The 230686-nt window shown below is 33.0% G+C and carries 191 protein-coding genes, 1 tRNA gene and 2 pseudogenes (2 of these 194 running past the window's edge); 98 read left to right on the top strand and 96 right to left on the bottom strand.

All coding sequences use genetic code 11. From position 1 onward, the window contains the following. Positions 1-263 carry the 5' end (the start) of an NAD(P)H-hydrate dehydratase gene (locus tag Anndu_RS15715; RefSeq protein WP_464102090.1) on the bottom strand. It extends 1282 nt beyond the left edge of the window, so 263 of the gene's 1545 nt are visible here — the first part of the coding sequence; it begins with the start codon at positions 261-263; the stop codon falls past the left edge of the window. Positions 264-400: 137 nt separating this feature from the next. On the opposite strand from Anndu_RS15715, the gene Anndu_RS15710 reads away from it, so the two are divergent. Beyond that, a complete protein-coding gene (locus Anndu_RS15710; protein WP_464102089.1) occupies positions 401-1240 on the top strand; it encodes a tetratricopeptide repeat protein in 840 nt (279 codons plus the stop codon). A 57-nt stretch (positions 1241-1297) separates the two neighbouring features. Here Anndu_RS15710 and Anndu_RS15705 read toward each other — a convergent pair whose 3' ends face one another. Next, positions 1298-2428 (bottom strand): hypothetical protein, encoded by a 1131-nt coding sequence (locus Anndu_RS15705; protein WP_464102088.1) that lies wholly within the window; start codon positions 2426-2428, stop codon positions 1298-1300. Positions 2429-2602: 174 nt separating this feature from the next. On the opposite strand from Anndu_RS15705, the gene Anndu_RS15700 reads away from it, so the two are divergent. The 4 genes from Anndu_RS15700 (at position 2603) to Anndu_RS15685 (ending at position 6386) form a co-directional block, all read left to right on the top strand. Next, the gene (locus tag Anndu_RS15700) at positions 2603-3487 is read left to right on the top strand and encodes a sugar kinase (RefSeq protein ID WP_464102087.1); all 885 of its coding nucleotides are present in this window, start codon (positions 2603-2605) and stop codon (positions 3485-3487) included. 137 nt (positions 3488-3624) lie between these two features. Next, complete coding sequence (locus Anndu_RS15695; protein ID WP_464104127.1) at positions 3625-4260, top strand: DUF3318 domain-containing protein; 636 nt, start codon at positions 3625-3627, stop codon at positions 4258-4260. Between the two features lie 80 nt (positions 4261-4340). Beyond that, the gene (locus tag Anndu_RS15690; protein WP_464102086.1) at positions 4341-4790 is read left to right on the top strand and encodes an ATP-binding protein; all 450 of its coding nucleotides are present in this window, start codon (positions 4341-4343) and stop codon (positions 4788-4790) included. Between the two features lie 87 nt (positions 4791-4877). Continuing rightward, a complete protein-coding gene (locus Anndu_RS15685; protein WP_464104126.1) occupies positions 4878-6386 on the top strand; it encodes a UbiD family decarboxylase in 1509 nt (502 codons plus the stop codon). Here Anndu_RS15685 and Anndu_RS15680 read toward each other — a convergent pair. Continuing rightward, complete coding sequence (locus Anndu_RS15680) at positions 6363-7637, bottom strand: lipid-A-disaccharide synthase-related protein (RefSeq protein ID WP_464102085.1); 1275 nt, start codon at positions 7635-7637, stop codon at positions 6363-6365. The two genes, Anndu_RS15685 and Anndu_RS15680, sit on opposite strands and share 24 nt — an antisense overlap. Positions 7638-7756: 119 nt before the next feature. On the opposite strand from Anndu_RS15680, the gene Anndu_RS15675 reads away from it, so the two are divergent. Beyond that, a complete protein-coding gene (locus Anndu_RS15675) occupies positions 7757-9184 on the top strand; it encodes an ATP-binding protein (protein WP_464102084.1) in 1428 nt (475 codons plus the stop codon). A gap of 100 nt (positions 9185-9284) precedes the next feature. Here Anndu_RS15675 and Anndu_RS15670 read toward each other — a convergent pair whose 3' ends face one another. From Anndu_RS15670 to Anndu_RS15655, 4 genes are all read right to left on the bottom strand, one after another. Continuing rightward, entirely contained in the window at positions 9285-10787 is a 1503-nt protein-coding gene (locus Anndu_RS15670; protein ID WP_464102083.1) for a TolB-like translocation protein, read from the bottom strand. Between the two features lie 45 nt (positions 10788-10832). Further along, a complete protein-coding gene (locus tag Anndu_RS15665) occupies positions 10833-11696 on the bottom strand; it encodes an alpha/beta fold hydrolase (RefSeq protein ID WP_464102082.1) in 864 nt (287 codons plus the stop codon). A 143-nt stretch (positions 11697-11839) separates the two neighbouring features. Then, the gene (locus tag Anndu_RS15660; RefSeq protein ID WP_464102081.1) at positions 11840-12028 is read right to left on the bottom strand and encodes a type II toxin-antitoxin system HicA family toxin; all 189 of its coding nucleotides are present in this window, start codon (positions 12026-12028) and stop codon (positions 11840-11842) included. Further along, positions 12025-12249, bottom strand: a complete 225-nt coding sequence (locus Anndu_RS15655) for a type II toxin-antitoxin system HicB family antitoxin (protein ID WP_464102080.1) — start codon at positions 12247-12249, stop codon at positions 12025-12027. The genes Anndu_RS15660 and Anndu_RS15655 overlap by 4 nt, the downstream gene beginning before the upstream one ends. Positions 12250-12686: 437 nt before the next feature. On the opposite strand from Anndu_RS15655, the gene petB reads away from it, so the two are divergent. Together petB and petD are read left to right on the top strand one after the other, a co-directional pair. Next, positions 12687-13355: a cytochrome b6 gene (petB, locus tag Anndu_RS15650; RefSeq protein WP_464102079.1), complete on the top strand. Its 669-nt coding sequence runs from the start codon at positions 12687-12689 to the stop codon at positions 13353-13355. 90 nt (positions 13356-13445) lie between these two features. After that, the gene (gene petD / locus Anndu_RS15645; RefSeq protein ID WP_464102078.1) at positions 13446-13925 is read left to right on the top strand and encodes a cytochrome b6-f complex subunit IV; all 480 of its coding nucleotides are present in this window, start codon (positions 13446-13448) and stop codon (positions 13923-13925) included. Positions 13926-14043: 118 nt separating this feature from the next. Here petD and cysC read toward each other — a convergent pair whose 3' ends face one another. The 5 genes from cysC to Anndu_RS15620 all read right to left on the bottom strand — a co-directional run bounded on the left by cysC (position 14044) and on the right by Anndu_RS15620 (position 16843). Then, a complete protein-coding gene (gene cysC / locus Anndu_RS15640; protein WP_464102077.1) occupies positions 14044-14571 on the bottom strand; it encodes an adenylyl-sulfate kinase in 528 nt (175 codons plus the stop codon). A 153-nt stretch (positions 14572-14724) separates the two neighbouring features. Beyond that, positions 14725-14928, bottom strand: a complete 204-nt coding sequence (locus Anndu_RS15635; protein WP_464102076.1) for a phycobilisome linker polypeptide — start codon at positions 14926-14928, stop codon at positions 14725-14727. Positions 14929-15160: 232 nt separating this feature from the next. Next, positions 15161-15646: an allophycocyanin subunit beta gene (gene apcB, locus Anndu_RS15630; RefSeq protein WP_464102075.1), complete on the bottom strand. Its 486-nt coding sequence runs from the start codon at positions 15644-15646 to the stop codon at positions 15161-15163. Positions 15647-15719: 73 nt separating this feature from the next. Then, entirely contained in the window at positions 15720-16205 is a 486-nt protein-coding gene (apcA, locus tag Anndu_RS15625; RefSeq protein WP_464102074.1) for an allophycocyanin subunit alpha, read from the bottom strand. Positions 16206-16770: 565 nt separating this feature from the next. Next, a tRNA-His gene (locus tag Anndu_RS15620) sits at positions 16771-16843 on the bottom strand. A 56-nt stretch (positions 16844-16899) separates the two neighbouring features. On the opposite strand from Anndu_RS15620, the gene Anndu_RS15615 reads away from it, so the two are divergent. The 11 genes from Anndu_RS15615 to Anndu_RS15565 all read left to right on the top strand — a co-directional run bounded on the left by Anndu_RS15615 (position 16900) and on the right by Anndu_RS15565 (position 26127). After that, positions 16900-17292 carry a DUF4359 domain-containing protein gene (locus Anndu_RS15615; protein ID WP_464102073.1) on the top strand — a complete coding sequence of 131 codons (393 nt, stop codon included), beginning with the start codon at positions 16900-16902 and terminating at the stop codon, positions 17290-17292. 98 nt (positions 17293-17390) lie between these two features. Then, positions 17391-18752 (top strand): trigger factor, encoded by a 1362-nt coding sequence (gene tig / locus Anndu_RS15610; RefSeq protein ID WP_464102072.1) that lies wholly within the window; start codon positions 17391-17393, stop codon positions 18750-18752. A 191-nt stretch (positions 18753-18943) separates the two neighbouring features. Continuing rightward, the gene (clpP, locus tag Anndu_RS15605; RefSeq protein WP_464102071.1) at positions 18944-19648 is read left to right on the top strand and encodes an ATP-dependent Clp endopeptidase proteolytic subunit ClpP; all 705 of its coding nucleotides are present in this window, start codon (positions 18944-18946) and stop codon (positions 19646-19648) included. A 9-nt stretch (positions 19649-19657) separates the two neighbouring features. Beyond that, a complete protein-coding gene (gene clpX, locus Anndu_RS15600; RefSeq protein WP_464102070.1) occupies positions 19658-20995 on the top strand; it encodes an ATP-dependent protease ATP-binding subunit ClpX in 1338 nt (445 codons plus the stop codon). 155 nt (positions 20996-21150) lie between these two features. Further along, positions 21151-21345 carry a DUF3285 domain-containing protein gene (locus Anndu_RS15595; RefSeq protein WP_464102069.1) on the top strand — a complete coding sequence of 65 codons (195 nt, stop codon included), beginning with the start codon at positions 21151-21153 and terminating at the stop codon, positions 21343-21345. Between the two features lie 34 nt (positions 21346-21379). Beyond that, complete coding sequence (ybeY, locus tag Anndu_RS15590; protein ID WP_464102068.1) at positions 21380-21955, top strand: rRNA maturation RNase YbeY; 576 nt, start codon at positions 21380-21382, stop codon at positions 21953-21955. Between the two features lie 68 nt (positions 21956-22023). Then, the gene (locus Anndu_RS15585; protein ID WP_464102067.1) at positions 22024-22464 is read left to right on the top strand and encodes a diacylglycerol kinase family protein; all 441 of its coding nucleotides are present in this window, start codon (positions 22024-22026) and stop codon (positions 22462-22464) included. 33 nt (positions 22465-22497) lie between these two features. Next, positions 22498-23091: an anthranilate synthase component II gene (locus Anndu_RS15580; protein WP_464102066.1), complete on the top strand. Its 594-nt coding sequence runs from the start codon at positions 22498-22500 to the stop codon at positions 23089-23091. Positions 23092-23170: 79 nt separating this feature from the next. Then, the gene (locus Anndu_RS15575; protein ID WP_464102065.1) at positions 23171-24007 is read left to right on the top strand and encodes an MBL fold metallo-hydrolase; all 837 of its coding nucleotides are present in this window, start codon (positions 23171-23173) and stop codon (positions 24005-24007) included. A gap of 6 nt (positions 24008-24013) precedes the next feature. Further along, positions 24014-24742 carry an RNA methyltransferase gene (locus Anndu_RS15570; protein ID WP_464102064.1) on the top strand — a complete coding sequence of 243 codons (729 nt, stop codon included), beginning with the start codon at positions 24014-24016 and terminating at the stop codon, positions 24740-24742. 233 nt (positions 24743-24975) lie between these two features. Next, complete coding sequence (locus Anndu_RS15565; RefSeq protein WP_464102063.1) at positions 24976-26127, top strand: SpoIID/LytB domain-containing protein; 1152 nt, start codon at positions 24976-24978, stop codon at positions 26125-26127. 84 nt (positions 26128-26211) lie between these two features. Here Anndu_RS15565 and Anndu_RS15560 read toward each other — a convergent pair whose 3' ends face one another. Beyond that, complete coding sequence (locus Anndu_RS15560; RefSeq protein ID WP_464104125.1) at positions 26212-26880, bottom strand: Fe2+-dependent dioxygenase; 669 nt, start codon at positions 26878-26880, stop codon at positions 26212-26214. A 168-nt stretch (positions 26881-27048) separates the two neighbouring features. Here Anndu_RS15560 and Anndu_RS15555 point away from each other — a divergent pair, with 168 nt between their 5' ends. Then, entirely contained in the window at positions 27049-27195 is a 147-nt protein-coding gene (locus Anndu_RS15555; protein WP_464102062.1) for a hypothetical protein, read from the top strand. A gap of 56 nt (positions 27196-27251) precedes the next feature. After that, entirely contained in the window at positions 27252-27494 is a 243-nt protein-coding gene (locus Anndu_RS15550; RefSeq protein WP_464102061.1) for a hypothetical protein, read from the top strand. A 93-nt stretch (positions 27495-27587) separates the two neighbouring features. Here the strand turns inward: Anndu_RS15550 and Anndu_RS15545 are convergent, their stop codons facing one another. Both Anndu_RS15545 and Anndu_RS15540 read right to left on the bottom strand, forming a co-directional pair. After that, the gene (locus Anndu_RS15545) at positions 27588-28370 is read right to left on the bottom strand and encodes a phosphoadenylyl-sulfate reductase (protein WP_464102060.1); all 783 of its coding nucleotides are present in this window, start codon (positions 28368-28370) and stop codon (positions 27588-27590) included. Between the two features lie 104 nt (positions 28371-28474). After that, entirely contained in the window at positions 28475-28990 is a 516-nt protein-coding gene (locus Anndu_RS15540; protein WP_464102059.1) for a crossover junction endodeoxyribonuclease RuvC, read from the bottom strand. 76 nt (positions 28991-29066) lie between these two features. On the opposite strand from Anndu_RS15540, the gene Anndu_RS15535 reads away from it, so the two are divergent. The 5 genes from Anndu_RS15535 (at position 29067) to Anndu_RS15515 (ending at position 35565) form a co-directional block, all read left to right on the top strand. Beyond that, positions 29067-31715 (top strand): WG repeat-containing protein, encoded by a 2649-nt coding sequence (locus tag Anndu_RS15535; protein ID WP_464102058.1) that lies wholly within the window; start codon positions 29067-29069, stop codon positions 31713-31715. 75 nt (positions 31716-31790) lie between these two features. Continuing rightward, positions 31791-32561, top strand: coding sequence for an HAD family hydrolase (locus tag Anndu_RS15530; protein ID WP_464102057.1), 771 nt, complete (start codon positions 31791-31793; stop codon positions 32559-32561). Between the two features lie 196 nt (positions 32562-32757). After that, positions 32758-33498: a DsbA family protein gene (locus tag Anndu_RS15525; protein ID WP_464102056.1), complete on the top strand. Its 741-nt coding sequence runs from the start codon at positions 32758-32760 to the stop codon at positions 33496-33498. A 94-nt stretch (positions 33499-33592) separates the two neighbouring features. Beyond that, positions 33593-33736: a hypothetical protein gene (locus Anndu_RS15520; protein ID WP_464102055.1), complete on the top strand. Its 144-nt coding sequence runs from the start codon at positions 33593-33595 to the stop codon at positions 33734-33736. Positions 33737-33834: 98 nt separating this feature from the next. Continuing rightward, the gene (locus tag Anndu_RS15515; protein WP_464102054.1) at positions 33835-35565 is read left to right on the top strand and encodes an ABC transporter substrate-binding protein; all 1731 of its coding nucleotides are present in this window, start codon (positions 33835-33837) and stop codon (positions 35563-35565) included. A 53-nt stretch (positions 35566-35618) separates the two neighbouring features. Here the strand turns inward: Anndu_RS15515 and Anndu_RS15510 are convergent, their stop codons facing one another. Then, entirely contained in the window at positions 35619-36782 is a 1164-nt protein-coding gene (locus Anndu_RS15510; RefSeq protein WP_464102053.1) for a GuaB3 family IMP dehydrogenase-related protein, read from the bottom strand. 251 nt (positions 36783-37033) lie between these two features. Between Anndu_RS15510 and Anndu_RS15505 the strand changes: the two genes are divergently transcribed. After that, positions 37034-37789: a sulfite exporter TauE/SafE family protein gene (locus Anndu_RS15505; protein WP_464102052.1), complete on the top strand. Its 756-nt coding sequence runs from the start codon at positions 37034-37036 to the stop codon at positions 37787-37789. A gap of 234 nt (positions 37790-38023) precedes the next feature. Here the strand turns inward: Anndu_RS15505 and gatB are convergent, their stop codons facing one another. Further along, positions 38024-39511: an Asp-tRNA(Asn)/Glu-tRNA(Gln) amidotransferase subunit GatB gene (gatB, locus tag Anndu_RS15500; RefSeq protein ID WP_464102051.1), complete on the bottom strand. Its 1488-nt coding sequence runs from the start codon at positions 39509-39511 to the stop codon at positions 38024-38026. A gap of 437 nt (positions 39512-39948) precedes the next feature. Between gatB and bchI the strand changes: the two genes are divergently transcribed. Further along, positions 39949-41019: a magnesium chelatase ATPase subunit I gene (gene bchI, locus Anndu_RS15495; RefSeq protein ID WP_464102050.1), complete on the top strand. Its 1071-nt coding sequence runs from the start codon at positions 39949-39951 to the stop codon at positions 41017-41019. A gap of 158 nt (positions 41020-41177) precedes the next feature. Next, a complete protein-coding gene (gene gnd, locus Anndu_RS15490; RefSeq protein ID WP_464102049.1) occupies positions 41178-42593 on the top strand; it encodes a decarboxylating NADP(+)-dependent phosphogluconate dehydrogenase in 1416 nt (471 codons plus the stop codon). Between the two features lie 155 nt (positions 42594-42748). Here the strand turns inward: gnd and Anndu_RS15485 are convergent, their stop codons facing one another. The 3 genes from Anndu_RS15485 to Anndu_RS15475 all read right to left on the bottom strand — a co-directional run bounded on the left by Anndu_RS15485 (position 42749) and on the right by Anndu_RS15475 (position 47437). Then, positions 42749-43321, bottom strand: a complete 573-nt coding sequence (locus Anndu_RS15485) for a hypothetical protein (RefSeq protein ID WP_464102048.1) — start codon at positions 43319-43321, stop codon at positions 42749-42751. A 41-nt stretch (positions 43322-43362) separates the two neighbouring features. Further along, positions 43363-45228 carry an adenylate/guanylate cyclase domain-containing protein gene (locus Anndu_RS15480; protein WP_464102047.1) on the bottom strand — a complete coding sequence of 622 codons (1866 nt, stop codon included), beginning with the start codon at positions 45226-45228 and terminating at the stop codon, positions 43363-43365. 241 nt (positions 45229-45469) lie between these two features. Next, complete coding sequence (locus Anndu_RS15475; protein WP_464102046.1) at positions 45470-47437, bottom strand: ATP-binding protein; 1968 nt, start codon at positions 47435-47437, stop codon at positions 45470-45472. A gap of 206 nt (positions 47438-47643) precedes the next feature. On the opposite strand from Anndu_RS15475, the gene Anndu_RS15470 reads away from it, so the two are divergent. Further along, positions 47644-49548 carry an eCIS core domain-containing protein gene (locus tag Anndu_RS15470; protein WP_464102045.1) on the top strand — a complete coding sequence of 635 codons (1905 nt, stop codon included), beginning with the start codon at positions 47644-47646 and terminating at the stop codon, positions 49546-49548. A gap of 60 nt (positions 49549-49608) precedes the next feature. Here the strand turns inward: Anndu_RS15470 and Anndu_RS15465 are convergent, their stop codons facing one another. From Anndu_RS15465 to mutS, 4 genes are all read right to left on the bottom strand, one after another. Beyond that, the gene (locus Anndu_RS15465) at positions 49609-51561 is read right to left on the bottom strand and encodes an ATP-binding protein (protein WP_464102044.1); all 1953 of its coding nucleotides are present in this window, start codon (positions 51559-51561) and stop codon (positions 49609-49611) included. A gap of 377 nt (positions 51562-51938) precedes the next feature. Then, positions 51939-52952, bottom strand: coding sequence for a type III secretion system chaperone family protein (locus Anndu_RS15460; RefSeq protein ID WP_464102043.1), 1014 nt, complete (start codon positions 52950-52952; stop codon positions 51939-51941). Between the two features lie 107 nt (positions 52953-53059). Continuing rightward, the gene (locus Anndu_RS15455) at positions 53060-55501 is read right to left on the bottom strand and encodes an eCIS core domain-containing protein (protein ID WP_464102042.1); all 2442 of its coding nucleotides are present in this window, start codon (positions 55499-55501) and stop codon (positions 53060-53062) included. A 136-nt stretch (positions 55502-55637) separates the two neighbouring features. Further along, on the bottom strand, positions 55638-58232 hold the full coding sequence (gene mutS / locus Anndu_RS15450; RefSeq protein ID WP_464102041.1) for a DNA mismatch repair protein MutS: 2595 nt from the start codon (positions 58230-58232) through the stop codon (positions 55638-55640). Positions 58233-58376: 144 nt separating this feature from the next. On the opposite strand from mutS, the gene Anndu_RS15445 reads away from it, so the two are divergent. Beyond that, positions 58377-58604, top strand: a complete 228-nt coding sequence (locus Anndu_RS15445) for a hypothetical protein (protein WP_464102040.1) — start codon at positions 58377-58379, stop codon at positions 58602-58604. Positions 58605-58719: 115 nt separating this feature from the next. Here the strand turns inward: Anndu_RS15445 and Anndu_RS15440 are convergent, their stop codons facing one another. Next, on the bottom strand, positions 58720-59994 hold the full coding sequence (locus tag Anndu_RS15440; protein ID WP_464102039.1) for an AmpG family muropeptide MFS transporter: 1275 nt from the start codon (positions 59992-59994) through the stop codon (positions 58720-58722). Between the two features lie 227 nt (positions 59995-60221). Here Anndu_RS15440 and Anndu_RS15435 point away from each other — a divergent pair, with 227 nt between their 5' ends. The 4 genes from Anndu_RS15435 (at position 60222) to Anndu_RS15420 (ending at position 64668) form a co-directional block, all read left to right on the top strand. Further along, entirely contained in the window at positions 60222-61391 is a 1170-nt protein-coding gene (locus Anndu_RS15435; RefSeq protein WP_464102038.1) for a trypsin-like peptidase domain-containing protein, read from the top strand. A gap of 453 nt (positions 61392-61844) precedes the next feature. Beyond that, on the top strand, positions 61845-62936 hold the full coding sequence (gene thrC / locus Anndu_RS15430) for a threonine synthase (RefSeq protein WP_464102037.1): 1092 nt from the start codon (positions 61845-61847) through the stop codon (positions 62934-62936). Between the two features lie 106 nt (positions 62937-63042). Next, a complete protein-coding gene (dcd, locus tag Anndu_RS15425; RefSeq protein ID WP_464102036.1) occupies positions 63043-63642 on the top strand; it encodes a dCTP deaminase in 600 nt (199 codons plus the stop codon). Between the two features lie 216 nt (positions 63643-63858). Further along, complete coding sequence (locus Anndu_RS15420) at positions 63859-64668, top strand: carbon-nitrogen hydrolase family protein (RefSeq protein WP_464102035.1); 810 nt, start codon at positions 63859-63861, stop codon at positions 64666-64668. Between the two features lie 101 nt (positions 64669-64769). On the opposite strand, the gene Anndu_RS15415 is transcribed toward Anndu_RS15420, so the two are convergent. Continuing rightward, a complete protein-coding gene (locus tag Anndu_RS15415) occupies positions 64770-66374 on the bottom strand; it encodes a B12-binding domain-containing radical SAM protein (RefSeq protein ID WP_464102034.1) in 1605 nt (534 codons plus the stop codon). A gap of 210 nt (positions 66375-66584) precedes the next feature. Between Anndu_RS15415 and Anndu_RS15410 the strand changes: the two genes are divergently transcribed. After that, a complete protein-coding gene (locus Anndu_RS15410; RefSeq protein ID WP_464102033.1) occupies positions 66585-66821 on the top strand; it encodes a hypothetical protein in 237 nt (78 codons plus the stop codon). Between the two features lie 118 nt (positions 66822-66939). Here Anndu_RS15410 and trhO read toward each other — a convergent pair whose 3' ends face one another. Continuing rightward, positions 66940-67860: an oxygen-dependent tRNA uridine(34) hydroxylase TrhO gene (gene trhO, locus Anndu_RS15405; RefSeq protein WP_464102032.1), complete on the bottom strand. Its 921-nt coding sequence runs from the start codon at positions 67858-67860 to the stop codon at positions 66940-66942. 195 nt (positions 67861-68055) lie between these two features. Next, a complete protein-coding gene (gene rpmH / locus Anndu_RS15400) occupies positions 68056-68193 on the bottom strand; it encodes a 50S ribosomal protein L34 (protein ID WP_464102031.1) in 138 nt (45 codons plus the stop codon). 410 nt (positions 68194-68603) lie between these two features. Between rpmH and Anndu_RS15395 the strand changes: the two genes are divergently transcribed. From Anndu_RS15395 to Anndu_RS15375, 5 genes are all read left to right on the top strand, one after another. Beyond that, positions 68604-75404: an amino acid adenylation domain-containing protein gene (locus tag Anndu_RS15395; RefSeq protein ID WP_464102030.1), complete on the top strand. Its 6801-nt coding sequence runs from the start codon at positions 68604-68606 to the stop codon at positions 75402-75404. A 137-nt stretch (positions 75405-75541) separates the two neighbouring features. After that, entirely contained in the window at positions 75542-80980 is a 5439-nt protein-coding gene (locus tag Anndu_RS15390) for a non-ribosomal peptide synthetase (protein ID WP_464102029.1), read from the top strand. A gap of 28 nt (positions 80981-81008) precedes the next feature. Beyond that, positions 81009-82199, top strand: a complete 1191-nt coding sequence (locus tag Anndu_RS15385; RefSeq protein ID WP_464102028.1) for a glycosyltransferase family 4 protein — start codon at positions 81009-81011, stop codon at positions 82197-82199. Between the two features lie 239 nt (positions 82200-82438). Beyond that, on the top strand, positions 82439-83851 hold the full coding sequence (locus tag Anndu_RS15380) for a serine/threonine protein kinase (RefSeq protein WP_464102027.1): 1413 nt from the start codon (positions 82439-82441) through the stop codon (positions 83849-83851). Positions 83852-84221: 370 nt separating this feature from the next. Continuing rightward, a complete protein-coding gene (locus tag Anndu_RS15375; RefSeq protein WP_464102026.1) occupies positions 84222-84434 on the top strand; it encodes a photosystem I reaction center subunit IV in 213 nt (70 codons plus the stop codon). A 301-nt stretch (positions 84435-84735) separates the two neighbouring features. On the opposite strand, the gene Anndu_RS15370 is transcribed toward Anndu_RS15375, so the two are convergent. From Anndu_RS15370 to hypD, 5 genes are all read right to left on the bottom strand, one after another. Next, a complete protein-coding gene (locus tag Anndu_RS15370) occupies positions 84736-85983 on the bottom strand; it encodes a hypothetical protein (RefSeq protein WP_464102025.1) in 1248 nt (415 codons plus the stop codon). Positions 85984-86009: 26 nt separating this feature from the next. After that, complete coding sequence (locus Anndu_RS15365) at positions 86010-86627, bottom strand: hypothetical protein (protein ID WP_464102024.1); 618 nt, start codon at positions 86625-86627, stop codon at positions 86010-86012. Between the two features lie 28 nt (positions 86628-86655). Then, positions 86656-86904: a hypothetical protein gene (locus Anndu_RS15360; protein WP_464102023.1), complete on the bottom strand. Its 249-nt coding sequence runs from the start codon at positions 86902-86904 to the stop codon at positions 86656-86658. A gap of 119 nt (positions 86905-87023) precedes the next feature. Next, positions 87024-88050, bottom strand: a protein-coding gene (locus Anndu_RS15355; RefSeq protein WP_464104124.1) for an IS630 family transposase whose coding sequence is annotated in 2 segments (ribosomal slippage) — positions 87024-87672 and positions 87671-88050 — 1029 coding nt in all. Because the reading frame shifts where the segments join, the coding sequence is not laid out codon by codon here. A gap of 100 nt (positions 88051-88150) precedes the next feature. Next, the gene (gene hypD, locus Anndu_RS15350; RefSeq protein WP_464102022.1) at positions 88151-89254 is read right to left on the bottom strand and encodes a hydrogenase formation protein HypD; all 1104 of its coding nucleotides are present in this window, start codon (positions 89252-89254) and stop codon (positions 88151-88153) included. A gap of 364 nt (positions 89255-89618) precedes the next feature. Between hypD and Anndu_RS15345 the strand changes: the two genes are divergently transcribed. The 3 genes from Anndu_RS15345 to Anndu_RS15335 all read left to right on the top strand — a co-directional run bounded on the left by Anndu_RS15345 (position 89619) and on the right by Anndu_RS15335 (position 91824). Continuing rightward, entirely contained in the window at positions 89619-90968 is a 1350-nt protein-coding gene (locus Anndu_RS15345) for a GUN4 domain-containing protein (RefSeq protein ID WP_464102021.1), read from the top strand. A 202-nt stretch (positions 90969-91170) separates the two neighbouring features. Then, entirely contained in the window at positions 91171-91446 is a 276-nt protein-coding gene (locus Anndu_RS15340; RefSeq protein WP_464102020.1) for a hypothetical protein, read from the top strand. A 3-nt stretch (positions 91447-91449) separates the two neighbouring features. Beyond that, positions 91450-91824: a type II toxin-antitoxin system VapC family toxin gene (locus tag Anndu_RS15335; RefSeq protein WP_464102019.1), complete on the top strand. Its 375-nt coding sequence runs from the start codon at positions 91450-91452 to the stop codon at positions 91822-91824. Between the two features lie 112 nt (positions 91825-91936). Here the strand turns inward: Anndu_RS15335 and Anndu_RS15330 are convergent, their stop codons facing one another. From Anndu_RS15330 to Anndu_RS15295, 8 genes are all read right to left on the bottom strand, one after another. Next, positions 91937-92881: a F0F1 ATP synthase subunit gamma gene (locus Anndu_RS15330; RefSeq protein WP_464102018.1), complete on the bottom strand. Its 945-nt coding sequence runs from the start codon at positions 92879-92881 to the stop codon at positions 91937-91939. Between the two features lie 179 nt (positions 92882-93060). Continuing rightward, entirely contained in the window at positions 93061-94578 is a 1518-nt protein-coding gene (gene atpA, locus Anndu_RS15325; protein WP_464102017.1) for a F0F1 ATP synthase subunit alpha, read from the bottom strand. 86 nt (positions 94579-94664) lie between these two features. Then, a complete protein-coding gene (gene atpH, locus Anndu_RS15320) occupies positions 94665-95219 on the bottom strand; it encodes an ATP synthase F1 subunit delta (RefSeq protein WP_464102016.1) in 555 nt (184 codons plus the stop codon). Further along, positions 95219-95743 carry a F0F1 ATP synthase subunit B gene (locus tag Anndu_RS15315; protein ID WP_464102015.1) on the bottom strand — a complete coding sequence of 175 codons (525 nt, stop codon included), beginning with the start codon at positions 95741-95743 and terminating at the stop codon, positions 95219-95221. The genes atpH and Anndu_RS15315 overlap by 1 nt, the downstream gene beginning before the upstream one ends. A gap of 180 nt (positions 95744-95923) precedes the next feature. After that, complete coding sequence (locus Anndu_RS15310) at positions 95924-96355, bottom strand: F0F1 ATP synthase subunit B' (protein WP_464102014.1); 432 nt, start codon at positions 96353-96355, stop codon at positions 95924-95926. Between the two features lie 105 nt (positions 96356-96460). Beyond that, complete coding sequence (atpE, locus tag Anndu_RS15305; protein ID WP_464102013.1) at positions 96461-96700, bottom strand: ATP synthase F0 subunit C; 240 nt, start codon at positions 96698-96700, stop codon at positions 96461-96463. A gap of 115 nt (positions 96701-96815) precedes the next feature. After that, positions 96816-97577, bottom strand: coding sequence for a F0F1 ATP synthase subunit A (atpB, locus tag Anndu_RS15300; protein ID WP_464102012.1), 762 nt, complete (start codon positions 97575-97577; stop codon positions 96816-96818). A 140-nt stretch (positions 97578-97717) separates the two neighbouring features. After that, positions 97718-98068, bottom strand: coding sequence for an ATP synthase subunit I (locus Anndu_RS15295; RefSeq protein WP_464104123.1), 351 nt, complete (start codon positions 98066-98068; stop codon positions 97718-97720). Positions 98069-98464: 396 nt separating this feature from the next. Between Anndu_RS15295 and Anndu_RS15290 the strand changes: the two genes are divergently transcribed. Next, positions 98465-98689, top strand: a complete 225-nt coding sequence (locus Anndu_RS15290; protein WP_464102011.1) for a DUF29 family protein — start codon at positions 98465-98467, stop codon at positions 98687-98689. 197 nt (positions 98690-98886) lie between these two features. On the opposite strand, the gene Anndu_RS15285 is transcribed toward Anndu_RS15290, so the two are convergent. After that, complete coding sequence (locus Anndu_RS15285; RefSeq protein ID WP_464102010.1) at positions 98887-99192, bottom strand: hypothetical protein; 306 nt, start codon at positions 99190-99192, stop codon at positions 98887-98889. A 132-nt stretch (positions 99193-99324) separates the two neighbouring features. Between Anndu_RS15285 and Anndu_RS15280 the strand changes: the two genes are divergently transcribed. Beyond that, positions 99325-100755, top strand: coding sequence for a protein kinase domain-containing protein (locus Anndu_RS15280; protein WP_464102009.1), 1431 nt, complete (start codon positions 99325-99327; stop codon positions 100753-100755). A 166-nt stretch (positions 100756-100921) separates the two neighbouring features. Here the strand turns inward: Anndu_RS15280 and Anndu_RS15275 are convergent, their stop codons facing one another. Beyond that, on the bottom strand, positions 100922-101719 hold the full coding sequence (locus Anndu_RS15275; protein WP_464102008.1) for a tetratricopeptide repeat protein: 798 nt from the start codon (positions 101717-101719) through the stop codon (positions 100922-100924). A gap of 58 nt (positions 101720-101777) precedes the next feature. Then, positions 101778-103388 (bottom strand): DMT family transporter, encoded by a 1611-nt coding sequence (locus Anndu_RS15270; protein ID WP_464102007.1) that lies wholly within the window; start codon positions 103386-103388, stop codon positions 101778-101780. 220 nt (positions 103389-103608) lie between these two features. Between Anndu_RS15270 and Anndu_RS15265 the strand changes: the two genes are divergently transcribed. The 3 genes from Anndu_RS15265 (at position 103609) to bchB (ending at position 108372) form a co-directional block, all read left to right on the top strand. Then, entirely contained in the window at positions 103609-104523 is a 915-nt protein-coding gene (locus Anndu_RS15265; protein WP_464102006.1) for an NAD(P)-dependent oxidoreductase, read from the top strand. A gap of 88 nt (positions 104524-104611) precedes the next feature. Beyond that, entirely contained in the window at positions 104612-106600 is a 1989-nt protein-coding gene (locus Anndu_RS15260) for an SUMF1/EgtB/PvdO family nonheme iron enzyme (RefSeq protein ID WP_464102005.1), read from the top strand. A gap of 245 nt (positions 106601-106845) precedes the next feature. Continuing rightward, positions 106846-108372: a ferredoxin:protochlorophyllide reductase (ATP-dependent) subunit B gene (gene bchB / locus Anndu_RS15255; RefSeq protein ID WP_464102004.1), complete on the top strand. Its 1527-nt coding sequence runs from the start codon at positions 106846-106848 to the stop codon at positions 108370-108372. Positions 108373-108413: 41 nt separating this feature from the next. Here the strand turns inward: bchB and Anndu_RS15250 are convergent, their stop codons facing one another. From Anndu_RS15250 to Anndu_RS15195, 12 genes are all read right to left on the bottom strand, one after another. Next, complete coding sequence (locus Anndu_RS15250; RefSeq protein ID WP_464102003.1) at positions 108414-108770, bottom strand: hypothetical protein; 357 nt, start codon at positions 108768-108770, stop codon at positions 108414-108416. Between the two features lie 208 nt (positions 108771-108978). Continuing rightward, positions 108979-109707, bottom strand: coding sequence for a F0F1 ATP synthase subunit A (locus tag Anndu_RS15245; protein ID WP_464102002.1), 729 nt, complete (start codon positions 109705-109707; stop codon positions 108979-108981). Positions 109708-109718: 11 nt separating this feature from the next. Then, entirely contained in the window at positions 109719-109994 is a 276-nt protein-coding gene (locus tag Anndu_RS15240) for an N-ATPase subunit AtpR (RefSeq protein WP_464102001.1), read from the bottom strand. Between the two features lie 45 nt (positions 109995-110039). Next, the gene (locus Anndu_RS15235) at positions 110040-113144 is read right to left on the bottom strand and encodes a hybrid sensor histidine kinase/response regulator (protein ID WP_464104122.1); all 3105 of its coding nucleotides are present in this window, start codon (positions 113142-113144) and stop codon (positions 110040-110042) included. Positions 113145-115149: 2005 nt separating this feature from the next. Then, positions 115150-116268: an AAA-like domain-containing protein gene (locus Anndu_RS15230; RefSeq protein WP_464102000.1), complete on the bottom strand. Its 1119-nt coding sequence runs from the start codon at positions 116266-116268 to the stop codon at positions 115150-115152. Between the two features lie 245 nt (positions 116269-116513). Then, positions 116514-117893: an AAA-like domain-containing protein gene (locus Anndu_RS15225; protein WP_464101999.1), complete on the bottom strand. Its 1380-nt coding sequence runs from the start codon at positions 117891-117893 to the stop codon at positions 116514-116516. A gap of 347 nt (positions 117894-118240) precedes the next feature. Next, entirely contained in the window at positions 118241-120577 is a 2337-nt protein-coding gene (gene recJ / locus Anndu_RS15220) for a single-stranded-DNA-specific exonuclease RecJ (RefSeq protein WP_464101998.1), read from the bottom strand. A gap of 82 nt (positions 120578-120659) precedes the next feature. Continuing rightward, complete coding sequence (locus tag Anndu_RS15215) at positions 120660-122336, bottom strand: tetratricopeptide repeat protein (protein WP_464101997.1); 1677 nt, start codon at positions 122334-122336, stop codon at positions 120660-120662. Further along, complete coding sequence (locus Anndu_RS15210) at positions 122308-123834, bottom strand: pentapeptide repeat-containing protein (RefSeq protein WP_464101996.1); 1527 nt, start codon at positions 123832-123834, stop codon at positions 122308-122310. The genes Anndu_RS15215 and Anndu_RS15210 overlap by 29 nt, the downstream gene beginning before the upstream one ends. Positions 123835-123998: 164 nt before the next feature. Further along, positions 123999-127082, bottom strand: coding sequence for a COG1470 family protein (locus Anndu_RS15205; protein WP_464101995.1), 3084 nt, complete (start codon positions 127080-127082; stop codon positions 123999-124001). A gap of 103 nt (positions 127083-127185) precedes the next feature. Beyond that, entirely contained in the window at positions 127186-127953 is a 768-nt protein-coding gene (locus tag Anndu_RS15200) for a MinD/ParA family ATP-binding protein (RefSeq protein WP_464101994.1), read from the bottom strand. A gap of 55 nt (positions 127954-128008) precedes the next feature. After that, entirely contained in the window at positions 128009-129769 is a 1761-nt protein-coding gene (locus Anndu_RS15195) for a CHASE2 domain-containing protein (protein WP_464101993.1), read from the bottom strand. Positions 129770-130038: 269 nt separating this feature from the next. On the opposite strand from Anndu_RS15195, the gene Anndu_RS15190 reads away from it, so the two are divergent. Next, the gene (locus Anndu_RS15190) at positions 130039-130659 is read left to right on the top strand and encodes a chorismate lyase (RefSeq protein WP_464101992.1); all 621 of its coding nucleotides are present in this window, start codon (positions 130039-130041) and stop codon (positions 130657-130659) included. 44 nt (positions 130660-130703) lie between these two features. Here Anndu_RS15190 and Anndu_RS15185 read toward each other — a convergent pair whose 3' ends face one another. The 3 genes from Anndu_RS15185 to Anndu_RS15175 all read right to left on the bottom strand — a co-directional run bounded on the left by Anndu_RS15185 (position 130704) and on the right by Anndu_RS15175 (position 133029). Continuing rightward, entirely contained in the window at positions 130704-131885 is a 1182-nt protein-coding gene (locus Anndu_RS15185) for a YcjF family protein (protein ID WP_464101991.1), read from the bottom strand. 87 nt (positions 131886-131972) lie between these two features. Next, positions 131973-132623, bottom strand: a complete 651-nt coding sequence (locus Anndu_RS15180; protein WP_464101990.1) for a hypothetical protein — start codon at positions 132621-132623, stop codon at positions 131973-131975. A 43-nt stretch (positions 132624-132666) separates the two neighbouring features. Next, complete coding sequence (locus Anndu_RS15175) at positions 132667-133029, bottom strand: response regulator (RefSeq protein ID WP_464101989.1); 363 nt, start codon at positions 133027-133029, stop codon at positions 132667-132669. Positions 133030-133539: 510 nt separating this feature from the next. Here Anndu_RS15175 and Anndu_RS15170 point away from each other — a divergent pair. Beyond that, positions 133540-137754: a response regulator gene (locus Anndu_RS15170; protein WP_464101988.1), complete on the top strand. Its 4215-nt coding sequence runs from the start codon at positions 133540-133542 to the stop codon at positions 137752-137754. A gap of 67 nt (positions 137755-137821) precedes the next feature. Here Anndu_RS15170 and Anndu_RS15165 read toward each other — a convergent pair whose 3' ends face one another. Genes Anndu_RS15165 through Anndu_RS15155 form a run of 3 tightly spaced genes read right to left on the bottom strand, consistent with a single transcriptional unit; the run spans position 137822 to position 140195 of the window. Beyond that, positions 137822-138553: an energy-coupling factor ABC transporter ATP-binding protein gene (locus Anndu_RS15165; protein ID WP_464101987.1), complete on the bottom strand. Its 732-nt coding sequence runs from the start codon at positions 138551-138553 to the stop codon at positions 137822-137824. A 54-nt stretch (positions 138554-138607) separates the two neighbouring features. Next, positions 138608-139276 carry an energy-coupling factor transporter transmembrane component T family protein gene (locus Anndu_RS15160; protein WP_464101986.1) on the bottom strand — a complete coding sequence of 223 codons (669 nt, stop codon included), beginning with the start codon at positions 139274-139276 and terminating at the stop codon, positions 138608-138610. Next, positions 139269-140195 (bottom strand): energy-coupling factor ABC transporter permease, encoded by a 927-nt coding sequence (locus Anndu_RS15155; protein ID WP_464101985.1) that lies wholly within the window; start codon positions 140193-140195, stop codon positions 139269-139271. The genes Anndu_RS15160 and Anndu_RS15155 overlap by 8 nt, the downstream gene beginning before the upstream one ends. Positions 140196-140565: 370 nt before the next feature. On the opposite strand from Anndu_RS15155, the gene Anndu_RS15150 reads away from it, so the two are divergent. The 9 genes from Anndu_RS15150 to urtE all read left to right on the top strand — a co-directional run bounded on the left by Anndu_RS15150 (position 140566) and on the right by urtE (position 150858). Then, on the top strand, positions 140566-140982 hold the full coding sequence (locus tag Anndu_RS15150) for a hypothetical protein (protein WP_464101984.1): 417 nt from the start codon (positions 140566-140568) through the stop codon (positions 140980-140982). 281 nt (positions 140983-141263) lie between these two features. Continuing rightward, on the top strand, positions 141264-142730 hold the full coding sequence (locus tag Anndu_RS15145; RefSeq protein WP_464101983.1) for a glycosyl hydrolase family 57: 1467 nt from the start codon (positions 141264-141266) through the stop codon (positions 142728-142730). A 173-nt stretch (positions 142731-142903) separates the two neighbouring features. Next, the gene (locus Anndu_RS15140) at positions 142904-144058 is read left to right on the top strand and encodes a transposase (RefSeq protein ID WP_464101982.1); all 1155 of its coding nucleotides are present in this window, start codon (positions 142904-142906) and stop codon (positions 144056-144058) included. A 47-nt stretch (positions 144059-144105) separates the two neighbouring features. Next, the gene (locus Anndu_RS15135) at positions 144106-145089 is read left to right on the top strand and encodes a GntR family transcriptional regulator (protein WP_464101981.1); all 984 of its coding nucleotides are present in this window, start codon (positions 144106-144108) and stop codon (positions 145087-145089) included. A gap of 306 nt (positions 145090-145395) precedes the next feature. After that, positions 145396-146712, top strand: coding sequence for an urea ABC transporter substrate-binding protein (urtA, locus tag Anndu_RS15130; RefSeq protein ID WP_464101980.1), 1317 nt, complete (start codon positions 145396-145398; stop codon positions 146710-146712). A 92-nt stretch (positions 146713-146804) separates the two neighbouring features. Then, entirely contained in the window at positions 146805-147992 is a 1188-nt protein-coding gene (gene urtB / locus Anndu_RS15125; protein ID WP_464101979.1) for an urea ABC transporter permease subunit UrtB, read from the top strand. Between the two features lie 200 nt (positions 147993-148192). Beyond that, entirely contained in the window at positions 148193-149350 is a 1158-nt protein-coding gene (gene urtC, locus Anndu_RS15120; protein ID WP_464101978.1) for an urea ABC transporter permease subunit UrtC, read from the top strand. Then, the gene (gene urtD, locus Anndu_RS15115) at positions 149340-150104 is read left to right on the top strand and encodes an urea ABC transporter ATP-binding protein UrtD (RefSeq protein ID WP_464101977.1); all 765 of its coding nucleotides are present in this window, start codon (positions 149340-149342) and stop codon (positions 150102-150104) included. Before urtC ends, urtD begins: the two co-directional genes overlap by 11 nt. 52 nt (positions 150105-150156) lie before the next feature. Continuing rightward, positions 150157-150858, top strand: coding sequence for an urea ABC transporter ATP-binding subunit UrtE (gene urtE / locus Anndu_RS15110; RefSeq protein WP_464104121.1), 702 nt, complete (start codon positions 150157-150159; stop codon positions 150856-150858). Between the two features lie 42 nt (positions 150859-150900). Here urtE and pgsA read toward each other — a convergent pair whose 3' ends face one another. From pgsA to Anndu_RS15040, 14 genes and pseudogenes are all read right to left on the bottom strand, one after another. Beyond that, positions 150901-151440, bottom strand: a complete 540-nt coding sequence (pgsA, locus tag Anndu_RS15105; RefSeq protein ID WP_464101976.1) for a CDP-diacylglycerol--glycerol-3-phosphate 3-phosphatidyltransferase — start codon at positions 151438-151440, stop codon at positions 150901-150903. Between the two features lie 118 nt (positions 151441-151558). Continuing rightward, positions 151559-151678, bottom strand: a complete 120-nt coding sequence (locus Anndu_RS15100) for a photosystem II reaction center protein J (protein ID WP_464101975.1) — start codon at positions 151676-151678, stop codon at positions 151559-151561. A gap of 51 nt (positions 151679-151729) precedes the next feature. Next, positions 151730-151849: a photosystem II reaction center protein L gene (locus tag Anndu_RS15095; protein WP_464101974.1), complete on the bottom strand. Its 120-nt coding sequence runs from the start codon at positions 151847-151849 to the stop codon at positions 151730-151732. Positions 151850-151874: 25 nt separating this feature from the next. After that, positions 151875-152003, bottom strand: a complete 129-nt coding sequence (gene psbF / locus Anndu_RS15090) for a cytochrome b559 subunit beta (RefSeq protein ID WP_464101973.1) — start codon at positions 152001-152003, stop codon at positions 151875-151877. 65 nt (positions 152004-152068) lie between these two features. Then, complete coding sequence (gene psbE, locus Anndu_RS15085; protein ID WP_464101972.1) at positions 152069-152314, bottom strand: cytochrome b559 subunit alpha; 246 nt, start codon at positions 152312-152314, stop codon at positions 152069-152071. Between the two features lie 116 nt (positions 152315-152430). Next, the gene (locus Anndu_RS15080; protein WP_464101971.1) at positions 152431-153435 is read right to left on the bottom strand and encodes a photosynthesis system II assembly factor Ycf48; all 1005 of its coding nucleotides are present in this window, start codon (positions 153433-153435) and stop codon (positions 152431-152433) included. 49 nt (positions 153436-153484) lie between these two features. Beyond that, on the bottom strand, positions 153485-153832 hold the full coding sequence (locus Anndu_RS15075; RefSeq protein ID WP_464101970.1) for a rubredoxin: 348 nt from the start codon (positions 153830-153832) through the stop codon (positions 153485-153487). Positions 153833-153927: 95 nt separating this feature from the next. Then, positions 153928-154764 (bottom strand): DUF4344 domain-containing metallopeptidase, encoded by an 837-nt coding sequence (locus tag Anndu_RS15070; RefSeq protein WP_464101969.1) that lies wholly within the window; start codon positions 154762-154764, stop codon positions 153928-153930. Between the two features lie 199 nt (positions 154765-154963). Beyond that, complete coding sequence (locus Anndu_RS15065; RefSeq protein WP_464101968.1) at positions 154964-156157, bottom strand: HhoA/HhoB/HtrA family serine endopeptidase; 1194 nt, start codon at positions 156155-156157, stop codon at positions 154964-154966. 313 nt (positions 156158-156470) lie between these two features. Next, positions 156471-157604 (bottom strand): glycosyltransferase family 4 protein, encoded by a 1134-nt coding sequence (locus Anndu_RS15060; RefSeq protein WP_464101967.1) that lies wholly within the window; start codon positions 157602-157604, stop codon positions 156471-156473. A 161-nt stretch (positions 157605-157765) separates the two neighbouring features. Further along, positions 157766-158479, bottom strand: a complete 714-nt coding sequence (locus Anndu_RS15055; RefSeq protein ID WP_464101966.1) for a protein-L-isoaspartate(D-aspartate) O-methyltransferase — start codon at positions 158477-158479, stop codon at positions 157766-157768. Positions 158480-158822: 343 nt separating this feature from the next. Further along, positions 158823-160610 (bottom strand): annotated as a pseudogene (proS, locus tag Anndu_RS15050) (proline--tRNA ligase); the annotation flags it as partial. Between the two features lie 170 nt (positions 160611-160780). After that, complete coding sequence (locus Anndu_RS15045; protein ID WP_464101965.1) at positions 160781-161776, bottom strand: DNA cytosine methyltransferase; 996 nt, start codon at positions 161774-161776, stop codon at positions 160781-160783. Next, positions 161776-162795, bottom strand: a complete 1020-nt coding sequence (locus Anndu_RS15040; protein WP_464101964.1) for a hypothetical protein — start codon at positions 162793-162795, stop codon at positions 161776-161778. Before Anndu_RS15040 ends, Anndu_RS15045 begins: the two co-directional genes overlap by 1 nt. A 202-nt stretch (positions 162796-162997) precedes the next feature. On the opposite strand from Anndu_RS15040, the gene typA reads away from it, so the two are divergent. Further along, on the top strand, positions 162998-164791 hold the full coding sequence (typA, locus tag Anndu_RS15035; protein WP_464101963.1) for a translational GTPase TypA: 1794 nt from the start codon (positions 162998-163000) through the stop codon (positions 164789-164791). Between the two features lie 316 nt (positions 164792-165107). Here typA and Anndu_RS15030 read toward each other — a convergent pair whose 3' ends face one another. Next, on the bottom strand, positions 165108-165500 hold the full coding sequence (locus tag Anndu_RS15030; RefSeq protein WP_464101962.1) for a hypothetical protein: 393 nt from the start codon (positions 165498-165500) through the stop codon (positions 165108-165110). Between the two features lie 118 nt (positions 165501-165618). Between Anndu_RS15030 and Anndu_RS15025 the strand changes: the two genes are divergently transcribed. The 4 genes and pseudogenes from Anndu_RS15025 (at position 165619) to Anndu_RS15010 (ending at position 171326) form a co-directional block, all read left to right on the top strand. Further along, a complete protein-coding gene (locus tag Anndu_RS15025; RefSeq protein WP_464101961.1) occupies positions 165619-166164 on the top strand; it encodes a hypothetical protein in 546 nt (181 codons plus the stop codon). A 240-nt stretch (positions 166165-166404) separates the two neighbouring features. Beyond that, positions 166405-167685, top strand: a pseudogene (gene serS / locus Anndu_RS15020) (serine--tRNA ligase); the annotation flags it as partial. A 280-nt stretch (positions 167686-167965) separates the two neighbouring features. After that, on the top strand, positions 167966-168454 hold the full coding sequence (locus Anndu_RS15015) for a hypothetical protein (RefSeq protein WP_464101960.1): 489 nt from the start codon (positions 167966-167968) through the stop codon (positions 168452-168454). Positions 168455-168521: 67 nt separating this feature from the next. Beyond that, positions 168522-171326, top strand: coding sequence for a ParA family protein (locus Anndu_RS15010; protein ID WP_464101959.1), 2805 nt, complete (start codon positions 168522-168524; stop codon positions 171324-171326). Between the two features lie 69 nt (positions 171327-171395). Here the strand turns inward: Anndu_RS15010 and Anndu_RS15005 are convergent, their stop codons facing one another. Beyond that, positions 171396-172049: a DedA family protein gene (locus Anndu_RS15005; protein WP_464101958.1), complete on the bottom strand. Its 654-nt coding sequence runs from the start codon at positions 172047-172049 to the stop codon at positions 171396-171398. A gap of 201 nt (positions 172050-172250) precedes the next feature. Here Anndu_RS15005 and Anndu_RS15000 point away from each other — a divergent pair, with 201 nt between their 5' ends. The 5 genes from Anndu_RS15000 (at position 172251) to Anndu_RS14980 (ending at position 177987) form a co-directional block, all read left to right on the top strand. Further along, positions 172251-173795, top strand: coding sequence for a bifunctional pantoate--beta-alanine ligase/(d)CMP kinase (locus Anndu_RS15000; RefSeq protein ID WP_464101957.1), 1545 nt, complete (start codon positions 172251-172253; stop codon positions 173793-173795). A 199-nt stretch (positions 173796-173994) separates the two neighbouring features. Beyond that, complete coding sequence (locus tag Anndu_RS14995; RefSeq protein ID WP_464101956.1) at positions 173995-175380, top strand: LCP family protein; 1386 nt, start codon at positions 173995-173997, stop codon at positions 175378-175380. Positions 175381-175393: 13 nt separating this feature from the next. Continuing rightward, positions 175394-176731: a 16S rRNA (cytosine(967)-C(5))-methyltransferase gene (locus Anndu_RS14990; protein ID WP_464101955.1), complete on the top strand. Its 1338-nt coding sequence runs from the start codon at positions 175394-175396 to the stop codon at positions 176729-176731. 139 nt (positions 176732-176870) lie between these two features. Further along, positions 176871-177296, top strand: a complete 426-nt coding sequence (locus Anndu_RS14985; RefSeq protein WP_464101954.1) for a tellurite resistance TerB family protein — start codon at positions 176871-176873, stop codon at positions 177294-177296. Between the two features lie 214 nt (positions 177297-177510). Next, entirely contained in the window at positions 177511-177987 is a 477-nt protein-coding gene (locus tag Anndu_RS14980; protein ID WP_464101953.1) for a helix-turn-helix domain-containing protein, read from the top strand. Between the two features lie 172 nt (positions 177988-178159). Here Anndu_RS14980 and Anndu_RS14975 read toward each other — a convergent pair whose 3' ends face one another. From Anndu_RS14975 to mtnA, 5 genes are all read right to left on the bottom strand, one after another. Then, positions 178160-182698, bottom strand: coding sequence for a GAF domain-containing protein (locus Anndu_RS14975; RefSeq protein ID WP_464101952.1), 4539 nt, complete (start codon positions 182696-182698; stop codon positions 178160-178162). 67 nt (positions 182699-182765) lie between these two features. Then, complete coding sequence (locus Anndu_RS14970; protein WP_464101951.1) at positions 182766-183308, bottom strand: chemotaxis protein CheW; 543 nt, start codon at positions 183306-183308, stop codon at positions 182766-182768. Between the two features lie 72 nt (positions 183309-183380). Next, a complete protein-coding gene (locus tag Anndu_RS14965; RefSeq protein WP_464101950.1) occupies positions 183381-183746 on the bottom strand; it encodes a response regulator transcription factor in 366 nt (121 codons plus the stop codon). 311 nt (positions 183747-184057) lie between these two features. Further along, the gene (locus Anndu_RS14960) at positions 184058-185245 is read right to left on the bottom strand and encodes a response regulator (RefSeq protein WP_464101949.1); all 1188 of its coding nucleotides are present in this window, start codon (positions 185243-185245) and stop codon (positions 184058-184060) included. A 202-nt stretch (positions 185246-185447) separates the two neighbouring features. Next, a complete protein-coding gene (gene mtnA, locus Anndu_RS14955) occupies positions 185448-186491 on the bottom strand; it encodes an S-methyl-5-thioribose-1-phosphate isomerase (RefSeq protein WP_464101948.1) in 1044 nt (347 codons plus the stop codon). 327 nt (positions 186492-186818) lie between these two features. Between mtnA and Anndu_RS14950 the strand changes: the two genes are divergently transcribed. Both Anndu_RS14950 and Anndu_RS14945 read left to right on the top strand, forming a co-directional pair. Continuing rightward, the gene (locus Anndu_RS14950) at positions 186819-187496 is read left to right on the top strand and encodes a uracil-DNA glycosylase family protein (RefSeq protein WP_464101947.1); all 678 of its coding nucleotides are present in this window, start codon (positions 186819-186821) and stop codon (positions 187494-187496) included. 81 nt (positions 187497-187577) lie between these two features. Next, the gene (locus Anndu_RS14945; protein WP_464101946.1) at positions 187578-188090 is read left to right on the top strand and encodes an inorganic diphosphatase; all 513 of its coding nucleotides are present in this window, start codon (positions 187578-187580) and stop codon (positions 188088-188090) included. A gap of 95 nt (positions 188091-188185) precedes the next feature. Here Anndu_RS14945 and recQ read toward each other — a convergent pair whose 3' ends face one another. Next, positions 188186-190318 carry a DNA helicase RecQ gene (gene recQ, locus Anndu_RS14940; RefSeq protein WP_464101945.1) on the bottom strand — a complete coding sequence of 711 codons (2133 nt, stop codon included), beginning with the start codon at positions 190316-190318 and terminating at the stop codon, positions 188186-188188. 246 nt (positions 190319-190564) lie between these two features. Between recQ and Anndu_RS14935 the strand changes: the two genes are divergently transcribed. The 8 genes from Anndu_RS14935 to rpsU all read left to right on the top strand — a co-directional run bounded on the left by Anndu_RS14935 (position 190565) and on the right by rpsU (position 198451). Further along, positions 190565-191062, top strand: coding sequence for a P-loop NTPase fold protein (locus tag Anndu_RS14935; protein ID WP_464101944.1), 498 nt, complete (start codon positions 190565-190567; stop codon positions 191060-191062). Between the two features lie 123 nt (positions 191063-191185). Continuing rightward, positions 191186-191863, top strand: a complete 678-nt coding sequence (locus Anndu_RS14930; protein WP_464101943.1) for a hypothetical protein — start codon at positions 191186-191188, stop codon at positions 191861-191863. A 9-nt stretch (positions 191864-191872) separates the two neighbouring features. Continuing rightward, positions 191873-193321, top strand: a complete 1449-nt coding sequence (locus Anndu_RS14925; protein WP_464101942.1) for a tetratricopeptide repeat protein — start codon at positions 191873-191875, stop codon at positions 193319-193321. Between the two features lie 117 nt (positions 193322-193438). After that, entirely contained in the window at positions 193439-193825 is a 387-nt protein-coding gene (locus tag Anndu_RS14920) for a hypothetical protein (RefSeq protein WP_464101941.1), read from the top strand. 111 nt (positions 193826-193936) lie between these two features. After that, positions 193937-196111 (top strand): two-component system sensor histidine kinase NblS, encoded by a 2175-nt coding sequence (gene nblS, locus Anndu_RS14915; RefSeq protein ID WP_464101940.1) that lies wholly within the window; start codon positions 193937-193939, stop codon positions 196109-196111. A gap of 195 nt (positions 196112-196306) precedes the next feature. Further along, positions 196307-197521 (top strand): C1 family peptidase, encoded by a 1215-nt coding sequence (locus tag Anndu_RS14910; protein ID WP_464101939.1) that lies wholly within the window; start codon positions 196307-196309, stop codon positions 197519-197521. A gap of 255 nt (positions 197522-197776) precedes the next feature. Beyond that, on the top strand, positions 197777-198058 hold the full coding sequence (locus Anndu_RS14905) for an RNA recognition motif domain-containing protein (RefSeq protein WP_464101938.1): 282 nt from the start codon (positions 197777-197779) through the stop codon (positions 198056-198058). Positions 198059-198274: 216 nt separating this feature from the next. Next, entirely contained in the window at positions 198275-198451 is a 177-nt protein-coding gene (gene rpsU / locus Anndu_RS14900; protein ID WP_464101937.1) for a 30S ribosomal protein S21, read from the top strand. Between the two features lie 190 nt (positions 198452-198641). Here rpsU and hisA read toward each other — a convergent pair whose 3' ends face one another. From hisA to Anndu_RS14885, 3 genes are all read right to left on the bottom strand, one after another. Further along, entirely contained in the window at positions 198642-199415 is a 774-nt protein-coding gene (gene hisA / locus Anndu_RS14895) for a 1-(5-phosphoribosyl)-5-[(5-phosphoribosylamino)methylideneamino]imidazole-4-carboxamide isomerase (RefSeq protein WP_464101936.1), read from the bottom strand. A 355-nt stretch (positions 199416-199770) separates the two neighbouring features. Continuing rightward, complete coding sequence (gene priA, locus Anndu_RS14890; RefSeq protein WP_464101935.1) at positions 199771-202425, bottom strand: primosomal protein N'; 2655 nt, start codon at positions 202423-202425, stop codon at positions 199771-199773. 204 nt (positions 202426-202629) lie between these two features. Further along, complete coding sequence (locus Anndu_RS14885; RefSeq protein ID WP_464101934.1) at positions 202630-203922, bottom strand: glutamyl-tRNA reductase; 1293 nt, start codon at positions 203920-203922, stop codon at positions 202630-202632. 376 nt (positions 203923-204298) lie between these two features. Between Anndu_RS14885 and Anndu_RS14880 the strand changes: the two genes are divergently transcribed. Both Anndu_RS14880 and Anndu_RS14875 read left to right on the top strand, forming a co-directional pair. Then, positions 204299-205564, top strand: coding sequence for an ABC transporter ATP-binding protein (locus Anndu_RS14880; protein WP_464101933.1), 1266 nt, complete (start codon positions 204299-204301; stop codon positions 205562-205564). A 90-nt stretch (positions 205565-205654) separates the two neighbouring features. After that, positions 205655-206002: a c-type cytochrome gene (locus Anndu_RS14875; protein WP_464101932.1), complete on the top strand. Its 348-nt coding sequence runs from the start codon at positions 205655-205657 to the stop codon at positions 206000-206002. Positions 206003-206019: 17 nt separating this feature from the next. Here Anndu_RS14875 and Anndu_RS14870 read toward each other — a convergent pair whose 3' ends face one another. Continuing rightward, positions 206020-207375: a DUF3370 domain-containing protein gene (locus Anndu_RS14870; RefSeq protein WP_464101931.1), complete on the bottom strand. Its 1356-nt coding sequence runs from the start codon at positions 207373-207375 to the stop codon at positions 206020-206022. A gap of 181 nt (positions 207376-207556) precedes the next feature. Further along, positions 207557-207766, bottom strand: coding sequence for a hypothetical protein (locus tag Anndu_RS14865; protein ID WP_464104147.1), 210 nt, complete (start codon positions 207764-207766; stop codon positions 207557-207559). Positions 207767-208081: 315 nt separating this feature from the next. On the opposite strand from Anndu_RS14865, the gene Anndu_RS14860 reads away from it, so the two are divergent. The 6 genes from Anndu_RS14860 (at position 208082) to Anndu_RS14835 (ending at position 215056) form a co-directional block, all read left to right on the top strand. Continuing rightward, complete coding sequence (locus Anndu_RS14860; protein ID WP_464101930.1) at positions 208082-209047, top strand: ribonuclease T2 family protein; 966 nt, start codon at positions 208082-208084, stop codon at positions 209045-209047. A gap of 272 nt (positions 209048-209319) precedes the next feature. Then, on the top strand, positions 209320-209631 hold the full coding sequence (gene groES / locus Anndu_RS14855) for a co-chaperone GroES (RefSeq protein WP_464101929.1): 312 nt from the start codon (positions 209320-209322) through the stop codon (positions 209629-209631). 184 nt (positions 209632-209815) lie between these two features. Continuing rightward, on the top strand, positions 209816-211441 hold the full coding sequence (gene groL / locus Anndu_RS14850; RefSeq protein ID WP_464101928.1) for a chaperonin GroEL: 1626 nt from the start codon (positions 209816-209818) through the stop codon (positions 211439-211441). Between the two features lie 643 nt (positions 211442-212084). After that, a complete protein-coding gene (locus Anndu_RS14845) occupies positions 212085-213419 on the top strand; it encodes a TIGR03279 family radical SAM protein (RefSeq protein ID WP_464101927.1) in 1335 nt (444 codons plus the stop codon). A 74-nt stretch (positions 213420-213493) separates the two neighbouring features. After that, positions 213494-214507, top strand: coding sequence for a lysylphosphatidylglycerol synthase transmembrane domain-containing protein (locus Anndu_RS14840; protein WP_464101926.1), 1014 nt, complete (start codon positions 213494-213496; stop codon positions 214505-214507). A 324-nt stretch (positions 214508-214831) separates the two neighbouring features. Next, entirely contained in the window at positions 214832-215056 is a 225-nt protein-coding gene (locus Anndu_RS14835) for a hypothetical protein (RefSeq protein ID WP_464101925.1), read from the top strand. Between the two features lie 26 nt (positions 215057-215082). On the opposite strand, the gene Anndu_RS14830 is transcribed toward Anndu_RS14835, so the two are convergent. Then, positions 215083-215787 (bottom strand): diacylglycerol/polyprenol kinase family protein, encoded by a 705-nt coding sequence (locus Anndu_RS14830; protein ID WP_464101924.1) that lies wholly within the window; start codon positions 215785-215787, stop codon positions 215083-215085. Then, positions 215771-216424 (bottom strand): 7-cyano-7-deazaguanine synthase QueC, encoded by a 654-nt coding sequence (gene queC, locus Anndu_RS14825; RefSeq protein ID WP_464101923.1) that lies wholly within the window; start codon positions 216422-216424, stop codon positions 215771-215773. The genes Anndu_RS14830 and queC overlap by 17 nt, the downstream gene beginning before the upstream one ends. A 295-nt stretch (positions 216425-216719) precedes the next feature. Between queC and Anndu_RS14820 the strand changes: the two genes are divergently transcribed. Then, positions 216720-218144 carry a GAF domain-containing SpoIIE family protein phosphatase gene (locus Anndu_RS14820; protein ID WP_464104120.1) on the top strand — a complete coding sequence of 475 codons (1425 nt, stop codon included), beginning with the start codon at positions 216720-216722 and terminating at the stop codon, positions 218142-218144. 69 nt (positions 218145-218213) lie between these two features. Here Anndu_RS14820 and Anndu_RS14815 read toward each other — a convergent pair whose 3' ends face one another. Both Anndu_RS14815 and Anndu_RS14810 read right to left on the bottom strand, forming a co-directional pair. Then, complete coding sequence (locus Anndu_RS14815) at positions 218214-219071, bottom strand: alpha/beta fold hydrolase (protein ID WP_464101922.1); 858 nt, start codon at positions 219069-219071, stop codon at positions 218214-218216. 12 nt (positions 219072-219083) lie between these two features. After that, positions 219084-220277 (bottom strand): glycosyltransferase family 4 protein, encoded by a 1194-nt coding sequence (locus Anndu_RS14810; protein ID WP_464101921.1) that lies wholly within the window; start codon positions 220275-220277, stop codon positions 219084-219086. A 175-nt stretch (positions 220278-220452) separates the two neighbouring features. Here Anndu_RS14810 and Anndu_RS14805 point away from each other — a divergent pair, with 175 nt between their 5' ends. The 8 genes from Anndu_RS14805 to petJ (Anndu_RS14770) all read left to right on the top strand — a co-directional run bounded on the left by Anndu_RS14805 (position 220453) and on the right by petJ (Anndu_RS14770) (position 227268). Continuing rightward, positions 220453-221331: a hypothetical protein gene (locus Anndu_RS14805; RefSeq protein WP_464101920.1), complete on the top strand. Its 879-nt coding sequence runs from the start codon at positions 220453-220455 to the stop codon at positions 221329-221331. A gap of 45 nt (positions 221332-221376) precedes the next feature. Next, positions 221377-222051, top strand: coding sequence for a hypothetical protein (locus tag Anndu_RS14800; RefSeq protein ID WP_464101919.1), 675 nt, complete (start codon positions 221377-221379; stop codon positions 222049-222051). Positions 222052-222054: 3 nt separating this feature from the next. Next, positions 222055-222687, top strand: a complete 633-nt coding sequence (locus Anndu_RS14795; RefSeq protein ID WP_464101918.1) for an FHA domain-containing protein — start codon at positions 222055-222057, stop codon at positions 222685-222687. Between the two features lie 105 nt (positions 222688-222792). Then, positions 222793-223803, top strand: coding sequence for a glycosyltransferase (locus tag Anndu_RS14790; protein ID WP_464101917.1), 1011 nt, complete (start codon positions 222793-222795; stop codon positions 223801-223803). A gap of 237 nt (positions 223804-224040) precedes the next feature. Continuing rightward, positions 224041-225393 carry a bifunctional UDP-N-acetylglucosamine diphosphorylase/glucosamine-1-phosphate N-acetyltransferase GlmU gene (glmU, locus tag Anndu_RS14785; RefSeq protein ID WP_464101916.1) on the top strand — a complete coding sequence of 451 codons (1353 nt, stop codon included), beginning with the start codon at positions 224041-224043 and terminating at the stop codon, positions 225391-225393. A gap of 68 nt (positions 225394-225461) precedes the next feature. Then, a complete protein-coding gene (gene nth / locus Anndu_RS14780; RefSeq protein WP_464101915.1) occupies positions 225462-226118 on the top strand; it encodes an endonuclease III in 657 nt (218 codons plus the stop codon). Positions 226119-226429: 311 nt separating this feature from the next. After that, positions 226430-226762, top strand: a complete 333-nt coding sequence (gene petJ / locus Anndu_RS14775; protein WP_464101914.1) for a cytochrome c6 PetJ — start codon at positions 226430-226432, stop codon at positions 226760-226762. A 173-nt stretch (positions 226763-226935) separates the two neighbouring features. Beyond that, a complete protein-coding gene (gene petJ / locus Anndu_RS14770; protein WP_464104119.1) occupies positions 226936-227268 on the top strand; it encodes a cytochrome c6 PetJ in 333 nt (110 codons plus the stop codon). Positions 227269-227423: 155 nt separating this feature from the next. On the opposite strand, the gene Anndu_RS14765 is transcribed toward petJ (Anndu_RS14770), so the two are convergent. Both Anndu_RS14765 and rfbD read right to left on the bottom strand, forming a co-directional pair. Next, complete coding sequence (locus tag Anndu_RS14765) at positions 227424-228503, bottom strand: glucose-1-phosphate thymidylyltransferase (RefSeq protein ID WP_464101913.1); 1080 nt, start codon at positions 228501-228503, stop codon at positions 227424-227426. Positions 228504-228534: 31 nt separating this feature from the next. Beyond that, positions 228535-229419, bottom strand: a complete 885-nt coding sequence (rfbD, locus tag Anndu_RS14760) for a dTDP-4-dehydrorhamnose reductase (protein WP_464101912.1) — start codon at positions 229417-229419, stop codon at positions 228535-228537. 218 nt (positions 229420-229637) lie between these two features. Here rfbD and Anndu_RS14755 point away from each other — a divergent pair, with 218 nt between their 5' ends. Further along, positions 229638-230126 carry a hypothetical protein gene (locus tag Anndu_RS14755; protein WP_464101911.1) on the top strand — a complete coding sequence of 163 codons (489 nt, stop codon included), beginning with the start codon at positions 229638-229640 and terminating at the stop codon, positions 230124-230126. 306 nt (positions 230127-230432) lie between these two features. On the opposite strand, the gene ygfZ is transcribed toward Anndu_RS14755, so the two are convergent. Further along, positions 230433-230686 carry the 3' portion of a CAF17-like 4Fe-4S cluster assembly/insertion protein YgfZ gene (gene ygfZ, locus Anndu_RS14750; protein ID WP_464101910.1) on the bottom strand. The gene runs 808 nt beyond the window's last position, so only the last 254 of its 1062 coding nucleotides appear in the window; the start codon falls outside the window, past its right edge; the stop codon is at positions 230433-230435.

The raw sequence follows: 230686 nt of genomic DNA, 5'->3' as shown, positions 1-230686 counted from the left end.
TAAATTTTAACCTCATAATTTTTAAGGAATAATTCCCTTGCTATGACTAAAGCATCTCCGCCATTATGGCCACAACCTACCATAATTCCTACTTTTTTAACTAAAGATAAAAGGTATAATTCCTCTATTTTATTTACCATTAATAAAGCCGCTTTTTCCATTAGGGACGCAATCGGCATTCCCTGAGCAAAAATTTGACCCTCAATTTCTGCCATTTGTGAGGCTGTCACAACGGTTGATTCTAAAGAAAAAAATTGATTCATGATTTTTATTAATTTTTTATTTTTAATGTATCCTATTTTTTCAATCAAAGCTATAATAAATTTAATTAACAATAGATCATAAAAAAATTATTGTCAATTGTCAAATTTAAAAGATCAAACTTACCTATTTTTTAGTAATGAAAAAAAATCAAATTAAATTATCCTTAGTCATTGGCACAGGTAGCCTATTTTTAATACCTACTACGGCCTATTCTAGCTCTTTAAATAACCATAATTCTTTAACAAAAGTAGAACAATCAATTACTTTAATTGCTCAAAATAATGATAATTCTAATTATTTGATGAATCAAGGTTGGAATTTATATATTAGTCAGCAATATCAAGAAGCAATTAATTACTATGATCAAGCAATTAATCTTAATCCTAATTTTTGGGAAGCTTGGTTTGCTAAAGCACTAGCTTTATCTGATTTAGAAAGATATGAAGAAGCGATTACTTCCCTAGATCGAGTGATTAATCTTGATCAAGATAATGCTGATGCTTACGGGCTTCGTGGCTCTATTTATCTATTAATTAATAACAGAGAACAAGGCATTAGTAATTTACAAAAAGCGGCCCAACTTTTTCAAGAACAAAATCAGCAACAAGCTTATCAAGATACCATCGAACTATTACAAATAGTTCTATCAGAAGATGATAATAATTCTAATCAAAATCAAGCACTAACTACTATAGAATTTGGAGATAATAACCCCTATAATCTGTTTGATCAAGGCTATTCTTTTTATGAATTAGAACAGTATGATCAAGCCATCAATGCCTTTAGTGAAGCCATTAAAATTAAACCTGATTTTGCCGAAGCTTATGGCCTAAGAGGTGGGGTTTATTTTCTGTTAGGAAATAAAGAAAATGCCTTAGCTGATTTAGAAACAGCCTCTCAACTTTTTACAATTCAAAATAATAGTGAAGGTTATCAAAAAATTCAAGAATTTATCCAAGTCGTTCAAGAAAATTAACCTTAATTATTATTTGAAAATTGAACGGTGATTAATGACAAATAATAATCAAAATATTTATTGATGATAATTATGCCCAGTTAAAGTATCAGAATGATTATATAAAAGAGAACTTAATAATTCAATTTGATAATAAATTTTATCCTGTAATTGATGTAAAGAAGGAAAATCTTGATCAGCTAAATCATAAAATTTTGAGCGTTCAATAAGTTGTTTAATTTTTTCTTCTAATTGATCACAAATAATCATTCCTTCTTTACTCAAACGATTAATTTGATAATCTTGATAATCTTGTAACATTTTTCCCCAAAATAAATACAAAAAAAGCTGTTCCCCTTCATGAGAAGGCACTATTTTTAGGCGCAAAAGAACTTTAGAATTTTTATAATTGCGTAAAGATTCTATTTTTTTGATATTAGTTACTGGTTGAATTGGTAAGAATAACATTTTTTTTAATTCATTAATGATTGTAGCTAATTGTTTTTTGGGAATTTGATCAATAATGACTTGATTTTCCTTATGTTTTTGCCATGAAATTCGCCCATAACCTTTAAGATTTTCGATGTTAATTTGATTAACTTTTTCTTTAATTACCTTTGCTAATAATTCAGGAATAAATTGATTTGATGGCAAATTAAGCAGAGATTGACTTGGTTCATCTAAATACTTAAAACTCAGATTAAGATTGAGATTAACTTCTTTTTTAGGTTTACCTTTGGCTTCAGTTTCTAATTGTTCAATTAATTTTTGTGGATTATCAATAATTAAAGTATTAGTGCTATCTTCCCTAATTTTTGCCTTATCTTCTGTTTGATGTAAACTACTAAAAGGGGAAGAAAGATTGACTTTTTGATTAACGGATAATTGTTCTTTTTTATATTGTAAATATTCCGAGAGAATGTTTTTAAGAATATCCACAGAAATTGTTTTTCTTTTGATCAAATAATTATAGGATTTTACTAAAGGTTCAACTCCCTTTAAAATAGAAGTCTCTTGACTATTTACCATTCCTAAAATTACAGAATCATTGACTAAATTAAGTGGCACAATTTTATGTTGTAAACACAATTCAAAAGGAAAAATTGTACCAATTAATTGAAAGGCTTTTTCTAAATTAATTCCCAAATTAGGAACAGATTGTGGTAGATTTTCTGTGACAAAAGATGATTGAGAATTTAGATTAGACATAGTAAAAAATATGGTTTAGTTAGACATTTAATTAATACTTTTTATCTGAAAATAAAAAATCTAAATTGCTTGTTATTTAGTTCTATTAAAAATAGATTATTCAGGATAAATTGTTATAATTTGTTATAATCTGTAACTTGACTTTTAACAATTAGAAACAAATATTAAAAAAAAATGAAGTATTCTGGTTTATTTATTGGTTTAGTCACCCTTGACTTTATTTATCAAGTTAATTATTTTCCTACTTCTAATGAGAAAATTGTAGCATCAAATCAATTAATTTTATCGGGTGGGCCGGCAACTAATGCTTCTGTCACTTTTAGCAGTTTAGGGAATAAAGGCTTACTGTTAGCCGTGTTTGGCTCTCATCCTTTAAGTCATTTAATTCGTTCTGAATTAAATAATTATCCTCTTAAATTAATAGATTTAGCACCTAATTTTAGTCATTCGCCTTCCGTTTCTTCTATCATTGTAACATCAAGTACCGGAGAAAGAGCAGCCATTTCTATTAATGCCAATAAATGTCAGGCTAAAATTAATACGATTCCTAAAGATGTATTAAATAATATTAATATTATCTTAATAGACGGTCATCAAATTGAGGTAAGTGAGGCGATCGCCCAAGAAGGAAAAAGTAAAAATATTCCCATTGTGATTGATGGAGGTAGTTGGAAAAACGGTTATGAAAAAATCTTACCTTTTGTAGATTATGCCATTTGTTCAGCTAATTTTTATCCGCCCAATTGCCATACCCAAGAGGATGTTATTACTTTTTTAAAAAGTTTTAATATTCCCTATATTGCCATCACTCAAGGAGAAAAACCGATTAAATATTGGACTGAAAAAAGTCAAGGTGAAATTTTAATTGAACAAGTAAATGTGATAGATACTTTAGGGGCAGGAGATATTTTTCACGGTGCTTTTTGTCATTATATTTTAGAATCAAATTTTATAGATGCTTTAACTCAATCGGCACAAATAGCTTCCCATTCTTGTCAGTTTTATGGCACTAGAAATTTTCAAAGTTCCCCTAATTCTGAGTTAAAAAATGAGAACTAAAATGTAAAATAGCCTTTTAGCCCGTCACAGGAAAAATCCCTCTTGCACAAATTCAATTATCCTCTTGACTATAATTAACGCTAAAATTAAAGTTAAATTAATGATTAAAAATTTTGAGAATTAAACTTGATAAAGCAATGACTTATACTGCTTCCTCCGCTAGAGCGGAAATTAATGAACTACGGCGTTTAAAAACCTTATTACCCCCAGAGTTACAAAGTTGGGTAATGGTAGAAGGCACAACGGAAATTAATCCGCCCCTGATCCGTTCAGAAGAAATTGGTAAAGATGAAATAGAAATACAAATTGATTTAGCAAAATGGGATAATTTAGCCATCGATCAGCGAAATTTGTTATTTTGGCATGAAGTAGCCCGGATCCAAAATGATACCATCCCAAAAGAAGGTTGGGAAATGGCGGCTCTAGCCATCGGCCTTGGCGGTGCGGTGGGTGAATTATGGGTACAAGACGGTTTATTGTTAGTGTTAGCTTTAGCTTTATGCGGTTTTTCGGGCTACCGACTCTGGCAGAAAAATGCGGGAGAAAGAACTCTGAAAAATGCGATCGAAGCTGATGAAAAAGCGATCGCCCTTGCCACTCGTTTTGGCTATTCCCTCCCCAATGCTTATAAAAGTTTAGGAAGTGCGCTCAAAACTTTGATTGAATTAACACCTGCTCGGCGTGAACGGAAAAAATATGAAGATCGCTTACAAGCCTTAAGACGTAGTGCTTCAAAAGCTAAAGCCAAAACTGCTTCAACAATTGACAATTAACCATTAATTCTACTTAAAAGTAAAGAATAAAAAACAAAAAAATTCTGTTAATAAATCACAAATAACCCATAACCAACTAAATGAAAAAAGAACAACCCAAAGAATATTTTAACCTTCAAGTTAACAGTGACTTGAAGGCTTTGGGTTATGTTTTAGAATGGTTTAGTACAATCAGTCAATCAACATTATCTGCTGACTGTTTTTTACAATGTAAAATCATGTTAGCAGAAGGTTTTACCAATGCCGTGCGTCACGCCCATAAAAATTATCCCCCCCAAACCATTATTAATCTTGAATTATATTTTTATCAAAATTATTTAGAAATAAAAATTTGGGATTGTGGTCAACCTTTTAATTTAAAAGGAAAGCTAGATTCTTTATTAAATGAAAAACAAACTAATTCAATTTTAGAATTAGCAGAAGGTGGACGAGGCTTACAATTTATTAATGGTTTAGCCGATCAATTTTTCTATATTCGAGATAGCCAAAAACAAAGAAATTGTTTGATTATGCAAAAAACCTTAAAATAATGGATAATGGATAATTGTGGATATAATTGTCAATTATCTATTCTCAATTATCCATTATTAATTATCCATTCTCAATTATTTATTATTATGGCTAGAGACTTAAGAAAATTTATTGAACTATTAGAAACAAAAGGACAATTAAGAAGAATAAAAACTGAAGTTGATCCCGATTTAGAAATCGCAGAAATTTCCAATCGAATGTTACAAGTAGGCGGGCCAGGCTTATTATTTGAAAATGTTAAAGGCTCAAAATTTCCCGTTGCTGTTAATTTAATGGGAACAGTGGAAAGAATTTGTTGGGCTATGAATATGGAACAACCCCAAGAATTAGAAAACTTAGGTCAAAAATTAGCCCTCTTACAACAACCAAAACCACCAAAAAAAATCTCTCAAGCCGTTGATTTTGCTAAAGTTTTATTTGATGTTTTAAAAGCCAAATCTTCAAAAAGTTTTTTCCCACCTTGTCAGGAAATAATTATCGAAAATGAAGACTTGGATCTTAATCAAATTCCCATGATCCGCCCTTATTGTGGTGATGCAGGAAAAATTATTACACTGGGTTTAGTTATTACTAAAGACTGTGAAACTGGTACTGCTAATGTGGGTGTTTATCGTCTACAATTACAGTCAAAAAATACCATGACCGTCCATTGGTTATCGGTGCGAGGAGGAGCAAGACACCTCAGAAAAGCCTCTGAAAACGGTAAAAAATTGGAAGTTGCGATCGCGCTAGGGGTAGATCCCTTGATCATCATGGCCGCCGCCACTCCGATCCCCGTAGACCTTTCAGAATGGCTATTTGCAGGATTATATGGTGGGGAAGGGGTCAAACTAGCCAAATGTAAAACCGTAGACTTAGAAGTCCCCGCCGACTCAGAATTTGTCTTAGAAGGAACGATCACCCCCGGAGAAATGTTACCAGATGGGCCTTTTGGCGATCACATGGGTTATTATGGCGCACTGGAAGACTCACCCCTGATCCGTTTCCATTGCCTAACCCACCGCAAAGATCCCATCTATTTAACCACTTTTAGCGGTAGGCCGCCCAAAGAAGAAGCCATGATGGCGATCGCACTTAATCGTATTTATACGCCAATTTTAAGGCAACAAGTACCTGAAATTACGGACTTTTTCCTCCCGATGGAAGCCCTGAGCTATAAGGCGGCCATTATTTCCATAGATAAAGCCTATCCCGGCCAAGCAAGAAGGGCGGCCTTGGCTTTTTGGAGTGCTTTGCCTCAGTTTACTTATACTAAATTTGTGATAGTTGTAGATAAAAATATTAATATCAGGGATCCCCGTCAAATAGTTTGGGCAATTAGTTCAAAAGTTGACCCCGTAAGAGATGTATTTATTCTCCCTGAAACCCCCTTTGATACCCTTGATTTTGCGAGTGCCAAGGTAGGATTAGGAGGAAGAATGGGGATTGATGCTACAACTAAAGTTTATCCCGAAACAGATCATGAGTGGGGAGAGGTGTTAGAGTCTGATCCAGAAATAGCCAAAAAAGTAGATCAGCGTTGGCAAGAATATGGCTTAGGGGATATTAATTTAAGCCAAGTTGATCCCAATTTATTTGGCTATGAAATTCGGTGATCCTGTTAGTAACTTTAACAGAAAATCGGCAATTTTTTTGGCAGATCCGGCTTCCCCCATGCGTTTTTTTCCATTAATTGAAATTGCTTTTTGTAAGTCTAAATCAGTTAATAATTGTTCAAGAATTATGGGGGTTTGTTGAGGGTTTTCTGCTAAGATTACCGATTTTCCTAAGAGTCTTGTTTGTGCCTCAGCAAAGGCAGGAGTAAATTGAGGGCCTTTCCCAATTATACTAATAACTGGCTTTCCTAAACCGACAAATTGTTCTGTGGCCGTTCCAGCCATTGCTAAGGCAATTTCCCCTTGTTTTAAACAGTATTGATATTGATTTTTAAGTAATAATAATTGGGCTGTTTCTTGGGTAAATTTAATTGTATTTTGATCTAAGATTTGCCCTTGATTATTATTAGTTAATTGCCAATTTTGATTAATTAAAATTTCTGTTAATGGTTCAAGGGGAACGCTAGGAGCGATCGCTGTATAAAATGTAAATTTTGTTTGCGGAAATTTTCTGAAAAATTGACTAATTCCCTCTAAAATTAATTGCCAATTGTCATAAACTTCAGGCACTCTTGATCCCGGAATTAACACTAGATTTAATTCTTGATTATTCCTAATTAAATCACTATTAAAACATTCTTCTAAACCATCCATCATCGGATTACCAAAATTATAAGCCCTAATTTGATTTTTTAATAAAACATTGGTAGTTAATTCATCTCTAGGAAAAACCCCTTGACATTGACTTTGCTTCATTAACCATCTTTCCCAAGGTAAATATACTCCTCCCATTAACCTTTCAAAATAAGATGTTTTTTCTAACCATTGGAAGTCATCTCTTAAGTAGTATTCTGATTTAGCCGTACCTACAAAAGCATAGTTTAAGCCACTAGCCCAAGCAAAAAGTAACGGCACAAGATCCCCCACCGCCAACACTAAACAGCGATCGCCGGATAATTTGGCTTGTTTTGCCCATTGACGCACCCCTTGATATTGATTTAATGTTAACTTGATTAAACCGCCCTTAACATCTCTTAACAATTGCCGACTATCCATATAAATAAAGCCTCCAGAGGGCATCTGTTGAACTTTTGAGATAATGGGAATGTTTAATTTTTCGTAAGCATGGCCTTCCCCAACGATGGGTAAAGCCGATAACTCTAGGCTTGGGGCTAATTGCTGTAACTGTTCTAAAATTCTCACAGCAATTAGATCCTCGCCGTGGCCGTTACTTAAACAAAGAATTTTCATTTTCTTAAAAAAACTTAATATAATTAATAAAGATTAAGAAGTTAATTATAAAACGAAATTTTTTATTAATAATAGATCAAGTATGATTTTGTTAATTTTAGATAACTTGAGATTGGCCAATGACTTCTTCCCTTTTAGAAATTTTAGTAAATACACTCAATACTGAGGATAAAATTAGTTCTTCCTTTAAAAATCTTCAAGATAAATTATTTATTTTATCTTTAGATTTATTTTTCATTCTTGATCATCAAGGTAAATTTAAACAAATTAATTCTACCACTCAAGAAATTTTAGGTTGGACGAATGAGGAATTACAAGAATTAATTTTATCAGATTTAATTCATCCTTTAGATCAAATTAGATTTAATCAAAAATTAGAAGAAGTAAAAATAACTAACAAATTAAGCTCCATAGATAGCCGTTTTCATTGTCAAAATGGCGATTATAAATGGTTATTATTTAATTTAAAATTTGACCAAAATAAACAAATTATTTATGCCATTGCTAGGGATATTAGTGAACAGAAAAATGCTCAAGAAAATTTAGAAAAAAGGGTACAGGAAAGAACAGCAGAATTAGAAAAAACAAATCAATTATTACAACAGGAAATTAATGAAAGAAAAAAAACGGAATTAGCCTTAAGAGAATCGGAAATTAAATTAACAGAAAAAGCCCAAGAATTAGAAAAAACTTTACACGAATTACAACATATTTCGATGGAATTATTATATGCAGAAAAAATCTTTAGTTTGGGGCAAGTTGTGGCGGGAATTGCGCATGAAATTAGCTCTCCTATTAATTTTATTTATGGCAATTTGGAATATCTTAATCAACATATTCAAGACATAATTAAAGTTTTAAAATTATATCTTCAATTATATCCCCGTCCCTATTTAGAAATTCAAGAATTAATCAAAGAAATTGATTTAGATTTTGTAATTAATGATCTATCTCATCTTTTAAATTCCATGAAGTCAGGAGCCGATAAAATTCATAAAATGGTCTTTTCTTTAAGAAATTTTGCCCATCATCATCAGGGTGAAAAAAAATTAATTACCCTTGATCAATATTTAGATAGTGCTTTACAAATGATGCAATATCGTTTAATGGCAAATGAGCAAAGGCCGGCTATTTCTGTGATTAAAAATTATCAAGAAATTCCTTTAGTTCAATGTTATATCGGTCAATTAAATCAAGTTTTAATTAACCTTCTTAATAATGCGATTGATGCGATCGAGGAGGATCATAATCCTGAAAAAATCCCTACTATTACCCTTTCAACTGAGTTAATTTCTGTTAGTGAAAATCATGATTATTCAGGGGATAAAGTAATAATTAAAATCAAAGATAATGGGTTAGGAATTAAACCGGAAATACAATCACAAATTTTTGCTCCTTTCTTTACAACTAAGCCAGTTGGAAAAGGAACAGGATTAGGTTTAACTGTTAGTTATCAAATAATTGTAGAACAACATCATGGAGAATTAACTTTTAATTCTGAACCTGAAAAAGGTACGGAATTTATCATTATTTTACCTGTAAAATAGTTTAATTCTACATAATAATTATTAATCAATAATTGTTTGATTTAATATTTAATATTTAAAAAATGGTAAAAGTAATGGTCAATTATCAATTGTCAATTTGTTATTTAAACCATTGAGGGCGTAAACCATGAAAGGGCAAAACACTATATTGAGATGTGCTAACAATTGAAGGATCGATCGGCTCAGTTACATATAACCATAAACGACCATCTACAATTATTTCCCCTGAATTATTGCGTAAAAGATCGAGAGATTGATTATCATTTGAAGTAATAATTTGATCAAATAATAAACCAATCCCATCAGGCGCTATATTAAAACTAATATCCTGATATTTTGGCAATTGTAAAAGGGAATTAATTTGGGAATTTTCTAAATTAATTTCCACAAAAAAAGGTTGTTCTTGATATTCTTGAGTTTCTAATAAACGGGTAATTAAACAATATAATTTCTTGCCATTAGGATTAAATTGACAACCTAAAATTGAGCCATTTGTATCTAATAATTTTTTTTGTAAACCTTGATTATTTACCCAAAATAAAGAACGAATATAACGTAATTCTGGATTTTGACTATTAAAATCAATCATTACGGCCGATGTTCCATCATTTGAAAAGTTTAAAATACTGCCAAAATTAGGTAAAAAATCTAAAACTTCCGTATCTTTTTTTAATGGTAATAAAGCAACTCCTTCCCCTTTTACCATTGCTAAAGTTTCACTATCAGGAGCGATTAAAAATTGCCCTCCTTGGGAGTCTTTTAAAGGTGTTAATTCTGTTTTTCCAACTTCTAATAACCATAAACCAAAATCACTAGGTTTTTTACGATTTAAACGCTGTAAAACGATCATTTTACCATCAGGTGAAAGATCAAAATTAAGAATTTTATAATCATTATTATTAACTATTAAAGTTAAATTATTATCATCTATTGAATATTGCTCAAGATTTTCTGGTAAATCAATCGTAAAAAGTTGGGGATCCTGTAGATCTTCACTGCCTTTAATAGCGGCCATAAAAACAATTTTTCGATTATCAGGATATATTTTAAAATTAGAAACAACCAGATGAGAAGGGGTTAAAATTATACTTTTTTCTGTTTGCCAATGATATAACATTAAACGGCCTAATTCTTCACCTTGTGCGCCAATATAAGCAAAGGCTCTTTCCCTTGTTTTAAAATTACTAGAAAATGGTTTCATTACTTTTCCTAAACTTCCTTCTTCCCTAAATTTTTCTTGACCATTTTCTAAGGTAATTTTATAATTTTCACCGTATGGTGCAGGGCTTTCTAAAGTGTAGGCCATGCGTTTTCCTACCCAACTAAATTTACCATCTAAAGGGGGATCAATCACTAAATATTTTTCAATACTTTCATGATCCATTGGGCGATCAAATGTTAAAATAAAAGCCTTATCTTCAGCCCCAATAGTTTTATTTTGCCAATTAAAATTTCTGACTTTTGGTAAAGGATTAAACCAACAATTGTTAGTTTGACAGAGTTTTTCACCCCCTACTAAAATCCCCATTATAAAACCAAAAATAATAATTAAAATAATTGCTAATTTATCAATTGGTTGTAATAATTTTAATGTTTTTGCCATAATATTAATTTAAGTAATAAGTAATAAATAATAAAATTGCTATAGCTAGATTTTAATATTTTCCCTTAAAAATTGACTGATTTCAAACATTAATTTTTCGGGCTGATCTGCCCTGATTAAATGACCACAATTTTCAAACATTCTTAGAGTAGAATTAGGTATTTTTTGAGCAATTTCTTCAGAAAATTCAGGCGCACAGATCCAATCTTCTTTTGCTCCTATGATCAGGGATGGAGCAGTTATTTTATGTAATTGATCCCTAAGATCAAAGCTTTTAAAAAAGGTACGAAAAGCCACATTAATGGCATCTACTGATAAAATTGTTCTTTTAAAATTATTAGGAGATTTAGGATTAAATGTCAAAGAATAAAGGGGTGCAGTTAATTCAAAATATTTTCTTAAATGGTTTTCATCTTTAAAATTTCCATCCCATAAATATTGTGCGATCGCCCTTTGTTCAGGTGTACCTTTTTCTGCTAAAAAAGCTTGAGCTTTAGGGATACAATGATAACTTGGGGCAGTAGCCATTACAATTAAACCCTGTAAATTTTGAGGATATTTAATCCCATAACCTAACGCTACCATACCACCATAAGAACCGCCAATTAAAATTATTTTTTCTAACCCTAAATATTGCCTTAAAGCCTCTAGATCTTCCACATTATTTTCAAAAGTATAAGTATCTTTATTATCCCTTGCCGATCGCCCTTGACCCCTTAGATCATAATAGACCAATTGTAATTGATCAGTTAAACTAGAAAATAAAGGTTTAAAACTGGTATGATCAGCCCCCGGCCCACCATGAATTAAAAAAGCAGTGGGTTTTTCTCGCATTTTAGAACCATCAGGAACTAAACCTAAACCTTCAATATCAAAATAGATTTTTGTATCTCTAATATTGGCATACATAATAATTAATTAATCATCAAAAATATAATTGTTTTTTTTGTTTTATCACAATCTTTCAATTTTAGCAATGTTAATATTAACCAGTAAAACAAGATTTTTTGAAAGTCAGGTATTCCTATTAACTTAATTTTCACAAATTTAACTTATTTTAAATCTGGTATTTGTAAATCACGACAAATTTTACGAGCTAGAAAATCATTAATTTCTCGATGACGAGGAATAGCAGAAGATTTTTGAGTCATACGATTAATATAAATACTATGATTTCCTCCTTCTCTTAATAATTCACAACCATATTTTTCTAAATATTTAATTAAATCTTTTCGTTTCATATTGCTGATAAAATAATAGATTCTTTAATCACATTTTGTTCTTTTAATTGTTCTTCTACTAAAAAACGATTTGCTTCTAATACTAAAATTATCGCTTCTTCTAAGTTTTGTCTAGTTTCTTCAAGGGTATCACCTTGAGTATTAGCTCCGGGCAATTCTTCCACAAAACCAATATAACCTTCGGGAACTTTCTGAAACACTTTAGTTAATTTTAATTGCATGATTTTATCTCCTATTGGCAACTTTGATTTATTATACCTTATTAAGACTAAAAATATCGCAATTTTAAATAGCTTGTAGCAGATCAATGATTAGAAAAAAGACTGTTAAAGTCTTGTTACGAAAAATAAATAACGAATAAGGAATAATAAAAGTATTAACTTTTTTTGCCATAACCAATTTAAAACTGCCATCTATGGGGATGACATAATTTGTATTTATAACAATAATTATTTTTTTTATAAATACTGAGTTTAAAAGATAATTAAAAAATATTTATTGTCTAATTAATCGTAGATATTGATTAAAATACCGTTGAGTCAAGACACTTAGCTATTGGCCGAAAAAGACTGAATCGAGTTTTGATGATTAAAAGTTAAAAATATGATAAAGTTTTTTAATTAAGACATTTATTTTTCAGGAAAATAACAACTTCTCAATGTTCACTAAAGAAGTAACAGACTCAAAAGTATATCAATGGTTTCAGGATCGTCTCGAAATTCAGGCGATTTCTGATGACATTTCTAGCAAATATGTACCGCCCCACGTCAATATCTTCTATTGTTTAGGCGGAATTACCCTAACTTGCTTTTTAATTCAGTTTGCCACTGGGTTTGCCATGACTTTCTACTACAAACCCACTGTGACAGAAGCCTTTGCTTCCGTACAATACATCATGAATGAAGTTAACTTCGGTTGGTTAATTCGTTCAGTCCATCGCTGGTCTGCTAGTATGATGGTCTTAATGATGATTCTCCACGTTTTCCGAGTTTATTTAACAGGTGGTTTCAAAAAACCTAGAGAATTAACTTGGGTAGTGGGTGTAACCATGGCCGTTATTACCGTTTCCTTTGGTGTAACAGGTTATTCTTTACCTTGGGATCAGGTTGGTTATTGGGCGGTTAAAATCGTTTCCGGTGTACCTGCGGCCATCCCCGTAGTGGGTGATCAACTTGTAGAATTAATGCGCGGAAGTGCTAGTGTAGGACAAGCAACTTTAACCCGTTTCTACAGCATTCATACCTTCGTTTTACCTTGGTTAATGGCGGTATTTATGTTAATGCACTTCTTAATGATTCGTAAACAAGGTATTTCTGGCCCCTTGTAACTTAAAGTTAAATTAGACGATGAGCTAACATTTAAACTTATCGTCTTGTTGACTTGACTTAAAATTTTTATTAATTAAAAGGATTTTTCCATGTCAATTAAAAAACCGGATCTCAGCGATCCCGAATTGAGAGAGAAGATCGCTAAAGGCATGGGTCATAATTACTACGGTGAACCTGCTTGGCCTAATGATCTTTTATATATGTTCCCCGTTTGTATCATTGGTACAATCGGTCTAGTAGTTTGTTTAGCGGTATTAGATCCGGCTTTAATCGGTGAACCTGCTAATCCTTTTGCTACTCCTTTAGAAATTTTACCTGAATGGTATCTTTATCCCGTATTCCAAATTTTACGGATTTTACCCAATAAATTATTAGGGATCGCCTGTCAAGGTGCTATTCCTTTAGGTTTAATGCTTGTACCTTTTATTGAAAGTGTTAACAAGTTTCAAAATCCTTTCCGCCGCCCGATCGCCACTACCGTGTTCCTCTTTGGTACAGTAGTTGCACTTTGGTTGGGTGCGGGTGCAATTTTCCCCATTGACAAATCTTTAACCTTAGGTTTGTTCTAAAAATTGATCTTAAAATCATCAATTCATCCCTCCAATTTTTGGAGGGATTTTTAATTATGATTGATTTTCAAAAAAAACCCTCACCTTACTAGGGAGAGGGTTGTGGCGACAGTTCAGATTAAAGATAACCCAACTCAGTTAATGCCTTCATTACTTTATCCACACTTTCATCTAAAGTTTCCAAATCCGTGCGACACTCAATTTCAGGATTAACGGGAGGCTCATAGGGATCAGATATACCCGTAAACTGTTTAATCTCACCGGCTCTGGCTTTCGCATAAAGTCCTTTAACATCTCTATCCTCACAAACCTCTAAAGGAGCATTGACAAAAACCTCTACAAAATTGCCAATTTTACTACGCACTTCCTCACGGATCTCACGATAGGGAGAAATGGCAGACACCACCACAATCACACCATTACGAGTTAATAAATTGGCCACAAAACCAATCCTACGAATATTCTCGTCACGATCTTCCTTACTAAAACCTAAGCCCTTAGTTAAATTGAGACGGACAATATCTCCATCTAAAATTTCTACTTTTCTATTTTGAGATTTAAGCAAATCAGCCACCACATGACTAATTGTGGTTTTACCCGCACCACTTAAACCCGTAAACCAAAGCGTTACACCTTTTTGTTCCATTGTTTTGAAAAAATAATTACAACAATCTCAAATTTAAGGCCAAGGCTGTCAAAAAACAAGCCCCTATCTAACTATAAAAGTTACACAGGGGATTGTTAAAGTTGATTTTGTAGTACAACTACCCAGAAAATTAACACTATAATTAACCAGAAATTATGCTAATCCGGTATTAGTATTAGGTCTTCCAGTAGCTAATTCTACTTTTAAAATAGTTCCGCCCATTTTTTGGATTCTTTGTTGCTCACGAAACCAACTATCATAAGGAACAAGTTTAGTGAAAAAAGTATTTTGTAACTCTCTTTGAGTCCGAATACTGGTTTGGCTTGGCATACAAGCGGTTACTTTAAACATTCTCATGGAATGAAGTTCTCCTAAATTTAGTTAAAAATTTTTTTCTTGAAATTTTTTGATCTATTTCTAAAACAACAAAGATCGGGAGTTCTTGAGTCAATACTAGCACGTCAAAACTGACCTTTAAGGATAAAGATGAAAGCTCTTAACCCACTAGCACTCACCCTAGACCTCCCGACCTCTATCTTTTAGACTGATGATAAATTTGGGAACTTAAGCCTTCTGTGTCTCAAAACACTTAGCTTAAGCCAGAGGAGATGTAATCGAAATAAACACCCATTTCTTTACCAGCATCAGCCCCGACGAGACTAGCAGTGACTTCTTTCATTGCTTGGATCGCTTGAACAGTAGAACTAATGGGAACACCTAAAGAATTATAGGTTTCTTTTAAACCATTAAGTACACGCTCATCAAGAATGGAAGGATCTCCAGCTAACATAGCGTAGGTTGCATAGCGTAAGTAGTAGTCTAAGTCACGAATACAAGCGGCGTAACGACGAGTGGTGTACATATTGCCACCAGGACGAGTTACATCAGAGTAAAGTAAAGATTTTGCTACCGCATCTTTAACAATAGTGGCCGCATTAGCACTGATTACACTAGCGGCACGAACTCTGAGAGTGCCAGTTTGATAATAAGCTTTAAGCTTATCAATAGCGGAAGAATCAAGGTATTTCCCTTGAACGTCAGCAGAATTAATAACGGAGGTAATTGCGTCTTGCATACTCTTTTTATTTCCTAAATTTGTTTGAACTTAATCTAAAAATGTGGGTAGCTTCAAATCCGATTTAATGATTTTATTGCAGACCACCAACAACATAGTCAAAGTAAGCACCAGCTTCAGCCGCATCATCCGCTGAAAGTAGGCTATTAGCAACATCTTTTAAGTCACGAACACCTTGAGCAACAGCACCAGTGTCAGTTCCTAAAGATTTGTACATTTCTTTAACACCGACTAAGCCAATTTCTTGAATAGGGGTAACATCTCCGGCTACAACACCGTAGGTTACAAGACGTAAATAATAGTCTAAGTCCCGTAAGCAAGTAGCAGTCATTTCTTCTCCATAAGCATTTCCGCCGGGAGATACGATGTCAGGTCGTCTTTGGAATAAACGATCTCCTGCTTGTTTAACAATACGTTCACGAGATTCGGTTAAAGTTTGAGCGATCCGTAAACGACTTTCTCCACTGGTGACGAATGCTTTGATTCTGTCTAATTCACCAGGGCTTAAATAGCGGGCTTCCGCATCTGCATTCACGATGGACTTCGTGACTATACTCATTGATGGATTCCTCCTGAATATGTGAAACCAGAATAGATGACTAGCATCTTTCTAAAATAATCATAATTGCTGATGGTCATTTTTTGCTCAAGAACTTCTTTAAATTCTCTTTGATCATCTCTTTTGATCATTTTGCCAATTAGTTTGCTGATTCGTCTTAATCTTTACTTCTAATTAGCCGCTTGTGTGATTTATGAGAAAAATCTTTTGAGTCTTTAATTTTTTTCTTGTCACAATTGTTCCGTATCGCAACGAACTTTAAGTTTATCCGATTTTTGATCCGAAATCAAATTTTGCACAGCAACCTGTTCGCAACTATTGTCAGATATTAAGTGCCTTTTTGCTTAAGTTTCTTAATATTTTTTAATATTTCTATTTATTTTGTTGCATTATACAGATATTTCTTGACAAATTAACTTAGTTGTGGTAAGAATTTGCCTTAATTTTTGTGATCCAGATTAAAGTTATTACTTAAAAATAACAACTTTTGTAGGGGTGAACTGCTGTTCACCCCTACAAATCTATATAATAATCAGATTAATTTAGTTTAATTATCTTTTTAAAGGGCGAATGATGGGACTCGAACCCACGAATGGTGGAACCACAATCCACTGCCTTAACCTCTTGGCTACACTCGCCTTGTTCAATGTTCTATAATATAACATAAAAATTTAATTTGATCTAGCCCCTAAACATGAAATTTTTAAAAATTAGTTTATTCGCCTTTGGTGTAAGCCTTTGCGGTGTTTGTGGAATTTTAATTTTTAGCAACCCTACCCCCCAAGAATATGAGGAATTTGCCGTTGAGGAAATCTCCAATTACTTAGATACCAAGGGTTGTAGCAAGTTAAAAACTCAGCAACCTTCTTTACAAAATCCTTGTCAAGGGATGTTAAAACTTTTTTTGGATGTGAGCAAAATTCAATTAAAACAATTAATTTCAAGCCAAACTCAACAACAGAATTTTTTATTATTTTCCCTTTATCGTACCAATTTAGAACTTCCAGCACCCTTACCTAGTTATGAAGTGGAGACGATCGCCATTTTAAAAAGATTTTATATCTATTCGGCCGATCAAACAAACTAAATCATTAAGTCAGCAATTACTGATTACTGATTACTGATTACTGTTATATGTTATCTTTGATTATTAGTGTTTATTTATAGTCTATAGAAAAAATATCTATGAAAGTTACACAGGACAAACTTCCTGAAAGTCAGATTAGCTTAGAAATCGAGATTCCCGCCGAAACCTCAAAGAAAACTTATGATAAAGTCGTTAATGACTTAATTCGCACAAGCAATATTCCGGGTTTTCGTAAAGGCAAAGTGCCACGCCCCATTTTAATTCAACGTATGGGTAAAGAGCGCATTAAGGCCGCTGTCTTAGAAGAATTGATCCAAGATAGCCTTCAAGAAGCGATCAAACAAGAAAACATTGAATCTTTAGGTAATCATAATCTAATCTCTAAATTTGAAGAATTATTAGAGAAATTTAACCCCGGAGATGTTTTAACTTTTTCAGCTTCGGTAGATGTACCGCCTACTGTTACTTTAGGTGATTATCAAAATTTAAGTATTAAAGCGGAAGAATATGTTTATCAAGAAGAAAAAGTAGATCAATTTCTCAAGGAAAAACAGGAAAAATTAGCAACTTTAATTCCGGTGGAAGATCGTCCTGCTAAAATCGGTGATGTAGCCGTGATTGATTATGCAGGTAGGTTTGCAGGAGAAACTGAAATTATCTCAGGGGTAGAAGGTAACGAATTTCAAATAGAATTAGTTGAAGGTCAGTTAGTAGCTGGAATGGTTGAGGGTATTGTCGAAATGACTTTAGATCAAACTAAGGAAATTACTGTTACTTTCCCTGAAGATTATGGCCGTCAAGATCTAGCGAGTAAAGAAGTAACTTTTACTATTACTTTAAAGGAATTAAAAGAGAAAGAATTACCCGAATTAGATGATGAATTTGCTCAAGAAATTAGTGAATTTGAAACTATTGGCCAGTTGAGAGAATCTTTAGAAACAAGATTTAAAGATCAAGCTCAAGAACAAACTAAAAATAGTATTCACTCAGTAATTATTGATGAATTAGTGAAACAAACTACTTTTGATCTTCCTCAGACTTTAATTCAAAATGAAATTAATAGTTTGTTGACGGAAAGTGCGCTCCAAATGCAACAAATGGGGATAGACGTTAATCGTTTATTTACCCCTGAAAATATCCCTCAAATGCGCGAAAGAAGTAAGCCCGAAGCGATCGAACGTTTAAAACAAAATCTTGTTTTAGAAGAAATTGCTAAACAAGAAGCGATCGAACCAACAGGGGAAGAAATCTCAGCGAAAATAAAAGAAATTCAAGAGAAATATCCCGATGAAAATTATGATGTAACTAGATTACAAAATTATCTTAAAGATGATCTTAAGAAGGAAAAAACTCTTGATTTTGTTCAATCAAAAGCAACAATTGAGTTAGTTCCAGAAGGAACTTTAAAAACTTCTGAACAAGAAGAAAATGAGGAACAAACCCAAGAAACTCAAGAATAAATCTCACTTTTCATAAAATCTGTCTAGGCAGGTTTTGTGTATCTAGCAACGGGTTAAAACCCGTTGCCAAAAAAAGAAAACCAACCACATGATAAATTTAGTCGCAAAATATTTAAAATTAAGTCATAATAATAAATAAGAATTTAAACTTATTTCCCTAAACGGTACATTTTACGATACAATCTATTCTTATGATTAAATCTGAAGCTTTTAATTACAATCTATTGAGTGAGCGTTCCTCGGATGTTCAATCCATCAGCAATCACATTAAACCAATTAATGGAATGCCGATGGTACTTGAACCCACTGGTTTTGGGGAAAGAGCGTTTGATATTTATTCTCGTTTATTGCGCGAAAGAATTATTTTTCTGGGAACGGCAATTGATGATAAAGTAGCTGATTCCATCGTAGCTCAATTACTTTATTTAGAATCAGAAGATCCCGAAAAAGACATTTCTATTTATATTAATTCTCCAGGTGGCTCAGTGTATGCAGGTTTAGCAATTTTTGACACCATGCAACAGATCAGCCCCGATGTGTCCACCATCTGTTTCGGTTTGGCCGCTAGTATGGGGGCATTTTTATTGTCGGCGGGGACAAAAGGCAAAAGAATGGCCTTACCCAGTTCTCGCATCATGATCCATCAACCTTTAGGCGGTGCGCAAGGTCAAGCGGTGGATATTGAGATCCAAGCTAAAGAAATTCTGTATATTAAAGAAAAATTAAATACCTATTTAGCTAATCATACCGGACAACCCTTTGATAAAATTGCGGCCGATACGGAGCGCGACTTTTTCATGTCTTCAAAAGAAGCTCAAGAATATGGTTTAATTGACCAGGTGATCTCCCGTGAGGGAATTTATCAACCTGAAATATCTATTTCTTCTATTGTTTAAGAGGCTATTATGGCGAAATATGACTCCCATTTAAAATGTTCATTCTGCGGTAAATCTCAAGAACAGGTACGCAAGTTAATTGCGGGGCCGGGAGTCTACATTTGTGATGAATGTGTAGAGTTATGTAATGAGATTTTAGATGAGGAACTGATGGAAAATTCCCATCAGTCTCAGCCCCGTTCAGGTAACAATCCTCAGAAAAAGCGTAATGTTTCTGAGCGTTTATCCTTAAGTCAAATCCCCAAACCGAGGGAATTGAAAAAGTATTTGGATGAACACGTCATTGGCCAAGATGATGCGAAAAAAATCCTCTCAGTGGCGGTGTATAACCATTATAAGCGTTTAAGTTTTGCTGAGTCTAACGATTATGATGATGAAGACGCAGTGGAACTACAAAAGGCGAATATTGTGTTAATTGGGCCAACGGGCTGTGGTAAAACTTTATTGGCTCAAACTTTAGCGAAAATTTTAGATGTGCCTTTTGCGGTGGCGGATGCTACCACTTTAACGGAGGCGGGATATGTGGGTGAAGATGTGGAAAATATCCTGTTGAGGCTGTTACAGGTGGCGGATCTGGATGTGGAAGAAGCACAAAGGGGTATTATTTACATTGATGAAATTGATAAAATTGCGCGTAAGAGTGAAAATCCTTCTATTACAAGGGATGTGTCTGGAGAGGGTGTACAACAGGCGTTATTAAAAATGTTAGAGGGTACGACTGCCAATGTACCGCCCCAAGGTGGGAGAAAACACCCCTATCAGGATTGTATTTCCATTGATACCCGTAATATTTTATTTATTTGTGGCGGTGCGTTTGTGGGTTTAGATAAGGTGATCGAGGAGCGCATCGGTAAGAAAAATAAGGTAATGGGCTTTGAACTTGAGCCGAAGGCGGATATTTACCAGTCTAAGGAAAAACGCACGGCGGAAATTCTCAAAAATCTTGAGCCTGATGATATGGTCAGATATGGCATGATCCCTGAGTTTGTGGGGCGTGTGCCTGTGATGGCGGCGTTAGAGCCTTTAGATGAGGAGGCGTTAATGTCCATTTTAACCCAACCTCGCAATGCTCTGGTTAAACAGTATCAAAAATTGTTAGGCATGGATAATGTGCAACTGGAGTTTACCACTGACGCTTTACGCGCGATCGCACAGGAAGCTTACCGCCGTAAAACGGGAGCAAGGGCATTAAGGGGTATTGTGGAGGAATTAATGTTAGAGGTAATGTATGAGTTACCTTCCCGTCAAGATGTGCGCCGTTGTTTAATTACTAAAGAAATGGTAGAGAAAAGATCAACGGCTGAATTATTATTACATCCCTCTTTAAGAGAACAAGAGTCAGCTTAATCAGTAAATTATAACAGATAAAGTAGAGACGTAAAATTTTACGTCTCTACATTGTTTTAAAAAAGCATTAAAATTGACAAAAAATGTGTTCTAATATTGAATTAATTGTTAAAATCAATAACTAAAATATTATTCAAGATTATAAAGTAACATTTATGAGCGAATCTCAAACGGAAACACCCAATCAAGAAAATAATCAAACTACTGAAACGCCGAAAGTTCAAGATAGCTATGTTAAACTAGCTATGCGTAATATGGTGAGAAAAAAAGGAACATCTTTAAAACATTTGTTTCTTACTGTGTCAGGGCTTCTGGCTTTTTTAATTGGCATATCTTATTTAACTCGTTAAATTAAATTAATTCAAATTTTACTTTTTTGACTTTATGGTTGTTTCAACTTCCGTTAATTTACCAGTAGAAATTTATCTTGAAGATCACTATTTTAATAATATTAGTCAAACGGAAATTATTGAGCCTAATTCTGGGCAAATTTGGCATAATTGGTTTAACATTTGGTTAAATTATTTACAAGATAATTTACCTTTAGCTTGTGGTTATGAACTTAGTTTAAGATTAACTAATGATCAAGAAATTCAAGCTTTAAATTATCAATATTTAGAGAAAAATTATCCCACTGATGTGTTAGCTTTTTCCGCTTTAGAATCGGAAAATCATCAAGATTTAACTGATTTATTAACAGATGAACCTTTATATTTAGGAGATTTAATTATTTCCGTTGATACTGCTAAAATTCAAGCCCAAAAGTATCAACATTCTTTAGAAATAGAATTAGCTTGGTTGGCTTCCCATGGCTTATTACATTTAATAGGTTGGGATCATCCTGATCAAGAAAGTTTATTTGAAATGTTACAATTACAAGCAAAATTATTAACTTTAATTGGGCTTGAACTTGGTGATTTATTGGCCAAAAGTTATCAAGAATACTCTAACCAGTATTAGGGATAATCTATTAATTATTAATTATCAATTATTCAAATATCAACTATTTTTTTATTTTAAAAATTTTAATGAAATCAGTTAATAATAATACTTCAAATCCAAACAAAATTAACCGTAATTTAGCTTGGAAAATCGCCCCTAATTTATTAGTTAGTTTTCAATATGCAGGGGCAGGAATTAAATATGCTTTTTTAACTCAGCGTAATTTTAAGATTCAAATTATGGCTGGAACTTTAGCAATTAGTTTGAGTCTTTTTCTCCATCTTAGTCATGTTGAAATCGCAATTATTCTAGTCATGAGTGCGGTGGTTTTAGCCTTAGAATTATTGAATACTGCCTTAGAATCTGTGGTAGATTTAACGGTTAAACAATCCTATCATGAATTAGCTAAAATTGCTAAAGATTGTGCGGCCGGTGCGGTTTTAGTTTCGGCTTTCATTTCTTTAGCTATCGCTAGTTTAATTTTATTTCCTCCTTTATGGAATTTAATTATAACTACGAATATTTGACAATATTTATTAATAGAAAAGGAGCATTTTATTTTGATTTTAGTTATTGATAATTATGATAGTTTTACCTATAATTTAGTTCAATATTTAGGTGAAATTGGCCACAATAATCCCCTTGCTAAAGATATTTTAGTTTATCGTAATGATAAAATTACTTTAGAAGAAATTAAACAATTAAAGCCTGATGGAATTGTCATTTCACCAGGCCCTGGAACGCCTGATGATGCGGGAATTTCTTTAGATTTAATTAAAAATTTAGGTCAAGAATTTCCCATTTTAGGTGTATGTTTAGGTCATCAAAGTATCGGTCAAGTTTTCGGGGGAAATATTGTTAGGGCTTCTGTTTTAATGCACGGTAAAACTTCTGAAGTTTATCACAATAATAAGGGCGTTTTTAAAGATTTACCTTCACCTTTTACTGCTACTCGTTATCATAGTTTAGTAATAGAAAAAGAGTCTATTCCTGATAGTTTAGAAGTGACTGCATGGGTTGAAGATGGTACAATTATGGGGGTACAACATAAGATTTATCCCCATATTCAAGGGGTACAATTTCATCCTGAAAGTATTTTAACCAATATGGGTAAAAATTTATTAACTAATTTTGTTTTATCAATTAGTAATTAGTCATTTGTTATTTGTTAACTATAAACTTCCCACTTCCCACTTTCCACTTCCCACTATTAAAGATCAATTATTTTATATTATGAAAAGAAGACAAGTTTTACAATACACAAGTACGGCAATTTTAACAGCGATCGCCACCAGTTTTACCTCAAATAAAACGCCTTTATTAGCACAAACAAATAATAATGGAGTGTTAATAGAATGGTTAGGTCATACCTGTTTTTTAATAACAGGAAATGGCTTAAAAATATTAATTAATCCCTTTCGTCCTTTAGGTTGTACCCAAAGATATAATGCCCCTAGACCTAACGCTGATTTAGTATTAATTAGTAGTCAATTATTAGATGAAGGAGCGGCGGAAAATTTACCCAATAGCCCAGAAATTTTATTTCAGCCCGGAGCTTATCAAATTAATAATTTAAACTTTGATGGAATCTTAATTCCCCATGAAAATGACCCCAATTATATTGATAATGGAATTGGTAAAAAATATATGCCAAATGTGGCTTGGATATGGACTCAAAGCAATTTAAAATTAGTTCATTTAGGGGGTGCAGGTGCTTCTATAGGTATTAATGAAAAAATCTTTATTAATAACCCTGATATTTTATTTATTCCCGTAGGAAGCCCTGAAGATAATGATAGTTATATGAAGGGTTATCAACCCCAACAGGCAATAGAAATTATTAAAGAAATACGTCCTAAAATTGTTTTTCCTACCCATTATAAAACCTCAGCCGCTAATGATAGTTGTCCCCTTTCTCCAGTTGATGAATTTTTAACTTTAGCTAGTCAAAATAATATTTCTAATCAAAGAATTAATAGCAATAGTTTAAGAATGATCAAAAATAATTTACCCAGTGAGGGAACATTTATTCGAGTTTTCAATGATAGTAATTTAATCACCAATACTTAATAACAAATGACTAAATTATCCCATATTAAAATAATTTTAGTAGAACCGGCCGGAGCTTTAAATATTGGCTCGGTAGCCCGTAGCATGAAAAATATGGGCTTAAATCAACTCAGTTTAGTTAAACCCCATTGTGATTATTTATCAGAAGACGCTCGTAAAATGGCGGTTCATGGAGTTGATATTTTAGAAAAAATACAGTGTTTTGAGAGTTTAACTTCTGCTTTAAAAGGTTGTCATAAGGCGATCGCCACTACCTCTCGAAACCGTAGTATTCCCCTGAAGTTAGAAACCCCCCAAAATGCCTTACCTTGGTTATTAGAAGATGATCAGCCCGTAGCCTTAATTTTTGGGACTGAAGATCGGGGCTTAAATAATGAAGAATTGAGTCATGCCCAAAGATTTGTGAGTATTCCTACTAGCTCAGAATACTCATCTTTAAATTTAGCCCAAGCGGTAACGGTTTGCGTTTATGAGTTATACCAACTTAGTTTAAATCATCAAAATTTTAATGATAATTTACCTTCAGAAAGATTAGCAGATCTTGAACAATTAGAAGGATATTATCAAAATTTAGAAAGTTTTTTATTAGAAATTGGTTATCTTTTTCCCCATACAGCCCATGCTAAAATGCAAAAATTTAGACGTTTATTTAATCGCAGTTATTTAACTAATGATGAAGTGGCAATGTTAAGGGGAATTTTACGTCAAGCACAATGGGCAATTAAAAATCAGTAATTAAGGATCACACTATTAACAGATCAAGTGCAATAAATTGAGCTAGAAATTGTATTTTCGTCTTAACAGTAAAAAAGTTAAACTTTTCGGGGAAAAATGGAACAATTTTCTCTATTTTCAATTCTCTACTTTCAGAAAGAATTTTTAATTTATTCATGTCTTAAGCTATCATTCCTTATGATAGCTTTATATTAAAATCAGGAACTTTGAATAATTTTAGGAAAAGATTGTCAATGAAATCAGAACGCTTCTCACATAAAAACTTGATCTCATCACTATTTAAACTCGTCCAACGTGCCGGATCTCTTTCTTTGTTATTCTGGTTATTGTCCATGACTACGGCTAATGCGGGAGTGGAAATGCGTGTAGCGATCAAAAGAAATGTTAATAATTTAATCGTTGGTAGCTCCACTCCCGCCGTTGTTAAAGATGGCTCAGGACGAGTTTTAGGTGAAATAACCGCTATGAATGGTTTTAATGCTCAAAAAAGCGCTAATCAAATTACAATCGGTAATTTAAGAGCTAGTTCTCTTTATATTGAGCCGAGGGATAATGGTTATATTTGGATCGCAGATCGCTGGTATCGTGGAGATACTAAATTAATTAATCAAGGTGGACAAATAACCGCCGTTAACTATGTGGACTTAGAAGAATATCTTTATAGTGTGGTAGGAGCGGAAGCCTATGCACAGTGGCCTCTTGAAGCTTTAAAAGCTCAAGCCGTGGCCGCTAGAACTTATGCTTTATATAAGCGATCGCAAAGTAATAATCCAAATTATGATGTGGATACTACCACCGCTACTCAAGTTTATAAAGGCTTAGATAGTGAATATACCTCAACGCTACAAGCGGTACAAGAAACCAATGCGCAGGTGATGACCTATAATGGACAAACGATCTTAGCGGTTTTCCATTCATCATCGGGAGGCCATACGGAAAATGTGGAAGATGTTTGGAGTAGTCGTTTACCCTATCTAAGGGGGGTGGTAGACTATGATCAAAGCTCACCTGTGTATCAATGGACAAAAAGTTTTAGTTCACAAGAATTAAGTGGTTTAATTGGAGGGGTAGGCAATATTACCTCAATGACACCGGAGCGCACTACTCCCCAAGGGCGGGTGATCACCATGAGAGTGACAGGCACAGGAGGCACAAAGCGGATCAGTGGGGAAAATTTACGCAAAGCTTTAAACTTAAAAAGTACCCTGATCTCGGTTTCATCCCTTGGTAATGGCTCATTTCAGATTTATGGGAAGGGTTTTGGCCATGGGATCGGTTTAAGTCAGTGGGGGGCGGAGTCTTTGGCACAACAAGGCCTTAATTATCAACAGATTTTAGGCCATTATTATAGTAATGCGAGTTTGTCTCAAATTGCGTCAAGATAAAGATAATTGATAACGGACAATGGATAATTGATAATTAAAAAAGTTATTGTCAACTGTCCATTGTCCACTGAATAATTACTAAATCTAAGACCAAAGACGGATTAAATTAGAGTGGGTTTTACAAAGTAAATCAAACTCGGTTGATTTTCCTTCTTTGGCAAAAATTGAACGTCTAACGGTATCAAGATCTAATAAAATTTCTCGATGAGAACTATCTTTAATCCAACTTTCAATCCAACCTACAGTGGCTAAACGCTCTCCACAAGTCACGGTTTCCACACGATGTAAGGTAGTTGAAGGGTAAATGATTAGCGATCGCTCATTTAACTTAAAATGTTTTTCCTCCTGTAATAATTCAATCACTAACTCCCCACCTTCATAATCATCAGGTGAATTGAGAAATAAAGTAAAGGAAATATCAGAACGATGTTTGGCACCACTTAAGCCCATTAAAGCATTATCCGTATGGGTTTGATAGGACATCCCTTGGGTGTAACGGCTGAAAAGTAGATTGTGAATGGTTTTTGGGTAACAGGCCAGATTAAATAACGTATTGCGATTGAAAGCTTGATGGATCACATCAGTTAAGGTTTGATAATAATTAACATTTTTATCTAGTTGGGTATTGTCTTTTACTTGTTTGGCGTACCATCCGGCCGTACTTTTGCCAGTGATAAAATCATTGAAATTAAGATGAGTGATAATAAAATCTAATTCATCTTTTGTCAAAAAATCATCGATCGTCAAAATCATAAAATGGTTAGAAAGTAGATTAATCAAGTACAATTACCTAGTCTATCCTAAAAATTAAGCCAATTTGCTTAAATAAGTTTTATAGATAGATCATTTTTGGAAAAAATGGTAAAGTATTGTTTAAATAAAAAATTAATTAAGATGTACTCTTAAAAAGGAATCAAAAAAATGTCCAATAAATCTATTGCACAAAAATTAATCGGTTTAGCTTTATTAGTTGGTTTAATCACTCCTTTAGCCGCTTGTAACCAAGGTGGTGGCGGTGGTGGAGAAACTCCTGCTCCTACTGAAACTACACCTGCACCTGGGAATTAAGATAGTTGTTTTAGACTAAACAATTTTTTACTAAAACAATAATTAACAATTTAAAGATGACAAAAAAATCTATTGTTCAAAAGTCTCTGGGTTTGGCTTTATTAGTGAGTTTAGTCGCTCCTTTGGGGGCTTGTAACAAAGGTGCTGAAACTCCCGCACCTGAAGCCACTACTCCTACTGAAACAACCGCACCCACTGAAACAACCGCACCAGCCCCTGAAGCTACCACCAGCCCCGAAGCTGAAGATAGCGAGGAAACTGAAGATGGGGATGAAGGTGGCGAAGGTGGAGAGAATTAATTATTAATTAAATTCTCATCATCAAAGCAAAAAAATGACATCTCGAAAGGGGATGTCATTTTTTTCAGGTCAAGATACAGTGGTTTTCAGAGGTTAAAGTGAGCTAGAATCTAAGCTTTGAGATTCTTCTGCACTTTGGGGCAGATGAAGGCCACATTCTTGTTTTAAGCCACGAAAACGGGTATCTCTTTCGTTTTCATCCGTGGCCATTAAGGGGCGACTGGAATGCCAGTCTCCCACCGTTACATAACCTAAATCAAAATAGGGATGATAGGGTAGCTGAAAATGACTTAAATAGTTATAAATATCTCTGGATGTCCAGTGTAAAATAGGATGAATTTTATAGCGATCATTCGTTTTAGTCACAAAATCTAAAGTTTTACGAAAATTGGTTTGATTACTGCGCAAACCTGCCAACCATGCGCTAGCATTTAATTCTTGTAAAGCCCGTTGCATCGGTTCAACTTTACGGATTTGATCATAAAGATTAAAGGCTTCTACATCATCTTTTTCCCAGAGTCTACCATAAAGGGCTTCCATTCGAGCCGCACTGATGGGAGATTGATAAATTTTTAAATTTAATTTTAAACGCTCAGTTAATTGTTGTGCAAATTTGTAGGTTTCGGCTGGTAAATATCCCGTATCAATCCAAATAATCGGTAAATCAGGAATAATTTGAGTGGCTAAATGTAACATCACCGCCGACTGAATACCGAAACTCGTACTCATCACCAAACCATCCCCAAAATAATCTTTAGCCCATTTTATAATATCTCTTGCCTGAGCTTGTTCAAATTCTTGATTAATTTGAATTAAGTTGAGTTGATTGTTTAACGGTGATGAATTTGAATGATAGTCTGTAATTCCTTGTTTCATGATCGGCAAAATAATGTTTTAGCAAAATAATTTCTGAGCATAAAAATTATAACATATAGTTTCAATAAATTGAAGTAATTGAGTTAACATAATTACCATAATAACTATTTAATATCATTTCTAAGACCACATAAACCTGCATAACCAATACCAATAGCATCAACACTATCATCAATGGGTAAATGTGATAAATTAAATAATTTTTCTAAGACATGGGCGACTTCATTTTTAGTAGCTTTGCCATTTCCTAAATGAGCTTTCCAACTAGACTGATGAAGTTGAAAAGGAATAATTTTAGCTTCACGATAACAAACTAAATTAATAATACCAACCGCTTGTAATACACCACCGGCCGCTTTAATTTGTCGGCCAAAAAATGGCATTTCTATCGCAATATGTTGGGGTTTAAATTCTTTAATTAGTTCTACTAAATCTGTTTCAATTTCTAATAGTCTTTCTGGGGTTGAAAGTTTTTTACTTGTTTCAATAATACCATAATCTATTAAAATAGGATTACTAGATTCATCACCTTTTAAAATTGCCCATCCTATGATCGCTAAACCCGGATCTATTCCTAACCAAATAGGTAAATTTTTATTTTTAACTTGATTTTTTTTCATTATTATTCATTGGTCATTAGTCATTTATTAAGTATCAGTTAATTGTCAATTATCTATTATCCATTATCAATTATTTATGAGTTATTGTTTAAATATCAATTGTACTCAAAGAGAGAATCAAGATCAAGCCGAAATTTGTCAAAATTGCGGAAGTAAACTATTATTAAAAAATCGCTATCGTAGTTTAAAAAAAATTGGTCAAGGTGGGTTTGGGCAAACATTTTTGGCTATAGATCAAGACTTACCTTCTCAACCTTTTTGTGTGATTAAACAATTAATTCCAATTAATGATCAGGTTAATTTAACTAAGGCTAAAGAATTATTTGATCAAGAAGGGTTACAATTAGATAAATTGGGTAAACATTCACAAATTCCTGAACTTTTGGCCTATTTTGAACAGGATCAACAATTGTATTTAATTCAAGAATATATCGAGGGAAAAAATTTAAAGCAAATTTTAAATAAAAATGGTAGTTTTGATGATTTTGAAATTATTTATTTACTTAAAGATTTACTCCCAGTGATTCAATTTATCCATGATCATTATGTGATTCATCGAGATATTAAACCCGAAAATATTATTAATTCAGTCAAAAGTATTAATCAAATTAAACTTAAAGAAAATACTGAAGAAATTAGGGCTTTAAATCAACATTTTTTAGTAGATTTTGGTGCGGCTAAATTGGCAAAAGGTACAGCTTTATTTAAAACTGGAACTATGATCGGCACACCTCAATATGTAGCACCTGAACAGAGTTTAGGTAAAGCAATTTTTAGTAGTGATTTATATAGTTTAGGGGTAAGTTGTTTACATTTATTAACTAATATTGAGCCATTTGAATTATTTGATATTAGTAGTCATCAATGGGCTTGGCAAGATTATTTAACCGCTCCCATTAATCAAGATTTAATTAAAATTTTAAATAAAATGATCGTAATGGGTACGCAATATCGTTATCAATCAGCTAATCAGATTTTAGCGGATTTAACTAATCTTAAATCTACGGTTTATATTATACCACCAAAACAAGTTAAAAGTCAAAAAAATAACTTCATTAATCATCAAAAAATAGCCTATCCTTTAAAAGAAATTCAACTAGGTAATAAATGGGGTTTTCAAGATAGTTTAGGGCAAGTAGTTACTATTACTTTATTTGATGAAGTTAAACCTTTTAAAGATAATTTTGCTCCGGTTAAAATTGGGAATCAATGGGGATTTATTAATTTAGAAGGTAAATTAGTAATTCCTCCAAAATTTGACAAGATTTTTCCTTTTAAAAGAGGCATGGCCAAGGTTAAAATTAATAATAAATATGGTTTTATTAATCAAGATAGACAAATTTTTATACCCGTTAATTTTGATGAAATTAAAGATTTTACGGAAAATTTAGCCCCCGTGAAAATTAATCAAAAATGGGGTTTTATTAACCTAAATGGTAAATTAATTATTCCTATTCAATTTGATGATGCCCTTAATTTTTCTGAAGGTTTAGCTGGTGTTAAAATTGGTGATCAATATGGTTATATTAATACACAGGGAATTTTAGTTATACCGCCTCAATTTTTCCTTGTTAAATCATTTTTAAATAAGATGGCATGGGTAGAGCAAAATAATCAGGTATTTTTTATTAATCCACAGGGCAAAACTATTGCTAAAATTAATCAAAAAACTATTAATTTTAGGGAAAAATTAGCGGTTATTAAAGTTAATCAACTTTACGGTTATCTTAATCAAAATTATGGTTTAATTATCATACCTCAATATCAAGAAGCTAGAAATTTTCACGAAAAATTAGCAGGGGTTAAAATCAATAATTTATGGGGTTTTATTAATCAAAAAAATCAAATTATAATTAAACCTCAATTTGAGGAAATTGGTAATTTTTCTGAAGGGAAAGCAAGAATCAAAATTAATAATTTATGGGGCTATATTGATCAAACGGGGAAAATAATTATTAATGCTCAATTTACGGAAACAAATGATTTTAAAAACGGGAAAACTTTGGTAAAATTAGAGCATAAATATTTTTATATTAATAGTCAAGGTGAAACTGTTAGTTTACAATTTGATCATATTATTCTAATTAAAGAAAATTTAGCGAAAGTAACCGTTAATAAACAAGTCGGTTATATTAATAATCAAGGTGAAATTATTAGTTTATTATTTGATGAAATTAGTGAATTTTCTGAAGGTTTGGCAAGGGTTAAACTTAATAATAAATATGGTTATCTTAATCAAGATGGGATAATAGTAATACCCCTTAATTTTGCTCAAGCAGGAAATTTTAAAGAAGGTTTAGCAAGGGTAAAAACTATTAAAAAATTTATTAATTTTTTACCTATTTTTAGTCAGTGGGGATACATTAATACTAAAGGAGAAATAATGATAAAACCTCAGTTTGATCATGTTTTAGATTTTGGGGAAGGTTTGGCGGGAATAAAGAGGGAAAATCAATGGGGTTTTATTAATAAAAAAGGTCAAATTATTATTAAACCACAATTTGAAGAAGTAGGTTTATTTTCTGAGGGGTTAGCTTATGTTAAAATCAATAAAAAATACGGCTATATTAATCAAAAAGGAAAAATAGTTATTGAGCCTCAATTTGATCAAGTAGAAAATTTTAAAAAAGGTCAAGCTAGGGTTAAAATTAATAAATGGTTAGCTAAAATTCCTTTTACTAAAACATGGCAAATTATTGATCAATCTGGTAAGATTATTAATTGATAAATTACAATTGATAATTTATAATAGATCATTAATTATATTTAAAATCTATTGATTCAAATAAATAAAAATATTATGATAAAACCGAAAATTTTAGCGTTAGATTTTGATGGAGTAATTTGTAATGGCCTAGAGGAATATTTCCAAAGTAGTCAAAAATGTTATCAAAAAATTTGGTCAGAAATTCCCGATCAAAAATTAAGAGAATATTTTTATCAACTACGCCCAGTAATTGAATATGGTTGGGAAATGCCTGTTTTATTGAGGGCTTTAATTTTAAATTATTCTCCTCTTGAAATATTGGATCATTGGTTAATAATTAGGGATAAAATTGTTAAATTAGAAAACATAAATCCTCAAAATTTAATTAAAATTTTAGATCAAGTTAGGGATGAATGGACTAATCATAATTTAGATGATTGGTTATCTATTCAAACGTCATATCAAGGAATAGTTGAAACATTACAAAATATTTTAAATTCTGAAATATTATTATATATTATTTCAACGAAAGAAGGAAGATTTATTAAACAGATTTTAGCAAAATTTAAGCTTAAATTAAAAGACAAATATTTAATTGGAAAAGAATGTAAAAGACCAAAATCTGAAACATTAAGATTAATAATTGAAGAAGAAAACATTGATCCGGCTGAAATTTATTTTATTGAAGATCGTTTAGATACCTTAGAATTAATTGAAAAACAAGAAGATTTAGAAAAAGTTTCTTTATTTTTAGCTGATTGGGGTTATAATACAGAATCAATGAGAAATTTTGCTAAAAATCATCACAGAATAAAGCTTTTATCTTTGGCTGAGTTTTGTCAAGATTTTGCTTTTATTTCTTAATTTATTGTTAATATTAGTCGGTAGGCATAATTAAAAGAAAGATGGGTAAGATCCCTCCTAAATTAATTAATAGTTAATTTTAATACTTAATTATAGTTACCGAATTTACAAATAACCAATAACAAATAATATGAATAAATTGCTAAAATCAATTAATATTGTCTTCTCACGTTCGGGAAAAAAAATAATTAAACTTATGGGGATACTTTTAATTACTTTTTCGTTTTTTAGTTGTTCTTTTTTATCAAAAGCTGATACCCAAACTGCCGTTGAAATAGATCAAAATTTAGAAGCTCAAGTATTACAAATTATTAGAAATAATCCACAAGTTATCTTAGAATCGGTACAAGCTTATCAGGAAAGACAAGAACAAGAACAAGAACAAAAAAGACAATCTTTATTAGATCAAATGAAAAATGATCCCCAATCTTTGATCAAAGATTCACCAGTTTTAGGTTCATCTTCTGCTAAATTAGTAATGTTTGAATTTTCCGATTTTCAATGTCCCTATTGTGCAAGAGCGGCCGTTACTCTTAAACAATTTATGGATAAACATAGCAGTGAAATTCGTTTAGTTTATAAACATTTACCCTTAACTCAAATACATCCTAATGCCACTCCTGCGGCTAAAGCAAGTTGGGCGGCGATGAAACAAGGAAAATTGTGGGAATATAATGATGCTTTATTTGCTAATCAAAATAGATTAGGTGAAGATTTATATACAGAAATTGCCCAATCTTTAAACTTAAATTTAGAGCGATTTAATAATGATAGAAATTCAAATAATGCCCAATCAGCAATTGATCAAGATGTTCAACTTGCCAGTCAATTAGAATTATCAGGAACTCCCACTTTTGTATTAAATGGTGAGTTATTTTCTGGGGCTTTAAGTTTAGAAGATTTTGAAGCAAAATTAACTCAAGCTCAACAAAAATAAGTAATACTGGTTTCTTGAATTTTTCAAAAAAATACTTGTATTACCGCAATAATTTATTATACTTAATCAAGTCACAAATCTTATTTTTTATATTATGGATAGAGGAAAATTTGTCGCAATTATTACCGGAGCAATTTCAATTATTATTGCCGTAGCCTATTTAATTTTAGTCGCCCTTTTAGACTCAAGAGGTCAAATGATTCCCGCTCCTGTAGTGGAACTTATTTTTAAATTTTAATGGTTAATTTCCAATAACCATTAATAAATAAACAATCACAAATGATCAATGACAAATAACTAATTTATTAAAATTTATTAAAAGTTTTAATTATTAAAATGTTTCGTTTAATTTTAATTATCTTAATTTGTATTCAAAGCTTTATTTTATCAGGTTGTAGCTCATTAATTAATCAAAATAATGGGCAAACAAATAATCAAATTGTTACCAGTGTAATTGGTGATCCGAAAACATTTAATGCTCTTTTATCAAAAGAATCACCTAATATTTTTGGGTTAACTTATGAAGGTTTAGTTTCCAAAAATTCAATCACTGGAAAAACTGAGCCAAGATTAGCTAAAAGTTGGGAAATTTCAGATAATGGTTTAGAAATTTTATTCACTTTAAGAGATAATTTAAAATGGTCTGATGGTCAACCTTTAACCGTAGATGATGTGGTATTTACCTATAATAATTTGGTTTTTAATGAGGAAATTCCCTCTAATGTTAGGGATTATTTTAGAATAGGAAAAGAAGGAAAATTTCCCATTGTTCAAAAAGTGAATGAACAACAGGTAAAATTTACAATTTCTGAGCCTTTTGCTCCTTTTTTAGATAGTACCCAACAGGCAATTTTACCTAAACATATTTTAGAGAAAACATTAGTCAAAGATAGTAAAGGAAAACTTAAATTTTTATCAACTTGGGGAATAGATACACCCCCAGATCAATTAGTAGTTAACGGGGCTTATAAACTAGAAAGTTATAGTACAGGACAAAGAGTTATTTATCAGAAAAATCCCTATTATTGGCAAAAAGATCAACAGGGAAATCAACTTCCTTATATTGATCGAATTATCTGGCAAATTGTGGAAAATACGGAAACTTCTTTATTACAATTTCGCTCTGGTAGTTTAGATGGAATTGGTATTACTCCTGAATATTTTTCTTTATTAAAAAAAGAATCCCAACGGGGTAATTTTACCATTTATAATGGAGGCCCATCTTACGGAACTCAATTTATTGCTTTTAATTTAAACACAGGAAAAAGGGACGGAAAACCATTAGTTGAACCTTATAAATCCCGTTGGTTTAATAATGTTAATTTTAGAAAAGCTGTGGCTTATGGGATCGATCGGCAAAGGATGATTAATAATATTTTTAGGGGCTTAGGTTCGCCTCAACTTTCTCCGGTTTCGGTGCAATCTCCCTATTTTAATCAAAAGATTAAAGGTTATGAATATAATCCAGAAAAAGCAAAAGAATTATTATTAAAATCGGGTTTTTCCTATACTCAAACAGGGCAATTAATTGATGATCAAGGTAATGAAGTTAGTTTTAATTTAATTACTAATGCAGGTAATAGAATTAGAGAAGCAATGGGTTCACAAATTAAAGAAGATTTAAGTAAAATTGGGATTAAAATTAATTTTACGCCCATTGATTTTAATTTATTAGTAGAAAAACTTGATAATACTTTAGATTGGGAATGTTTTTTACTTGGTTTAACAGGTGATAATGAACCCCACTCCCCTAATATTTGGTTTACCGATGGGGAACTTCATATGTTTAATCAAAGGAAAAAAGACTTAAGCGATCGTCAAATTGCTGACTGGGAAAAAGCAATTGAAAAGCTACAAATAGAAGGGGCAAGGGAATTAAATCAAACAAAAAGAAAAGAAATATATGATCAATTTCAAGAAATTGTTAATGAACAATTGCCTTTTATTTATTTAGTTAATCCCTATTCTTTATATGCGGCCAGAAATAAAATTGAAGGGATACAATATTCTGCTTTAGAGGGTGCTTTTTGGAATATTGAAAAATTAAAAATTATTATTAATAAATAAGTAAAATCAAAAGTCGGGGATTTATTCAATCTCCGACTTTTACTGGTAAGTGTTTATTTACCCATACCCAACTGTTGAGCTTTTTGATAAACTTTACCTTCCGTTAACAGAGAGGGAGCGATCACCACTTCAATATTTTGCATTTCTTTTAAGTTTTTCGCTCCTAATGTTCCCATACTGGTTTTTAAAGCCCCCAATAGATTATGTGTACCATCATCTAATTTTGCCGGGCCTCGTAAAATTTCTTGGATCGTGCCAGTTGTACCCACGTTAATGCGTGTTCCCCTTGGCAAAACAGGGCTAGGAGTAGCCATACCCCAATGAAAACCTCGGCCAGGAGCTTCCGCCGCTCTGGCTATGGGTGAGCCGATCATCACCGCATCTGCACCACAGGCGATCGATTTACAAATATCTCCCCCCGTGATGATCCCACCATCGGCCACAATTGGAACATATTTACCAGTTTCCTTGTGAAAATCATCACGCGCGGCGGCACAGTCAGCGATCGCAGTGGGTTGGGGTACACCTACACCCAGAACACCTCTGGAAGTACAGGCCGCACCTGGCCCGATCCCCACTAAAACAGCGGCCGCACCGGCCTTCATCAGATTATAGGCCACATCGTAGGTAACACAATTACCTAAAATAACAGGCATGGGCATCTCTTGACATAATTTAACTAGATCAAGAGGAGTAATACCTTCAGGAGAAAGGTGATCAGTGGAAACTACCGTAGCTTGAATGAATAATAAATCAGCTTGAGCCTCAGCTACCACCGCTCCATATCTAACCGCCCCAAGGGGAGTTAAACTAACGGCCGCAATGCCTCCCTGTTCTTTAATTTCCCAGATCCGCTTTTTGATTAACTCAGGTTTAATTGGCTCGGCGTAAAGTTCCTGCATTAAACCCACAAATTCAGATTTTCCCACAGAAGCAATCCGATCTAAGATGGGATTGGGATCTTCATAACGAGTTTGAATACCCTCTAAATTTAACACCCCGATCGCGCCCAAGTTTGACAGTAAAGTAGCCATTTTCACATCTACCACCCCATCCATCGCACTAGCTAGAATAGGTATTTCCCGACTAATACCGCCGATCGTCCAAGTTGTATCAGCTAGATCAGGATCTAAAGTACGTCCGCCCGGAACTAAGGCGATCTCATCAATACCATAAGCTCGACGAGCTTTTTTTCCACGTCCAATAATAATATCCACTTTAAATTTACTCTTTTGTCTAAAAGTTATTAGGATAGACTATCAAATTTTGTTACTTATTCGCTATCCTATCCTGTAATTATTTTCAAAAATCAAAAATTTTTCAGATGATTTCATTAAGGCTAAAGCCTTATGCTACAGAAACAAAGCCTGTCTGCACAGGCTGTGTTTTAGTCTGCGCACGCAGACTTTGTTTATATAGCCTAACCCTTTAGGGTTTAGGCTTCACTATATTCCTATTCCCTCAATTAATGACTATTAATCAATTAATTCTTTTAATCTTGATCTTTGCTATTACCAGTTTTATCGGTGTGGTGACGGGCAGTAATTCTTTAATTACTGTTCCCATGATGCTTGAGTTTAATATTAAACCGGCCGAGGCCATCGCCACTAATATGTTCGCCTTAATTTTTATGAGTATCGGCGCAACAATTCCCTTTTTAAAAGGAGATACTTATAAAAGAGCAGATTTACCCTTTTTATCAATTTTAACAGTAATTGGCTCAATTTTTGGGGCATTGTTAGTAATAATTATTCCATCTCAAACCATGCCTTTATTAATTTCTATCGCCATGATCGCCATTACAATTTTTAGCGTTTTTAATAGTAAAAAAGGCCTTGAAAAAAAGGAAAAACCATCAGCGATCGCCAAAAAAATTGGTTATTTATTAACATTTTTATTAGGTATTTATGGAGGATTTTTTAGTGGAGGTTATGTCACCACTTTAACCGCATCTTATATCGGCTTTTTTAATATGACCTTTTTAGAAGCAGTGGCCATTACTAAACTATTAAATATTTTTTCATCTTTAATCGCTACCTTAATTTTTATGAGTCAAGGATTAGTAGATTATAGCTTAGGAATAATATTAGGAATTACCATGTTTTTTAGTGCCATGTTAGGGGCAAAATTTGCCATCAAATTAAGTAATCTTTGGTTAAGAAGAATTTTTTTAGTAACAGTAATTATCCTAGCAATTAGAAATATATTACAATGGTTAAATTAGATTATGATTCAGTCAAATTTTCCACTTTTAAAATTTTAATTCCTAGCATTATTAACCCATTATCACCCGATCAAGAATCACAAAAAAACAAAATAGAGGAGTTACCCATTGCAACTCCCCCAATCATCAGGGTGCATCTACTTAACATTAAGTTAGCACATAGTGGTGGGGGGTGTCACCCCCCATTGATGTTTTTTTTGTAAATTTTTGTAACAATTTCTCAGATTTACCCTGTTAACTATCTAATTTTTTGCTAACTAACTGATTGGTTAATTTCGGATCTGCCCTGCCTGAAGTCTTTTTCATCACCTGCCCCACAAAGAAGCCCTTAAGATTAGTTTTTCCACTCTTATACTTTTCAACTTCACTGGGGTGACTGGCAATAATTTGATCAATGATTTTTTCTAGTTCACCTGTATCAGAAATTTGGGTCATGCCCTTACTTTCCACTAATTTTTTCGGCGATCCCCCTTTCTCCAATAACTCAGGTAAAATTTCCTTGGCGATTTTTCCGCTAATCGTGCCTTTTTCAATTAATTCAATTAATTCGGCTAAATTGTCAGGATTTAATAACAAATCTTTAATTTCTAAATTATTATTATTAAGATAGGCGGCCAAGTCTTGTGTAATCCAGTTAGCGGCTAATTTAATATTAACATTGTGGGCGATCACTCCCTCAAAATATTCAGCCACAGCCCGATCATCGCTTAAAACCCTTGCATCATAAGCGGATAAACTTAATTCTTCCTCGTAACGGTGACGTTTTCGGGCGGGAAGTTCAGGAATATCAGGTTTAAGAGCCTCTAGTTTTGCCTCATTAACCTCCATTGGGGGTAAATCGGGTTCAGGGAAATAACGATAGTCGCTGGATCCCTCTTTCGATCGCATACTAACGGTTTGTTGACTGCCTTCTTCCCAAAGACGAGTTTCTTGAATAATTTTTTCCCCGTTTTCGATCGCCTCGATTTGACGTTCAATTTCATAATCAATCGCTTTTTGAATGGCACTAAAAGAGTTCATATTCTTAATTTCTACCTTTGTACCAAATTCTTTTTGACCAACGGGACGCACGGAAATATTCACATCACAACGCAAAGAGCCTTCCTGCATATTCCCATCACCCACGCCTAAATATCTCACAATCCGGCGTAATTCCTGAGCATATTCTGAGGCTTCTTGACCCGTTCTGATGTCCGGTTCTGAGACAATTTCTAATAAAGGAATGCCCGTGCGGTTAAAATCCACATTGGAATGGGTAGAACCTGCAAGGCGATCGCTTCCACCATGAACTAATTTTCCCGCATCTTCCTCAATATGTAAACGAGTAATACCGATTTTTTTCTGATAAGATTTTTGAGTTTTCGGATTAATAACCTCAATTTCTAATGAACCATGTTCAACAATTGGTAAATCATACTGAGAAATTTGATAGTTTTTCGGTAAATCAGGATAAAAATATTGTTTACGATCAAACTTACTATAGGAGGCGATTTTCGCATCAAGAGCCAACCCCATTTTAATGGCACTATTTAAAACTTCTTGATTTAAAACGGGTAAAACCCCCGGATAGCCCAGACAGACGGGGCAAACATTAGTATTGGGGGGGCTATCAAAAGAAGTGGAACAGTTACAGAAAATTTTACTTTTAGTATTAAGTTGACAGTGAGTTTCCAAGCCGATCACGGCTTCATACTTAGTTTTTATAGGTGTTGCAGTTGTCATAGATTATATTTTTTAAACTTACAATAATCATCTATTGTAACTGTATTGATCGCTAAATAAATCATTTCATCAGGCTAAAGCCTTCTGGTACACAAACAAAGCCTGTCTTCACAGGCTTGATCTAAGTCTGCGAAAGCAGACTTAGTTTAGATAGCCGAACCCTTTAGGGTTTAGGCGTTTTATTTTTCTAAAGATTATTTGTAGGTGGGCATTACCCACCCTACTTTTGCCTTAAAAATAGTTAAAATTGATCAATTCTTAGTAAGAATCAGAGCAGGTTAAAAATAACAATTAATTATTAATTATCCATGATTAATTAACAATTATTGACTGTCAATTATCCATTATCCATTATTAATTATCAATAGATCAATTCTGGGCGGTTTATGAGACAATAAAAGACGTTCTTTAAAATTGAAAGATTAAATTAAATTTTTATGACAGCTACTTTAACCGCACCTAATACCCGCCGTCTCGTTTTTCCTTTTACGGCGATCGTAGGGCAGGAAGAAATGAAACTCGCCCTTTTATTAAATGTGATTGATCCTAAGATCGGCGGTGTGATGATCATGGGCGATCGAGGTACGGGAAAATCAACTACCATCAGGGCTTTAGCCGATTTATTACCGGAGATTGATGTGGTAGAGGGAGATCCCTTTAATAGCTCCCCTAACGATCCCGATCTGATGGGCGATCAAGTTAAAGAAAAAGTTGAACAAAATCTGCCTCTGAATATTGTCAAAAAGAAAGTACAAATGATCGATCTTCCCTTAGGAGCTACAGAGGATCGGGTTTGCGGTACGATTGATATTGAAAAAGCACTTTCTGAGGGTGTGAAGGCTTTTGAGGCTGGTTTATTAGCTAAAGCTAACCGAGGCATTTTATATGTAGATGAGGTTAACCTACTTGATGATCACCTTGTGGATGTCTTATTAGACTCGGCCGCCAGTGGTTGGAATACGGTGGAAAGGGAAGGTATCTCGATCCGTCACCCTGCCCGTTTTGTCTTAGTGGGATCGGGCAACCCAGAAGAAGGAGAATTACGTCCTCAATTACTAGATCGTTTCGGAATGCACGCTGAAATCCGTACAGTTAAAGAGCCTGATTTAAGAGTGCAAATTGTAGAACAAAGAGCAGAATTTGACCAAAATCCTCCAGTTTTTTGCTCACAACATCAGGCTCAACAAGATGAATTACAAAATAAATTAGTTCAAGCTCAAAATTTATTACCTCAGACTACTATTGATTATGAATTGAGAGTTAAAATTTCCGAAGTTTGTTCAGAGTTAAATGTAGATGGATTGAGAGGAGATATTGTAACTAACCGTGCGGCCAAGGCGATCGCCGCCTATGAAGGGCGCACCGAGGTAACAGTAGATGATATTCGTAGGGTAATGACTTTATGTTTACGTCACCGTTTGCGTAAAGATCCCTTAGAATCAATAGACTCAGGTTATAAAGTGGAAAAAACTTTTAACCGTGTTTTTGGCTTAGAAGTTGCAGGTTAAAGCCTTAACCCCTTGCCCCTCTCCCACAAGGAGAAGGGGATTTTTAATAAAACATTTTTTTTCTATTGTAAAATTAAAAATCAAGATATCCTCACAAGATCAAAAGAAAAAACCTTTTATAATTCATTCTAATATCTAGCAGTCTATTAAGGATAAATATGACAAAAAGAACTTTTGGTGTAATCGGTTTGGCGGTAATGGGTGAAAATCTTGCCCTCAACGTAGAAAGTCGGGGTTTTCCCATTGCGGTATATAATCGTAGTGCTAGTAAAACTGAAACTTTTATGCAAACAAGGGCTGTGGGTAAGGATGTTAAAGCCGCCTACACCCTCAAAGAATTTGTTGAAGCCTTAGATCGCCCTCGTAAAATTTTGGTGATGGTGAAAGCCGGAAGCCCTGTAGATGGCGTTATTCAAGAACTTAAGCCCCTCTTAGAAGAAGGTGACATGATCATTGATGGCGGTAACTCCCTCTATCAAGATACGGAACGGCGTACAATTGAACTAGAATCCACAGGTTTAGGTTTTGTGGGCATGGGTGTTAGTGGTGGCGAAGAAGGGGCTTTAAATGGGCCTTCTTTGATGCCAGGAGGCACGGAAACGGCCTATCGTGAGTTAGAACCCATTTTAACTAAAATCGCCGCTCAAGTGGATGATGGAGCTTGTGTAACATATATTGGGCCTCGGGGCGCGGGTCATTATGTCAAAATGGTACATAATGGCATTGAATACGGGGATATGCAGTTAATTGCGGAAGCCTACCATTTACTCCGTGATATTGGGGGTTTAAATGCTCAACAATTACATGAAATTTTTTCTGAATGGAATCAATCAGATGAATTAAACTCATTTTTAATCGAAATTACCGCCGATATTTTCAAAAAAATAGATGAGGAAACTAATCAACCTTTAGTTGAATTAATTGTAGATTCCGCCGGACAAAAGGGAACAGGTAGCTGGACGGTGATTAATTCCTTAGAAATTGGCGTTCCCATTCCTACCATTTACGCCGCCGTTAATGCGAGGGCGATGTCCTCATATAAAACTGAGCGTGTTTGTGCCTCTCAAGAGTTAGTTGGTATTACCAGTAATTTTACAGGTGATATTAAGGTATTTATTAATCAAGTGCGTGATGCTTTATACTGTTCTAAAATGTGTTCTTATGCTCAAGGAATGGCTTTATTAAAGAGAGCTTCCGATGAATTTAATTATAATTTAAACTTAGGAGAAATCGCGCGCATTTGGAAAGGTGGCTGTATTATTCGAGCAGGTTTTCTTGATAAGATTAAATCAGCTTTTAATGATAATCCAAACTTACCAAATTTATTATTAGCACCTGAGTTTAAACAGTCAATTTTAGATCGTCAACAAGCATGGCGAGAAGTATTAATTACGGCGAATAAATGTGGCATTCCTGCCCCTGCTTTTAGTGCATCTTTAGACTATTTTGATAGTTATAGAAGTGCAAGTTTACCACAAAATTTAACCCAAGCACAAAGGGATTATTTTGGGGCGCATACTTATGAAAGAATTGATAAAAATAGAGGTGAATTTTTCCATACTCAATGGCAGTAAAAGAGTTAAAAGTAAAGGGTAAAAATTAATCATTTATTTTGAATCTCAAAAATCGGGGATTGTAAAATCTCCGACTTTTCAAACTTTTAAATTATACTTTAATCCCCTCATTTTAGGGAGAAGTAATTGTCAATTGTTGAAGGCAACCTTTTTACTTATTTGTCACCCCTTAAGTCTCTAGCGTTACAATCTCTGAGCCAGAGTTTAATACCTTGAGCGATCGCACCGTTACTACTTTCCCAAGGTGGGGAAATGACCGCATCAGCAGACGTAGAGGCAGTTTGAGAATAGATCATTACTGTTTCCCAACCGTAAATAGTTTGGGTTAAAAATAACCAGTGAAAAGTTTGAGTTTCCACAAGGCGATCGCTCAGATAACTCCTTTCTAAAGTGGTAAAAAAAACTTGTTGAGGTTGTTGAGAGGATAAATGAGTATATTCATAATTAAATAATTCTAAAGGCTCAAAATCTGGTTTTCCTGCGATAATGACAGTAGAATAACGATCGATTGGCAAATTTAAACGGCGGGATCTTTGAATAACTCGATTTGCATAATCGGGTAAATCAATTAATAATTGATTGATTAAAGTTTCTAAATCCGTTGGGCAAGAATTTTCAGATTTAATATTAGTTGGTTGGGCTAAAGTTTTTAAATTAACAGAAAAAGTTAAACTATTAATTAAAATCAAAATTATTAGAAAAAATAAATTTAAAGAAAATCTAAACATAAATAAAAATTAATTAACTTCACAAATAGGGAATAACTAAATTAAAATAATTCTTCATTTAAAGAATCGGGAGAATTTTCAAAATTATTACAGCGAGTTAAATAAATTTTACTTACGGGATCATCAGGACTAATTGTTAAACATTCATGGAATAATTTTTGAGCTTGATCAATAGATTGGTTATGATAATAACATAAAGCTTGTTCAAAAATTGCTTTAGTTTTTAACTTTCCTTGTCTTAAATTAGCTTCATCACTATTAAATATTTCATAAACACTAACTTGAGTAGATTTACCCCTTACTTGCACTCGATCAATTAATCTAAAATCATATTCATTTGTATGCTCTAATCTGCCAAAAGTATGATGGGAAATTAATAAAGAAGCCTGATATTTTTTGGTTAATCTTTCTAAACGAGAAGCTAAATTTACCGAATCACTAATCACTGTCCCCTCCATTCTTTTGATCCCTCCTACTGTTCCCAACATCATAGATCCAGTATTAATACCAATGCCAATATTTAAAGGCGGACGATCGGGACGTTGACGAGTTAAATTATAGCGATTTAGTTTTTCTAACATTTCAATTGCGGCCTTAACTGCATCATCTGCACTACGACTAAATAAAGCCATTATAGCATCACCAATATACTTATCAATAAAGCCATGATTGGCACTAATAGCGGGTGCCATCCTTGATAAAAAAGCATTAATAAATTTAAAATTATCTTCAGGAGACATCTTCTCACTTAGGGTAGTAAAACCACGAATATCGGTGAATAAAACCGTCATTTCCTGTTGAATATTATCCCCTAATTGTACATCTAAAATACTTTCTTTATGTAACAATTGTAAAAATTCTCTCGGTACAAATCTTTCATTAGCTTCATTTAAACGGAGCAATTTTTCCGTAAATTCTAACTTTTCAGCTTCCGCTTTTTTTCTTTCCGTAATATCCTGAAAAGCAACGATCGCATAAGTAATTTCTCCCTGTTGATTAAAAATTGGAGTTTCCCAACTTTCAATAGGAATTACCCTTAAAGATGTATGAATTTCTAAAATACTGCTAGTATAAGGTTTACCTGTTTTTAAAGCTTGAATACCCAATTGTTGATCGAGTGAACATTTTTGATGATCAGTACAAATATGAATAGGATAAGTTTCCGTCATAATGATCCCTTGATGATTTTTGCTCAAAGTTTTTCCTAATAATTGTTGAGCTTTATAATTAGTATAATAAGTATTACCTTCCTTATCCAAAACAATAATACCAACAGGCACAGCTTCTAAAAATTGATTTAAACGATCATTTATTTCTTTTACTTCTGCATTTAAACCAATATTTTCCGTTTTTAATTTTTCATTTAATAAATTAATTTCTTGATTCGCATATTCTAATTGTTTAGTGGTTTGTTCAACTTTTTCTTTTTCTTCCTGTAATTGTTTATAACTTTCGATCGCTGAAATTTCAGCTAATTCTAATTGAGTCATCGTATTATCAAAATCACTATTTAAAAATTTAATTTCTTTAATAATTAAATTAATTTTTTCAGCAATAATGCCTAACTCATTATCAGAAATAATAGCTTTTGTTTCCAATTTACCTTGAGCTACATTATCCATTATTTGAGCAAGATTAACAATTTGCTGATTAAACTTTTTAAAAATTTGAGATATAAAAATAACACTGATCCCGATTAAAATTAAACCTAAGATCAATAAAAAACCTTGATTTTTTAACCAAATCTGGAAAAATTGCTCATAATTAAAATAATTAAAATTGATCTGTTGACTCAAATTTTTAATAAACACAAAAGACATCCCACTGATTAACATTAAGATGATCAGTGATAATAAAACAAATATGCCTATAATTTGAGCCGTGAAACTATTTTTCCAGAATTTCATCCCGATCTTTCCTATTGATGGTTATTTGTATTAAGATAAAATGACAGTTAATTATCATCTTTGTAATTTAGATAAAATAATAGATCCACATTCATTAGATATTTTACCGAAAATAAAGATTTTATCAGAGTAAATTTAACTTTAATCAATAATTCTTGATGATCCGATCGGTTGACAGTCGAGATATGTTAAAATGGCTTTTTCTTCATTATCATAAACCTTCTAGGTTGGGTTAAGAAAATTAAACCCAACCATTAATTTCTTGAGCAGTTAAAGTTCTTTCTAATTTAACATATTCAGCTTGAGTTGCCTTTAAAATATGTTTCATCCGTATAGGCTGATCCTCCTGTGCCGCTAATACCGCCGCATTAATCGCAATATTTTTAATATTACCTCCGGCCACATTTAAAAATCCTAATTTCCAAAAATCTAAGTCATGGGTGGGCGTTTGAGAGGGAAAACTCCTTTGCCAAATTTCACTGCGGGATTTTTCATCAGGAAAAGGAAAATTAATCACAAATCTGATTCTTCTTAAAAATGCCTGATCTAATGAGCTTTTTAAATTAGTAGTTAAAATAGCTAAACCTTGATAAGCCTCCATTCTTTGTAATAAATAACTTACTTCCACATTAGCGTGGCGATCGTGACTATCCTTCACTTCCGTGCGTTTACCAAATAAAGCATCAGCCTCATCAAATAGTAAAATACAGCCCCCCGTCTCCGCCGCATCAAAAATTTTTCTGAGGTTTTTCTCCGTTTCTCCGATATATTTACTCACAACTGTACTTAAATCAATTCTATATAAATCTAAATTTAAAGTCTTAGCGATTACACCAGCGGCCATGGTTTTACCCGTGCCACTTGCCCCAGCGAATAAAGCAGTAACTCCTAAACCTCTTTTTTCTCGACTCCCAAAGCCCCAATCTTGATAAACTTTAGCCTTATATTTTAAATGTGCTTCCATTTCCCTTAAAATTTGCTTTTGTTTATCAGGTAAAATCAAATCATTCCAACTAGCATGATCATCAATTCTTTGAGCTAAATCTTCTAATTTAGGGCGTGATTGGGTGCGACAAAAATGCCATAATTGTGCTTGTATTTCCAGAGGATTAACTTGATTTTTTTCTTGTTGAAAATAATATTTTTTAACATGATTACAAGCAGTTTGAATTAAATTAGGCGTTAAATTAAATAAAGAAGAAAGCTGACTAATTTCTCCATTTAATTCCGTACTAATCGAACTTAAATTATTTTCCCAGATTAATCTTTGTTCTTGATAACTAATATTAGGAACTTCCCAAGTAATTACACTACGATGTTTATTTTTGATTCTTTCTTCAGTGGAAATAATCACAGGTGTAAGTAAATTTTCAATAAAAAGATTAACACAAATTAGTTGTTTTGGATCATTGCTCGAAATTTCATCACAATCAAGTAATAAAATAGTATTACTTAACAAAGATTCCCTTTCCCAACGCTGTTTAAAATGATTCATTTCCCTACAATCATTAGGAATCAGTGATGCTGACATAACTTTTAATTGACAATTTAATTGCTGTGTTACTTCCCAAGCCAGACGATATTTAGAAAGAGAATCAAACCCAGATAATTGTAAAATTGGATATTCATTAGTAACATTTAACCAAGAAATTGTCATTTCTTCTACGATTTTTTCCTGTGAAGAAGACAGAGGAATTTCTAAGATTTTATCAGGTAAATCATAAGTAAAACATTTTAACAGTTCATCAAAACTATTTTCTCCTAATAAATAACAGAAAATTCTTTCATCAATTTTAATTGGTGCGGAGGTGGGAGTTAAACCTTGAGAAACTTCGATTAATTGCCATATTTTAAGAGGACTTTCTGAAGAAAAAATTGAGAAATTAGCAGAAGGTAAAGCCCTTAATGCTAAAGAAAATGTAGGATAATTTAATTGAGGATTACCTTGAACTTTAGCACATAATTCTGCGAAGGTTGGATCGAGTAACATCCCTACACATAAAAGTAAAATATTTCTTTCAAAATTAGACAATCCAAATTTTTGACAGAGAGTTTTTAATGGTAGATTTTCCGTTTTTGTGGAAAAAGGATCAGCCGGAAAATTATTCCCTTCTAATTTACTTTCTAAACATTCTTTAATCCATTGGATTCCTTGAAAAAGAGACTCGATCTGATTTTTTGGTAAATCAGTTACAATCACATTACCCATATTGATAACTCAGTATTTTTTTTATAACTCTTAAAAGTAAAAATGAATACTCTAATTGAGAGTAAAAAGTTTAATTAATTAACAAAAATTAATAACTAAATCTTGATCTTGAGATTATAATTTTCACTTAAGAGTAACAATATTCTATATTGCTTATTTGATTTTGATCTAAAAAATCTTTAAAACAAAGATTGAGGTAATTCATCATGGCTAAAAGTTCCCTAACCCTTAACAAATCAAGCTCTCGCTCTTTAATCAATACCAAGAAAGAAAATCCTAATGCTCAATTTTCCTATGCACCCATTCAAGCAAAAACAGATGTAAGGGAGTCAGAAAATCAAGATTTATCAGGTTATAAACAGCCTCAATCAAGGGATATTATGGAAAATGTGACAGCATCGCCTGAGCAAATTTCTAATTTAGGAATACAGGCAAAATTAACTATTGGACAACCTAATGATCAATATGAACAAGAGGCGGATCAAGTAGCGTCTCAAGTAGTTCAACAAATTAATACTCCCGCCCCTGTACAACGTCAAGAGCAAGGGGAAGAAGAATTACAAACTAAATCAGAGATTCAACGTCAAACCGATGAAGAAGAATTACAAACTAAATCAGAGATTCAACGTCAAACCGATGAAGAAGAATTACAACCTAAACCAGAGATTCAACGTCAAACCGATGAAGAAGAATTACAACCTAAACTAGAAATTCAACGTCAAACCGATGAAGAAGAATTACAAACCAAACTAGAAATTAATCCCGTATCAATTCAAAGAAAAATAGGGGTTAATCAATTACAAAAAAAACCATTAATCTCAATGTTACAACGTAGGGAGGCGGTACAAGGGGGAGAAGCCTCAACCGATTTAGAATCTTCTATTAATAGTGCTAAGGGTGGCGGACAGCCTTTAGATATTAATTTACAAAGATCTATGGGTCAAGCTATGGGAGCAGATTTCAGTGGAGTAAGAGTTCATACTGATAGTAATGCCGATCAATTAAGTCAATCAATTCAGGCGAAGGCTTTTACTACAGGTAATCATATTTTTATGAAACAGGGTGAATATAATCCTAGTAGTCAACAAGGACAAGAATTATTGGCACATGAATTAACCCATGTGGTACAACAAAATAGTGTTTCCGTTCAGCGAAAACATGAGCCACAGAAAGCAAATAAAGTGGAGAATATAGAAAATGGAAATCAGATTATTCAAAGACAGCTAGGAGTAGGAAATCCTATACAAATACATGATATTCAAACTGTCACCAAAGTTCATAATAAGGTCTGGATTCTTGACGGGTTTCATAATGATAGTGTTGTAATTAAGTTAGAGGTTCCTATTGGCGGTGAGAATAAGCAACAGTTTGAAAGTCGTCATGCCTACGTCACATGGTTAGCAACTCAAGTGTTTGGTAATATTCCCAATGTAGAACCTCTTACTGTTCCCGAGATAGGATTACTAGGACATTTAGCTATGGCGGAAGGAGGAGGTAGAGGAAATCCAACACTACAACAAATTACCGCCAACCCTCTGCCCAATGATGTTTTTCTAAAAGTAGAGAAAGTTGCGATGGGACAAAACCTTTCTGATAAAATTCAGCAAGCCCATCATGGTGGGCAATGGGGTCAAAATAGATTGGAAGCACTGATCAAAAACTCAAACAGATTAGAAGCTTTGGGAAAACAAGCTGTTTTTGATTTAGTTACTAATAATGGTGATCGCTTTAGATCGGATGGAACAGTTAATACAGATAACATTGACTTTACAAGAGGCACAGATAATGTGATCTCAATTGACAATTTAGACCCCAATAATCGTATAGATGCAGATAATTGGCCTGGCCAAAATAAAGTCATCAATAAAGGTTCACGTTCAGGATACGCATTTAGTGCTGTTCAAGATATATTTACGGCTTGTGGAATACAAGATGTTACGCCACAAGCACTAAAACCTTACATTATACACTTCCGAAATGGCATGGAGCAATGTGTCCAACTGTTAAAAACAAAAGCAGGAGTATTAAGATTGAAAGGAATGCACGATCGAGGACATAAGCAGGTTATAGGAAACAGACTTGCAGACAGGATCGATCAATTACAAGTTTAATACGTCTTGGCTTGGGATAAATCACAAAATACTTAAATTATTTCAACCACTCCAAGAAAATTACACCCAACCATAAACCTCCCGATCTGTTAAAGTGCGCTCAAGTTTGATATATTCGGCTTGAGTTGCTTTTAATATATGTTTCATCTGCACAGGCTGATCCTCCTGCGCCGCTAATACCGCCGCATTAATGGCAATATTTTTAATATTACCTCCGGCCACATTTAACGCACCTAAACGCCAAAAATCTAAATCTTTGGTGGGTGTTTTGGAGGGAAAAGCTCGTTTCCAAATTTCACTGCGGGAGTCTTCATCGGGAAAGGGGAAGGGGATCACAAATCTTATTCTTCTTAAAAATGCCTGATCTAATGAGCTTTTTAAATTAGTAGTTAAAATCGCTAAACCTTGATAAGCTTCCATTCTTTGTAATAAATAGCTTACTTCCACATTAGCATGGCGATCGTGACTATCCTTCACTTCCGTGCGTTTACCAAATAAAGCATCTGCTTCATCAAACAGTAAAATACAGCCTCCCGTCTCGGCCGCATCAAAAATTTTTCTTAGGTTTTTCTCCGTTTCTCCGATATATTTACTCACAACTGTACTTAAATCAATTCTATATAAATCTAAATTTAAAGTTTTAGCAATCACCCCTGCGGCCATAGTTTTACCCGTACCACTTTGACCTGAAAATAAAGCGGTAACTCCTAAACCTCTTTTTTCTCGACTCCCAAAGCCCCAATCCTCATAAATTTTAGACTTATATTTTAAATGTGCCTCCATTTCCCTTAAAATTTGCTTTTGTTTATCAGGTAAAATTAAATCATCCCAACTAGCAAATGAGTCAATATATTGGGCAAGATCATCTAATTTTGGCCGTGCCTGAGTGCGACAATAATACCATAATTGTTGAGGTAAATCTTGCTCATTTTCAATCTCACTTTTAATAGTTAAACAAGCAGATTCAATGGCATTAGGGCTTAAATTAAATTGTGACACAACATGGGATAAATGTCCATTTAATTGTTGAGAATAATCCCCCAAATGACTTTCCCAGAGTGATTTTTGTTCATAATGGGATAGAGAAGGAATATCAAAACTAATCAAAGTTTTTTGACGGGTAGCAATGCGTTTATAACTACTAATAATTAATAAAGTATTTAAGTTTTCAATAAATTGAGAAATAGCCAATTCTTGATATTTATTTTCTGGATTAATTTGCTCACAATCTAATAATAAAACCGTATTACTTAAAATTGCTTCCCTTTCCCATCTTTGGGTAAAATGATTTAATTCCTTTGGCTCATTTGGTAATAAATTAGCATTTAATACTTTAAGATCAATCCCTAATTTTTGACAAGTTTGGGCGGCGATCGCATATTTAGAAGAAATTTCCGCCCCACATAATTGTAAAATAGGATAATTAATTAAATTAGAATTAGACCAAATTTTAATTAATTGATCAATTAAAATTAATTGAGATGGGGCTAAAAAAGTATGTTGAAAATGAGGAGAAATAGGAAAAATTAAACCATTTAACTTTTCATCAAAAGCATTTTCACCTAAGAGATAACACAAAATTCTTTTATCAATTTTAATGGGTGCTTGAGTAATAGTTAAATGACTAGAAAATTCAATCAATTCCCATTTTTGTAAAGGAAAACTAGGAGAAATTACCTGCCAACTAGGATTAGGAAATAAAGATAAAGCTAAAGATAAAGTTGGATAATTTTTGTTAGGATTACCATTAATTTTAGCACATAATTCACTAAAATCGGGATCAATTTCTATCCCCACACATAACAATAAAATATCCCTTTCAAAACGAGAAAGATTAAACTTTTGAGTTAAAATATTTAATCTTGAATCTTGAATATTACCATTAAGTAAATTTGTATTATGATAATTTTCAATATTAAGAGATTGTTCTAAAATAGAACGAATCCGATTAACTTCTTGAAAGAGAAAGTGTAAATTTTCTTGATAAAATTGATTTTTGGTTAGACTTGACATTTAAAAATTTAGGAGTGCTATATTAACAACTACTGCAAGGTAAAATTTGACAACTAAGATCTAACTCGTTTTTGATAAGAGTTTCAAGTTGTTGTAATTCAAATAAATCTTTATTTTTATTTATAAATTGATTCATCGTTAATGTTCAAGAAAATTGAAGGTAGTTTAATCAAAGCCAAAATTTTGAACCTCTCAAGCTAATAAATTAGAGCCAATTAATGTTTAATTTTAACTGATAAAATGATGATTTTGAGAAAATTTTAGATCAATTTAAACATTTCGATAAAAGATCTAGTGTAAATTTAATAGTCGCCGATTTTGCTAAAATTAAAGGCAATGTTTCTTAAGCTTATAATTATTAACAAATAACTAAAAGTTTATTCAACTAATAAAATAGCATCTTCTGGACTGATATTCTTGTCTAAAATTGCGGTAATACCAGGTAAATAACGCTCCATAAGACAAATATTAACTTCAATCAAACGATTTAATAATGGGAAATTTAACATATTTCCTTCCACATCAATGCTGGTTTTACAACGTACTTCTCCCGTATCTAAATTCATTTCAAAATTACCGATGGGTAGTCCATAGTTTGCCCTAGTGATAAATTCATTAATCTCGTCTATTTTATCCTGACTAATTGTTTCAGGACAAACAGAATAGAAACTACATTCATCATATTCTTCATTAGTTTGCAAATAACAATCCCATTGATAGGTTGTGCCTTGAAACCCTAATTTCAAAATATCAGATTCTCCTAATTTTAATTGAGTAAAATCCCAGCCTTTTTCTTGAAAGAAATTAATAGCTAAATCTAACATATAATGAGAAGAATTGTCATTTTCTACTCCTGTTTTTAATAATTCTTGTTCTCTTTCTTCCCTTGCTTCTTGAGCCTGTTGAGCATAATCTGTACTATAACCAACTTTCAAAGATGAGCCTTCTTGTGCCAACTCTGGTGGTAATTCTAACACTTGTTTAACATAAAATACATACCAATTTTCTGTGTGTAAAAAAGGACTAGAGATGGTCTGATTAAGACTTAATTCTTCAAGGAAATTAGCTCCACCTTTGGCATTATTAACAATCTCTAGTAATTCAGGAATTAATTCAGGATGAAGTGCTACTTCTATTTCAACTTTTTTTTGAGGATTTAATTCTCCACCATAAATAGGATGTCGAACTTCGGGACTAAGATTAAACCAATTTGCCTGTTCAATTTGTTGATAAAGATTAAAATCAACTATCAAAATTAAGCGACATTCAGTAACCTCTTGTTCTTGTTGTGTTAAGGCAAGACTAAAAACTTTTATCGTTAATTGATTATGGTCAGGTGTTTGGAAATTGATGTTTTTTTCACAAAGATATTGGTCTGTTTTTGTGTTCATAAAAAATCTTAAATATTAATGATATTTACACTAAAAAATGATATGACAATTGACAATTATAGTCCAACAAAATTTAGAAAAAAATTGTCAATTGTGTAGGAATAGGATTAAGAAAACTTCCACTGGCCACCTGCGTATGAAAGTTTTAAAAGCCGTTTTGATTTTTCCATCGCACCTTTGAACACTTTTAAGTCAACACCAACGGATTTAACATAATCAAGACTAAATGACCCCCCCTCTTTTCCAATTTTCAGAGTTAATTTTAAATCCGTTGAACCACTAAAACCAGAAGATTCACTAAATTCAAATTTAGGTGTAAATTGTTCACTAGGAACTTTAGCTAATTGAGTAATACCGATGGCAGTATTTTCCGCTAAAGAGGCACCTGTCCCAACATCTTGAGATTTATTAGAGGCCTGTTCTTGTCCTTTGCGTACTAATTCGATAGTACTCATCACAAAATTACCCATAAAAGGTCCAATACCTCTACCAACCAATTCATTGATTGGTAGAGATAACGCACCACTTACTTCTAATTCCCAATTTTTGAGCGTTGCGGGGGTAACTGTTTTCGTGGTAGGACTGACACCTTGCATCCACTGCCACATTAATTTACCCTCTCCTTTAATTGGACCCGCTTCAATACCGCCAGAAACTTCCAGACTATGAACGCTTTTAGCAATAACTTCTTGAGCTTCACCTAAACTAGCAGTTTTTCTGGCACTACCTAAACCACCTTGTTTCAATCCTTCAATAGATTCTTTATCATACCTACGTCCGGTAGTTGCTTTAATTTGTCCTTTGGCTTTCCCAATACCCACATTAAATTCCGCCCCAACAGAACCCAAACCACCCGTTTCCACATAAGTATTTTCCGCTTGTTCTCCAGTTAAAGGACTAAATACCTCTTTTTCTACGGCCGCCGCCCATCTTTCTGCACGTTTAAACCCGACAGATTTACTTGTTGATCCTCCCCAAGCAAAACTAGATAATGCCCTTGGTAGCCACTTAGATTCCTCAAAGCGCCGATACATAGAATAGGAAATCAGTTGCATCACTTGATCACTGGTTTTTGCCTGTGCTTCAATATAACCTCCCAGTTCTCCTTTTATTTCGGCAATTCCCACTTGTGCCCCTCCGGTAATTGCCATTTCGCCACGAGCTTTGACTAAATTATCATCTCGCTCTCCTTCACAGGTAAATCTTCCACCAATAAAACCTACTCCGCTTGGATCAACGGGAATTTTAAATTCAATTTCTATTTTGCTTTTATCTCCGTTACTAGGTACTGACATATCTAACATCCAACCCAGTTTGGTAAACATAGACTTAGCACTGCCAGTATGTCTTTCCTGTAGCTCTTTGACTCCATTGGGAGCTTCTCTTGATGTAGGGGTAATATTTTGTCCAGTGAGATTAAAATATTTACTTTTTTTCTGTAAAACTGGAATAATATTATCTTTGACATAGTTATGGCATTGTTGCATTCCCACCATTCGATTAGTGCGAGACGAATCTTCAGCGTGATCCTCCATCCAAAATCTGATTAATTCTTCAATGGACTGAGCAATATCAATGGCGTTATTAACAGTAGTTGCATTCAATGGTCTAAGATTGTGTAATTCATCTAATAAACCTTCAATTTCCTTTAAGGTACTACCTCGCCCACTGAACACCCCTTCATAGGTTATTTTTTGAAATGACTCTTTGGTTAAACGATCTAAAATTATCCCTTCATTAATAGGTGAGATCGCATTACTTCTTTTTTTGGTGGTTGCCTGTGGATCTGGATCTCTTTGAATTAAATCTGTTTTAGCTCGAATTTGACCGCCATTTTGTTGCACTACATGGGTTAATTCATGCGCTAATAATTCCTGTCCATTTCTACTACTAGGATTATATTCACCCTCTTTCATAAAAATATGATTACCTGTGGTAAAAGCCTTGGCCTGTATGGATTGACTTAAATTATTAGACTTAGCATCATTATGCACTTTTACCCCACTAAAATCTGCGCCCATTAAGGGTTCTATTTTGGCACGAAAAGCTTTATCTAAAGGTGAGCCACCACTTTTGGCACTATTCAAATTTGATTCAAAATCTGCTTGAATATTTGGAGCTTGAAAATTAAATTTACCCTGTAATTGTTCTTCTGGATCTTGTACCCTTTGTAAAGTTGAAATATTTAATTTTCTTTGAATAGAATTATCCTCATCATCGTTAGGGGTAGCGGGGGCGTTCATTCTCTGAACTACTTGTGCGGCAACTTGATCCGCTTCTTGTTCATATTGATCACCCGCAGCGCCGATAGTTAATTTTGGTTGAATAGGAGCAAGATTATTATTACCTAAATTTAAACTTTTTTGGAAATTATTAATAATAGAACTAGAGGCTAAACCTTGATATTCAGAATTATTAATAGACGTTTCAGATTCATTCTCTAATTTTGTTTGAATTGGTAATGAATTATTAATTTTATTCTGATTAGTTTTATTGCCTTGATAAGCAGAATTCCAAGAAGTTGTTGATTGATAGGCTTTACTACTCATGATCTTGTCTCCCTTCAACGGTTTGTTAATTGAAAAAATCAGCCAATTTCCCTAATTGTAACTTAACCATCATAATTTGTTTATTAATTTTTATAAACAAATTAATTATCAATTGTTGAGCGATCGCTTTTTAAGCTTAGAAAATATCTAATTGTTCAATCTCATTTTTTTCATTTTCTTGACTCATTAATTCATTAATTCCCTTTCTTAAACCTACGGCAATTTTACTATGTTTTTCGATTTGTTTCATTACTTGTTTTGCTCTTTTAATAACTGAGTCAGGTAAACCCGCTAAACGCCCTGCCTCTATACCATAAGACTTATCCGCCCCCCCTGGGGTAACTTTATGTAAAAAGACAATTTTATCCTCCATTTCTCGCACTGTCACTTGATAATTAGCCACATTATTTAAAATAGATGCTAACTCATTTAATTCATGATAGTGGGTTGCAAAAATTGTTTTACATTTAATCTGAATAGCTAAATATTCCGCCACTGACCAAGCAATAGATAAACCGTCAAAAGTTGCCGTTCCTCGTCCAATTTCATCTAATAAAACTAAAGATTTTCTAGTAGCATGGTTTAAAATATTAGCGGTTTCATTCATTTCCACCATAAAGGTTGATTGCCCTGTAGCTAAGTCATCCACCGCCCCAACTCTGGTAAAAATTCGATCACAAATGCCAATAGTTGCTTCAGTTGCCGGAACAAAACTGCCCGTTTGAGCCATTAATTGAATTAAGCCAACTTGTCTTAAATAACAACTTTTACCACTGGCATTAGGGCCTGTTAAAATAATTAAATCAGGGCAATTATTACCCCCCATATTAGTGGAATTGGCCACAAAAAAACCACTCCCTAAAGACTTAGAAACTACCGGATGTTTTCCATCTTTAATATTAATTATTCCCTCATTATTAATTTCTGGACAACAATAATTTTCATAAATAGCTGTTTGAGCAAAACTTGTTAATACATCTAAGGCCGCCACTGCTTTAGCTACATTTCTAATTTCTTGGGCTTTTTGCGCTACTTTTTCCCTCAAAGAAATAAAGATTTCATATTCTAATTGATTAAGATCATCTTTAGCAGTTAAAATTCTTGTTTCTTTCTCTTTTAATTCAGATGTAATATACCTTTCTTCATTGACTAAAGTTTGTTTTCTAATGTAATTTTCTGGTGCTTTTTCTGCTTGCGATCGAGGTAAACTAATATAATATCCAAAAGTCTTATTATACCCCACTTTTAACTTAGAAATTCCTGTCTTTTCTCGCTCCGTAACTTCTAAATTTGCTAACCATTGTTGATCATCTTCCACTTGTTTTTTCATGGCATCTAAATGTTCATTAACACCATCACGAATTAAGCCTCCTTCTTTAATTTGTAAAGGTGGATTATCTACTAATTGATTTAACACATATTGGCCTAATTGTTCCAATTCTGAAGGAATATTATGTAATGCTCTTAAATAAGCACTATTTCCCTCTTGGGTTAATTGGGATAACTCGGATACCCTCATTAAAGACTCAGCTAAAGCGGCTAAATCTTTAGCATTTGCCCTCCCCGAACCTACCCTTCCACTCAGTCTTTCTAAGTCATAAATATAACCTAATAATTTACGAATTGCTTGACAAATATGATCTTTTTCAATTAATTCTTTAATGGTATTTTGACGAGCTTTGATGGCTTTAACATCAAGCAAAGGCTCTAATAACCAACGTCTTAAGGCTCTTGCCCCCATCGGTGTACAAGTGGAGTCTAAAGCCCATAATAAAGAGCCGTAAAAAGCCCCATCTCTAACGGTTTGGGTAATTTCTAAATTACGGCGAGTTTGATGGTCTAAAATTAAAAATTCCCCTAAGTTGTAGGTGCGTAAGGGTTGTAAAGGGGTAATATTATCTTTTTGGGTATCTTCCACATACTGAACTAAACCGCCGGATGCTCTGATGGCAAGGGGTAAATGCTCACATCCCATGCCTTCCAATGACCTCACATCAAAACTGGCCAATAACCTCGGTTTAGCCTCAGTAATTAAAAAAGGCGTGTGAGGGCGGAAACAATAACACAGACTATCTGGAAAAATATTAGGTAAATATTCAGAGCGTTCCCCCGGCCGTAAAAAACTATTAATATCAGGGGCGTTACTAGGTATTAAAACCTCTGAAGGGTTTAAACGTAACAATTCTAAGACTAAATGCTCTAAATTTGTTGATTGGGTGGTGAAAAATTCCCCCGTTGAAATGTCCGCATAAGCCAAGCCCCAATGCTCTCCGGCGATCACCACGGCCGCTAAATAATTATTTTGTCTAGCTCTTAACATTTCATCATCAGTTAATGTTCCGGGGGTTAAAAGCCTCTGAATTTCTCTTTTTACAATTCTTTTTTCGGCGGCCGCTTCTGAGGCATCTTCCACTTGATCACAGATGGCCACGGCATAACCTTTTTCTACTAAAATACGGCTATATCTTTCTAAAGCGTGGTGAGGTACTCCCGTCATGGCGATCCGCCCGATCTCTTTACCGCCATCTTTACTCGTTAAAGATATTTCTAACTCCCGCGCGATCGTGACTGCATCTTGAAAGAAACATTCAAAAAAATCCCCCACTCGATATAATAATAAAGCGTTTTGATATTGCTCTTTAATTTCCACATAATGTTGATACATGGGAGTTAAATTTTCCCAATTTAAGCTTCTATAGTCGGTATGGGGAGTATTTCTTGAACCTATCATTTTAACAATTAATATTTATTAATAAACAATCATAATTCATTAGCTTTACATAATATCATATAATGGTAATTTTTGAAAGATCAAGGATCATTTTTTTGAAAAAATGTTATAATTAATCTAGTTGTTTTTTAGGGTTAGAAAAAGATGATTACTCAATTACATCCTCAATATATTATTAATGAAGAAGGGGAAAAAACTTCTGTAGTTTTACCTCTCGATGAATTTCAACAATTAATTGCTGATTTAGAAAGTGAAGAAGCCACAAGGGAATTATTAGAAATTCCGGGTTTATTAGCAGAAATTGAACAAGCAAGAAAAGAAATTGAGGAGGGAAAAGTTACAGAATGGAGATATTTAAGGAAAGATGTTTAAAGTTATTTTAAAGAAAAAAGCTAGAGAATTTTATCTCAAAGCTGATCAATCTTTAGCTAAAAAGTTAGCTCGTTGCTTTGAAATTTTAGAAAGGGCAATAAATAATAATTATTATTTATTCTTCTTTTCCGGGGCGAGGAATATCAACTAATTTCTTTTTCCAAGGGGCAAAATAGGGTAATAAAAGTAAACCCGGAACTGCAATAATTAGGGTAAATAAAAAGAAGTTTGACCAGCCAATTATTTCTACTAATTTTCCGGCAGGTGCGACTAAAAGATCACGACTGACAGCATTTAAACTAGATAATAAAGCATATTGAGTTGCGGAAAATTTATGATTACATAAACTCATTAAAAAGGCTACAAAAGCGGCCGTTCCTAACCCTCCACAAAAATTTTCAATATTAATTGAAATTACCATCACTTGATAATTATGACCTAATTGGGCAAGGATAAAATAAGAAAAATTACTCAAAGCTTGTAAAATTCCAAAAATCCATAATGATTTATTAATCCCAATTTTACTCATAATTGAGCCACCTATTAACGTCCCCACAATGGTAGCTATTAAGCCCATTCCGCCCTGTATTGCCCCAATATCGGTCTTGGTAAAAGCCATTTCTGGACTCAGTAAAAAGGGAGTCACCATGTTACTTAAAAAGCCGTCTCCCAGTCTGTACAAAATTATAAATAAGAGGATTAATGAGCCTGTGATTAATCCTGATCGAGAGAAAAACTCTTGAAATGGTAAGATCACCGCATCTACTAAGTCTTGAGGGGCATTAAGGTCTTCTTGGGGTTCTGGGGCGAATAGGGTAAAAATAATACATAGAGCCATTAATGCGGCTAAACATAAATAAACTAAGTTCCATGACATCCGATCTGCTAAAATTAAGGCGAGTGATCCGGTGGCCAATAAGGCGATACGGTAGCCTAAGACAAAAACCGCCGCCCCCGCTCCCATTTCAGGCGGAGTTAATACATCTGTACGGTAAGCATCGGCGACAATATCTTGACTGGCACTAAAAAAAGCAATTAATAAAGCGTTAATTGCTACAAATAATAAAGCTTGTTTTGGGTTTTGTACAGACATAATAGCGATTGCTATTACCAATAAAATCTGAGTTATTAAGAGCCAACCTCGCCTTCTTCCTAAAAATGGAGGCACAAAACGATCCATTAAAGGCGACCAAATAAATTTTAAAGAGTAGGGTAAACCTACTAAACTAAATAAACCGATCGCCGTTAAATCAACTTGAGCATCACTCATCCATGCTTGAAGGGTTTTACTGGTTAAAAATAAGGGTAAACCGGAGGCAAAACCGAGCAATAATAAAGCCCCTATTTTGCGACTTTCAAATACTTTTAAAAAAGAATTAATTGTCCTCATAAAAAAATTAGTTTGAATAAGTTTAAAATACTAATTGAATAATTTAGGGTTTATTTTAAAGCATGATGGTTAATTACTGACAATTGTTAAAATTTTAGATCGAAATTTTTATTTTCTAAAATTGTTTGTTACAATGGATAACATTATTCAATAATTCTGATAGTTCATTTTAAACTTTAATCAACTAAAATTATAAAATTAAATTTTTAAAAGACATCTACCTAATTATGAAATCCTCACACTCACCTCAATTATTACGTCAAATTTTAACTCACTTTGCTACCTTAATCGTGGGAATCATCCTCACAATAGTTGGATTTAAAACATTTAGAGTTTTATCTAACTCCACAAACCAAGAAAGCCCCCCTCGCTCTCAAACTATTTTATCTAAGCAAAATAATTCAGTTGCTATTACACCGGATAGTTTTGTCGCTTACGCAGTCGCCCAAACTGGGGCGGCCGTAGTTAGAATAGATATTGAACAGATAGTTAACCGTCAAATTAATCCTTTTTTTGGCTCTCCTTTCTCCCGACAAGAATTAGTTACCGGTCAAGGTTCAGGTTTTATTACTGATTCTAATGGCATTATCATGACAAATGCTCATGTTGTCAAAAATGCCGATCAAGTTAAAGTTACTCTTAAAGATGGGAGGATTTTCACCGGCGAAGTGAAAGGTTATGATGAATTAACTGATTTAGCTGTAGTTAAAATTGAGCCTGATCAGCAAGGTTTACCCGTTGCGCCTTTAGGAGACTCTGATCTCGTACAGGTGGGGGATTGGGCGATCGCCGTTGGTAATCCTGTCGGCCTCAATAATACCGTTACTTTAGGAATTATTAGTACAATTGATCGCTCATCAGCCCAAGCAGGAGCGCCGGATAAAAGGTTAGATTTTTTGCAAACGGATGCGGCCATTAATCCGGGAAATTCAGGCGGCCCCTTATTAAATTCTAAAGGAGAGGTAATCGGCATCAATACGGCGATTCGCCCTGATGCCATGGGGATTGGCTTTGCGATCCCCATTAATGTAGTCAAAAGACTCAAAGATTATTTGGCTCAAGGGCAATCCGTGCCTCATCCCTATATTGGCATTCAAATGACTACTTTAAGCCCACAAATAGCTCAAAATTTTAATCAAAATCCAAAAAATAAAATTCAATTACCAGAAGTAAATGGTATTTTTATCACTTCAGTTTTACCTAATACTCCGGCTCAAAAAGGAGGAATTAAAGAAGGTGATGTGATTATAAAAGTAAATAATGTCAATGTCACTACTGCCGATCAATTACAATCTTTAGTAGAAAAAACGGGGGTGGGACAAGAATTAAAAGTAGAGTTAATTCGGAAAAATAAAACCATTAATTTAATAATTGTTACTGAGCAATTACAGATATAAACTGTAATTTTTATTTTAAGCAAAACAGATCACAATTGATCTTTGAAAACAACAAAATTGAGGTTAATTTTTGTCAAAATATGTAAAATTCAAAATCAACCCTTTAAAAAGTGGGTAATTGACAACATTACCCACTTATGTGAAAATCAACACTGGGCATTAAACAATTGACAATTGACAGTGGACAGTTGATAATAAACTCTACTTAAAAGTTGAGGATTAAAAATAAGGAAAAATGTTTTATTTTTGCCATTAAAAGGGCAGGTTGACTGGGGAGCTAAATCGAACCACAAACCTAATTAAGCAATTGTCAACTGTCAATTGATAACCAAGCCTTTATTCCGAAAATAAATCAGATTAATTTATTTAATTTTCTGTTTTAAATCAAAATACCGATAGCTTGTCGGAAACTGGACAATACTTATATTTTTGTTATTTATATTAAAACTCATAATGTCTGTAGCTTCGAGTCTTTCTACTACTAATTCATCTAACTGGCGTGGTTTAATCGAAAACTATCGCTCCTATCTTCCCGTTACCGATCAAACCCCTGTGATTACTTTATTAGAGGGTAATACTCCTTTGATCCCTTGTCCGGCTATTTCCTCGGCGATCGCTCGTAATGTGAAAGTATATGTTAAATTTGATGGTTTAAACCCCACCGGAAGTTTTAAGGATCGGGGCATGACGATGGCCATCTCCAAAGCCAAGGAAGAAGGGGCAAAAGCGGTTATTTGTGCCAGTACGGGTAATACATCGGCCGCCGCCGCCGCCTACGCTAGACGCGCCGGAATGAGGGCTTTTGTGATTATTCCTGATGGATATGTAGCTTTAGGAAAGTTGGCTCAGGCTTTACTTTATGGGGCGGAAGTGATCGCCATTGATGGTAATTTTGATCAGGCTTTAGATATTGTGAAGGGTATTGCGCACAATTATCCTGTTACTTTAGTTAATTCCATCAACCCCTATCGTTTACAGGGGCAAAAAACCGCCGCTTTTGAAGTGGTTGATGTGTTAGGGAATGCACCCGACTGGCTTTGTATTCCCGTAGGTAATGCGGGGAATATTAGCGCCTACTGGATGGGTTTTAATGAATATTACAAGGAAGGTAAATGCGATCATCTCCCTAAAATGATGGGTTTTCAGGCGGCCGGCTCCGCGCCCTTTATAGCGGGTAAACCCATCGCCCATCCTGAAACCATCGCCACGGCCATTAGAATCGGCAACCCTGCCAACTGGGATAAGGCGATCGATGCTCAAACTAACTCAGGGGGAGAATTTAACCCCGTTACTGATGGAGAAATTTTAGAAGCTTATCGTTTCCTAGCCTCACAAGAGGGAGTATTTTGTGAGCCGGCCTCGGCCGCTTCCGTAGCAGGGCTATTAAAAGTTAAGGATCGAGTGCCTGACGGGGCGACAGTAGTTTGCGTTTTAACGGGTAACGGTTTAAAGGATCCCGACTGTGCCATTAATAACAGTAATAATCAGGTAAAATCAGGGATTAAACCCGATCTTGAGGTTGTGGCTAAAGTCATGGGATTTTAAACAGTTAACAGTGACCAGTGACCAGTAATCAGTGTTTAGTAATTAGTAATTAGTCATTAGTTATTGATCAAAAATAACAAATAACGAATAACAAATAACGAATAAGATGATCAAAAACGATAAATGGATTATAGAACAAGCTCAAAACGGTATGATTAGCCCTTTTGAAAGTAGTTTGGTGCGTAAAATTTCCTTAGAAAATACAGGTTTAGAAATACCCGTTTTAAGTTATGGTTTATCTAGTTATGGCTATGATATTCGCCTAAGTCCGAAAGAATTTTTAATCTTTAAACATATTCCTGGAACAGTAGTTAATCCGAAAAATTTTAGCGCTAGAAATTTAGAAAAAGTTGAATTACAAACGGATGAATATGGTCAATTTTTTATCATTCCAGCTAATAGTTATGGCTTAGGAGTATCATTAGAAAATATTGCTATGCCCCCCAATGTTACCGCAATTTGTTTAGGAAAATCAACATACGCAAGAGTAGGTTTAATTGCAAATATTACGCCTTTAGAAGCATCTTGGAAAGGCAATATTACCTTAGAATTTAGTAATTCTTCTAGCACAGATTGTCGAATTTATGCGAATGAAGGTGTGTGTCAACTATTATTTTTTGAAGGTGATCCCTGTCAAACAACCTATCAAGATCGGGGCGGAAAATATCAAAATCAATCCCATGCTGTCACCCTTCCTAAAGTTTAAAAATAAACCATATTTTTTACATGAAAAAATAACATATCTTTACCAGAAGCAATTTTAATCTGTGTAAGTGTTTTAAACTTCACAAGTTATAATGATTGCCAGAGAGTCTTCAAAAAGCGTTAAATTTGATTAACTAATTTGATTTAAAGCTTTTGATCAAAATTTGTGTCAATTTCGGTTTATCATTTTGATTACATCTTAGAATTTATAAATATAATGAAATCTTATCTTGCAGGTGCGGTACAAATGACCAGTCAGCCAGACTTACAGAAAAATCTGACTATGGCTGAAGACTTAATAGATCTCGCTGTACGGCGTGGGGCTGAGTTAGTTAGTCTACCGGAAAATTTTTCTTTTTTGGGTAAAGAAGAAGATAAATTAACTTTAGGTAGTGAAATTCATCTCAAAACTGAGAAATTTCTCAAAACAATGGCGCAAAAATACCAAATAACTCTGTTAGGTGGGGGTTTTCCCGTGCCAACTGAGGATAAAAAGGTTTATAATACCGCTGTGTTAGTTGATCCCGATGGTCAGGAGTTGGCTCGTTATGAGAAAGTTCACCTGTTCGATGTGGATGTGCCGGATGGTAATACTTACCGTGAATCAAATCTTGTGAAGGCAGGTGCTAAATATCCTCCTATTTATCACTCTGAAAAGTTAGGTAATTTAGGTTTATCTGTCTGTTATGATGTGAGGTTTCCTGAGTTATACCGTTATTTATCTAATAATGGTGCTGAGGTTTTATTCGTTCCAGCGGCTTTTACCGCTTATACGGGTAAGGATCATTGGCAAGTTTTGTTACAGGCAAGGGCGATCGAAAATACTTGTTATGTGATCGCACCTGCCCAAACTGGGCAACATTATAAGATGAGATATACTCACGGTCATGCCATGATTATAGACCCTTGGGGGGTGATTTTAGCGGATGCGGGGGATCAGCCCGGCGTGGCGATCGCTGAAATTGATCCTCAAAGATTAAAACAGATCCGTCAACAAATGCCCTCTTTACAACATCGAGTATTTTAATTTTGCTGATTAATAAGTAATAAGAAATAAGTATAAATTTTGATAAAAATACTATTATAATTAATTTTGATTTTAAATATAATCAGAGGTCTATAGGTCAACTATTTTATATTTAATGAATCTTCTAAATGTTTGATTAAAGTATCAGTTGAAAGATTAGTTTGTAGGTGTTGCCAAGGTAAAATTTGATCGGTTTTCCAGTCTTGATAAACATAAAAATCAAGGGGCGGAATTTTCCCTTTTAACTCTTTAAAAGCCCTTTTATAACTACCTAAAGTATCTCCATATTCTCTCGTCAATTCTAATAGTTGACTTAAACGGCGATCACCTCGTGAAAGCAAAGCTTGGATCACTGACCAATTATAACTTTCGGGGCGAAAATCTATTTTTTTTGTCCCTAATTTCTTTTGTAAATATTGTAATCTTTTTTGGCTTTCTTGATTCACTCCATACCATTGAAAAGGGGTGTGGGCTTTTGGCACAAAAGTGCTACATCCTAAAGTTAATCTCAGACCGGGAGCAACTTTTTTAACTTCTGTCATCATCTCAATAGTTTGATCTAGATCATCATTATTTTCCCGTGGAATACCCACCATTCCATAAAATTTTAAAGCCTTTAAACCGCCTTTTTTTGCATTAATAGAAGCCTCTATTATTTCCTGATTTGTTAACTTTTTATTAATGATTTTTCTCACTTTTTCTGAACCACTTTCCACTGCAATAGTTAATGATTTACAATCTCTTTTTGTTAAAATATTAACTAATTTTTCTGTAACTGTATTGGTTCTAACGGAGGCTAAACTTAATCTTAAATCATCATATTTTGGCTGGGCTAAATAATCTAATAATTCATCAAAATGGGGATGTTGGGTAATCGAAGCCCCCAATAAACCTAGTCTATTTGTATACTTTAATCCCCGCTCGATCGCCGGAATTAATGAATTTTCGATCGAGGCCGTGCGAAAAGGTAAAGTTAAATAACTCGCTAAACAAAAACGACACATTTCAGGGCAACTTCTGACTACTTCCACCATGAAAATATTTTCCCATGCGGCCTTTTTTGTTACCACAGTGGAAGCGGATAAAATATTACTTTTATAAGTCTGTTTTTTAACGGTTTCAGGTATGTGATGATCAATCGGTTTGATCGAGGTAATTTCACCATCAAAACCTTGATATTTTACCTCATATAAACTAGGGATATATATGCCTTCAATCTGTGCTAAATGGGTTAATTTTGTCAGACGATCGCCCCGTCTAACTTCCTTAAAACCATCAATAAAATTAGGTAATAAATTTTCACCATCACCCAATAAAATAATATCAAAAAAATCAGCAAAAGGCTCAGGATTAGCCGTTAAAACCGCACCACCGCCAAAAATTAAAGGATGATGATTTTGACGATCTTTACTTCTAATAGGAATATTTAAAGACTCTAATAAATTAAAAATATTAATATAATCTAATTCCCATGAAAAAGAAAACCCTAAAAGTTCAGGTTTTTGGGGTAAATTTTCACTAATATCTGTGAATAAACGACTGACATTAACATCTTTTCTCATGGCTAAAGTTGCCCAAACTAATTGATAACCTAAACTGGTAATTCCTACGGTATATTCATTAGGAAAAGCGAAAATAATCGGAATGCTATCACTTTGGGGCGTGACAGGATTAAATAATAAATGTTCTTCTTGAAAAATATTCACAAATAGTTAACAATAAATTAATTACTGATTCAAAAATTGACGATTAACAGTCTTGAGTTGACAATGATCTCTTTAACAATTATCAATTGATCAAAATATTAAGAAATATTGTTTTTTCAGAAAAATTTTGTCAAAAAAATCTCTTTTCAATTAAGATCAAGATTGTGTTAATCTAAAAAAATTTAGTTTAATCCAAGAGGTTAAAAAACTATGACAGAAACTACAGATAAACAAAAAAAATTCAAGGATTTGCGTTATCAATTTTACCATGAGCTTGATCAACTTTATCATCGTTTTTTTGATCAAGTTGCTCAAGCGAATATTCGAGACACTGATGCGGCTAGTTTAACTCAAAATATACTCAAAGCCCGTCAAGATAGTTTGAAATATTTAGTTGACGAAAAAGAAATGAAAGATTATCAAAACGTTTTTCCTGATGATGTTTAACTATTAATTAATAATAGATAATTATAGAACAATAATTATTAACTGAAGACTGTCAATCATGTTAAGAATAAAAAGTCAGGAATTACTTAAATTAAATGCCAGACTTTTTATTCTTCTATTAATTACTAACAGAAATTCTTGATTTTTGTAGTTTAATTTGTTTGATTTTTTCTTCCTGACGCATTCTTTTTTCCGGTGTTAAATCTTCATAACAATGTTCACAACAAATACCTTCTTCATAATGAGGAGAAAGTTTTTCTTCTTTTGTAATAGGATGGCCACACCCTAAACACATTTCATAATCTCCTTTTTTTACACCATGAATTAAAGCCACTCTTTGATCAAAAACGAAACATTCCCCATCCCATAAACTCTGATCTGGTGGGATTTCTTCCAAATATTTTAAAATGCCACCTTGTAAATGATAAACTTCTTTAAAACCCTGATCTAATAGATAAGAAGTTGCTTTTTCACACCGTATTCCCCCAGTACAAAACATCGCAACTTTTTGATTTTTTGCTGGATCAAGATTAGTTTTAACATAACTAGGAAACTCTCTAAATGTTTGAGTATGAGGATTTTTTGCCCCCCTAAAAGTACCAATTTCAACTTCATATTCGTTACGAGTATCTATTAAAATTACATCTGGATCCGTGATTAATTGATTCCATTGTTGAGGTGGTACATAATTACCAACATGAAGATTTGGATCAACTTCCGGCACTCCTAAAGTGACAATTTCTTTTTTGAGCTTAACTTTAAGACGTTTAAACGGATTAATTTCTGCTAATGACTCTTTAACTTCTAAGTCTTGCAAACGCTCATCAGAGCGCAAATAAGCTATCACAGCGTCAATATTTTCACGAGTTCCAGCGATCGTGCTATTAATACCCTCTTTCGCTAATAGAATCGTGCCTTTAATATTGTGAGCTTGACAAAAGGAAAGCAAAGGGGGGCGTTTTTCTTTGTAATCAGGGAGCAATACAAATTTATAAAAAGCAACCACCACCATTTGATGCTGAGTGTTTTGATTATTCATAGCCAATAATAACGAAACTACTAAGTTTTAATTAGTAGCATTGATATTTTAATTTAAAAATTAACTAGGAAAAAGGAAAAATAAATAATCAATTAACAATCTATAAAAATATAAAATTAAAGATGTTCTCCCTTTCCCATAAATTCCCATTTCCCGATCCCAGTCCCCTGAGTGATACAAAAATACTGATTAAACCTACACAGTTAAACGATGACGACCTTTTCTGCGACGTGCGCTAATCACATTTTGTCCGTTATGGGTACGCATTCTAGCTCTAAAACCTAGTTTACGCTTTTGTTTACGGTTTGTCCCTTCTAATGTTCGTTTAGTCATAACTAATTTCCTCCATCAATAAATTTATTTGACAAAAAAGCCACAATCTTTAATTTTAGAACAACTATGGCATAATAGGCAAGTCTTGTGCCGAAGTTTAGAAGGATAAAGGCTTGTATTTGCCTTGTGACAAGCAATCTGACTATTTTTGATCACTGTTTAAATTTTTATTAAATTTTGCTTGAAATATACATCCTTTTTTTTTTCTTAGTTATAATAGAGCAAAATTTTGTTAAAAAACTATTGCTTAATTTAAGTTTTGTGAGACAAAACCCCTAGTTTAGCTTAAATTAAATTAAGTTAATTAAACTCTCAAAAAAAACTGACAAAACTATTTTATAAAAAAATATAATTTATTTTATACAAAAAACTTTATTTTCTATTTAGAGATTTTAAGATTTAAAAATTTTATGAATAATTCACTTTCTCAAGTTAACTACCCCAGTGTTAATCAAAATCTAAAAAATTTCCAAAATGATTTACTGACAGCCCCTGCAACCGAGTCACAAAAAGAAATTTGGGCATCTGTCCAAATGGGAGATTTTGCCAATTGTGCATATAATCTCTCGTTTTCTTTAGAATTAAAAGGAGAACTTTTAGATGTAGAATTATTAAAAAAATCAATAAATTTAGTTGTAAATAGACATGAATCTTTAAGGATAAATTTTAATCATGATGGCTCAAAAATTTTGATTAAACCTACTTTAAATCTTGAGATTCCTGTGGTAGATTTATCAAATTTAACCTTAGAAGAACGGCAAAATGAGGTTAAAAAAATTAAAAAACAAGTCGTTAAAACACCTTTTAATTTAGAAAAAGATCTTTTATTTAGAGTTAAAATTATTAAGTTAAATTCCCAAGAACACATCATTATTTTTACTACCCATCATATCATTTGTGACGGTTGGTCAAGAAAAATATTTACCACAGAATTAGGGCAAGTTTATTCAGCTTTAAAACAAGGTATTGATCCCCAATTAGATCAGCCTGATTCTTTTATTGAATATGCAATTTTAGAAGCACAAACTAAGCATGAAACAGAGGGCAAAGCAACGGAAGAATATTGGTTACAACAGTTTGAAAAATCTATTCCTATTTTAGATTTTCCCACCGATCACCCACGCCCACCATTCAGAACATTTGACTCACAAAGGGAAGATTGGATTATACCTGAAAATATTGTAACAAAACTTAAATCAATTGGGTCTGATCATGGTTGTAGTTTGATGATAACAATGTTAGCAGGATTTGAGATTTTTGTATATAGAATGACCGGACAAGAATCAATTACAATTGGTGTTCCCAGTTCGGGACAAACTGCTACCGGAATGTATAATTTAATGGGTAATTGCGTTAATTTATTGCCCATTCGTGCGGATATTTCAGGAGATTTAAAATTTAGTGATTATCTCAAAATTAGAAAGGATCAAATCTTATCAGCTTTTGCTCATCAAGACTTAACTTTTGGCAGTTTAGTCCAAAAATTAGCACTCAAAAGAGATCCAAGTCGTATTCCTTTAATCCCGATCATGTTTAGTATGTTCATGGATTTAGATGATATTGAATTTGCTAATTTTGAGGTTAAAAATTACTTAAATGCTCGTTGTTTTGAAAACTTTGAAATATCTATAGATAGCCGATTGGTAAAGGGTGAACTGCTGTTAGAATGTCAATATAATACCAATCTTTTTGATCACCAAACAATTCTTTATCGTTTAGCTGAATTTGAAACTTTATTACATAGTATTGCCGAAAATGAAGATTTAACCATTGATAAATTACCTTTATTACCATCAGCAGAAAAAGAATTATTGTTAACAACATGGAATCAAACTCAAGCCCACTACCCTGATATTTGTATTCATCAACTTTTTGAAGCCCAAGTAACTAAAACTCCCGATAAAATTGCTGTTATTTTTGAAGATGAAAAATTAACCTATTCTCAATTAAATGAAAAAGCGAATCAATTAGCAATTTATTTACAAAAATTAGACATTAAACCTGATGATAAAATAGGTATTTGTATCGAGCGATCGCTGTGGATGTTGATCGGACTTTTAGGAATATTAAAAGCTGGAGCTTGTTATATTCCTCTCGATCCCACTTTTCCGAAAGAAAGACTCGCTTTAATGATCGAAGATTCCCAATTATCAGTATTAGTAACTCAAGAAAAATTACAGTCAATTTTACCAAATTATGAACATCAAGTAGAATTAATTATAATTGATCAAGATTGGCCAAAAATTATCGAAAATGCTCAAACAAATTCCCTAATTAATAATAATGTCAAGCCGGAAAATTTGGCTTATATTATTTACACATCAGGCTCAACCGGAAGACCAAAAGGCGTACAATTACAACATAATAGTGTGGTAAATTTTCTAACCACAATGGCCAAAGCACCGGGCTTAAATGAAAACGATATTATAGTCGCCTTAACTACCATTTCTTTTGATATTGCCGTTTTAGAGTTATATTTACCCTTGAGTTTAGGCGCTTGTGTCGTTATTGCCAATGATGAAGTTAAAAGAGACGGTATGGCACTCGGAAAACTCTTAACTAAAGTTCAAGGAAATGTGGTACAAGCTACCCCCGCCACATGGAAAATGTTACTAGAAACAGGATGGCAAGGCGATCCTAACTTAAAAATACTTTGCGGTGGTGAAAGTTTATCCTCTAATTTAATTAGTAATTTATTAACCAAATCCTCATCTATTTGGAATGTTTATGGCCCCACAGAAACAACTGTTTGGTCAACGACTTGTCAAGTAACCTCTCCAAAATATCCTATTTCCATCGGAAAACCAATTGCTAACACTCAGATTTATATATTAGATAAAAATTTACAACCCGCCCCCATCGGAGTGGCCGGAGAGTTATATATTGGGGGAGATGGCCTGGCCAGAGGCTATTTAAACCGCCCTGAGTTAACCTCTGAAAAATTTATTAAAAATCCCTTTAGCGATGATCCCCAATCCCGTATTTATAATACAGGTGATCTAGCTCGGTGGCTACTCAATGGCAATATTGAATGTTTAGGCCGTAGTGATTTTCAGGTAAAAGTGAGGGGATTTAGAATTGAATTAGGGGAAATTGAGAATATTTTACATAAATACTCTAAAATTCAAGAACCGGTGGTAGTGGCCAGAGAAGATGTACCCGCAGGTCAAAATATTTTAGTGGCATATTTAGTAATGAATGAAAATGAAAAATTAAATATTAGTGAAATACGCCATTATTTAAAAGATAAATTACCTGATTATATGATCCCTACGGTGTTTATGGAAGTTGAAAAATTTCCCTTAACTCCTAATGGGAAAATAGACCGTAAAGCCTTACCTGCTCCTGAAAAAGATCGATCTATTTTAGATATTGATTATGTGGCTCCCCAAAGTGATTTAGAAAATATTTTAGTCAAAATATGGGGTAATTTATTAAAAATTGATCAAGTGGGAATAGATGACAACTTTTTTGATCTAGGTGGTCATTCTTTATTAGTAGTGCAAATGATGAGCTATTTAAAAGAAGAACTTAATTTAGAATTAAGTATTACTAAAATATTTCAATATCCCACAATTCGAGATTTAGCCAAAAATATTAGCACGAATTATGACCAATCTTTCCAAACTTATCAAAAGATTCAAAAACGTAGTCAAAGAACCCAAAAATTAAGCGGTGATATTGCTATTATTGGCATGGTGGGCAGATTTCCGGGGGCTAATAATGTGGAGAAACTATGGGAAAATCTCTATCATGGAATTGAGTCTACCACCTTTTTTAAAGATGAAGAATTAGACCCATCTATTGAGCCAGAATTGATCAATAACCCCCAATATGTTAAAGCGAAAGGTTATGTGGAAAATTCAGAGTATTTTGACGCTCAATTTTTCGGGATCAACCCCCTAGAGGCCAAAATGCTCGATCCTCAACATCGTATTTTCTTAGAAGTGGCTTATGAGGCTTTAGAAAAAGCAGGTTATTCCCCCGATCAATATCAAGGCCATATAGGGGTATTCGCAGGAGCAGAATTTAATTATTATTTACTCCATAATATCGCCGGAAATAAAGAATTAATTGATACTTTTGGCGAATTTCAAATTATGGTGACGGGGGATAAGGACTTTATTCCCACTAGAGTATCCTATAAATTAAATTTAAAAGGGCCTAGTGTGAGCGTTAATACCGCTTGTTCCACTGGTTTAGTCACGGTAATATCCGCCGTCACAAGCCTCAGAAACCATGAATGTGATATTGCTTTAGCAGGGGGCGTAACGATCATTGCACCCGTCAAAAGCGGTTATCTCCATCAAGAGGGTAATATTTTCTCATCCGATGGCCATGTGCGCCCTTTTTCCGATGATGCAACGGGTACAGTTTTCAATGATGGCATTGGGATCGTGGTGTTAAAACGCTTAGAAGATGCCCTTAGAGATGGCGATCGCATTGACGCAGTGATCAAAGGAGTGGGTATTAATAACGATGGCTCGGATAAAATGAGTTTTACCGCCCCTAGTATCAATGGACAAGCCGAGGCTATTATGATGGCTCATGCCGATGCCAATATTAACCCTGAAACTATTACTTATGTCGAAACACACGGAACAGCCACCCCCGTAGGCGATCCCATTGAAGTAGCAGGTTTAACTCAGGCTTTTCATCAACAAACGAAAAAAACCAGTTTTTGTGGGATCGGCTCAATTAAAAGTAATGTGGGTCATTTAGTGGCCGCCGCCGGAACGGCCGGACTGATCAAAACGGCTCTTTGTCTGAAACATCAAACCATTCCGGCAACCTTGCATTATCATAAACCAAACCCTCGCATTGACTTTGAGAAAACTCCCTTTTATGTGATTGATCAATTAACCCCTTGGGAAAATAAGGCAGAACACCCACGCCGAGGGGGAGTTAGCTCTTTTGGCATTGGAGGTACTAATGCTCATGTAATCTTAGAAGAAGCTCCAGAAATTGAACCTTCTGGCGAATCTCGCTCTCAACAATTACTATTAATTTCTGCTAAAACTCCCTCAGCTTTAGATAAAATTACTCAAAATTTAGCTCAATATTTGAAAGAAAACCCCGATCTTAATCTTGCGGATGTGGCCTATACCTTACAAGTGGGGCGTAATATCTTACCCCATCGGCGTTATATCGTCTGTCAAGATCATCCCGAAGCCATTAATAATTTAACAACCTTACCCCCTAATTTAACCGCTACCCGTCACAGTCAGAATAAAACGAGGGAATTAGTCTTTGTTTTTCCCGGACAAGGTAGTCAATATGTTAATATGGGGTTAAATTTATATCAAACTGAACCATTATTTAAAGAAACAGTTGATTATTGTGCAGAAATTTTACAACCTTATTTAGAGGATGATCTGCGGCATTTTCTTTATCCCCATCCTGAAGATCAGGAAAAACCCACTTTATCTTTAAAAGAAACTCGGATCACTCAACCTGCTATTTTTACGATTGAATATGCCCTTGCTCAACTGTGGATCTCTTGGGGTATCCTACCAACAACGGCGATCGGCCATAGTGTGGGGGAATTTGTAGTGGCCTGTTTAGCCGGAGTTTTCTCCCTTGAAGATGCCCTTAAATTAATTGGAGTGCGAGGCAAATTAATGCAGGATCAGCCTAAAGGCTCAATGTTATCTGTTCGAGCCAAAGCCCCAGAAGTGGAAAAATGGCTAGAAACTGAGTTAACCCCTGACAAAAGTAGTCAATGTTCAGTGGCGACTATTAACGGGCCTTGCCTTTGTGTGGTATCAGGCCCCACCGAGACGATCAAAGAATTTCAGGCTAATTTGGAAAGAAAAGAAGTTATTTGTAAATTTCTCCATACTTCCCACGCTTTCCATTCTCCCATGATGGAAGCAGCCCTTGAGCCTTTTAGTAAAATTGTGGAAACGGTTACATTATCGAAGCCGAAATTCCCCTTTGTTTCCACTGTTACCGGAGACTGGATCACCGATCAAGAGGCAACGGATCCCCAATATTGGATCTATCATTTAAGGGCGACAGTACGTTTTGCCGATGCAATTAAAACCATTTGGGAAAAGAGCGATCGAGTTTTATTAGAAATAGGCCCTCGTAATACGATGGCAACTTTAGCAAGACAACAGATCACCTCCCCGAAAGAACAGATCGCTATTTCCTCTTTAGTGAGTACCTCTGAAGATCAAGCAGAATGGCGTTCTTTACTTCAAGCAGTGGGACAATTATATTTAATTGGTATCCCTTTAAACTGGGAAAAATTCTATCAAAGGGAAAAACGTCATCGTGTACCCTTACCCACCTATCCCTTTGAAGGAAAACGTCATTGGGTTGATCCCATCGACTTACCAGTGAGTAGTGCGGGGATCTCACCTGTGGCAACTAATACAGTTGATATACCTGTACAAAATCAACAATTATCTGTTATACCTGAAACACCCTCAAATATTAATAAACCTTTAAAGATGACTGAACCTCGTGCCAAAAGATTAATCCCCATTCTCAAAGAAGTATTGGAAAATAGTTCGGGTTTTGAGTTTAGTGAGATAGATGATCAAACCACATTTATTGAAATAGGTCTTGACTCTTTATCTTTAACTCAAGTAGCTCTCAATCTTAAGAATAAATTTAAGGTTAATATTACTTTCCGTAAGTTAATGGAAGCCTATCCTAATCTTAAAACCTTATCAGAATTTTTGGATCAAGAACTTCCTCCCGATGCTTTCGCCCCGCCCACTCCTGCAACCGCCCCAAGTGTCCAAACTGCTCCAACTCCCCAAGTGGCGCAAGTGCCTCCAATACCTCAAGTTAACCAAGTACCCCAAGTAACTCAAGTTAACCAAGTACCCCAAATAGTTCAAATACCTCAACCTGTGGCTTTTGTCAGTCCTGAAAATATGACAGCCAACCAAGCGATCGTGCAACAACAATTACAAATTATGGCCAAACAGCTAGAATTATTAACGGGTCAATCCTCTGTTTTGCCTACCATTGCTTATAACCCTGTTGAGTCAGCACAGCAAAAACCATTTATTTCAGAGGTTAATCATAATTATAATAATAATGGCAGAAAAGAAACTGAAACTATCACAAAAAACCTTAATGGACAAAAACCCCATCCTCAAGCCCGTTTAGGAAAGGATAAACAAGGAAATCCGGCTTGGTTTATACCCGATCCCAATCGCCTTGGCAAATATTTACAATTAATAGATCAATAAATTAATCCAAATTTGATCGGTGTTTACCTATTTTTTGATTAACTAATTAGTTGATCAAAAAATAGGTCAAAATCTAAAAAAAATAATGATCAAATACAATTATTAAACATTATTAAATATTTTTAAAAGTTTTTATTATGAATACTTCTACTGAATTAAATTATGTATCCGTAGATTTTGATCCCTTTGCCGATGGAGAAGAAAACTTTAATTATTCAGTAATAGATTTTGATCCTTTTGCGGACGGTGAAATTTTATTAACTGCTCCCACAACCCAAGCACAACAAGAAATTTGGCATTGTTCACAATTAGGAAAAGAAGCTAATCTTGCTTTTAATATATCCTATTCTTTATCATTACAAGGTAATCTTAATATAGAATTATTTAAAAAATCAATCTCTTATGTTATTCAAAGACATGAAGCCTTAAGAATTAACTTTAGTCCTGATGGAAAGCAATTATTAATTTATCCTTCTTTAAATATTGATATTCCTGTGATTAATTTAACACATTATTCAGCGCAAGAACAGGAAAATCAACTAATACAAATTAAACAAAAAATAGCCAAAACCCCTTTTAATTTAGAAAAAGATTCTTTATTTAGAGTCACAATTATTAAATTAAATCCTGAAAAATATCTCGTTATTTTTTGCACCCATCAGATCATTTGTGATCCTTGGGCATGGTGGGTTTTAATTAATGATTTAGGCAAAATTTATTCTAGTTTAAATAAAGGCAGTGAACCGAGCTTACCACAAGCAGAATCTTTTAGTCAATATGCAATTTCAGAATGGGAAATTAACCATCAAATTGCCCATCAAGAAACCCAACAATTTTGGTGTAAACAATTTTCTGATTTCATCCCTCTAGTTAGTTTTCCCACTGATCTTCCACGCCCAAATACAAGAACTTTTAATTGCGATCGTGAAAATTGGCTATTACCAGAAACTTTGATCTCAAAATTAAAAACCTTGGGCATTAAACAAGGTTGTAGTTTTATGCCTACATTTTTAGCCGCTTTTGAAATATTTTTGGCCAAAATTACCGCAAAAAATGATTTTAATATTGGTGTTTCTCGATCGGGACAAGCTTTTGCAGGAAAATATAATTTAATGGGTTATTGTGTTAATTTATTACCTATTCGTACTAAAATTGATTTAAAACAAAATTTTAAAACTTATTTAAAATCAAGAAATAGTGCAATTTTAGATGCTTTTGATTATCAACAAATGAACTTTTCTCATTTAGCAGAAAAATTTTCTATTCCTGTTGAAAAAAGGTCAATTCCTCTTTTACCTATTGCTATTACCGTACAAGATATTGAAGCAGAATCCTTTGATTTTGATGATTTAAAAGTAAAATTTGTCTATGAAAAACGAGAGTTTAATAGTTTTGAAATAGACCTTGAAATTGTCATAATTGGAGATGAAATAAATTTACAATGTCACTATAATACTAATCTTTTTTCCCCTCAAAATATTCGCTCACGCTTAGAAGAATTTGAAGTTTTATTAACTAATATTATTGAAAATCCACAATTACCAATTGATCAAATACCATTAGAGCCAACAGGAGATTTATTAAAAAAAAATATTCCCCTTTCTTTCGCCCAAAAAAGTTTATGGTTTGTTTCTGAATTAGAAGGAGCAAATCCGGCCTATAATATCTCAACAGCATGGAAAATTATAGGGAATCTTAATATTAATATTTTAGAAAAAGCTATCAATCAAATGATTGAACGCCATGAAATTTTACGCACTAATTTTCTTAAAAATAGTGAAGGCGAACCTACTGCTATTGTTCACAAAAAATCTAGTTTTGCTTTAAATTTTATTAACCTAGAATATCAATCAAATAAGTCTCAAGAGGCTGAATTATTAATTAAAGAAGCTAGTGCAAAAATTTTTGATTTAGCTCAAGATAGTTTAATTCGTAGTACAGTTGTTAAATTAGAAGAAACAGTTTATTTATTATTAATTACCGTTCATCATATTATTTTTGATGGTTGGTCAATCAATTTATTTCGTCAAGAATTAAGCGAAATTTATACAGCCTTAAGTCAAAATCAACTGCCATCTTTACCCGAATTAACTATTCAATATTCCGATTTTACCAATTGGGAAAAAGAATATCAATTGACTTCAAATTTTCAAGAACAAATATCTTATTGGAAAGATCAATTAGCTCAAGCCCCATCTTTATCAACATTTCCGCCCGATTTTCCTAGGCCAAAAAAACATACTTTTTCAGGAAAATCCTATACTTATTTTTTACCCCCAATTTTAAAAGATCAACTTAATCAATTTAGCCGTCAAGAAAATGTTACTCTTTTTATGACTTTATTAACGGCTTTTAATATTTTATTAAGTCGTTATAGCGCAGAAAATGATCTTATTATTGGTATTCCTGTGGCAGGAAGAAATAATTTAGAATTAAAAGCTTTAATGGGCTTTTTTGTTAATACCATTGTTTTAAGAACTAATTTAGATGATGAGCCTGATTTTCGACAATTATTACAAAGGGTAAAAAACATTACTTTAGAAGCAATGGAATATCAAGAAATACCTTTTGAAAAATTAGTAGAAGAATTAAATCCAGAACGTAATTTAAGTTATAATCCTATTTTTCAAGTGTTATTTAATATGTTAAACTTGAATTACGATCCCTTAACTTTAGGGGATTTAAAAGTAGAATCTTTACCATTTTTTGAAGAATCTTCTAAATTTGATATTACTTTTTATATCATTCAAGAGGAAGAAAAAATTAAATTTACATGGCTCTATAATGAAGCTATTTATCAGCCGGAAACTATCATCAGATTTAACGAACATTTGCAAACAATTTTAGAAGGAATTGTTATTAATCCTCAACAAGCTATTTCTTCTTTACCCCGTCCTTTAATGCCCCCCAATTTTCCCGATCCATCCATCAAAATTGAAGAACCAAATTATCCTTTATTAACTCAACAATTTGAAGATTGGGTCAAGAAAACCCCAGAAAAAATAGCCATTTGTCAAAGTAAAAATCAATGGACTTATCAAAAACTTTTTGAACGTAGTTTAGAATTAGCCAAAATTCTTCTGGCTTCTGACTTAAAACAAGGAGAAGTAGTAGCAGTTTATGGTCAAAAAACCTTTGGTTTAATTGTTAGTATGATGGCGGTTTTATTGAGTGGAGGAGTGTTATTATCTTTGGATCACAATTTAAACCAAGAACGCCAAAAAGCCATGTTAAGTCAAGGTAAAGTCAGATTAATTTTATCAGTTGAAAATCAAATTCCCACCTTTGAAGATCAACAATTGTCATTACAAGAAATTAAAATTGATCCCGATCGTGCCGTAGTAAATAAACTGAACCCAGAATTAAAACAAAAAGTAGCCAGTCAAAAATTACCTTCCCTTGCCCCAGATGATCCCGCTTATGTCTTCTTTACATCAGGCACAACGGGCGTACCGAAAGGGGTTTTAGGCTGTCATAAAGGTTTGGCACATTTCCTCTCATGGCAAAAAACCACCTTTAAGATCGAACCTGATGATCGAGGCGCACAACTGACAAGTTTATCTTTTGATGTGATCTTAAGGGATATTTTTCTACCTTTAGTGAGCGGTGCAACCCTCTGTTTACCTCCTAAAAATTACGATCTTAGCCCTGAATTTATTTTACCTTGGTTAGTGGAGCAAAAAATCACCTATTTTCACACCGTGCCGACTTTGGCTAAGACATGGTTAACCAACATTCCCCCAAATTTTTCTTTAAAAAGTTTACGGCGGATCTTCTTTTCGGGAGAGCCTTTAACCCATAGTCTAATTATTAATTGGCGTAAAGCTTTTTCTCAAAAGGCTCAAATTATTAATTTTTATGGAGCTACGGAAACCACTTTAATTAAATGTTTTTATGTTGTACCCGAAAAACCCATTCAGGGAGTACAACCGATTGGTTTTCCCCAACCCCAAACCCAAGTTTTAATTTTAAATCAACATCAACAATTATGTGCCATTGGAGAAATCGGGGAAATCGTGATCAGAACGCCTTTTCGGAGTTTAGGTTATTTAAACAATCCTCAAGAAACTCAAAAAAGATTTATGATTAATCCCTATACCAAAAATGAAAAAGATTTACTTTATTTAACCGGAGATCGGGGCTGTTATCAAAGTGATGGAAATATTAGAATTTTAGGCAGAATTGATGATCAAGTCAAAATTAGGGGAATTAGAATTGAACCCCAAGAAATAGCAGTAGTTTTAAGCCAATATTCAAAAGTAGATCAAGCCGTAGTTATTACCAAAAAACAGCAAAATGATGATAAATATTTAGTCGCTTATTTTGTTAATAAAAAAGGTCAAACTTTGACCTCAGAAGAAATAAGAAATTATCTCAAACAAAAGCTTCCTGATTATATGATTCCCACTGCTTTTGTAAAATTGGAGAAAATTCCCGTTAATCCTAATGGTAAAGTTAACCGTAATGCTTTACCTGAGCCTGATTTAGCCAGTCAAATTGAAGAAAAATATTTGGTTGAACCTCGCAATGAAATTGAAAGGGAATTAGTTAGAATTTGGCAGGAAATTTTGGGCGCTCCCAAGATTAGTATTAATGATAACTTTTTTGCTTTAGGAGGACATTCTTTATTAGCAATTTCATTATTAAGTAAAATCAATCGAGAATTACAGTTAAAACTGTCTTTACGCCAAATTATTGAGAATCCGACTATTGCTCAATTAGTTGAATCTAATCCCCAATTTAATCTAACAAAAATTGAGCCAGAGTTACCTGTAGAAATTAAAACTATTCGAGAAGGAAATCCTAATTTTCCAGTCTATTTTATTCATATTGAGCAGGAAATTTTTGTGCGTCCAATTGCTGATTTATTAGACCCTAAATATTCACTTTATTCTGTCTCAAGTTTAGGTGAATTAATCACCAGAGAAATTATTGATCCCAATGGTTCTACTATTTCTGTGGAACAATTAGCCCGTAACTATGTAGAGGCTTTACTTAAATTTCAACCCACAGGCCCTTATTATTTTTTAGGGGTATCTTTTGGAGGTGTAATGGCTTATGAAATGGCATCTCAATTATTAGCTAAAGGCCATGAAGTTAACAATGTAATTTTGTTTGATACCGGAGATCTTACCCCAAGAAATTTATTATATATAAAAGCTATTACTTTAATTGGCTATTTCAAAAAATTAATTAAAAAAGGCCCATCTTATTTAAAAGATCGACTTGTGAAAAAATATCATGATTTACAATATAATTTATTAGAAGAAGACGATTTTTCTATTAATCAAGGTGATATAAAAGATCGTGTTTTATCCGCAGAACAAAAAATTGTTTATCAAATTTTAAATTGGAATGCGAAAGTTAAAAAAAGCTATACCCCGAAAAAATATTCGGGTGTCTTAACTTTATTTTTTGCCGATGAAGAAATGTTTTTATTTAGAAAAGGTTGGAAAGATCTAACGGATGATAAATTAAAAGTTGTGACAATTCCGGGTCAACATATTACTATGTATGAACAACCAAATGTTAAAATTTTAATTGCAGAATTAGAAAAAATCCTATATTCAAATTAATATTATTTTCAATTATGAGGATCAAAATATGAAAGTTTTAATTTCAGCGTATGCTTGTAGCCCCGATGGCTCAGAATGTAGTGTCGGCTGGAATGTTGTTATGCAAATAGCTAAAAATCATCAATGTTGGGTATTAGTTAATTCATATTATCAAAATTCTATTGAAAAAAATAAATCACAATTAAACGAACAAAATGTTAAATTTGTCTATGTTGATGTTAAAAAACCTTCTGGTTTAATGCACTATTTTTATTATATTGCATGGCAAATTAAAGCTTTTTTTGTGGCCAAAAAACTATGTCAAAAAATTGATTTTGATTTAGTGCATCATGTCACCTATCAAAATTCTTGGCTACCTAGTTTGATGGGTTTTTTAGGATTACCTTTTATTTTTGATAGTAGTTATTTAAAACAACCACCTTGGTTAATTCTTAAACAAGCTATGTCTTTAAAATCTTTTCTGGAAGAAATTTTAAGAGAAATAATTATTAAAAGTTTTCGCTTTTTTAGTTATTTTTATATTGCTTCCCGTGCCGATTTAATTTTAAGTAATTATAATTACTTACCAAAATTACCTGTTAAATTATTTTTTGCCATTGGCTTAAGTAAATTTGAACTTGAAGAATTAACCAATTTACCACCCAAAAAAGATCAGGTTTTTAGAGTAATTAGTATTGGTAGATTAATTGGCTGGAAAGGTTTTTCTTTTTCGATTAAAGCTTTTGCTAAATTTCACCAACAATTTCCTAATAGTGAATATTGGATCGTAGGAAATGGAAAGGAAAGAAAGGCTTTAGAAAAATTAGCTTTTGACTTAGGTTGTGGTGATTCGATTAAATTTTATGGTTATATTTCTCGTCCTGAAGTATTAGAAAAACTGGCCAATGTTGACTGTATGATCCATCCTTCTTTACACGATCTTTATGGTGCAGTTTTATTAGAATCAATGGCCGCTTCTAAGCCTGTTATTGTATTAGATATTAATGGGCCTTCTCATCTCGTTCCTGATGATTGTGGGGTTAAAATTCCTTTATATAATATCAAACAAATTGTTAATGATTTAAGTCAATCTCTTTTAGAATTGGCTAATAATAAAGAAAAAACAATTATGATGGGAAATAATGGCTTAAATTGGATTAAAAATCATTGGTTATGGGAGAAAAAAGGAGAAGAATTAGAAACAATTTATCAAGAATTAATCTCTAATAAATTTCCTTAATTTCTCTAAAATTTCTCCTAAAATCTTGAAAAACTGATCACAGCCCCTGAAATTTTTTTGTGCAAAGTCCAATTATTGAGTATAATTACTTATTATAAAGGTTGGATGCTCCCAACAGGATTGAGATCAGTTTATTTTTGAGAAGATTACTATATAATAGTAAAATTTAGTTAAATAAAGCCAAAATTCAACTTTAATCACCTTTAATCATTCTAGTTTCTCAGATTCTTTTAACTGAAATGACCAGTCAAATGCAAACTTATCGCAAAAATAACCCTAATGATTCTAACAGTACGACTATGTTAAAAAATAGTCAATATCAGTTACAAAATTGTTTAACAAAAAATTCAGTTTATCAAATTTATCAAGCTATTAATCTTAAATCAAATCAACCTGTTATTATTTATACTTTATCTCCTCATTTACACAGTTATCCTGAATTTCATCATTGGAAAAAACAATTTTTTTATTATATTTTACTCTTAAAAAGTTGTCATCATTCTTCATTACCAAAAATTTTAGATTGTTTTGAAAAAGCGGGACATCCCTATCTTGTTTATGAAGATTATTCTGGGATCTCTTTAGAGCAAATTATTAATCAAAAACAACAATCTTTAACCCCTCAAGAAATAATTAAATATATTAAACAAATAATTCAAGTATTAAATGTATTACATCAAAAAGGTTTAGTTCATCAAAATATTAATCCTCGTCACATTTTAATTGATCAAAAAACCGATCAAATTAAATTAATTAATTTTGGTTTTCATTTTAATTTAACTCCTAAAATAGCAAAACTTTATCCTGATTTATTAAATGATGGTTTTTCGCCCTTAGAACATTATCAACTAACAGAAAAAATTACTCCAGCGACTGATATTTATAGTTTATCAGCGATCTTTTTTTATCTTTTAACTGGGAAAAAACCCCTTAGCGCACCACAAAGAAATAAAATTAGTTGGACAGACTGGCAAACTTTTTCACCTCAATTTCCTGAATCAATTCGTCAAGCTTTGTTAAAAGGACTTAGTATTAATATTGAAAATCGTTGTCAAACTTTAGAACAATGGTTTACTTTAATGACTAATTATTCCGGTAATAATTCTCATCCTAATCATCCAATTAAACAATCTGAAATTATCAATTCTACCATGTCACAAAATAGTCAAAATATTCGCTTTACTAATATTACCATTGAACCAATTAATCATAATGAACAAGTTATTTTAACTAATCAAAGTATTAATTCTGAAGATAATAATTATACTCAAAAATCTACAACTTCTGTTCTCAATCCCCCAATTATTAATAATCCAATTAATAATAACAATCTTGTGCTTAATTCCCCTGTAAAGTCAGTTAGTAATGAGGTTCAATCAAATATCAAAATTAAATCAAAAAATCAGCCTAAAATTCAACAAAAAAGAGGTAAATTATTATCTCATCATTATTATGAATTAAAAGAATTAATTAAATTTATGTTGATGACTGGATTGGTTGCGGCTTCGGGGGGATTTGGTTTTGCTTGTTCTTTTGCTGTTAATAAATCTGAAGCCCAATCTAATAAACAAACTACAACTATTTTACATAATGAACAGACTTTTCCCCCTCGTCAAGATTGGCCAATACAAACCGATCCCCAATATAATTAATATTATTTAAGTTTGAAATGAATTAATAATAAGATCTCTTGTAAAAGTAATAAAAAAAAGAAAATACAATCTATTCTTTGATATTTTTTAATATTTTAGTAATTCTGTAGTTAAATAAATTTTATGGCCTAATTTAATAATTGTTTAGTATATTTTGGATGCTCTAAGTCCATTTGTACTATCAAAGAGAAGTTGGGAGAATTGTATCAACACAGCAAAATAAAGGGTATAATTTAGGACGGCAACGATTGTGTTAACAACAAAAATCGTTGATTGTTACAATATGTTATTTTATTGGGTAAAAGTTATATTTCAATAGTACCCTTTTATCTAAGTAAACTTTTTTATCTAAAAAACAAAGGAAAAACTAATGGCAATTAAAAAAGGAGCAAAAGTTAAAATCCTTCGTAAGGAGTCCTACTGGTGTGGCGATGTAGGCACTGTAGCGAGTGTTGATCAAAGCGGTATTCTTTACCCTGTGATCGTGCGTTTTGACAGAGTTAATTATAATGGCTTTAGTGGCAGTGCTACTGGAGTTAATACTAATAACTTTGCCGAAAATGAGTTACAAGTAGTAGGCTAAACCTTTTTTAACTAAAATTTGATTACTCTGCCCCCCTTTTAACTTATGGTTGAAAGGGGGTTTCAGCTATATTTAACTACTTATTACTGGGTATATTTTTATGCTCCTGTTATGTTTAGGGAAAAGTATAGTATCAGAGCAAAGTTAGTTATACTTTTAATTTACAACTATCTACAAATTTAACTAGCTATACAGGTAAATTTAATCAATTAGCAAGTTAGTATATTAAATCTATAAAATTTAACTATCTATACAGGTAAATTTAGTGTATTTATAAAGTAATAGAATTAACTATAAATACTTATTTAATCAACAAAATTCTACAAATCTTATAACTTAATCCTATTGTTGAACCTGCAATATCTTCACTTTTAATAATTATGATAATAGCAAATATAATAAATATTATTAATTTACCAGTGTTATTATTCTTAATATTTTTAAAATCAAATTTCACAATGTCTCGCATAAAATCTACTAAAATAAATTTTAAAATATATATAAATATTAAAGGATTAATGAAATAAAATAAAAAATAATCAGTCCAATCTAAAGATATAAAAAGCGGATATTGATAGAGATCATATCTCCATTTTGCCTCATAGAGATTATATCTCCATAAAGAAATAGCATCATCAAAATAATTTTGATAAATATTATTAGCTTGATATATAGATAATAAAAATATAAGAATTATAAGTATATTCTTATTTGAAGAAAAAACATTACTTATATTACCTGAACGAATATCCTTAAATATATCTACAAAATCACCATATAAAAATTTTTTAATTAGATTAATCCATTTATCTTTACCTTTAACAGAAGACTTATTATTTACTACATTTGATTGAGGTATTTGATTTGTTAAATCTATACTTTCACTCCAAACAGGAATACTATCACCCTCTTTCATTCCATATACATTTACACTATCCGCACCCTCAACTTTAAGATAATTAATCTGTCTTCTAACAGCATTAATACAACTTTCCTTATCATCTAACTTAACACTTTCTAAAACTACCCTTAAACATCTATCTTCTAAACTAACCTTACAAGTAATATTCTTATGTAACAAAGCTAAATCTAAAACCTTTTTAACAGAAGATAACTTATCATCAGTATAACTATCTTCAGTATTAACCTTACTATCATCATTAGTTACAGCTATAGAATTAGAACTATCATTATTAGTTGAACTCTCTACATTATCATCTACAGCAATATCATCAAAACCAGAAACTAAACTAAAATCTTTTTGCCAACTATAATTATCAGCATTAGTTACTTTACCACATACAACTACGGAACTAATACCACTAACATCTAATTTAACTAGATTACTTTCTATAAAACTAACTATCTTAGATTGAGTAGCACTATTAAAACTTTTATCAGACTCTAACACTAAAGTTAAACAACTATCCTTTAAATCATGTTTAACAATAGTAATACCCTTAGCAGTTAAAGACTTATTCAATAACATACTAATAGCATTAGGCTTACCAGATTTAGCTTGTTGTAAGATGTTTTCTTGATTAGACATTGATAGATACTACTCCATTAATGAAATTATTTATTAAAAAAATTACAATAGATAAAAAGATAGATTTTTTTTAGAAAAATATATATAATAGATACAATAAATACCATTGCTAAAAATTTTAAAAATGATAAAGGAAATTTTACTCCTGCCGATAAAATTGAATCTGAGGTTGAGACATCATAGAATTTAGAATAATAAGAATCACTACTATCATAATCATCACAAGATACAGATCCTGGAACAAACCTATGATAACAAGTAGCAGTTGTAGAATCTACCCAACTATAATATAAAAAACGATACAACCATCCGAATAGTAATAAATTAGATAAAAAAATTATTATCTTTTCCAGTTTAGAACTATTCTCTATCTGTTTAAATATATCATTATTCTTTTTATTATCTTTAGAATTATCTGAACCTGTATAAATTAAGCTGAAAATAGCTATAGGCATAATAATTAATGGTAAACTAATGTATCCACTAAACCAAAGTTCAGCACTAGGCACATATAAACGAAAGATAAATAAGAAGAAAAAACATATAAGATTAAAAATAAAAATAATAAACCATCCATATAATATTGAACCTATTAAAGCAGAAAAAAAAGTAATAAATATTTTTTCTATTAAACTTTGTTTCATTTTTGAAAATACTTCCTAATTAAATAAACTACTTACTATCTTTAGACTTATATTGTTCTAACTCAGCTTTAAGTTTTCTATTTTCTTGTGCTAACTCTTGTAATCTTTGTTCCCTACCTTTATCTATATAAGGTTGTAGCAAACCTTCAATCCATTGAGGAACACTTTTACCTTCTGAACTAGCACATTTATCTAAAATAAGATAGTCTTCAGTAGATAACTTAATAGAAACTTGCTGTTCAGATTTATCTAAATTTCTAGCTTTTCCTTTTGCCATAGTCTTAAATTATCCTTTAGTTATTGAATTAAAATCTCATAATAACATAATATAACAGAAAACACCTCTAGTAATAAAATTTAACAAAGAGTGACAATCTATCAATATCTATAGCAATCCTAAATAGGTTGTGGCAAAATTCCATATTGATAAAGTTTGGGGAAATCAAATATTTGACCATGCGCAAAAAACTTAAATAGCCACTTTACTATTTTAAATGATTTACATAAATGATAGAATTGTCTAATAAAATTTTTCACTTGTAGCCAAATATCTTCTACAGGATTTTGTTCTGGAGCATTAGGGGCAAATTTATGACAAGTAATTAACCATTCTTCTTCCAATAAATCTTGATTTATTATAGTTAAATACTCCCTAAATTCTTTTGAGTCATGATACGTTGCTCCATCCCAAAATATTGCTAATCTTTTTCCTTTTCTTTTTGATAGTAAATACTTGATAAATTTGATCGTATTTTCTGTATTTCCACTTTCATATTCTTTGACAATAAATTCTTTAGTTTGATAGTCTAATGCCCCATAATAAGTTTGTCGGCTTTTTTCATTTTTAATGGGAATTTCTATTCTTTGATCTGTTCTTCCCCAAACATAACCTAAAATGTCTCCCCAAAGTAAATGACATTCATCAATCATAAACACTACAAGCTCTCCACTCTTTATTTCTTCTTTCCAAATCTCTAATTTTTCACTGATTTCTTTTTTTTTAGCTTCGACTAATTCGTCATTTTTAGCCGGATTCTTTTTTGAGTTTTTTCCAACTTATTTTCGCTTCTTTGAGCAAACTATAATAACTTTGATTGGATTTATAAATAATATTATATTCTCGCTCTAAATAAATTTTTAAATCTGATAATCTTAAATATTCTTGCTCTCTTAACCAATTAATAACTTGGTCTTTTTCTTCTGGTTTTAATTCACTTTTAGTTCCTTTAAACTGTAATTTCAAGCTTTCTACTCCACAAAAAAGAGCTTGATTTTTCCACATACTAATAAAGCTATGAGAAACTTGTAATAATTCTTTTACTTCATGGTATGATTTTCCTTCTAAAATCATTTTGACAGCTAAAGCCCTTTTTATTTCTTTAGCCTCTTTTGTTTGATTGATAAAATCATTTAACTCAGAAATAATGTTCATTTTTTTTTCCTTGAATTTAGATTATAATTAATATTATATCTGTTATGACCTATTTAGGATTGCTATATATCAAAACTTTATAAAAATCCTATTATTTATTATTTGATAAAATGTCTGATCTATAACGATAATAGGCCGCACAAGCCCCCTCCGATGAGACCATCGGCGCACCTAAAGGATGTTCGGGCGTACATAATTTACCAAACGCCTCACATTGATGGGGTTTTTTCAAGCCTTGCATAATTTCCCCACTAATACATTCTGAAGATTCTGTATTATTAATCTGACTTAACAGAAAATCAAATTTAATTGAGGCATCAAATTGAGTATATTTATTTTTAATTTTTAAGCCACTATTGGGAATTAAACCGATACCTCGCCAATTTTGATCTGTAATTTCAAATACTTCATTCATAATCTGTTGAGCGGTAGGATTACCCTCTGAACGTACTGAGCGATTATACTGATTTTCACATTGGGCTTTTCCCATTTCTAACTGTTTAACACATAAATAAATCCCTTGTAAAATATCTATTGGCTCAAAACCTGTCACCACAATGGGAACTCCATATTTTGGCGCTAAATCCTCATATTCCCTCAATCCCATGACAGTGCAAACATGGCCGGCCGCTAAAAAGCCCTGTACTTGACAGTTTTGAGCGGATAATATGGCCTCGATCGCAGGTGGAACTAAAACATGGGAAACTAACAGGGAAAAATTGGGTATTTGTTGCTCAAAAGCCTGATAAATCGTCATGGCAGTGGCAGGGGCGGTAGTTTCAAAACCAACTCCGAAAAATACCACTTTTTTGTGAGGATTATCCCTCGCAATTTTTAAACAATCGAGGGGCGAATAAATAATCCGAATATCTGCGCCCTGTGCCTTAACGCTTAATAAATCTTTGTCACTGCCCGGAACTCTCAACATATCACCAAAAGAGGCAAAAATCACATTAGATTGACCTGCAAGGGCGATCGCCTGATTTATGAGTTTAATCGGAGTCACACAAACGGGACAACCCGGCCCATGAATAAGAGTTAAAGAAGGGGGTAATAATTGATCCAAACCATGTTTAATAATAGAATGGGTTTGGCCGCCACATATTTCCATGATCTGCCAAGGTTGGGTAGTGATCTCAGCGATGGCCTGTTGATATTTTTTTGCTAAATCTGGATTACGATATTCTTGTAACATTTGGGTTAATTCTACTATGATATTTTTATCTGTTATTGTATTGTAAAGGAAATTTTATAAGAGTTACTGATCAACAAAAATGTTATAATTATTAGGGTGGATCTTGATTTTAGGAGTCACTTTAATCAATTTTATTTATAGATCATAAAATCTATTTTGAGGAATTTTTTAATGCTTCTCAAATTTTCCCAATTTCTCAAGGTGTAATTGATCAAGCAGTGAGACTAAAACAACTAATAAAAATGTCTTTAGGTGATGCTATTATTACAAGTAAGGCCAAGGTTTATAATTTAACAGTTATTACTAGAAATATTAAAGATAATAATTTAAGATTTTTGTAAAATTATTAAATATTTAATCAAAAATGATCGGCACAATTTTAAAATCTCGTTACAAAATTATCCAACAATTGGGATCGGGCGGTTTTGGTGAAACCTTTATCGCTGAAGACTTAGATCTTCCTAGCGATCCTAAGCCTCGTTGTGTGGTAAAAAGGTTACAACCTGCGGTAATTGAGCCTGAAGTTAGTCGTTTATTTGAGCAAGAAGCGAAAATTCTCTATAATTTAGGGGAAAATCATCCGCAAATTCCTAATTTAAGGGCTTATTTTCAAGAACAAAATCAATTTTATTTAATCCAAGATTTAATTATTGGACAAGATTTAAGTCAGGAAATAACACAGGGTAAAAAGTTATCTGAAAGTTATGTTATTCAGTTATTAAAAGATATTTTACCCGTCTTAGATTTTGTGCATCAAAATAATGTTATTCATCGAGATATTAAGCCACAAAATATTATTAGAAAATCCCTCACCCCTAGCCCCTCTCCCAGAGGGCGAGGGGAATTATTTTTAATAGATTTTGGAGCGGTAAAACAGGTTAAACAAAAAACAATTCAAACTGGTTCAACTAGCCGAACAATTGGTATTGGTACAGCCGGATATATGCCTAGTGAACAAGCATTAGGAAAACCTAAATATAGTAGTGATGTTTATGCTTTGGGAATGATAGCAATACAGGCTTTAACAGGTAAACATCCCCTTGAATTACCAGAAGATAATAACGGCGAAATTATCTGGAAAAATTTAGTTAATGTTAGTGATAAATTAGCAACTATTCTTAATAAAATGGTGCGTTATCATTTTCCTCAACGCTATCAAAATGCTGGTGAAGTTTTAGAAGCATTAAATGAGGCTTTTTTCATGGAAAAATTTGATATAAAATTACAAACGAAGAAAGCTGACTTTCATAAACTTGCACAACTTTTATCAGCAAAAAAATGGAAAGAAGCAGATTATGAAACAACTAATTTAATGTTAAAAATTTGTCATAGAGAAAAATATGGTTGGTTAACAAATGAAAACTGTCAAAGATTTCCCTATGAAGAATTAAAGATTATAGATGATTTATGGGTAAAATATAGTAATGGACACTTTGGTTTTTCTGTTCAGAAAAAAATCTGGATTGAATGTGGTGGTATTGCCGGAATTTATAATGATAATTTATATAAAAAATTTGGTTATAAAATAGGTTGGAGAAATGACAAACATTGGTTACGTTATTCTGATCTTAATTTTAATATTAATGCTCCAAAAGGTGGACTTCCTTTAGGAAATTGTTGGTGGGAAGGTAGAAAAAATGGTGTCAGTAGAAGAATATCTCTTTTTTCCCGTTTAGAGGATAATATATTAATATATAAGTATTTGGCAAAATAAATATTTTTTAGATTCAAAAGTCCGAGATTTAATTATTATTAAAGATTAGATAATTAATATTAGGAAAAATCCCCGACTTTTTAAAATTTGTAAGGTATGGTATTTTGTAAGTTATTGGTAAGAATCATAAATTAAGGATGCCATGCACCTACAGGATTTAATTTTAATGTATAATAGATTTAGTTAGTGGAGTTTAAAAATTATGAATACAACTCAAATACGAAACCAAGTTAAACAATCTATTGATCAATTATCACCTGAAAAATTAGTAATTATTGCTGAATTTTTAGATGATTTAATTCATGAAGAAGACGCAACCGAATTAGAAGAAATTACAATAAATCAAACTAAATCTAATGGTCAAAAAATGGCAGAAGCCTTAAGTAAAATATCTAAAAATGATAATTTTGCTAATATTGCTCCGCAAAAATGGCAAAAAGAAATACGTCAAGATCGTACCCTTCCTAATCGTGATTAAATTATGTTACTTGATAGCAATATTATTATTTATGCGGCACAACCTGAAAATGAATTTTTAAGGGAATTTATTGCTAAAAATTCGCCTTATGTTTCAGTTTTATCTTATTTGGAAGTATTAGGTTATCATCAATTAACTGATGAGGATAAAACCTATTTCGAGGAATTTTTTAATGCTTCTCAAATATTACCAATTTCTCAAGCTGTAATTGATCAAGCAGTGAGACTAAAACAAATTAGAAGAATGTCTTTAGGAGATGCTATTATTGCAGGGACAGCGAAGGTTTATGATTTAACTGTAGTGACTAGAAATATTGATGATTTTAGGTGGATTACTGAATTAAAGTTACTTAATCCTTTTGATAGTTTGGAAGTATAGGAAGTTAAGCTCGATCGCTGGTAAAATTGCTTTCAAGGCTTAAAATCTTTAAGCAAAAAATAAAAACGCCCGAAACTTAATTCAGGCGCTTTAAAAATGATTTTTAGCCAAATTAAAGGGCTTCTGCACCAGCTACCACTTCTAATAATTCTTGGGTAATAGCCGCTTGTCTGGCTTTGTTGTAAGACAAGGTAAGGGTTTTCATTAGATCAGAAGCGTTATCAGAAGCATTATTCATCGCTGTCATTCTGGCCGCTAATTCACTGGCCGCTGACTCCTGTAATGCTCTTAATAACTGGTTATTCAGATATAAAGGTAATAAGGTATCTAAAATCTGTACGGGATCCTGTTCATAGATCATATCCGCAGGGAACGCCGCCACAGGTAAGGAGATTTTTTCCCGTTCAACTTGGAATTGACCACCTCTGACAATTAAACGGAAAATTTCATCGTCTTCTGGCTCTAAACCTTGTAAAGTTAAGGGTAAAAGAGTTTGAATTACGGGTTTTGAACTGATTAAGGACAAGAAACGAGTATAAACTAACTCAACTCTGTCTACTTTTTCCGATAAGAATAAGCTTAATAATTCATCCGCAATTTCCGCCGCTTGAGATGCGGAAGGAATCTGCTCTAAACCTGTATAATTAGCGTCAATAGGCTGATTACGGCGCTCAAAATATTGAGTGGCTTTTCTTCCCACTAACACAAATTTATAGTCTAAACCCTGTGCTTTTAATTCTTTAGCTCTATTTTCAGCCGCGCGGATTACGTTGGTATTATAACCACCACATAAACCTCGATCGCCCGAAACTACTAAGATCCCCACACATTTAACTTCTCTTTGTTTTAATAAAGGAAGGTTAGCATCTTCAAATTTTAAGCGATTTTTTAAACCGTAGAGAACTTGAGCTAAAGCATCAGCAAAAGGACGAGTTGCGGTAACTTGTTCTTGCGCTCTGCGTACTTTAGCCGCCGCCACTAGACGCATCGCTTCAGTAATTTTTTTGGTATTTTTAACCGAATCAATCCGATCTCGAATTGCTTTAAGATTTGCCATGATTTTAATAAATAATTACGATTAACTATTGATGGGTAATCTTTCAAATTTTCAATTTGTAAATCAATTTTTAAAAATTTGCCCACCCTATATTAAAGATAAGGTGGGCAATTCCCGTTAATTTTTATGATAATTTTTTATCTTAATTTTAGGAATTGCCCACCCTACAAATTACTGAATTAAGCAGAAACTAAAAAGCTTTGTTTAAACTCTTTAATCGCTTCTTTTAAGAGATTTTCAGCTTCATCAGTTAATTTTTTCTCACTACCTACGATTTCACCGTATTTAGCTTTGCTGGTGGCTAAATAGCCTCTTAAACCTTCCGCAAATTCACTGGCTCTTTCGGTGGGAATTTCGTCAATATAACCGTTTAAACCTGCATAAACTACCGCTACCTGTTCAGCCACAGATAAGGGAGAATTTTGAGGTTGTTTTAAGATTTGACGTAAACGCTGACCACGAGCTAATTGAGCTTGGGTTGCCGCATCTAAATCAGACGCAAATTGGGAGAATGCTTCTAACTCAGCAAACTGAGCTAATTCTAATTTTAATTTACCTGCAACTTGTTTCATGGCTTTGGTTTGAGCCGCAGAACCCACACGGGATACGGAAATACCAGCGTTGATCGCAGGGCGGAAACCAGAGTTAAACAAGTCAGAAGATAAGAAGATCTGACCATCGGTAATAGAAATTACGTTGGTAGGAATGTAGGCAGAAACGTCTCCAGCTTGAGTTTCAATGATGGGTAATGCGGTCATACTACCACTACCTAACGCATCGCTTAACTTAGCGGCACGTTCTAATAAACGGGAGTGAAGATAGAATACGTCTCCGGGGTAAGCTTCACGTCCGGGGGGACGACGTAATAATAAGGACATTTGACGGTAAGCTTGAGCTTGTTTTGATAAGTCATCATAAATAACAAGGGTGTGCTTGCCGTTATACATGAAGTATTCAGCTAAGGTTGCACCAGTGTAAGGGGCAAGGTATTGTAAAGTAGCAGGATCGTTAGCATTAGCGGCCACTACGATGGTATAATCCATTGCACCTTTAGCTTCTAAAGTGGAGATTACCTGAGCAACGGTGGAAGCTTTTTGTCCGATCGCAACGTAAACACAGATTACATCTTCGCCTTTTTGGTTAATGATGGTGTCCACAGCTACGGCAGTTTTACCAGTTTGACGATCGCCGATGATTAACTCCCGTTGACCTCTACCTACGGGAATCATCGCATCAATAGCGGTGATACCAGTTTGCATAGGTTCACAAACGGATTTACGAGAGATGATCCCAGGGGCCATAGACTCGATTAAACGGGTTTCGGTGGTGTGAATATCACCTTTACCATCAATAGGACGAGCTAAAGCGTCAACTACACGGCCGATCATGGCATCGCCCACAGGAATGGAAGCGATTTTTCCGGTGGCTTTAACGGAGCTACCTTCTTGAATATCACGACCATCGCCCATTAATACCGCACCCACGTTATCTTCTTCAAGGTTAAGTGCAATACCAACAGTACCATCTTCAAAATCAAGTAATTCACCCGCCATAGCTTGTTCTAAGCCATAGATCCGAGCGATCCCATCACCCACTTGAAGAACTGTTCCCACGTTAGATACTTGAACATCTTGTTCGTAGGATTCGATCTGCTTTCTTATAATGCTACTAATTTCGTCTGGTCTGATGCTAACCATATCTAAATTTCTGTTGTAATTTTTAAATTAATAATTGAGCAAAATAGTTAACAACTGGTCACTGGTAACTGGTCACTGGTAACTGTCTAGGCGTTTCCTAAACTTAAGGAAAGACGGCGTAATTGACCTCTAATACTAGCGTCAACTACTTGAGAGCCAACTTTAATAATGACTCCGCCAATAATATCAGGATCGATCGTGGCTTTAACTTCCACCGACTTGGCCTTAGTCATGGCTTTAACTTTATTAACAATTGCCTCAGTTTGATCTGAGCTTAATTCTTTAGTCGAAGTAACCTCAGCTAAAACAGTTTGATTAAGTTTGCGTAAAAGATTGAGATATTGAGCAATAATGGCAGGTAAGAAAACGATTCTACGTTTATCCACCAATAACATTAAAAAATTCATCAGATAAGCATTAGCATTTTTACCTAAAACATTCTTAATGACAGATTTTTTATCATCTGATTTAATCACAGGATTAAGGATAAAATCTCTAAACTCTGATGATTCTTCTAATAAATTCTCAATATCTCGACAATCTTTTCCGAAATCTTCAGTTAAATTGTGAGCCTGTGCCACCGACATTAAAGCCTGAGCGTAAGGTTCAGCAATTTCCGAATTAATTAATGCTCCACTCATCAAGCACCTCCTAAGTTCGCAATACTGCGATCGATCAGTTTTTGTTGAGCTTTATCATCTAAAAGATCGCCTAACTGAGCCTCAACCTTAGCCAAAGCTAAAGCCGCCACTCTTTGACGAAGTTGGGCAATCACTTTTTCCTGTTCGGTTTCTAAATCTTTACCCGCCGTTTCCTTCATTCGGGCAATTTCTTCTTCACCTTTGGCTAAAAGTTCTTGTTTGATGACTTCCGCTCTAGCAGTAGCTTCTTGGCGGATGCGTTCTGCTTCTGCTTTTGCTTGATCGAGTTTTTGTTGTTCTACTACTAAAGCCGCCGCCGCATTTTTTTGTCTGGTTTCAGCTTCAGTAATTTCCTCCTCAATTCTGGCTTTGCGTTCTTCAAGAATATTAGTAATTAATTTTTTCCCGAAGACAAACAGCACACCCACTAAAATTGCGAGGTTGATCAGGTTAGCTTCAAAAATGTTAGTATTGATGCCAAAACCTGCTTCGTGTGTTGCTAGTATCAAATTTGTCCCGATCATTCCCAAATCAATTAAATTTGTGATTGGTTAATATATATTTAAGCTATCAGCTACAAGCTATCAGTTACTAGCTATCAGCTATTAACCATTAGATAACAGGCAAGACTTGCACTGAGCTTGTCGAAGTGTGCCTGTACTACGGTTGTTTACTGGTCACTGTTTACTGTTCACTGTTCACTGTTACTTGACTAACTCAGCGCCTAGTAATTTTTCTAGGATCTGACGGCTTAAGGAGTCTACCTGTTGTTCAAGGGTAGCCATGGCCGATTGTTTTTGTTCCTCAATTTCTCGCTGTGCCTGTTCTTTTTGAGCTTGTGCTAATCTTTGAGCCTCTGCTAATTTCTCAGCAGTGATCTTTTTCGCATCAGCCTGAGCAGTAGCAATAATTTCTTGGGACTGTTTTCTCGCTCCAGCTAACTGCTGTTCGTATTCTTGAGCTAATTTATTAGTTTGCTCTAAGCGTTGACGAGCATCTTTTTCTTTTGATTGAATATAGTTTGCTCGTTCGTCTAATACCTTACTTAAAGGAGTATAAAAAACTTTATTAAGTAAGAACATTAGGATTAAAAATTGCACTGCCATTAAAGGCAAAGTGGCATCAAAATTAAACATTTTTTTCCGATCCAGTTCAAACTTAAGATCATTAATAAATAAGACAAGGGGGAAGGTGAATTTTTTTTAATGGAACTACCTTTCCCCATCATCAAAAATTAACCCTTATTTGAAGGGGTTAGCGAATAATAATACGAGAGCAATAACTAGACCGTAAATGGTTAAAGATTCCATGAACGCTAAGGTTAATAATAATGTACCTCTGATTTTGCCCTCAGCTTCAGGTTGACGAGCGATCCCTGCTACAGCTTGACCAGAAGCGTTACCTTGACCAATACCAGGGCCAATAGCGGCTAAACCAACAGCTAAAGCGGCGGCGATTACAGATGCGGAAGAAATATCCATGATGTTTTTACTTACCTTTTTAAAGAACTAACTAAAATTTACAATTATTTACAATGTTGAGTAAACCATAAATTGACGCTTATTCAACACTTTTTTTTTTAAGAACTAGAAATGATTAATGTTCATGTCCGTGTTCTTCGTCATGTCCCTCGATCGCCTCATGTATATAAGCACCGGCTAAGGTGGCAAATACTAACGCTTGGATCGCACTGGTGAATAAACCTAATGCCATCAAAGGTAAAGGCACAAATAAAGGAACAAGGAAAACCAACACAGCTACCACTAATTCATCCGCCAAGATATTACCAAAAAGACGGAAGCTTAGGGAAAGGGGCTTGGTGAAATCTTCTAAGATTTTAATTGGTAAAAGGACAGGAATAGGCTCAATATAGTTGGCGAAATATCCTAAACCTTTTTTGCGAAATCCGGCATAAAAATAAGCCAAGGATGTTAACAATGCAAGAGCCACAGTGGTGTTAATGTCATTCGTAGGAGCGGCTAACTCACTATTGGGAATTTCGATTAACTTCCAAGGTATTAAAGCCCCTGACCAGTTAGAAACGAAGATAAATAAGAACAATGTGCCGATAAAGGGCAACCAAGGTCTATATTCTTTTTCACCGAGTTGGTTTTTGGCGAGATCTCTCAGAAATTCCAAAACGTATTCCATTAAATTTTGGATACCTTGGGGAACTCTTTGAATATTTTTAGTAGCTAAAAATGAAGCAATTAGCAAAACGGCAATTACAAACCATGAAGTCATAAAAACTTGACCATGTACTGTAAAATTGCCAATTTTCCAGAGAAAATGTTTGCCCACTTCAAGAGAAGCTAGATGTAAAGAATTGAACACGCTCAACCCCTCTAAACTTTCCATTCGGTGACTTTTACCTAAAGATATTAAGAAAAAAATGTGGTTTTTCTTTAACTTAATTAAGATTTACCATTCCTTGTCAAACAAGCATCTTAGTTGTTTATTTTTAACAAATTAAAAGCTTGTTGTACGGGATATATTAATCATTTACTTTCAAATAAAGCAGTTTGAATAGTATAGATAATAATGGCAATTTTATAAGTCAGAAATCCAAAAAAGACGGGCAAAATATGAAGGTCTTGCACTTTAGATGCAATAATGATTAACCCTGCAAAAATAGCTAATCTTTTCCCATTAGAAATACCCGTTGCTTGTCCTAGTCGTTCCACATCACGGCCTAACAATTTTAGATAAACTAAACCAACTATTGCGCCTAAAAGATAATTTAAGGCTATATTGAGGGAGTAGGCTAACCAAACCGATAGAGTAATGAGGCCAGTAGCTACCAGAGTTATCACTAATAATTTATTTTGCAGATGATAAAACTCGTTCATTGAATTATCCTCAGCACCGTTTTGACTGTCATTATTGTGACTGTCATGGGGTGTTAGGGGCTGTTCAATGGGGTTTTCTGACTGATTCACGTTACTAGGCAATAAACTAATAAATAGTTAATTTGATATTTAATGATTTACCTGTGCTTTTTGAGAGAAAGTACGATTAGTAAACCATGAGACATCATATCATGTAATCGTCACAAAAATTAAAAAAGTCTAAAATGTTATTTTTGAGTGATTTTTTAGTAAATTTGAACTATATAAGATTAATTAATGTTACTCTATCCTGATACATCCTATCTTAGTTTTAATTATACCTACCTATTTAATGATTAATAAATCCCTGATTTTTTTGAGATTTAATAAAATTAAAATTGTTTTGAGGTAAAAATAATGACTGTAAAAACTAATTTAAAACAACTTTATGAAATTGATGATCAAGAATGGTTAAATGAAACTATTAATCTTTTAAAACAAAGAAGATTTAATGAATTAGATTTAGATAAAGTTTATCGAAAAACTTTAAAATATGTCACGAAAAAAACTAATTTTCAAGTTGATTTTCCTGAAGAATGTCCCTATAGCCTTGAACAATTATTAGATGAAAATTATCTTTAAAATTTTAAGTTTTTATATCTAAAATTTGTAGAGTTAAATAATTATTTCCCCCTACAATATTTTTAATTTAGATTAGGTAAATTAGGAATAGAAAAATTAGCAAAATTTTCTATAGAATAAGGACTATTAATTAAACGATTAACTAACTTTTGATCTAAAGTTAACAAGGGAGCATTGACTTTTTGAGAAAGAATAATTCATCTGTCTCTATCCTCTCTAATTAATTCTGTACTATCAAGCCATTGAATTGAGTTTTGATTTTCTCTTAATTTTCTTCTTTCTGCTATTTCAGCAAGAATTTTGGGAGTATTTTTAACTCTTTCTTCCCAAGTGGGATCATTATCAGGAGAAACCATAATTTTTAATGGAGTTTCTGTTTTTTCTAATGCTATTTTTAAAAGATTGATTGTTTGTTCATTAACGGAATTATTTTTTTGTTGAGCTAATTTTTCGATTTCTTGAAAAAGCTCATCGGGTAAATTTTCTAAAATTAATTTGGCCATAGTTACCTCTATTTTTATTTAGTTAATCTAATTTTATCATAATTTTTAGAAAATCCTCAACTTTTTTAGGTAAATCTAATTTATAATGTAAAAAATACTTTTGTTAAATATTTTAACTAAGGAGTTATCTTGATGAGTAAATGTTTTAATCCTGACTGCTTACATCAAAATCCAAATCATCATAATTTCTGTGAAAAATGCGGTCAAAAATTATTATTAACTGAGCGTTATCGAGGGCTTAAATATTTGGGGGAAGGTGGTTTTGGCCGTACTTTTATTGGTATTGATCAAAATCGCCGAAATAGTCATTGTGTGATTAAACAATTTTTACCTTTATCACAGGGCAGTAGTGCCTTACAAAAATGTATTGAATTATTTGAACAGGAAGCGGAATTATTAGAAAAGTTAGGTAAACATCCTCAAATTCCTGATTTATTGGCTTTCTTTGAACAGGATAGCAAATTATATTTAATTCAGGAATTTGTAGAGGGTGAAGATTTATTAAAAGAGTTACAAAGTAAGGGTAAATTTACAGAAGATGAGGTTAAAAAGTTTTTATTAGAGATGTTGCCAGTGTTAGATTTTATTCATAATAAAAATGTGATCCATGGTGATCTTAAACCGGAAAATATATTAAGAAGAAAGGCAAAATTAGACCCTTCAATTTATGGACAAATTAGCGATTTAGTATTAATAGATTTTGGGGTTTCTAAACAGGTTTCTGCTTCTATGATGACTAAAATGGGGACGGGTGTGGGTACAATTGGTTATACTGCTCCTGAACAAAATCGAGGTATTGCTAAACCGGCCAGTGATTTATATAGTTTAGCTGTTACTGCCATTAGATTATTAACGGGTGTGTTACCAGAAGAAAGAAATGGTAGCATGATTGATGAGATTTTTGATATAGATAATTTTAGTTGGAAATGGCAAGAATGGTTAACTAAAAATGGTTTATCTATTAATCATAATTTTGCTAATATTTTAGATAAGATGTTAGCAGATAAAATCAGCGATCGCTTTCAATCTGCCAAAGAGATTTTAGATATTTTAAAACCTACAAAAATCCTCCCTAAATCAAATTTATATTTAGCAATACCTCAAATAAACTTTGATAAACTAGAATACTTTTTAAAAGAAAAAGACTGGAGAAAAGCTGATAGAGAGACATCCTATTTAATGTTAGAAATATTAGATAAAAATAGTTGGTGGGAGGTCAAATCTGAACAATTGCTTAATTTTCCTCAAGAATATTTGCAAATTATTGATCAACTTTGGTTAAACCATAGCGATAATAAGTTTGGGTTTTCTATCCAAAAACAAATTTTGTTAGATTGTGGTGGAAGATTAAATAATTATGATTGGAAATTCTATGATAAATTTGCTCGTCAAGTTGGTTGGCGGAAAAATAGAGATTGGTTATCTTATGATCAGATAATTAATAATTCCCATCAACAGGGTTGTTTTCCGATATTTTTTGGAGGTTGTTTTTATGTTGTAGTTTTAAAATATCACAAAATGTTAGAAAAGTTATTAGGTTCTCTTTTATCTTGTCTCAAATGAGTTTAATTTCTAGGGTGGGAAATGTATGTAAATTGATATTGCGTATCAGAGATTAAAAAGCATTGCCCACCCTACAAAATAATAGATTCAAAAGTTAGGAGATTTTATTATTATTAAAGATTAGATAATTAAATTTAAGTAAAATCCCCGACTTTCTCAATAAAAGTTAGTTTGACTGTAAAAAATTCTCTAATTCTTGAACTAATTTTGGACTCCAACGGCGACTATTTTTGACCCAATTAAGATCTTTATATCTTTGATCTAAGCCCATGGCCGAAATCCAATTACTTTGAGCTTCTCCTTCTTTTCCATCTTGCCATAAAACGACTGTTAAAGCCGCCCTCATATCTGCAAACATGGGATAATCTTTGACTAGATTTTTCATTAAATAAATTGCTCTTTCTTCTTCTCCTATTTCATATAAAGCAATGGCTAAATTTCCTTCAGCAAATGCAAAATTAGAGTTAAGATCAATGGCTTTTTCATAATCTAAAATAGCTTCTTTCCAGTTGCCTTGTCCGGCTTTAGCGTTACCTCTGTTATTATAAGCATAAGCTTCTTTAGGATTAATTTCTAATACTTTATTATAATCGGCGATCGCTAAATCCCATTTTTCTTGACTTTCATAAGCAATACCTCGATTGAGATAGGGATCAACCGCATCGGGTACAATTTCGATCGCTGTATTAAAATCAGAAATTGCTTGATCAATTTGATTTAAACTTAATCTAATATTACCACGATTACTCCAGACGGCCGGATTTTTAGGAAATTGGTCAACTAATTGACTCCAAAGGCTTTCAGCTTTTTCTAAATCACCATTTTGGGTAGCATTGAAGGCTTCCAAAGCGATTTTTTCTCCCTGTTCAATTTGGCCTTGACTAGGATTAGTTTGCGCAAGGGCAGGATAATTAAAAAACAGTGAACAAATTAAAACAAATGTGATAATAATTGAACGCAACATAATTTATTAATTAATGATGAATAATTGATATTTAATAATGACCAATGATGGATGAAAATTATTTTTTTAAGATACTTTGTAAATTTAAAATAATAATTCCCATTGTAACTAATAATACGGCTAAAATTTGCAAGATCATTAAAGATTGTCCAATGAATAACCATCCTAATAAAGTGGTTAAAATTGGCCCGATCGAGGTGAGAGATGATGCACGATTAGAGCCGATTAATTTAAGTCCTAAATTATTAGCTAAGTAACCTAAAAGGGTTAAAATTCCTAAAAAGATACTACTAATTATAATATTATTCCATAAGTTAGATTCAACTGCAATTTTCCATGATGGTTGACTAAAAGAAATGATCAAACTAATTAGGGAAAATATTAACATTAGCGTAAAATTAATTAAACTGAAAGGTACGGGATCAATTTTTTTTGTCCAAATTTGTATAATCATTAAATGAATAGCAAAAGTTAAGCCAGAAAAAAGTGCTAAAATTGTACCTAAATTTGATAAGTTACTGCTTTGATCGAAGAAAATTAAGCCCAAACCTAAACTGGATAATAAGATACCTAAAATTTCAATTAAACTGGGTTTTTTTCTTAATAAAAGACCTGATAAAATACTTGTAATAAGCTGAAAAATAAAAAAGATTGTAATAGATATTCCGGCGGGTAATAAACTGAGGGAAATATAAATTGAAATGGTAGAAATAAAAAGAAAAAAACTGCTAAGACTAATCCATAAAAGTAAATTTTTGTTACTAATTGCGATTTTTAAATCTTGCAAAATATTAGGGGATAAAATTTTTGTAATCAAAAATAAAATAGGTAAAAAACTAACTATTCTTAAAGTAAAAATTAAAAAAGTATTGCCTAAATTTACGTCTAAATAACCTCCTGTTTCAAAAAAATTAAATAAAGATGATTGATTAAAAATAACTGTAATAACTATATTCTGAAAATAAAAGGCGAAAGCAGAACAAATCATTAAAATAAAGCCTAATCTTACATTGTAATTATTATTTAATGATAAAAAATTTAATAGGTTTAAAAATAAATTTTTAGGCTTAATTTCCTTTTCTTTATTAGTTGGTTGTGATAATGTTTGAACGGACTGGTTCATCATAGAGCTTGATGTATTGATCACGGCCGGAAGTAAATTTTCTTTTTGTAATTCTTCTTTTATTCTTAATAGTAAAGCGTCTAAAATATGTTCTCCCTGTTGTTCTAATGAGTACATTTGACTTAATTGTTGAGACATTAAACTCTGATAACTATTAAGATCTTGTTGAAGACTTTGAAAAATATTTCTGAGGGTAAAATCTAAAGATGTGATTAAATGTTCAACATTTAGGTTATAATTATTCAGAGCATTCAAACTAGATTGATCATTATTTAAGCCTTGTTGAGCTAATTGTTGTAAAATAATTTTTTGTAATTCTTGGGCGATCGCTGGGGCAATTTCTTGAGCTAAATTTTGTTGTTGTTGTAACTGTTGTTGACGATAATTTGCTAATTCTTGAACTTCGGCCACAAGGAGATTTTTTTGCTTTTGTAATTGCTCAATTTCTTGAGATAATTGAAGTAAAACGCTATTTTTTAAACTTTCTAATTGTTGATTAATCTCTTTGAGATGGTTTTGAGTTTCTTGCTGATCAGAATTATTCATAATTAATAAATTAACATTCCTCCTCGCCTTTTGATTTTATATTATTATTATATTGTACAAGAAAAAAGACAAGAGGTGATTATTAAAATTAAAGTAAATTTATAGAAATAATTATACAGGGTATTTCAACAATTGACAATTGACAGTTGACAATTCTTATTTATTATTGAAAATAATAAAAATTTTTTTGATTTTTGTGATTAAAATTGGAGTAATTAAAATGACGAAAACAGTCGCTTTTTTAGGTTTGGGAGTGATGGGCGCTCCCATGACAATTAATTTATTTAAGAGTGGTTTTTCCGTAATAGCATGGAATCGAACCAGCGATCGATCTGCTGTACAATTAGTCAAAGAAACTGGTATTAAAGTAGTTTCATCTATTGCCGAAGCAGTGAAAAATGCGGATTATATTTTTACTTGTGTGGGAGATGTGCCTGATATTGAAGAAGTAATTTTAGGAGATCATGGCATTATTAACTATGCGAAAAATAATAGTTTAATTGTTGATTTTAGTACCGTTGGTTCTGGAGCGGTTAAAAAGATTAATGAGCGTTTAAATCAAAATAATTTACGCTTTTTAGATGCTCCAATTTCAGGGGGAGATATTGGGGCTAAAAATGGCACTTTAACCATCATGGTGGGAGGAAATAAAACGGATTTTGAAGAAGTAAAACCACTGTTAGAAGCGATGGGAAAAAACATTTTTTATTGTGGTCAAATAGGGAGCGCACAGGCTGTCAAAATATGTAATCAGGCTCTTTGTTCTATCTATATGATCGCCTTATGTGAAGCCATCAAAATAGCAGAAATACAGGGTATTGATCCTAACTTAATGATCGAAGTTTGTAGCACGGGAGCAGGGGCTTCATGGGCTTTAACAAATTTAGCTCCAAAAATTGTTAAATCTGATTATGATCCCGGATTTATGATTAAACATATTTTAAAAGATTTAAGATTAGTTAAAGAAACCATTAGCACAACGGGAGAAAGTTTAGCAGGGGTAGAGTTAGCTAATAGTTTATTTGAAAAAGTAGCTCAGATGAATGGTTTAGAACAAGGTACTCAAGCCATGTTTCGAGCTTATCAAAATTCTTCTTTTATTAATCAAGAAAGTGGGGAAAATGAGGTTAACTAAATTAAATTGATAATTATTAAGTCAATTTTTGATACTTTAAGAATCTCATAAAGTACAATTAAAATAACGAATAACTAATGATAAACTTATGTCTCAATGTCTCAATCCTAGTTGTTTAAATGTTAATCCAAATAACAATAATTTTTGTTTAAAATGTGGTGCAAAATTATTATTAACTGATCGCTATCGTGCCATTAAAATTATAGGGCGAGGTGGCTTTGGGCGCACCTTTTTGGCGGTGGATGAGTTTAAACCATCTAAGCCTTTTTGTGTAATTAAACAATTTTTACCTGAAGATCAAGGCACAAATACAATTGTTAAAGCTTCGGAATTATTTGAAGAAGAAGCAAAACGCTTAGATGAGTTAGGAAAACATCCCCAAATACCAGAATTATTGGCTTATTTTATCACTGATAATCGTCAATATTTAATACAAGAATTTATTGATGGTCAAAATTTACAACAGGAGTTAGAAATTAACGGTATTTTTAATCAAGAACAGATTAAAGAATTGTTAATTAATATCTTAAATGTTTTAAAATTTGTCCATCAAAATCATGTTATTCATCGGGATATTAAACCGGAAAATATTATTTTGCGATCCCCCCTAACCCCCCTTCAAAAGGGGGGAATATCTCTACAAACTCCCCCCTTTTTAAGGGGGGCAGGGGGGGATCAAAATGCTCTTGTCTTAGTAGATTTTGGAGCGTCTAAAGTAGTACAAAATACCAAAATTTCCGCAGTGGGAACGGTGATCGGTACGGCTGAATATATAGCCACTGAACAGTTAGCAGGTAAAGCCAGATATGCTAGTGATCTCTATAGTTTGGGTGTAACTTGTATTCATTTATTAACTAATATTTCTCCTTTTGATTTATATGATACTTACGAGGGAGAATGGGTTTGGCGTGATTATTTAAACAATAATAAAGTTGATGATCATTTAGCAAAAATTATTGATAAATTAATCGAACCTAAACCTAAAGATCGTTATCACGATGTAGATCAAGTTTTAGCTGATTTAGGTATTAATCAAATATCAATTCAAACGCCCGTTATTCAACCTCCTTTTATTCCTAATAATCCTAATCTTTCTAACAATCAAAATCAGAAAAATCAAGCAATAAAACCTCAATTTTCAGGTTTACAAACCTTTAATTTTGAAACAGTAAAAGTGAGGTTAGAATATACCTCAGCATGGGGCAAAAAAACCGCTATTGTGAAACAGGAAAAATATAAGGGATCGGCTGAATTTTATCAAGAAAAATTACCTAATAATATCGGTTTAGAAATGGTTTATATTCAGGGAGGCTCGTTTATTATGGGATCACCACCTCAAGAGTTAGGGCGTAGAGATAACGAAACTCAGCATTTAGTCACATTACAGCCCTTTTTCCTTGGTAAATATCCCATCACTCAGGCACAGTGGAAAGCCGTAGCTAGTTTACCCAAAATAGCCATAGATCTTAATGCTGATCCCTCTAAGTTTAAAGGGAATGATCGCCCCGTTGAGCAGGTAAGTTGGGATCAGGCGATCGAGTTTTGTCAAAGACTGTCTCAATATACGGGGAAAATATACACCCTCCCCAGTGAGTCACAATGGGAATATGCTTGTCGTGCTACCCCCCTTACTAAGGGGGGCAAGGGGGGATCTGTCAGTGAGGGCGATCTGATCAAAGAATGGAATCAAAAATATCATCAACCCTTTTATTTCGGGGAAAATATCACCCCTGAGTTAGTTAACTGTGACGGCGAATATCCTTATGGTGATGCCCCTAAAGGGGAATCTCGGAAACAAACTACTAAAGTGGGACAATTTCCTCCTAATAATTTTGGTTTATATGATATGCACGGCAATGTTTGGGAATGGTGTTTAGATAATTATCAAAAAGATTATACTCAATGCCCTAAAGATGGTAGTGCTTATATCGATAATTCAGATTATAAAACTAAGATTCTACGGGGCGGTTCTTGGTACGTCAATCCTTATGGTTGCCGTTGTGCTTTCCGTTACATCATTAACCCGCGCGTCTACTACAACATCGGTTTTCGTGTTATCTCAATTGTTGAATATTAAGATTTATTAAGTAAAATAATACATTTTGTTAAATTTAAACAACTATTTTGTTGTTTAACTTTCAGGCTCAAAGCCTATCTATATCAAGATTTCATCAGTTAATAACATTTTATTACGTCTTTGAAAGGTGATTACAATTATTGGTAAATTAAAAATATTTGTTAGTCGTTACTCGTTTACTAAGAACAAAATAACTAATAACAAATAAGCCATTTCACTTAATATTAATAAGAGTAAAAATACCTATGAAACTTGCCTATTGGATGTACGCCGGCCCTGCTCATATCGGCACTTTACGCATTGCTAGTTCTTTTAAAAATGTTCACGCCATCATGCACGCACCGTTAGGAGATGACTATTTTAACGTGATGCGATCGATGTTGGAAAGGGAAAGAAATTTTACTCCAGTAACGGCCAGTGTGGTTGATCGTAATGTTTTGGCTAGGGGTTCTCAAGAAAAGGTGGTGGAAAATATCACCCGTAAAGATCACGAAGAACACCCCGATCTGATTATTTTAACCCCTACTTGCACCTCTAGCATTTTACAGGAAGATTTAGAAAATTTTGTCAACCGAGCGCAACTTGATGCTAAAGGGGATGTAATGTTAGCTGATGTTAACCATTATCGAGTTAATGAGTTACAAGCGGCCGATCGCACTTTACAACAGGTAGTTCAATTTTATATTGAAAAAGCCCGTAAAAAAGAGGATTTAGTAACTCAGAAAACAGATAAACCCTCAGTTAATATCATTGGTATTTCTACTCTTGGTTTTCATAACCACCATGACTGCACCGAGTTGAAAAGAATGATGGCGGATCTGGGTATTGAGGTTAATGTGGTGATACCGGAGGGAGCGTCAGTGCATCAGTTGAAAAACTTACCCCAAGCATGGTTTAACCTTGTGCCTTATCGGGAGTTAGGCTTAATGAGCGCCCAATATTTGGAAAAAGAATTTGGCCAGCCTTATGTGGATATAACCCCGATGGGAGTAGTGGAAACAGCCCGTTGCATCCGTAAAATTCAACAGATCCTTAATGGCCAAGGTGCGAATGTGGACTATGAAAAATATATTGAGGAACAAACCCTCTATGTGTCTCAGGCCGCATGGTTTTCCCGTTCGATCGACTGTCAAAATTTAACGGGTAAAAAGGCCGTGGTTTTTGGGGATAATACCCACGCCGCCGCCATGACTAAAATTTTAGCGCGTGAAATGGGTATTCATGTGGTGTTAGCTGGTACATATTGCAAATATGACGCTGACTGGTTTAAAAAAGAGGTTAGTGAGTATTGTGACGAAGTTTTAATTAGTGATGATAATGGCCAGATCGCCGATGCGATCGCTAAAATTGAACCGGCCGCTATTTTTGGCACACAAATGGAGCGTCATGTGGGCAAACGCTTAAATATTCCTTGCGGAGTGATCGCTTCCCCGATCCATATTCAAAATTTTCCCATCGGTTATAAACCTTTCTGCGGTTATGAGGGTACAAATCAAATCGCCGATTTAGTGTATAATTCCTTTACTTTAGGCATGGAAGATCATCTTTTAGAGATATTTGGCGGCCATGATACTAAAGAGGTTATTACGAAAGGAATATCCGCCGAAGGTGAGTTAAATTGGACAAAAGAAGCCCAAAGCGAATTAAATAAAGTCCCCGGTTTTGTGCGCACTAAAGTTAAACGCAATACGGAAAAATTCGCCCGTGAAAGGGGTTTAACGGAAATTTCCTTAGAGGTAATGTATGCGGCTAAAGAGGCCGTTGGAGCTTAAGTGATCGATCGCCCCCCATTTCGGGGGGTAAGGGAAAAAAATTATTGATATAAATAATGACCAATAGACTCACCAAAATAATCATAACCATTATTAATTAAATCAAGATCATTAGGGTATTCTACTGTCACATTTACCGATTGATAACCGTCTTCCCATGAAGTATCATATTCAACCGTAATATAATCATAATCTGTCCAAATAATATCACATTCTCCAAGCTCTAATTCATGTTCAAAATCAGTTTCATCGGTATAAAAAGTAACATGACTTTCTTGTGTTTCATTACAAATTTGATACCATTTATTCCCATAACCAAATTCATCAGCTAAGGCCGCTCCCATATTTAGAGTGAATACAACGGCCGCTACTATGACAGTTGTTAATTTAGATAACATAATTAAACACTCCTATTGTAGAAAAATTATTAAAAAAATATTAATTTTTTCCGGTAAATTTTTAGTTCAAATTAATCTTTTTTTCCACAAAAACTAATTGTAAAAAATTTTTAAGTTTTATTTTAATTTATCTATCTTAATTTTAACTAGATTATTGTAATTTGTCAAGAGTTTAATGATGAACAAATATTACAAGAATAGTTAATTTTTAATCTAGATCTAAATCGTTATTTTTAGGTTGATTTTGTTGATTATTTTGTTTAGTTTCCATAGCACTAGCAATAAAAACTAAGGTTAAAATAGCAAAAATATAAGCTTGAATTACTCCGGTTAATAAACCAAATAATTGCATAATTGTAGGAACAAAAATGGGGGTTAAAGCGATTAATAAACCCACAATCATTGTGCCACTTAACATATTGCCAAATAACCGCATCGCTAGGGCTAAAGTGCGAGAAAATTCGGAAATAATATTAAGGGGTAACATCAAAAAATTAGGTTCTAAATATTGTTTAAAATAATTGAAAAAACCTTGAGCTTTAATTCCATATAAAGGAATAGCAATTAACACACAAAAAGCTAAGGCCGAAGTGGTAGATAATGAAGCGGTAGGAGGGCGAAATAAAGGCTCAGGAATGATACTTAAAATATTAGAAAAAGCAATAAATAAAAAAATTGTACCGATAAAAGCGATTAAAGATTGAGGTGATTTTCCACAAAGATCTTTGATTTGTTGGGCAATAGCTAAAACAATGATTTCTAAAAAATTTTGTCCATCGGATAAACCCTTAGAAGCAGACAATTTACGAGTAATATACCATGAACTAATGGTAATAATTGCCATCACAAGCCAAGTAAAAATTAAAGTGGCATTAATTTTAATAAAATTCCATTGCCAAAAGATAACTTGATCGGGTAATTGTAATTGATAGGACATAATTTTTAAGATTATTGATCAATTAAGATTGATTTTTGAGAAACAATTTTAATCGAAATAAATCTAATCAATAAAAAACCAATTAAACAAGGAAAAATATTAAATGTATTGGCTCTCAATAGAAAGTAAAATACTATTAATATAATGATTAATCGCACCAGAAAACTAATAATTAACCATAAATAAGGTTTAGAGATTTTAGTTACTTGTTTAACGGTTAACCATAAACCTGCAAAATAAAAAATCCCTGTGATCATTGCGATCGCAAATGCAAAGAATATAGACATAAAAATATTGTTATTAGTCATTGCGTACTGGGTACTGTTCACTGTTTACGGTTCAACCGTTTCCTCCTCAATGTTAAAAAGCATTTCACCTTTATAGAGACGCTCGGCCGCATCTAATAAAACTTCCTCCATATAAGGCTTGACAAAATAACCCCTTGCCCCCCTTTGTGCCGCAATATTTTTCATTTTTTGCGCACCACGGGAAGTTAACATGGCTACAGGTAATTTAGATAAACGCTCATCTTGTTGTAACCGAGAAAGCAGGTCTAAGCCGTTTAAACGTGGCATTTCAATATCACAGAAGGCCAGATCTATATCAAGATTATCGTTTAATTTTTGCCATGCGTCCTCACCATCTTTAGCTTGTTCAACTAAATATCCGGCATTTTTGAAAGTCATAGATAACAGTTCGCGCACCGTTACTGAGTCATCAATAATTAAGACTTTTGGTTTTTCTTTAACGCTACTTTGTAAGATCGCATGATGAACAATGGGCAATTCTGTTTCCTGAGCTTTTGGTGCTTCGGAGACAGTAACAGGTTTAACTTTTGGTTTAGGTTTACGGGTACTATGAGCCAGTAAAACCTCCCCATCCATCATTTTTTGCGCCCCGTCTAATAAAACTTCTTCTAAATAGGGTTTGGTGAAATAACCACTCGCACCGAGTTCGGCCGCAATTTTACGATGTTTTTCCGCACCACGAGAAGTTAACATGGCCACGGGAATTTCTTTTAAATTTTCATCATTGTTAATATTAGAAAGTAACTCTAAACCGTCCATTTGTGGCATTTCCACGTCACAGAAGATAATATCACAGGGTAAGCCGGAAATGAGTTTTTCCCATGCTTCTAAGCCGTTTTTCGCCTGTGCCACTTGATAACCAGCTTTATTAAAACTGATTGATAATAGTTCTCTAACGGTGATCGAGTCATCCACAATTAACACAATGGGTTGAGATTTTGCTTCCTCGATCGGTCTAACTTCACTATCTTTGAATAAATTACCACCCGCTTCTTTGCGTAAATTACCCTCAGAAATATCTATTAATTCCAAAACATCGGCGATCGGCATAATACGCCCATCCCCTAACACAGTCGCCCCCGCAATACCGGGGGGTTTGGGGATCGGGCCTTGAATTTGTTTAATTACGATTTCTTGTTCCCCTAAGACCTGATCCACTTGTACCGCAAGGAGTTTACCCGCACTACGCAAAATTACAATCGAAATAGTCTCACTGGCTTGTTTTCCATAAACGGAACTTCTACTGATTTGACGATTATAGGAGAGAAATTCCGATAAAGCTTGGAATGGTAAATAGGTATCACGCCAGAGGACAAATTTTTGCCCCTGTGGGTTAGTTTGGATCTCATTGGGTAAATAATCCTGCATATCTTCCACCCCATCCATCGGAAAGGCGATCCGAGCGTGATCACTTAAACAGCATAAAGCTTTACTAATACTTAAAGTTAACGGTAGACGAATAATAAAGGTTGTACCTTGACCAACTTTTGATTCAATGGACACAGATCCTCGAATCTCATTTAAACTGGTACGCACCACGTCTAAACCTACTCCCCTTCCTGCTAATTCTCCCACTTTGTCCGCCGTACTGAAACCTGCATTAAACAGAAAATCATAAATTTCCGATTTACTCAGTTTGGCCGCTTCTTGAGGGGTGATTAATTTTTTCTCGATCGCTTTGGCTTTGACTTTGGCCGCATTAATACCTGCCCCATCATCGGAAACACTGATCAAGGTTTGATTCCCCTGTACAAAAGCCCTAACCGTAATTGTTCCTTCCGACTCTTTTCCTAAGGTTTTTCTTTCTTCAGGGGATTCAATCCCGTGAGTCATGGCATTATTAATTAAGTGAGTCATGGGATCATGGAGGTGTTCTTGAATCATTTTATCAATCAAAACCTCCCGCCCTTCAATGATTAATTTTGCCTCTTTTTTCAATTTACGTTTAATGCGGAATAGCCCCGTGGAGAAGCGTTCAGCCGTATGGGAAAAAGGCAACATTCGAGTTTTAGTTAAGCCTTCACTCATTTGGGTAGAAACTTGACGTAAAGTGCGCGCCACTTGATCGGTTTCATCTATTAAAAATTGAATATCAGATGCCGACTCCCGCACTCTGACAATTAATTCCAACATTTCAGCCGAAAGTAAATGGAAGCCCGTAAAACGATCCATCTCTAAGGGATCATAATCTTGATCATTACTATTGACTGAGCTACCAAAGGAGGAATAGTTATGGCGTACCCCTTGACGAGCGGCCAAGAGGGAACTTTCTAACAGCGATCGCTCATAAAGATCCTGCATTCTCCCACCCACATCATTCAAATTTTGCACCTGTTCGAGTAACTTATCTAAACTGAGGCGTAATTTTTCTTGATCCTGTTCTAAACTGTTACGATTAACAACTAATTCCCCCATTAAATTATTTAAACTATCTAATTGTTTAACCGGAACTTTCATTGTTTGTTCAAAAACATTTGTTTTTTTCGGTTGATTAGTTTGACGTTGGGGGGCATTAGTTTTACCCCCCACAATATCAGGATCTAATAATGCCTCTAGATCTCCAAACTCATCATCTTCTCTAACGATGGGTTTTTTCTCCACTGGTTTAGGTTCGGTTACAATCATCGGTTGAATAGATGTTTTTGTCACAGGTTTAACCTTAACTTCAGTCTTAATAGAAACCGCAGTTTCTTGATCTGATTTAACTTTTTGTTCTTGAACTTTATCCCTTTGAGCAGGAGTATTAATCACATTCATTAACTCCTCAAAATTAATCCCATCAAGATTAAATTGATTATTTGCACATTGATCTAATAAGTCTTCAAGTTCGCTAAAATTATCATAAAATTCAAGATGTAAAGAAATTAATCCATTAATTAAATATTCAAGATGTTTCACCTCTCCATTTAATTCCATTGGCTCAAAAATGGGAGGCTGTTCTAATAAAAATTCTAAATCACTTAGATCATCATATAATTCAAATAATGGATAGGAAAATTTGGTTTTTGAATCTTCTAATAAACTTTCTAATTCATCTATATTTTGATTAGTAATTTGATGATTTGATGAGTCAGATTTTGCTAAATTTAACCGATCTAATTGATTTGTTTGTGCTAAGTTATCCTCAATTAAATCATGAGCCAAATTAGCTTCTAATATCTTACTAAATTTATCTAAATCAGATATTTCTGAATAAACTTCACCACCTTGATCTAATTGATCTAATTCATCTTGGAGTTGATATTCTTCTAAAAATTCTCCCTCTAAAAAATTATTAAACAGATCACTATTATCTTTGATTTGTGATGGTGATAATTCAGATGTTTCTAAACTTAAACTATTTGCTAAAAGTTGACTCAATTCGTCAAGTTCTTTATTGTCTTGATCTTGACTATCAATGTCTACTTGTTCATCTAAAAATTCCGCCTCACTAAAATTATTAAAAAACTGCTGATCTAGTTCTTTTTGCTCCACATTAAAACTAACTTTTGATTCTTTAACATCGTTTAAACTTTCCTCTAAAAGTTGACTTAATTCATCAATTTGTGATAGCCCCAAATTATCTTCATCTAAACCATGATTAGTGGTATTTTTTGAAGTAAAACTTTCCGTTAATAAATCATCTAAATCTAGTAAAGGTTCAACTTTTTGTTCTTGATTTGATTTGAAAGCATGGGCGGCGATCGTTTGATTTAAAAGCTCACTTAATTCATCAATTTCAGAAGAATTATTCCCATTAATTAACGATTCTTCTAATTGATATTCAGCTAAAAAATCCTCCTCAATAAAATTATTAATTCGATCTAAATTATTAGAAACTTGATGCACATTTCCCTGTTTATTATGTTTAACTCCTAAAGATAAACTTGATTCTAATAGTTCACTCAATTCATCCACACCATTGGCTTCAAAATCAGTAACAACATTATCTTCAACTTGATATTGTGCTAAAAAATCTTCCTCCAAAAATTGATTTAATTCATCATCATCATTATCATCACCATTTAATGATTGATTTTGATTAATTTGATGATCGATCACATTTTTATTCGCCCTTTTATTTTCTTCTTCTAAAGCAAATTCAGTTTGTAAAAATTGACTAAAAGAAGGCTCATCGGCCGTCTTCAAAGAATGATAATTCGATTGACTTTGAGATGATTGTTCAGGTTGATTTTCTTTATTTTTCTTACCAAGCTCCGTCCCTTTTTCCACATAAAAAGGAGTTGATTGAATAATCGTTTGTTCATCATCAAAACCAAAATTTTCTCCGAATAATTGACTCAATTCATTATTAGCCTGATTGCTCTTTTCATCTTCTAACGGGAAAATAATCGTTTCTTTTTCTAATGATTCATCAAAGTCAAAATCTTCGCCAAATAGATCAAATAGATCCTGATCAGCTTTGGATGAATTTTGAGGAATAGAATTTTTATTTGTCACAGCTTGAACCTCCTGATTTTGATTGTCTGAAACATTCAGATTCTTTTTAACTTTTTGATCAAATAAATTTGATAATTCTAAGTCTGATTCTGTTTGTTCAGATTGATATTTATTTAATTTTTGTTGATCATAAATTTGTTCTATTTTAGGACTAATTTTAAGATTTTTCCTTTGCCCATTTGCAATTAATTTAGCCGAATGTTGAATTTGATTAATAATTAAACCAACTGTATTTTTATAATCATCATTACTTTGAGAAATGACTTGATTAATAACAGTTAAAAGCTCAACCCACGCCGGAAAATTGCTTATTTTCCCTAATTCTAATAAATCTTGACAATGTTGTTCTAAAGCAACACAGTATTGATTAAATTGGGGATTATTATGGTCACAATCAGATGATAAATGACGATAAATTTCCAGCATTTGTTTTAGTTTTTGCTGAACTTGTTGATTAAAATTGACCTGAGAAGGGGCGTTTCTCATTATTAAAAATAAAAATTTATAATTAAAAATTAATGTTAGTTCTAGGGATTCTGTTTTTAGGGTAACATATCTATCTACTTTTTTGCTGAATTTATGTAAAGTTTACTTAAGATTGGATCATCTAGGCCGAAAAACATCTGTAGAGGTTAACGGCCGGCGATCCCTTCTTAAGCCTTTTCCACCTCTGCTAAAGGTGAGGGCTAATCATTTAAACCGAGTTTGTTTGATGAATAAATAATTTTTCTTGTAACCATTGATCATTAAAAATTGTTTGACAAATTCGATTATTAATATAGAAAAAATCAGTTTTTCTCATTACTAAACCAGATAAACATAAATCAATATGATCGGGATTGAGCATAAATTTAACGGGCTGGCCTTGTAAAATTTTTTGATAAAGTTTTAAGGTAGAGTTGAAATTTTTAAAATTTAAAATTCGATCTCTAATTGTTTTTAAATATTCCGGTTCGTCTTGAATTTCCCAGTTTTGAATCACTTTATCATAAATAAATTGATTAAGCCAAGCAGAGCTAATATATTGATTAAATTGATTTTGTTCTTGACAATAATCTCCTAATAATTTACAAATTTTTTGGGTTAAAAAAGGTTGGCCGCCCGTCCATTCTAAAATATGATTTAAAGTTTCTTTTGGATTGGCAATAATCTCACTTAAACCTAATAATAAAGGTTCGATTTCTTCCAATCTAAAATTAGTTAAAAAGATATGTCTACTAATAATAAAAGGTTCTTCATTTAACTTTTTAGATAATTCTAAAAAATTGCCCGTTCCTAAAATTGTAAAATTAAGTTTTTTATATCTTGGATCACTGTTTCTGCGCTCATAACATTGACTTATAAATAAGAAAAATTCTTTATAATTAAAATTATAATTTAAAATACTATCTATTTCATCTATGAAAATAATAATTGGTTTTTTGATGTGTTCTAACATCACTGATTCAAAAAAATAAACTAATTTTTCCATAGATGAAAAATGCTTATATTCTCGCCACCATTCACCAATAGAAAGGTTAATTTTTAAGCCTTTAACTAATAATCCCAAAAAAGAAGCATAAAATTGTTCACAGGATAATTTTTGTGTTCCTATTAATCCTAAATCTATGGGAATGCAATCAATATTATCTTTTTTTAAACGTGCCATTGTGTGAATTTTTAAACTACTTTTTCCCGTTTGTCTGGCATTTAAAACATAACAAAATTCACCTTCTAATAAGGCTTGATAATATTCATCATCAGCTTTTCTTTTAACGTAACTGGGGGCATCTTTTGCAAGACTTCCCCCTACTTGATAAAATGGATTTTTCATAAATTTTAAACTTTAATAATTAAATATTAATCATTTATTTTTTATTTTTTAGTTTGAAATTGTTAAATATTTTAATTTTTTTATATTTTAATTTAATCTAACTTATTAGTTATCAACTTATTATACCATTTGCATAAAGTAACTTCAGACTGAGGCTTAATAGAATAGTTTATTCATAAAGATTTCAGGGGTTTAACGATGTAACTACTAAATGTAAATGGTATTACTTTCCCTCTGGGACAATTTTATTCTAACGCATTCCTAAAATATTGGCGATATAATTCACAACGAGGAATAGCATAATTTTTATTAAGGGTAATTAACCCCAGACTATCTAGTTTAAAAGCCTCTTGAGACGATAATTTGATCGCATCTTTTGAGGTGACTATTTGATAGTATAATTTGCTCAAATGAGGAGAACTAATTAAATAATTAAAATAAAAAGTTAAATGTTTTTGATAAATTCCCTGAACACTTGAAGCCTCATTTAACATTTGATCTGCATCTAATTTATCTTGGGTAAGATGATAGAAAAAAATGCGAATTAAATAGGGATTTCCTCCTACTAAATCAATTAATTTTTGCCAATTCTTTTTCTTAATTTTTTCTAAAACCGTAGTTCCACAAAGCCAAATTAATTCTTCAACTTCTTCCAATGTAAAATTAGGTAATTTAATAGATAAACCAACATTAAACGGCGAACTATTCCAATTGAGAGGAAAATAAGATTCTGTTGAATGAACAATGATAAAACTGATTTTTTGCCAATTTTCATTTTCTAAATCTCCTAATTTTACTTTCTCAAACCATGCCCTTAATAAAGTTAGAAAATCTTTAGCCACATTGTGATGTTCAAATATTAAATCTACATCATCTAAACCTAATATAATCGGTTGTTTAATTTCCGGTAAAATATACTGTTCAAAATAGTTAGTTGCATTATAATTTGCTCCAAAAATATCATCCCAAATATAATTAATTTGATGGGGTATATTTAATTTTTGACTAATCACTGCACAAAACCATTTAACAAATGAATTAGAATCAGTTAATTGATCCTGAGACACTAATTTAAAGCTTAAAGAAATGGTTTTAAATCCCTGATGTTGAGCAAAGTTTAATATTCGAGTTAAAAGAGAACTTTTACCCGTTTTTTGGGGTGATTTGAGGCGAATTAACGGTTCTTTTTGCACAATTGCATCATAACATCTTACCTCCAACCAAGGTCTTTGAATATACAAAATTGATGTTAAGGGAATAATGCCATCTGGGTACTTTAATTCTTCTGGGCAGTCAAAACCATACTTAGGTTGATATAAATTTGTGAGATCAGTTGTATAAAAATTTGTGTGTTCTTTGATTAGTTTTGTGAGATCAATTTCACTTAAAATCTCACAAACATTACTTTTTTTTATTTCCTGACCCAAAGCATCAGATAATCGTTTTAGAATACTCGAGCCTAAAACTCTAATATAATCATGGGTATAACCTAAATTTTGTGCGATTGTTTGGTAGGTTTTGTCTTCTAAACATTCCCTCAAAACTTTTTCTTCAACAGAGTTTAAAGGCTGATTTCTTAATAGGCGATTAACCAAAATTATCGTATCTTCGAGTTCCATATCCATGAAAATTAATTCATTTCAAATATAACAATAATGATTTTGTAAAATAAAGCATGATGCAAAAAACATCACTTCTCTATCACAGACAAATAACTGAATTTTCGTTATTCTAATCAAAAGGTAAAGAAATTTATTTTTGATTCAATGCTCTTATTAAGGCTTTGTTTTCTTACTAAGAAAAAATGTTAATTTTGTCTTGATTTGATGACCAATTTATGTTTTTTTATGCTCTTATTAAGTTAAGTCAAATCTCTTTGGTTTTCAAGATTAAATTAATATTAGATCATAGTTTTATCTGAAAACATTGCCTTTTTTGATTTTTTATTTGATGATAACATCTTTTTTTGTTCTCATCCACACTCATAATAAAGGATATTTTGGTAAGTTGTCAAGGGTATTTGACTAAAATATTGATGTTTAAATTGTTCTTCTTTGACTAATGCCATAAACTGATCCACGATAAAATCCTCAGATAATGGGGGTTTTGGGTGGCTAGTAATGGTTACAGAATTAAGTTGGCGCTGAGTGTGAAAACCTGCTTTTTCAAGGGCTAATAAGCCAATATTTAAACTGCGATCGCTCAAATTTAATTTTTCTTTAATTTTTTCGGGGGTAGTTTGCGCCCCTGTGCGACTCAAATATTTAGCAATGCCAATTAATTTTTGCCAGATCATTTCAGGAGTTTCAAAGTTAGTTATTTGATAGGCTAAAGTTAGGGGTTGATCTAATTGTTTAGCCCGTTGATAATTCTGTCTAATTTCATTCCAACTCAAAGGCGATTTATTAATAACAATTCCTGCTAATTGTTCAGGCTCAATTTTTTCTTGAAGACGATAATCAATAATATTATTTTTAGCTTTAAATTGAAGATAATCTTGATCAATAAAACTTGATATTTTTAAATCAATAATACTAATTTCATATCTTTTATTATAAGGGTTAAAATCTAATTCTGCAATAACATCATATTTTTGATTAAGGCTAATTTCATCTTGATAATGCCCCCACCAAACCCCATCAAACCCTTTAGAAGTGCTTTGATCCCAAATTTTAAAAAATGTTCTAATATATTTAACTTTTCTTCCTTTTAAGTCTTGAATATTTTGATTACTTAGCTCAGTAAACCAACAATTTTTGATTAATAATTTAGGTTTTGGATTTCCCATCCCACAGGGTTCAAGTAATTTCAATTCTTTAAATAAATCTTGTCCTAATTCAGCTACATTAACGATTAAATCTGCGGTAATAGTAGGTTTTAAAGCTGAAATATTTAACTGATAACTTTGTTTAAGATGTTGATTAATTCCCTCTTTAAATAACTCTAAATTTTCTAAAGGTAAACTCAAACCAGCCGCAAAAGGATGCCCCCCAAAACGGTGTAATAAATGAGCTTGGGAGTTAACTAAATCATATAAATTAATACTTTGAATAGATCTAGCCGAGCCTTTCGCTAAATTATCCCCATTTTCACCCTCGGTATAGGAGAGTAAAACCGTTGGCCGCGCGTATTCTTGGGCGATCTGCCCCGCCACTAAACCTAAAACCCCCCCTTGCCATTGGGGATCCGCTAATACAATCACACTGGTAGTAGATAAATCTAATAATTCTATTTTATTTTTCACATCTTTAAGCATATTTTGTTGTAGTTCTTTTCTTCTACTATTGGCTAACTCTGTATTTTCTGCCAATTCCTCACATATTTTAATGTCTTGACTGGTTAATAATTCAACCCCGAAATGACCATCACCGTGGATCCGACTGACGGCGTTAATTCTAGGCCCAATGCCAAAAGAAATATCAGTCGGGCGATCGCCATTCCCTTTACAATATTTTAATAGTTTGGCCACCCCCGGCCGAGTCACAGTTAAGGAATTATTCTGTTTTTGTAACTGTTTCAGCCCTTGTTGAGCCAAATAACGACAATCTCCCTCTAAGGATACCAGATCCGCAATTAAACCGATGGCCACTAAATCTAATAAATTTTCTAAAGGTTGTTGGGGAATGTCAGGAAAGCTTAAATATAAAGCTTCCACTAACTTATAAGCTACCGCTACCCCTGAAAGATGAAACAGAGGATGATGGGAGGCAAAATAACGAGGATTAAGAATTGAGGTAACTGAGGGGCGATCATCAGGTAAAGTATGATGATCGGTAATAATAAGATCAATCCCTAAATTTTGAGCTAATTCTATTTCTTGAAAATTAGTGCTTCCGGTGTCACAAGTAACAATTAAACTAACATTTTGTTGCTTTAATTTATGAATACCCATCTCATTTAAACCATGAGATTCTGTTAACCGATTAGGGATATAATAGATTAAAGTTTCTTGTTGTTTAAAAAATTGTCCTAACCCATCCCATAATAAACTGGTAGATGTAATTCCATCCGCATCAAAATCTCCCCAAATAGCAACTTTTTCCCCTTTATTTCTAGCAATTGAAAGACGATTGATCGCCATTTTCATTTCTTGGCCAAACTCAAAGGGTGAAACGGGTTGATATTGATCTGGATCGAGAAAACCTGCTATTTTTTTTTGCTCAATTATGCCCCTTTGTTGTAATAATTGAGCAATATATTTACCTTGACAATGAGCTAAGTTAAATTTTTGAAGATAGGGTTTAATTTCCCTTAATAATTCTTCAGAAATTGCTATATTTTCGAGAATTTGCCATTGAGTTTCAAGCATATTTGTTATTAATTATTAGTTATTGATCAAAAATCAGAGATTAGCAAAATCTCCGATTTGATCAAGTGTTAATTGTTGAAGTTTATTGCTGACTTAAATCAGTTAATTTTTGTTGTACGATCGCCTGATTAGCGAGGGCTTGGGGATGGGCAGGATTAATTTCTAAGGCTTTAGTTAAGGCCGCTAAAGACTGCTCATATTGCTCTAAATATCTTAAAGCAATACCATATCCCGCCCAATAATTCGCATTAGTTTGATCAACTTTTAAGGCCGCCTCAAAATCTAAGGCCGCTTTGCGATATTGTTGTAAAGCCAGATCGGATAAACCCCTATTATACCAAGCATCCGGCTGATCAGGATTGAGAGTTAGGGCATTATTGGCCGCCTCAATACTATCTTCATATCTTTCCATCCTCCAAAATACAGCACTTAAATTAACCCAAATGGTACTAAATAAGGAGCTATCCTCTAAATAACGATCGCCCCGTAAAGCGTTTTGATAGGCCGCTAAAGAAGCCTCAAACTCGCCTAAAGTGGTCAAAACTCGGCCGTAGTTAAACCATGCTAAAGTTGAACTGGGATTGATGGAAACCGCTCTTTGAGAGGCACTTAAGGCTTCCTCATAACGCCCCATATACCAGAAAGCCACCGCTTTATTTGTCCAAGCTCGATCGTCCTCTCCATTAATGGCTAAAGCTCGGTTTAATGAGCCTAAAGCCTCCTCATAACGCTGTAAACCCGTTAAAGCCACCCCTTGCTGATTCCATGCAAAACCCACTCCTTCTTCACCCCAACGGCCGTCACCTTCTAAAATCGCCTTTTGACAAGCTTTTAAGCCATCCTCATATTTACCTAAAGCATTTAAGTTATAACATTGATTAACTAAACCAAGGGCGTAGGTGGGCGCTAATGTTACCGCTTGGGTATGGGCGGCCGAGGCCTCGCCATGTTTGCCTAATAAGTCTAATAATTTACCGTATTCTGTCCATGCGGTGGGGTTTTTTTCATCTAAAGCTAAAGCCTGATTTAAGGATTCTAAGGCCAAATCATACCACCGTAAAGCTTTGAGGGCTTGGGCTTTTTGAGTTAAAGCGATGGTTGGCGAGTCGGTTTCCCAATCTTGATTAGTGGCTAAAGCGCGATCGCAATAACTAATGGCCTGATCATAATTTTGTTGTTGATAGAATAAACGGCATTGATTAAGCCAAGCTAGGGCATATTGAGGATTAATTTGAACCGCCCAACCATAGGAATAGAAGGCTTCTTCACCTTGATCAATTCTAGCTTGGGCTTCCCCTTGATAATTCCATGTCATGGCCGAGGTGACTTCTCCCCAGTTATCATTAACCCTCAAAGCCTTTTGACAAGAATCAAGCGCCTCATCAAATCTGGCTAAATTAATTAAAACCTTACAACGACGAGTTAAAACCTGAGAATTGACGGAATTACGGTTAAGAGCTTCATTATAAGCACTTAAAGCCTCTAAATTATTATTTAAACCTAAAAATAACAGATCACCTTTAGCTGACCAAACACCAGACTCACCGATTTCTAAAGCCTTATTACAAGCCTCTAAAGCCTTATCGGGGCTTGGTGCATCTCGCCAATTTTCACAGATTGAAACCAACTCTTGAGGACTTTCCTGTGCTAAAGTAGACTGCTGATTTCCCGTTAGCCCTAAACCAGAGATGATCAACAGAAAAAGAAAGAAAGGAGATTGGGATTTAATTTTATTCACATTCAGTTGTTTTTTGACCATCTGGCTTTGTTACTCCACAAAAATTTTCCAGTCTTGATAAAGTTTCACTATCTAGATCCGCCCCGAAAAGATTAACCCCCGTTAGATTAGTACGATTAAGGTTAGCGCCCCTCAGTTTGGCATTGACGAGATTTGAGCCGTTAAGATAGGCATTTTCAAGATTTGCATTTTCTAAATTAGCATCCCTTAAATCCACTTCTCTTAAATTAGCTCGGTTGAAAGTACCACCTTTTAGGATAGCACCTCTTAAATTGGCATTGCGCACGGTAGCTTGATTAAAATTAGTATTTTCAAGGTTAGCACGTTCTAAATTAATCCGAAATAAATTAGCATTACTAAAATTAGAACCGGATAAATTAGCACCTGCGAAATTAGCTTCTTGTAAAATACTGTCACTAAAATCAACGGCTTGTAAATCGCTATTTTCAAAGTTAATAGCGGTTAAATCCCGCCCTTGCGCGCCTAAATTAACCAATTCCCACACTAAACGCCATTTTTGATCAATAATTGTACCTTGATTAATTAAAACTCCCCGAAAATTAACAAAAGTTAAATCAGTTTCGGCTAAATTAGTATCCCTTAAATCCGTATTAGCTAAATTTGCACCTGTTAATTTTGCGCCCCTTAAATCGGAAAATTGAAACTTAGTTTCGGTTAAATTACTATTAGTTAAATTAGCACCCCTGAGATCAACCATAAAGAGGAGAGCTTTAGTTAAATTAGCATTAGTAAAATTTTTATTTTTTAAATCTATATGTTGTAAATAAGCTTCGGTTAAATTAACCCCTGTCCAATCGTTAACTTCAGCTTGATTAACCACTTTCCAAACTTGTAACCAACGCTCATCAATGATCGTTTCATCATCAAATTTTGTGCCTCTAAAATCAACATAAGTTAGATTAGATTTAGTTAAATTAGCCTTACTTAAATCGCTATTTTCTAAACTTGCTCCCGTCAAAATTGCTTCAGTTAAATCAGCTTTACGAAGTTTAGCATTTTTCAAATTAGCATTAGAAAAATTAACTAATTTTAAAGAAGAATTAGAAAGATCAGCCGATTCTAAATTACTTTCTAAAAAAATTGCTTGTAATAAATTAGTAAATTTTAAATTAGCTTCCGTTAAATTAGCATTAGAAAAATTAGCTTCCCTTAAATAACCATTTTGAAAATTAGCACGGAAAAAACTAGCTTCCTGTGCCTGTAGTCTGCCCATTAAAGCATTTAATAAAATTGCCCCATCTAAAGAAGCGCCTTTAACATCGGCAAAAATTAAATTAGCCCCTCGAAGGTTAGCACCTCGCAGGTTAGCCCCGCCTAATCTAGCATCTTGTAAATTACATTCAGCACATTGTTTAGTAGCCAAAAGTTGATCAACTTTTTGTTGATCGGCCGCTAAAATTTGGGAATTATTACCAGTAATAATTGAGCAAAAAGTTATTACTAATAAATAGGGTTTGAATGAGGAAATATTAAAGAATTTTTTAAATTTTTTGAGCATATTTTTTTATTAATAAAATTATTGATATATATTGGTTCTAATTTTTGCCCCAAACCCTAAAGGGTTGGGCTATGCGAACAAAGCCTGTCTGCGCAGGCTTCGTTTTTGTAGCATAAGGCTTTAGCCTTAATGAAATGTAATAACCAATAACCAATAACAAAATTTTACTGAATTTTCGGAGGAAGTTCCGCCGGAGGGGGAGCATTACGGCCGGGGGGATTGGGCGGACTGCTTCCGGGGGCTTCCGGTGGGCGTGGTGGTGTTGATGGTGTGGGGGCAGGGGTGGCAGAAGGCTGATTATTATTACCGTTGGCCGGAGTTTGAGGGGGAGTCACGGCGGGGGGTTCTCCTAAAGTGGGAACTCGATCGGGCGGTGGGGTAAGGGGTTGATTCGTGCCAGAGGGCGGTGGTGGGGTTTTTTGTCCATTTTCTTGGCCATTTTTACCCTCACCTTGGGGTTTTTCAGGGGGTAAAACCGTCTCGATCACAAAGGAACGACTAACCACATTGCCCGATAAATCACTTGCGGTGAGGGTAATGGTTTCACTTCCGGCATTGGTGCTGACAAAATAGTTAATTTTACCCTCTGATTTAACATTTCCGGGGGAAGGTGTTAATTGGACACTTAAACCCGATCCTCCATCTACGATCCAACTTATTTCTAAAACTAAGGGCTTATTAGGGTTAACAACGGGGATGGGATATTTGGCCAGTTGGGGTAAAACTTGCCCATTTTTTAAGCCAATTAGTTCGCCATTTTGCAATACTTTCACTTGAAAAGAAAGAATGTTTAAGGGAATGGGTAAAATTTTAATTACATCGCTAATTTTAGGGGGTAAGGGTTCTTCTAATGGTTTTGTGGGAATAGGTGTTAACTCAAAAGTGTATTCCCCAGGTTTTCTAATATCAGTGGGAAAGCCCCGACAAATTAAATTTTCTGCTTGAAATTCGGTTTTAATTTGACAGAAATTAGGGATAGGAATACAACTTCTTTGTTTTCCATCTTTGACTAAACAAGTATTAATTTCTTCTTGATTAGTTTCAGGATTAATTAATTGTAAAATTAAGATTGAATTATTTTTAATTGGTAATAATTGTAATTGTTGAGCTACTTTTTTAGGATCATTAACTTTAACGACAAAAATTGATTGGGCTGGATAAACTACTACTCCTTCTTTATCTTTACCAACTAAAGTTAATTCTTGTAATTGATCCACAAATTTAACTGTCCAATTTAATAAAATTTGACCTTCTAAAAGTTGATTTTTAGGAGGATTTTTGGCTAATTTACTTTCATTATATTGGGGCTGAGTTGGGATAAATTCGCTAATTTCAGGAATGGGAATGGCCTCAATTTTAATAGGATTAGTTTTAGAGGTAATAATTTGCGCTCTTTTATCCGTAGTAACAAGGGTTAATTCAAATGTATATTCTTCTGATTTTCTAGCATTAGTAACAATGCCATTACAAATTAAAATTTGTTTTAATGTACATTTATCTTTTAATTCTGGGGGCAATCCTTTGCTAAAATCAAAAATCATTGGTTTAGCAATGGGTGAAGCATCTTTATAATAACCATTAACTGTAATTGTTTTTATTCTTTTGGCTTGGGTAATTTCCCAATTTAAACGAATTACATCATTATTAACTTCTCGATAAATCACACTTTGGGAGTTAAAACTGGTAATTTGTGGGGCTGGTTTTGCTCTAAAAAAGATATACCAAATTAAAAAGATAAATGCTCCAATTGTGCCTAATATTCCTAAAATTAAAAAGAAAAATTGCCACCATGGCCGCCCTTCTATTACTAAAATTCCATCAAATTGATCGTTGGGAATTTCTATTTCTTCTTGATCAATTATTGCGACATTAAAATTAAGAACATTTGGATAAAATTGACGTTTCCAACTACCTTGAGGAGACACATCTAATCTAATTTTAGTTGATTCTCCCGGATTTAAAATTAACTCATCTAATGTTAATTGATGGATACAATATTTTTCACTATTTTGCGGATCTACTACTAATTTTAATTGTCTAGCTGTATTACCTTTATTGGCTAATTTAATTTCATATTCTCCCCGATCATTTTCTTCTTTAATTGTTCCCCTGCGGGTGTTCATTTCTAAGTTAAGCTGATAATAAGCCTGTACTTGAAAATAAAACAGATCCAGCATTACCAATTCTGAAGATTGTTGTTGTGCTTCTGCTTCTGTTTTTGGTAATAAATTCTCTGAATAAACTCTTAAAGTAGGGGCGTAAATTTTGGCGATCGCATCTTGGGGGGGAGTAATAGTTAATACAATTGTATTGGCTTCCCCCGGATTTAACTCTAGTCCATCCGTATTAATCACAAGGCCGGGCAGGGGTGTGCCTTCAGGATAGGTAATTTTGTACCATTCTGGAGGAAGATCCGTGCAGGTTAAACGAAAACGATCGACTTGATCAGAACGGTTATAAACTTGAATTGTGACAGAAATAGGTTGAGTAACTTCCGTCACAAAGGGATTAGTGGAAGTAGTTTGAGGAGAAACAAGGAAAAAAGGATCACTTTCCTTTTCTAGTTGGGCGATATAAGGGCGAACTTGGAGTTGTGCCTGATGAAAAATAGGAGTATTCTCAGGATAATGATTAGGTGCATCTATTTCTAAACGATATTTATAATTACCAACTAAAGTTTCCCTTGGAATGGGGATTTTGAAGACAATTTCATGGGATTGGCCGGAATTTAAGGCGACAGTTTGTCCTTCGATATAACCACAAACTTGCTGTACTAATTCACAAGAGTGATCCAATCGTAAGTAAATTAAAGCGCTTTGTCCTCCTTGATTAATCACAGAAACTCTTAAAATAAATTCCTCCCCAGCTGTGATCACATAATTACTACTAGGATTAATAATTAAACCGATTGGTTTATTCGGCACAACGATCTTTTGCTTATCATCTTTTTGATCTAAATCTGTTTCAATACCCTTTTTTTGTCCAAATTCAAAAGAATAATAAATAGTGCCATTGATAACTTCAATATTTAAAAAACCTTCTTGAATTAATAGTTGTAAATCAGATTCAATTGTGTCTGGATTTTCTTCAATAGTTTGTAATAGATCTTCAAGAGTACACTGTTTATTACGTCTAATATAATTAACAATTTTCCTCTGATTTGGAGGCAAGGCCAATATATCAGTAATTGTCCGATTTTGGGGTGTTTCTTCCGTTTGATTAGATGAATTAAATAACTTTCCAGTCATTGTTTTTTGGAGAAAATAAATTAAATTTTATAAATTTTATTAGTTGTTTGTTATTGATTATTATTAACTTATTATTTATTACTTATTATTGCTTAGTTATAAGCTATGATTTAATAATCATTTGAGCCATATTTTGAAAAACTTTTGATAAGGGATGATTAGGCATTTGCAAAGAGAAAATGCCACTGCTTTGTAATTGCATTAATTCTTCAGATTGGGGTAAAATTCCGGCGAGGGGAACTTGATAAATTTTTTCCACATCTTTTTTCAATTGAACTTGATTAGTATTAGAAAGGGCTTTATTAATTAATAACATCATTTTTGGTACTTCAAGACGACGGGCGACTTCAACCGTTACCGCCGTCCCCTGAAAATCTTGTTTATCAGGTCTTAAAACAATAATTAAAATGTCAGAAATACTGCTAGAAAGTAAAGTTTCTTCATTCAAGCCTGGGTGAGTATCAATAAATAAATAATCTAATTTTAAAGCATCAATTAAATCATAAAAACCATCACATAAAAGATTAAAATCATAACCCTCTCTAAGAATTTGGGCGATGTCTCCGGTTTTAATACTAGAAGGTACTAAATAAATAAAATTTTTGCTTTCTTCGCCTTTAAAAATATTAGCCACATCGTAGGCGGCCTCTGAAATTCTACATTGACCCCAGAGATAATGATTGAGTGTTTTATCTATATTATTTTCATCAAAACCGAATAAAACATGGATGCCGGGAGAATAAATATCTGTATCTATAATAGCCACTCTTTTACCTTGTCTAGCCACATTTACCGCAATATTGGCTGTACAATTTGATTTTCCCGTACCTCCTCGAAAGGAATGGATTGAAACGATTTTAGCATTAGACATAAATAAAACACTCCTCTTAAAAATAATAGATAATTAATAATTAACTGGTTACTGATTACTGATTACTGATTAATGAATTGATCGTTCTAGCATGGTGTAAGACTTCCTCAATATAACGCTCTAATTCTTGCATTTCAACCTGTTGTTCAATAGTTTGACTGCTAGAAGTAGTGTTTTGTGTTGAAAGAATCCCCTTTTCAATCACAACTTCAGGTTTACCCCTTCTTGAACTTAAACGCTCTTTTAATTGAGTAATTTTACCTTGCATTTGAGATAAGATATTGCTTTGTGTGTCCACTGGTTTAACTGGTGCTATCACGGGTTGCTCGGCAACAGGGGGGGTATATTTCTTTTTACGGCGTTGTTTAGCCCGTGTTTGTAATTCTTCTAAATATGTTTGTTTTGCTTTCTTTTCGGCCTGTTCTAAGTCTATTTCTTCTACTGATGATAATGGGGAGACTTGACCGGAAATTGAGACTAATTTATCAGCTTCTTTGCGCACTTGATCCCAGTCGATCTCAATACTAATTTTGAGCATTTTTTGGACGGTGGGAACTCGATCGATTAAAGTTGTGATCACAGTTGTAAAAACTAAGGCTAAAAGTGCAGGGGGGAAAGGTAGCCAGAGAGAACTATTAGTCATCATTATTCTAACAATTAAAATTAAACAACCAATTAATCCCAAATTAATTAAACCCACTAACCAAAGTTGTTTAAACTTTCTAAAAGTAATTAAACCACCAATGACTGACCAACTAATAATCCAAAACCATTCTAAGGACTGGGGTAAATAACCAATTGGTTTTTGACCATCAAGGGCGATGCCTAACAGTTGACTGACTACTTGGGCGTGAACTGCTACCCCTAACATGGAGGCTTTTTCATCCTGTGATCCCCCACTATAGGGCGTTAATTTTGTATCAGGAATAGCGATGGAATCATAACCAATCAAAACAATTTTATTTTCGACTAATTTGGGATCAACTTTATCATTTAATAAATCCCCAAGGGTCACAATTTGACTGGGAGATTTGCCATTACGATAATCAATTAAAATTGAGTAAGTTCCCATATTATCTCCAGAGGTTTGATAACCTCCAGAACTACCAATTAAGCGATCGACAATGGTATCACCCATTTTAATTTTAAAATCTTGAGTGGGTTCAACTGGCACCGGATCGGGTAATGATTGTAAATATAAATAGGAAAGCTGAAAAGCAAAAGAAAATAAATCATCCCCTTGGGGATCATTGCATAAATGTTGAATTTTTGAGTCTTGAGAATTTTGGGGAGGCTTCCCTAAAAGTAAACTGCGGCGAAGTACCCCATCAGTATCTTCAGGCAGATCGGCAAAACCTACTTGTTGTGGACTAATTTCAGGGGGGGGAGGTGAGCCTTCAAAATTTAAACCCGATAAAGCACATACCGCAACCACATTAGGCTGTTGTAATTGTTGAGCCAAATTTAAACGCTCTTTTCCTTTCGGCATGGGAATACTACGATCAATATCTAAACCGATCAAAGCCGGCCGATATTGTTGAAGTTTCTTCATCGCATCTGCTAAGGTTTGATCATAGATAAAAGCCTCTTGACGACTTTTAAGGTCATCTTCAGTAATCGTCACAATCAGTAGCCTATCATCGAGGGGACGGACTTTTCTCGCACGAATTAAAGAATCATAACTTCTCAATTCTGCTCCCTCAAACGCCCCTAATTGCCTTAAGATCAGGATTAAACTTGAAACAACTATACTGGTAAGAGCAACTCTACCTCCCCAGTTGCCTAAAATGATTGATTTAAGTCGAGATATTATCATAAGTGGGTTTTCCTGTATCTCCAGTTCAAACAGTTATTTTAAATAATAAAATAAAAATTTGTTTCTGGAAAAGGAAAGTAATTATAATTAACAAGATCAATTTTATCAAAATTTTTTTTGAGCAGAACTAAATTTCCCTCGGCTCGATCGCTCTATCACCCCACATAACAATAATTTTTGAGCTAATTTCTGATTTTCAATTCACACTAGCAGATTAGGAAAAAATTGTTTATGATGATCAAAGATCATAGTAAAGTTTTGTAAAGACCTTGAGCGTTAATTTAAAAACTCAACCCCCAACTGTCTGTGTTTCTGATTTAAAATGGTATGCCCTTTCTCCTTTATGGCAAGGGGATAAAGATTTAATTAACACAGGTTTACCCCATCATCAACTAGCGCCCCCTTGGCAAATTTTATTATTAGGTGATGGTTCTCCCACCCGTCATTTACAATTATTAACTGGTAAACAGATTGAAGTTGATGTGATTGATATGTCTTTAGTGGGTGATGATCCCGATCATGCCCCTAGTGAGATTAAAAATCTTCCTTCTCCCCGTTTACGCCGTCAAGTATGGCTCAGAACCTCTGATGGTCAAAGATTGGCTTATGCTACCTCTTGGTGGGAAGCTTTACATATTGATGAGTATTTACAAAATCGTTCCCTCCCAATTTGGGAGAATTTATCCCGCTTACATACTGAGTTATATCGAGATATTGAAGGGATTTATTATGGTAATTCACCTGAATTAGAGTTGGCTTTTGGTGAAAAAGGGCCTTTTTGGGGGCGACATTATCTTTTTTGGCATCATGGTCAACCTTTAACTTTAATTTATGAGGTTTTTTCTCCTTATTTAAAGCGATATTTAGGTAATACTAGACTTATTGAATAGGTAATATTTATTTTTTATTTAAAAAATAGTGTTTTGATTACCCTTTAATGTGGTTTTTGATATTGTTGAAAAGCTTTTGTCATCACCTGTTGAATCTTTTTGGGATCGGGTTTTTTCCCTCCCATCAGATCCCCAAAATAGAGACAAGCCCCCTCCCCTAAAGCGTAGGTATAGGATCCTGCCCATCCCGCCGCAATGACACTGCCAAGGCCTGGAATAAATTTAATTAATTCTCGCCCGATCATCTGTGCTAAAAAACCACCTGCGATCGCGCTTACAATTCCTCCGGCTTGGGAAGGGGTGAGGGTTTGGCCGTATAATTGACCGAGCAAAGTGACTAAGGATACCTGCAAAGCGGTTAAAACGGGCATTGTAGCAAAGGGTAAAGGCACGGCGGCCACTGTAGCGGCCATGATGGCAAAAGAAAGAATATAACGACGTGCCGTATCTCGATAAAGATCGCCTAATTTTTGGCTGTTTTCCTGATCTAATAATTCATAAATTGTTCTTGCTTCGGCCGTTGGTAGTAGTTGAGTTAATTGATTTCTTAATAATTCTAAACCATAAAATTCAGGTTCAAAACCATCTTCTTCAAGGGTAAAATCAAGTAAAATAAGATCATCATATAAGCCTTTAAATGTTTCTTGAAAATAATTTAAAGCTTGATTTATTTCTGTAAAATTAGGGGGATAAATGGGATGGTTTTTTTGATGGGCGGGATAAATTTCATGTAAACAGGTTAAGGCTAATAAACAGGGAATTTTAGGATAAATTTCTTTAATTTTTTTTAAAATTTGTTGCAGACTATTAGTAGCAAAGTCATTAATTTTAATGGTTAAAATAATAATTCTTCCCCTTTGATTTTCCTGCTGCCAATTATTAATTAATTCTTCAATAATAGTCTCGGTATTTTGATTAATGTCACCTAAGCCCACCGTATCAGTAAAAATTAATAAAGGTAACTCATCGGAAGGATAATTATATTGTTGAGTATGTTGGGTATGGGGCTTAAAACCTTGACCAATAATTTGGGCAGAAACACCTGTTAAAGCCCTAACAATTGAACTTTTACCTGCTTGAGATTTCCCAATTAATAAGGCTTCTGTGGTTGGTAATTGGGATTTTACTTTAGCTAAAATTTTTCCAATTTCACTGTCACTAATTGTAAACCATTGTTTAACTTTTTTACGAATTTTTTTTAGATTAAATTTGGGTTTAAGTTCCATAAAAGATTGATTAGGGCTAATTATTAATAATTATTATAACAATTGTTAATTGTTATTTGTCAAGTGATAATTTAATGAAATTAGAGCTTAAATTTCTTCTAAAACTTCATCGGCCCAATGTTCAACTGCTTGTAATAAATTATCCAGAGAAGTAACACTTAAAATCATAATCATATAACCACTAATTGCATTATCCCTGAGATGAAACCCAGTATAAACTAACATGGCATAACGCATTTCTTTCTCTTGAATAACTAAAGAATGTAACAAGCCGTCAAGGGCATCTAAATATAGACGGGGAACGGAAAAAGAAATAGAAATATTTAAAATATTACCAAATACACTCATACAGGAATTTAATAAAATATTGCCTATTTCTGTTAAAATTTCTGAATTAAGAGTTTCTTTTTCTTGATTTTTTTGGCAATTTTCTTGATCATCAAATTCTCCATCTGGATCGATTAAATCACTCAAAATTGCCGCACCATCATGATTTAATAAAAGTAGGGCATTTCCTGATACATTGCCCGTAAAAATTTGTTGAACTGTGGCAATTTCTCCTTGTACAAAATTGGCTAATTCTTTACTTAATTCATTGATGGGATGAATAGAAACGTAAGGGACATCTAAAATAACTCGATTGCCTGTTAGTTGAGAAAGAGAAGCCGCCGTACGGGAAAAACCCATATTTAATAATTCACTTAAAGCATCTCTTTGTTTTTCCGTTAATTCTTTCACAATATGATCGCCTCTTAAATTAATATTAATAACTAAAGATTAATCATGATTTATTTAAAATTTGATGGATAGTTTCTAATACTTTTTCTTTGACAAAAGGCTTTGTGACATATCCAAATGCACCCACTTCTTTAGTGAATTTAATGGTTAAATCTTGAAGATCTGCTGTGGCCATAATAATCTTAGCTTGAGGGTCTAATTCTAATATTTTTTGTAAAACTTCTAGTCCTGAAATTTCTGGCATGGCCACATCTAAAAAAACTAAATCAGGCTTATCTATAAAGTAAGATTCAATGGCAATTAGTCCATTTTCAGCCTCGATAATTTCATGGTTTTCTTGTGATAAAATTTTTTTAAGAATTTTTCGTGATAAAGTAGAATCATCAGTAATTAGAATTTTGACCATTGTATTTTTTTCCTCTTAAATTTTTTTCTTCTTAATTTTATAATCATTAAGTTCTTAATTATTTAAGATAATTACTAAAGATAATTTTTCATAATGGGAAATAAATTATCAGTTGATAGTTGATTAATTAGGGGTAAAAAAATAAACAATAAAATTTTTTATTTTTTTAGATTTGATTTTTGATGATAGTTTAACTTTTTTGTTGATAATTGATGTTGATCTTTGATCAACCGTCAAATTATTTAGCTCTACGATCTCATTATATTATATTGATCACATTTTTTTCATTTTCTGCAAAATTAGACAAAATTTTTTAACAATTCTTATCAAAAATTAACCGATCAAAAGTTATAATCAGGTTAGATTAATCTCAAACAGGATTACTCTGATCAGACTCAAAAATTTTTAAGATAGATAAAAGCCTAATCGTTAACCAAATATTATATTCAATAAAAATCTTAAGTATCTATGAATTTTGATCAACAATCAATCCCAAAAATAAAATCTTTCTTGAATTGCTATAAATTACCTTTTCTCATTTTATTAATTGGCTTAGGGTTATTAGGAAATGTCTTCAAAATTTCTTTATTTTTTGGAGTAGATTTTTTATTGGGCAGTATTTTTACTTTATTAATAGTTTATTTTTATGGATTTTTTTGGGGTATTTTAGCCACCACAATTGTTGGCAGTTATACTTATATTTTATGGGGGCATATTTATGCGACTATTATTTTAATTTTAGAAGCTATTTTTATTAGCTATTTTCTCCATAAAAAATCGAAAAATATTGTTTTATTAGATGGAATTTATTGGTTATTTATTGGCTCAAGTTTAGTCTGGTTTTTTTATGGTAAAATGTTAAGTGTTCCTAGCAATCAGATTCAATTAGTAGTTTTAAAACAGGCTATAAATGGCATTGTAAATTCAGTTATAGCTAGTTTAATTATTCAATTTATCTTCTTTATTATCTCTAATAAATTTGAACAACAGAAACATAAATTAAGTTTATCTTTAGAACAAACTATTTTTACTATTTTAGTTGCTTTTGTGTTATTTCCTAGTATTGCTTTAACTATTTTTCATGGCAGAAATTTAGTTAATAATATTATGGTTGAAATCGAAAAAGATATTTCAATTGTTGAATATGCAGTCAAAAGTAGTATCAATTTATGGTTTACTAATAATTTAGAATCTTTTAAAATGTTAAATCAGATTGTTGAAAATAATAATGATTTGCCTAAATTAGAGCGGGAAATTAATTTATTTATTAATGAAATTAAAGGGTTAAATTCTATTTATATAACTAATAGTAAAGGTGAGCTTATTTTAGCACAACCAAAAGTTAATCAAGGGGAAAAAATTAGTATTATTGAAAGTTTTAAGAATTTTAATTTTCTCAACCAAGATAACCAATTATCCCCCAAAATGTTGACTAATTTTTATAAAGATGAGGAAACTTTATCTAAATATTTAGGTTTATCTATGCCCATTGTAAAAGATAATAAAATAGATAAAATAGTCTATGGTGTCATAAAATTAGATGAGTTAAGAACGATTATTCAAAGTATTGTAATTGATCCGAGATTTCAATTATTTTTATTAGATGAAAATGATAATGTTATTGCTAGTAATTATTCCCCTGCTAATTTGTTGGATCGAATTAAATTATTGGAAAAAGGCAAAGTGATTAAAATTAATGATCGAGTTTTTCATTGGCTTCCTAATTATAATGAAAAAAAACCAATTATGGTTAAATGGAAAGAGTCTTTATATTTTGAAAGAATTTATTTTGATCATGAATTTCCCTTTACTTTAATGGTACAAATTCCTTTATTTGGTTATATTATTAAACTGGAATTATTTTATATCAAAAATTTATCATTGATGTTAATTGTAGGGGTAATATCTTTAATTATTTCAAGATTAATTAGTCGTCATTTAGTTGAACCTATTTTATTATTAAATCAATTAACTACTGATATTCCTGATAAATTATCCTGTGAAAATAACATTAATTTACCCTTAAGTGATATTGAAGAAATTAATAATTTAACTAATAATTTTATTTCGATGATTACAATTATTAAGGAACAATTTAATCAGATTAAAGATGTTAATGAAGTGTTAGAATTGAGGGTAATTGAACGCACGGAAGAATTATTAAATCTCAATGATGAATTAACTAAAGAAATTATGCAACGTCAAGAAATAGAGAAGGTTTTACGCATTCAAGAGGAGCGTTATGATCTGGCTATTTCTGGCACAAATGACGGCGTTTGGGATTGGAATTTAGAAACAAATCAAATCTATTATTCCCCTTCATGGCTGAGAATTTTAGGCTACGAAAATGACCCTTCTTTTAATGAATTTTCTAATTGGTCTGATCTAATTCATCCTGATGATTTAGCAATGACTTTACAAAATATTGATCAACATTTAGAAGGTGATACTAATTTATACGAAAATAATCATCGAATTAAACATAAAAATGGCCATTATATTTGGATTTCTGCTAAGGCTAAATGTTTAAGAAATCAGGAAAATCAACCTTATCGTTTAGTGGGTACAATTACGGATATTACTCAACAAATTCAAGCCCAAGAATTATTAAAAATTGCGAAAGAAGAAGCTGAAATGGCCAATCAAGCAAAAAGTGAATTTTTAGCAACGATGAGTCATGAAATTCGCACTCCCATGAATGCGGTGATCGGAATGACTAATCTTTTATTAGATACAAATTTGACTTTTCAACAACAAGAATTTACGGAAATTATCCGTAATAGTGGTGAAAATTTATTAACAATTATTAATGATATTTTAGATTTTTCTAAGATTGAATCTGGTAAATTAGAGTTAGAAAAACAGCCTTTTAATTTACGTTCTTGTTTAGAAGAATGTTTAGATTTATTAACATCAAAAGCAACATTTCAACAGTTAAATTTAGCTTATTTATTAGAAAATAATGTTCCCCCAATTATTGAGGGTGATATTACTCGCTTAAGACAAGTTTTAGTTAATTTATTAAATAATGCGATTAAGTTTACTCAAGCGGGGGAAGTGGTGATTGAAGTTAAATTAAATCATTTTACTTTTACCCCTCAAGAATATGAAGTTAAAGCGCAAAGTGAGCAAAAAATTTGTCAAATTTTATTTGCAATTAAAGATACGGGAATAGGTATTCCTCAAGATAAAATGAATCGTTTATTTAAACCTTTTTCTCAAGTTGATGCGTCTACTTCTCGTCATTATGGTGGGACAGGTTTAGGTTTAGTTATTAGTCAAAGGCTAACGGAATTAATGGGTGGACAAATGTGGGTAGAAAGTAATGGTTATTTAGCCGGAGATCCGCCCATTGATTTTATAATTAATCCTGAGCCTAGTCATTTTTCTTCTATTTTTTATTTTACAATTATAACGAAAGAAATTGTCAGTGATCTTGAAGATTTAGAGTTAAAAAATATTTTAGAAAATAAGCGTTTATTAATTGTTGATGATAATATTACTAATCGTCAAGTTTTAACCTTACAAGGTCAATCTTTTGGGATGCAATCTTATGCTTTTGCTTCAGGAAAAGAAGTATTAAATACTTTAGAAACTAATGGGCAGTTTGATATTGCTATTTTAGATATGCAAATGCCAGAAATGGATGGTTTAACTTTAGCAAAAAAAATTAGACAATACCCTCAAACTAAAGATTTACCTTTAATTTTATTAACATCTATTGATAATAGAGCTTTAGCACAAAAAGAGGACGAACTTCATTGGTCAGCTTGTTTAAATAAACCGATTAAACAGTCCCAACTATTTAATATTTTGATGGATATTTTCAGTGTAGAAACTGGAGTTAATTTGCCAAAAAATCAAGTTTCTTCTGTGCCAAAATTTGATCATAATTTGGCTCAAAAATATCCTTTAAAAATTCTTTTAGCTGAAGATAATGTGGTTAATCAAAAAGTTGCTTTAAATATTTTAAGTCGCTTAGGCTATCGGGCTGATGTGGTGGCTAATGGGATCGAGGTTTTAGAGGCGATCGAGCGTCAAGTTTACGATGTGATCTTAATGGATGTGCAGATGCCGGAAATGGATGGTTTAACCGCTACTCGTCAGATTTGTCAAGATTTCAAAACAAATCTGAATGATCCCCCTTTGATCATTGCCATGACGGCTAATGCTATGCAGGGCGATCGCCAGATCTGTTTGGAAGCAGGGATGAATGATTATTTGAGTAAACCGATCCCAATTAATGATTTAATAAATGTTTTAATCAATAGTTTTCATCATCTTTCTAAACAAGAAATCAAATCTAATGATATAAAATCAGAAAAAACACAATTAATTACTATGAAACCTGAAGAAATTTTAGATCAAAACGCTTTAAAAGATTTACTAGAAATGGCAGGAGATGATGCCAGTGAAATGATAGCTGACATCATTGACTGTTATCTTGACGATAGCCCCCGTCATCTTAAAGAGTTACAAGAAGCTTTAAAAGCGCAAAATGCCAGACTTTTAGCTCATACTTCCCATACTTTAAAGTCTAGTAGTGGCAGTTTAGGAGCAAAACAATTATCCCAATTATGTCAGCAATTAGAAAATTTTGCTAAGGAAAAAAATTTAGATACTGCCTCGGATCTAGTGACAAAAATTGAGACAGAATATGGTGAAGTTGCCCAAGCTTTACAAGATTATTTAACTCAATTTAAAGAAGGGAAAATTCCTTTTTAAATTTATTATTGGTTATTAGTTATTAGTCATTTTTTACAAATTAATTATTAGTTATTCATTAATAATTTTACCAGTCTAAAGATAATCTGTAACTTTCTAATAGTTTTTCTTGTTTTAATAAATCTAAAATTGGTTGATCAACTTTAATTTTTCCTTGATCTAAAATTAAAGCTCTTTGTGTTGTTTTTTTGAGCCAATGTAGATCATGGGAAGCTATTAAAATTAATTTAACTTTTAACTTTAATAAAATTTGGGCTAATTCTTTTCGCCAAGCAGGATCTAAACCATTAGTAGGCTCATCTAAAATTAAAATACAAGGCTCTAAAGCCAAAATTGCCGCCAAGGCCGCTAATCTTTTTTGGCCTCCTGATAATTGATGAGAAGACTTATTTTCATACTCAATTAAACCAAATTCAGCTAACAAAAATCTAGCTTTTGCTTGAGCTTCTTTAAGGGGAATTTGCTCATTTAATAAACTAAACATTACATCTTCTAAAATAGTAGGCATAAATAATTGATCTTCTGGATTTTGAAAAGCAAAACCGATTTTTTTTCTAATTGTTTGAAAATTATTAGTTTCTACTTTTAAATCATCAATAATTATTTCACCTTGTTGGGGTAAACTTAAGCCAATTAAATTATTTAATAAAGTGCTTTTTCCAGCCCCAGTTTTCCCTAATAAAGCAACAACTTCTCCCTCATATAAGTTAAAGGAAACTCCATCTAAAATTAACTGATTTTCATAACTAAAAATTAGATTATTGACTTTAATAATAGGTTGATTTTGTTGATCATTCATGATGTTATTCGTTATTTATTCTTTGTTATTTATAACAATACTTTAACTATTTTTTCAAAAATAGGAATTAACCGTTAAAATAATTGTCAGAATTAACATAAAAATTAAAAGTAAATTTTCCCGTTTATTCCGATTAATAATTATGGGAAAATTACCTTGATAACCCCTCATCATCATAGCATGATAAACCCTTTGCGCCCGATTTAAACTGCGTAAATATAAAGAGCCAATTAAATTAGCATTAATATAACGTAACCATTGTTGATTACCTTTTAAACCTCGTATTTTTGCCGATGTTTGCATCTGTTTAATTTCTAATAATAATATTTCTAAATATTGAGCAGTTAACATCAAAATTTCTTGCATTTTATGAGGTAAAGGTAAACCTTTTAAGGCGATGGCTAAATGATATTTAGGAATAGTTAATAAAAAACTATTCATAATTAATAAACAAATGAGCGATCGCCCCACCAAAAAAATAGCTTTATTTACCCCCAAAGGAAAACACATTAAACTTACAAAGATTAATTCTAAACCTAATAATTTAATCAGGGAAAATAAAGGAGTTTTTAATAAAAAACACCAGCTTAAAGCCAAAATTAAATAAGTAATTAAAAAAGACCAATTGCCAATTTTAATTAAAGCTGTACCAATAACCAAAATTAAAGATAATCTTAAGCGAAAATCTAAAGAAAAATTGAAAAAAGTTAAAAAATTAAGCACTTTTTGGTACAATAAATTTACTAATTAAAAAAGAAGAAGTAAAACAAATTGTTGTGCCAAAAAGACCAGTTAAGCTAGTGCCAAGTTTAGGATTAATTCCCTCAATTTGATAATCTGAAAATGGCGTATTTAAGGAAATTTTTATATTTTCAGCTAAATCAATAAATCCTAAATTTTCAGCCACTTTTTCCAAGCCATCAGGAAAAGAAGAAGCAAATAAAGACAAAACTCCTGCTATTAATAAAATGCTAACAATAGGCATTAATAATTTATTAAATTTTGGCTGATCAGATGGTAACAAATCAGGACGAACTTTAATTAAATAAGTTAAAATTCCTCCGGTAATTAAGCCCTCTCCCAAACCAATTAAAATATGTATTCCCGTCATAGCAGGTAAAATTAAATTAACTGAACTTGTGCCAGAAAAAATTAACTGTAAACTGCAACAAATTGAAGCCATAATGGTAGAAAAAAAAGCACTAATTCCGGCTACTAAAGGCAATCGTTTTTGAGAACCTCCTAACAATCTTTGGAGAGTTTTTGTTAACATCCAACTTACCCAAACGCCCACAATTCCAATATTAAAAATATTAGCACCTAAAGCAGTAATTCCACCATCAGCAAATAACAAAGCTTGAATAATTAAAACCGTAGCAATAGATAACATCGCTCCCCAAGGATTTCCTAAGATTAAAACAGCTAAAGTAGCCCCTAAAAGATGGCCACTTGTGCCACCAGCCACCGGAAAATTAATCATTTGAGAAGCAAAAATAAAAGCAGTCGTTAAAGCGATAATCGGGGTTTGTTTTAAACCAATTTGTTGACGAGTTTTTAACAAAGAAACTGTTAAAAAAGAAGCACTGGTTAAAGTTGTTGTCACAGCAACAGAAGGAGAAATAAAACCGTCAGGAATGTGCATTTTTTTCTCAAATAAAGTTAAGATTTGATGAGATTGTTAATTTTTAAGATAAAATTAACACCCAATCTATTATTTTCAGATCATGGTTAATTTTTCAATACCCCCCCACCCCATCAAAAGACGAGCATAAAAGAATATTAGTTAAAAAACTGATTTATGTTACACTTCATTAACAAAAATAAATTTAAAGAAAAGTTAAAATTTATTTACTTGATGATAAATTATAGTTTTTGTATTTATAATAGGAGTAAAAATATCAGTTAATTGGTGATTCTACTATTTCATTATGTTTTCATTAAATTGCAGAAAAAAATTGTATCAAAAAAGTTTATTTTTGATATTGGCATTGGGCATAAATTTAACTTTCTCAATGTTCAAAACTCCCTTAGTTCAAGCAGGATTAGTTGATTGTAGCATTAGTAATTGGTCTCAACAAGCTTTATTAGCTTTAGTTAACCGTCTTGGTTATTATCCCCTTTTTTATTTTTGTTATGAAATAAATACAGGCTCAACACAAAATCTAACTATTACTTTTGATGAAAGAGATGTTATTCATTCACTCAATCATTATATTATGGCTGAATGTGATCAAGATTGTAGTAATATTAATCTCAAAGTTTATAATGAAAATAATCAATTAATTGGGCAAGATCTTGACCCTAATAATAGTTTTGCCCGTGTCAGAGTTAATAATATTTCTAATGGCAAAAAAATCAATGTAAAATTAATCATGAGTAATTGTCAAACAGATTACTGTGGGGCAGTTTTAGCGACTAATCCGATTTAATAATCAGCCATAAATAATCAATAAACTATTTTCAATTTTTACAATAATTTTTAACAATTAATACTCAAGAATAGTTGACAATTAATTTTTTAATTGCCAATTGTGTGAGTAATTAATCACCAGTTCTTAACAACTCTTATTAAAACTTAAACATTAAGTAAATCAGATTATGGTATAAATTGACATGAGCAGAATTTCCTCAAATTATTAGTAAGAAAGTCAAAAAAAAAAGGAAATTCTAGGAAAATATACTTATTATTTAGAATTATTAGGACAATTTTATGGTCGCAACTTTATCGTCTCCAAAAGTAACATTAAACTTACCCAGTATTTGTGGGAAAGAAGCAGAAATTAACGCTATTGTTAACCACAATGAACCCATATTTTTAAAGCAATCTAATCTTAACTTAAATAATATTAAATCAGGTTTTGCCTGTGCTTTACATATGCACCAACCCACCATCCCAGCCGGCCAAAATGGTGCTTTGATCTGTAATCTTCAACATATGTTTGAAAACCAAGGCCAGGGCGATAATCATAATGCTTCGGTTTTTGCATGGTGTTATAGTCGTATGGGCGATTTTATTCCTGAATTGGTAGAAAAAGGCTTAAATCCTCGCATTATGTTAGATTATTCTGGTAATCTTTTGTGGGGTTTAGAGCAGATGGGACGTAGTGATATTATTGAAACCCTCAGAACAATTACTTGTAATCCTCAGTATCAACCTTATGTAGAATGGTTGGGTACAATGTGGAGTCATGCGGTAGCCCCTTCAACTCCGATCCCCGATCTCAAACTTCAGATCGTGGCTTGGCAACATCATTTTGCGGAAATTTTCGGCGTTGAAGCCTTAAAACGGGTTAAGGGTTTTTCTCCGCCGGAAATGCACTTACCTAACCATCCTGATACCCTTTACGAATACATTAAAGCTTTAAAAGAATGCGGTTATCGTTGGTTATTAGTACAGGAACACTCCGTAGAACGTCTTGATGGTGGGGATTTATACCATGATGATAAATATGTACCAAATAAATTAATCGCGCGTAACTGTAAAGGTGAAGTAATTAGTATTACCGCTTTAATTAAAACTCAAGGCTCGGATACTAAGTTAGTTGCACAGATGCAACCCTATTATGAGGCAAAAAGCCGTGGCCGTCAAAAAATCGGTAATGTGGAAGTGCCTTGCTGTGTGTCTCAGATCGCCGATGGTGAAAATGGCGGTGTGATGATGAATGAGTTTCCGGGGGGCTATCTTCCGGCATGGGAACTGATCAAAAATGATCCCAGTGTGGTTGGTTTTAATGGTACGGAATACATTGAATTATTAGAGGCTAATGGAGTTAATCCAGAGGATTATCCTACTTGTCAAGCCAAATGTCAGAGTAAAATTTGGAAAAAAGTTGATCCCAATAACTCTACTACTGAGGCCGTTGAAAGCGCGATCGCTGAGTTAAAAGCCACTGATTATCAGTTTCACATGGATGGTGCATCATGGACAGATAACTTAAGTTGGGTACATGGTTATGAAAATGTCCTTGAACCCATGAATAAACTGAGCGCGATGTTCCATGAAAAATATGATGGTTTAGTAGCCTCTGATTCCTCTGTTACACAACGTCAAGATTATCAAGAGGCCTTACTTTATAATATGTTAGTGCAAACCAGTTGTTTCCGTTATTGGGGGCAAGGTACATGGACAGACTATGCGCGTGAATTATATCGTAGGGGCGAAAATTTAGTTAAATAGTTTTAAATTGATCAAAGGAGGGGTCAGCGGCCGTTGACCCCTCCTTTGATCTTCGGTCTTGTCATTTTTTTCAGTTAGGATAACTAATTTATGTTAGGATTGATTTGATCATTTAATAATGATTGATCAGCGATCGCATTAGGCAAAGGTAAATCAAAATGTGTCCCAAAAAATTGTCAGAATCAGATAAAAAAGAAATACTTGAACTTTATCGTAATACGCCGGAGACTACCTCAACTCTAGCACTTCGCTATGATGTAAGTAGTTCTACCGTTAGTCGTCTGTTGAAAAAAAATCTTTCCGATCAAGAATATGAGGATCTCATTCAAGAAAAAAGGCTAGGTCGTACCCAAAAACCGATCGAACAATTAGCTTTAAGTTTACCAGATTCTGAGGGTGATGATCAAGAATTAATGGAGTCACAATTGCTTTCTGAACAAGAAATTGCTGATCGCATTTCTGCCTATTCTTCTATTTTAGAGGAAGAACAAATTAATCTTAAAGAACCCTTAGAAGATAAGCCAATTATATCAGAAATTACGCCGATTGATGAGGGTTTCACTGAGGAAGAAGAAACACAATTTGAGGAGGAAGAAAATAAAGAATTAATCAATGATTTTGAAGAAGAAAGTAGTGAAGATTTTGAGACTAATTCTAGTTTAATTAGAAGAAGAAAAAGACGATCATCTTCAGTCGTTTCTGAAGCTTTTGCTGAGGAAATTTTAGCGGAAAATAATCGCAAAAATGCCCAAGCTCAATTAATAGAAATTAACCAAAATCAATTAATTGAATCTTCCCAATCATTGGATTTAGATGAAGATGATTTAGAGGATGATTCTGCGATGAGTCATGAGACTGTCTTGGCCTTACAAGAGTTTTTAGGAGAGGAATTAGAGGATCCAGATGATGAGTTAGATGATGAAGAATTGGATGATGAAGAATTAGATGAACAGGAGGAAATTGAGTCAATTAAAATTAAAAATAAACTTAATTTTGGTGGTATTAAACAAGGTACTTTAAGTATTTTTCCTTTGGAAAAAGCTTCATTTCCTCGTACTTGTTATATCGTAGTTGATCGAGCTTCTGAATTGATTACTAGACCTTTACAAGATTTTCGGGAATTAGGGTTAATTCCACCTGAAGAATTTGCTCAAAAAACTTTACCTATTTTTGAAAATCATCGAGTTGCTCGGCGTTTTTCTAAACGCAAAGAAAGAGTTATTAAAATTCCTGATGGTAAAATGTTGAAAAAAACTTGTCCCCATCTTGCTTCTAAAGGTATTACTCGATTAATTCTTGATGGTCAAGTCTACTCTTTAAATAATTGATAAATAACAAATAAAGAATAATAAATAAAGGATAACCAATAATATTTATGGTGGACTTTCACATTCAAACAGATAGCGATATTCCGGCCTCAAAACAACTTTTTGATCAAATTCAATTTGCGATTGCCTCGCGCCAATATCCCCCCGGCCACCGTTTACCGAGTACCAGACAGTTGGCCATGATTACGAAATTACATCGTAATACCATTAGTAAGGTTTATCGTCAACTGGAAGAAACAGGCCTTGTGGAGTCACAGGCCGGCTCCGGTATTTATGTGAAAGCCCAAGGCCATGAAGGGGGGACGCATTTGGGATCACCTATTTTAACCCAGTATCCCACCGCTAGTAAATTAGTACAACAAAGCCTAGATCAACTGCTAACGGAGGGCTTTACCCTCACCCAAGCCAGAGAATTATTTTTAGCGGAAATAGACTGGCGTTTAAGATGTAGTGCAAGGGTATTAGTAACCGTACCGCAAGGGGATCTAGGGGCTGGAGAGTTGATGGTTAAAGAATTAGAACAATCTTTGGGTATTCCGGTACAATTAGTGCCAATGGAAGAATTAAACGATGTTTTGGATAAAACCCATTCAGGTACGGTTGTTACCAGTCGTTATTTCATCGGAAAGGCTGAAGAAATGGCCGCCCCCAAGTCAGTGCGCGTTATTCCCATTGATATTTATGATTATGCCAAAGAAATTGATTTAGTGACCAAATTACCTAAAGATAGTTGTTTAGGAGTAGTGAGCTTGAGTAAGGGCATTTTAAATGTGGCGGAAATTATTTTCCATAGTTTAAGAGGGGATGATATTTTAGTGATGACTGCCCAAGCAACGGATCATCATAAGGTTAATGCTGTCATCAGAACATCTCAAACTATTTTTTGTGATGGTGCGAGTTATGATCTTGTCAAAGAAGCCGTTTTAGATGCCAGAGATCAATTAATTCGTCATCCTGAAATTATCCGTTGTGAGAATTATATCGGAATTAAATCTATTAATTTATTAAAAAGAGAATTAGGTTTAGGATAATTTCAGTTACAAGTTAACAGTTCCCAGTAGGTAAATACAGATAATTTTTAAGATTTCATTAAGGCTGAAGCCTTATGCTACAAAAACAAAGTCTGCCGAACCCTTCAGGGTTTTGGCTATAGTTTATTTTTTGTAATATTTTTTACATTTTAAAGTTTATTTTCTGAAAATTTATTCCTGAAAAAATTTAACAAAAATACATATCAAAAACAATGTATTCTTTGATACATTTTATTGAAACATAATTGCTTATAGTTAAAACCTACTTTAAAGATTTTTCAACAAATAACAATACAAATAAACACTATGGGCAATCTAGGCAGACGTAAATTTTTACTCTATAGTTCCGCCGCATTGGGAACAAGTTTATTATTAAAAGGTTGTGGTCAAAATGCAACTGAAACTAATACCCAAAGTCCTACTCAAACAAGCAGTCCATCCCCTTCTGCTTCTCCTGTTGGTGATGGGATCAAAGTGGGAATTTTGCATTCTTTAAGTGGGACAATGGCTATTAGTGAACAAACCGTTGTTGATGCGGAATTATTAGCAATTAAAGAAATTAATGCTAGTGGTGGCGTATTAGGAAAACAAATTATTCCTATTAAAGAAGATGGCGCTTCTAACTGGGATACTTTCAAAGAAAAAGCCGAAAAATTAATTGATCAAGATAAGGTTGCGACTGTTTTTGGTTGTTGGACTTCCGCTAGTCGTACCGCCGTTTTACCTATCTTTGAAAGTAAAAATCATATGTTATGGTATCCCGTGCAATATGAAGGTCAAGAATGTTCTAAAAACATATTTTATACCGGAGCCGCCCCTAATCAACAAATTGAACCTGCGGTTGATTGGTTATTAGAAAATAAGGGTAAAAAATTCTTTTTAGTTGGTTCAGATTACATTTTTCCTCGTACTGCTAATAATATTATTACTGAACAATTAAAAGCTAAAGGAGGAGAAGTTGTAGGTGAAGATTATTTACCTTTAGGAAATGTTGAAGTAACTGCAATTATTACTAAAATTAAGACTGCTTTACCTGATGGTGGTGTGATATTTAATACCCTTAATGGTGATAGTAATGTTGCCTTTTTTAAACAGATGCAAGGGTCTGGTTTAACTGCTGACAAATACCCTGTGATGTCTGTTAGTATTGCCGAGGAAGAAGTTAAACAAATCGGTAAAGAATTTTTAATTGGTCACTATGCGGCTTGGAATTATTTTCAAACAGTTGATACTCCTGAAAATAAGAAATGGGTTGAAGATTTCAAAAAAGAATATGGGGCTGAAAGAGTTACCAACGATCCAATGGAAGCCGCTTATATCATGGTTTATTTATGGAAACAAGCAGTAGAAAAAGCCGGAACTTATGAAGATTTAGAAAAGATTAGAGCGGCGGCGATCGGTCAAACTTTTCAAGCTCCTGAAGGCTTAGTTACCATGAATTCTAATCATCATATTTCTAAAACTGTACGCATCGGACAAGTAAGAGATGATGGTTTATTTGATATAGTTTGGTCTACTGATAAACCCGTTGATCCCGTACCTTGGAATCAATTTGTACCTGCTACAAAAGGTTATTCTTGTGACTGGAGTGACCCCAAAAAAGGCGGTAAATTTAAGTTATAAATTATTAGTCATTGGTGATTGGTCATTAGTCATTTGTTACCTATCAGCTATTAATTATCCATTATCAATTATCAATTATCAATTATTAATTAATGTCATTATTTTTTGAAAGTTTATTTAATGGAATTAGTCAAGGTTCAGTATTATTAATTTCCGCTTTAGGTTTAGCAATTGTTTTTGGTTTAATGGGTGTAATTAACTTAGCTCATGGTGAGTTAATGATGCTCGGTGCTTATACAACTTTTGTGATACAAAATCTATTTCAACCTTTAGGTGAACCTTGGTTTAATTTATATTTTATTGTTGCTATTCCCTGTGCTTTTGTAATTTCAGCACTCACAGGATTTTTATTAGAAAAAGAGGTCATTCGTTATCTTTATGGGCGACCTTTAGAAACTCTTTTAGCCACTTGGGGAGTTAGTTTAATTCTTATTCAATTTGTGAGAAGTTTAAACTGGGCTTTAATGATCGGTGTAATTATCTTTTTCTTGCGTCAAGTTATTGTTAAAATTTTTCAATTAATTTATGAGAAAAATTTTGATCAAATTTCGCCAAAAGTTAACAATTTAATTAAAAAATTAACCTTGCCTGTGGGGGCAGTTCTAAGTTTAGGAATAATTGCCATTCTTAATTATTCAAAACAGCCTTTTTTAACAAAAGTTTGGTTTGGTGCTGTTAATTTAAACGTGACTGCTCCCGCATGGTTAAGAAGTCCAATTAAAGTTCCGGGCTTAGATTTTAATATCTCATCAAGTCGGATTTTTATTGTTAGTTTAACTGTCATTTGTATCGCTGTAATTTATTGGTTTTTAAACTATTCTAACTGGGGTTTACGCATTAGATCAGTGACCCAAAACCGCACGATGAGTGCTTGTTTAGGCATTCCAACTCGACAGGTTGATGCTTTTACTTTTGCGATCGGATCGGGTTTAGCGGGAATAGCAGGATGTGCGATCACTTTGCTAGGTTCAGTAGGCCCAAATACCGGACAAAATTATATAGTTGATGCTTTTATGGTGGTAGTAGTTGGAGGGGTTGGCAACTTATTTGGTACGGTAGTTGCGGCCATCGGAATTGGCACAATAGATTACTTATTAAGTTCTCAAACTATTGTCGCATTATTAACCCCAATTACTGCTTTAAAACCTTTAACCGATGTGTTTACATTTTTCTCAACTACTACTATGTCAAAAGTAATGGTTTTTATCTTAATTATTAGCTTTTTACAAATTAAACCTGCTGGTATTTTCCCCCAAAAAGGTAGAACCGCAGAATTATAGTGCTAGGTACAAGTAATAAATAATAAATGATAAGTATAGCTTTAAAATCAAAGTTAGTTCACTTTAGTGAACGATAACTATTAGCCTTGAAATTCATTTCAAGGCGATCTATTAAATCAAAATAATCTTTAGAATTAATTGCCAAAATATTAAAAAGATAAGATGCCTGTTTTACTCATAATTTTAGATATTAAACAATAATGGAAACAACAATTAATCATCAAAAAAATAAACAAAAATTAATCATTGAAGGGGCAATTATAATCGGCTTAACTTTAATTTTTTCCCTAATTATGCCCCTGATTTTAGAACCTTTTAGACTTAAATTATTAGGGCGTTTTTTAGCTTTAGGAATTGCGGCTTTAGGAATTGATTTAATTTGGGGTTATACGGGCTTATTAAGTTTAGGTCATGGTATCTTTTTTGCATTAGGTGGATATGCCCTCGCCATGCACATGAAATTACAAATTCCTCAAGGCCAAATACCCGATTTTTTTACCCTTTATGGTGTCACAGAATTGCCTTTTTTCTGGAAACCTTTTGGCTCTTTTCCCTTTACTTTAATTGCTATTTTTATTATTCCTGCTATTACCGCCGGAATTTTAGGTTATTTAGTATTTAGAAACCGCATTAAAGGGGTTTATTTTTCGATTTTAACTCAGGCCGCTTTATTAGTCTTTTTTAACTTTTTTAATGGTCAACAAAAGTTAATTAATGGTACTAATGGATTAAAAACTGATACGGATACAATTTTAGGAATGGTAGCCGGATCAAATCAATCTCAATTTATCTTTTATCAATTAACAATTTTAGGAATTATTGTTAGTTATTTACTCTGTCGGTGGCTCACTAGCGGACGTTTTGGAAGGCTATTAATTGCGATTCGAGATGATGAAATGAGGTTGCGTTTTTCCGGTTATGATCCTACCCCTTTTAAAGTATTAGTTTTTGCTATTTCAGGGGCGATTGCAGGGATAGCGGGTTCACTTTATACAATCCAAAGCGGTTTAATTACGCCTGAAAGCATGAAAGTCGCCTTTTCCATTGAAATGGTCATTTGGGTTGCAGTAGGCGGTAGAGGCACTTTAATTGGGGCAATTATCGGAGCATTATTAGTTAATTTCGGGAGCAGTTTATTCAGTGAAAAATTCCCAGAAATTTGGCTATTTTTTCAGGGAGCATTATTTTTAATTGTAGTAACAGTTTTACCCGATGGTATTGTCGGTTGGCTCAAAAATTCTGGTATTAATTTAATTAAAAATCTCTTGGGAATTAAACCTCCTGTAGTGGCATTTCCTGAAATAGTAGAAAACCCTGAAATTTTAGAAGAAAAGGAAGAATTTACCCATGACAAATAATCAGAAAAATAACATTTTAGAAATTAATAATTTAACCGTTAGTTTTGATGGTTTTAAAGCTTTAAATAACCTTAATTTTAGTATTGAAAAAGGGGAATTAAGGGTAATTATTGGGCCTAATGGAGCAGGAAAAACTACCTTTTTAGATATTATTACGGGCAAAGTTAAACCAACGGTGGGAGAAGTATTTTTTAAAGGTAAAAATTTAAGAAAATTCTCTGAACATCAAATTGCTAGATTAGGGATCGGCCGTAAATTTCAAACTCCGAGAATTTACCTTAATTTAACAGTTAGAGAAAACTTAGATTTAACAGTAAATCCTCAAAAAAATGTCTTTAAAACCCTCTTTAATCCTGTTAAAAATAACGAAAAAAGAACGGTGGCCGGATTATTAGAAACCATCGGCTTAACTGCTAAAGCGCAATTAAAAGCGGATCTGTTATCTCATGGTGAAAAACAACGCTTAGAAATTGGGATGTTAGTAGCACAATCCCCTGATTTATTATTAGTAGATGAACCCGTGGCTGGGCTAACAGATGAAGAAACGGAAAATGTTGGTGCATTATTATTAGAATTGGCTCAAAGTCATTCTATTATTGTGATTGAACATGATATGGAATTTGTGCGCCAAATTGCTAAAAAAGTGACGGTTTTACATCAAGGTTCAGTATTATGTGAAGGCTCAATGGAGCAGATTCAAAATGATCCCAAAGTTATTGAAGTTTATTTAGGAGAAGAACAACAACATGATTAAAGATCAACCAATTAATAATAATTTAGAGGATAATTTAGAGCCAATTATTCCCATGTTAAACCTATCTAATTTGAATGTTTATTATGGGGAAAGTCATATTTTAAGAAGTGTGGACTTAAATATTTTTCCGGGGGAAATGGTTTGTTTAATTGGTAGGAATGGGGTGGGAAAAACAACCCTTTTAAAAACTATTATGGGCTTACTTAATTCCCGTACTGGTAATATTAATTTAGAGGGTAAAAATATTAATAAAATTAGCACGGATAAAAGGGCAAGATCGGGCATAGGATATGTTCCCCAAGGGAGGGAAATAATACCAAGAATTTCTGTGAAAGATAATCTTTTATTAGGGTTAGAAGCACAGCCTAAAGGTAGAAAAAAATCTGATATTATTCCCGATGAAATATTTGAACTTTTCCCTGTTTTAAAAACGATGTTAAACCGCATGGGCGGGGACTTAAGCGGAGGTCAACAACAACAATTAGCCATCGCAAGGGCTTTAATGGGAAAACCCCGTTTATTATTATTAGATGAACCCACCGAAGGCATCCAACCTTCAATTATTTTAGAAATAGAATCTGCGGTGAAAAAGATTATTAAAACCACAGGAATTTCTGTGTTATTAGTAGAACAACATTTGCATTTTGTTCGTCAAGCTGATCGCTATTATGCAATGCAAAAAGGGGGTATTGTTGCTACGGGAAATACTAATCAATTAAGTCAAGATGTGATCCAAAAATTTTTAGCAGTTTAATCAATTTTTTGATTTAATTTTCTTTAGTAAAACTGAATAAAATTAATTAGTGATAGTTTGGTTTTCTGTCGGGGGTAATAAATAAATTAACCCTGAAATAATAGTTAAAATGACAGAAAGCCAAAAACAAATTAAACTAATTTTAATCCAAATACCCATTAAGGGAGATATTAATAAGGCGATGGCAATAATTTGGGAAACTGTCTTTAATTTACCCCAAAAATTAGCCCCTTGGATGGTATTTTTACCTGATAAATTAGGATTAATACGCCAACCTGCAATGGTTAATTCTCTGGCTAAAATTAGAAACACTGCCCAGGCCGGAATTTGATTTAATTCTACTAGGGAAAGTAGGGGAGCAAGAACTAATAATTTATCAACTAAAGGGTCAAGAAATTTGCCTAATTCTGTTACTTGATCTAATTTTCTAGCTAAATATCCATCTAACCAATCTGTTAAGGATACAAGTAGAAAAATGATTAAAGCACTCCATCTTGTTTGTTGATTAGGATTGTTTAAAAGATATAAAATAAAGGGTATTCCTAATAATCGAGAAAAGGTAATCCAAGTAGGTAGATTCATAAATTTATTGATACTTATTTAAAATAGGAGATCATTAACAATTAAAGATAAAAGAGAAACCGGATTTCTAGCTAGAAATCCGGTTTCTCCAATTAATTAAAAAAGTTGAATCCAAATCTTACATTCCTGCGCCGATACCAGCGTAAGAACCATAAAAGAAGACTCCAACCACGGTTAAAGCCCCTAAACCAGCCACAACAGCCACGATCCAAAGGGGAATCCTTCCATCTGCAAACATAATCAAACCTCCTAAATTGCTCTTTGTCTTAAAATGAGTTAATAAATGGGATTAGTTAAAGAAATAACTAGAGAATAATACACCAAGTACAGCAATCAGAAGTAAACCTAAATACAAAGAAGTAAGGTTTAATTCAACGGGCTGTTTATTACGGTTGGGAGTTCTTTCCATATTTTTCCTTATGATGTCCTATTGTTTAGCGTTGAATAAATTGCATTGCGGCGATCGCACCTAAAAAGAAAACTGTAGGCACAGCTAAAGTATGGATCGCCAACCATCTTACGGTAAAGATGGGATAAGAAACAGGTTGATTTTGGGTTGCCATAAAAAAAATTATCCTTTGTCAGAGTTTACAAAATCAGAGTTTAGAAAAATTGATCAAGCAAAAAGTTATTTATTAAAGTTTTGAATTTGCTCATTAACTGTATAACGATCTTCAAGAATGGGTAATTCTAAACGATCTTCAGTGAAATATTGATCAGGGCGAGGAGTACCAAAAGCATCATAAGCTAATCCGGTACTAACAAATAACCATCCGGCCACGAATAACATCGGAATGGTAATGCTATGGATTACCCAGTAGCGAATACTGGTAATAATATCGGAAAATGGGCGTTCACCTGTTGTTCCTGCCATTAAACTTGTTCTCCTTTAGATTATTGATAATAAAAAGATGTTAAAATTCAGTTTACCTGATTAGAAACCTATTTTAAGCTTTTTTTTTTAATTGGTCATTACCGATTGATTACTGATTACTGATTAGCCTCAAGAGCTTGATAGTGCAGTAAAATACCTCTTTCACCCAAAATAAAGCCCTGATCAGGATTGATAAACTTAATATTTAAAAGGTTAGAAGGTACATTTTCAATTTCGAGATCTTTTTCCCAACTTTGACCGTGATCCGTACTTCTTAATAAAGTACCACTACCACCCACAACCCACATTTCATCAGGGGTGCGAGAAGCTAGATCCAGTAAACCCCAACTAGAACGGTCTTCGGGAGAAATATTTTTGTCCCATTTTTCCATGTCAACGGGATCACTAAATTGTAATTGACCACCCCTTGCTAACAGCCACATTCTACCATCATCTTCATAGCCCATATTTTGTAAACGGCGAGAAGAATTACGGTTATGGGGAGTCCATTGACTATCTCCGGGTTGCCATGTGGAATAAAAATTTCCGTTGGCAGATACGGCCACATATTTCCCGTCTTTAGCACGCTCGATATTACGGGCAACGCCCACTGCACCTTCTACTAAAGCTTTCCATGTTTTACCGTCATCGGTGGTTTTATAAATCGCACCGAGATCCGTCACCATTTCGGCTGTATGAGGCTCTAAAGCTAAAATACTATAGGGAGAGCCGGGTAATTGGGAACTTAAGAGAATGCGTGACCAATTTTGACCGCCATCCTCCGTATGTAATAATAAAGAGGGTTTACCAGTAATCCAACCTTCTTGGCCTTTAAAACTAACGGCCGTAAAATTGACCTTTTCATCTCCCAACTCTAGTACCTTTTGAGACCAAGTTTGACCACCATCTAAGGTTTCAAAAATGGTTTCCTTTGTCCCCACTAACCAACCATGTTGGCCATCATCGCTAAAAGCGACATCGGCAAAGGTAGAATCAGTATTTAAGTTTAAAACTTGCCAAGGATGAACGGTGGTTGCACTAACCTTCGTACAACTAATACAAAATAAAGTAATTGCGAGTAAAATGGCAATTTGTTTGAATTTTGTGAAAAATAAATTCATAAAAGATTGATCAAGGAGAATTGACAATTAATTAATTAATAATTAATTCTTAGTTAAGAGTATATAAACTTAGAAAAAAAATAATTCCTAAAGCTAGTGTGCCAAAAATCAAGAGATTTTTTTGTCCGGGAGTTAAACTATTAACTCCTAAACCATATTTGAGATTTTCCTCAAAACCGGAGGCCACGTTAGTGGCTTTGGTTTCAATAAATACTTTTTTACTAGCTCCACAAACAGGACAACGCCATGTTGAGGGTAAATCGCTAAATTGAGTATCAGGAGGAATATTATTTTTACTATCGCCTTTCGGGGGTTCATAAACGTAGCCACAAGCTCTACATTCATGCCAGATGGGGGCGAGTTCAGCGAGGGTTTTTTCAACGGGACGATCGCTCATGATCAGTCATTAAGCTAATCTTTAATAAATGGATATTAAAATTATCTCACAAATTGTGAACAGTGAACAATTGATTTTTTGCGCGAAAGTTTAGTTTATTTTAAATAAGGATTAATTAATGTCCACCAAGCATTTGATTTTTGGTTGTATTCATCCTCACATCTTTCGGCTCTTTCTACTGGTAAATATTCATCTTCTATAATGAAAGAAAATTCTTCAGGATTACTACCATAAATTAAACAAGCGGTATTATAAAATCGTTGGGAACTTAAAGAATGTTCATCCCAAAAAGTAAGATTTTCTAAATCATTTTGTTCGTCAACAGATTCGGATTCAAATTGAAACATTCCACTTAACAAACCCAATTTATCATCATAAAGATCAATTAAAATAATTGATGCAAAATTATCTACTGCGTCTTCTTCATTTCCCGTAATTGGTAGTTGATATTGATCAACTAAAGCATGACCTAATTCATGGAAAAAGGTAAAGGATGTTGCATCAATCACTTCATTGGTAAAATCTTCCTCCGTTTCAATATTATCTTCAAAGATTTTAAGATAATCTGCTAATAATTCATAACACATAGTAATCTTTAATTCTGATGGTGAATAATAAGCATTACTTTCATCACAAGAGGTGAAATTAACTTCAATATCATTGGGAAAAATTAAAGTATCATTCAAGTCTTGAATTAGCTGATCAAAATAACTGCTTTCTTCTAAAACTTGACGGATTTTTTCAAATTCTTGATCGCTACTTTGATCATAGGAAATCACCAGATCCCCTGTATCTTCTATTTCAATATTTTCCTGTGCTTTAACTGATGATAAAGGATTAAAACTAATTAAACTTAATACTATAGTAGAATAGGTAAAAATCTTACTAAATTTTGCTAAAAAATTGTAATTTTTACTTTTGCAATTGAACATGATCTGCAATCTCCTGAGAAATGATTAATCTAAATATAGCAATTTTTTTGACGATTAGTTCAGCTTTAGTTATTAGTAGTAAGACTTTTACAGTCTTTTTCCTAATAATTGATCTGCTATTAGCCCTTGAGAATTGCTATATTAACAATTAACTCTACTTAAAAGTAGAGTATTAAAAATAAGAAAAATTTATTTTTTATTAATTCGGAAATGGAGCAGGCCGCACTTTAAGAGTAAGATTTTTTTGACCTCGAATGATTTGCACTTCTAGCTTTTCTCCGATTTTACTTAATTCTACTTGTTGTTGTACATCGGTTGATGTTTTAACTATTTGATCACCAACTTTTAAGATTAAATCTCCTACTTTAAAACCTGCTTTTTGAGCGGGAGATGTTTTTACTACTTTAACAACTAAAATTCCTTCTTTTATTTTAAGATTGTTTAATTTTAATTGTTTTAAAGTTTCTTGTAATTCTAAATTTTCTTGCCAATTCTTACTAAGATTAATCATGTGAATGCCCAAATAGGGATGCTGTGCCTTTCCTTTAGTTAAAATTTGTTGGGCAATATTTTGAGCAGTTTGAATTGGTATGGCAAAACCTAATCCTTGGGCATTGGGGCGAATGGCGGTATTTATGCCGATCACTTGCCCTAATGCGTTTAAAAGTGGGCCTCCTGAGTTGCCCGGATTGATGGCCGCATCTGTTTGAATAAATTTAACTCTTTTATCTGGCACTCCTACTTCACTGCTGGTGCGATCTAAGGCGCTGATAATGCCCACGGTGACGGTATGATCCAAGCCCATCGGATTGCCGATCGCCACCACCCACTCCCCTGGAATTAAATCTTGAGTGTTGGCAAAAGGGGGAATGGGCAAATTTTTCGCTTCAATTTTGACGACTGCAATATCCGTCATTTGATCAATACCCATTACTTTTCCGGCAAAAGTGTTGCCATTGTTGAGGGTGACGGTAACAGTTTGCGCCCCTTCCACCACATGGGCATTAGTTAAAATTTGTCCATCTTCACTCAGAATAAGACCCGATCCCGTTCCGGCCTGAAATTGAGGTTTAGGAGTCTCTCCATCTTTGAAAAAATCATCAAAAAAGGGTTTACCAAAGGGGTTTAAAAGGTTTTCCGATATTTCTCGTGCTGAGTCAATTCTGACTACGCTAGGCCCAACCATTTGTACGGCTTTTGCAATAAAATTAAAACGAGGATTGTCTTTTGTTGAATCATTTTCTACAAATAAAGGGGAGTTGATACTTACTGGAACGGCTTGATTTTGTGAGTTATAATGCTTAAGAAAAAAACCATGAGTTATACCACCTAAAGCACTTCCAAGAATAATTAAACCTAAATAAAAGGCAAATTCTTTAATTGATTTTTTCATAAATTTGTGATTGGGTAACAATTGGTTAATTAGATCTAAAAAGAAGAAAATATTTTAATTTTTTTTTATTTTTAATCTTTTACTTTTAAGTATTTTTAGTAGATGTCATTATGTTTCTTCAATTTTAACTTAACTTAATTAAAATAATAAAAATTTCTAATTTGGGAGCGAAATATTTGCTTTGACTCTTGATCAATCTAGGGCTAAAACCCTCTCATTTCTAAAGAGAGGGTCTTTTTTTCTAGTTGGTGAACCTGAAAAATTTTAAACAAGTTAAACAATTAATCATTAATTATTTAATATTAACTGATAATTAAGCTACTTTTAAGAGAGAATTATCGTTTAAAATTTGTTGGTAATAGTTTTTTAATTGTAAAGTTGCTTCAGTCCAACTCCATTTTTCAGCTTCAATCCTCGCATTTTGACGTAAAATTTCTTTTTCATTCTGAGCCTCTAATAAGCGCTGAGTGGCTCTGATCGCCCCTTGAGGATCATCAGGCTCAAATAAATAACCATTGACTCCATCGGTTACAATATCAGGAATACCGCCAGAATTAGCCGCTACCACCGGACAACCGGCCGCCATTGCTTCTAATAAAACTAAGCCTAAAGTTTCGGTGCGGGAAGGAAAAACAAAAGCATCCGCACTGGCAAAAGCAGAGGCTAATTCTAAGCCCTGTAAATACCCTACAAAATGAGTATTTGTCCCTTCAAAATGTTTTTGTAAATTTTCTCGATGGGGCCCATCTCCCACTAAGGCTAAACGGGCTTGGGGAATAGCCTCTAAAACGGGTTTAATTTCTTCGATTTGTTTTTCGGCGGATAATCTCCCCACATATAACAATAATGGCTCTTTTGGATGATTTTGAGATAGACGATTGCGCATTTTTTCTGAGCTTAAGTGAGGCATAAACATTTCCGTATCTACCCCTCTTTGCCAAAGATCTAATCTTTCAATGCCATGATTTCTTAATTCTTCTACCATTGCAGTGGAGGTACATAAGTTTAATTGTGCTTGATTATGTGCTAATTTCAGTAATTCCCACAAAACAGGCTCTAATTTTGGTAAACCATAATGTTTTAAATATTGAGGCAAATGGGTATGATATGAGGCAATTAAAGGAATATTTAACTGTTTTGCATAGTAAATACCTCCTGCTCCTAAAACGGCGGGGTTGACAACATGAATTAAATCAGGTTTAAATTGTTGTAATTTGCGTTTAAGAGAAGGACGGGGAAAAGCTAATTTTAATTCGGGATATAGGGGAAAAGGAATTGCAGAAACACCATAAATTTCTGCTCCTTTATGTTCTTTTAAACCGCCTTCGGGACAAAAAATTAAAACTCGATCGCCGTTGCGTTGTAAGTGTTCAACGGTATGACGTAAACGGGTAACAATGCCATCAATTTTTGGTAAAAAAGTTTCAGTAAAAAGAGCAATTTTCATATAAGATTTTAAGTTTTATTGATCATACTGATCCTTAATTATAAAAGAGATAGTAACAAAATTAAACTAAGATTAGATTAAAATTTTTTTGACTTTATTATTAATTTTTTTTAGTTGAGTTTTAATGTTGAGAAATGTAAAAATATGATTGAGTTTAATTTTTATGTTTCGATCAATGGCACAAAGCACACCCCAAGAGTTTTTTCTGTAATTAAACTATCTACATTTTTGGTTAATATTTCCATAACTTGATAATCTTTTCCTACGGGAATAATCATTTTTCCATTAATAGCTAATTGTTCAATTAAAGCTGATGGAATGTGATCGGGGGCGGCCGTTACTAAAATTTTATTAAAAGGTTGATATTTTGGCCAACCTTTTGACCCATTTCCTAGCTTTAATTTAATATTATCATAGCCCAAAGATTGAAGATTTTGACGTGCTTTTTTAGCTAATTGTGGGATAATTTCAATAGTATAAACTTGTTGAGCTAATTCTGCTAAAATTGCCGTTTGATAACCGGAGCCTGTGCCAATTTCTAAGACTTGATCTTCGGGTAAAATTTCCGCCATTTGGGTCATATAAGCCACAATATAAGGTTGAGAAATTGTTTGATAATATCCGATGGGTAAAGGGGAATCTTGATAGGCCATTTTAATTAAATAATCATCTACAAATTTATGACGAGGTACTTTTAACATGGCATTTAATACTTTTTGATCTGTAATTCCTCGCCCTTTAATTTGTTGATTAATCATGATTTGGCGTTTTATTTCAAAGTCTTGATCATCTGGGTTTAAATTATCATTTTTGATGTGCCAAAAAGGTAAATCTAAATTTAAAATTAAGCTCAATAGGGATGGGTTAATTAACATACTTTTCACCTCCCTTGATGAATTTGCATATATGTAATTATATTATATCTCTATTTCAAAAAAGTCGGGGATTTTCTTTGGTTATTAATAAAAAATAGTAGGGGTGAACGGCCGTTCACCCCTACAGATATTCTATATCAATAATATCTTGATCAAATTAATATGATTAGTGCAAAATAGACAATATTATCCAAGAAATATAAGATAATATCATAATAAGAATTGCAATCTTAATAAGCGAAACAGTTTTCTTGATAGTTTTCTTAGTTTCTTCAGGTTGACTAATTTCTTGAATCTCATTTATTAATTCATTAGCATTACTCATTTTGCACTGAGCCGTTTCAACCCAATTTTTAAGGGTAGAAACTACCTGATTAATCTCAATTTCTTGAGACTCTTTGGTGGCACGTTTAAAGACTTCAACTTTTCCTTCTTTTAATGATCTTCCGGTGGTGATACGCAAGGGAATACCAATCAATTCTGAGTCTTTAAATTTCACTCCCGCCCTTTCATCTCGATCGTCAAATAAAGTTTCAACTCCGGCCTGATTAAGCTCTGTGTAAAGCTTTTCGGCTACTGCCATCTGTTCGGGATCGGTGATATTCGGCACTACCACAATGGCGTGATAAGGCGCGATCGCAACGGGGAAAATAATACCGTCTTTATCGTAGGATTGTTCCACAGCCGACTGAGCTAAACGGGAAACGCCGATGCCGTAACAGCCCATAATAAAAGGCTTTTCTTCTCCTTGTTCATTTGTATAAGTAGCTCCCATTGCCTCTGAATATTTTACACCTAATTGGAAAATATGCCCTACTTCGATACCTCTGGCCGTCTTTAATTTTTGGTTGGGATCGTGGGTAGCACTATCACCTGATTTGGCTTTGCGAATATCTACTATTAATTTAGGTTGCTCAAACTCCTTACCCCAATTTGCACCTAAAACATGATAATTTGTTTCATTTGCACCCGTTACAAAGTCTTTTAATTCTACCGCAGTTTGATCCACAAAACGCAAAAATTGAGGTGCAATATTTTCTTGTTTGGCGATATAATCATCACTAAGATCGGGAGCAATATAACCTAAAGGCAAAGCTTGATTCACCCATTTTTTCTGAGCAGTTTCATCAGGAACAGTTAAAGCTAAAATTGCCTTACTTTGATAGTTATTTGCCAATTTAGTTAATTCATTTTGTAACTTAACTTCATTAACATCTTGATCCCCCCTAATACTAACTAAAATTAAGACAGTTTTACCACTATCAAAAATAGCTTCATATAACACATTTTTAACGATATTACTAGGAGAACAGCCTAAAAAGTTACATAACTTATCAATAGTTTCACAGTTAGGAGTTTCTCTTTTTTCGTAACTATTAAAAGGAGAAGATTTAGCTTTTTTAGGAATAGAAATAGCCTTTTCCACATTGGCCGCATATTTTCCATCTTCTGTATATAATACTTCATCTTCACCCGCATCAGCTAACACCATAAATTCTTGAGAACCAGAACCGCCAATCGCCCCAGAATCAGCCTCTACAGCCCTAAATTGTAAACCACAACGGCTTAAAATATTGCGGTAAGCTTGATCCATATCACCATAAGTTTTTTTCAAACATTCTTCAGTTGTATGGAAAGAATAACCATCTTTCATAATAAATTCACGACCGCGCATTAACCCAAAACGAGGGCGAATTTCATCCCTAAATTTAGTTTGAATTTGATATAAATGAACAGGTAATTGACGATATGACTTAATCATATCTTTAGCCACAGTAGTGATAACCTCCTCATGGGTAGGGCCTAGGCCTAATTCCCTTCCCTGTCTATCTTCTAGGGCAAACATAATACCTTCAGCCTTAGTGTAGGTATCCCAACGCCCCGACTCCTTCCATAACTCAGAGGGCTGTAACTGGGGCAATAAACATTCTTGAGCGCCCGTAGCATTCATTTCCTCCCTGACTATTTGGGAAACCTTTTGTAAAACGCGCCACATTAAGGGTAAATAGGCGTAAACACCGCTACCGATACGCCGAATATATCCCGCTCTTAATAACAGTTTATGGGAGGGAATTTCAGCCTCTGCGGGGTTTTCACGCAGGGTAGAAAACAACATTTGAGATAATTTCATAGTTAATTTTTTTGCTTTAAAGATTAAACTTTTCATTCTACAATATAATCAGTTTAAGTATTGTAGGGAAAGTTCTTGCAGATTTATTTAAGTTTAAATCAAGAGGATTCTTGACTCCTGTTAATAAAAAATTATTGATTTTTGGCAATTTCAAAGCATTAATTATATCTTTATTTACATAGTAAAAATTTGTTTTCTTGATCTTGCTCTTTTGTAGGTAAATTAACGAGAAAATTTTTAGCTAAATAATAAGCTAATTTTGGTGGGACTGCGTTTCCAATTTGAATATAAGCCGCACTATTTGAACCATAAAAAATAAAATCATCATCAAATGTTTGGATTCTAGCACATTCTCTGACTGTTAATCTACGATGAAGATCAGGGTGAGGGTGTATTACTGCTCCACCTGTACCTCCGCCACGCCCTAAAATAGTCGGAGAAGGTTTATTCCAATCTAATTTTCTATTGCCTAAATATTGATTAATTTTAACTTTATGACGTGAACCTTGATGATTATATATCTTATTTTCTTCATTACAGTATTCTCTTGGTAAATCAAAAATAGCATCTTTAATAGTTATATATTTATCTTTTTTATAGATAGCTTGAGGAAATTTATATTGAAAATTAATATCTTTTCTCACCCCTACAATAATTACTCTTTTTCTTAATTGAGGGACTCCATAATCAGCAGAATTAACAATTTTCCAATTAATATTGTATCCTATATTATCAAAATCTTTTAAAATCATTTTAAAGACTTTACCAATTTTATTTTTTTTATCTTCTTGACTTTCATAACCACCTAAATTTGTAATTCCGGTAACATTTTCCGCTAAGAAAAACATGGGTTGTTTATCATTAATTACTCTTAAAAGTTCTAAATATAATTGATTTCTTTGATCTTCTTCTTTTCGATAAGGATTAGCAACAGAAAAACCTTGACAGGGAAAACCACCAATCACAATATCACAATTAGGAATTTCATCTGATGCAATATTTTCAATTGCTCCTAAAATTACTTTTGTTTTAGTTAAATCAAAATTATTTCTATAAGTTTCAATAGCATTTTCATCAATATCATTTGCCCAAATAATATGATGACCTGCTCGTTCAAAACCCAAGTCTAAACCACCACAGCCACAAAATAAAGATACAACTTTCATTAATTAATAACCTCTCTATTTTGATCAATAATTGTAATAATTTTCTCGATTTCTTCAAATATTAATTCTTTGTATGTTTCTGATTGAGTATTAATGTACATAACCAATAATTTAGAAATAGCATCTTCAAAATCTTGAAAATGTTTGAGGAAAGATGTTTCTAAAAAATTAAAATCTAAATGTATATGTTTAGCAATCTTTAGTATTTTTGCTCGATCAATTCTAATTGAGTTACCTTCCCATCTATTAACTAAACTTAAAAAATCTTCTGGAGTTTTAATTATATTCTTTAATAAATCAATAAAATCTTGTCCTTTGACAAAATATAAATCCATCACTAAATCATTTTTGATCGCAATAATTAGATCATCAGAAAAGATAACTTCTGCCATTTTGATAAATCTGCTTTGAAACTGCTCAAATTTATTATTTGCTTCTAATAATTTGAATAAATTTTTTAATAAACTACGAGAACCTAAGCCAATTTCGATAATTTCATTATTTAATTGAACTTTTTTTCCTTTTCTTTCATTGAGATAATCTTCCACATCTAATAAATAAAATACTGCTGTTTTTTCAAAAGAACCAAGATTAATTTCCGTAGTAGAAGGGATTAATGTTTTAACAGAAACTTGATAATTTTGATCAAAAATAAGATCTGCTTTTTCTCTTTTATTCGATAAAACAAATTTTGTAATAAATTCATTTTCTACAAAAATTCCTTCAGTTTCAATATTTTTATTTTCTCTTTTAAATTCATCTGTAATTGTTCCGTTAAATAAAATAGCTAAAAAATCCTCAAAATCTCTAGCTGTTGTTTTTCTTTTCGCAACATCTTTTGCTGAAATGTTAGAATATAAATAATTTAACAGATAGGCACTATTAAATTTATCTTTAGATTCTACTAAATACTCAAAAAAAGTAACTATATCTTCGAGACAATTATTTTTAACCTTTAAGATATTTTTTTGAATTAAAAAATCTCTAATTATTTTAATTATATAATGTTGGTTAACCATGTTTGAATTTTAATTTATAACATCAATTTTGAGTAAATTTAATCATAGATTAGGTATCTTATTATAAAACACATTTTATAACAATAGTTCCATCTAAAAAAATATTCCCCTAAGCCTATACACAAAATGACACATCATGGGTTACAATTGTAAAGAAATCTATCGTTTATATAATTTTTGCTAACAAACTTAATAAAAATCTATGTCTCTGCCCATTCGTAATGTTGCGATCATTGCCCACGTTGATCACGGTAAAACTACCCTTGTAGATGCTCTCTTAAAACAATCTGGTATTTTCCGAGAAGGAGAGGACATTCCTGACTGTGTGATGGACTCCAACGATCTCGAACGGGAAAGAGGCATTACTATTCTTTCCAAAAATACAGCAGTTCGCTATAAAGATACTTTAATTAATATCGTTGATACCCCCGGTCACGCTGACTTCGGTGGTGAGGTGGAACGGGTTTTAGGTATGGTGGACGGTTGTATTCTCATTGTGGATGCCAATGAAGGCCCCATGCCCCAAACTCGTTTTGTACTCAAAAAGGCTTTAGAAAAAGGTTTACGCCCCATTGTGGTGGTTAATAAGATCGATCGCCCCAATGTTGACCCTGATACCGCCGTTGATAAGGTATTTGACTTGTTTGTGGAGTTGGGGGCTGATGATGATCAGTGTGATTTTACTACCCTTTATGCCTCCGGTATTTCCGGTTTTGCCAAAGAGAACCTAGATGATGAGGGTAAGGATATGCAACCCTTATTTGAAGCCATTTTACACCATGTTCCCCCACCGGCCGGCGATGTGACTAAAGCTTTACAGTTACAAGTGACTACTTTAGATTATTCTGAGTATTTAGGTAGGATTGTGATTGGACGTATTCACAATGGTGTGATTAAAGCGGGTCAACAGGCGGCCATGGTTAAGGAGGATGGCTCAGTTGTTAAAGGTAAAATTACTAAATTACTCGGTTTTGAAGGTTTAAATCGGGTAGAATTACCTGAAGCCAGTGCGGGTAATATCGTAGCTGTGGCGGGTTTTGCCGATGCTAATATCGGTGAAACCATCACTTGTCCCGATGAACCTCAAGCTTTACCTTTAATTAAGGTTGATGAGCCTACCTTACAAATGACCTTCAGTGTTAATGACTCGCCCTTTGCCGGTCAAGAAGGAAAATTTGTGACCTCTCGTCAACTGCGCGATCGCTTAATGCGTGAGTTAGAAACTAACGTAGCTTTACGAGTTGAGGAAGGAGACTCCGCCGAAAAATTCTTAGTTTCCGGCCGTGGTGAATTACATTTAGGTATTTTAATCGAAACTATGCGCCGTGAAGGTTTTGAGTTTCAAGTGTCTCAGCCTCAAGTAATTTTCCGTGAAGTTAGCGGTCAACCCTATGAGCCTTATGAGTATTTAGTCTTAGACGTACCCGAAGAAGGCGTAGGTAGCTGTATGGAGCGTTTAGGACAACGTAAGGGCGAAATGCAGGATATGCAAACGGGAACTAATGGACGGACTCAGTTAGAGTTTGTGATCCCCGCGCGGGGCTTAATTGGTTTTCGTGGTGAGTTTATCCGCATGACTCGTGGGGAAGGTATTATGAACCATAGTTTCCATGAATATCGTTCTTTCTGTGGTCAGTTAGAAACCCGTTATAATGGTGTGATCACTGCTTTTGAAGAAGGTACAGCCACTTTTTACGCCCTCAAAAATGCTGAAGATCGGGGTGTGTTCTTTATTACCCCCGGTACGAAGGTTTATAAAGGCATGATCGTGGGTGAACATAACCGCCCTCAAGACTTAGAGTTAAATGTGTGCAAAACCAAACAGTTAACTAACCACCGTGCCTCCTCTGGTGAGGAATTAGTGCAACTTCAGTCCCCCATTGATATGAATTTAGAACGTGCTTTAGAATATATTGGTGAGGGTGAATTAGTAGAAGTTACTCCCAATTCAGTGCGTTTAAGAAAATTAGATGTGAAAAAATTGGCTAAACGCTAATATTTCCTCTCAATTTTGACAATAAAAAAACCTAATTTTATTTAAAAAGTTAGGTTTTTTATTTTTTTAAGTGGATTTTTTATCCTTTTTTTTCAGAGTATTAAGCTTTTAGGAATTTAGGGAAAAGAGCAACAGAAATTAAGCGGAAAAATTGTTGATACAATAGAATTTATGAATTGATTTATTTGGGAAAATAAAATACAAAATAATCCAATTATTGAGGGTTTAAATATAATCACTAACCAAGGTTTTAATCAATTAAAATAACACAAATAACATGACAAAAAGGTTGTAAAAATAATCGCAATTTGTTTATTTATTGTGAATTAGAAGTAAGTTTTAAAAAATTTGTTAAACTTAATAAGGCTAAAGTATTGCCCAAATTTAAGGGTAAAAAAGAGATTCCTTCTAAACGAGATTGTAACCAATTATCTCCCCAATACCATTCATGATAACCATTAATGCCCTTACTTAAAATTAGTCTTAAACATTGATCATTAATTAATTCTACTTCGTGATCTACGGGAATTAAACCGCTATAGGTAGTAAAATTTAAGCCTTTTTCTAATTTGTCAGGTAAGGGTGTATCAAAGCGTTGATACCAAAGCCATTTTACTAATTGTTCTGATTCAAGTAAACTTTGAGCAATAGTTTTAGCGGTGGCTTTAACTTCAATTCTAATTTGACTTTGTTGAAATTTTCCTAACATAATAATATAATTCAAAAATTAAAGTAATTGTTAATGATTTTATTATAACAAAATGTTCAAGCTAAATTTAATAAAATTCTTAGTTCAATGGTTAAAAAAATTGATCAATTGGCTTAATTTGGAAAATTATCCTGCTAAAATAATAAATCAAAATAGTCCAAAATCAAATTTTAATAGTGAGCAAATTTTAGATAAATTTGATCAGTTTGATCAAGATTTTAAGGGAGGTATGGGAGCAAATTTTAAGTCAAAAATAGCTAAATGCTTGATTAGTTTAGCTTTAAAGTTTGATCCTAATCCTGAGCATGATTATTTTTCTAAAGTACAGGCAGAAAAAGAGAAAATAATACGCAATTTAATAAGAATGTTAGATGACATAGAGGGAATTTATCAAACTGGTAATTTAGATTTACAAGTCACTGTTACTCCTTGTATTGAAGGTGCGATCGCTGATACAATTAACTTATTAATGATTGATTTTCGCCAAGCTATTACTGATTTACCAGAAGAACATTTATTGAGACAAAAATATCAAAATTTAGCCAAATTAAATAATAACAATAATAATAATTTTCAAAAAAATGATCATTATAATGATCATTTTTTAGATGAATTTGATCAATTTGATTTATGGAGCGAAAATTTATCGGATCAAGATTCTTAAATTGGCAAAAGTTGAACAAAATTTAACGTAAATATCAGCAATTAATAATAGAAAATAACCTAAAGGAATTAAACAATATTTTAATTAATTATCTAAAAATAATTGTTACTAATCTTGCATCTGATGAACAAAATAAAAAGCAATTTTAGACTAAATAAACTCAAAAATATTTGTTAATGACAAATTACCAATTAATTGTATATTATAAAATGATCATATTATAAAAAGGAAAAAAATAAAGTGTTAGATCTTAAACAAATTAGGGAAAATCCCGCTAAAATTCAAGAATTACTCGATCGCCGAGGGGCAGATATTTATGATCTTAAACCTATTTTAGATTTAGATCAACAACAAAGGGAGTTAGAAATACAATTAAATCAACTCCAAACTCGTAGTAATCAAATTGGTAAAATTATCGGTGAAAAAATTAAATCAGGTAGGGATCCTCAAGGCTCAGAAATTAAAGATTTACGAGAAGAAGGTAATAATATTAAAGCTCAAATTGCTGAATTAGAGCCAAATACCAAAAATATTAAAGCAAAAATTGAGGAATTATTATTAGCAATTCCTAACATTCCCTGTGAAACTTCTCCTATTGGTAAAAACGAAAATGAAAATATAGAAATTCGCCGTTGGGGGGATGAATATATACCCACCAATTCTAATATTTTACCCCATTGGGAAATCGGTGAAAAGTTAGGTATTACGGAATTTAGTCGAGCCGTCAAAGTGGCTCAGGCTCGTTTTGTGGCTTTAATGGGGGCAGGTGCGGCCTTAGAAAGAGCTTTAATTAATTTCATGTTAGATCGGCAAATTTCGGCCGGTTATACTGAAGTATTGCCACCCATTTTAGTTAATAGTAATTCTTTAAAAGGTACGGGTCAATTACCTAAATTTGCCGAGGAAAGTTTTAAATGTGCGGATGATGATTTATGGTTAATTCCCACCGCCGAAGTTCCTGTTACAAATTTATATCGAGATGAAATTTTAGAAGGGGAAAATTTACCGATTTATCATTGTGCTTATACTCCATGTTTTCGCCGTGAAGCTGGTAGTTATGGCAAAGATACAAGGGGTTTAATTCGTCTTCATCAGTTCAATAAAGTAGAATTAGTTAAGTTTGTTAAACCTGAAAATTCTGCGGATGAACATGAAAAATTAGTGGCTAATGCAGAGGGGATTTTACAAGCTTTAAAACTGCCCTATCGGGTGATTGAATTATGCACAGGAGATCTAGGTTTTGGGGCTTCAAAATGTTATGATTTAGAGGTGTGGTTGCCTTCTGCGGGTAAATATCGGGAAATTTCAAGTTGTTCTAATTTTAAAGATTTTCAAGCAAGAAGGGGTAACATTCGTTTTAAGGAAAAAGGTGTTAAAGGTACTCAATTTGTTCATACTTTAAACGGATCCGGCCTTGCGATTGGGCGTACCATGGCCGCAGTTTTAGAAAATTATCAATTAGGAGATGGAACTTTAAAAGTTCCTGATGTTTTACAGCCCTATTTAAGACGAGAAATATTAACTGATAAACCTTCTAATTCTATTCAAGTTTCCAAAGAGCAAATTGTACTCAATCCAAAAATTGATCATGGAAATAAAGAAGAAACTAAAAAATCTTCTAGTTCGATTCTTTATATTATGATTTTTGTCATGATATTATCGTATATTTCTTGGATAATTTTATCAATTTTAACCTAACAAAATAAGATTGATTAGCATGTGTTCCCTGAAATATTAGATAATAAATTAGGGAACACATTTTACAAATGGAAATCAAATTTTGTTTAATAATGATTAAAAAATGAATATAAAGAATAAATCAACGATTATCTTTACCTTAAGAGAAATACAAAACGCATGGTCAAATCATTTTATTGCTTATCATGAACCATCTATTAAAACAAATTCTCATAGATTAATGCTTTTTTATGCAGTTGAATGTGGTTTAAAAGCAATTATTATGAAAAAAGAAAAAGTACAAACTACTGATTCAATCTTAAAAACAGTTAAAAATGATAAAAATGATATTACATATTTTCGTCATAATATCAATCAATTACTTACAAAATTAAATGTAAATGATCGTAATTTATATTTGCCTCAAGAAATTACATTAGAAGAATTAAAAGGAGGGAAAACTAGAAGTTGTAGACAAGATCAAATTAATCAAATGTGGCGTTATGGATACCAACAAGATCAAATAGATCAAGATTTAGAAAATATACTTCTGAGAATTGCTGAATTTATCAAAAAAGACTTACCAATTCATAGGCGAATCAAAAAAATTTAAGATATAATTAATTCAATAATTGATTATACATCAAATAATGTTTATTTTTAGGAGAATTTATAATACTATGGAGATTAAATATTTAACATGGTTAGATATTAGAAAACTCATCAAACAAAAAACTTTTTACGGAAAACAGTTGCCTGATGGAATTGTCAGAATAGAATGTTTTTTTTATAGTTTAGAAATAGGACTTAAAGAAGAAGAAGATCAAAATAAAGCTCAAAAAATATTAAAGAAATGGTTTGGAGATTGGTATGAAGAAGATAATCAAGTAATTAAGCTTGATGTAGGAGATGCGGATTTACCCGTAGAATTTTTTATAGAAGAAATTTTGAATGATCCTAGTGATCAGAGTATTCAACCTTTTTGGCAAGAAATAACCTATCTTAAACAACAAAATAAAGATAATAATAATGAAGATAATAATGAAAAATCACCTTTTTTTGAATTACCAGAAATTGATAAACTTAACAAATTAAAAATTATTACTTTTTATTCTTTTAAAGGTGGTGTCGGAAGAACATTAAGTTTAGCCGCTCATATTTTAGCATTAATTGAACAAGGAAAAGCCAATAATCAAGCTGTTAATATTTTAGTTATAGATGCTGATTTAGAAGCTCCCGGAATTACTTATTGGGAAAAATTAGAACAAAAAAAATCAGCAATTTCTTTTCTTGATTTTCTGGAAGTTTATTATTATTCTCCTGTAGATAGAGAAGAATCATTAAAATTTTTGGCTAAAGAAATCAAAAAAAGTGTTAGACAAGAAGGAAAATCAAATGTTTATACATTACCTGCTTGTCTAAATGATGATGAACTTTTAGATATACAAATTTTACCAGAACATTTAATTAAAAATATTCATGATCCTTGGGAATTTAGTAATGCTCTTTTTTTGATAGGTGAAGAATTAAATATTGATTATATTTTTATAGATTTACGTTCAGGATTAAGTGAAATTTCTAGTCCTATTCTCTTTGATCCTAGAGTACAAAGATTTATTGTTACAACAATTAATGAACAGTCTATCAGTGGCACAAGTCTTGTTTTAAAACAATTAAGTTATACCGCACCTTCTGAAGTACAAATTGAAAATAATCTTTATTATGATCCAATTGTAATTATTAATTTTATCATGGAAGAATTAAAAGAAAGACAAGAATATACAAAATTTGACGAAGCTTTATCTATATTGGACACATCATATTCTAAATATAAAAATTACACAGAAACACGATTAGAAATCAAAGAAACTTATTTTGCTCAACAATTACTTTATATTAATAGTTGGGATGATGCTAAAAATAAACTTTCTGGTACTACAATGATGAAAGTAGCTCAAGAATGGGCTGAAAATGAATTAATTGAAGTTCAAAAGAATGATTTAGATCAACAAAATTATAGTAAATTTAGTGACTTGGAACAAGTTAATAATTTAAAAGAACTTTGTGAAAAATATCAGTATGCAGAAAATGGAGAAGGAGAAGATTTATTGATTACAGAATCTTTGAAAAATTTAGCAACAACTTTTCAAGATCATTTACCTTATGTTGTAGTTATTGGGTCTAAAGGTTCAGGCAAAACTTTTAATTATCTTCAATTATCTCGTTTTAAAGATTGGCATAAATTTACTGAAAAAGTTTTAAATCATTCCACTGAGATCAATTCTCCAATTTTTATATATCCTCTTTTAGCATCTTTAACGATTAAAGATAAAGCACTTCAGAAAATAGAAATAGCCAGAAATGAAGTTAAAGCACAATTAAATAATAATAATATAAATGTATCTTCTTTTGATTTTAAAGATAGAATAGATAAAGCACTTAAAAATCAAGATTGGGGTAAAGTTGAATGGACACAATTTTGGTTAAAAGAAATTGCTAATTCAATTGGTTTAAAATTAGAAAATTATCATGAATATCATGTTAATTTAATTAATAATTTTTTGAAAGAAAAATCAATCAAAATTATTTTTCTCTTTGATGGACTTGAAGATATTTTTAATCAAATATTTGATAATCAGTTACAAAAAATAGCCATAGAATCATTAATTCGGATTCCTCAAAGAATTGCTGAACTAAGAAACTCCTATTTAGGGATGATCGTATTTATTCGTCGTGATTATGTTAAATATTCTATTGAACAAAACCTTCCACAATTTGAAAATATGTATCAATCTTATCAGTTATCTTGGGATGTAAATTCATTTTTAAGATTAGTATATTGGATATTTTGTCAAGCTAAACTTTTTAATTTTAAAGAATCAGATATTTATTATTTAACTAATCAAGAATTAAATGGTAATTTAGAAAAAATCTGGGGTAAAAAATTAGGAAGTAATAAATCATCGGAAGCTTATACAACTGAATGGATTTTTGCCGCTTTAACAGATTTTCAAGGTAAATTACAAGCTAGAGATATTGTTAAATTTTTGTATTATGTAGCCAAGAAAACTATTGAAAATCCAGAAGAATTTGAATTTGAAACATGGTCTAAAGATTTTAATAAAAAAGATATTCGTCTCTTACCACCCAAAGCGATTCGTTATTCGATTGAACCTTGTAGTATAGATAAAATTAACGAAGTAAAACAAGAATATCCACAATTTAAAAAATGGGTTAATAATTTACCCGCCGATAAAAGTATTCCCTTTACGATTGAAGATTTAGATACATTAAAAATAGATAAAAAAACATTTTTAATGTTAGAAGAAATGGGCGTAATTTATGAAGATAAAACAAAAGATAATATTTCTGTTTATTATATCCCTGAAATTTTTAGAACAGGTTTAGGTTTTACTTTAGATAAGGGAGCAAGACCTCGTGTTTTAGCTTTAAAACGTAAAGCTTTAGGGAAAAATCTATTTTAAGTTTATTCGGCTGTTATTAGATTTTTCCCAATGTTATTTTTTGAATCACAAAAATTTATCTATTTTTCACTATTCTTCAGGCGCTAATTTAGGTTCAGCAGAAGGGGTTAAGTCTTTTTTTCTTGACTCTAACCACACAGTAATTATTACTACTATAACCACTAAAATTAGAGCTATAATACCAATTTTGTGCATCCAAGCTAAAACTTCTCTCAAGGGGATCAAACGCCCAAGGAAAAAGGAGATCGTGACGGTGATGGCCGCCCACACTGTTGCACCGCCAAAATTACACAATAAAAACTCTTGATAGGGCATTTCAACGATCCCGGCCATGGGGCCGGCAAAAATGCGCAAAATCGCCACAAAACGCCCGAAAAAGACCGCTTTAGGTGCATTTTTACTAAATTGTTTTCGTGCTTCTTCTAACTGGGTTTGAGGTATTTTGAAAATTGTCGCTAGACGCAGTAAAAAAGCCCATCCGCCTAGTTTACCGATCCAGTAACCGATATTATCCCCTAACACTGCCCCAGCGATCGCACTTCCCAAGACGATCCAATAATTCAATTCACCGCTACCCGCAAGGAAACCGCCTACTACGGTAATGGTTTCCCCTGGGAGGGGGATCCCCGTGTTTTCCAACGCAATACCAAGGAAAACAGCCCAATAGCCGTATTGATTTGCAATTTCTTGGATGTTTTCCAGTGATAATAATTCTAAAGACATCCAGCTACGCTTAACACAAATTTACATCTATTCTCATCTTACAGTGAAAAGTGAAAAGTGAAAAGTGGAAAGTGGGAAGTGGGAAGTGGGAAGTGGAGAGTAGGGAAGACAAGTTTTGCCTGTTAACGAATAACAAATAACACCTGAAATTATATAATATAATCTAAGTTTATAATTAATAAATATTGGAGTAAATTTACAGTGGAAATTTTTAAAACAATTACGGGTTTAAGAACTTATTTACAGTCCTATAGAAATGAGCATAAAATTGGTTTAGTGCCTACAATGGGAGCTTTACATCAAGGGCATCAAAGTTTAATTCAAAAAGCTATTTCTGAAAGTGATTTAGTAGTAGTTAGTATCTTTATTAATCCTTTACAATTTAATCCCCATGAAGACTTAAATCAATATCCGCGCTCTTTAGAAAATGATTTTAAAATTTGTGAAAATTTAGGAGTAAATGTTATTTTTGTCCCCAATATTGAAGAAATTTATCCCCAAATTTCTAGTAAGATTACAACTGCTAATTTAAGTCAATTAACTCAGGTTATTCCTGCGGAAATCATGACTGATTTAATGTGTGGAAATTCTCGCCCCGCACATTTTGCAGGAGTGGCTACTATTGTTACTAAATTATTTAATATTATTCAACCTAATTTAGCTTTTTTTGGGGAAAAAGATGCTCAACAATTAGCTATTATTAAGGCTTTAGTTAGGGATTTAAACATCCCGATCGAAATTCGTGAATGTAAGATAATTCGGGATGAATCAGGTTTAGCTTTGAGTTCCCGTAATCAATATTTAAACACAGTTGAAAAACAAAAAGCTTCGATTTTGTATCAAAGTTTACAGACTGGTAAAATGGCTTTTGATCAGGGGGAAAAAAATGCTCAAACTTTAATTAATTTAGTTAGGGAAAAATTAGAATCTGTTACAGAAATTAATATTGATTACATTAATCTTGTAGATACTGAAACATTAGAAACTTTAGAAAAAATTGAAGCTGAAGGGTTACTGGCGATCGCTGTTTATCTAGGAAAAACTCGCTTAATTGATAATATTAAATTATGTCAACGTAAACCGATTATCGCTATTGATGGGCCGGCCGGGGCTGGAAAATCTACTGTCACTAAGAAAATCGCCGAAAAATTGAATTTATTGTACCTTGATACGGGTGCAATGTATCGGGCGGTAACATGGTTAATTTTAAATAATCAAATAGAATTAACAAATACTGCTAAAATTGCCGAACTTTTAGCGCACAGTAAATTAGAGTTAATTCCCCCCACTAACCCTAACGATCCGATCACTGTTAAAATTAATCATCAAGATATTACTAAAGAAATTCGTAGCCCTGAAATTAGTCGTAATGTGTCAACTATTGCCGCTCAAAATGCAGTTAGGGAAGCCTTAGTTAAACAACAAAAAGCATGGGGTAAACAGGGTGGAATTGTTGCAGAAGGGCGTGATATTGGTACTCAAGTATTTCCTAATGCTGATTTAAAAGTATTTTTAACTGCTTCAGTTCAAGAACGAGCTAAAAGAAGACAAGAAGACTTAATTAATCAGGGTTATGAGCCGATTAATTTACAACAGTTAGAACAGGAAATTGAAGAAAGAGATTATAAAGATAGTACCCGTAAAATTGCCCCTTTAAAAAAGGCGAATGATGCTATTGAAATTATTACTGATCATTTAACAATTGATCAGGTTGTTGATCAAATTATTAAATTATTAATGATTTAACCTCATTGCCTTAAACCCCTCTTTTAACTTAGGTGAGGGGTTTAGGGAAGTGAAAAGATAAAAGCTAAAGTAGAAAAGTATCTAAATTTTTAGAAAAATTCCGGTTTAGTGACCTTAAAAATAGTAAAAACATCAAAATCAAACAATTATCTTCTAATATAATTAAATAACTATTTTTTTTATTGTCGGGTAAAATTCAGTGACAGAACAAAAATATCAACAATACCCTTCTTCTCAATCAAAACAATCAACACAGCCATTGAAAAAAAAGCCATCCCAAACACAAACATCATCCCTTCAATGGCTCTGGATCTGGTTGGGGTTAACTTCGGCGGCGGTTGTTTCCGCCACAGCAGGAGCTTTATTAGCTTTTTCTTTAACCGGCACCCCCTTAAAACAAGTTGCGTTAAGTGCGAAAGATGAGGCCGTTTTTACCTCCGATGATGCTATTTCTCGTCAAAGTTTACGTTTACCAGAGTTAACCCGCCCTGTTAATATTTTAGTTTTAGGGACAAAAGTTTTAACTTCTGATCTTAACGATCCCACACAGCCCGATCAGGGTTATCAGGCTTTAGTTAACTCTTTTCAAGGGTTGGCTGATACCATGTTATTATTGCGTTTTGATCCGGTTAATGATAAGTTGATTATTTTATCTATTCCGAGGGATACTCAAGCTTATGTGGAAGGGGTAGGTTTAACAAAGTTAAATGAAGCTAACTATTATGGAGGGCCGGCTTTAGCGGCTAAGTCGGTTAGTAATCTTTTAGGTGATATTACCATCGATCGCTATCTTAGAGTTAATGTTCAAGGGGTTGAAAAATTAATTGATGCTTTAGGTGGTGTGGATGTTTATGTGCCTAAAGATATGAAATATCGAGATGATAGTCAACATTTATATATTGATCTCAAACAGGGGCAACAAGTTTTAAATGGTGATAAAGCCATGCAGTTTTTACGTTTTCGTTATGATCGCTATGGGGATGTCAGCCGAATACAACGTCAACAAATATTTATGAAAGCACTGGTGGAGCAAACTCTTAAACCTGCTACCATTATCAAAATACCTGAAATTTTATCAGTAATTCAATCCCATTTAGATACCAATTTAAGTGTAGAAGAAATTGTCGCTTTAGCAGGTTTTGCTTCCCACAAGAAAAAGTCAGATCTTCAACTATTAATGGTGCCAGGAGACTTTAATGGTGACGGGAAAAATGGCGTTAGTTATTGGCTACCCGATCAAGAAAAGATTAATCAATTAATGGCAATTCATTTTAATCAAGTTAATCAAGATTTTCAGTTAAATGATCCTAAAAATGTTAAAATTGCCATTCAAGATAGTACCAATAATCCTGATAAAGTACAAGGTTTAATTGATAGTTTAAAACTAAAAGGTTATAGTCGAGTTTATGTAGATAATGATATTCCTCAAAATATCACTAATACCCGTATTATTGCCCAAAAAGGAGATGATATTAGTGCCTCAGAAATCCAGTCAGCATTAGGTTTTGGGGAAGTCGTAGTGGAAAGTACAGGGGCTTTAAATTCAGATATTACAATTCAACTTGGTACAGATTTTAATTATTAATGGTAAGAAAATTATGGTTAATTCCCGTCAACTAGCATTATTAGCACTCAAAGAAATTGAACAACATCAAGCTTATACTGATATTGCTTTAGATCGGGTTTTTTCTAAAAAATCTTTAAATGCTCAAGATCGGGCTTTAACCTGTGAATTAGTTTACGGGATTGTGCGCCGTCAACGCACTCTTGATCATTTAATCAATCAACTAGGCAAAAAAAAGGCTCATCAACAACCACCTGATCTGCGTTTAATCTTACAGATCGGCTTGTATCAACTGCGATATTTGGATCACATCCCCCCTTCGGCGGCCGTTAATACTACGGTAGAATTAGCTAAAGATCACGGCTTTAAGGCTTTAACCGGAGTTGTCAACGGTATTTTAAGACAATATTTAAGATTATCTGCAAATAATACTGACATTTTACAATTACCTGATGATAATATCAGTAAATTAGGTGTTTTATATAGTTACCCTGATTGGTTAATTAATGATTGGTTTGAGCAATTTGGTCAAGCAATAACGGAAAAACTCTGTATTGCTTTTAATACCCCTGCCCCCCTTGAGCTAAGAATCAATCCCTTAAAGGCTTCTCTTGCACAGGTAAAATTGGCTTTTGAAAATGAAGGTTTAACAGTTTGTGAGCTTTATCCCTTATCTCAAGCTTTAAGATTAACCGGAAAAGTAGGCTCAGTTGAAAAATTAACGGGATTTAAAGAAGGTTGGTGGATGATCCAAGACAGTAGCGCTCAGTTAGTGACTCATTTACTTGATCCTCAAGGGGGGGAAACGATCATTGATGCCTGTGCCGCACCTGGGGGAAAAACTTGTCATATTGCCGAATTAATGGGCGATCGAGGGGTAATTTGGGGGTGCGATCGCTATGCTTCCCGTTTAAAAAAATTAGAAAAAAATATTGAGCGCTTACAATTAAAATCTATTAGAATTTTAATAGGAGATAGTCGAGAATTATCTCAGTTTAAAAATAGTGCCGATCGAGTTTTATTAGATGCACCTTGCTCCGGCTTAGGCACATTACATAAACGCCCCGATCTGCGATGGAAACAAACACCCGAAAAAATCAAAGAAATTACTCAATTACAGTTTCAACTATTAGAAGAAACTGCAAGTTGGGTTAAATTAGGAGGTTATTTAGTCTATTCTACTTGTACTATTAATCAACAAGAAAATGAAGCAATTATTAACAAATTTTTACTTAAATATCCTAACTGGAAAATAGTTAAATCTTCAATTTCTTGGCTCAATAATTATACGAGTGATGAGGGCTGGATTAAAATTTTACCCTATCAAAATCAAATGGATGGTTTTTTTATGGTTAAACTACAAAATAATTAATAATTGATTAATTGAGAATAGATAATTGACAATGATCTCTGCTTAAAACTTATTAATAAATAATACAAGCTTCTAGCCTGTTACAAGGTTGGTACTTGTCTTAAATCATTAAATTTTTATTAAATAAAAAATAAATCCTATGACTAATAAAACACAACAATTAATTAAAATTTTAATGGGTACGGCTTGGATTGATGGTACAATTCAACCAGAAGAAAGAGCCTATCTTCATAATATGGCTAAACAAAATAATTGTGCAGATGATCCTGAAATTAAATTACTTTTTACTGAAGCTAAACCGATTAAAGCACAAGAATGTTATCAATGGTTAGAAGATTATTTAGGGGAAAATCACACGGAAGAAAGCTATCAAGAATTATTGGCAGAATTAAGCTCATTAATTTACAGTGATGGCCAAGTAGAAATAGAAGAAGCTAAACTTTTAAATCGTTTACAATTATTAGATCCAAGCGGTGAGATTAGTTCATCAAAAACTATTTTTGATCAACTATTAAAAGGGATTCAAAAACTTTATCAACAAGCAATTAATTCCAGTTTAATTTAATTACCGCTCTTTTAGGACTTTGAGGAAGTTATAGTTAAGCCACGTCCTGCCCAAAAAACAATCCAATTCATTGATCAGTATTGCGAAAACTATCGAGATTTATTCCCAGAAGTGAGAACTTTTGAATATTTTAAATATCTACATTTGGGCATAATACCATTTACAAAAAGTAAGTTCAGGGTTAGTCTAGGAATAGATTAACAGGAGCAATAGTATGTCAGGAATATCAAAAATAGAAGTAATTGAATCAGCAGATACCCTCAAAAATCTCATGAAACAACAAAAAACAGCTTTGAATTTTGCCAAAGTTCAAGCTTTATATCTTTGGAAAATTCAAGTGGCTGAAACGATCACATACTTAGCGGTAATGATGGGACGTAGTGAGAGAACAATTTACGAATGGTTTCACTTATATAAGACGGAAGGATTAGACGCATTATTACAAGAACATAATAAAACAGGTAGACCAAAAAAACTAGAGGTAGAGACAGTGGCTCTGGTCAAAAAAGAATTAAGTGAGCCTCAAGGATTTAACAGTTACCAAGAAACTAAAATATGGTTATTTACTTGTCTGGATATTGAGATAAGTTACACCACAATACATCAATTAGTGAGATACGAATTAGGGGCAAAATTAAAAGTACCACGTCCTTTTACAGAAAGTAATTTCAGACGTATTTTAAGGGAATAGTTTATTTACAAAGATTTCAGGTATTTAACAATGTAGCTACTTTTTGTAAATGGTATTATGTTTAAAATGTCTTCAATTTTTAGGGAATATGTGAGAAATTGTTGTTGTGCTTTAACACTTTAAAAGTAGGGGTGAACAGTCGTTCACCCCTACTTTTACTATTAAAATTGATCTATTTAACTTTAAACTGACCCACACCTTTTTGCAGTTGTTGGGCTACTTGTAACAAGTCTTGAATTGAGACGGCCATCATGGTGGCATCCTTTGAGGTTTTTTCCGCAATAGATGCTACCCCAGTCATGGCTTTAGTCACTATTTCCGAGTCAGAGCGTTGAATTTCCGTTGCTTTAGCGATCGCCGCCACCAGTTGACTGATCTGACTACTAACTTTAGTAATCTGGGTTAAACTGGTACGAGTTTCATCAACTAATTTTGTTCCCGCTACCACCTGTTCAGTCCCCGACTCCATGGCTGAAACTACCTCATTAGTCTCACCTTGAATTTCGGCCACCAATTTTTCAATTTCTGCTGTCGCTTCGGCTGACTGACGAGCCAGAGATCGCACCTCATCGGCTACCACCGCAAAGCCTCGTCCTTCTTCACCCGCACGAGCCGCTTCAATGGAAGCATTTAACGCCAGTAAGTTCGTTTGTGCGGCGAAACTACTGATTAGGTTAACCACTTTAGAAATCTTTTGGGAAGATTCTCCTAATCTTTTAACCTTTTTGGCTGTTTCCGCTACGGTTTCACGGATGGACAAAATCCCATTTACCGTACGGTTCATGGCCTGTTCCCCTTCCTCTACGGTTTTATTAGCTTGGCGCACTGCCTGTTCCGCATTTTCAGCGTTTTTGGCAATTTCTAAAATAGATTGACTCATGGCTTGAACCCGATCTAAGGCGGAGCTAATTTCTTCCGTCTGTTGTAAGGCCGCCTCCGCTAGACTTTGAACAGAGGCCTCATTTTTACTGGTAGTTACACTCATCTGTTTGGCCACCTGTTGCACCTGAGTTACAATCTTGCGCAAACTGGAAATAGTAGCGTTATAAGAGTCGGCGATCGTCCCGACTTCATCCTCCGTCACCTTAGCACGGATGGTTAAATCCCCTTTACTAACGGGATCAACTTCCATTAATAATTCTAAAGCTCGGCGTTGGAGGCCTTCTTTAATGTCCCGTTGTTCTTGAGCTAGTTTTTCAGCCTCTTTTCGGGCTTGTTCCACCTGTTCTAAGAAGGTGACACGCTCTAAGGGAATGCCGATCTGGAAGGCGACTTCTTTCATTAATTCAATTTCATAATCTTGCCAAAAATGAACATCCGTACAATCATGGGCAATTAATAAACCGTAAAGTTGACCCTCCGTTAAAATCGGCACAATCAAATTAGCCTTAATTTGTAAGCGTTCCATTAATTTTTGATGATCGGGATGAAAACCTGCTTTAAATACGTCAGAGGTAGGCACAATGCGATCTTTAAGATACCCTTGAATTAACTCTTTAGGAATACAAGGGTCTTCAATTTGCTCATTTAAGGCTTTAGGGAAACCGGATAATACTGACTCGGCCGAAATATAACCGCTCCAGTCCTCTTTAAAACGATAAATGACCACTCGATCGACATTTAATAAGCTTCTTAAGCCATTTAAGGCGATATTAAATACCCGTTCTAAATCCTCATTTTTCCGAGCTTCAGAACTGGCGATCCCACTTAAGAGTCGGGATCTTTTCGCACTAAAAGTTTGTTCCATTAAATAACCTACACGGCCGGTGGGAATACTTAGCTGGAAGGCGTATTTTTTCATCAATTCAATTTCTAATTCTTGCCATTGATGAGTTTTTTGACAATGATGGGCGATTAATAACCCAAATAAATCATTACCCCGCACAATCGGCACAACTAAATTAGATTTAATTTCTAATCTTCTCATTAAAGCCTCATGTTCGGGGTGAAAACCTGCGTTCAATACGTCCTGGGTTGGCACAATTCTTCCGGCTTTATAGCCTACAATTAATTCTTCGGAAATACAGGGATCCTTAATTTGTTGGTTAAGGGCTTTGGTAAAACCAGATAACACCGACTCGGCCACAATTTCACCACTGCGATCACGATTAATGCGATAAATGACCACTCGATCGGCTTTCAATTGATGGCGTACAATGGAGACGATTTTATTTAAAGTGGGATTTAATTCCTCATAAGTCAGAGCTTCTACTCCGGTAATTTCTGCTAATAAACGGGCTTCTTCCGTTGCTTCCTGTTGTTGTTTGAGATAGGAGATCCGACTAATGGGAATACTTAGCTCGATCGCATATTGTTTAAGAGTTTCAATTTCCGTTTCTGTCCATTGATGGGTTTTTTGACAATGGTGGGCAATTAATAAACCAAATAATTCTTGACCTTTAAGAATGGGTACAACTAAATTAGCTTTAATTTGTAAGCGTTTAAATAAGGCTTTATGATCGGGGTGATAATTGGTTTGACTCACATCATTAGTCGCCACAATGCGATCCTCTTTATACGCATTTATCAATTCCATCGGAATACAAGGATCTTCAATCTGATTATTGAGCGCTTTAGAGAAACCATCAATCACCGATTCTGCTACAATTGAGCCACTAAAGTCATCATTAAAACGATAGATGACCATGCGATCTACTTTAATTCTTTCTCGAATAATGGCCATGGCCTTATTGAGAACAGGGGATAAGTCATCATATTCTGTGGCTTCAGCAGTAGATATTTCGGTTAATAATCTTTCATCTTCAATTTGTAATTGTTCCTGTTTTAAAGTAGCAATTCTTCCAACGGGAATACCCAAATTAAAAGCATATTTTTTAAATAAATCTATTTCTTGATTATTCCATTCATGGAAATCCTCACAATGGTGGGCTACTAATAAACCAAATAATTGATCATTACCCTGTTGAATTGGCACAACTAAATTAGATTTAACTTCTAAATTTTCTAATAAACGGATATGATCGGGGTGATAATTAGCCTCATAAATGTTATTAATTGGGACAATGCGATTGCGTTTATAAGCTTCTAATAAGGCTTGAGGAATACAGGGATCATTGATTTTTTGATTCATCGCCTTAGTTAAATTCGCCCCCACTGACTCAGCAATAATTTTGCCACTGCCATCCTCATCAAAACGATAAATCACCACTCGATCGGCATTTAATTTAAACTGAATCATGGCTAAAATTTTATTAAAGAATGGATTAAGTTGCTCATAATCTTTAATATTAATGCCGTTCATTTCAGTTAAAACTTTAGCTTCCTGTGCGGCCATTTCCTGTTCTTGCAGTAGTTGATCCAACTGTAAGGCCATTTCATTAACATTAAGCCCTAATTGAGCTAATTCGTCATCCCCTTCAATTTCAAGACGAGTTTTTAAGTCACCAGAGCCTAAATTTTTGAGGGCTTCAGTCACCCTTAAAATGGGACGAGTGGCTTTTTGTGCCACCTGTAGTGCAATTAAAGCCACAATTAAAGCCGTTAAGCCTGAACCTAATAATAAAGTCCATAATAACTTTCTTTGGGCAACAAAAGCGGTGTCGGTTTTCTCGGCAACAGCCACGCCGAAATTTAGTTCGTAGGTATTTTTTAATTCTAAAGCGGGGGCATAACTAAAAATACTATTATTTTCAATATTAGTAACAGCTTTTCGCCCATTTTCTGAAATTTTAGAAAAGGTTTTAGGAATAATTTGTTCTAAAGATTGATCAATATAAGTATCATTATTAGACAGAAAAACTTTATTTTTTGAATCAGTTAATAAATACTCTTTACCCTTTTCTTGACTGAAATCCAAGACTTCAGTCAGAACACTAACGGGAATACGTCCTCGAATAATAGCGACAGTTTGACCATCAACTTTAACGGGAGCGGCCACATAAATACTAATTTTTTTTGTACTCTTTGAAAGTTCAGGTTCACTAATAAAAGGCTGATTAGTTTGTTTAACTTTTTGAAAATAAGTTCGATTTTGGTGATTATCTAAACTTTCTGTTCCCGATTGGGCTAAAAGGTTTCCATTGAGGAAAAAGACAGCCAAACTATCATAAACCTGATAATATTCTAAATATTGATTAAGAGTAGCATCTTTATCCGCACGAAGTGCTTGATTATCAGTTAAAATACTTAAATTTGAGACAGCTTGAATGTCACCTAAACGCTCTCCAAAAAAATTATTTAATTTTGATTCTAGGGATGCCACTTCCATTTTTTCATCTTCAAATATTTCTTGTTGAAGTGATTGACTGCCTAAAAAGTAAGCCGTAGTTCCCACCCCAATCACAGGTAAAATACCTAAAGTAATGGCAATTAAAGCGGTTTTAGTTTTAATACTTTGCCTATTCCACCAATTACTTTGACCTTGATTATTATTATTACGATGTTTTGGTATTTCTGAATTAGTAAATTGGGGTAATTGTAGAGGTTTTTTGTTTAAATTAGAGTGATGATTTTTCCCAGAAACTGGAGCGGTTTGTTTTTGTTTTTTAGGGGCAATAGTTGTTTCTTCAAATGAAGAAAAATCATCATCTAAAAAAGGAAAAGAGTCACTTAAACCATTGCCATTAGACAGGGATAAATTAGATAGATCTTCAATTAAGAAATTAGGCTCATCATATCTTCCAGATTTAAAGCCAGAAGTATGTCCATTTTGACTTTCTTGGGGGTTGGGTTTAGGAGGAGTTTGTGTCATAATAGTAATTTTAAATAATTAACAATTAACAATTAAAAATAATTAGTTATTGGTCACTGTTCACTGGTTACTGTGGCATAGCGGCAATAATAGATTCACCATCAATCACAACTAACATTTCGCCATTATCTTTTAACCAATAACCTTGTAAAAAAGGTAATAAAGCCGGATTAACCGTACTAGCAGGAGGAGATTGTAATTTTTGAACTGGACACCATTCAATTTCTTCAATGCGATTTACCACTGCACCCAATACTTTTTTTTCGGTTTCTGAAGAATCTGAATGATGAGCCGACTCTAAGATAATGGCTGTATAAACATCACTATTTACCTGTTGTTGATACCAAGGAGTTAAGCCCACTAAATGACCCAGATCCAACATCCAGAGGATTTTACCGCGCCAGTTATAAACTCCCATGATCCAAGGTGGTAAATGGGGGATCGGAACAATTGTTCCCGTAGGGATAGTTACAACTTCAGTCAGTTGGGCGATCGGCAATAAAACGGTAGTATCAGGTACAAGAAAAAATCGTAAAAATTGTTCTTGCCCCTCAAAATTTTCCTCATTTTGTGCCAAAGATAATTGGATATTTTGAAATTGATTAGTCATTAGTCTTTGATGGGCGCTTAATGATTAATGATGAATGAACTGATTACTGGTAATTAAAACTGAAACTCAGGATTAAGCATTAATCAACTGTTTAACGGTACGGATTAATTCTTCCCGATCGACTGGCTTAGGAATATAAGCATCTGCCCCCTGTTTTTTACCCCAAAATTTATCCATATCAGTGCCTTTGGTAGAGCAGATAATGATTGGAATACTTTGAGTAGAGGCATCTTGTTTGATTTCTCGACAAACCTCAAAACCGCTTTTACCTGGTAAAACCACATCTAAAATAATAATATCAGGGTGTTTGACATTAATTTTTTCTAATGCTTCCTCTCCTGATGATGCAGTTTCTACGGTGATTCCAGCACCTGTTAAACAGTCACTCAGAATACTTAATTCTGTTTTAGTATCGTCAACAATCAGGGCAGTTCCCATAACTTTCTTTTTATCTCCTCATAAGATCTATAAATTATAATAAAGGAAAACTGAAAAAGTCGGTGATTTTAAGATTAATCACTTAACTTGGTTTCATTTTCATAGTTTATTATCATTTGACTTTTAAATATATTTGTTAGAAGTTCAAATTGAGCTAATTTTTGGCTAGTTAATTTTTTTCTATTTTTACATAATTCATTTTAACTTAGTTTCCTCCTATTTTGAACAATCTAATTTATTCCCTTTTGAAAGCTATTTAATTAATGGTTTCCTGATTCAATTTTAACTTTTGACTGAAAAATCAATCAATTTTAATCAAAAACTTTTGTTTTGAGGTATTTACGGATCGTTTCTAAAACCAATTCAGAGTCAATTGGTTTACTTAAAAAGTCAGTTGCTCCCACCATTTTTGATCTGACTCGATCAATGATGCCGTCATTACCCGTTAAAATCACAATGGGGGTATTTTTGAAAAAGTTTAATTTTCGTAATTGACCACAAATTTCATAACCATTAGCATTAGGCATAATTAGATCCAAAAAAATTAAATCTGGTTTAGTTGATAACACCACGGCGATCGACCTTAGAGCATCATTAACTCCAATAAATTGATACCCTGCCCCAGTGACAATTTTCTCCATCGTTTGACAGATTAAGGGGCTATCATCTATACAAGCAATGATTAGGTCATGTTTGGAATCTTCATCGGATGAATCGTAGATCACGGGTGCGGGGAAATCAGGTAATTCAATTAATTCCACCAGTCCGGCCTGAACATAAGGCATTAAAGATCTAGTTACCTCTACCACATTTTTACCCATAATAATGGCTAAATCTCTTAATGTTCTTTGACCATCTAATAATTTAGATAAAACTTGATAGGTTTTAGGGCTGGTGCGACTTTGTAATTGTTCTGGTAATCTGATCACTGGAGCGCTATTCGGGGAGCGATCGGCTACTTTAGCTGTTTGCCATGTTTGCCAGAGTTTCCATGATTCTACAATGACTTGATCCGCATCAATCAAAACCAATTGAGTAGATAAATTATTATCCCTTTTAATTTGATAGGTAACTTGGACAGCTTGGGTTACATCAAAAAAGATTTCCGTAATCACCGCCCGAATCATTTTGGCCACCTGTTCTCTGGAAATTTTTTGTTGTTCTACCCATAAACAAAGTAGTTGATATTCCCAACAGGTAGTATTTAATTCTTGATTAGGGATAGTTTCCAAATCTTTTTGGAGACTTTTGAGATCCCAATTAATTTGATTAAAATAAATAGACAAATTTCGGCGCCACCTTCTAACGGGATGATTGCCTCCGGTAGCATACATAATTCTTCCCAGATAGAGATAAAATGTCCATTGATCGGCCTTTGGGCCGGCTAAAATTAACTGACCCGTAAATCGAGGTTGTTTCAAAGTCTGGAATAATCCGGCTTGTTTTGAAGCAACAAATTCGCTAATGGGAATAAGAGGAAGGTTTTTGTCAGTGGTCATCACAATAAGATTGGTCTGATTGCCATTGAAAACAAAGGGATTAGGTAAAAATAGTTAATACTTATTTCATGGTCATGATCAACTGTCAATTGTTGAAAATTGTATTATTTTTATTTTATGAATTTTATAGAACTTTTTACCTAAATAGTTAATACAACTATTTAAACTCAAAATCAGGTTGTCATTGGTTAGTGATTACTGATTAGGGTTGGAGTTTGTTTAATTGATCGGGAGCAAAGACCCCTTTTTCGGTGATAATACCTGTAATTAGGGAGGCAGGAGTTACATCAAAAGCCGGATTATAAAATTCTACTCCCACTGGACAAATATTCGTTTGTGCGATCTGATAAATTTCACTGGGGTGACGTTCTTCAATGGGAATGGCGCAACCGTCTTTAATCGTAAAATCAATGGTGGATAAGGGTGCGGCCACATAGAAAGGTACATGATGATAGGAAGCGATTACTGCTAGGCCATAAGTACCAATTTTATTGGCGGTATCTCCATTTGAGGCAATGCGATCAGCCCCCACCACGATGCCATCAATCATGGCTTTTTGTAAACAATGGGCGGCCATGTTATCGGTAATGACGGTGATGGGTATTTGCTCTTGGATACATTCCCAAGCGGTTAATTTTGCTCCTTGTAAACGGGGGCGAGTTTCATCGGCGTAAACTCGATCGAGTCTTTTTTCTTCCCATAAGGCTCTGATTACTCCTAAAGCTGTACCATAGCCGGCCGTGGCTAAGGCTCCGGCATTACAATGGGTTAAAATGGTTAATTTTTCTGGTTTTTCAGGAAATACGGTTAGACCATGTTGGCCGATCGCGCGACAAGTTTGTAAATCTTCCTGTTGAATTTGTTGAGCGGTTTGTAATAAACTCTGTTTAATTTCGTTAATTGTACCTAAATGCTCATGGGCGACTTTTAACATTCGAGTGATCGCCCAAAATAAATTAACGGCGGTGGGACGGGTTTTGCGTAATTTTTCGGCAATTTGATCTAATTCTTGTAAAAAATCGGCTTTATTTTGCGAGTTAATCTCCCTTGCCCCTAAATACATTCCATAGCCGGCCGCTACTCCGATGGCGGGCGCACCTCTGACGATCATTGAGCGGATGGCCTCTACCATATCATCAAGCTGTTTAATTTTAATGTGGGTATATTCTAAAGGCAATTTAGTTTGATCAATCAAAATGACATGATCATCTTGCCAAATAACAGGAAATAGGGGCAGAGATTTCATAAATATTTTTACCAATAATTAAAGTGAAAATAGTAGGGGCTTAATGGGATTAAGCCCTTACGAAAGTCAAAATTCAAAATTCAATCAGTTGTGAAAACTTAAACTCTCGTTGAAGAATCAGATTTCACTAAAGTTAAAAGTCAAGTCTTGATCCTAGCACAATTTTGTTTAAAAATCTAAATTGAGATTGTTAATTAATAAGGATTAAATCAAATTTAATTGATAATTGTTAAGGAAAAGCACAGGGGAAAAAAATCAATATTATTTATGTTCAAGATTAAGCTATCCTAAGAAAATTATCATTTATAATTAAATTTTGCTAATTCGATGTTAAAGATTGAAACTTTAATCAAACAAACTCAACAAGAAGCCCAAAGAGAGGCTTTTCCCGTAGATATTCCTGTTTATGAATCTGCCCAAAAAGATCCTACTTATCCTGTATTATATGGGGGTAATCTTAACAGTCAATTATGTTTTTTTGGCCGTGATTTAGGGAAAGATGAAGTGATGGCTCAACAGCCTTTAATTGGCTCGGCTGGGCGTTTAGTCAGGGCTGGTTTTTATCAGGCTTTACATCAAAAATCCGCTACTTCTAAAGAGGAATTAAATACGGTTTGCGATCGCCTTTTATTAACTAATACCGTACCTTATAAACCCCCCGGAAATAAAGCTTATGCCGTAGCGGTAAAAGAGAGATTTCGCCCCTTTGTGGCCAGTTTATTAGTATTTTATTGGGGTGGTAATCAAATTATTACTTTAGGCACGGAGGCTTTTAAATGGTTTGCTCCCTACGGAAAAAAGGGCGAAATAGATGCTTTTTTTAAACGGGAGGATCGTTTTTCTAATAGTTTAAATGTGATTTTATCGGCACAAAATGACCAAGGAATAATTGAACAAAAGGAGATTAATTTATTACCTTTACCCCATCCTTCCCCTTTAAATCAAACTTATTATGCTAAATTTCCTCAAATGTTACAAGATCGCTTAAAAAATATTAGTTTTTAAGGTTTTTGTTATTTATGGTCACTTGTTTGATAAAATGCTTAATTACATTAAAAAAACAGTTTATAAGTGGAGATTTGATTCGTGGATTTAACTCGTATTCCTGCCCAACCTAAAGCGGGTCTGCTCAATGTGTTGATTGAGATCCCCGGCGGTTGCAAAAATAAATATGAATTTGATAAGGACTTAAATGCTTTTATTTTAGATCGGGTATTATCTTCTTCCGTGAAATATCCTTATGATTATGGTTTTGTGCCTAATACTTTAGCCGATGATGGTGATCCCCTTGATGGGATGGTTTTAATGGATGAACCGACTTTCCCCGGCTGTGTCATTGCGGCTCGTCCCATCGGAATGTTAGAAATGATTGACGGCGGCGATCGAGATGAGAAAATTCTCTGTGTACCTGCCGATGATCCCCGTTATAAAGAGATTACATCCATTAAAAATATTTCTTCCCATAGATTAGAAGAAATTGCTGAATTTTTCCGCACTTATAAAAATTTAGAGAAAAAAGAAACTCAAATTTTAGGGTGGAAAGATGTGGATCAAGTTATGCCTTTAGTTGAAGAATGTATTAAAGCAGGGCAAAAATAGACTTTTTCGACAAGTTAAGTAATGAGTAATAAGTAATAATAATAAGTGGGAAAATTCTTGAAAAGACTAGCATAATTGACAGTTGATCGTTAAAATTAAAATTTATGTTTACGCCACCAAGCTTTAACTAAACGAATTTCATTATAACTATAATTATCCCCTAATTGTTCTTTTATTAAAGTTAAAGAAATATCTCCTTTAAGATTAATAACTTTTAAAATTTCTTCTCTTTTTTCATTAGAAACTAAATTAGTAATTTCTACGGGTTGTTTTAACTCAATTAAATTACTTAAATGGGTATAAATTGTACTAACTGCTAAATTTCTGATTTGGGCAATTTGATTAATATTTAAACCCTGTTGATAAAAACCTAAAGTGATCATTTCACTATTAGAAGGTAGTTTTTCTGGTAAACTTTGTTCTTGACAAAAACCTCTAATTTCTGATAAAAATTGCTCTCCATATTGCTTTAATTTATATTCGGTAATTCCTGAAATATTGGCAAATTCTGTTAAAGATTGGGGTTTAATTTGCGCCATTAATCTTAAAGTTGAATCGGGAAAAATAACATAAGGAGCGATGGAATGTAAATCAGCTAAATACTTTCTTAAACCTTTTAATCTTTCAAATAAAATTTCACCTTCGGCATTTTTTAAATTATATTCTTTTAATAATTGATCTTTTTTACTCAAAGTAACAGCAATTTTTACTTCCCTTTGTTTTCTTAAAATTTCCCAACTTTTACTATTTAATTTTAACACTGAATAACCGTCCGTAGTTTCTGACATTAATCCTTGATGAAGTAAGGAGCGCCCTAACATTCTCCACTCGTCTACAGTGCGATCTTTTCCAATGCCATAAGTTGATAATAAATGATGGCCATATTCTAAGATTTTTTTCTTACTTGATCCCCTTAAAATATCAATAATATGAGTCATGCCAAATTTTTCTTTTACCCTTGCCACACAGGATAAAAATTTTTGAGCTTCGATCGTCCAATTTTCGATTGGTTTTGGCTGTAAACAATTATCACAATTTTGACAATTTCCCTTGAATTTTTCTCCAAAATAACTAAGTTGAATAATCCTTCTACATTCATTTCCTTGAGAATAATCGATCATCTTTCTTAACTGTTGACGGGCAATTTTTTGTTGATTTTCTTCACTTTGTTGATCAATTAAATATTCAATTCTTTTAATATCACTAAAATCAAAAAAAAGAATACATTTAGCTACTTCTCCATCCCTTCCAGCCCGGCCTGATTCTTGATAGTAATTCTCTAAAGTTCGAGGTAAATTATAATGAATCACAAACCTTACATCAGGCTTATTAATGCCCATTCCAAAAGCAATTGTTGCTACAATAATTCTCACATCATCTCGAATAAACCGATCCTGATTAACCCTTCTAACTTCATCATGTAAACCTGCATGATAGGGTAAAACTGAAATGTTATCTTGTTGTAATCTAAAGGTTAAATCATCTACATTTCTGCGACTTAAACAATAGATAATTCCTGCTCCTTGATTGGTGCGAATATAAGTTAATAATTGATTATAAGATTGACGTTCTTTTGGTTTAACTTCATAATATAAATTAGGACGATTAAAAGTGCTTAAATAAATTTCTGCATTTTGTAAACCTAATTGTTTAATAATATCCTCTTTAACTCTTTCTGTTGCTGTGGCTGTTAAAGCCATCATGGGAATATCTGAATAACGATAACGTAAGAGGATCATTTTGCGATATTCGGGGCGAAAATCATGCCCCCATTCTGACACACAATGGGCTTCATCAATGGCAAAACCTGCTATGCCAATCGTATTTTTTAACCTATCTAAAAAAAATAAAAATTTCTCACTTAATAATCTTTCAGGAGCGACATAAACTAACTTAATTTTACCATTTAAAATTGCCAATTCTCTTGATTTTAATTCATCCCAAGATAGACTACTATTTAAAAAAGTTGCGCCGATCCCATTATCTAATAAACTATCAACTTGATCCTGCATTAAAGCGATTAAAGGAGACACTACAATGGTTATTCCTACTTTTAATAAAGCGGGAAGTTGAAAACATAAAGACTTACCTCCACCTGTGGGCATGATGACTAATAGATCACGATTTGTTAAAGCTTTTTCAATAATATCTTTTTGTCCGGGGCGGAAAGTATCATAACCAAAAAATCGTTTTAAAGATTGTTCTAAAGATTCTTTTTCCATGAGCATTTTTTTGATAATTATTATTTTTGATAAGACGGGCTGATTAATGATTGATCATAAGATGATATTATTAAGTTAACAAAGATCATGCTCCTATCATTATATCAAAGTATGAAAACTATTAAACTTCTTGTGCAAGTTAGGGAAAAATTATAACAATAAAAATACTTTGATTGTTATAAAAAAATTATTTAGATTAATCGTTTATGATTTATAATGGTAATATTAATTAGAAGCGATAGCAGTTAATTTATGAACACAAATCATTTACTCTTAGAGTTTCAACAAGCCTATCGAAATTTAGGATTATTACCTCTTTTAACAAAAGAGGAGCTAGATAAATTTTGGGTAGAATATGGTATTGCCGTAATTGAAGAATTAGAACAGTTAATTTTAGATAGTTATCAACAAAATAGTAAAGTTATTTTAGCAGGTCATCGTGGCTGTGGCAAATCAACTTTATTAGCAGAATTTAAAACAAAGTTAGATGATCAATATTTTATTACTTTCTTTTCTATTTCTGATTTAATTGAAATGTCTGACGTTAATCATATTAATATTTTATTTGCGATCGCTGTTAATTTGATGGAGGAAGCAGAAAAGCAAGAAATAAAAATTAAAGATTCAATTAAAAAGAGTTTTTATAATTGGTTTGCACAACACACTAAAACTAATATTGAAGAATATCAAGCAGAAATAGAAAGTGGTTTTAAATTTGATGCTTTTTTTACATGGGTTAAAGGTATTTAAAAAACAAATGCTACCATTAGAGATGAAATCAAAGTAACTTTTGAGCGTAAAATCTCTGATTTAGTTAGGAATATTAATGAAATTGCTACAGTTATTAATGAAGAAAGTAATAAACCTGTTTTAGTGATCATTGATGATATTGATAAAATTGATATTGCTTTAGCAAAAGATATTTTTCAGGCACATATTAAGGCACTATTTCAGCCTAATTTTAATATTGTTATGACTATTCCTATTGCGGCCTTAAGAGAGGTTTCTTTAATGGCAACTTTACAGTCAGAAACTAATGATCAAATTGTGTTAATGCCTGTATCTAAACTTTATGCTAAAGGAGAAAGAAATCAACCAAATCCCCTATCTAATGGTGAAGTTATGGCTCAACTTACTAACATTTTAAATAAAAGAATTTCACCTCATTTAATTGAAAAAAATACTTTGGAAAAAATCATTATTGAAAGTGGAGGAGTGTTAAGGGAATTAATGAGAATTACCAATGAATGTTGTCGTATTTGTTTAAGATCATTACGTCGTGATCCCGCTCATCAAGATTTAAAAATTAATCAGGATATTTTAGAGGAAGCAATTAATAAATTGAGTTTAGATTTTGATAGTAGAATTGGGATCAAAGATTATGAAATTTTAAAAACAACTTACCAAAATTTTAAACCTGATGATCCTAAAGATCAACAATTTTTAGATTTACTTCACGGTTTATATATTTTAGAATATCGTAATCATCAACTCTGGTATGATGTTCATCCTATTGTGACTAAACTTTTACAACAAAAAAATATTATTTAAAGTTAAGTTATGATCTCAGCCTTAGAAGAAAATCCTAAAAATCGAGATAATTATGATGATTTATTAGTTTCCATTGAAGCTAATCAAAATTATTTTAATTTATTAATTGCTGTTTGTGATAATCAAGAATTGAGAGAGCAAATTATTCAACAATATGAACAGGAATTAAGCTCAAATTTACCCTGTTATCGTCTAATTTTCTCCGCAGAAAATCCTAGTTTATTATCTTTAATCAATCAATTAATTCAAGAAAATCCTCAGCTTAAAACCTGTAATAATGCGGTAATTACTGTTACTGGAACAGAAAAATTTAGATTTTTATTCAAAGAAGATAATCAAGAAAAGTCACCTCAAGATCAATTATTAGGTTTTTTTCAATGGACAAGGGAAGCATTTAAGGATTTTCCCTATTCAATTATTATTTGGATGAATAGTTATTTACAACAACAATTAGAGCAAAAATCCCCTGATTTTTGGAGTTGGCGCAAGGGAGTTTTTCGTTTTGTTTGTCCTACTACCAATATAATTAATATTAGTAATTTTAAAGATAATTTACTTTCCTTAAGTACAGAGCTAAAAGTAGAAAGTTCATCTTTACTGCCTTTAGAAGATTTACAAGAATTAATTGCAACAATTGAACAAAAAAATCAAAAACAAAAAAATCCTCAATTGGCTCATCTTTATGGTAATCTGGGACAAGTTTACAAAGAAAGAATTGAACGAGGTCAAGCAATTAATTATCGAGAAGAATTAAATTTAGCAATTAATTATTTACAAAAAGCAATTAATTTACAAGAAGAATTTAAGCTAGAATCTGAATTAGCAAATTCTCTTAATAATTTAGCTATTTTGTACGCTGGTCAGGGGAAAAATGATCAAGCAGAACCTTTATTTATTAAAGCTTTAGAATTAGAAAAAAAACTATTAGGAGAAAACCATCCTGAGGTGGCTAATTCCCTTAATAATTTAGCTATTTTGTACAATAATCAAGGCAAAGATGATCAAGCAGAACTTTTATACATTCAGGCTTTAGAATTAAGCAAAAAATTATTAGAAGAAAACCATCCTAATGTGGCAAATTTACTCAATAATTTAGCTGTTTTGTACAAAAATCAGGGTAAAAATGATCAAGCCGAATCTTTATTTATTAAGGCTTTAGAATTAAGGAAAAAACTATTAGGAGAAAACCATCCTGATGTGGTACAATCCCTCAATAATCTAGCTATTTTGTACGCTAGTCAGGGCAAATATGACCAAGCTGAACCTTTATATATTCAGGCTTTAGAATTAAGGAAAAAACTATTAGGAGAAGATCACCCTCAAACTATTAGTGTTAACAGTAATTTTCTCTATTTCCTACAAAAAGTAATCGAAGAAAATAAAGTTAATCTATTAAGTGATCATCCTCTTACTCAATCAATGTTACAGGTGCTTTTGGATGATTCTATTGATCTCTAAAATAATATGTACTATATGTATCTTGGCCATGACCAAACAACAAATAACTAATAACAAATAACCAATAACTTATATTATAATTAAAATCATAATTAAAAATGTTAAGAGGAGAGCAATATGTTCGGAAATTTGATCAAAAAATTAAGTTTAACTCTCATTTGTGGCTTAAGTAGTACAGGAATATTAAGTTTAGAAGCGATCGCCCCGTTAAAAGCCGAGGCCTATCCTCAGAATGTTCAAATTTATTTAACTCGTCAAGGGGGGGAAACCTACCAAAATCTATTAGAACGCTCCGCTATCATTGCTAGAGCCGCCACCCAAAGAACATTTGATGCAGATGTATTAGTAACAGAAGTTGCAGTAACCATTATCGCTGATAATCAAGGGTTAATCGCTCCTTTATTAACCTTAAACGTAACCCGTGATCAATGGTGGGAACGTCCCGATCCCAAAACATGGATTAATTATTATGATGGAATAGAGACTTTATTAGATTTTAACTAGCTTTAATTTGAAAATAATTAGCGATTACCAATAGCAAATACCTGATAATGACAAATTAACAAAAATTATTACAATATATTAAGTTTTCAATTTATCAAAATTTTATTAACCTTGGATTTATTATTTTCATTGATCTTTACACTCAAACAATTTTTGTACCGTTGGTGGTCAGAGTTTACCCTGCAAACAAAATTGATGGCAGGAGTAACTCTGGTTGTCTCTTTATTGATGAGTGCTTTGACCTTTTGGGCAGTTAATACCATTCAAGAAGACGCTCGAATGAATGACACCCGTTTTGGGCGGGATCTGGGGCTATTAATGGCCGCTAACGCCGCCCCGATGGTAGCGGATCACGATATTAACGCTTTAGCTCAGTTTTCTGGGCGTTTTTTTCAGAGTACCTCCAGTGTACGCTATTTGATCTATGCCGATCCCAATGGGGAAATCTTTTTTGGCATCCCTTATTCAGAGGCACAACCTCAAAATAACCTCACAATAAAACGGCACATTGCCCTCCCTGAAGATTATGGTCAAAATACATCCTTGCCGATGGTACGTCAGCATCATACCCCCAATGGTGAAGTGACGGATGTTTTTGTGCCGTTAAAACAGGCCGATCAATATTTAGGCGTTTTGGCCATCGGGATCAACCCTAATGCCACCGTTGTGGCATCGTCTAATTTAACCAGAGACGTTACCATTGCGGTTTTTATCTCCATCTGGGCGATGGTCATTTTAGGGGCGGTTTTCAATGCTTTTAATATTACTAAACCCATCAAAGAATTATTAGTTGGAGTAAAAAATATTGCCGCAGGAAACTTTAAACAAAGAATTATCCTTCCTTTTGGCGGTGAATTAGGAGAGTTAATTATTAGTTTTAATGAAATGGCAGAAAAATTAGAGAGTTATGAAGAACAAAATATTGAAGAAATAACTACTGAAAAAGCGAAATTAGAAACTTTAGTAACTACTATTGCGGATGGAGCAATTTTAATTGATAAAAAAATGCAGGTATTATTAGTTAATTCTACCGCTACTCGTATTTTTGGCTGGGAAAATAAATCAATAATTGGTCAAAATGTTTTGCATTATTTACCCCAAGATTTAAAAATTAAATTAGTAGAACCTCTCTATCAATTAATTACAGGAAAAAATCCTAAAGATTCAGATTTAGATCATTTAAAATATTTAGAAAATTTAGAAAATTTAGAATTAGAAAATTTAGAAAGTATAAGTAATATTCATCAGGAAACTTTAAAGGTAATTAAAAGTAATAATTATAATGATTTTACACAGGAGCAATTAGAAAATAGTCAAGTTTTAACTATGACAAAATCTAATCTTTTAGTAGTAGAAAATAATCAAGATTCACTTAAAGAAATAAAGGAACTAAAAGATTTAAAAGATAATATTAATCATGATAATTTTCCCCCAGAAGAATTTAGAATAACTATTGAAGAGCCACAGGCTAAAACCTTAAGAATTTTATTAAGTAAAGTCCTAGATAAATATAAAGAAAATATCCAAGGAATTGCTATTACTATTCAAGATATTACCAGAGAAGCAGAATTAAATGATGCTAAAAGTCAATTTATTAGTAATGTTTCCCATGAATTAAGAACGCCTTTATTTAATATTAAATCATTCATTGAAACTTTAGCTGAATATGGAGAAGAATTAACAGAAAAAGAAAGAAAAGAATTTTTAGAAACGGCCAACCATGAAACCGATCGCTTAACTCGTTTAGTCAATGATGTTTTAGATCTTTCTCGTTTAGAATCATCTCGTATTTATCAGTTAGAACCCGTTGATATTATTCAACCGATCGAACAAACTTTACGCACTTATCAACTTAATGCAAAAGATAAAAATATTCAATTATTAAAAGAAATTGAAGAAGATTTACTGCCAGTTTTAGGGCATTATGACTTATTATTACAAGTTTTAACTAACCTAGTTGGTAATGCTTTAAAATTCACTCTTTCTGGTGGTAAAGTAGTAATTCGTTCCTATAAAATTCAAGAGCAATCTAACCATAAATATCCCATAGATAAAGTTAGAATAGAAATTTCTGACACAGGGATCGGGATAGATAAAGAAGATCAAAAAGCCATTTTTGAGCGCTTTTTCAGAGTAGAAAATCGAGTACATACCCTAGAAGGAACTGGTTTAGGTTTATCTATTGTGAAAAATATTATTGTTGACAAACATCACAGTCAAATTAATTTAATTAGTGAGGTGGGAGTGGGTACAACTTTCTGGTTTGATCTTGATGTTTTTGATTAATAATTTTCCTTAAATGAATTATGATCGAAAAAAATTTTTAATCATGCAAAAAAATGACTTCATTCAGATATAATAAGATCAAGATGATCAATTGACAGTTGACGGTTGATAATTAAAAATTAATTAATATTAAAATCTGTCTGTTGTCAATTTTAAAATCTAATTTAAACAATATTTGGATAAATTTAAACAACTATGATGAAACAACGTAAAGCGACTTATTTAATTGAAAGATCAACAGGGAAACGGATGAAATTAGGCGGAGTTTTACCTTCTGAAAATCAACCCCCTAAAGTTAAAAGAAAAATTAGCTATCTTTATGCTCAAGATCAGTTACCTCCAATGGTTGATCTACGCACTTTTTTAAAGCCCGTTGAGGATCATTCAACTATTAATAGTTGTGTCGCTAATGCCATTTCTTCGGCCTACGAATATCTCCAACATAGATTAACAGGAAAACTACAACCTGTAAGTCGTTTATTTTTATATTATAATGCCCGAATGTTAGAAGGCACGGAAGAAAAGGATAATGGTTGTAGTATTAGTAGTGCTTTAGAAGTCATAGAAAAAATTGGTATTTGTTCCGATGAAACTTGGTCATTTGATCCGGATCTAGTGGAACAAAAACCTGATTTTAATGCCTATCAAGAAGCGAAAAAAAATTTAGTTGAACAGGTACAAGAAATAGATTTAGATCTTTATAGTATGAAACATTGTTTAGCAATGGGTTATCCCTTTATTTTTAGTTTACAATTGTTTCATTCTTTCAGTCAAGCGGGAACTCAAGGTAAAGTTTTAATGCCCGATCTTTCCCAAGAAAAAAGTCATGCCGATCATGGTATTCATGCCATGTTAGCAGTAGGTTATCTTGAAGAATATCAAGTTTTTATTGTGCGCAATTCTTGGGGAGAAAACTGGGGAGATCAAGGTTATTGTTATATCCCTTATGAATATGTTTTACAATCAGATTATTGTCAAGAATGTTGGTCATTAAAATTCAAAAATGATGTAGAATTGAGTAAAGAAATTTGGTTTGATCACCCCCCAAAAAATTTAGAATTTTTAGCTCAAAAAGATGATGAATTTGAGCATAATTATTATTTTGAATATGCGGAAGATGATGACGAAGAATTAGTAGAAGATGAGGAAGAAGGTTATATTTATGTCAGCCGAAATCGGGGTTATGATGAAGATAGTTATGAAGATGAATATTATGAGGAAGAAGATGAAGAATATTATGAAGATGAAGAAGGTTATGAATATGCCGATGATGAAAATTATGATGATGAATTAGAAGAATTTGAAGAATATGATGAGTATGATGAAGATGAAGATGATGAATACGAAGATGAAGATTATGAAGAATTAGAAGGAGAATATGATTATGGTTATGAAGATGATGATTATTAAATCTGGGCTAATCAATTCGATCGCCAAACACTAGATCTAGCTGACATTGATTGACAAACCATGATTTTTTGTTGATAAAAAAGAAAAAAATCATAAAAAGTTAAGTTTAGGTTAATAGTTTGTGTTATAATTGTTTGGATTAAGATTCATTTCGTCTGTGCAGAAAGTTGTCATTCCTTGAATTGATAAGCATCTGTGTTAAACGAATTGATGCTTTTGAAATGATGTTGTGAAATATTGAGGAACAATTTGTCCATGTCAATTTATATTGGAAACCTTCCCTATCAGGTAACTGAAGAGGATCTTCAAGAAGTTTTTGCCGAATATGGTAATGTTAAAAGAGTATACATCCCTACAGATAAACAGTCAGGTCGTGTTAAAGGCTTTGGTTTTGTAGAAATGGACTCTGATGATCACGAAGATTCAGCTATTGCGGCCTTAGATGGTGCAGAATGGTTAGGAAGGCAGTTACGGGTTAATAAAGCTAAACCCCGTGAAAATGAACCCAAAAGAAAAGGCCGAAAAAAAGATTGGTAAATTTTGAATAACCTCGAAAGCCTTTAATCTGTGCTTAAGCCCTTCGGGGCTTTAATTCATCAAGTTATGATTGATTATTTTTATTGTTAATTGTTAATTGTCCCCTGTCAATTGTCAATTGTTAAAGCTTGATAGTGAAAATAAAAGTTAACCCATCAATCACCAAAATATAGTATCATGTTAATTTGCCAAATTACGTTTTAAGGAGGAAACTGTATGACCCAAGTGGTTGTAGGACAAAATGAAAATATAGAATCGGCACTACGGCGTTTTAAGCGTCAAGTGTCTAAAGCTGGTATTTTTGCGGATATTAAACGTCGTCGTCATTTTGAGACACCTATTGAAAAACGCAAACGTAAAGCGATCGCTCGTCGCAAAAAACGCTATCGTTAAAATTTATTTGTCTTAATATACTTCTTTCAGAAGTTAGGGAATAGGGAATAGTTTTAGATAAGAATGAAGTTATTATCATCTCTTTCTCTGCTATATTATTTATCTTTAATTATTGTCAAGACGTAATCCATCGTAGAGACGTAATATATTACGTCTCTATATTACGTCTACATTGATTAAAATTGAGTATTTAAGCAAAAGTTGAACGATCTAAGTCTAAAGGCACATCTTGTAACCTACCGTTACCTACGGCTAAAATAGCTTCAGTTAAATTAACATCTCCAGTATATAAAGCTTTACCCACGATCGCGCCAGTTACGCCAGAAGCTTCTAAAGCCAAAAGATTTAATAAATCTCTTAAACAACTCACACCACCAGAGGCGATCACCGGAATCTTAACACAATGGGTTAACTCCCTTAAAGCCTCAAGATTAGGGCCGATTAAAGTACCATCTCTTTGAATATCAGTATAAATGATCCCGGCCACGCCAAAACCTTCCATTTTCTGAGCTAAATCAGTGGCTAAAACTTCAGAGGTTTCTAACCATCCACGAGTTGCAACCTTACCTTGACGGGCATCAATGCCTACTATAATCTGATTAGGAAATTCTTTAGCTAATTCTTCAACTAATTCGGGTTTTTCTACGGCAATTGTTCCTAAAATTGCTCGATTAACTCCTAAATTTAAAAGTTGAGCCACTCCGTTGCGATCGCGCAAGCCTCCTCCCACTTGCACAGGGATGGAAAGAGTCTTAACAATTTTTTCAATCACATTAAGATTAACAGACTCCCCTTGTTTTGCACCATCGAGATCCACAAGATGAAGACGGGTAGCCCCTTGATCCGCCCATTGTTGAGCCATGATCACCGGATCTTCATGAAATACCTCAGATTGACTATAATCTCCCTGATATAAACGGACACATTGACCTTGTAATAAATCTATTGCGGGTATAACTTCCATTGATTTTTTCGTTAGTTTATTAATTTGAAATTGTGTTTAATTTAAAATTTATTTTACCAAGAAAAAAGTCAGAAATTTTGTTATTTTTAGTTAATCTCTTAGATTATATTTTATTGTCATTAATTTCGCTCCAAATTTCTTTCTTGAACTTAAGTTCAAGGCTAATATAAATCGTTCAATAAATTGAACTAAATTTTTGTTAGGAATTATCCTGTTTTTAATAATTTTTGATTTATTAACATCAAAAACAAGCTAAAAACTTTATCAGAATAAGATTACAAGGATCAGAAACCCCGACTTTGAAAATACCCTACGCCCAATAAAGGGGGGTTAGGGGGTGAGGGCTACAATTATTTTAATTAATATTCAAAGGATCCACATCAATCTGTAAACTAACCCCATTTAAACAAAGATTTTTAATCTCATTAAAATTAGGTAAATAATAAGCCTGATTATGATCCAATTTTAACAAAATTTGCCACCGATAACGGTTAGCTATTCTCATAATACTAGCAGGAGCAGGGCCTAATATTTGCCATTCTTGACCCATATTTTCTATACAAAAATCCGCTATTTGTTCGGCCGTTTTTTGGACATTTTTTTCTTCAAAACCGCTTAAACTTAATAAAATTAAACGCCCATAGGGAGGATAATTTAATTCCGCTCTTTTGATTAATTCACTATTAACAAATGTTAAATAATCATGATTTTTAACCGCTTGAATGACGGGATGATCGGGTGAATAAGTTTGTATAATTACCTTTCCGGCTTCATTTCCCCTTCCCGCCCTTCCGGCCACTTGGGTTAAAGTTTGAAATCCTCTTTCTGAGGCTCGATAATCGGATAAATGTAATAAACCATCGGCGGCGATCACCCCCACAAGGGTTACTTGCTCTAAATCTAAGCCTTTAGTTAACATTTGTGTTCCCACTAATAGATCAGCTTCTCCCCGTGCAAATCGGCTTAATAACTCACGATGAGAGCCTTTTTTGCTGGTGGTATCACTATCAAAACGAATGGCAGTTAATTCGGGAAACATTTTTGCTAATTCTTCCATAACTTTCTGAGTGCCACTACCAAAAAATTTTAAATAGGGAGATTTGCACTCAGGGCATTGTTTAGGGTGTAATTGCGTATAATTGCAATAGTGACATTTTAATAATTCCGTACTTCCTGTATGAGTATAATGGTATGACAAAGAGACATCACAGTGAGGACATTCTACCACATAACCGCAACTACGGCAAGAAACAAAGGTACTATGTCCCCTTCTGGGAATAAATAAAATCCCTTGTTGTTTTTTAAATTTTAATTCTTTCAGAGCTTTTTGAAGGGAATAACTGAAAATTGAGCGATTTCCTGACTTTAATTCTTGACGTAGATCCACTATTTCTACGGGCGGGAGAGGCCGGGCTTGGATCCGCTCTGGAAGGGAAAGATATTTTGCAGTTACCAATGAGCAGTTACCAGTGACCAATTTTTGATTATTTAATAATATTTGATCACTATTAATTTTCACTTGATTACTATTAATATTTACTTGATTATTATTAATATTTAATTTTTCACTGGTAACTGTATTTGTCCATGTTTCTAAAGAGGGGGTAGCCGAGCCTAAAATTAAGGGACAATTTTCAATTTCTGCCCTCCATTGTGCTACTTTTCGCGCGTGATAGGTGGGCGCTATTTGTTGTTGTTTAAAACTGCTATCATGTTCTTCATCTAAAATGATAATTCCTAACTTTGGTAAAGGGGCAAAAACAGCCGATCTTGTACCTATTACAATTTGAGTTTCTCCCGTTAACATTTGTCGCCATGTGTCGTATCTTTCACCCTTTGAAAGTTCACTATGATAGACAAATATTTTATTACCAAATCTTGCTCGAAAACGATCAGTTAATTGGGGAGTTAAACCGATTTCAGGAACTAAAACTAAAGCTGATTTTCCTTGATTTAAAATCGGTTCAATCCCTTGTAAATAAACTTCTGTTTTACCCGATCCGGTAACTCCATGTAATAAAACTTCTGTAAATTTATCTAAATTTTGAATGATATTTAGGGCGTTTGTTTGAGCTTCAGTTAAGATTTTTTTCCCATCTCGATCGGGCTGAATTTCTTGTAAAAATCTTAATTTTTCCCTTTCTTCAATTACCACATAACCTTTTTTCTCTAAATTATTAACAACTGAGGTGCTAGTATTAGCAAATTCTAATAATTGTGATAGCCATAATTCACCGTTATAATAGCGTAATATTTTTAAAACTTCTTTTTGTTTTTCTGTTAAATTAAGTTCTTGATTTTCTATTACTAAAGTAATAGCTTTTTGTAATTTTGGGCGAGGCTGATTATTCTCTTCAAAATAACTTTCGATCCATCCTCTTTTGATTAATTGTTTAATAGCTCTAGTTGCACCTTTAACTTTACTATTTAAAAATTTACTACTATAATCGCCTTCTTTTTGATTTTGCAATAAACTTAAAATTTGTTGTTCAGGATAGGTACAAAACATATTATAATCGTCAGGAATAACCTCAAAATTTAATCTAATTCTTCTTTGAGATTTCTTTAATAAATCAGGAGGTAAAGCTGATCTAATTACGGTAATTAAAGGAGTACAATAATATTGAGCAACTCGATCAATTAAATCCCAATAATGATCGGGAAAAGGGTTTTTTAAAATTACTTCTTCTACTTCTTTAATTTTATTAATTTCTAAATTTTGGGGTAGTTTATCTGTTAATCTAATGGCAATTCCATTTAAAATTTGACTACCAAAAGGAACGCTTAAAATATCACCAGTTTCTATTTTTAAATCTGGGGGAATACTATAGGTATATAAATTATAAGTTTCTACTTTATCTTGATTTAATTCTTGATTTAATCCTGAAACATTATTAGAATTAGATAATTTATTAACGGCGGGACAATCTACTAATACTTCTACCCATTTTTGTTGAAATAAACTTGTTTGATAAGTGGCTTGAGGTTCAGCTAAAATTAAAGAAGACATAATGATTTTGTCGAGTTTTTAATATTATTACAAGTTCTTACTATTATATCATTAATTTTAATTTTGATCTTAATTAAGTTTAAAAGATCATAGACTTCTGGTAAGCTGTTAAACATTTAAAATAAATATGAGTTGAACAGGCAAGATGCCTGTTCCACAATCTTCTTTTTTTTACATATTACTTATTACTTATTACTTATTAATCTAAGCTTGTTGCGCTTCTATTTCTACTTCTAAATTAAACAACATTTTTAAAGAATCTAAACATTGTTTTCTGGCTTCAATATCCTGTTGGGCGCGTAATTGTACCATCGGATCATGTAAAATTTTATTGACGATCCCACGAGTTAAAGCTTCAATTACTTCTTGATGTTTTTCCGCAAATTCTATCCCTAAACGTGATAAAGCTTTTTCTAATTCTTGTTCTCTAATTTCTTCAATTTTATTTCTTAAAGAGTTAATTGTCGGCACAGTTTCTAGTGATCGCCACCAAACTTCAAAAGCACTAATTTCTTCTTCTAATAAAGCCTCGGCTTCCTCTGCCACTTTACGGCGACTAGCTTGATTTTGCGCCACTACCGCCTTAAGATCATCCACATTGTAGGATTGTACGTTTTTCATACCCTCTACATCTTTATGAACATTAAGAGGCACAGAAATATCTACTAACATTAAAGATTGATTCTCAGTTAAAACGGAGTTTAATTTAGCCCGATCTAAAATAGGTTGAGTCGCTCCGGTGCTAGTAAAGACAATATCAGAATTAGCAATCACATTCATCATCTCTGATAACTCATAAAGTTTAATCGGTAAATGGGGAAATTTATCCGCTAATTCTTGAGCATTTTTCATGGAACGGTTAACAATAGCAATCTGATCCCCACCTTTAGCCGATAAATGTTGCACTAATAAACGGGACATTTTACCCGCCCCAATAATTGCAAATTTATAGCCTCTTAAATCCTCTACTTTCATCTGCACCAATTCCACGGCCGCCGAACTGATGGAAACCGCACCCGTGCCAATATCCGTTTCACTGCGTACCCTCTTTCCGGCTGACATAGCCTGTTTAAACAGTCGATCCAATAAACGCCCTAAACCGCCGTATTTTTGAGCGAGTTTATGGGTGGTTTTCACCTGAGCCAAAATCTGCCCTTCCCCTAAAACTAAACTTTCTAAACCGGCCGCTACTCGCATTAAATGACGTAATGCGTCTTGATGTAGTAACATAAATAAATAACGGCGTAAAATATTAAGAGGAATATGTCCTTTTTCCGCTAAAAATTGACAAATTTCAATAATACCTTTATCCGTTTCTTTAGCCACTGCATAAATTTCCAAACGGTTACAGGTACTAATGATCGCCACTTCCTCAATATGGGGATAGTTTTTTAAATGGGCGATCGCCTCCTCAATTTTATTTTCCTGAATACTTAGTTTTTCCCTAATTTCAACAGGTGCGGTTTTATGGCTTAAGCCAACAACAATAATATTCATAGTACGTTTATTCTCAAGGATGTTAGATGAATGAAAATTTAGATATTAAAACAAAATCAATCTTTACTATTTAATACCATAAGGTTTATTGCAAAATATTAAGATTTGTATCTTATGGATAAGTGTGAATCTTTTAACCTTACCTCATGGGGGGGCTTTTTTAAAGTAAAGATCAATGATATTGATCAATTGACACTTAACAATTGATAATTGAAAATTGCTTAATTGGGTTTAAAAATATCAAAAACAATTGAAAAAGCTAATCAGAAAAAGATTATAATGATCACAAATTTTGAAAATTAAAATGCTCTGGTTAAAGGGGCAAATTTTAGACTTAATTAATTATTTATTATTACCTGCTCACTAATAACTGATTATGACAGAAGTTTTATTAAAGAAAATTTATAAGAGTTTTCCTGATCGAAATCAAAAAAAAACTAAAACAACTCAGATTAAAGACCTAACTAAAGAAGATCAATTTTCTGTTATTCACGTTTTACGCTCGATTGATTTAAAAATTGAAGATGGGGAGTTTATGGTATTGGTAGGGCCTTCTGGCTGTGGCAAAAGTACCCTCTTAAGACTATTGGCAGGGCTAGAAACTTTGACGGGTGGGGAAATTTGGCTCGGCGATCGCCTGATCAATCAAGTTGCACCAAAAAATCGAGATATTGCGATGGTTTTTCAGAATTATGCTCTTTACCCTCATCTTAATGTCTATGATAATCTCGCTTTTGGCTTAAGAAGAATGACTAAAGATCAGGAGTTAAATTTAGAAAATCAAAATTTTTTCAAAAAAAATACAGATAAACTATTAACAAATATTACTAAATTTTTACCAAAAAAACTACAATATTTATCCTCAGAAGAAAAAAGAATTAGGGAAATAGTTTATCAATCAGCACAATTATTACAAATAGAATCATTATTAAATAGATTGCCAAAAGAATTATCCGGTGGTCAAAAACAGAGGGTAGCCTTGGGGAGAGCGATTTCCCGCAACCCCCAAGTTTTTTTAATGGATGAGCCATTATCTAATTTAGATGCCAAATTGAGAGCAGATACCCGCACTCAGATTGTTCAATTACAAAAACAGTTAAAAACCACAACCATCTATGTTACCCATGATCAAATAGAGGCCATGACGATGGGCGATCGTATTGCGGTAATGAATCAAGGTCAAATTTTACAAGTTGCGCCTCCTTTAGAAATATATAATAAACCTGTAAATCGTTTTGTAGCGGAGTTTATTGGCTCACCCCCCATGAATTTTTTAGAGGTAATGGTAGAGGGTAAATATTTAATGATTGATGGTTATTTTAAAGTAGAAATTAATGAGCAATATTTAGATAAATTAACGAACTATCAAAATCAAGTTATTTTATTAGGAATTAGGCCGGAACATTTAAACTTAAAAGAGGGTGAAAATCATCACTTTCAAGCTATAGTTGATATGGTGGAAGCCTTAGGAAATGAAACTTATTTATCCGTACATTTAAAAGAGAATGAAAAGCTTAAATTAAAAGTTAGAATTGCTCCTAATTATGAAATTAAAAGAAATGATTTAATTGATTTAAGTTTAGACTTAGATCAAATTCATTTATTTAATTTATATACGGAAAAAAGAATTGAAGCCTGTTAATTTTTTTACTGCTTACCCCTTCTGCCACAAAAGAAACAACTATTTTTAACTATTAATTAATTACCAAAATTACCAATTATTTAACATCTTATGATCAAATTTATTAAAATTTCAGTTATTTTATTATTGAGTTTTTTTACCCTTTGCTTACCTGTTTTTGCCCAAGAAATTAATGCTGAACAAATAACACAGGGGGAGCAAATTTTTGAACTACATTGTGCCGGATGTCATGTTAATGGTGGTAATATTATCAGACGGGGTAAAAATTTAAAATTAAAAACCCTTAAACGCTATCAAATGGATACGCCAGAAGCAATTATTAATTTAGTTACCAATGGTAAAAATAATATGTCTGCTTTTGGCGATCGTTTGACAAAAGCAGAAATCGAAAATGTTACTTTTTATCTATTAAAAAAAGCCCAAGAAAATTGGCGTTAAAAGTCAATTTTGATCAGTTATTGTTCACTGTTTAAAGTGGTAATTGTAATAACTTGAGGGGGGGTAGAGTCAGGGGGATAAAATAATTCGAGCGAAACTAAACGAGAACTTTGAGAGGGAATAGTAATATTAATCAGAGGTTCTCCCTGTTGTCCTCTGGTTTGGACTAAATGGACATAACGAACAACGGGGAAACCCCTTTCACTGGGGTATTCAACCCTAACTGTACCCCTGAAAAATACACTATTAGAAGGGGGTTCTAAAAAAATTAATCCCTCTCTAGCGCGATCCTGTTTAAGAGGTGTTTGTAAACTGAGGGTGACGGTTTTTTCCTCAGTAGTAGGGTTATATAAAGGGAAAGTTAAATCATAATGAACTCCGTAATTTCCATGAGCCTCATAAGCCGTATCAGGATAACGTACTAACATGGGGGCTGTTTGGCTTTGGCCAGTGCCATGAGTACCCCCCACAAGGGTACTAATACCATAGGAAAAAGATTCTCCCTGAGCCGGAATGGTTAAATTCTGAGTTTGCTCATTATCAAAAATAAATGAGCGCCATTCTGAGCCTTGGGAAACTCCCGCTACCCGCCCATAAATTAAATTTCCGAGGGTATTGGGAGGAGTGGGGACTTTATCTCTGGGGGTGGATAAATTGCCATTATTTAAGAGGTCTTCCCATTCCTCCAACGTGGGCGCTCTTTCCTGTCCATTTTCATCCAATTTAGCAAAGAGGGCTAAACTAGCCACATAAACCGTATCATCACTAAATAATTTGAAATAGGTTGATCTTCCGTTAATAGGCGGGGTTAAAGTGTTGACGGGAATGGGCAAATTGATTAACATTTTACTTTGACGGGGGGGAATTTCTATTTGATTAGGCCAAAAATTTTGGGTTTCGCCCCGTAATAGATCTAACATGGCGCGATCGCCCGGCCCTGCAAAAACATTACCACCATTATTTTCCACAAAAGAAGGAAGTTGAACAAAAGGGGCATCAGGCTGACTGAGATAACTTGCCCCTTGACTAATATCCAATTTTATCGGAGTATTATGAGGATTATGAACAATGACTCCTAAATAAAGGGTGCGTAGGTCTTCAGGGGTGGGGGCTTTAGCGATATGATGGGCAAAAAGATCAAAAGCACCCCCTAAAGGATAGTTTAAATGGGCAGAAGGGTTAGCTTTGCCTTCGGGGGGAAAAGTAGATAATAAAATACCTTCATTTAAGACTAATTCAGGACTATTACTATTAAAAACAGGGATATTATTGAGAGAACCGGGCAGAGGGCGTACTTGTTGAGGGATAATAATTTCTTGAGGGGGGGGAGTGGGCGTTTGAGCGATAATTAAAGAGGATAAAATGCCAAACATAGTAATTTTTGATTGAAAGATAAACGATAATTTTTACAGACGCAAATTAATTAATTTTAGTTTCAAAATTAACAATTAATAATGACTTTTTTTGAAAAAAATTAGCCCGATCTTTTGAGATGAGGCTAATTTGAGTTAAGTATTTTAATTAATAATTGAACTAAAAAAATATTATTAAAAATTAAAGAAACTGACGAGAAACTAATTTTTCAATATTAGCTTGAGTTTCTTGTAAAAGTTGTACTCGACTATCTGTAGTTTGAGTTGTCATACTAGGAATTAAGTTACGAGCTTGTAACGTCATGTGAAGTTGCAGTTGTGCTACATATTCACTCACATCTTCACGGATATTTTGATGAAATAAAGGGCGATCGAGGGTATGTGACGACAAGTTCAAGACTTCCTCCTTAAAATTTTTAAGTATTAAATAATAACAATTTCTAACCACAAAGATTACCATAAACTTTGACCCTGCGCACTAAGACTTCATAAATCTCAACATTGTTTTATCAAGACGATCGCACCAAGGGAAAAGCCCAACTAAAATAATAGATTAACAAAACTTAAAAATAAGATTTTATCAAGACTTTTTAGACAAAATGAGCTATTATTAATTGTTGAAATTAGCTAACATTTGTTTGTAGTATTGAAGGAGTATTCTGTGTTCAAATTAATCAAAAAAGCACTTTTATTATTGATAATAGTAGTGTTTTCTTTCGGATTTCAGCCCTCTTTTGCTTTAGCTTCTGTTCAATTTAAAGGTCAATTTACAGCAAATAAGAGTTGTGATGCCTCAGTTTCAACCAAAAAAGATAGTCAATCTGATAATTTTAAGTTAACACAAGGAGAAACGTATCAGGTTATTGGTAAAAATAAGGAGATTGCCTCTTATTACCGTTTACAAATTCCCACCGCTAATCCTCCTGAGCGTTGGGTAGCGGCTGATTGTGGCAATGTTGTCAGTATAGATCCTAATCCTTCCAATAATGAAACTCCCATCGTGACTATTCCCGGCGAAGAAGATTTCCTCTTAGCCTTAAGTTGGCAACCTGCTTTTTGTGAGGGACTACCGGACAAACCAGAGTGTCAAAGATTAGCACAAAATCCCGATCGTTTTGAAGCCACCCATTTTATTTTACATGGACTTTGGCCTCAACCTCGAACTAATATTTTTTGTAATGTCAGTAAACAGGATATTAGCTTTGATGAAGGCAAAAACAAAGATTGGTCAAAATTACCTGCCATAGAAAAAGAGCTTTCTCCCAAAACATGGGAAAAATTACAAGTTATGATGCCCGGCACGGTTTCATATTTACAACGCCATGAATGGATCAAACACGGCACTTGTTACCCCGGCACAGCCGAAGAATATTTTTCAGAGGCGATCGCACTGGCAGAAGCCTTTAATAATTCTTCCATTCAAAAATTAGTTCAAAGTAATATTGGAAATCAAGTAGCAGTCAAAGATATTGACCAAGCTTTGTCCTCTTTTGGTTCTTCTACCGGAGATAAAGTAGAGGTTAAATGTACTAATGCTGTCTTAGGTGAACTGTGGGTTAACCTCAAAGGAGATATTACCTCAACTACTCCTGTATCTAAGTTATTAAAGGATGCCACTATTGCGAAGAAAGAAAATGTAACATCTTGTCTGATTGATGACGCTAAAGATTAATCAATTAATTTTAGATTGTACAAATAAACTTTAATCAACCTAGTTTTTTTGAGAAACTAGGTTTTTTAGTCAATCAAGAATTAATGATAGTTCCCTTTTTACCCTAAAAAAGTTCGGTAAACCGTACTATTGAGGTAGTTGTCAGACTAGGGGATTTTTAGGTAAATTAGCACTCGTAAGGTGAGAGTGCTAAAACTCAAAAATTTGAGTTAAAATCTCCACTGTTTAAAGTTTATTTTACTCTATATACACTCTAGTCTGGAGGATATCTCATGGCAGCAATTAGCATTAATGTTTCTACCGTTAAACCCTTGGGCGATCGCATTTTCGTAAAAGTTAGCCCTTCTGAAGAAAAAACCGCAGGTGGAATTTTATTACCTGACACCGCTAAAGAAAAACCTCAAGTTGGTGAAGTGGTTGCAGTAGGCCCTGGTAAACGTAACGATGACGGTAGCCGTACTGAACCCGATGTTAAAGTTGGCGATAAAGTTCTTTACTCTAAATATGCCGGAACTGACATCAAACTCGGCAGTGAGGAGTATGTTCTTTTATCTGAAAAAGACATTTTAGCTTCCGTTGCTTAATCAGCTATTAGCTAAAAACTTAAGCAAAAGTGGAACAGGCTTTCAACTCTAAATGTGGAACAGGCTTCTAGCCTGTGACGGGCAAGACTTGTCCTGAGCTTGTCGAAGGATGCCCATCCCACAAAGAAAAGTTCTCAACTCTAACAACCAAAATTAGAATTTAAACAGGAAATAAATTAACATTATGGCTAAATCTATTATTTACAATGATGATGCACGTCGTGCCTTAGAACGTGGTATTGACTTATTAGCAGAAGCAGTTGCTGTCACCCTTGGACCCAAAGGACGCAACGTAGTTTTAGAGAAAAAATTTGGAGCACCTCAGATCGTTAACGATGGTGTCACCATTGCTAAAGAAATTGAACTTGAAGATCACATCGAAAATACAGGAGTTGCTTTAATTCGTCAAGCCGCTTCTAAAACCAATGATGTAGCTGGAGACGGTACAACCACCGCTACAGTTTTAGCTCACGGTATTGTTAAAGAAGGTTTACGCAACGTGGCCGCAGGTGCTAACCCCATTGCGATCAAACGTGGTATTGATAAAGCTACCGAGTTCTTAGTCGGTCAAATTAAGTCCCATGCCAAGTCTGTTGAAGACTCCAAAGCGATCGCTCAAGTAGGTTCTATCTCTGCGGGTAACGATGAAGGGATCGGTCAAATGATCGCTGATGCGATGGACAAAGTAGGTAAAGAAGGGGTAATTTCCTTAGAAGAAGGTAAGTCTATGACTACCGAGTTAGAAATTACCGAAGGGATGCGTTTTGACAAGGGTTACACCTCCCCCTATTTCGTAACCGATGCCGATCGCATGGAAGCAGTTTTAGATGATCCTTTCATCTTAGTGACTGACAAGAAAATCACCTTAATTCAAGACTTAGTGCCTATTTTAGAGCAAGTAGCACGTCAAGGTAAACCCTTAGTTATTTTAGCTGAAGACATCGAAAAAGAAGCTTTAGCTACCTTAGTGGTTAACCGTTTAAGAGGTATTTTAAACGTAGCGGCCGTAAAAGCCCCCGGTTTTGGCGATCGCCGTAAACAAATGTTAGAAGATATTGCCATCTTAACAGGCGGTAAAGTAATTACCGAAGATGCAGGTTTAAAACTGGAAAACACCAAGTTAGATATGCTTGGTAAAGCTCGTCGTATCACCATTACCAAAGACAATACCACCATTGTGGCTGAAGGTAATGAAGTAGCAGTTAAAACCCGTTGTGATCAAATTCGCCGTCAAATAGAGGAAACTGAGTCTTCCTACGATGTTGAGAAATTACAAGAGCGTTTAGCTAAACTTTCCGGCGGTGTTGCCGTTGTTAAAGTTGGTGCGGCTACGGAAACTGAAATGAAAGACCGTAAATTACGCTTAGAAGATGCGATCAACGCTACTAAAGCGGCGGTTGAAGAAGGTATCGTCCCCGGTGGTGGTACAACCTTAGCACACTTAGCACCCCAATTAGAAGAATGGGCTAATGCTAACCTTCAAGATGAAGAATTAACAGGTGCTTTAATTGTAACCCGTGCTTTACTCGCTCCCTTAAAACGTATTGCCGAAAACGCAGGTCAAAACGGTGCAGTAGTAGCCGAGCGCGTTAAAGAAAAAGACTTTAATGTAGGTTATGATGCGGCTAACAATGTCTATACAGATATGTATGAAGCTGGTATTGTTGATCCCGCTAAAGTTACCCGCTCCGCTTTACAAAATGCGGCTTCGATCGCAGGTATGGTGTTAACTACCGAATGTATCGTAGTTGATAAACCCGAGAAAGAAAAAGCTCCCGCTGGTGCTGGTGCTGGTGATTTTGATTACTAAAAATTAATTAATTACTAACATTAATTAACTGGAAAAGTCGGAGATTTTAAAAGTCTCCGACTTTCAGCTTTGATAATAAGAAAAAATCTAACCAAACTTAACCTAAAAGGGGGCGAGGTTAGGCACTGGCTAGATCTAAATAAGGGTATTTAAACAAAAACAAATAAAAAAAAAGAAGAAAAAATTTTGAATTGTGTAAATCAAAACAACACTTATTTTAATTTACAATATAAGCTACTTTAATTGCCCAAACAATTAATGCTAAAATGCTTCCCAAAATAATAACGGACGAGACGGCGACAACTGAAGGTTTGTCTGCTCCGTCAAATTTCATGATTCCACGATTGAGATCTGACATAATTTCCTTTAGATGAACAATCAATCAACAATGGCAAGTGTAGCAAAAATTTTATTTTTTGGGATGGATTTAGGCCATAATTGTTACTTTTCTTTACATACGGCCCGTTACGAAACGATGTGACATAATCGCCAAAACAGTATTTAAGATTAGACTTTAGAGAAAAAATAAAATTGATATATCTAGTAAATACGTTTTAGCTTCAAAACTTTTCTATCTACTGATTATGATAGAATTGTCATTGAGATTAAATAATTAAAAATATATTTTATTATTAAACTAACTATGAGTAAAATTGCAATAAAACCTGCTAAAATTAATAAAATTATACCAGATTCGATCGCCGATGAAATGGGTTTTGAAATTGGGGATGCCATTATTTCTATTAATGGCATGAAACCTAGAGATTTAATAGATTATCAGTTTCTTTGTGCCGATGAATATTTAGAGTTAGAAGTGTTAGATAATAAGGGAAATTTACATCAAATCGAAATAGAAAAAGATTTTGATGAAGATTTAGGTTTAGAGTTTGAAAATGCTTTATTTGATGGTTTAATTCAATGTAATAATCATTGTCCATTTTGTTTTATTGATCAACAACCCCCCGGTAAAAGAGATAGTTTATATTTAAAAGATGACGATTATCGTTTAAGTTTTCTCTATGGAAGTTATTTAACTTTAACTAATTTAACCGAAAAAGAATGGCAAAGAATTGCCCAAATGAGATTATCTCCTTTATTTATTTCTGTTCATGCTACCGAGGCAGAAATTAGAATTAAACTATTAAAAAATCATCGAGCAGGTCAAATTTTAGATCAATTAAAATGGTTTCAAAATAATCGGTTACAAATTCATGCTCAAGTGGTAGTTTGCCCAGAAATTAATGATAATTTACATTTAGAAAAAACTTTATTAGATTTAGCTTCTTTTTATCAAGGTGAGATCCCAACAGTTATTTCAGCGGCCGTTGTGCCTGTGGGTTTAACCCATTTTCGAGACAATTTAGATGAGTTAATTCCTGTCAATAAAGATAAAGCCAAAGAAGTTATTAAACAAGTAGAAATATTACAAGCAAAATTTAAAAAAGAATTGGGTACAACCTTTGCATGGTTGGCTGATGAATGGTTTTTAATAGCAGGGGAAGAATTACCCCAACCTGAACATTATGAAGACTATCCCCAAATAGGTAACGGGGTGGGATCTATTCGTCAATTTATTCAAGATTTTCACACAAAAGCAGATCAACTTTTACCCATTTCTATTAATCATAAAAAGTATTTAAAATGGGTGGTGGGAAATGCAGTTGAAAAAGCTTTTATTCCCCTAGTTAATCAATTAAATCAAGTTAATAATTTAAAAGTAGATTTATGTGCTTTCAAAAGTGATTATTGGGGGCAAGAAATGACAGTTACAGGCCTCTTAACAGGGCAAGATATTTTAAAAAATTTAGAAAATCAAAATTTAGGAGATGGAATTTTATTACCTTCTTTAATGTTAAAACATGATGATACTTGTTTTCTTGATGATCTAAGAGTTGAAGACTTAGAAAAACAACTCAATACTAAATTTTTTATTGTCACCGATATTGAAGATTTAATTAATACTTGTATTAGTTGTTAAATGGCAGTAAATTTTTTAATTAAATTTTTAAATTTTAACCACTAAAAAATTACTCAATTGTCAATTCTTAAACTATGAAATATTTTAAACTAATTTATCTATTTATTGGCTGTACTTTATTTACGATCATTCTTCATCAAACTAACTTAAATGAAGTCTGGCAACGAGTAATTAATGTTGGTTGGTTAGGAATATTAATAATATTAATAATTTATCTTTTTGCCTTTATTACTGATGTTTTAGGTTGGCAACTAGCTTTTGATAAATTACCTCTTAATTTTCAGTGGTTTTATCGTTTATTTTTAGTGAGGATGGTAGGAGAAGCTCTTAACCGGGTAACACCTTTTGCCTCTTTAGGAGGTGAGCCAATTAAAGCAATACTCTTAAAAACTCATTATAATCTACTTTATCGAGAAACAATCACCTCTTTAGTTTTAGCCACAACTATTGATATGATTGGTTTAATCTTTTTTCTCGGCTTTGGCTTTTACCTCTTATTAATGGGGGATAATTTACCAATTAGTTTTAAAATTATTGCAGGATTAGGTTTAGGAGTTTTTAGCACTGCAATTCTTTTATTTTTCTGTGTTCAAAGGTTTAAATTAATGACTAAAATAAGTCAAATTTTAGAAAAATACCCCTTAATGCAACAATTAACCACAATTTTAAAATTAATAAAAGAAACCGATGATAATTTAGTTAATTTTTATACCAACCATCATCAACGCTTTGCCTATGCTTTCCTGATGGCTTTTTTAAATTGGCCTTTAGGAGTTTTAGAAGTTTATTTTGTGATGAAATTTTTAGGAAATCCCATTAGCCTCACAAATGCTTGGATTATCGAAGCGATCGCCCAGTTAGTGCGTAACGGCACATTTTTTATCCCTTCAAGTATTGGCACACAAGAAGGGGCATTTTTAGTAATTTGCAATTATATCACCGGAAATTCAACTTTAGGAATCGCCGTTTCCGTGATCCGCCGTTTTCGGGAAATTATTTGGATATTGGGGGGTTTAACTTTAGGATGGCTTTTTTCCATTAAACCCACCCCTGAAAAAATCAGAGAAGAAGGAGAAAGGGAAAAGTGATCATGATCACCAAAAAATGTGACGAGGATCAATGCAAAATGTCCGGATTTGCTGAATAATAGATATTAAGGGCAAATCTATAAATAATTATCAAATCTACTTAAACAGGAAAAATCCACTTTAATCTTAGATTAAAATAATTAAATTTAGATTTTTTAAGATTTGTTTTTTGTTATAGCATATATTATTGCAATTATTCCAAAATTTATTTATTACAAATTATTCCAAAAAATAAAGATTAAAACCTAAATTTAATAAGTATTTAAAAGTTTTTATTATTAAATTAATTTTGTAATTTTTTTGTAATTTTGAGGATGCACTACCATGATTAATTTACTTGTTGATTCTGCTTTAGAAAATGGTTGTCTGAGTGTCGCTTCTGAAAGCCTACTGCGTCAATTAGTTAATATGAAGGTTTATAATGCTTCTGATTTGGAAGCGTTAGTTAATTTAAAAAAAGCCTTCAAATCCGGCCAAATTACAAGAGAGTTTTGTAGTCAGAAAAACTCTCTTGATCTGTGGGATAATTTAGAACTGATGATATACTGATATTTTTTTGATTTTAATATCTTGATTTAAACAAACAAATGGGTTAAATAAAAGCAAATTATGGCACTACCAACCGGAACTGTTAAATTATCCACTCCAAACTTAGAATAAGACTCTAGCACTGCGGCTGATACGCTTACGATTAGAGCGATTAGATAAATTTTTGGGTAAAAACCCATAGTAAATAATAAGATGAGAGTGGTAACAATAAAACTAATTATTGTCATAGTTAATGACCCTTCCCAAGATTTTTTGTTCCCAACCATAAAATAAAAATTTTTACCATAGCGTTTGCCGATAATGGCCGCCATGCCGTCTCCCCAAGCCATATTAAGAATACCGATCACTGCATATTGGGGTTGATCTATTGACCAGAAATAACTACATAAAATGCCTATACTGAGGGCGTAACAAAATGTGCCTAAACTTTTACGACCAACGCTTTCAATACTGGGTAAAATGGGTAAAAAATAGGAAATTAAGGCGATAATTCCTGCTAAAATGGAAGCCAAGATACAGATATTTAAGGGTATTTTTAATAGCCAAGCGAATAATAAGACTTGCCCACTGCCTATATGTACGATTTTACGGGTTAATTCTACGTCTATTTGTTTAAAACGGTGTAATCCTTCGGCGATGGCTACTAAACTGGCTAAATAGAGAAAAATGAGGGTTAAAGAGGGTATTAGGGGAAAAATTGAGTCAAACATAATGTTATGAGTTATTGACAAGAGCTAAGGCTTCATTTCTAATGCGACAGGAATCACATACATCACAAGGGTTTTCCCCTCCTTGATAGCATGACCAAGTTTGTTCGATGGGTACTCCCAGTTGTATCGCTTTTTTGATAATATCTACTTTAGAATCGTGGACGAGGGGAGCGATTAATTGAATTGCTTTTCCTTCTATTCCTACTTTTGAACTTAAATTGGCTAATTTTTGATAGGTTTCTAAATATTCCGGTCTACAGTCGGGATAGCCGGAATAGTCAACGGCGTTGATCCCTAAATAGATCGCAGATGCTTGTTTGGCTTCGGCCAAGGATAGGGCGATGGCAATAAAAACTGTATTGCGGCCGGGTACATAGGTAGAAGGGATAGTACCTTCTTGAAGGCCATCTTGGGGTAAAGATAAAGATAGATCCGTTAAAGAGGATCCCCCCCATTGTGCTAAATTAATATCTACAATTAAATGTTCTTTAATGCCTAAATATTGAGCTATTTTTTGAGCGGCTTCTAACTCTTTATTATGACGTTGCCCATAACGAAAAGATAAGGCGATCACTTCATAACCGTCTTTTTGGGCGATCGCTGTGGTAGTGCTAGAGTCTAAACCACCGGACAGTAAAACAACTGCTTTTGAACTCATTATGTTAATTCAATCAAAAAATGATCTAAGGTAAGCAATTTTATCATAAATTAAAATGTTAATTATTAAAAGAAAATAGGGTAAATCAGTCAAACTTGTGGGATTGAATAATTGATCTGACTCAATTGAGGTATGATTATTAAAAATTCCTATGATTACCCCTTGGCAAAATTAACAATTAGAGTTAAGATTAGTCAACTTTAGAATAATTGCATCATCTATTTTACTAGATAAATTTTCTCAATTCTCAATTAGCAATGAATTAATCTTCAGAATGCTTCCTCCTTGTTATACCATGCAATCTCGCTCTTTTCTTACTCCTGTATCTTCTGTCAATCAGACCCCTGATGAAAACCTTTCTACAGTTAATATTTCTACTCTACAAACATTAGTAGATCGACTTCATCGTGAACAAAATAAAATTCAAAATTTATTAAGTTCTTTAGGGTTTGCTTTGCGTAGTTTTAATAACCTTAATCAATTTTTAGAATTAACTCCCTTAATGGCCGCAAGGGTTGCTGATGGGGACGGTGGGGCTTTAATTTTATTTAAAAAAGATGGGGAAATAAGTTTAGAACAAATCCACTGTCAAGAGGGGCAATCTTGTCAAGATATTCGTCAAGCTTTAGAAGCAATTACTCGTCAATTAACTACTAATAACCGTCAAGATTTTAATAATAGTGAAAAAATCCCTCAACTGTCTGTATGTATCAGTTCTCTTGATCAACAAATTAAAGATTATCTTGGTTCGCAAGTTCAGTTGTTTAGTACCCCCATCCTGATTAAAAATATGGAACGGGGAAAACTCTATATTTTTAGTTATGATCCTCATTATACTTGGACTTCGACACGCCGTCAATTAGTTCAATTGGTGGCCGATCAAACGGCCGTAGGCATTTCTAACCATGAATTAACTTTAGAATTGAGAAAAAAAGAGCGTCAAGATCGGGAGTTAGAAATTGCCTCAGAAATTCAATTACATCTATTACCGAGTAAATGTCCCCAAATCAGAGGCTTAGAGTTGGCGGCTAGTTGTCGCACGGCCAACCGAGTAGGCGGTGATTATTATGACTTTATTCCTGCCAATTATGACAAAAAACCCTCTCTTGAAACAGAAGAACAGTCTAATTTACCTTGGAGTATTGTGATTGGTGATGTGATGGGAAAAGGAGTACCAGCAGGTTTAATTATGACGATGGCCAGAGGAATGTTACGAGCAGAAATCCTTAACCGTCATTCTCCTGCCCGAATTTTAGAACATTTAAACCGAGTTATGTATGCTGATTTAGAAAATTCTAATCGGTTTTTAACTTTATTTTACTCTGAATATAACCCTAAAACTGGCATTTTATCCTATAGTAATGCGGCTCATAATCCTCCTTTATTATGGAAAGCTAAAACTAAAAAAATTGAATTACTTGATACTTGGGGAATGTTAATTGGCCTAGATGCTGATTCTAAATATGAGGAAGCACAAATAGAGCTTTCAGAGGGTGACACTATTATGTATTATACCGATGGTTTGACGGATGCCATGAGTCCCCAAGGCGATCGCTTTGATGAAAAAAATCTTCATCTTTCTTTTGAATGGGCTTGTGATCATTTTGCTCACCCTAAAGAGATCAAAGATTATTTATTTGACCAAGTTTTTCAGTTTGTAGGCTTAGGAAAACCCCACGGAGATGACATGACTTTAATCATTTTAAAAGTAGTTAATTAGGTATTAAAATCATTCAAAAAAATCAACAATTTATTAATTAAAAATAGTAATTTTAAAAAGTTATAACTGTCAACGATCAAGCCATGTTTTGATTAAATTAATTTGTGGGTAAGACATTAAAGCGGGGGCATGACCACAATTTTTAATCGTTTTAACATCTAAATTTTCATGATTTTCTTTCATTTTTTCAATAGTTTCTGGTAATAATAAATCTGACTTTTCTCCATGTAATAATAACACAGGAATTTTAATTAAATCCCAAATTTCCCATAGTTCTATCGGTTTAAATTGTCCTACTTTAATACCTTGAAATGAGTGGCAAATATTATAATCATAATTTAAAATGTATTGCTGATTTTGGTTTAAATTAACAGAATATTTTGCTAAATTTGTCCATTGATTTTCTGTTAAGTCACCAAACCCTGCATAAATTTTTTTAACATAATCTTTAACCTGATCAAAAGTTTCAAAAATTGGCGGTTTTTGACATAAATATTTACCTATGCTTTCAATAACTTGATGGGGAATATAAGCCCCTAAATCATTTAAAATTAGTCTCTTAATCGGAGTATTTTCTAAACTAGCAATATTCATACCAATTATACCGCCCATTGATGTCCCTAGCCAATTAATAGATGTTAATTGTAAATGGTTAATTAATGTTAACATATCACTGACATATAAGGGGATACCGTAATATTTTGGATTGGTTAAATAATCACTTTTTCCTCTGCCTATAATATCAGGACAAATAATGCGATAATCTTGTTTTAATAACTGTGCTAAATTATTAAAATCTTGACTATTTCGAGTTAACCCATGTACACAAATTAATACTTTTTGATTATGGGGATCACCCCATTCTTGATAAGCAATTTGATGTGTACTTTCTTGATAATTACAAGTAATTTTATGATATTGATTCATCGGGTTTGATTTTTAAGCTAAAATGTTAAGATAAAGTTTAATTAATTCTGTTCCAGCTATTTCCCATGTATAACAATTCTCAATTTTTGCTCTAGCATTTTTGACTATTTTTTTGTTTAATTCTTCTTCAAAATATAATCTTAAAATTTGTTCTTTAATACTTTTAGCAGAATTAGGTTTAAATAGTAAAAAATGTTCTTGATGGTTGCCCAACTCCCTTACTACAGGCAGATCACTGGCAATAACTGGTATGCCTGTGGCCATTGACTCTAATATTTTTAAAGGACAACATCCTTGAATTAAATTGCGATCATTAGGGGTTAATGGTGCTATGATAGCAGAATGTTGATGAATAATTTTAACTAATTCTAATTGGGAAACGGGGGGATTAATTTTAATTTGTTTTGTGAGTTGATCTCGATTAATTTTTTTGTTTAATTTTTCAATTTGATCGGGTTTTCCCTGTCCAATTATACTTAAATTTATGTTAAAATTATTATTAATTTCCTGATTAATTAATGATAGTGCATCAATTGCTAAATTAACACCCTGCCAAGGAGAAAATGTACCAAAATAAAGTAAATTAAAATTATAATTATAATTTTGAATGTTATTTTCTTGATCACAATATTTAAAAATATTTAAGTCAACTCCATTGGGAATAACTTTAATTTTTTGAGGGTTAATATTTTTATTAATTAAAAATTGTTGAGTTGTGTAACTGGGGGTAATAATTAGATCAGCTTGTTGTAAACAAATATTTTCTTGTTGTTCAATTTTATAGGATAATTCTCGATCTTCAACTACATTTGGATAACGATATTTTAATTCAATGGAAGGTAAACCATTAACCTCAAAAATCAAATAATCACAGTATTTTTTCTTATTAATAGCAATGGGAAAACCCTCAAAAATTGAACGAAAATGAATAATTTGATACCTTTTATCTTTTAAAAAATATAATAGTTGATTTCTGAAAAATAAAACTCGATTAATAAAATTTTGACCAATGGCGCTTAATTCCGTTTGATTAACATTAGGAAATAACTTTCTTTGATTAATAGTTTGATGGGGTGAAACTGTAATTAAATCAAGACTTTCAAACACTTCACTTAATGCTTTAACAAATGCTTGAATATGGGTTGAAGCACCTTTTGGAGATGGTACGGTATCAAAAGAAATATAAGCAATTTCAGGATTTTTCATTGAATAAAAATTTAATTTTATACTTAATTTTTAAATTAAACATTAGAAAATGTTACAAAATATTAAATTTAATTATATTTTAATTATTTTTTTCAAGTAATACCCTTAAAATATAATTATTATCTTAATTTTGTCAAGTTTACTTTATTGAAAAAATGTTAAAGGTAAATAAGTTATGCCGATTAATAAAACAGAATTTAGTAAAAATAGAATTTATCAAGTTGATGCTAATGCGGGTTTAATTTTTCAAGACTTAAATCAAATTGCTGAAATTGATCAATGGGCGGAGCAACAACATAACAAATTTACAACAAAATTAATTATCGCAATTATAAGTTGTTTTATTTCTTTTTTCGTGACGGTTTTATTTTATCCGCCCCTTGGTATTGTGTTATTAATTTTATCTATTGGTGGCATTATTTATGCGTCAATAAATCTCTCTTATTATGGTAGTTTAAATGTTGATAATATGCGCTATCAACTGCCAAAAAAAGTTTTATCTATGTTAAATAGAGATCGAGATGGAAACAAAAATGTTAAACTTTTGATTAGATTTAATGATCCCACGTTGAAGAAAAAACCGACTTTAGAATATCCCCATCCTTACCGCCAAGGTTGGAAAATGAAAATATTTGAAGATAATTGGTTATCCTTAGAAGGTGCTTTTTTAGATGGTAATATATTTAATTTGAATATAACAGAAATTGTAAGGGTTTCATCAGGTTGGAAAAGGGGCAGAAGTGGGAAAATGAAATATAAAAGTAAAACCAAGTTCAAAGGTTGTGAAATTAATTTAGCAATTAAATATCGTCAAAAAAAATATGGCACAGTTAAAATATTAGAAAAAGATGCTAATTCTGCAATCAAATTACCTCATTATGTGAGAAGTAAAGGAATAATAATTAATGATAAATATATCGCCCTTAATGTTAAAGTTGACTCTAAAATGTTGGAGGATTTATACCAAGTAATAACGGCCATGTTTTTAAGTTTATATCAGATTTTAAACCTTGCCAAAATTTTAGCAAAATCTACCGTTGCCGAACAAAATTAACTTTATTTTTTTATTAATCTTCTGCACAAAAAATCTTTTAAAATTATGAAAAAATCTTTATTAATTTTAATTCCTTTATTCTGTTTTAATTTATTACTAATTAGTTGTAATAATAAACAAGTTTCTACTCCCGTAGTAACTTCTGAAAATCAATCTCCCACTGCTCAAACTCCTCAAAATATTAATAATTTAACTAATAAAGTTAAATTTAAACTAGAGAATGGAAATGAAGCTTTTACCCTTAAACCAAAAGAAGATGGGGCAAAATTAGAAGGGGCAAATGGCAAAGAAATTGCCCGTTTAACTAAAGATCAAACTGGGAAAATTAAAATTAAAGATGGGAATGATAAAGTATTAGGATATGTGGTAACAAAAGCGGGTTATTGGAAGTTAGAAGATCCCAGTCAAAAGTCAGAACTTTTCATTTTAAGATTACAAAATGATGGTGATTATAAGTTAGAAACTGGTGATAATAAAGAAGTTTATCGGATTAAAAAAAGAGACTATGGTTTTGAAATAGAATCACCCAATAAACAATCGTTACATAAAATTAAAAATAAAGATGGTAAAATCTCTTTAAGAGATAGTTTAGACAAAAACATTTTATCAACAAAAGATCAATTTTTGCCCATTGCAATGGCTTGTTTTGGCTTTGATTTATTAACTCAATCTCAACAAGCAGGTTTAGCTTATGCTTTACAATTATCAGGAGGAAAATAAGCCATGAAAATTCAATTAAGTTGGACTGAAAATTTGACTGGAAATCAACAAAATTTTATCTTAGAAACCCCTATTGCTTTAGGTAGTAATTCTGCTAAAATACCCGATCAAATTAATGAAATTAAGGTTAATAAAGCAATTATTAAAGATAATAGTATTTTAGGTTTTCATGGTTTAATTGAAGAAAATAATAATCAAATTATTATTAGTCAACAAAGCGAAGCTTTGATTTATATTAATAATATTGCTTTATCTAGTAGCACTTTATTTGATGGTGATATAATTAAATTAGGGTCTGTTGAAATTAAAGTTAATCAAGGGAAAAAAGTTGAAAAAAATGAAGGTTGTCTTAATCAAATTGGCTTTTTAATTAAACGGCGTTGTGGGCGGCCAGTGGTAGCTGGAAGTCAATATTGTCAACAATGTCAAACTCAATCAAACCCCTACAAATCTGATTATAATTATTACCCAAATTATGGTTATTATGATCGATTTGATAGTTGGGGTTATGATTATTATAGCCATCGTCATTCCTATCATTCCCATCACCATCATTCTGATTTTACGGAAGCAGATGGTAATGCTTTTGATGACGAAAGAGATCATGATTTTGAACAAAATATGGGGGCAAGTTGAATTAATTAATAATCAATTAATTGATAATAAATAATTAATACTTAACAAGCAAGATCCTTGTGCTATCAATAACGAATAAACAATAAACAATAAACAATAACTATTTTGACTTATTTAATTTATGGTTTAGGGGGCGGATGGGGGCATCTAAATAGATGTTTAAGTTTGGCACAATTATTAACAAAAAAAACACAAGTTCAACTAATTATTAATAGCCCCTATTTTCCCTATATTAATAATTATATTAATCAACTAAATCAAATTAATATTTTCTTTCTTAATTCTCAAGAAAACATTAATTTGATTACTCAACAAATTAGGACAATAATTTTAAAAAATGATTATAATTGTTTAATTGTAGATACATTTCCTAGAGGTTTAGGGGGAGAATTAACACAAATTTTATCACTGTTAACAGTCAAGAAAATATTAATTCATCGTGATCTTAATCCCCGTTATATTAAACTAAAAAATATTGAGGAATTTGTTAAAAAAAATTATGATTTAATTTTAATTCCAGAGAAAGGAAATAATTTACCTTTTGCTAATTTTCCTAATAGTCATTTTACCCCACCTTGGTTAATTAAAAATTCTGATCAATTAATACCTAAAAATCAAGCTTATTCTTTACTTAAAATTAATAAATTACCCGAACAAAAAGTTATTATTATTTTAGCATCAGGTCAAATTGAAGAATTAGAAATTTATGGTGAAATTGCTAATCTTTTATCATCTAATACTAACTATACTATTAGAATGATCAGCCCTATTAAACCTAAAAATTGTCCCCCTAAAATTTGTTATTTTTATTATCCTGCGATCGATCTATTACCCATAGCTGATCTTGTCATTGGTGGCGGAGGTTATAATACTATTTCCGAAGTAATTGCTTTAAATATTCCCTTAATTGTTTTACCACAACCACGACTTTATGATCGTCAATTAATGCGAATTAAAAGAATAATTGACACAGGGAATAATCAAATAAAAATAGCAACTAATCTAAAACAAGTTATGACAGAAGCCAATTATTTATTACAAAATCTAAAATTTAAACCTAATTTTAATTATAAAAATGGTGTTTTAGAAGCGATAACATTGATAGAAAATCTTTAAGTAATGCTTAATTTTATCCGACTAAAAATTTTAATTTAGTTTAAACTTTTTGGTTTAAAAATTAATGCAACCTCGCCCCAAACAACTTTAAATTTAATTGGTATTTCCTTGATTTTTTCACAGTAAAGGCTTTTATTTTGACAAAACTAAGATTTTCACATTTAACTTTATCAAATTGATATTAGGACAACTATGGTGATATAATGCGATCGAGTCAACTGAAAATAGATAAAATTCATGGTAGCCGTAGCAATTTTAGCCGCAGGAAAAGGAACTCGGATGAAATCTGAGTTGCCTAAAGTCTTACATAAATTAGGTGCAAAAACCCTAGTTGAAAGAGTTTTAGATAGTTGTGAATTGATGCAACCTACTAGACAATTAGTAATAGTTGGTTATCAGGCAAATCAAGTTAAAAATGCCCTATCTCTTAACTCTAAAATTGAATTTGTAAACCAAACAGAACAATTAGGAACTGGTCACGCAATTCAACAATTAATCCCCCATTTAGAAAGTTTTAAAGGTGATTTATTTGTATTAAATGGAGATGTTCCTTTATTACGCAATGAAACTTTAAAACGATTATTAGAAATTCATCAAAAGTTTAATAATGATGCTACATTATTAACCGCTCAATTACCCAATCCCAAAGGTTATGGACGGGTTTTTTGTGATAGTAATAACTATGTAACTCAAATTGTTGAAGATCGGGATTGTAACGATGCTCAAAAACAAAATAATCGAGTTAATGGGGGCATTTATTGTTTTAACTGGGAAAAATTAGCCCAAATTTTACCAAAATTAAGTGCTGATAATGATCAAAATGAATATTATTTAACCGATGTGGTTCACTTCTTAGATAAAGTGATGGCCGTTGACGTTGAAGATTATTTAGAAATATCAGGTATTAATGATCGTCTTCAACTAGCAGAAGCCTCTCAAATTTTACAAATGCGAGTTAAAAATCATTGGATGAAAGAAGGTGTTACCATAATTGATCCTGATAGTATTACTATTGAAGATACGGTGATCATTGAGCCTGATGTGATTATTGAACCCCAAACTCATTTAAGAGGAAATACCACTATTGCTAAGGGTTCAAAAATTGGGCCAGGCAGTTTAATTACTAATAGTAAAATAGGGGAAAATGTCACTGTAATTTATTCAGTTATTAGCGATAGTCAAATTAATTCTAATACAACAATCGGGCCTTTTTGTCATATTAGAGGTGAAGCTAATATTGGTCAATCTTGTCGAATTGGTAATTTTGTTGAGGTGAAAAAATCAACTATTGGCGATCAAACAAATGCGGCACATTTAGCTTATTTAGGTGATGCAAATTTAGCCAATAATGTTAATATTGGAGCGGGAACAATTACTGCTAATTATGACGGAGTTAATAAACATAAAACAGAAATTGGCCAAGGGACAAAAACCGGAGCTAATAGTGTTTTAGTTGCTCCAATTAAACTCGGTGAAAATGTTACAGTTGCGGCCGGATCAACTATTACTAAAGATGTGGAAGATAACGCTTTAGTAATAGCTAGAAGTAATCAAAAAGTTATTCAAAATTGGGATTGGCCGAAAAAATAAATTTTAAAAAGTTGGGTATTTTTTAAAATTCCCAACTTTTGGCTTCAACAAATTAACCATAAAAATTTATGAGTATTACCAGAAAAAGAGCAACCAAAAAACAACGAGCTTTAGAAATATTAATAATATTAAAAAAGTTATATCCAGATGCTACTTGTAGTTTAAATTATCAAAGTCAAGTACAATTATTAGTAGCCACAATTTTATCCGCCCAATGTACTGATGAAAGAGTCAATCAAGTTACACCTGAATTATTTAAAAAATTTCCCACTGCGCAAACTTTAGCCAAAGCCGATCGACAGGAAATAGAAAACCTCATTCGTTCAACTGGATTTTATCGCAATAAAGCCAAAAATATTCAAAATGCTTGTCAAAAAATTGTTACTGAATTTAACGGCGAAGTACCTCAAACAATGGAAGAATTATTAACATTAGCCGGAGTCGCTCGTAAAACAGCTAATGTAGTTTTAGCCCATGGTTTTGGTAAAATTCAAGGAGTAACAGTAGATACCCATGTTAAGCGTTTAAGTAATCGTTTAGGATTAACAGAGAATACAGATCCCGTCAAAATTGAACGGGATCTTATGGCTTTATTGCCTCAACCTGACTGGGAAAATTGGTCAATTCGTTTAATTTATCATGGTAGAGCCGTCTGTAAAGCACGTCAACCAAACTGTCAAAATTGTCAATTAATTCATTTATGCCCATGCGCTCAAATTGATTAAAATAGATCTAATTTTTTAGTAATACCAATATTAAAAAATAAAAGATAAAAAAAATGCTAAAGTCTTGTTAAAAATAACCAATAACTAATAACAAAAGTGTTAAGGTTTTTGTTACAACAATCAATTTAGGACTGCCGGATGTAAATAAATATTACAAAAATCTTTAAAATTTAACTTTTCTGATATAATTCAGATGCCCAATTCCCAAGTTTTTATTTTGATTTTTAATCCGTTTAAAACTTGTTTTTTGGCACAATTAATAGTAATATCGCAATTTAAAATCAAAAATTTTTGGAGATACAGAACAATCCATGAAAAAAATTCTAGCTTTTGTCTTAGTAGCTGTAATGACCGTGTTCTTCAGCTTTAATAGTCCGGCTTTAGCAGGTGATGCCGATAATGGTGCTAAAGTTTTTTCTGCTAACTGTGCGCAATGTCACTTAGGGGGCAAAAATCTTGTTAACCCTGCTAAAACTTTAAGCAAAGCCGATTTACAAAAATATGGCAAAGACAGTATTGAAGCTATTGTAATTCAAGTAACCAAGGGCAATGGAGCTATGCCCGCTTTTGGAGCAAGATTAAAACCTCAGCAGATTGAAGATGTGGCTACCTACGTTTTAGGACAAGCTGAAAAAGGTTGGTAGTAATAAATTTATACTATCAAGAACCGTAGGGGTGAACGGCCGTTCACCCCTAAAAAGTTTATTTTTTATTAATTGATAGTTATGGATAATTGACAATTATTTATAATTGTTGAACAGAATTTAAGATAATATTAAAATTTAAAATGAACATTTTTGGAGATAGAAAACAATCCATGAAGAAATTTCTAGCTTTTGTTTTAGTAGCTGTAATGACCGTGTTCTTGAGCTTTAATAGTCCCGCTTTAGCAGGTAATGCCGCTAGTGGTGCTAAAATTTTTAGTGCTATCTGTGCTTCTTGTCACCTAGGGGGCGGGAATATAGTTCGGCCTAATAAAAGTTTAAAGAAAAGCGATTTAGAAAGATACGGTAACAATAGCCTTGAAGCTATTGTAAATCAAGTAACCAACGGCAAGGGAGCTATGCCCGCTTTTCGGGGAAGATTAACTGATCAGCAGATTGAAGATGTGGCGGCTTACGTTTTAGAAAAAGCCGAAAAGGGTTGGTAATAATTACGATTCAACTTTTATTAAACATTTATTAAAGTTTACTAAAAGTAAACTTTAGATTTAAAAATCTCCGCCCGATCGGGTGGAGATTTTTGTTAGAAATTATCTAACAATTTGTGAATAAATTTGTGAATATCTAATCACAAATAACCCATTTACATTAATTCAATTTGAGAATCATCACCAATTAAAAAACTTAAAGCTTTAGGATGTTTTGGTGCTAGGGAAATTTTAGCTCTTTGGCCGATTAAACTATCAACAATTCTTTGATTAATATTAATAATAGTTGATCCTTCTAAAATCACACTATGATCTATATCAATATCTTTTAAAGTAACATTATTACCAATGCTAGTATAAGCACCAATAAAACAATCTTCTAAGTAACAATTTTCCCCAATAATAATAGGGCCTCTTAAAGTACAATTGATCAATTGTGAATTTTTACCAACAAAAACTCGTCCTGTAATTTTCGTTTTACCGTTAATTTTTCCCTGATTTTCTGATGTTAAATAACTATCTAAAATGATACAATTAGCATCTAATAAATCATCTTTTTTCCCCGTATCTAACCACCAACCTGTTAACTGTTTGGCTTGGACATTTTTTTGTTGAGTAATTAAATATTGAATAGCATCTGTAATTTCTAATTCACCTCTGGCAGATGGTTTAATTGAATTAATCGCTTGATGAATAATATTAGTAAAGAAATATACCCCCACTAAAGCTAAATTTGAGGGTGGTTCTTTTGGCTTCTCAACTAATTCTAAAATTTTACCATTTTCTGCTACTTTGGCCACCCCAAAAGCACTGGGATTAATTACTTTTTTTAATAAGATTAAACTATCAAGATTTTGCTCTAAAAATACATCTAAAAATTGTTTTAAATTATCTTCAATTAAGTTATCACCTAAATACATAATAAAAGGTGAATCGCCTAAAAAACCCTTATCTTTTGCAATTTTTACCGCATGAGCTAAACCGGCCGGTTGTTCTTGCAAAATATAAGTAATTTTAGCCCCAAATAAAGACCCATCGCCTGTTTTTTGCTGAACTTCCTCACCTGTTTCTGGACTAATAATGATACCTATATCGGTAATTCCTGCCTTAACAATGCTTTCAATTCCATACCATAAAATAGGCTTATTTGCCACCGGAACAAGTTGTTTTGCACCCGTATAAGTTAAAGGTCTAAGTCTTGTACCTTTGCCACCTGATAAAATTAATGCTTTCATAATTTTTCTTATTTTTTAGTTTAAATATATTTTAAATATATTTTAAATATTCAGTTAACATTAATTGTAAACTATTACGCCAATAAGGTGGCGTATTTTCTAATAAATGTGATATTTTTTTACATAATAGGACGGAATAGGCCGGACGTTTGGCCGGGGTTGGATATTCGGCGGTGGTAATAGGTAAAACTTCTTTAATTTTGAGGGGATAACCTAATTTTTTTGCTTCTTCAAAAATAGTTACAGCAAAATCATACCAACTACAAACCCCACTATTTGTATAGTGATAAATGCCACTAATTTCTGGCTTTAATTGGGGTATTAATTGATAAATTGTCATTGCTAAATCTTTTGTCCAAGTTGGGCTACCTATTTGATCTATTACTACTTTTAATTGTTCTCTTTCTTGACCTAATCTTAACATCGTTTTTACAAAATTTCCCGTTCCATAAACCCCATAAACCCAAGCAGTTCTTAAAATTAAATAATTACCACAATGCTCAATAATTGCCTTTTCTCCTGTTAATTTTGTTTGTCCATAAATACCTAAAGGATTAGTTTGATCTGTTTCTAAATAGGGGATATTTTTAGTACCATCAAAAACATAATCTGTCGAAATATGAATTAATTTAGCCCCCATTTTTTCAGTTTCTTGCGCTAAAATTTGCGGAGCGATCGCATTAACTAAATAAGCTTTTTCCGTTTCAGTTTCTGCTTTATCTACCGCAGTATAGGCACTACAATTAATAATTAAATTTGGCTGATAATTTTCAATAAAAGGAGCAATTAATTCAGATTGAGTTAAATCTAAATCTGATTGATTGATGCCCAAAAAATTTACTTGATTAGCTCTTAAAATATTAGCTAATTCATGGCCTAATTGTCCTTGATTACCGATCAGTAAAATTTTATTCATAATCCTAAAATTGGTTAGTTTTTTAAAGAAATATTAAAAATTATATCATAATCTATATAATATAATCTTTATCAAAATCAGGTTATTCCTGTTAATTATGCCTAAAGAAAATTATTTATTAATCTATTAAATCATAATATAATTTTTTAAAACAATTTTGACATTTTTTACACGGTTTAATATGATAGATATTAACAATTTTATCCACTAATAAAAAAATGAGTCTAAATTTTTTACTGGTTGAGGGAGATGATCCCGGCGCTCCCGAAGGTTATCGTTTACTCACCCCCGATGAAGCTCGTGGGTCTCTTAATGACATCATATCTCAAGGTATCATTGACGAGTTAGAATGGGGAATCATCCGTTTAGCAGGTGGTGGCTCGATGGACGGTGCAGGATATGGCTATGACATCAGAGATAGTGATGACCGAGATTTGGGTCATTCACTCTATGTAAAAATGAGTCTAAATTTTTTACTGGTTGAGGGAGATGATCCCGGCGCTCCCGAAGGTTATCGTTTGCTCACCCCCGATGAAGCTCGTGGGTCTCTTAATGACATCATATCTCAAGGTGTCATTGACGAGTTAGAATGGGGAATCATCCGTTTAGCAGGTGGTGGCTCGATGGACGGTGCAGGATATGGCTATGACATCAGAGATAGTGATGACCGAGATTTGGGTCATTCACTCTATATACAAGGTGATTAATTACTGAAAAAAAGACTTAACTAGACAAATATTGAAAATATTTATTATCAATATTTATGAATAATAATCTCTATCACAGTCTTAAATTATTAGCGGTGAAATTCAAGGCGAGGTTTGACTTTTAAGTTTTAATCTCGCTTTGAATTTCAGATCAAAGCTAATATAAATCTTTCAATCAATTGAATTAACAATTACATTTGATCCCAGAGTTTGAAAATACTTTACTTAAAAAAAAAGTAAAGTTTTGTTAGGAATAATCAATCAAAAATAACCAATAATAAAAGCCTTAAATTTATTGGCTATCAACTATTTAGAATTAGTATAGTATTCATGTGTTAAATAGGGAACAGATAGAACCTCTCCTTGGGTATTTTCAATGGTAACTTTTAAGCCTTCACCTCCTGCTTTAGTACGAATATAAGCAAGGCCAAATATTCCTTTTTCTGTGGCTGTAATACTGGTTAACTTTCCGATTTTTTCTCCATTTAAAGTAATAGTTGAACCAGCCGGAATTAACTGATCAAGTTTAATTCCCCATAGTCTTTGTTTTACTCCTCGAT

The organism is Annamia dubia NIES-4383, assembly GCF_055394725.1.
Note: the sequence above shows the minus strand (reverse complement) of the source record. Positions and strands in the feature narration are given on the sequence as shown.

What these genes read in the sequence shown, in the direction of transcription:
- Anndu_RS15250 (WP_464102003.1), bottom strand. Translation starts at nt 108,770, where the DNA reads ATGTTATCTAAATTAACAACTGTCATAGTAGCGGCCGTTGTATTCACT.
- Anndu_RS14880 (WP_464101933.1), top strand. Translation starts at nt 204,299, where the DNA reads ATGACAGAAGTTTTATTAAAGAAAATTTATAAGAGTTTTCCTGATCGA.
- dcd (WP_464102036.1), top strand. Translation starts at nt 63,043, where the DNA reads ATGATCAAAAACGATAAATGGATTATAGAACAAGCTCAAAACGGTATG.
- Anndu_RS15695 (WP_464104127.1), top strand. Translation starts at nt 3,625, where the DNA reads ATGACTTATACTGCTTCCTCCGCTAGAGCGGAAATTAATGAACTACGG.
- urtA (WP_464101980.1), top strand. Translation starts at nt 145,396, where the DNA reads ATGGGCAATCTAGGCAGACGTAAATTTTTACTCTATAGTTCCGCCGCA.
- bchI (WP_464102050.1), top strand. Translation starts at nt 39,949, where the DNA reads ATGACAGCTACTTTAACCGCACCTAATACCCGCCGTCTCGTTTTTCCT.
- Anndu_RS15465 (WP_464102044.1), bottom strand. Translation starts at nt 51,561, where the DNA reads ATGTCAAGTCTAACCAAAAATCAATTTTATCAAGAAAATTTACACTTT.
- typA (WP_464101963.1), top strand. Translation starts at nt 162,998, where the DNA reads ATGTCTCTGCCCATTCGTAATGTTGCGATCATTGCCCACGTTGATCAC.
- Anndu_RS15515 (WP_464102054.1), top strand. Translation starts at nt 33,835, where the DNA reads ATGTTTCGTTTAATTTTAATTATCTTAATTTGTATTCAAAGCTTTATT.
- Anndu_RS15165 (WP_464101987.1), bottom strand. Translation starts at nt 138,553, where the DNA reads ATGAATGATCAACAAAATCAACCTATTATTAAAGTCAATAATCTAATT.
- Anndu_RS15675 (WP_464102084.1), top strand. Translation starts at nt 7,757, where the DNA reads ATGACTTCTTCCCTTTTAGAAATTTTAGTAAATACACTCAATACTGAG.
- atpA (WP_464102017.1), bottom strand. Translation starts at nt 94,578, where the DNA reads ATGGTTAGCATCAGACCAGACGAAATTAGTAGCATTATAAGAAAGCAG.
- Anndu_RS15385 (WP_464102028.1), top strand. Translation starts at nt 81,009, where the DNA reads ATGAAAGTTTTAATTTCAGCGTATGCTTGTAGCCCCGATGGCTCAGAA.
- Anndu_RS15365 (WP_464102024.1), bottom strand. Translation starts at nt 86,627, where the DNA reads ATGAAACAAAGTTTAATAGAAAAAATATTTATTACTTTTTTTTCTGCT.
- Anndu_RS15145 (WP_464101983.1), top strand. Translation starts at nt 141,264, where the DNA reads ATGGTCGCAACTTTATCGTCTCCAAAAGTAACATTAAACTTACCCAGT.
- Anndu_RS15565 (WP_464102063.1), top strand. Translation starts at nt 24,976, where the DNA reads ATGAAATCAGAACGCTTCTCACATAAAAACTTGATCTCATCACTATTT.
- hisA (WP_464101936.1), bottom strand. Translation starts at nt 199,415, where the DNA reads ATGGAAGTTATACCCGCAATAGATTTATTACAAGGTCAATGTGTCCGT.
- Anndu_RS14755 (WP_464101911.1), top strand. Translation starts at nt 229,638, where the DNA reads ATGAGTCTAAATTTTTTACTGGTTGAGGGAGATGATCCCGGCGCTCCC.
- groL (WP_464101928.1), top strand. Translation starts at nt 209,816, where the DNA reads ATGGCTAAATCTATTATTTACAATGATGATGCACGTCGTGCCTTAGAA.
- rpsU (WP_464101937.1), top strand. Translation starts at nt 198,275, where the DNA reads ATGACCCAAGTGGTTGTAGGACAAAATGAAAATATAGAATCGGCACTA.
- Anndu_RS14990 (WP_464101955.1), top strand. Translation starts at nt 175,394, where the DNA reads ATGGTTAATTCCCGTCAACTAGCATTATTAGCACTCAAAGAAATTGAA.
- clpP (WP_464102071.1), top strand. Translation starts at nt 18,944, where the DNA reads ATGATTAAATCTGAAGCTTTTAATTACAATCTATTGAGTGAGCGTTCC.
- Anndu_RS15360 (WP_464102023.1), bottom strand. Translation starts at nt 86,904, where the DNA reads ATGGCAAAAGGAAAAGCTAGAAATTTAGATAAATCTGAACAGCAAGTT.
- Anndu_RS15700 (WP_464102087.1), top strand. Translation starts at nt 2,603, where the DNA reads ATGAAGTATTCTGGTTTATTTATTGGTTTAGTCACCCTTGACTTTATT.
- glmU (WP_464101916.1), top strand. Translation starts at nt 224,041, where the DNA reads ATGGTAGCCGTAGCAATTTTAGCCGCAGGAAAAGGAACTCGGATGAAA.
- Anndu_RS15410 (WP_464102033.1), top strand. Translation starts at nt 66,585, where the DNA reads ATGACAGAAACTACAGATAAACAAAAAAAATTCAAGGATTTGCGTTAT.
- rfbD (WP_464101912.1), bottom strand. Translation starts at nt 229,419, where the DNA reads ATGAATAAAATTTTACTGATCGGTAATCAAGGACAATTAGGCCATGAA.
- Anndu_RS14975 (WP_464101952.1), bottom strand. Translation starts at nt 182,698, where the DNA reads ATGACACAAACTCCTCCTAAACCCAACCCCCAAGAAAGTCAAAATGGA.
- Anndu_RS15100 (WP_464101975.1), bottom strand. Translation starts at nt 151,678, where the DNA reads ATGTTTGCAGATGGAAGGATTCCCCTTTGGATCGTGGCTGTTGTGGCT.
- psbF (WP_464101973.1), bottom strand. Translation starts at nt 152,003, where the DNA reads ATGGCAACCCAAAATCAACCTGTTTCTTATCCCATCTTTACCGTAAGA.
- Anndu_RS15185 (WP_464101991.1), bottom strand. Translation starts at nt 131,885, where the DNA reads ATGGAACTTAAACCCAAATTTAATCTAAAAAAAATTCGTAAAAAAGTT.
- Anndu_RS15005 (WP_464101958.1), bottom strand. Translation starts at nt 172,049, where the DNA reads ATGTCTTTAGAATTATTATCACTGGAAAACATCCAAGAAATTGCAAAT.
- Anndu_RS15015 (WP_464101960.1), top strand. Translation starts at nt 167,966, where the DNA reads ATGAATATAAAGAATAAATCAACGATTATCTTTACCTTAAGAGAAATA.
- Anndu_RS15200 (WP_464101994.1), bottom strand. Translation starts at nt 127,953, where the DNA reads ATGTCTAATGCTAAAATCGTTTCAATCCATTCCTTTCGAGGAGGTACG.
- Anndu_RS14905 (WP_464101938.1), top strand. Translation starts at nt 197,777, where the DNA reads ATGTCAATTTATATTGGAAACCTTCCCTATCAGGTAACTGAAGAGGAT.
- Anndu_RS15370 (WP_464102025.1), bottom strand. Translation starts at nt 85,983, where the DNA reads ATGTCTAATCAAGAAAACATCTTACAACAAGCTAAATCTGGTAAGCCT.
- clpX (WP_464102070.1), top strand. Translation starts at nt 19,658, where the DNA reads ATGGCGAAATATGACTCCCATTTAAAATGTTCATTCTGCGGTAAATCT.
- petJ (WP_464101914.1), top strand. Translation starts at nt 226,430, where the DNA reads ATGAAAAAAATTCTAGCTTTTGTCTTAGTAGCTGTAATGACCGTGTTC.
- mtnA (WP_464101948.1), bottom strand. Translation starts at nt 186,491, where the DNA reads ATGAAATCTCTGCCCCTATTTCCTGTTATTTGGCAAGATGATCATGTC.
- Anndu_RS15685 (WP_464104126.1), top strand. Translation starts at nt 4,878, where the DNA reads ATGGCTAGAGACTTAAGAAAATTTATTGAACTATTAGAAACAAAAGGA.
- Anndu_RS15595 (WP_464102069.1), top strand. Translation starts at nt 21,151, where the DNA reads ATGAGCGAATCTCAAACGGAAACACCCAATCAAGAAAATAATCAAACT.
- Anndu_RS15480 (WP_464102047.1), bottom strand. Translation starts at nt 45,228, where the DNA reads ATGAAATTCTGGAAAAATAGTTTCACGGCTCAAATTATAGGCATATTT.
- Anndu_RS15195 (WP_464101993.1), bottom strand. Translation starts at nt 129,769, where the DNA reads ATGATAATATCTCGACTTAAATCAATCATTTTAGGCAACTGGGGAGGT.
- queC (WP_464101923.1), bottom strand. Translation starts at nt 216,424, where the DNA reads ATGAGTTCAAAAGCAGTTGTTTTACTGTCCGGTGGTTTAGACTCTAGC.
- Anndu_RS15555 (WP_464102062.1), top strand. Translation starts at nt 27,049, where the DNA reads ATGTCCAATAAATCTATTGCACAAAAATTAATCGGTTTAGCTTTATTA.
- Anndu_RS15075 (WP_464101970.1), bottom strand. Translation starts at nt 153,832, where the DNA reads ATGAGCGATCGTCCCGTTGAAAAAACCCTCGCTGAACTCGCCCCCATC.
- Anndu_RS14805 (WP_464101920.1), top strand. Translation starts at nt 220,453, where the DNA reads ATGCCGATTAATAAAACAGAATTTAGTAAAAATAGAATTTATCAAGTT.
- Anndu_RS15065 (WP_464101968.1), bottom strand. Translation starts at nt 156,157, where the DNA reads ATGAAAAAATCAATTAAAGAATTTGCCTTTTATTTAGGTTTAATTATT.
- Anndu_RS15705 (WP_464102088.1), bottom strand. Translation starts at nt 2,428, where the DNA reads ATGTCTAATCTAAATTCTCAATCATCTTTTGTCACAGAAAATCTACCA.
- Anndu_RS15080 (WP_464101971.1), bottom strand. Translation starts at nt 153,435, where the DNA reads ATGAATTTATTTTTCACAAAATTCAAACAAATTGCCATTTTACTCGCA.
- Anndu_RS14950 (WP_464101947.1), top strand. Translation starts at nt 186,819, where the DNA reads ATGTTAAAGATTGAAACTTTAATCAAACAAACTCAACAAGAAGCCCAA.
- Anndu_RS14870 (WP_464101931.1), bottom strand. Translation starts at nt 207,375, where the DNA reads ATGTTTGGCATTTTATCCTCTTTAATTATCGCTCAAACGCCCACTCCC.
- petB (WP_464102079.1), top strand. Translation starts at nt 12,687, where the DNA reads ATGTTCACTAAAGAAGTAACAGACTCAAAAGTATATCAATGGTTTCAG.
- Anndu_RS15340 (WP_464102020.1), top strand. Translation starts at nt 91,171, where the DNA reads ATGAATACAACTCAAATACGAAACCAAGTTAAACAATCTATTGATCAA.
- Anndu_RS15670 (WP_464102083.1), bottom strand. Translation starts at nt 10,787, where the DNA reads ATGGCAAAAACATTAAAATTATTACAACCAATTGATAAATTAGCAATT.
- Anndu_RS15665 (WP_464102082.1), bottom strand. Translation starts at nt 11,696, where the DNA reads ATGTATGCCAATATTAGAGATACAAAAATCTATTTTGATATTGAAGGT.
- Anndu_RS15540 (WP_464102059.1), bottom strand. Translation starts at nt 28,990, where the DNA reads ATGAAAAAAAATCAAGTTAAAAATAAAAATTTACCTATTTGGTTAGGA.
- Anndu_RS15660 (WP_464102081.1), bottom strand. Translation starts at nt 12,028, where the DNA reads ATGAAACGAAAAGATTTAATTAAATATTTAGAAAAATATGGTTGTGAA.
- bchB (WP_464102004.1), top strand. Translation starts at nt 106,846, where the DNA reads ATGAAACTTGCCTATTGGATGTACGCCGGCCCTGCTCATATCGGCACT.
- Anndu_RS14810 (WP_464101921.1), bottom strand. Translation starts at nt 220,277, where the DNA reads ATGAAAAATCCTGAAATTGCTTATATTTCTTTTGATACCGTACCATCT.
- Anndu_RS15485 (WP_464102048.1), bottom strand. Translation starts at nt 43,321, where the DNA reads ATGTTTAGATTTTCTTTAAATTTATTTTTTCTAATAATTTTGATTTTA.
- Anndu_RS15470 (WP_464102045.1), top strand. Translation starts at nt 47,644, where the DNA reads ATGGCTAAAAGTTCCCTAACCCTTAACAAATCAAGCTCTCGCTCTTTA.
- Anndu_RS15420 (WP_464102035.1), top strand. Translation starts at nt 63,859, where the DNA reads ATGAAATCTTATCTTGCAGGTGCGGTACAAATGACCAGTCAGCCAGAC.
- Anndu_RS15230 (WP_464102000.1), bottom strand. Translation starts at nt 116,268, where the DNA reads ATGAAAAATCCATTTTATCAAGTAGGGGGAAGTCTTGCAAAAGATGCC.
- Anndu_RS15150 (WP_464101984.1), top strand. Translation starts at nt 140,566, where the DNA reads ATGTTCAAAACTCCCTTAGTTCAAGCAGGATTAGTTGATTGTAGCATT.
- Anndu_RS15460 (WP_464102043.1), bottom strand. Translation starts at nt 52,952, where the DNA reads ATGAACACAAAAACAGACCAATATCTTTGTGAAAAAAACATCAATTTC.
- Anndu_RS15390 (WP_464102029.1), top strand. Translation starts at nt 75,542, where the DNA reads ATGAATACTTCTACTGAATTAAATTATGTATCCGTAGATTTTGATCCC.
- Anndu_RS15535 (WP_464102058.1), top strand. Translation starts at nt 29,067, where the DNA reads ATGAGTTATTGTTTAAATATCAATTGTACTCAAAGAGAGAATCAAGAT.
- Anndu_RS14875 (WP_464101932.1), top strand. Translation starts at nt 205,655, where the DNA reads ATGATCAAATTTATTAAAATTTCAGTTATTTTATTATTGAGTTTTTTT.
- Anndu_RS15550 (WP_464102061.1), top strand. Translation starts at nt 27,252, where the DNA reads ATGACAAAAAAATCTATTGTTCAAAAGTCTCTGGGTTTGGCTTTATTA.
- Anndu_RS15330 (WP_464102018.1), bottom strand. Translation starts at nt 92,881, where the DNA reads ATGGCAAATCTTAAAGCAATTCGAGATCGGATTGATTCGGTTAAAAAT.
- Anndu_RS15335 (WP_464102019.1), top strand. Translation starts at nt 91,450, where the DNA reads ATGTTACTTGATAGCAATATTATTATTTATGCGGCACAACCTGAAAAT.
- Anndu_RS15505 (WP_464102052.1), top strand. Translation starts at nt 37,034, where the DNA reads ATGACTATTAATCAATTAATTCTTTTAATCTTGATCTTTGCTATTACC.
- Anndu_RS14960 (WP_464101949.1), bottom strand. Translation starts at nt 185,245, where the DNA reads ATGACCACTGACAAAAACCTTCCTCTTATTCCCATTAGCGAATTTGTT.
- Anndu_RS15275 (WP_464102008.1), bottom strand. Translation starts at nt 101,719, where the DNA reads ATGTTGCGTTCAATTATTATCACATTTGTTTTAATTTGTTCACTGTTT.
- Anndu_RS15210 (WP_464101996.1), bottom strand. Translation starts at nt 123,834, where the DNA reads ATGCTCAAAAAATTTAAAAAATTCTTTAATATTTCCTCATTCAAACCC.
- Anndu_RS15570 (WP_464102064.1), top strand. Translation starts at nt 24,014, where the DNA reads ATGACTAAATTATCCCATATTAAAATAATTTTAGTAGAACCGGCCGGA.
- cysC (WP_464102077.1), bottom strand. Translation starts at nt 14,571, where the DNA reads ATGGAACAAAAAGGTGTAACGCTTTGGTTTACGGGTTTAAGTGGTGCG.
- Anndu_RS14765 (WP_464101913.1), bottom strand. Translation starts at nt 228,503, where the DNA reads ATGAAAGCATTAATTTTATCAGGTGGCAAAGGTACAAGACTTAGACCT.
- Anndu_RS15585 (WP_464102067.1), top strand. Translation starts at nt 22,024, where the DNA reads ATGAAATCAGTTAATAATAATACTTCAAATCCAAACAAAATTAACCGT.
- Anndu_RS15435 (WP_464102038.1), top strand. Translation starts at nt 60,222, where the DNA reads ATGAAATCCTCACACTCACCTCAATTATTACGTCAAATTTTAACTCAC.
- recQ (WP_464101945.1), bottom strand. Translation starts at nt 190,318, where the DNA reads ATGCTCATGGAAAAAGAATCTTTAGAACAATCTTTAAAACGATTTTTT.
- Anndu_RS15520 (WP_464102055.1), top strand. Translation starts at nt 33,593, where the DNA reads ATGGATAGAGGAAAATTTGTCGCAATTATTACCGGAGCAATTTCAATT.
- Anndu_RS15545 (WP_464102060.1), bottom strand. Translation starts at nt 28,370, where the DNA reads ATGAAACAAGGAATTACAGACTATCATTCAAATTCATCACCGTTAAAC.
- Anndu_RS15240 (WP_464102001.1), bottom strand. Translation starts at nt 109,994, where the DNA reads ATGTCTATATTCTTTGCATTTGCGATCGCAATGATCACAGGGATTTTT.
- nth (WP_464101915.1), top strand. Translation starts at nt 225,462, where the DNA reads ATGAGTATTACCAGAAAAAGAGCAACCAAAAAACAACGAGCTTTAGAA.
- Anndu_RS15375 (WP_464102026.1), top strand. Translation starts at nt 84,222, where the DNA reads ATGGCAATTAAAAAAGGAGCAAAAGTTAAAATCCTTCGTAAGGAGTCC.
- Anndu_RS14935 (WP_464101944.1), top strand. Translation starts at nt 190,565, where the DNA reads ATGAACACAAATCATTTACTCTTAGAGTTTCAACAAGCCTATCGAAAT.
- Anndu_RS14815 (WP_464101922.1), bottom strand. Translation starts at nt 219,071, where the DNA reads ATGAATCAATATCATAAAATTACTTGTAATTATCAAGAAAGTACACAT.
- Anndu_RS15530 (WP_464102057.1), top strand. Translation starts at nt 31,791, where the DNA reads ATGATAAAACCGAAAATTTTAGCGTTAGATTTTGATGGAGTAATTTGT.
- psbE (WP_464101972.1), bottom strand. Translation starts at nt 152,314, where the DNA reads ATGGCAGGAACAACAGGTGAACGCCCATTTTCCGATATTATTACCAGT.
- tig (WP_464102072.1), top strand. Translation starts at nt 17,391, where the DNA reads ATGAAAGTTACACAGGACAAACTTCCTGAAAGTCAGATTAGCTTAGAA.
- urtE (WP_464104121.1), top strand. Translation starts at nt 150,157, where the DNA reads ATGTTAAACCTATCTAATTTGAATGTTTATTATGGGGAAAGTCATATT.
- Anndu_RS15135 (WP_464101981.1), top strand. Translation starts at nt 144,106, where the DNA reads ATGGTGGACTTTCACATTCAAACAGATAGCGATATTCCGGCCTCAAAA.
- Anndu_RS15710 (WP_464102089.1), top strand. Translation starts at nt 401, where the DNA reads ATGAAAAAAAATCAAATTAAATTATCCTTAGTCATTGGCACAGGTAGC.
- Anndu_RS15030 (WP_464101962.1), bottom strand. Translation starts at nt 165,500, where the DNA reads ATGTTAGGAAAATTTCAACAAAGTCAAATTAGAATTGAAGTTAAAGCC.
- gatB (WP_464102051.1), bottom strand. Translation starts at nt 39,511, where the DNA reads ATGACAACTGCAACACCTATAAAAACTAAGTATGAAGCCGTGATCGGC.
- Anndu_RS14795 (WP_464101918.1), top strand. Translation starts at nt 222,055, where the DNA reads ATGAAAATTCAATTAAGTTGGACTGAAAATTTGACTGGAAATCAACAA.
- Anndu_RS15245 (WP_464102002.1), bottom strand. Translation starts at nt 109,707, where the DNA reads ATGTCCTATCAATTACAATTACCCGATCAAGTTATCTTTTGGCAATGG.
- Anndu_RS15445 (WP_464102040.1), top strand. Translation starts at nt 58,377, where the DNA reads ATGATTACTCAATTACATCCTCAATATATTATTAATGAAGAAGGGGAA.
- atpB (WP_464102012.1), bottom strand. Translation starts at nt 97,577, where the DNA reads ATGGAAAGTTTAGAGGGGTTGAGCGTGTTCAATTCTTTACATCTAGCT.
- Anndu_RS14925 (WP_464101942.1), top strand. Translation starts at nt 191,873, where the DNA reads ATGATCTCAGCCTTAGAAGAAAATCCTAAAAATCGAGATAATTATGAT.
- Anndu_RS15095 (WP_464101974.1), bottom strand. Translation starts at nt 151,849, where the DNA reads ATGGAAAGAACTCCCAACCGTAATAAACAGCCCGTTGAATTAAACCTT.
- groES (WP_464101929.1), top strand. Translation starts at nt 209,320, where the DNA reads ATGGCAGCAATTAGCATTAATGTTTCTACCGTTAAACCCTTGGGCGAT.
- Anndu_RS15690 (WP_464102086.1), top strand. Translation starts at nt 4,341, where the DNA reads ATGAAAAAAGAACAACCCAAAGAATATTTTAACCTTCAAGTTAACAGT.
- ybeY (WP_464102068.1), top strand. Translation starts at nt 21,380, where the DNA reads ATGGTTGTTTCAACTTCCGTTAATTTACCAGTAGAAATTTATCTTGAA.
- Anndu_RS15295 (WP_464104123.1), bottom strand. Translation starts at nt 98,068, where the DNA reads ATGAACGAGTTTTATCATCTGCAAAATAAATTATTAGTGATAACTCTG.
- Anndu_RS15655 (WP_464102080.1), bottom strand. Translation starts at nt 12,249, where the DNA reads ATGCAATTAAAATTAACTAAAGTGTTTCAGAAAGTTCCCGAAGGTTAT.
- atpE (WP_464102013.1), bottom strand. Translation starts at nt 96,700, where the DNA reads ATGGATATTTCTTCCGCATCTGTAATCGCCGCCGCTTTAGCTGTTGGT.
- Anndu_RS15680 (WP_464102085.1), bottom strand. Translation starts at nt 7,637, where the DNA reads ATGAAAATTCTTTGTTTAAGTAACGGCCACGGCGAGGATCTAATTGCT.
- Anndu_RS14800 (WP_464101919.1), top strand. Translation starts at nt 221,377, where the DNA reads ATGAAAAAATCTTTATTAATTTTAATTCCTTTATTCTGTTTTAATTTA.
- Anndu_RS15345 (WP_464102021.1), top strand. Translation starts at nt 89,619, where the DNA reads ATGATCGGCACAATTTTAAAATCTCGTTACAAAATTATCCAACAATTG.
- Anndu_RS14840 (WP_464101926.1), top strand. Translation starts at nt 213,494, where the DNA reads ATGAAATATTTTAAACTAATTTATCTATTTATTGGCTGTACTTTATTT.
- Anndu_RS14835 (WP_464101925.1), top strand. Translation starts at nt 214,832, where the DNA reads ATGATTAATTTACTTGTTGATTCTGCTTTAGAAAATGGTTGTCTGAGT.
- Anndu_RS15215 (WP_464101997.1), bottom strand. Translation starts at nt 122,336, where the DNA reads ATGGTCAAAAAACAACTGAATGTGAATAAAATTAAATCCCAATCTCCT.
- trhO (WP_464102032.1), bottom strand. Translation starts at nt 67,860, where the DNA reads ATGAATAATCAAAACACTCAGCATCAAATGGTGGTGGTTGCTTTTTAT.
- Anndu_RS15045 (WP_464101965.1), bottom strand. Translation starts at nt 161,776, where the DNA reads ATGAAAGTTGTATCTTTATTTTGTGGCTGTGGTGGTTTAGACTTGGGT.
- Anndu_RS15175 (WP_464101989.1), bottom strand. Translation starts at nt 133,029, where the DNA reads ATGGTCAAAATTCTAATTACTGATGATTCTACTTTATCACGAAAAATT.
- thrC (WP_464102037.1), top strand. Translation starts at nt 61,845, where the DNA reads ATGTCTGTAGCTTCGAGTCTTTCTACTACTAATTCATCTAACTGGCGT.
- Anndu_RS15285 (WP_464102010.1), bottom strand. Translation starts at nt 99,192, where the DNA reads ATGGCCAAATTAATTTTAGAAAATTTACCCGATGAGCTTTTTCAAGAA.
- apcA (WP_464102074.1), bottom strand. Translation starts at nt 16,205, where the DNA reads ATGAGTATAGTCACGAAGTCCATCGTGAATGCAGATGCGGAAGCCCGC.
- Anndu_RS15155 (WP_464101985.1), bottom strand. Translation starts at nt 140,195, where the DNA reads ATGCACATTCCTGACGGTTTTATTTCTCCTTCTGTTGCTGTGACAACA.
- Anndu_RS15395 (WP_464102030.1), top strand. Translation starts at nt 68,604, where the DNA reads ATGAATAATTCACTTTCTCAAGTTAACTACCCCAGTGTTAATCAAAAT.
- Anndu_RS15225 (WP_464101999.1), bottom strand. Translation starts at nt 117,893, where the DNA reads ATGGATATGGAACTCGAAGATACGATAATTTTGGTTAATCGCCTATTA.
- Anndu_RS15455 (WP_464102042.1), bottom strand. Translation starts at nt 55,501, where the DNA reads ATGAGTAGTAAAGCCTATCAATCAACAACTTCTTGGAATTCTGCTTAT.
- Anndu_RS15070 (WP_464101969.1), bottom strand. Translation starts at nt 154,764, where the DNA reads ATGTTCAATTGCAAAAGTAAAAATTACAATTTTTTAGCAAAATTTAGT.
- Anndu_RS14820 (WP_464104120.1), top strand. Translation starts at nt 216,720, where the DNA reads ATGCAATCTCGCTCTTTTCTTACTCCTGTATCTTCTGTCAATCAGACC.
- Anndu_RS15265 (WP_464102006.1), top strand. Translation starts at nt 103,609, where the DNA reads ATGACGAAAACAGTCGCTTTTTTAGGTTTGGGAGTGATGGGCGCTCCC.
- Anndu_RS15280 (WP_464102009.1), top strand. Translation starts at nt 99,325, where the DNA reads ATGAGTAAATGTTTTAATCCTGACTGCTTACATCAAAATCCAAATCAT.
- urtB (WP_464101979.1), top strand. Translation starts at nt 146,805, where the DNA reads ATGTCATTATTTTTTGAAAGTTTATTTAATGGAATTAGTCAAGGTTCA.
- Anndu_RS15270 (WP_464102007.1), bottom strand. Translation starts at nt 103,388, where the DNA reads ATGAATAATTCTGATCAGCAAGAAACTCAAAACCATCTCAAAGAGATT.
- petJ (WP_464104119.1), top strand. Translation starts at nt 226,936, where the DNA reads ATGAAGAAATTTCTAGCTTTTGTTTTAGTAGCTGTAATGACCGTGTTC.
- pgsA (WP_464101976.1), bottom strand. Translation starts at nt 151,440, where the DNA reads ATGAATCTACCTACTTGGATTACCTTTTCTCGATTATTAGGAATACCC.
- urtC (WP_464101978.1), top strand. Translation starts at nt 148,193, where the DNA reads ATGGAAACAACAATTAATCATCAAAAAAATAAACAAAAATTAATCATT.
- Anndu_RS15040 (WP_464101964.1), bottom strand. Translation starts at nt 162,795, where the DNA reads ATGGTTAACCAACATTATATAATTAAAATAATTAGAGATTTTTTAATT.
- petD (WP_464102078.1), top strand. Translation starts at nt 13,446, where the DNA reads ATGTCAATTAAAAAACCGGATCTCAGCGATCCCGAATTGAGAGAGAAG.
- hypD (WP_464102022.1), bottom strand. Translation starts at nt 89,254, where the DNA reads ATGTTACAAGAATATCGTAATCCAGATTTAGCAAAAAAATATCAACAG.
- Anndu_RS15315 (WP_464102015.1), bottom strand. Translation starts at nt 95,743, where the DNA reads ATGATCGGGACAAATTTGATACTAGCAACACACGAAGCAGGTTTTGGC.
- Anndu_RS15010 (WP_464101959.1), top strand. Translation starts at nt 168,522, where the DNA reads ATGGAGATTAAATATTTAACATGGTTAGATATTAGAAAACTCATCAAA.
- Anndu_RS15615 (WP_464102073.1), top strand. Translation starts at nt 16,900, where the DNA reads ATGAAATTTTTAAAAATTAGTTTATTCGCCTTTGGTGTAAGCCTTTGC.
- Anndu_RS15525 (WP_464102056.1), top strand. Translation starts at nt 32,758, where the DNA reads ATGGGGATACTTTTAATTACTTTTTCGTTTTTTAGTTGTTCTTTTTTA.
- Anndu_RS14885 (WP_464101934.1), bottom strand. Translation starts at nt 203,922, where the DNA reads ATGAATATTATTGTTGTTGGCTTAAGCCATAAAACCGCACCTGTTGAA.
- Anndu_RS15575 (WP_464102065.1), top strand. Translation starts at nt 23,171, where the DNA reads ATGAAAAGAAGACAAGTTTTACAATACACAAGTACGGCAATTTTAACA.
- Anndu_RS15260 (WP_464102005.1), top strand. Translation starts at nt 104,612, where the DNA reads ATGTCTCAATGTCTCAATCCTAGTTGTTTAAATGTTAATCCAAATAAC.
- apcB (WP_464102075.1), bottom strand. Translation starts at nt 15,646, where the DNA reads ATGCAAGACGCAATTACCTCCGTTATTAATTCTGCTGACGTTCAAGGG.
- Anndu_RS15055 (WP_464101966.1), bottom strand. Translation starts at nt 158,479, where the DNA reads ATGTTAATTAACCCATCCCTATTGAGCTTAATTTTAAATTTAGATTTA.
- Anndu_RS14920 (WP_464101941.1), top strand. Translation starts at nt 193,439, where the DNA reads ATGTTCGGAAATTTGATCAAAAAATTAAGTTTAACTCTCATTTGTGGC.
- Anndu_RS15635 (WP_464102076.1), bottom strand. Translation starts at nt 14,928, where the DNA reads ATGAGAATGTTTAAAGTAACCGCTTGTATGCCAAGCCAAACCAGTATT.
- Anndu_RS15560 (WP_464104125.1), bottom strand. Translation starts at nt 26,880, where the DNA reads ATGATTTTGACGATCGATGATTTTTTGACAAAAGATGAATTAGATTTT.
- mutS (WP_464102041.1), bottom strand. Translation starts at nt 58,232, where the DNA reads ATGATAGGTTCAAGAAATACTCCCCATACCGACTATAGAAGCTTAAAT.
- Anndu_RS14985 (WP_464101954.1), top strand. Translation starts at nt 176,871, where the DNA reads ATGACTAATAAAACACAACAATTAATTAAAATTTTAATGGGTACGGCT.
- atpH (WP_464102016.1), bottom strand. Translation starts at nt 95,219, where the DNA reads ATGAGTGGAGCATTAATTAATTCGGAAATTGCTGAACCTTACGCTCAG.
- Anndu_RS14965 (WP_464101950.1), bottom strand. Translation starts at nt 183,746, where the DNA reads ATGGGAACTGCCCTGATTGTTGACGATACTAAAACAGAATTAAGTATT.
- rpmH (WP_464102031.1), bottom strand. Translation starts at nt 68,193, where the DNA reads ATGACTAAACGAACATTAGAAGGGACAAACCGTAAACAAAAGCGTAAA.
- Anndu_RS15060 (WP_464101967.1), bottom strand. Translation starts at nt 157,604, where the DNA reads ATGAAAATTGCTCTTTTTACTGAAACTTTTTTACCAAAAATTGATGGC.
- Anndu_RS15380 (WP_464102027.1), top strand. Translation starts at nt 82,439, where the DNA reads ATGACCAGTCAAATGCAAACTTATCGCAAAAATAACCCTAATGATTCT.
- priA (WP_464101935.1), bottom strand. Translation starts at nt 202,425, where the DNA reads ATGTCTTCTTTAATTTTAGCTGAACCTCAAGCCACTTATCAAACAAGT.
- Anndu_RS14845 (WP_464101927.1), top strand. Translation starts at nt 212,085, where the DNA reads ATGAGTAAAATTGCAATAAAACCTGCTAAAATTAATAAAATTATACCA.
- Anndu_RS14970 (WP_464101951.1), bottom strand. Translation starts at nt 183,308, where the DNA reads ATGACTAATCAATTTCAAAATATCCAATTATCTTTGGCACAAAATGAG.
- urtD (WP_464101977.1), top strand. Translation starts at nt 149,340, where the DNA reads ATGACAAATAATCAGAAAAATAACATTTTAGAAATTAATAATTTAACC.
- recJ (WP_464101998.1), bottom strand. Translation starts at nt 120,577, where the DNA reads ATGCTTGAAACTCAATGGCAAATTCTCGAAAATATAGCAATTTCTGAA.
- Anndu_RS15440 (WP_464102039.1), bottom strand. Translation starts at nt 59,994, where the DNA reads ATGAGGACAATTAATTCTTTTTTAAAAGTATTTGAAAGTCGCAAAATA.
- gnd (WP_464102049.1), top strand. Translation starts at nt 41,178, where the DNA reads ATGACAAAAAGAACTTTTGGTGTAATCGGTTTGGCGGTAATGGGTGAA.
- Anndu_RS14910 (WP_464101939.1), top strand. Translation starts at nt 196,307, where the DNA reads ATGATGAAACAACGTAAAGCGACTTATTTAATTGAAAGATCAACAGGG.
- Anndu_RS15475 (WP_464102046.1), bottom strand. Translation starts at nt 47,437, where the DNA reads ATGGGTAATGTGATTGTAACTGATTTACCAAAAAATCAGATCGAGTCT.
- Anndu_RS15310 (WP_464102014.1), bottom strand. Translation starts at nt 96,355, where the DNA reads ATGTTTAATTTTGATGCCACTTTGCCTTTAATGGCAGTGCAATTTTTA.
- Anndu_RS15205 (WP_464101995.1), bottom strand. Translation starts at nt 127,082, where the DNA reads ATGACTGGAAAGTTATTTAATTCATCTAATCAAACGGAAGAAACACCC.
- Anndu_RS14980 (WP_464101953.1), top strand. Translation starts at nt 177,511, where the DNA reads ATGTCAGGAATATCAAAAATAGAAGTAATTGAATCAGCAGATACCCTC.
- Anndu_RS15290 (WP_464102011.1), top strand. Translation starts at nt 98,465, where the DNA reads ATGACTGTAAAAACTAATTTAAAACAACTTTATGAAATTGATGATCAA.